This window comes from Nocardia sp. NPDC049737, assembly GCF_040674755.1.
Classification (GTDB): Bacteria; Actinomycetota; Actinomycetes; order Mycobacteriales; family Mycobacteriaceae; genus Nocardia.
Genome location: NZ_JBFANH010000014.1, coordinates 1 through 230,686, shown reverse-complemented (window position 1 = coordinate 230,686; position 230,686 = coordinate 1). Strand labels below are relative to the sequence as shown.

The following is a 230,686-nucleotide window of genomic DNA, read 5'->3' as shown; positions in this document are numbered from 1 at the left end:
CGGGTCGCTCGTAAGACTCGCTCCGTGGTGGTTGGTGATGACGGGACGTTCGGCACCTGATGCACGCGTGCTGGAAGGGCGAGTCTCGCGACTTCGTCGCATGCGCTTCGACGGCTCGGACGCGAGACGGGCCGCAAACGGTCGCTCGTAAGACTCGCTCCGTGGTGGTCGCCCGCGACGGGGCGTTCGGCACCTGGTGCACGCGTGCCGAAAGGGCGAGTCTCGCGACTTCGTCGCATGCGCTTCGACGACTCGGACGCGAGACGGGCCGCGAACGGTCGCTCGTAAGACTCACTCCGTCGTAGTTGGTTGTGGCGGGAAGCCGCCGTCGTCAGCCATCGCTGAGCAGGGAATATTGACTGTTGGGTGAGCTGCCTGTTCGTGAGGGGGTTATCGGTTGTTGGGGCGAGCTGCCCTTGCGCGAGGGGCTCCCGGCTGTTCGGCTGGGCTGCCCGTTCGCCAGGAACTACCAGCCGCTCGGCAGTGGGCGCCCTTCCGCGAAACCCGCCGCTGACTGGACGCCGAGGACCGCCTTGTCGTGGAACTCCGAGAGGCTGCGGGCACCCGCATAGGTGCATGCACTGCGGACGCCGGAGCAGATGTGGTCGATGAGATCCTCGACGCCGGGGCGTTCCGGATCCAGGCGCATGCGCGAGCTGGAGATGCCCTCCTCGAACAGTGCCTTGCGGGCGCGGTCGAAGCCGCTGTCGGTGGCGGTCCGTGCGGCGACGGCGCGCTTGGAGGCCATGCCGAAACTCTCCTTGTAGGCATTGCCGTCCCGGTCCACGCGCAGGTCGCCGGGGGATTCGTAGGTACCGGCGAACCAGGAGCCGATCATCACATTGGACGCGCCCGCGGCAAGTGCGAGAGCGACGTCGCGGGGGTGCCGGACGCCGCCGTCGGCCCAAATGTGCACGCCGAGTTCCTTTGCGGCGGTGGCGCATTCGGCCACCGCAGAGAACTGCGGACGGCCGACGCCGGTCATCATGCGGGTGGTGCACATGGCACCGGGGCCGACACCGACCTTGATGATGTCCGCCCCCGCGGCGGCCAGATCGCGGGTGCCCTGTGCGGAGACCACATTGCCGGCGACCAATGGCACACCGAGGCCGAGATCGCGGATGGTGCTGAGGGTTTCGAGCATTTTGGCCTGGTGGCCGTGGGCGGTATCGATGACGAGCAGGTCCGCGCCCGCGTCGACGAGCGCCTTGGCCTTGGCCGCCACATCGCCGTTGATTCCTACCGCAGTGGCGACGCGCAACTGGTTGTCGGCGTCCACGTTGGGCTGGTAGATCCCGGCGCGGACGGCGCCGGTACGAGTCATCACGCCCGCGAGGCTGCCGTCTTCGGCGATGAGCACGGCGAGCTGCGCGTGCTCGGCCTCGAGCAGATCGAACAGATCGCGCGGCGAGGTGCTGGCCGGTGCCTGCACGAAATCGGTGACCGCGACATCGCGCAGTCGGGCGAACCGGTCGACATCGGTGCAGGACGCCTCGGTGACCACGCCGACCGGCTTACCGCCGTCGACGACAACCACCGCGCCGTGGGCGCGCTTGTGCATCAGGGCGACGGCCTCGGAGACCGAACGCTCCGGATCCAGCGTGACCGGGGTATCGGCGGTGAGCGAGCGGCTCTTGACGAACGCGATGGTTTCCGATGCCGCGGCGATCGGGAGATCCTGCGGTAGGACGACAATGCCGCCGCGACGAGCGACCGTCTCGGCCATCCGACGTCCGGCGACCGCGGTCATATTCGCGACGACAATGGGAATGGTGGTGCCGGACCCGTCAACGGTCGACAGATCCACATCGAACCGTGACGCGACATCCGTCCGATTCGGGACGAGGAAGAGGTCGTCGTAGGTCAGGTCGTACGGCGGCTGATGACCAGGGAGAAACTGCACTTAACCGATTCTAACCGGTGCGCCGTACTCCCGTGCAATCACCCAGCATTCGGTCCCGGCCCAGCTCGAGATGTGAGGCGCGGCACCGGAATCAAGATCAGGTGGAATGGCGGCGGCGCTTCTCGGCCGATGCCGCCATGGTTTCCACGTGATCCCGAGCCGTGTGTCATGCCTCGGCTTGGATGCGGGACAGTTGGATTGTGGTCGCGCACATGATGATTACGGCGACGGTGATTACGGCGAGTCCGATGTGATTGGTGCGGAGGCGTTCGTCGAGGACGGTGATGCCGATGAAGGCGGCGGCCAGGGGTTCGGCGATGGTTACGGCGGGCAACGATGCGACCAGGGGGCCGGATTGGAAGGCGCGTTGCTGCAGATAGAGGCCGATCAGGCCGGAGGCCAACAGGGCCCAGGTCTGCCAGCTGCCCGTTACGTGAGTCAGGCCGCCATCGAAGAGTTCGGTTACATACTCGGTGAGCGCGGCGGCCAGACCGAACAGGGCCCCGCCCACGACGCCGAACAGGAGTGCGCGGCGGGTCGGGTCGGAGGTACCGAGGGCGGCGACGACGGCTACCGCCAGCAGACCGACCAGGCCGACCAGCGGCGGGATCCAATCACGCAGGGGCGCATTGGTATTGCCCTCGGACGGATCGCCGACAATCAAGAAGCAGGCAAGCGCCGCCGCGAGGGCGATGGCGGTCGCCCACGTGCGCGGCGTGACGCGGCGGTGGTTGATCCGGGCGGAGAGCGGGAGCGCGAAGACCAACATGCTCACCAGAATTGGCTGGACGAGCAGCACCGCACCCAGAGCCAGGGCGGCGACCTGCATCGCGAAGCCGCCCGCGTCACCGACGATTCCGGCCCACCAGCGCGGATTGCGGATCAGCGAACGAATGAGCGACTCGTCCTCCGGAACCGCGGACGCCGCATGCTGCTGCGTGACCGCGGCCACCGCGAAGAGCAATGCCGAGATCAGTGCACAGACGACCGCACCCACCTGATGATTCGCCACCAGGCTAGTTTGCCCCCCGATTGCGGCCGCCCGGCACCCCCTGCGCGCGTCCGGCGCGTCGACGCGTACGGCCGGGCGTGTCGCCGCTGGTCGCAGCGGTGCGGCCGGACGCGGCACCGCGACCGGAGGTGGCTCCTGTGCCATGGCTGGCCGATGCGCCACGCGCGGATGAGCCCGTTCCGTGGGCTGTCTTTACCGACCCGGCAGCACGACCCGGCGCGGCTGATGCCACGCTCGCGGTCCGCGCTGGAGCCGTCTTCGCGCCGCGGCCCGGGGCCGCCGTTGCTACGCCTGCGGTTCGACCCGCGGCAGGCGCGGCCGTCGACCCACGTCCCGGCGTTCCGGCTCCGCGCCGACTCGACGTCGCGGTCGATCCGGACGAACCACCCGAAGATTTCTTCGCATCCCCGGCGCGAGCGCTCGAACCGGCACTACGCCGCCCGGCACCAGCTGAGCCCGCACCGCCCGAGCGTGCGCCACGACCACGACCACCCGCGCCTGCACCACCCGACCGGCGGCTCGACCTACCGACCTGCAACTCACCTTCGTCGCCCACCGTGACTGCCGAGTTCGCCGCCACGATCGGCACACCGGATGGCTGCTTCGCACCGGTGATCTGGATCAACCGCCGATCACCCGGACGGATCTGCACGCCGTCGACATCGACGCCCGCCTTGCGGGTCATCTTCTCGACCTCGGCGCGCTCCTCCTCGGTGACCAGCGTAACGACGACGCCGTCCTCACCGGCGCGGGCGGTGCGGCCCGCGCGATGTAGGTACGCCTTGGATTCCGCGGGCGGATCCACGTGCACGACAAGGGATATCCCGTCCACGTGGATGCCGCGCGCGGCCACGTCGGTGGTTACCAGTACCGGTGTCGTACCGTCGGCGAATGCGGCCAGGGTCCGCACGCGGTTGTTCTGTGCCTTACCGCCGTGCAGCGCGCCCGCGGCGATGCCCGCCGCGCGCAACTGCTTGGCTAGTCGGTCCGCACCGTGTTTGGTGCGCACGAACATGATCGTCAGCCCGTCGCGGGCGGCGATCTGCGCGGTGATCTCGCGCTTGTCGGCCTTGCGCAGGTACAGCAGGTGATGCGACATCGTCGCGACCGAGGCCGACGGCGGCGCGGTGGAATGGGTGACCGGGGAGCGCAGGTAGCGCTTGACCAGCTTGTCGACCTCACCGTCGAGGGTGGCCGAAAACAGCAGGCGCTGACCATCTTTCGGTGTCCGGTCGAGCAGCTTGGTGACCTGTGGCAGGAAGCCCATATCGGCCATGTGGTCGGCCTCGTCCAGCGCGATGATCCGCACATCGGACAGGTCGGCGGAGCGCTGGTTGATCAGATCTTCCAGCCGTCCAGGCGTGGCGATGAGCAGGTCCACGCCGCGTGCGAGCCGGTCGGCCTGCCGCTTGATCGGCGCGCCGCCGACCACCGAGGCTATCCGCAGCCCAAGCGCCAGTGCCGCACTATCCAGCGCCTTTTCGATCTGGGCCGCCAGTTCCCGGGTCGGTACAAGCACCAGACCGCGCGGACGGCCCGGCTTGGACTGGGCACCGGCGAGCAGCGTGAGCATCGGCAGCCCGAAGGCAAGCGTCTTGCCGGAGCCGGTCGGTCCGCGCCCGAGCACATCCTTACCCGCCAGCGCATCGGTCGCGGTCGCGGCCTGGATCGGGAACGGCATCTCGATGCCGTCGCGGCGCAGCGCCTGGACGAGCACGGCGGGTAGGCCCAGATCCGCGAAGGTGGTGGCAGGGGTGGAGGAGGTCAACGGGGTTGTGTGCCTTTCATGTCTCGGCGCGGGTAGATCCGGGCACGCGTGGTGCCGCCGAGATGGTTGGGCCCGGTCATCGGGTTGCGGTAGGACCGGGTGTGTCGGGGAGAACCGGAGGAATCAGTTACGCAGCAGTCGATCCAGTTCGACCAGCCAGGGTACCGCGACGGCCATGGTCGGGACCACCAGGATGGCCGCCGACCCCAGATACGCCGCCGAGGCGATCCGCAGATCGCCGATCCGTCCACCCAGGCGCTGGATGCGGATCAGGGTGGTCGGTCCGCCTGCGGCGAGCGCACCCTGCGGAGCGGTGGACTTGGCGCATGCGACCAGCGCGCGGGCCAGCGGCTTCGGGCCGGTCACCTTTACCGCCGAGTCATCGGCGAGCAGTTCGATCAGCAGTTTGACCGAGCCGAGCGCGGCCTTGCTGCGCACCACCAGGGGGAAGGCCTCGTGCACTGCGGTGAACGCCTCGAGTACCAGGTCGTGCCGGGCGCGCAGATGCGAGCGCTCATGGCTGACGATGGCGGTGACCTCGGCGTCCTTCAGGCTGGTCAGCGTGCCTTCGCTCAGTACGACCCGCTGGCGCAGGCCGGGCAGGCAGTAGGCGATCGGTTCGGTCGAGGCGAGGACCCGGATATCGGCGGCGCGGCGCTGCGGTCCGCTCTGGTCGAGCAGATCGACGAGCATGCGGTGGCGTGCCCGACGCCTGCGGGTGTGCACACCGACACGCACGATCGCGTACATCAGCCGCGCGCCGACCAGCAGGGTCAGCGCGAAGACGAAGACATAGGCCAGCCACAGCGGCAGTCCGAGCGCGTCGATTTCCCGGGCCGGGGAGGTGGTCGGGCGACCGTTCGGTCCGGGAACGAGTAATTGTGCGGCGATGGCCAGGCCCGAGCCGAATGCGCTGAGCACGGCTGCGAGCGCGATGGCCTGCCATAACACGAGCGCGGCGCGCGGTGTCCGATACGGCCAGGTCGCGCGGCTCAGCAGCGCTGGGGCAGGCCCCGCGAGAAGCAAAGCGAGACCGGCGAAGACCGGCGCGGTTGCGTTCATCGACTCAGCTCACTGCGTTGTGGGGCCAGGGCACTCACCTCATTGTGAGGCCAGAATCCCAAGACTACTGCTTCGGCGGCGCAGTATCTTCGGATGCCTCGAGCTTAGCGAGTGCTTCTCGCAACGCATCCGTATCGTCCCTGCCGACCTGTTCGACGAAGTGCACCAGCGCCGCCGCGCGGCTGCCCGCCGCATCGGCCTGCTGCAATGCATCGACCATCAAGCTGGCCACAAGTTCGTCGCGGGTATGCACCGGCGCGTAGCGATGGGCGCGGTCGTCGCGGCGCTGGACCACCAGATTCTTCTTCGCCAGCCGTTGCAGCACCGTCATCACCGTGGTGTACGCGAGCTCACGGCGGGCGGCCAAAGCCTCGTGTACCTGCCGTACGGTTTGCGGCTCGTCATTGGACCACAGTTGGTCCATGACTGCCCTCTCGAGTTCACCAAGTCCTGCCATTCTTCAAGCTTACGGACTCAACGACACAATTGCGTACTACACGCCGTCGTAACTGCCTGATAGCTGTGTGTCATTTGTCATACGCCGGCAAAACGTGCCGGGTACCGATGGGGACGATCATCGGACGGCCGGAGACCGGATCCTCGAGCACCGAGGCGTCGAGGTCGAAGACCTCACGCAGCAGTGTGACATTGATGATATCGGCGGGCGCGCCCTGGGAGACGATGCGCCCGTCGCGCATGACGATGAGCTGGTCGCTGTAGCGAATGGCCAGGTTGAGATCGTGCAGCACCATCACCACGGTGCGCCCGAGGTCGTCGTGCAGTCGGTCGATCAGGTCCAGGACCTCGACCGAATGCGCGAGGTCGAGGTAGGTGGTCGGCTCATCGAGCAGCAGGATATCGGTGCCCTGGGCCAGTGCCATCGAGATCCAGGCGCGCTGGCGCTGACCGCCGGACAATTCGTCGAGTGAGCGATCGGCCAGCTCCGCGATGCCCGTCGCCGCCAGTGCGGACATGACCTCGGCCTCGTCGGTGGCCGACCACTGCCGGATCCAGGACTGATGCGGATGACGCCCACGCGTAACGAGATCCGCCACGGTGAGCCCCTCGGGCGCGACCGGCGATTGCGGGAGCATACCGATGATGCGTGCCACATCCTTGGTCTTCATCGTCGAAATCGCCTTGCCGTCCAAGAGGATTCGGCCCTGACGAGGACGCAGCAGGCGGCCGAGGGAGCGCAGCATGGTCGATTTGCCGCAGCCGTTCGGGCCGATGACGGTGGTGACGACGCCGGGTGCGATATCGATATCGAGTCCGTCGACGATGACGCGGTCGCCGTAGCCGAGGGTGACTTCCTGTGCGGAGAGCCGCGTATCGCTGGTCATGACAGGGTCGCCTTCCGATTCATACGCACGAGCAGGTAAAGCAGGAAGGGTCCGCCGAAGGCGGCGGTCACGACACCGACCGGCAGATCGACCGGAAACAGCGTGCGCGAGGCCACATCCGCGCCGACTACCAGGATGGCACCGATGAGCGCCGAGCCGATGAGCGGTTCGCCAGGAGTTCGCAGTAGGCGGCGGGCGATCTGCGGTGCGGCGAGCGCCACAAAAGTGACCGGACCGACGGCCGCGGTGGCGACGGAGGCGGCCACGACAGCCGCGCCGATCAATAGCGTCTGCTGGGTCTGGATCCGCACGCCCAGCACCCGGGTGGTATCGGTGCCCAGACGCAGTGCGGCAAGGGTTCTCGCGGAGGCCACCGCGGTCACGAGGACCACGGCCAGTGCCACTGCGGCCGGGACGAGTTCGGTCCGATCCGCGCTGTTGAGTGAGCCATTGAGCCAGAGTTGAGCACGGGCCGCATCCTGCAGACTGGCGCGGGTGAGCAGAAAGCTGATGCCGGACAACAGCAATGCGTTCACACCGATGCCGATCAGCACCAGTCGCATCGGCGTGACCCCGCGGTCGCCGGTCACGCTGCGACCCCAGGCGAGGAGGTAGATCACGACCGCAGTGAGCAGACCACCGGTCAGTGCCGCCAGCGGCGCGCCGACACTCGCGGCGAGTCCCGTTGTCGCGCCCCCGGTTCCGACCAGGACTGCGACCGCGCCGAGGCTCGAGCCGGTGGTGATGCCGAGCATATCCGGTGCGGCGAGCGGGTTGTGCAGGATCGATTGGGTGATCGCGCCCGCGATGCCGAGTGCCGCACCGACCACCGCGGCCGTGAGCGCGCGCGGCAATCGGGACTCCAGCACGATGAAGCGCTGGGATCGGGTGCCGCCGCCGCTGAGCACATCCAGTACCCGGCCGATCGGAATGTGGGTGTCGCCGAAGGTGATATCGAGGCAGAACAGCGTGAGCACTGTCGCGGCCAACGCAAGAACTATGAGCACCATGGTTGGGCGCAGCACAATCGAGACCGGACCGACGCGCAAGGCAGGGCGAATACGTCCTGAAGGTGCTGTTTCGGCCGGAGACCGGCTGGTGCCGGTCGCGGTGCCAGCCGGAGAGGTTTCGTCCATGATTCGTTCGGTCATGAATGTTTCCCGGCGGCCCGCAAATCCGTTCGCGACGATCGCCGTGAGATCTGCTTCACAGGCTCACCAGCTTCTTGCGACGAACGAGCAGGATGAAGAACGGTGCACCGAGGGCCGAGATCATCACGCCGACCTGTAATTCGCCCGGTCGCGCGACAATTCGTCCAACCATATCGGCGAAAAGCAGCAGCAGTGCACCGAGCAGTCCGGAGTACGGGATCAGCCAGCGATAGTCGGGCCCGGTGAAAACCCGTGCGACGTGCGGCACTATCAATCCGATGAATGCGATCGGGCCGACCGCCGCCGTCGCGGCACCACACAGCAATACGATCGCGGCCAGGCCGAGCGCACGACTGCGTCCGATATGCACGCCGAGTCCGCGCGCGACCTCGTCACCGAGGCTCAGCAGATTCAGTCCCGGCGCAGCCGCCACGGCCAGCGCCACGCCGATCGCCAAGAACGGCAGCACCTGCCAGAACACCTCGGCATCGCGCCCGTTCACCGTGCCGACCACCCAGAATCGGTAGGTGTCCAGCGCCGCATTGTCCATGAGCACAATGGCATTCGTCATCGCCTGCAGGAGTGCGGTCACGGCGGCACCGGCCAGTACCAGACTGAGTGGACTCACCTTGCCGCCGCCGATCGCGGATACACCGAACACCACAAGCCCCGCGATCAGCGCCCCCGCGAAGGCGAACCAGATGTATTGCTCGGGTGCGGTGAGCGCGAACAGGTAAATGCTCAGTGCCGCAAGGAAGGCCGCGCCCGCATTCAAGCCGAGCAGGCCCGCGTCGGCGAGTGGGTTGCGGGTATAGCCCTGGATCAGCGCACCCGCGATTCCGAGCGCGAGCCCGGTGACCAGTCCAAGCGCGGTGCGCGGCAACCGAAGTCCGCGCACGATCTCCGCTGCGGTCGAGTCCGCGGGGCAGGTGAACGGCCCGCCCGGGCAGGTGAGGGCGTTGTGCACGGCGTCGTAGACGGCGCCGGGGGACAGCGATCGGGTGCCGATGGCGGTGCTGGCCACCGTGGCGACGAGGAGCAGTGCGGTCAACGCGACGAGTCCGAGCTGATGACGGCGCGCCGTATTTGTTCGTCGCGCTCCCAGCGCGATGGTGCCTGATGCCGTCACAGCGACGAACTACTCCTGACTCGATAGGTGGTGTCCGGGTTCTAGGTCTGGTAAGCCTAACCTATCTTTTCAATCCGACCCATCACGGAGCCGACCCGAGGAGGTTCGATGTCCGAGCCAGTCACGACCTACATGCCTCGCCAGTCCCAGGTGGCATTCGGTAGGGCCTGTGCCCGGTTGCGCTCGTTGCAACCAGAACATCCGCGGGTATATGCGGTGGCCGCCATGTCCGAGCAGGGCAAACGGAGGTGGTGGCGGCTGGCCGACGGGTTGCGCGAGGGACGGATCGAACTGATGTATCGGCGGCACGCCGCGGAGATGATCAGCGCCGATACCGCCGCCGAGGTGGTGGCGACCGCGTTGATCCACGCGGTGATCGGCCGGGTGGTCGCCCTGCTGGTGGCCGAGGGGCGGGTGTGGGATCCGGGTCTCGAGAATCTGTGGCTCCATACCGACAACGACGGCGGAATCGATTGGGCAGGGTTGGCGGACACCACGATTCGCGTGCTCGACGGTGATCGGCTGACCGGGGAGACCGGGGTGGTCACGTTGCCGTGCGAGCAGGCCGTGTACGTCTGGCTCGCGCATCGGTGTGAACCGTCGCTGCGGTTGATTCAGCGGACCTTGGCCGGTTGCGCGGGGCTCGGCGAGCGTCGATTCTGGTCGCTGGTCGGCGAATCCATTGTCGGTGCGGCCACTTACGTGCCGGATCTGGCGCGGACGGATTCGCTGGTCGGTGCGCGCCGGGGTGATGGATTGATGTCGGCGCTGGAAGAGCGCGGTCTGCCCGTGCGACGCGTTGTGGGTTGCCTGGTTCGATAGCGACGGTCAAGCCCAGGTCAGCAGGGTTGGTCCGGGCAGTCGTCCGGTCGGGATCGCTGATGGACTGCGGTGCCGTTGTGGATCGCGGCGGCCGATGGCAATGGCATGGCGCGGTAGCCACCCGGGTTCGATATCGAGCAGTGCCGCCGCTCGGACGACATTGTCGCCGGGGTGAATTGTGGTCACGCAGGTGCCGAGTCCGTACTCATGGGCTGTCAAGCACAGCGACTGGCAGACGCGACCCATATCGAACTCGGTGTCGGTGAAACCGTTATCCGCCGAAAGTAATACGAGGACCAGCGGCGCCTCGGCCAGATGGCCCGCGTAGTGGCCGAGTTCGCTCAGCTGTATCCGCAGCGTCTCGGTATTCACCGCGATGAATCGCCATGGTTGCCGGTTGCGTGCCGAGCCGGTCCATCGGGCCGTGTCCACGATCTCGGCGATGGTCGTGCGTGGAATGGGTTCCGGCAGAAAGTGTCTGGTCGCCCGCATGGCCTTGATCGAATGCATCACCGCGAGCGTAGTGCGACACGGCAGAAGTTGCTCACTTAGGTAAGCCTGACCTATACTGATTTCGGCGTTGGGATCGGCCGAGTGTTCCGGAGGGCTGCCGTGAACCCCCGATCCACTGCCGCGGCGGGCTCCATGTGCGTGTGGAGCCCGCCGCTCTGCCTCGGCTAGTGAACGCCGAGAAGTAGCCGTGGTGCGAGGGTCGGGACACCCTGTGTCAAGGTGAATGCATGACACAGCAGGAAGTTGCCCAGATTCAGGGGCTGGCCGACGTGACGCCCGAGCTGATGACCGAGCTCAGCAAGAACACCTTCACCGATCTGATCGGACTCGAATTCACCGAGGTCACGCCGGATCGGGTGCGCGGTCAACTCACCGCCGGACCGCAGTTGCTGCAGTTGGCAGGCATTATCAACGGCGGCGTGTACTGCACGATCGTCGAAACGCTGGCCAGCGTCGGCGGCGGCGTCTGGTACAACGCTCAGGGCAATAAGGGCACCGTGGTGGGGGTGAACAACAACACCGACTTTCTGCGTTCGGTCCGCGAGGGCAAGGTCTTCGGCGAGGCGACACCGCTGCACCGCGGCCGCCTGCAGCAGTTGTGGCAGGTCGTGCTGACCGATGACGAGGGTCGCACGGTGGCGCACGGCCAGGTGCGTCTGCAGAATCTGCCCGCCCGGGATTGATCGGCGCTCCCGGAACGGGCGTGCCAGAATTACCGTCACCCTGATCCACGAGCACTGAGGAGCCCGGATGCGACTGTCGCCGCATGAGCAGGAACGGCTGCTGCTGAGCTACGCGGCCGAACTGGCCCGGCGCAGGCAGGCGCGCGGGCTCGCGCTGAACCATCCGGAGGCGATCGCGCTGATCACCGATCATGTGCTCGAGGGTGCGCGCGACGGCCGCACCGTCGCGGAGCTGATGTCTTCGGGGCGGACGGTTCTCACACGCGCCGATGTGATGGAGGGTGTGCCGGAGATGATCCATGACGTCCAGGTCGAGGCCACTTTCCCAGACGGTACAAAGCTGGTCACCGTCCACCATCCGATCGGCTAGGGCGACAATGATTCCGGGCGAATACCTCTGCGCCGAGGGCACCATCGAGTTGAACGCGGGCGCGGACCGCATCGAGCTCGACGTCGTGAATACCGGTGACCGTCCGGTGCAGGTCGGCAGCCATGTGCATTTCCCGCAGGCCAATGTCGCACTGCGTTTCGATCGGTCAGCCGCGCACGGACGTCGGCTCGATATCCCCGCCGGTACCGCAGTGCGCTTCGAACCCGGTCTCGGCCAACGGGTTTCGCTGGTTCCGCTCGGCGGCAGCCGCGAGGTCCACGGCATCAGCCGCAATCCCCCCGGACGTTTGGATGGTGCGTCATGAGTGAGCTGAGCCGGGCGCGCTACGCGGAGCTGTTCGGTCCGACCACCGGGGACCGAATTCGCCTGGCGGACACCGATCTGCTGATCGAGATCACCGAGGACCGCTGCGGCGGACCGGGACTCGCGGGCGACGAGGCCGTCTTCGGTGGCGGCAAGGTGCTGCGCGAATCCATGGGCCAGGCCCGCGCGACGCGCGCCGATGGCACCCCCGACACCGTGATCACCGGCGTGGTCATCATCGATCACTGGGGAATCATCAAGGCCGACGTCGGAATTCGCGACGGCCGCATCAGTGCGATTGGTAAAGCGGGCAATCCGGACACCATGAACGGAGTGCATCCGGATCTGGTGGTCGGCCCGAATACCGAGATCATCGCGGGCAATGGCCGCATCCTCACCGCGGGCGCGATCGACTGTCATGTGCATTTCATCTGTCCGCAGCTGATGGACGAGGCGCTCGGCGGGGGTATCACGACATTGATCGGCGGCGGCACCGGCCCGGCCGAGGGTAGCAAGGCGACCACCGTGACGCCCGGATCCTGGCATCTGGCCCGGATGCTGGAGGCTACCGACGCCTGGCCGCTGAATATCGTGTTGCTCGGCAAGGGCAATACCGTCAGCGCCGAATCCATGTGGGAACAATTGCGTGGTGGCGCAGCGGGTTTCAAGTTGCATGAGGATTGGGGCTCGACCCCCGCCGCGATCGATGCGTGCCTCACCGTCGCCGATGCGGCGGGCGTCCAGGTGGCGCTGCACTCGGACACCCTGAACGAGGCCGGATTCGTCGAGGACACGCTCGGCGCCATCGCGGGCCGCGGCATCCACGCGTATCACACCGAGGGGGCGGGCGGCGGGCACGCGCCAGACATCATCACCGTCGCTTCGCATCTCAATGTGCTGCCCAGCTCGACCAACCCGACCCGACCGCATACGGTCAATACTCTGGACGAGCACTTGGACATGCTCATGGTGTGCCACCACCTCAGCGCGTCCATTCCGGAGGATCTCGCCTTCGCGGAGAGTCGAATCAGGCCATCAACCATCGCCGCCGAGGATCTGCTGCACGATCTGGGCGCTATTTCCATGATCGGCAGCGACTCCCAGGCGATGGGCCGCATCGGCGAGGTCGTCATGCGTACCTGGCAGACCGCGCACGTCATGAAGCGCCGCCGCGGCGCGCTGGACGGCGACGGCGCCGCCGATAACGCCCGTGTACGGCGCTATATCGCGAAATACACCATCTGCCCGGCCATCGCCCATGGACTCGACCACGAAATCGGTTCGGTGGAGGTCGGCAAGCTCGCCGACCTCGTGCTGTGGGATCCAGCGTTCTTCGGTGTTCGCCCGCATGCCGTCCTCAAGGGCGGCGCGATCGCCTGGGCCGCCATGGGCGATGCCAATGCCTCCATACCGACCCCGCAACCGGTGCTGCCGCGACCCATGTTCGGTGCCGCACCACTGGCGGCTGCCGCGACCTCGCTGCACTTCGTCTCCGAACATGCCATCGACGACGGCCTCGCCGAACGCTTGGGCCTGCGCCGAAAACTGGCTCCGGTCAAGAACGTTCGTCACGTCACCAAGACGGATATGCCGAACAATGGCGCCATGCCACGGATCGAAGTCGATCCGGATACCTTCACCGTGCGCATCGACGGCGAGGTCTGGACCGAGCAGCCCGCCACCGAGTTGCCCATGGCCCAGCGCTACTTCCTGTTCTGATTGTCGGCGCGAGAAGGGCTGGTTGCCGGGCGCCCTCGTTCACAGCGTAAGTGACACGCATTGGTCTCAGTTCTGCGCACGCGACTGTGTGGGCGGTATGCCCCGCCAGGTTTCCGGGAACGTGGGTGTCGGCCGATCAGTTTCGGCGGTATGCCGGCACCCGGTGGCAGACTTCATGGCATGACGACGTTCGAGTGGGCCGACGTAGACAGCTTCATCGTGGACTCTCTGGTGGGAGGCGAGGATTCGACCGCGACGGTATTGGCCGCCAATGCGGCGGCCGGACTGCCTGCTATCGATGTATCGCCGGCGCAAGGGAAGTTCCTGCATCTGATAGCGCGGTCGATCGGGGCGCGGCGGGTGCTCGAAATCGGCACGCTCGGCGGCTACAGCACGATTTGGTTGGCGCGGGCGGTGGGGAAGGATGGCCAGGTCATCACCCTGGAATTCGAGCCGCGGCACGCGCGGGTGGCGCGGGAGAATCTGGATCGGGCCCAGGTCGGGGATCGGGTCGAGATCCGAGTGGGTGCGGCGCTGGACAGTCTGCCGGTGCTGGCGGAGGAGGATCCGGAGCCGTTCGATCTGGTGTTCATCGATGCCGACAAGGTCAACAATTCGAATTATGTGCTCTGGGCGCTGCGCTTGACCCGCCCGGGCTCGGTGATCATCGTCGACAATGTCGTGCGCAATGGCGCTGTCGCCGACGATCATTCGGACGATCCGGCGGTCCAGGCCAGCCGCGATCTGGTCGACCTGCTCGCCGCCGAACCCAGCCTCGACGCCACCATTGTGCAAACCGTCGGCAGCAAGGGTTGGGACGGTTTCGCTTACGCCGTGGTCAACGGTGAGGCCCTCGACTGAACACAGCCGCTCGGATCTCCGGTGCTCGGTTTCGCCGGAGATCCAGGCGTGGGGGCGGGGAATGGGCGTCATTGGATGGATCGAACAGCGGCGGGGTTGGGATTCCGCGCGCAGAACGATCCGGGTGGTCGCTCCTACGCCTGAAGCACCACCTTGCCGACGGTGCCCCGCGTCTCCAGCGCGCGGTGCGCCTCGGCCGCATCGGCAAGCGCGAAACGCTGGACCGCGGGCCGCATTCGACCGGCTGCGGCCTCGGCCATCGCCTTGTCTTCGAGCGGGCGCAGGTCGCCGTCGACGCGCTGGAGCATGCGCGGTCCGACGACCATTTCGGAGGTGATGTCGCGGGTGGCCAATTCCTCCTCCGAAAGCGATAGCGGAGCGCCGTCGGCCGCGCCATAGATCAGATGCTGACCGCCCTTGCCGAGCAGATCGACTGCCGCGCGGCTTATTTCGCCGCCGACTCCGTCGAACAACACAGTGGCCCTGCGGTCGCCGAGCTCGGCGCGTACCTGTTCGGGCCAGTCGGGGCGTAGGTAATCGATCCCGATATCCGCGCCATTACGTTGCACGAGTTCGACTTTCTCGGGCCCACCCGCCAGTCCGACCACCGTCGCCCCGACATTCTTCGCGTGTTGAACCAGCAGTGTCCCGATGCCGCCCGCAGCGGCGGTTACCAGCACAACGCTGTCCGGACCGAGTTCGGTGAACAATAAGATCCCCATAGTCGTTCGCCCGGTACCGACGATCGCGACCGCCTCCGCCGGATCGAGTTCGGCCGGAATCTCGTGCAACCGAGGGGTTTCCGTTACGGCTAACTCGGCGGCCCGGGCACCGGATCCGAAACCGTTTCGTAGCGCAGATTGTCGGCTGGCCCGAAGGCATGAAGGCGGATGGCGTGCACGGTGGCTCCTAATCGTCGGCGAACCAACCCACCCTGCGACCTGAACCGCCGTTCAGGTCAAGAGGTGGCGGACTTCGCGCACCGTGCCTCGAATCCATCGCAGAGCGCGGACAATCCGATATACAGCAAATCCTCCGAGGTCAGATCGCTGACACCACTGCCGTTCAGATCCGCGAGCGCGGGCGGTATGGGCAGTTGTGATTTTCCTTCCAGCAGCGCCCGCAGTCCGTTCGAGCCCTCCGGATTCATGCCTTTACGCGCGACCAGCGCACCGCTGATATGCGGCAGCGTGGCCCCGGAGATGTAGTTCCATACCGCGAAGGCCATGGTGGACGCCTCGCGGGTGGAGACATTCAGCTCGCGCAGCCCCTCGACCAGCCATGCGAAACAGGCCAGACCCTGCGGGCCGAAGCTGTAGCGGGGCATCGCGAAGGTGAGCAGCACCCACGGATGCTTCTGGTAGAGCGCCCAATCGATCTCTGCTGCGATGCGCACCCGGTCGCGCCAGGTCCAGTTCTCGCCCTCCGGTGACGGATACGGATTGCGGGCCGAGATCTCGTCGGTCATCAGCGCGAGCAGTTCGTCCTTGTTCGCGACGTGCCGGTACAGCGACATCGCGCCGACACCCAGCTGCTCGGCGATATGTCGCATGGACAACCCGTCCAAGCCCGCCTCGTCGGCAAGGGCGATCGCGGTATCGACAATGGCCGCTCGAGTGAGCTTGGGTTCGGTCATCCCATGACTCGCTTCCAGTTTTCAGACCGCATGCGTACACTGTACCCGGACTGATGCGTACACCGTACGCGACGCGGGAGAGGAATCGACATGACACAGGTGGAGGTCGCGCATGCGGCGGCGTCCGGTTCGCGGCGTGCTCGGCTCGGTCTGGCGGTATTGCTACTGCCGGTGCTGCTGGTGTCGATGGACATTTCGGTCCTTTTCCTTGCCATGCCGACGCTCACCCTAGATCTCGACCCGTCGGCCGCGCAGCAACTGTGGATTCTCGATATCTACGGGTTCCTCATCGCAGGCCTGCTGATCACCATGGGCAATCTCGGTGACCGGATCGGGCGGCGCAATATTCTGCTCGCTGGTGCGTCGGTATTCGGTATCGCATCGATCATGGCGGCCTTCGCGCCGAGCGCCGCGGTGCTGATCATCGCGCGGGCGCTGATGGGTATGGGCGGGGCGACGCTGCTTCCGTCGAGTTTGGCGCTGATCTCCAGTCTGTTCCCCAACGCCCGCGAACGCGCCGCCGCGATCGGTGTGTGGACCGCATTCTTCGCGGGCGGGTCCGCGGTCGGCCCGATCCTCGGTGGCGTGCTGCTGCACCACTTCTGGTGGGGCTCGGTATTTCTGATCAATATTCCGGTCCTGCTGATCCTGCTCGCCTTCGGTCCGTTCGTACTGCCGGAACATCGCGCCGGTGTTGTCGGTCCGCTGGATATTCCGAGTGTGCTGCTGTCCATCGGCGGCATTCTGCCGGTGGTGTACGCGGTGAAACAGATCGCGGCCGAAGGGTTCGATATCGAACCGCTCGTGATCGGACTCGCCGGTGCGGTGCTGCTCGCGATCTTCGTGCGGCGGCAGCGGCAGCTGGCCGAACCGCTGCTGGATCTGCGCCTGTTCCGGCGTGCGCAGTTCTCGGTCGCCATCGGCTCCAGCCTGGTCGGCATGATGTCGCTGGCGGCAATGAGCTACCTCACCAGCGTCTACCTGCAATCGGTGACCGGACGTGACCCGCTGGCGGCCGCGCTGCTCGGGATTCCGATGGCGATCGCGGTATTCGTGTGCTCGATGGGTGGCGCGCGGATCGGGCACACGCTCGGGGTGCGTCCCACCTTCGTGCTGGCGCTGCTGGCCTCGGCTATCGGCAATGTGATGCTGATCGGTGTCGGCGTGGACGGCGGTATCGCCTGGTACCTGGCGGGATCTACGATTGCGGGCATCGGTTACGGCTTGGCGTTCACCCTGGTGTCGGATGTGGCGGTGTCCTCGGTGCCGCCGGAGCGGGCCGGATCCGCGGTCGGGATCTCCGAGACCAGCTTCGAATTGGGCAATGCGCTCGGCCTCGCACTGCTGGGTTCGGTTGCGGCACTGGTCTTCCGGTCCGGTGGCGACTATGCGGACACGCTCGGTGAGACCGTCCAGCATGCGGGTGACAATTCCGCGCTGATCGATTCCGCACGCGAATCCTTTGTCTCCGGAATGCATGTCGCGACTTCGGTCGGCGCAGCGCTTTTGGTGGTGATGGCGGCGGTCGCCGCATTCGCACCACGGCGCTGACCGGCGCGCCTCCCTCGATTCGGATGGGCTTCGCGATATAATTGGATGTCATGATTTCGCATGACATCACCTCGATCGAGGGTTTCATCCGCAGCTACGACGAGATCGTCGCGACATCGGATTTCGCCGCACTGCCAAGCCTTTTCGAGCCAGTGATACTGGTGACCACCCCGACATCGAGTCGCTGTGTGAGCCGGGAGGAATTCGTGGCCGCCGCCCGAGCGCGGGCGTGCCAGTTCGATGCCGGGTCCGTCCCGCGCACCCGGCTGGTCGAGCAAACCACCTTCGAACTGGGCGGACACTGCTGGCTGACCTCGGCACGGTGGGCGCTGTCGCTCGGCGAACGGTCCCTCGACGTATACAGCGACTTCCTGGTGCGCCGTGCCGAAGACGGGTTGCGGATCGCGGCCTATCTGCCCCGACAAGATCTGCCCGAGCTGCTGCGTGCCTCGGCAAATGATCGCGAATAGGGCAGGTCGGCGCATACAGTCGGGAGGGTGAACGACACTCCCGCTTCGAGCAATGGCCGCCCGCTCGCGGAGCGGGTGGCGTCCTGGCTGCTGTACCCGACCTCCCGGCCGCGTGAGAAATCCCTGCGCGGGGAGGTCGCGGGCCGGACCGTGCTGGTGACCGGCGCGTCGCACGGCATCGGCAAGGCGAGCGCGCGCAAACTGGCCGCGGCCGGTGGGACGGTGCTGCTGGTAGCGCGCTCCGTCGACGCTCTGGAGCAGGTGGCGGCCGAGATCACCGCCGAGGGCGGCACCGCATGTGTGTACCCGACGGATATGACCGATATGGACGCCGTCGAAAAACTCGGGCGCGATCTACTGGCCGAACACGGCCATATCGATGTGCTGATCAATAACGCGGGCAAGTCGATTCGCCGCTCGATCGACGAATCCTACGACCGCTTCCATGATTTCACGCGCACCGTCGATGTGAACTATCTCGGGCCGGTCCGGCTGTTGCTCACCTTGCTGCCGAGTATGCGCGAACGCAAACAGGGTCATATCGTCAATATCTCCACCTGGGGCGTACTCATGCCGCCCGCCCCGCGGTGGGCGGCCTACGGTGCTTCCAAATCCGCGTTCGATGTCTGGTTGCGCAGTGCCGCAGCGGAAATAGCCGCCGACAAGGTGACAACGACCTCGATCTACATGCCACTCGTGCACACCAGGATGAGTGCGCCGACCGACTTCAGTCGCGTTCCCGGGCTGACCGTCGACGAAGCCTCCGATCTGGTCTGTCACGCCGTGGCCGCCAAGCCGCGCAAAATCGCGCCGTGGTGGTCGTCCGGAGTCCAGGCGTGGTCCGATCTGACCCGAGGACGGGCGCAGCGCTTCATGGAACGTGCGTTCCTCGCTGATCGTTATACGCCCGGTTTCCGGCGCGGACGCGGGCCGATCTGATCGAGCAGGACGTTGACCTCGTCCGGGAAGCCATTGGTCACCGCCTTCGCCGTCTTGTTCGGAAACCGGCGCGTGACGTGCTCCTGCGCGGCCGATCCCGGCAGGACGTAGACGGGTTCGGCCTTGTTCTGCAGCGGACGCACGACATCGTCGAGGTGGGTTTTGCGATCGTCGAGGTAGGCGCCGATCACATCCTCCCCGGCCGGGCAGACGGCCATGCAGTATCCGGCCTTGTAGTTGGGCTTGAACGACAGGCTCTGCCACATCGAGAATGATTCGCCGGTGGTGACGCGCTCGCGGTACTCGGCGGCGCTATCGCTGTCGGCGACGGTTTCGGCCCAATCGGTGAAGCCGCCCATGAACTCGCGGTAGTTGTGGGTATAGCAGGCCTGGAAATCGAAGCCGCCGTCATTGGTGATCGCGCCGACCGGACAGGCCGATACGCACAGCTTGCATTCCAGACACGGATTGAAATCCAGTGCGGCGCTCGGCTCGTCGATCACGGCATCGGTGACCACCGTGCCCAGCAGGATGAAATTGCCGAACTTCGGGTGAATCACGTTGCGGTGGATACCCATAACGCCCAATCCGGCCGCCTCGGCCACCACCTTGTGCGCGATCACCCAGATCCGACCCGGGAACTTGTCGACCTCCATCGGATATCCGGGCGCGGGGTAGACGGCGCGGTACCCGGCATCCTGCAGGGCCCTGGTAATGCGGCGCGATACCTCGTTGGTCTCGTCGTCGGCGTGGTTGAATTCGGTATTGGCCAGGCTGCGCATGGTGCTGCGCAGGTTGTCCCGGTTCATCCGGACACAGAAGGTTACGAATGTGCGTGCGGAGGGCAGGATTTCGCGCGCATGCTCGAGTTCGACCGCCACCCTCGGATCGTCGACCGGTACGAAGCCCACATCGTCGGCTCCCGCCGCGAGGCACAGCTCGCGCAGCCGCGCCGCATTCAGCACCGGATCCGGTGTCGTGCGCGCCATTTCGGTCACCCGCTTGACGGTCGGATGCTCCGCCAATCGGCGCTGTCCCGTTGATTCCTTATCAGTCATCGGCCCTCCTCATAACCGCGAGACCGTTACGGCCTCAGGAAGATAGACCGCGCGGATCCCCGAAACTCATCGCACTCCGGCGTGTCGCACGCATCCGACGGTGAGTCGTTGGCGGTAACGCGGTCGGGCGCACCGCGATGCCTTCAGACCCGGCGGTGTCAGGAGACATCCCGACCCCGCTCTGGTCCGAACATCATGTGTGGCCCGGTCGGGGTGAGGGAGCCCGACCGTGTCACGCATAGGATCGACGGGTGCGCGGATCGGATGCGGGGACCACGGGGTTGGCGACGCTGTTCGCGTTGGCGGACTCGCGCCTGCCGATCGGGGGGCACGTGCATTCCGGGGGAGTGGAGGAGGCGGTGGCGTCCGGGGTAGTGCGGGATGTCGCGACCGTTGAGCTGTATTTGCGGCGGCGGATCCGGACTTCCGGCCTGGTGGCGGCCTCGTTGGCGGCGGCGGTGTGTGCGGGGAAGTTGACCGCGGAGCGGGCCGAAGCCGAGGCGGATGCGCGGACACCGGCTCCGGCCGCGCGGGCAGCGTCGCGGGCACAGGGGCGCGGCTTGGTGCGGTTGGCGAAACAGGTTTGGCCAGGGAAGGATTGGACGGTTCTCGGTGTGCGGCCGCATCTGTCGACGGCCTTCGGTGTGGTCGGTCAGGTCTGCGGTGCGACTTCCGAGCAGGCCGCCGCGGTCGTCGTCTACACGACCATGACCGGCGCGGCGACCGCGGCACAGCGGTTACTGGCATTGGATCCCGCTGCGGTCGCAGCCTGCACGATCCGGCTCGGCGAACTCTGCGACCGGACCGCGGCCGCGGCCGCGGCCGAACTCGCCGCGCTCTCGGATCCGCTACAGGACGTACTCGCACAGCGACACCTCGTCCGCGATATGCCCCTGTTCGCGTCCTAGGCGCGCAATCGGCAAGGATAGAAGCGGAAAGGAGCACCGATATGCCACCCCACCTGATCGACGGCGAACCGCACGATCACTCGCATGACCGGCCCAAGCGCGAGCGCACGCCCGGCGAGGCGCTGCGCATCGGAATCGGCGGACCAGTCGGTTCGGGTAAGACCGCCCTGGTGGCTGCCCTATGCCGACAACTGCGTGACGAACTCTCGCTCGCGGTGCTGACCAACGACATCTACACCACCGAGGACGCCGATTTCCTGCGCCGCCACGCGGTGCTGCCGGATGAGCGGATCACCGCCGTGCAGACCGGTGGCTGCCCGCATACCGCCATCCGCGACGACATCACCGCGAATCTCGATGCCATCGACGATCTGATCGCGGCCAATCCGCCACTGGATCTGATCCTGGTCGAATCCGGCGGCGACAACCTCACCGCCACGTTCTCCTCCGGCCTCATCGATGTACAGATCTTCGTCATCGATGTCGCGGGCGGCGACAAGGTGCCGCGCAAGGGCGGGCCCGGCGTGACGTTTTCGGACCTGCTGGTGATCAACAAAACCGATCTGGCCCCGCTGGTCGGCGCCGACCTCGACGTCATGGCACGCGATGCCGCGAAGGTACGCGAGGGCCGCCGCACGGCGATGATCTCGCTGACCGAGGATCCGGCCGCCACCGCGGTGCTCGCTTGGGTGCGCGAGCAACTGCGGGCCATCGCTGAACAGGACAAATCAGTCACCGAATCCGCTGTTGCGCACTGAGGTTCGCATTGTCGCGGCCGTCGGCGCACTGCCCGAGATCCACGCGAGCGGTGGCCTGGCGGCCCGGCGCACCGGTCCGGACACCGTCCACCTGATCGGCACTGCGGCCACCCCGCTCGGCGGCGATGAACTCGATATCGAGATCGTGGTCGGTGCGGGCGCACGGCTGGTCGTGCGCTCGGTCGCGGCCACCATCGCGCTACCGAGCATGCGCACGCCATTGTCGTTGGCGCACTGGCATTTCGACGTCGCGGGAGAGCTGGATTTCGATCCGGAGCCGACGATCGTGGCGGGCGGCGCGCACCACCACGCGGTGACCGAGGTGCGATTGACCCCCGACGCCCAGCTACGGCTGCGCGAACGCGTACAGATCGGGCGCACCGGCGAAGACGGCGGCGGTTGGCGCGGTGACCTGATCGCCGATATCGGCGCCCTGCCGCTGTTGCGGCATCGACTCGAACTCGGTGCGGGTAGTGCCACCGATGACGATCTCGCCGCACCGAGGGCATTGGACAGCGAACTCGTCTATCCGGACGACCGCCCCGTGGAAACCGACGGCCTGGTCGCGGCCCGCCTCCCTCTCGCTTTGGGCGGGACCCTGTCCACCCGTACGGGACCGCTGCTCGTCAGTACGCGGTAGCTCCAGGTTCGCTGAGCGATGTGTCATCCATCACAGCGGGCTTTTACCCCGACCCACACGGTGTAGCGATGCACCGGGCGGGGGAATGAAAAGAGGTGGGAGCCCGACAACGTCGTCAGGTTCCCACCCCGGTTCGGCGTTCGATCAGTCGCCGACGACCCGCGAGGGCGCGTTGAACGCGTTGACCGCGCCGACGGCCGCACCGGCCGCCGCCCCGATGGCGGCCGCGGGGACCGTGATCACGGCCGCACCGAAGCTCGCCCCGAGCATCGGACCCGCAACCATGCCCACCGGCACGAACGGAAGTCCGAAGACCAGTCCCAGCGCACCCCCGACCAGCGCGGAGGTCGCCGCGACCGGGATAGCCGCCCCCGCCCCCGCCATGGCACCCATCGCGGCGGTGCCGATGGTTTGTCCAGCGATCCGGTCGGAACGACTGCGCTCCATGCCGATCGAATCGAGGAATGTCGCCAGATTGGCCTCGGCCGTCGCCGAGTTGTCGTTGATCTGGATCGCCTGCTCCTGGTTGATCCAATCCGGTGCGTCGATGACGACGTCACCGAAGCGGAACTTCCCGGGTGGCGGGGCGATCGGCGGTACCGGAGCCACGGGGCCGGGGCCGTGCAGCACACCGACGGGGGCGAGGTACTTCTTCTCCGGAGCGGGACGCGACCATTGCAGTGAGCTCTTGGTGTCGTCCGGGATGTGCAGACCCTCGTACGGCATCGCATTCGGGGCGTCGGCCGCAGGCCACTGCTCCGGCTGGGTCACCGTATTCGACTGTGCGGGCTCGGCATTCGCGGTGCCGGTGCCCACCAGCGCCAGAACGAGCGGTACCGCACCCGCCGCGACCATCGTCCCCATCTTCTGCCGCTGCGGGTTAGGAGCTCTGTGCTTGCCTGTCCCCATACATCGCCTTTCATCCGGAGAAATGTCATCCCACATTCGGATTCGAGGCACGCTCGGATGGGTGCGAACTTACGAGGCAGAGAGATTACTGATAATTAGCTGACTGTAAGGCTAGCCCACCTTGCGGTCAGCCGCCTTCTCAGTACGCGCGGCTGCCTTCCCATTCTCCGCGGGCGGCGCCCCCAGCGCCGCCGCGAGTTCGTCGGCATCCTGCTGATCGGCCTGTACCGCCTCCACCGCGAGCCGGGCGAAGACCCACTGCTCGGTGGCCGCCATCTGCCCGCGGGTGCGGCCGAGGAAGGTCACGAACCACTGGATGACCGTGATGATCCGGCTGCGGTAGCCGACCAGGTAGTACAGGTGCAGCGCGAGCCAGGCCAGCCAGGCGATGAATCCGCCGAACTCCAGCTTGCCGACCTGGCAGACAGCGCTGAAACGCGACACCGTCGCCATGCTGCCCTTGTTGAAGTACTTGAACGGCTTGCGGTCCTGCGGCGCTTGGCCCTCGAGTCCGGCCTTGATCTGCTTGGCCGCATAGGTCGCGCCCTGGATCGCGCCCTGCGCCTGACCTGGCACATTCGGCACCGACATCAGGTCGCCGACCACGAAGACATTCGGATGGCCCTTGATGGTCAGATCGGGTTCGACGATCACGCGTCCGGCGCGGTCGGTTTCGGTGCCGTCGGAGCGTTCGGCGAGCATCTTGCCCAGCGGGCTGGCCTGCACACCGGCCGACCACACCTTGCACGAGGATTCGATGCGGCGCACCGTACCGTCGGCATCCTTGACCGTGACACCGTGCGCGTCGACATTGGTGACCATGGCGTTGAGCTGAATCTCCACGCCCATCTTCTCCAGTCGCCGCTTGGCCTTACCGCCCAGCTTCGGACCCATCGGGCCCAGTACCGCACCCGCGCCCTCGACCAGGATCACCCTGGCGTCGCGCGGATCGATGTTGTGGAAGGTGCCCTCCAGGGTGCGATCGGCCAGTTCGGCGATCTGACCGGCCAATTCGACACCGGTGGGTCCGGCGCCGATCACCACGAAGGTGAGCAGCCGGTCCCGCACGTCCTGGGTGACCGCAAGTTCGGCGCCTTCGAATGCGCCCAGGATGCGCGCGCGTAGCTCCAGCGCGTCGTCGATGGTCTTCATACCGGGGGCGTAGGTGGCGAACTGGTCGTTACCGAAGTAGGACTGCTGCGCGCCGGTCGCCACGATCAGGCTGTCGAACGAGGTGATGGTGTTCGTGTTGAGCAGTTGCGAGGTGACCGTTTTGTGCTCGAGGTCGATATCGATGACATCGCCGAGCAGCACCTGGGCGTTCTTCTGCTTGCGCAGCACCAGCCGGGTCGCGGGGGCGATCTCGCCGACCGACAGGATGCCGGTGGCGACCTGGTAGAGCAGCGGCTGGAACAGATGGGTCGAGGTCTTGGAGATCAAGGTGACGTCGACGTCGGCATGCTTGAGGTGCTTGGTACCGAACAAGCCGCCGAATCCGGAGCCGATCACCACCACCCGATGGCGATGGTTCTCCTCGACAGACTGAGTGCTCATCGTCGGTGCTCCTCAAACCTGGGGTGCGGCCCCTCGAACGTTGTTGACCCGACTTACGGTAGTCGGCGCTGTCCTGGCCGTCACGGCGAGATCCCGGTAGCTGATGTGCCGATTCTTTTCGAGCGAACGAATGTGAAAAGAGAATACGATAGATTCTGTCGTTCAGGGAGGTTTGTCATGGTCGGTGGGGGCCGTGTCGTCCACATCCGCACCGGGAACCGAAAGCCCAGCGTGCGGCCCGAATCCGAGAATGTGTCGCTCATCGACATCCCGGACGACCACCTGATCGATCGACTGCTGCGTCGAGTTCCCGAGCGTCCGCATGTGCTGGCCTCACCGCCACGCGGCAGCAGCGCGACCGCGGTAACGGGCGATGCCGGACTTCCGTATTTCGGCCGGGGTCTGCACTACCTGCGCTGGGGTCCGGCGGAAATGATGCAGCGGTATCGCCGCTACGGTCCGGTATCGCTGAATTCGTCGCTTGGCTTGGATCGGGTGCTGGTCTGCGGTCCGGAGGCGATCGATGAGGTGCTCGGCAAGCGGCGTCGCGATTTCGGCCAGGGCTGGGATTACTTCATCGGTCCGTTCTTCCGGCGCGGACTGCTGCTCCTGGAGTTCGACGAGCACATGTTCCATCGCCGGATCATGCAGCAGGCCTTCACCCGGGAGCGGCTGGAGGCGCATCTTGCGGCATTGACGCCGGTGGCGCGGGCCGCCGTCGATCGGTGGGTGCCGCAGAACGGCGGCACTGTCCGGCTCTATCCGACGATCAAGGAACTGACCCTGGAGATCGCGGGCGAGACCTTCATGGCCGTCGATGTCGGGGCGCAGCGCCGCAAGCTTATCGATGCGTTCATCGACTGCACCCATGCCGGGCTGTCGGTTATTCGACAGCCCGTGCCCGGTGGCAATTGGCGTGCCGGGCTGCGCGGGCGCAAGGTGCTCGAGCAGTACTTCACCGAGATGCTGCCGCGCAAGCGCCGGACCGAGTCGGTGGATTTCTTCTCCGGACTATGTCATGCGCGCACGGAGGACGGCGCCGTGTTCAGTGACACGGATGTGGTCAACCACATGATCTTCCTGATCATGGCCGCACACGACACCACGACGACCACCGCCACCGCGGTGGCCTACTACCTCGGCAAACATCCCGAATGGCAGCGGCGGGTGCGCGCGGAGGTGCGCGCGGTCGATGCCGAAATCGGCGGCGGCGCACCGACAATCGCCGACCTGGACCGGATGCGCGAACTGGATCTGGTGCTCAAGGAGAGTTTGCGCTTGATGCCGCCGGTGCCCGGACTGCCGCGACGGGCGGTGCGCGACACCGAAATTCTCGGGCACTACATTCCGGCGGGCACGCCGATCGACTGCGCGTATACGGTTAATCACTTCCTGCCGGAGCTATGGACCCGGCCGGAAGTATTCGATCCGGAACGCTTCGGCGAAGCCCGGCGCGAGGACAAATCGCATCGACTCGCCTGGGTGCCCTTCGGCGCGGGTGCGCACAAGTGCATCGGAATGCACTTCGGAACCTTCGAGGTGAAGACGATCATTGCCGCGCTGGTGCGCGATTACGAGTGGGAACTCCCGGGGGATTACCGAATGCCGTGGGGATTCACGACGATTCCGTTCCCCCGGGATGGTGCGCCCGTGCGGTTGCGCCGCCGCTAGCGATCGCTTGCGGGGCGCCCGAAAGGATCAGCTCAGCGGCCGCTGAACAGCAGTTCGGCGACCTTGGTGTCGGTCGCGGCGCCTTCGGTGTAGCCGCCGTCGCTGCCGAGCGAGCTCATGATTGCCAGCGTGTAGCGTTCGCCGGGTCCGGCGAAGCCGACCGAGTTCACCACCCAGCCGCCCTGCTCCTCGGACCAGCCGTTCTTGAGGCCGGGCCGCATCGCGGCGCCCGCGCCCCATACGCCCCAATGCTGGTTGCTGTCGACCGCGCGCATGCGGTCGAACAGGTAGTTCCGGTCGTCGGGGTGCATATTGTTGAAGATCGAGTCCATCAGCCGATCCAGATCGGCGGGGGTGCACTTCTGGAACGACCAGTCGGGGAACATGGCGGTATTCGTCGGCTGCGGAACCAGGTTCACCATGCCGTTGGAGCGGAAGGCGTTGTTATAGGCCATCCGATCGATGCCGGCGTACTTGTTCCAGAGGATGTCGGCGGCTTGGTCATTGGAGGTGGCGAGCATCGATTCCATCAGGCCGCGGTCCTCCGGACCGAGTCCGATCACGCCGGCCCGCGCGCGGTTGAGCAGATCGGCGGCGATCGCCAATTTGATGGTGGAGGCGGTCCAGACCGAGTTCTCCGCATTCTCGTTCGCGTACACCCCACCGCTGACTCGATCACGGACCACGTAACCGGTCACACCGGGCCGACTCTTCAAATACGCGTCGACAGAGGCGATTCGGCTGCTCATATCGCAGTCGAAACCGGCGATGCAGCCCTGCGTATGCGCCGGAGGCGCCGCGTAGGCCGACGGAATCAGCGCGGTGGTAGTGGGGACCAGGATCGCCGCAGCGGCGAGGACAGAGACGGAGGCGTGACGCACGAGGCAACACGATCGCACATCGGCGGGCCGGACGCACGTCTTGAGCTCTGCCCGTCGCTGTGGTAAACGGCGTTGTGCTTGTACCGCAGCGTCTTTCGCGCTAGCGGAATGCGGCGTGCAATTCCTCGACGGTGCGCCCGTTGAGGCGGTAGCAGTGAGCGAAGGCCTCGGCATGCTGATCGCGCGGCCAGGAGTGTAGGACTACGGTGCGACCGTAGGAGCGCGAGTTGACCAGCTCCCATCTGTCACCGACCCGGCGGACCGTGAATCCGCCTCTCGGCATCAGGGGAATCACCATCGCCATCATGAACGCGAACCAGCCTTTCGTGCAGCTATCCCGTTCCTCCCCGGTTGAGCACTGTTGCACATCGACGGGCGCGATCCGACGTGACACGACCAAGTAAATCGTTCGCGTGTGGCTTATTTCACTCCGGTGCGAATGGGGTCGGGAGGTTGCGTGCTGGTCGCTGGGCGTATAAACGTGCGGAAGCGCCGAGCCGTGCCGATAGACGACTTGACGCGCAGTGCGGACATACCGGACCAACCGAGGAGAGGGCGCAGATGCCGCTGCACATACATCGCGCCGAGCGCGCCGATGCGTTGGCGGAGGCGTTGGCCGCACTGCTTGCCGAACCGTTGCCGGATGCCTTCGCGGCCGAGGTGGTCGCGGTGCCCGCGAAGGGTGTCGAGCGGTGGTTGACGCAGCGACTGTCGACGGTGCTCGGCGTGTCGGGTCGCTCGGATGGTGTTGCCGCGAATATCGGATTCCCGTCGCCCGGTGCGTTGGTCGCCGAAGTATCGGCGGCGGCGAGTGGGGTGCGGCCCGAGGCGGATCCGTGGGCGTCGGAGCAGGTCGTGTGGACCTTGCTGCGGGTGATCGACGCATCGCTGGGCGAACCGTGGAGCGCGGTCCTCGCGCGGCATCTCGGGGTCGGGGAACCCGCCGGACATCGGGTCGGTCGGCGGTATGCGACTGCCGCGCATCTGGCGGCGCTGTTCGACAGTTATGCGGCGCAGCGACCCGGGCTCATCGAGGAGTGGGCGGCGGGTTCGGATACCGACGGTGCCGGGCGGGCGGTGCCGGATGATTTGCTGTGGCAACCGGAATTGTGGCGGCGGTTGCGGGCTGAAGTCGGGGTGCCGAGTCCGGCCGAGCGGTTGGACGCGGCCTGCGCGCGGTTGCGGGACGAGCCGGATCTGGTGGATCTGCCTGCGCGTTTGTCATTGTTCGGGGTGACGCGAATGCCGAGCGATCAACTCGCGGTGTTGTCGGCGCTGGCGCATCGGCGGGATGTGCATCTGTGGCTCGCACATCCGAGTCCGGTGATGTGGACGCAGTTGAGTGGGCTGCCCGCCGCCGTGGCGCGGGCCGATGATGTCAGTGCGACGGTGCTGCGGCATCCGTTGCTCGCGGGGCTCGGCAGGGATGTGCGGGAGCTCCAGCAGCGGCTGGTCGGTGCCGTGGACCGACACCATGCGGCAGTCGGGTCGAATCACGCTGGCGGTCAGGGGGATTCGGACCGAACACTGTTGAGTGCCCTGCAGTCCGGGATTCGGGACGATGTGTGGCCGCCCGAACCCGCGCGCTTCGATGACCAGACCGTGCAGGTGCATTCGTGTCATGGCCCAGCACGACAGGTCGAAGTGTTGCGCGAATGTCTGCTCGGGTTGTTCGCGGCCGATCACACACTGGAACCGCGCGATGTGTTGATCATGTGCCCCGAGGTGGAGGCGTATGCCCCGCTGGTGCGGGCGGCGTTCGGGCAGAAGATGGTGGGATCTGTCGAGTCGGTGGGTGATCCGGCGCATCCGGCGCATCTGCTTCGGGTGCGGCTCGCCGATCGCGGGCGCGGGGTGACCAATCCGATGCTCGCGGTGATCGCGATATTGCTCGAGCTCGCCGACGGGCGGGTGACGGTGACCCAGGTGCTGGATCTGGCGGCGTCCGAAACCGTCCGTCGCCGTTGTGGTTTCGATGACGACGATATCGAGCGGTTGCGCGAATGGGCGGCCGAATCCGGTGCGCGGTGGGGAATCGGGCAGCGCCAACGGCAGGCATTCGGGCTTGCCGACTTCGCGCAGAACACGCTCAATAGCGCGGTGGACCGCATCCTGCTCGGTGTCACCGCGGACGAATCTTCAGAGGACTGGCTGGATCTCGCGCTGCCGCTGGACGATGTGGACAGCAATGATGTCGACTTGGCGGGCCGGTTCGCGGAATTCATCGACCGGCTCGCGGTCTGCCTGCGTGACCTGCGCGGACCACGTCCGGCGCAGGAATGGGCGACGGTGCTCGGGCGCTGTCTCGAACTGCTCACCGACGTACCCGACAGCCAGGCGTGGGTGCGCACCGAGGCCCGTCGTGAGCTTGCCGCCGCCACCGAACATGCGAGTGATGTGCCACTGCGGCTGGCCGATGTCGGTGTGCTGCTGTCGAGTCGGCTCGCGGCGCGACCGACCAGGGCGAATTTCCGGACCGGCGAATTGACGGTGTGCACGATGGTGCCGATGCGTTCGGTACCGCATCGTGTGGTGGTGTTGCTCGGTCTCGACGACGAGATCTTCCCGCGCACCAGCGGCGTCGACGGTGACGATGTGCTCGCACGCAATCCGCTACTCGGCGAACGGGATGCGCGTAGCGAGGATCGCCAGCTGCTGCTGGATGCGGTGCTCGCGGCCACGGAGCAATTGCTGATCTTCCACACCGGAGCCGACCCGGTGACCGGCGCGCATCGTCCACCCGCCATCCCGGTCGCCGAACTGCTCGATGCACTGCGCGCACACGTCGGCGCGCCAGGAATGGACGCGGTGGTGACCCGACATCCGTTGCAGGGCTTCGACCGTCGCAATTTCGCGGCCGAGCGCCCGTTCAGCTTCGACACCGTCGCATTCGCCGGAGCGCGGGCGGCCGGACAACCCGCACAGCCGCGGCCCGCCTTCCTGCCCGAACCGCTGCCCGCGCTCGAACCCGCGGATGTCGCACTGGCCGACCTGATTTCGTTCGTCGAACACCCGGTACGCGCATTCCTGTGGCAGCGCCTCGGACTGCGCGTTCCCGAACACGTAGACGACATTGCCGACCGGCTGCCCATCGAACTCGACGGCCTCGCCAAATGGGAGCTGGGCGAACGACTGCTGTCCGCGCGGCTCACCGGCGCGGATCCGTCGACGCTGCGCGCTGCGGAGTGGCGGCGTGGCACATTGCCGCCGTTCGGATTCGGTGGTGCGGTGCTCGACGAGGTCGAGTCGACGGTGGACAAGCTGGTGCGCGCGGCGCTGCCGGAGTACGAGGGTGCGCCGCGCGCGGTCGATATCGCGGTAGATCTCGGTAATGGCCGTCGGCTCACCGGCACGGTGCCCGAGGTGCGCGGCGAATCCTTGGTTCGCACCACGTTCTCTCGGCTCGCCCCGAAACACCGCATTGCCGCTTGGGTTTCGTTGCTTGCCTTGGCGGTGACAGAGGATCGCTCGTGGCGCGCGGTCACCACGGGGCGCGGCCAATTCGGCCGTCCGGCATGGCGTTCCGAGCTCATGGCTCCGGAACCGCCCGCCGCACTGGCGATCCTGCGTGAACTGGTGCGGTTGCGTGATGCTGGCCTTACCGAACCGCTCCCGATCGCTGCTGGCGCTACCGCCGTTTACGCCGAACGTCGCTTCCGCGGATCGAACGCCGACGAAGCGGTGAGCGCCGCCGAACGCGAATTCAATGGCGGGCCCAATGGTCCCGGGCCGTTCGGTGACCACACCGACCGTCACCTGCGCTACATCTGGGGGCCTGCCCCTCGCCTGGAACACCTCATGGCCGCCCCCGCGCCCGCGGGCGAGCCCGGGGAAACCACCCGCTTCGGGTCCGTGGCTCGTCGCATGTGGGCACCGCTGCTGGCTGCCGAGAATCAAGGCCAGCCATGAGGCGTACTCGTCGATTGGGAGGGCACTTCGTTCGGCGCGCCTCCCGGATACGGGCGGGCGCCGGGGGGAACGTGGAGGCGAGCACCGGATTTGCCAGGCACGGAAAGGGGCGGCGGGGATGACCATCGAGGAAGCCGCATTCGCCGCGCCCTCGCTGGATGCCGACCGGTTCGATCCCGACGGGCCACTGCCGACCGGAACCACGGTGCTCGAAGCGAGTGCCGGTACCGGTAAGACGCATGCGATTGTCGGGTTGGCGGTGCGGTATGTCGCCGAGATCGGGATCGATATCTCGCAGCTGTTGCTGGTGACGTTCAGTCGGGCCGCCACACAGGAACTGCGGGAACGGACGCGGGACCGGTTTGTCGCGGTGGCGACGGCACTGGCCGATCCGGAGACGGCTCGGGCCCACGCCGATGAGCTGATTCGACTACTGGCGCAGGCGGATTCGGCCGAGGTGCTGCTGCGTCGGCGGCGATTGCTCACCGCGCTTTCGGATTTCGATGCCGGGACCATTGCGACGACCCACAGTTTCTGCCAGCGGATGCTGGACGAGCTCGGTGTGGCGGGCGAACATGATCCCGGATCGCGGTTGGTCGAGACGATCGATGATCTGATCGGCACGGTAGCTGATGACCTGTACCTGAACCGGTATGCCCGCGCGGAGCCGCCGTTTTCGCTGAAGGAGGCGCATACGCTGGCGCTGGCGGCGGTGCAGGATCGCCACGCCGTATTGGTGCCGAAGGGAGAGGGACCGGCGGGGGAGCGGGTCGCCTTCGCCGCCGCGGTGCGCAAGGAAACCGAGCGCCGCAAACGCCTTGCCGGACTGCGTGATTTCGACGATCTGCTGGTGCTGTTGCACGACGTGCTCGCCGATCCGGAGCACGGGCCGCGGGCCTGTCGCCGCATCCGCGACCGGTATCGGGTCGCCCTGGTCGACGAATTCCAGGACACCGATCCGCTGCAGTGGGACATCTTGCGGCTGGCGTTTCACGGTTATTCGACCCTGGTGCTCGTCGGTGATCCGAAGCAGGCCATCTACGCCTTCCGCGGCGCGGAGGTGCTCAGCTATCTCGATGCCGTCGCACACGCCGATACCCGTAAGGAGCTCACCGACAACTGGCGCAGTGATGCGGGTCTGCTCGCCGCACTGGATCATCTGCAGGGTGGTGCGGCGTTGGGGCATAAGGAGATCACGGTCTACCCGGTTACCGCGACCCGTGGCTGGTCGCGACTGTCCGGCCCCGATGACCTGACGACGCCGCTGCGGATGCGGTGTCTGCCGCGCACCGGAGCCGGGCCGCTGAACAAATCGGGATTCCCGGCGGTCGGGCGCATGCGGTCGAAGGTCGCCGAGGATCTCGCGGCGGATATCGTGGGGTTGCTGGAGTCCAGTGTGCTGTTCGCGGCGAAAACCGGACCGCGACCGATCGGACCGGGCGATATCGCGGTACTGGTGCGGACTCGATCCCAAATCGACGTGGTGCGAACCGCTTTGGAGCGTGTCGGGGTCGCCTCGGTACTCGCCGGTGGCACCAGCGTCTTCGCCACCAGCAGTGCGACGGACTGGCTGTGGCTGCTGCGCGCACTCGAACAGCCGCATCGCTCCGACCGTGTCCGCCTCGCCGCCTGCACACCGCTGCTCGGCGTGACCGCGGTCGAGATCGATAGTGGGGGTGCGGATCTGGTCGGCCGCATTTCCGCCCAGCTGCGGGAAGCGGCCAGGCTGTTCGCCCGCGCGGGTTTCGCCGCGGTCTTCGAAAAGATATCCGCCGAAGCTGATCTGGCCCAGCGGCTGCTGTCCGTCGAGAACGGTGAACGCGAGCTGACCGATCTGCGGCACATCGCGCAACTGTTGGATCAGGTCGCGCTGACCGAAGGTCTCGGCCTCACCGCGCTGACCCGCTGGCTCGCCGACCGAGTGCGCGATCCCGCCTCCGGCTCGGTCGCCGACCGCAGCCGTCGCCTAGATCGCGATGCCGCGGCCGTGCAGATCGCGACCGTGCACGCCAGCAAGGGACTCGAATTCCCCATCGTCTACCTGCCATTCGCATGGGACAACGCGAAGAACCCGTACCCGCAGACCCTGCTATTCCACACCGACGACGGCGCCCGCGTACTCGATGTCGGCGGCCAGGACGCGTCCGGCTATGGCGAGCGCAAGCTGCGCAGTGAAGCCGAGGAGGCGGGCGAGGAACTGCGGCTGCTGTACGTCGCACTTACCCGCGCGATGTGTCAGATCGTCGCCTGGTGGGCGCCCGCGATCACCACCGCCAACGCACCGCTGCATCGAATGGTCCTCGGCCGCCCGGACGGCGGGGATCTCGTACCGAGCAAGGCGGCGGTGCCGGCGGATGCCGTTGCGGTGTCGATGCTTTCGGCCTGGGCCGCCGGGGCGCCGGAGGCCATATCGGTGGAAGGTGTCGAGCACACCGATACGGTCGAGGTCCGCCGCGTGCGCACCGAACTTCCGACCGGAGCCATTGCCGCGGCGCAGTTCGCCCGCACCATGGACCTGCAGTGGCGTCGCACCTCCTATTCGGCACTGACCGCAGATGCGCACGACGCCGCTATCCCGGAGGCCGAACCGGAGGACGACCGCGGCCCATCCGATGAACCCGGCACGCCGCTTCTCGCCGAAACCGAACCCGCGATCGCCGATGCGACCCGTTCTCTGATGAACGCGCTGCCCTACGGCGCCGAATTCGGCACGCTGGTGCACGGTGTGCTCGAGCGAATCGATACCGACGCACCAGATCTGGCCACCGAGGTGCACACCCGCTGCCGCGCGGCCACGGAAGAGCTCATGGCCGAGGCCGATCCGGTGCTACTCGGCACCGCCCTACTCGCCGTGCTGCACACACCACTCGGATTCGGTTGTCTCGCCGATATTTCCACCCGCGACCGGCTCAACGAACTCGACTTCGAGCTCCCGCTCGCCGGCGGGGACATCCCCGGTGCGCACACAGTCACCCTGCGCCGGATCGCCGAACTGCTGCGGACCCATCTCCCGGCCGACGATTCCTTGTCCGGCTACGCCGACCAACTCGCATCGCTGGACGACACCCCGCTGCGCGGCTACCTCACCGGCAGTATCGACGCTGTGCTGCGCATCACCGAAAATCCGGATGCGCAACCACGATTCGTCATCGTCGACTACAAGACCAACCGCCTCGGCACCGGCGATCTCACCGTCGACCACTACACTCACGACCGCATGGCCGCGGAAATGCTGCGCTCGCACTATCCGCTGCAAGCCCTGCTCTACGCGGTCGCCCTGCACCGCTACCTGCGCTGGCGGCTGCCCGGTTACGACCCCTCGCACCACCTCGGCGGTGCCCGCTACCTGTTCGTGCGCGGCATGATCGGTCCCGACACTCCGTCGGGCTGTGGAGTTTTCGACTGGAATCCACCGGCTGCGCTGATCGTCGCGCTGTCCGATCTACTGGCGGGGGAGGCTGCCCGATGACCGACGGTCGCCCGCACACCCACTGTGGCAACCGCACACCCCGCAAACCTGGTGTGCGGCTGCGACAACGGGTGCACAGCCTATTCGAGCGAGCCACCTTCGACAGCCACCTCGCGTCGACGGCGCAGGCACGCCGATGACGTCGATTCAGCTGGCGCAGCGGGGAACCGGGCTGCTGCGCATATTCAACGAGGCGGGGGTGCTCTCCGCCGCCGACGTGCACGTTGCACTCCGATTGGGGCGGATGGGGCGCGAATCCTCGGAGCAGGTGCTGTTCGCGGCGGCCCTGGCCGTGCGAGCGGTGCGCTCTGGCTCGGTCTGCCTGGAACTGCACCGCATGCGCGAAATCGGTGTCGATGCCGACGAAACCTGGGATGCGGGTTCGGATATCGACCCCGCGACGTTGCCGTGGCCGGATATCGATGCCGTGGTCGCCGCGCTGCGGGTCAGTCCATTGGTATGCGGGGGACCAGCTGGGCCCTTGCAACCGCTGCGCCTGGTCGACGTGCAGTCCACCGGGCCATTGCTCTATCTGGACCGCTACTACCAGCAGGAGCAGACGATCCGCCGCGTGCTCACCGAGCGCTCCGGACACCATCCGAAGGTCGATCCGGCCATCGTGCGCCGCGAACTCGACCGACTCTTCGACGCCCAGGTCGGTGCGGTCCCCGACCGCCAGCGGATCGCCGCCGCACTCGCCGCGACGCACTGGACCACGGTGGTGGCGGGCGGGCCGGGCACCGGCAAGACCCACACCATCGCACGCATTCTGGCCCTGCTCGACGCGCACCAGAAGGCGCATCCGAAGCTGCCCGCACTGCGCATCGCCATGGCCGCGCCCACCGGCAAAGCTGCCGCACGATTGCAGGAAGCGGTGCGTGAACAGGCCGAATCGCTCGCGCTGCCGGAGCTCACCGCCGCAACCCTGCACCGTCTGCTCGGTTGGCAGCGCGGCCGGGCGACCCGGTTCCGGTATCACGAATACAACCGGCTGCCCTATGACGTGATCGTGGTCGACGAAACCTCGATGGTGTCGCTGACCATGATGAGCAGCCTGCTGGCCGCGCTGCGCCCGGATACCCGCCTGGTGCTCGTCGGCGATCCGGATCAGCTCGCGTCGGTCGACGCGGGTGCGGTACTCGCCGATCTCGTCGCCGGACCTGTTGTCGGCGAACCGAATCCGGTTCTCGACCAGGTGCTTGGTGGGGAATCCATTGCGGCCGACGGTAATCCGGAGGCGCTGACCGATCTCGAGCGAACGCGGTTGCGCGGCGGCATCGTCCGGCTGACCCGTGGCCGCCGCTTCGGCGGCAAGATCGCCGAACTCGCCGTCGCGGTCCGCGCTGGTGACGCCGACACCGCACTTGCATTACTGCGCGCGGGTGGCGAAGAACTCTCGCTCTGCGCTCCTGAGGACACCGCACCCGTTCGTGTCGATGTCGTGCGCGCCGCCCGCGAGGTCACCGCGGCCGCCCTCGATGGCGATGCCGCGGCCGCACTGACCGCCCTCGAATCCCATCGCCTGCTGTGTGCGCATCGCCAGGGTCCCTTCGGTGTCGAGCGCTGGGACCGCATGGCCGGTGAATGGGCTGCGGCCGGTGGCGCGGGGCCGGATTCGCACCACGCGCCGTGGTATCCGGGCCAGCCCCTGCTGGTCACCGCCAATGACCACGAGGCGCGCATCTACAACGGCGATACCGGTGTCATCGTGCGCATGCCCGACGGTTCACTGCGCGCGGCGCTGCAGCGCGGCAGCGAACCCTATCTGGTGCATCCGACCCAATTTCCGGCCGTTGTCACCGTCTTCGCCATGACCATCCACCGCAGCCAGGGCAGCCAGTACGACACCGTCTCGGTCGTCCTGCCCGAACCCGAATCCACCCTGCTCACGAGGGAACTGCTGTACACGGCCATTACCCGCGCGCGCCGCCACGTGCGCATCATCGGCACCGACGACTCAATCCGCGCCGCCATCGACCGCCGCGTCCTGCGTGCCAGCGGCTTGTCGCGCACTCCGGAATCATAGTGAGCCTGACCTGGGAATCTCACGTTTTCCGCGTCCCAGCCGTCTACCTAGCGTGAGATTGCCTCCGTTCGAGGAAGTGGTGGCCGAGTACGGCCCGATGGTGCTGCGCGTGTGCCGGGCGGTGCTCGGTCCGACGGATGCCGCCGATGCGTGGTCGGAGACCTTTCTGTCGGCCCTGCGGGCCTATCCCGAGCTCGACCCGAAGACGAATATCGAGGCATGGCTGGTCACCATCGCGCACCGGCGCGCGATCGATGTGGGGCGCGCACTGACCCGCGCGCCCGTTCCCGCCGAAACCCTGCCCGATCGCATGGCACCCGATGCCGACCCGGCCGAATACGACCGCGATCTGTGGGACGCACTCGCGGTGCTGCCGCCCAAACAGCGTCAAGCGGTGGCCTACCACTACCTGGCGGGTCTACCGCACGCGGAAATCGCTCAGCTGCTGGGCAATTCGACTGATGCCGCCCGTCGCGCCGCCGCCGACGGCCTCAAAACATTGCGCAAGCTCTACCCGAAGGATCGAACATGATGGCCACTATCGACCGGGATCCGGACGGCCTCTTCGACGGCCTGACCCCGAACTCCGCCGAGATCCTGTCCCAATTGCGTCGACGTCTGGCCGCCGACGCCCAGGCCGCGGGCCTGCTCGACGTCGCCTACCGCACGCTGGACACGCCCGTCGGCACCTTGCTGCTCGCGGCCACCCCCGCGGGTTTGGTGCGGGTCGCCTACCCCAACGAGAACCACGACACCGTACTCGCCACGCTCGCCGAGCGGATCAGCCCGCGTGTGCTGGCCGCCCCGAGTCGTCTGGATGCTGCCGCCCGTGAGATCGAGGAGTACTTCGCCGGTGCGCGAACACAATTCGATCTGCCACTCGATCTGCGGTTGACCGTCGGGTTCCGGCGTCAGGTGATCGAGCATCTGAGCGATATCGGCTACGGACATCGCGAGAGCTACGCCGATGTCGCCGCGGCCGTCGGCAGTCCGCGCGCGGTTCGTGCGGTCGGCTCGGCCTGTGCGCACAATCCGCTGCCGGTGGTCATCCCGTGCCACCGGGTGGTGCGCCGCGACGGTTCGATCGGCCAGTACGTCGGTGGTGTCACCGCCAAGACCACCCTGCTCACGCTCGAAGCTGCGTGAAAGGAGAGGCGATGACAACCCTTGCCGCACTGGAAGAACGAGTCGAGGCACAGCCGTGGAGCGTTCTTACCGAGGAGATCGATGCATACGGCTGCGCTCAGACCGGCCCGTTGTTGACTCCGGAGGAATGCGCCGAATTCAGCGCCATGTGGGAGGATCTGGGCCGCTTCCGGTCGACGATCGATATGGCTCGGTACCGATTCGGCCAAGGCACCTACCGGTACTTCGCCGATCCGGTGCCCGCGCCGATCATGCGGTTGCGCAGGGCTTTCTACCGCGAATTGCTGCCCATCGCCCGTACTTGGGCCGAGCGACTCGACGATCCGACGCCTTGGCCCGACGAGTTCGACGATTGGCTCGACACCTGTCGCGCCGCCGGTCAAGCCAAGCCGACGCCAATCCTGTTGCGCTACACCGAAGGTGACTGGAATGCCCTGCACCGTGACCTCTACGGCGAGCTCGTCTTTCCGCTGCAGGTCGTAATCGGCCTGGACCGTCCCGGCATCGACCACACCGGCGGTGAATTCCTCCTGGTCGAGCAGCGCCCTCGCGCGCAATCCAAGCCGATGGTCACTATCCTGGAACAGGGCCACGCGCTCGTCTTCACCACCCGAGACCGGCCAACTCCATCGGCGCGTGGTTGGTCTCGCGCCCCGATCCGCCACGGCGTCAGTCGAATTCGTAGCGGTCACCGACACACCCTGGGCCTGGTTCTGCACGACGCCGAATGAGATGTACACCCTGACCGACGCCGACGGCCGCCCGTATCCCAGCCCCACTCCGGGCCGATTCGGCGGTCATCGGCGCGGCAAACTCTACGGCCGCCTCGACTGCCCGTCGGCCTTGCGTGCGTTGGCGCGCGGCCACTACCGCACTCAGCGTGTCTTCTTCGCCGATGAACAGACCGCCGTCGCCGCCGGTTACCGGCCGTGCGCGGTCTGCCTGCCTGCGGCATACGCGGCATGGAAAGTTGACTCCGGCAGGTGATCTCACGTTTCGGTACTGGGCGGCGTCTACCTGATGAAGGCTCGAAAGAAGGGAGCAACATCATGTCCGATACCGCCACCGCACGACTGGTGCACGGCTCGACGCTTGGCAACCTGCTGATCGAAGCGAACCAGACCGGTGTCACCATGGTCGCGTTCACCGACGCTCCGCCGACCGGATCGTCGGGCAAAAACGTCACGGCGCGTGAGCATCTGGAGATCGCCGCAGATCAGATCGACGAATACTGCACCGGCGAACGCCAGCAGTTCACGGTACCGATGGATCTGACGGATATGAGCGCATTCGATCGAGAGGTCCTGCGGACACTCGAGGCGACCACCGGATACGGCAGAACAACCACCTATGGTGCTCTGACCCGCCAACTCGGCCGCACCGTAGCCGACGCTCGCAAGGTCGGCGGTGCGCTGTCTCACAACCGACTGTTGATCCTGCTCCCGTGCCACCGCGTGATCGGAGCCGACGGATCCCTGACCGGCTATGCGGGTGGACTGCCTGCCAAACGAGCCCTGCTCGACCTCGAATCGGCCGACCTGCTGCTGCCGCTGGGTGGATAACGGCACGATCGGGAATATCGGCGGCGGCTGTGTGCTTGCATGAGGTCATGACGAGCGCTGAGTTGTTGGTCGATGCCTTCGGACGGGTTCGGGAGAATGTGCACGGCGCGGTCGAGGGGCTCGGACAGGCCGAGTTGGCGGCTCGGATCGATCCGGACGCCAACTCCATCGCCTGGTTGATTTGGCATCTGACCCGGGTGCAGGACGACCACGTCGCGGACGTGGCGGGACTGGAGCAGGTGTGGACGGCGGCGGGCTGGGCCAAGCGGTTCGACCTGCCGTTCCCCGCCGAGGCGACCGGCTACGGGCACCGCGCCGCGGAGGTCGCCGAACTCGGCGGGATTTCCGCCGAGCTGCTGCTGGGCTACTACGACGCGGTGCACGCGCAGACGATCGACTACGTCTGCGGACTCGCCGATGCCGATCTGCCCCGCATCGTCGACCCCCGCTGGGACCCGCCGGTCACCTTGGGCGTACGGCTGATCAGCGTCGTGGACGACGATATCCAGCACGCCGGCCAGGCCGCCTTCATTCGCGGAGTTCTGCTGCGCCGCAGGTAGTTTCAGCGCTCCGGCGCAGCCTCGAACAGCAGGTCGGCGGCGCGGACGACCACCTCGAGGCGGGTTCGCTCGTTGTGGTCGGCGGCGAGGAAATGTTTACCGACCGCCAAACAGAATGCGAGCAGCGCGCGGGCCTCTATTTCGTCGGGATCCGAGCAAAACTTGCCGAACAGCTCGCGCGCATACTCCATCCGGTCGTTGTCTACCCGACGTAGCCGTTCGGCGACCGCCGGATCACGGCGGGCCCAGTCGCGCACGGCGAGGTCGATGGGCAGGCGCTCGTCGGAGAAAGTGAGCAAGCCCGCGCGCCGAATCTTGGTCTGTGGGTCGCCGCCCTCGCTCTCGACCTGCGCGCGAACCTCATCGGTGCTCTCGTGCTCCCACGTATCGAGCATTTCCTCGAGCAATGCGTTGCGGTCGGCGAAGTGCCCGTAGAAGCCCCCCTTGGTGACACCGAGTGCCTGCGCGAGGCTCTCGATGCGGACAGCATCGGGACCGCCGGTCGACAGCGCCAGCAGGCCCTGCTCGATCCAGCTGCTTCGTGGGGTGCGAGTGACGGCAACCATACCTTCAGTATCGCGGACGGTGTTGACACCGCCGCACCGCTGGCTACGATCGAAGTATACGGCACCGTATATTTGAAAGCCGTTGGTACATCAGCGATTGCGAGGGCTACGGTGTCCTCGCCAACGAGAGGGGACCGTCATGACGGTCGGATTCGTCGCATTCCACTACCCACGACCCGAGGATTTCGACGACTTCGTCGCCCGGGTCCGCAAAGTCGGCGCGGTGCTGCGATCGGTGCCCGGATGCCTGTCCGCTGACTGCTGGGTCACCACCGATGGTGGTGACGCGGTCGTCTCCACGGGACAGTGGGAATCCGACGAGGCGTTCGCGGCGTCCTTCGCGGCCGTCGCGGCGGCCGATGTAGACGTCACCTTCGACGAGCGCGAAGACCGTCCGCGCAAGATCTTCGAACTCGCATCCCGATGACGGCCTCGGATATGGATGGCGCAATGCGACTACCGAATTCCGCACACACATCCCGGCTCTGGCGGATCCATGACATAGCGCCCGATTTCGGGGTCGAGGATGTCTGGGAATTGCCGACACCCGGCGGTCCGGATGATTTTCCGCGGCTGGTGCGGCAGATGACCTCGGGTAACAATGCGAGTGAATTCTCCGTCGTCTACCGAGTGCTGTTCGCGATCCGCTGGAAGCTCGGTGCGTTGCTCGGCTGGGACAGGGCCGACGCGGGTATCGAGGCGCGCGTACCGTCGCTGCGTGACCGGTTGCCCGCTGATCTTCGCGACGTGCGTGGACCAGTGTTCGAGGGCGCCCCATTCCGCTCGATCTACCTGACCGACACCGAATGGGCCGCCGAGATCGCCAACCGAACCATGCACGGCGTGATGCATATCGGTTGGGTCCGCGACGAAACCGGCGGCTACCGCGGCCAGATGGCCGTATTGGTCAAACCGAACGGCCCACTCGGCAAGCTCTATATGGCCGGAATCCTGCCGTTCCGCTATCTGCTGGTGTACCCCGCGCTGATGCGCGGTATCGAAAGTGGCTGGCGAGCGGCGGGCGATCCGGTTGCGGGATAATCGGATTCGCTCCAGGGCGACAACCTGTCAGCTGCCTTGGGGGAGCTGTGGGACGACGGCTTCGGCGATTTCGGTGACGTTATCGCAGGGGGTGAGTTTGCGGGGGTGCAGGCCCCGGGGATCGTCTACGAGAATGTAGAGGGAGCCGGATTTCATATCGATATTGACGGTGCAGCCGCCGGGGACGTCGGGGCGGGCCTCGTAGCGCAGGGCTTTGCGGCCGTGGATGGTGAGTTCGGTTGCGGTGGGGAACTTTTCGCGAACCTCGGCGAGGGTTCCATTGGTGGTCTGGACACCGAAGCTGTAGCGCGCTTGTGCGAGGTAGGCGCAACCTGTCCAGGTGAATGCGCCGGTGGTTGTTTGCTTGTGCTCCGGAGCTCGGGCATCCCATTGATGCTGAGCCAGAAATTGCGGCGTCAAGGCGGTGCAGGGATCGAATGCCGTCGCGGTGGTGTCGGACGAGCCGGGCGCGGAGGTCGAAGTGATGCTCTGCGGGGTCGGTGAGCCCTTGTCACTCGTGCATGCGGTGAGAAGTGCCAGCGCGGCCGCCGACAGCGCCGGACCGGTCAGCCGCCGATTGCGCAGCGGCTGGCTCATACGCGGATCTCGCGAAGCTGACGGGCGAATTCGGCGTCGGTCTGCTCGTAGGTGTCGCGGATGGTCTTGAACAGGTTCTGGATCTCGGTGGCGATTGTTATGTAGTCGCCGATGGTGTCGTATGCATTGTTCGGACCGCCGAAGGCCTTCTCCCGGAACAACTTCACCAGTTCGATGGCGGACGTGAGCCGGGGATTGTTCTCACCGAGGCCCCAGGACTCTTTCTCGCCGAGCGACCGGGCATCGTGCTGCGCGACCGTGAGCTCGTCGATGAGGCTCTGGCAGGCCGCGTCGATATCCAGAAACGCCTGCGGTTCCATCCGCACCTTCAGCGCCCCGGTCTTCGCATCCTCGGTATACCCGCCGAACGGACTATCAACAGCCATCGCGGTCGCCCCTTCCTTATCCCGTCTGATCATAGAGACGCACACGCCGAGGAAACGGTTCCATCGAAACATATGTGCGTTTTCAGGAAGTCGGTGTGGGCTCCTCCTCGACCACCGGGACAGTGCCCCCGGCGGCGAACCACCACCCGGTAGCCACCAATTCGCCCGCCCCCATCAGCGTGACCAGCGCGGGCACCAACAGCATCCGAACCAACGTCGCATCCACGACCAGGGCGATGATCATCCCGATGCCCAACAGATAGGCTGGAGGTGAAGTCGGTGCGAGTCGCGCCGCCGAATATCGGAGGACGAGATCGATGACGGTCGCTGGCGAGCACGTCGATGTGCTCATTGTCGGTGCCGGACTGTCCGGCATAGGCGCGGCGTATCACCTGCGGTGGGCCTTCCCGGGGAAGAGCTATGCGATTCTGGAGAGCCGCGACGCGATCGGTGGCACCTGGGATCTGTTCCGCTATCCGGGAATTCGCTCCGATTCCGATATGTACACCCTCGGCTATCGCTTCCGTCCATGGCTGGGGGACAAGTCGATCGCCGACGGGGCGGACATCCTCGACTATGTGCGCGCCACCGCCGCCGAGAACGGGATCGACCGCAATATCCGCTTCAATCATCGAGTCGTCGGTGCCGAATGGTCCTCGCGGGAGAACCGGTGGACGGTGCGCGCCGAGCGGACCGATACCGGCGAAACCATCACATTCGCAGCAGGATTCCTGTTCTGCTGCTCCGGTTACTACCGCTACGACGAGGGCTACACCCCGTATTTCGCGGGTACCGAGCGTTTCGCCGGGCCGACCATCCATCCGCAGCACTGGCCGCGTGATCTCGATGTCGCGGGCAAGCGCGTGGTGCTGATCGGCAGCGGCGCGACCGCGGTGACGCTGGGACCGGCACTGACCGACCAGGGCGCGCACGTGACGATGCTGCAACGCTCACCGAGCTACATCATCTCCGCACCCGCCCGCGACGACCTCGCCGTAAAGGCGCGCAAATTCCTACCGACTCGCGCCGCTTACGCGGTGGCCCGGGCCAAGAATGTGGCGCTGGCCACCGCGATTTACCAACTGAGCCAACGGTATCCGCAATCCATGCGCAAGCGGATCAAGGGCTGGCAGCGGCGCTGGCTGCCGGCGGGCTACGACATCGATACCCACTTCACCCCGATATATGATCCATGGGATCAGCGACTGTGCTTGGCCCCCAATGGCGACTTCTTCCGCGCGATCCGCAAGGGCCGATTGGATATCGTGACCGATAAGGTCGAGACATTCACCGAGACCGGCCTTGCCCTGGCCTCCGGCGCGACCCTCGATGCCGACATCATCATCACTGCAACGGGTTTGAATCTACTCGCCTTCGGCGGCATGGAACTTTCCGTCGACGGACAGCCGGTGCACCTCTCGGAACATATGGCCTACAAAGCCATGATGCTGTCGGATGTGCCGAATTTCGCATATGTCATCGGATACACCAATGCGTCGTGGACGCTGAAGGCGGATCTGGTGTGCGAGTACGTCGTTCGGCTACTACGCCACATGCATGACAATGGATACGCCCGCTGCACGCCGGTGCGCGATCCGTCCGTCGGCGCTGCGTCGCTATTCCTGAATTTCAATCCGGGCTACGTCCAGCGTGCCGCGAGTCAATTCCCGATCCAGGGGACCAAGGCGCCATGGCGCCTACGCATGAATTACCTACGCGATCTGTTCACGCTGCGCCACGGTAAGATCACCGATCGCGCAATGGTTTTCGAACGGTCGCGGGATCGGGATCCGGTGTCCACGCAAGGGTAACGGCAGGTCAGTGTGACTCCTGCGGCTCGGACGATCGCGCGGCCGCGATATGGCGCAGCACGCTGGTGGCGTGATCATCGAACCGTTCGCGCGGAATATCGATCGTTCCATCCAGCCACGGACGGTACATATACGCCATCGCGCCGAAGATGGCGTTCGAGTTCAGGCTGTTCTCGTACTGGTCCGGTGGGGTCTGCGGCCCATCGTCACCCAACCCGATCGTGAGCGCGATCGGGGCGGTGAACAATTCGATGAGCTCATTGCCTCGGTCGCCGAGTACCCGGGTGGCCTGCGATTCCACGAACATGATCTGGCCGCGGCGGCGATCCTCGATCAGATATTCGGTGAACGCCGAAATGGCATGACGAAATAGTTTCTCGGGTTCGGGCGGCGCGGTGGCCAGCGCCGCGAGCAGGCATTCCTGCGCACCGAGAACGACGGTTTCCAAGGCCGCGGTGAGCAGTTTGTCCAGATTCGGGAAGCTCTCGTAGAAGTAGCGCTCGGTGAGTCCGGCCTGCCGGCAGACCCCGCGCATGGAGATATCGGAGGCTCCGATCGTGGCCATCAACTCGATGGCGGCCTCTACGAGCTGTTCGCGGCGCGCGGCGATTCGGTCGGCCGGGGGCGTGCCGCGCCAGCGGCGCATGCCCGGTATCGATCCATCGGAAACGGCGTCGTTCATGGCTCGATCCTCCCATAGCGGGGAAGTTGACATCATGTGATGTTGACAGCATTTGATGTTGACAGCGTCTGATGTCGGCAATACCCTGATCTTCCAGGGACCAGACGTGAGGACCATCAGATGGGCACTGCTTACGCCGATCAGGCTCATGCCATCAACGCGCGGGACGTCAGCTTCGATTTCGATTCGGTGCCGATGCACTACATCCCCGGCGAAGTGATGGCCACCCACATCATCAATGTGATGCACCTGGTGCTCCCCGAGGGCGAGCGGGCCATGGCGCAGGCGCTGGCCGAGGCGCTGCCGCTGATCGATGACGAGCGATTGCGGGAAGAGGTCCGCGGCTTCATCGGTCAGGAGACGATGCACGCCGGTTCGCACGAGAAGGCCCGCCACCAATTGGAACACCTCGGGCTCGATGTCGGTCCGATGGTGGATCGCGTCGCCTGGCTGATCGATCGGCTGCTCGGTGACCACGGACTGTCCGGCCGGGCCAAACACGAATGGCTGTGTGAGCGACTCGCCCTGTTCGCGGGAATGGAGCACTACACCGCAGTCATCGGCGAATGGCTGCTCACCAATGACAAATTGGCGGCCAAGGGAATGCATCCGGCAATGCTGGATCTGGTCCGCTGGCATGGTGCCGAGGAGGTCGAACACCGCAGCGTCGTCTACGACGCGTACATGCATCTCGACGGCGGCTACGCCCGCAAGGCGCGTCAGGCGCTGATCGCCAGTTCGGGTTTGCTCGCGTTGTTCGTGATTTCGGGCGCCTACCTGTTCCAGCGTGACCCTTCGCCGAATAAGGGCCGGTGGTGGCCGCTACAAATGGCCAGTGCCTCATTGCGTGGTGTGGTGCCGAACTTCACCACTTTCTTGACCGAGATTCCGCGGTACCTGCGGCCGGGATTCCATCCCTCCCAACTCGGTCCGATGGATAACGCACTGCGCTACCTCGCGCGGTCGCCAGCGGCACAGGCAAGCGCAGTGACCGAGCGCAGCGAGGAAACCAACACAGTCGCCCGGGCGGGCGTGACACAGCCGAGCGCAAGCGAGGCGGAGTCATGACCGCCGTGGAGGAGCAGTTCCGGCCGGGAGCCGGGCTGCGGATGATCGCGTCGGCGGTGGACACCTACAAGCGGGTATTCACCGAAGGGAAAGCGGCGCAGCTGCTTTCGCGGCCACAGCCGGTGCGGCGCACCGGTTTCGATTTCGAGTTGGCGATCATCGGAATCGAGGCCGAGGCAGACGAGGTGGTCAGCCTGACTCTGTGCGATCCAGGCGGCGCGGACCTGCCCGCCTGGACGCCGGGCGCCCATATCGATGTATTCCTGCCCTCGGGTCGGCAGCGGCAGTATTCGCTGAACAGTGATCCGGAGGATCGCAGCTGCTACCGAATCGCGGTGCGCTACATCGCCGATGGCGACGGTGGTTCCCGCGAGATCCACGAGCAGCTGCGCGTCGGCGACCGAGTGTGGGTGCGGGGACCGCGCAATGCGTTCCCGCTCATCGACGCATCGGAGTACTTCTTCGTGGCGGGCGGTATCGGGATCACGCCGATTCTACCGATGGTCACCGCCACCGAACGTGCCGGAATACCGTGGCGGCTCATGTATTTCGGGCGCTCGCGGGCGCGGATGCCGTTCCTGTACGAGCTCGCTCACTTCACCGGTGGTGATGTGGTGGTGCGACCCGATGACGAGTACGGGGTGCCGGATCCGCGGATGATCTTCGAACAGACGCCGACCGGTGCCGCGGTATATGTCTGCGGACCACCGGCATTGGCGGAAGCCGCGCGTAAAGTGCTGCTGTTGCACGATCCGACGGCTTCGCTGCACACCGAGCGCTTCTCGGCGGTACCGGTCAGCAACGGTGCGCCGTTCCGTATTCGATTGCGCCGCAGCGAAGCCGAGGTCGATGTCGCGGCCGACGAATCCGCGCTGACCGCGATCCGGCGGGCAGTACCCGGCGTCGCCTACTCGTGCCAGCAGGGTTTCTGCGGGACGTGCCGGGCGAGTGTGCTCGCCGGTGAGGTCGAGCACCGGGACCGGGCGCTACTGCCCGGCGAGCGCAACAATGCGATGCTCACCTGCGTATCGCGTTCTCGCGGTGGCGAACTCGAACTCGATCTATAGGTTCACTGCGCGGCCGGGAAGATGCCCGGTAGCGTCATCGCGTATTCGAGATCGGCGCGGGTGCCGAGCGTGGTGAGCAGTACGCGGATCATGGTGAGCCGTCCAGCGGCAACGGTTTCCGCGTCCGGCTCGGCGCCGGGCGTGGTACCCGCTGAAATGCGATAGACCACATACTCGCAAACATGCAGGGCCGCATCGAGATCCAGCGGTGACGGTACCGGCCGGCCCAATTCCGCGAACGTTTCGCGCACCAGCGCGCGGATATCGTCCAGTGCCCGTTCGCGATAGGCCGATACTGGTGAGGCCGGATCGTGCAGTTCGGCGAACAGCGGGCGCAGCATCGCACCATGTCCACGGGCCCATCCGAGGTAGGCGTCGATGAGACGAATGCCGAGTTCGACCGGCTCGTCCGGACCGGTCAGTGCCGTGCGGATGCCGTCGACGAGGCCGTCGTTGGAGACCTCCAACACGACGTGCAGCGGTTCGGTGGCATTGCCGAAATAGCGGTAGAAGGTGGGTCGGGCCAGTCCTGCCTGTTCGATGATCTGGGCGACGCTGAGTCCGCGCGAGCCGCCGCGGGTGAATACCGCCGCGGTGGCGAGCACGATGCGGGCGCGGACCTCCTCGGCCTGCTCCTGGGTCTGTGGTGGTCTGCCCCGGCGGGCCGCGCCATTCGTGTGGGAAGTGTCAGTGGACATGGTGATGCCTCACAACTCGAAGCCTGACCCGTCTGTGTCCCACACCCGACAGCTTGACATGAGGTGCGGCACCGGCATTAATCTAACACTAGTGTTCAGGAAATGGCTGAACTCGGCTTACCGCCTCGTCCAGCACAGGCGCCCGACCCAGGAGAGGGCCGACAATGACGACCGCCCGCCAGCTGACCGAACCGACGGCCCTGCCCGCGGCCCTGGTGCAACCCCTGCTGAATCGTGCGATCGCGGGCGGTGCCCCCGCGGTGGAGGTGTTTGCGCCCGCGACCGGACACAAGATCGCGGACCTGCCGCAGTCCGCTACCGGCGACATCGAAACGGCCTTCGCGACCGCGCGCACCGCGCAGCAGGAATGGGCGCGGCGCTCGGTCCGCGAGCGGGTCGCGGTGCTGCGGAAATTCCACGACATCGTGCTGGCCGAACAGCACACCATCCTCGATATTGTGCAGACCGAGACCGGTAAATCGCGCGCGCACGCCTTCGACGAGGTCGGGGATGTCGCGGTCAATGCCAGGTACTACGCGTCGGTCGCGAACAAGCTGTTGGCCCCCCGCAAGCCGCGCGGAGTGCTGCCGGTATTGACCCAGGTCGATGTGCGGCATCGGCCCAAGGGCGTGGTCGCGGTGATTTCGCCCTGGAACTATCCGCTGGCCCTGGCGGTCTCCGACGCCCTGCCCGCATTGGCCGCCGGAAATGCCGTGGTCGCGCGCCCGGATAACCAGACTGCGCTGACCGCACTATGGGCCATCGATGCCGCCGAGCGCGCCGGGCTGCCGCGCGGACTCTGGCAGGCGGTGCTCGGTCGGGGTTCGGTTATCGGCGGTGAGGTGATCGCGCGCGCCGACTATGTCGACTACACCGGGTCCAGTGCGACCGGCCGGACCATCGCGCAGCAGGCCGGGGCACGGCTCATCGGTTATTCGCTCGAACTCGGCGGCAAGAATCCGCTGCTGGTGCTGGCCGATGCGGATGTGTCCCGGGCGGCCAAGATCGCGATTCGGGCCTGCTTCGCCTCGGCGGGGCAGCTGTGCGAGTCGATGGAGCGAATCTATGTGCACGACAAGGTCTATGACCAGTTCGTCGGCGAATTCATCGAGCATGTGCGGGCGATCGAATTGGGCGGTGCGCTCGATTACGCCAGTGATATGGGGTCTTTGACATTCCAGCGCCAATTGGACACCGTCAGTGCGCATGTCGACGACGCCGTCGCGAAGGGCGCACAGGTGCTGGCGGGCGGCAGGGCTCGTCCCGATCTCGGACCGTATTTCTACGAGCCGACCGTGCTGACCGGAGTGCGTCCCGGGATGACGGTGTATCGCGAGGAGACCTTCGGGCCGGTGGTGTCGATCTATCGGGTCGGCAGCGACGATGAGGCGGTCGAGCAGGCGAATGACACCGCATACGGACTCAATGCGAGCGTCTGGACCAAGGATGCCGATCGAGGCCGCAAGGTAGCCGCGCGCATCAATGCGGGTTCGGTGAATGTGAACGAGGGCTTCATCGCGGCATGGGGGAGTGCGGACGCGCCATCGGGTGGGCTCGGCATTTCGGGTACCGGGCGTCGGCACGGTCCAGAGGGCTTGTTGAAGTACATCGACACCCAGACGATCGCGGTGCAGCGGATGCTCCCGATCGCGCCGCTGCCCGGCATGTCCGAGGAACTGTGGGCGAAGACGATGACGCTGTACTTCGGCGTCATGAAGGCGCTGCGTCAAAAGTAATTGCGCCAGAAGTTATTTCACGAAGAAATCAGGATGAGGACGAATGAAACTGGACACGGTAGCCGATAAGAAGGTCCTGGTCACGGGCGCGGCAATGGGCCTGGGTAAGCGGTTCGCCGAGCGGGCGGTGCGTGAGGGCGCGGCCGCGGTGGTGCTGTGGGATATCAACGAATCCGCATTGAAGGAGACCGCGGTCGAGTTGTCCGGTCGCGGTGTCGCCATTCATCACTATGTGGTCGATGTATCCGCGCAGGACGCCATCGGAGAGGCCGCGGCGGCGGTGCGCGCCGAAGTCGGCGATATCGATATCCTGATCAACAATGCGGGCATCGTGCGCGGCAACAGTTACTTCTGGGAGACCACCGATCGCGCCGATATCGATAAGACGATCGCCATCAATTCCCTTGCGCCGATGTACATTACGCTCGAATTCCTGCCCGCGATGGTGCGCGGCACGGGTGTGGCGCGCGTCTTGACCATCGCGTCCTCGGCGGGTCTGGTTTCCAATCCGCGCATGAGCGTGTACGCGGCCTCGAAGTGGGCGGCGCTGGGCTGGTCGGATTCGGTGCGCATCGAACTCGAACAGGCGGGCCACGACCACGTGCAGATCACGACGGTCTGTCCGACCTACATCAATACCGGAATGTTCGATGGCGCGAAGGGGTTCCTGTTCACGCCGATCCTGGAACAGGACGATGTCGTAGATACCTCGTGGCGGGAAATGAAGGCAGGCACTCCACTTGTGATCCTGCCGTGGACCTCCCGCCTCAACAAGGCGATCTCCGGTCTGCTGCCGATCAAGCTGCGCGATCTGTTCCTGAATTCGGTTGGTGTGTACCACTCGATGGACGAGTTCACCGGGCGCAAGAAGTAGCGGCCTCGGATCGCCCGAGCGGTCGTATCCAGTTCATCGGCGTTGCGTGGTGGCCTGCATCACGTATTCGGCTTGGTGCCGATTACCACGGTGGAGTAGAACTCATCGGATTCGGCGATGCGGCCGGTGAAGCCGTGCGCGGTGAGGACGCTGATCGAGGGCATGGCCTGGGCTTCGGTGGATTCGACCAGCAGGTGGCCGCCCGGCGCGAGCCAGCTGCGGGCGGCAGCGACGACACGGCGGAAGATATCCAGGCCATCGGGACCGCCGTCGAGGGCGGTGCGCGGTTCGTAATCGCGTGCCTCCGGCGGCATCTTGGAGATCATCTCCGATGGCACGTACGGGGTGTTGGCGAGCAAGATATTGATGCGCCCGGACAATTCACGGGGAAGCGGCTCGAAAAGGTCGCCTTCGTAGACGGGCGCGCCGATCGGGGTGAGGTTGCGGCGGGCGCATTCGACCGCCATAGGTTCGATATCGGTAGCGGCGAGTTCTATCTGACGGCCTTCGGCGGCCAGAGTTTTGGCCAGCGCGAGACCCAATGCGCCTGAGCCGCAACATATATCGACGACGAGGGGGTGCGCGGACATGGCGCGAGCGAGTTCGGCGGCCTCGTCGACGAGGAAGACCGTGCGCTGGCGCGGTACGAACACGCCCGGGGCGACCGCGACACGGATGCCGTGGAATTCGGTCCAGCCCAGCAGGTATTCCAGTGGAGTTCCGGAGACCCGTTGGGCGACCAACTCCATGAGATCGGCACCGGTCTCCGTCGCGGCGGCGATGAGCAACCGTGCCTCGTCTTCAGCGAATACACAGCCCGCGGCGCGCAGTTGCGCGACCACATCTCCGGTTGATGTCATCGGAATATCGTGCCGTGTTTGCGGGTGTGGTGGTGGCCGAGCGTGCACTTTTTGCGTTTGTGCCATTTCGGGGCCGAATGTGCACGCTCGGACCGGGTCGCTCAGCGGGTGGTGGCGAGCTGGAATGTCCGCGTGGCGTCCAGGTAGATGCCGCGCTGCGCCTGCCTGCCGGGCGGCGGCAACTGTGATACCAGCTGCTCGAGTGAGGTCATCGCCCCGACCACCTGGGTGCCCGCGACGATGAAATCGGCGACCGCGCGCCGGATGTGGTTGGGCGAGGTGACCACGACCGCGCTGTTCGCGCCGAGATCCCGCAGCATCCTGGTGCTGAAAAGTGCGTTCTGCACCGTAGATCCGGCCCGGCTCTCGACATTGATCCGGGATGCGGGCAGGCCATTGCCGACCAGCCAGGCCCGCATGGCCTCGGCCTCGGTGATCCCGTTCTGTGGATTACCGCCTGTGACGACGATCGGTGAAAGTGGTGAGGCGACCGCCTGCAACCAGGCCGCGGTCAGCCGGTTCACCAATTCGGGGCGCAGCGAACCGTCCGGGAGCAGGCCGTAGCCGAGCACCACGATTCCGGTCTGCGGTCCGACGATCGCGGGCAGCGGATTCGGCAGGGTGGCGATCGCGGCGCCGATCGCGCCGAGCACATTATTGGTGCCCTGGGCCATTGCCGGGTCGGCGGCGGCGAGGCGGGCCAGCGCATCGGCCATGGCGGGCAGGTCACCGGCGTAATGCGACCAGATCGCCTGCAGCGAAAGGGCCTCGGTATCAGCCGGGTCGGCGGCGATCAGCTGTCGAAGTTCGGCGCGTCCGGCGGCATCGTCGCCGTCGGTGAAGGCACGCTGGGCGGAGTTGTAGAGCACGTCGGTTTCCGGCGCCGCGATGGCGGGTGCGCCCGATAGTCCGGTGATGGTCGCGGCTGCGAACGCGGTCGCCACCCATAGTTTCCAATGCCTCGAGATCTTCACTGCAGTCGACACCTTTCCACGCGTGAAACGGGGTATGAGGTCGGTAAGCTGACAGTTAGCCATTGGCGAGCACAATCACAATACGACTGGTAAAGGCCATAAACTGGGAATTGCCAGGCGTTGTTTCCGGCGTTCGGGTAAACCGGGCCGCGCGCAGGACGACCAGCGGAACCAGCCGCGCGGTGCAGCCGATAAGGTGTGACAACGTGGATACCGTTTCGCTGTCCGGCAAGGAACTCGCCGCCGCCATCAACGCCGACACCAAGCAGCGCGCCGCCGCGCTCACCGCGGGCGGAACCGCGCCGCGCCTGGCCCTGATCGTGGCCAATGACGATCCGGCCAGCGCGTGGTACGTGAACTCGCTGCGCAAGGCCGCCGAACGTCTCGGAATCGCTTGCGACACCATCGAACTCGGTGCGGACGCGAGCATCGAGCGGATCCGCGAGGAACTCACCGCCCGCAGCGCGGACAGCGCCATCGATGCGATCATGCTGCAGACGCCGCTGCCCGCCGGTGTCACCCTCGACGATGTCAGCTCCGCCATCGCCGCCGGCAAGGACGTCGATGGCGTCAGCCCGCTCTCCCTCGGCCTGCTCGCCTCCGGCCTCGACGGTTTCGTCCCCGCCACCTCCGAGGCCGTCGTCGAACTACTGAAGCATCACGAAATCCCGCTCGCCGGTCGGCATGTCGCCGTCGTGGGCCGCTCCAATATCGTCGGCAAGCCCCTTGCCCAACTCCTGCTCGCCGAAAATGCCACCGTCACCATCTGTCATTCCCGCACCACCGACCTCCCGGTCGTCACGTCCGCCGCCGATATCGTCGTAGCCGCCGCCGGCCGCATCGGCCTGGTCACCGGCAAACACGTCCGCGCGGGCGCGACTGTCATCGACGTAGGCACCAACGAAGCCCCCGACGGCAAAATCGTCGGCGACGTCGACGCGGAAACCGTCCGCGGCAAAGCCTGCGCCCTCAGCCCCGTCCCCGGCGGCATAGGCCCCGTAACCACCGCCCTCCTCATGCGCCACGTAGTAACCGCCGCCGAAATTTCCCGCTCCGCCTAACACGCACCGCCCCAAGGACTTCGGCACTACGACCTGGCTACCTTGCCCGCAGCCACGGCGTGGATGTCGCGGGGTGACGCTGGCCGGTCCCGATGGTGCGGCTATTCCGGGCGACGATCAACGTCGAGACCGGGCAGGGATGCCTGGCCCGCTATGGGCTAGGTCCGTCTCGGCGGCGATGTCGGTCTGCGCCCTCGCAATCGGACCGGCGGGCGAGGCCGGCATGTCCCAATTCAGCACCGGGGCGGCGGGGAGGTCAACGAGATGTTCGTCCCAGCGGATGGGCCGACCGGCGCCTCCGAATCGAGTGCGGCAAGTAAATCGCGAAGCGTTGTGCGCTGCTGTTCACTCAGGCTGGCAAAGACCTCTTCAGCGGCCGCACGGCGGGCCGCGGCCATCTGCGAGAGCGCGGCTATGCCGGAGTCGGTCAGCGTCACCAGGGTCGAGCGGCGGTTGGTCGGGTCGGGCGCGCGCGTGACCAAGTCCGCGGCTTCGAGCGCATCGACGACGGTGGTGGCCGATCGCGGCACGATGCCCAGGTGCTCGGCGAGTATGGCCATCCGCAGTGGCTCGTCGTGGTGGCCGATAATGCGGAGAGCACGGGCCTGACCTGGGGTAATGCCTAGCGGGGCGAGTCGGGCGACCTGGTTGCGGCGGATGCGTTTCGCGGTGCGCAGGAACAGCTCGGGAAGGTCGGGATCGAGCGCGATATCCATTCGTTGAGCATAACTCATTGTTTTGGGAACAATTATGAGTCATGCTCAGTTTGCTGTAGTAGTCCTCGGAAGGAGGCGCCTATGCGGCCCCCACATCAACTTCGCCGGATCGTCCGGCTGTTTCGTCCGTATCGCGCGCGCTTGGCATTGGTCGCCGCGCTCGTAGGTCTGTCGTCACTGGTCGCGCTGGCATCACCGTTCATGTTGCGCGGCATCCTCGATGACGCCCTGCCACACGGCCGCACCGATCTGCTGACCGTGCTGGCGGCGGGCATGGTCGCGGTGGCCGCACTCACCAGCATCTTCGGCGTGCTCCAGACCTACATTTCCACCGCGGTCGGTCAAGAGGTCATGCACGATCTGCGCGCCGCGGTGTATGCGCAATTGCAGCGAATGCCGTTGTCGTTCTTCACGACTACCCGCACCGGTGAGGTGCAGTCGCGGATCGCCAACGATATCGGCGGCATGCAGTCGACGGTCACCTCGACCGCGACCTCACTGGTCTCGAACTTCACCACCGTGACCGCCTCGGTGATCGCCATGATCGCCCTGGACTGGCGGCTCACCGTGGTCTCACTGGTCATGCTGCCGTTCTTCGTCTGGATCAGCCGCCGCGTCGGCGACGAACGCAGGAAGATCACCGCGCAGCGGCAGCAGAAATTGGCGGGCATGTCGGCGATCGTGGAGGAATCGCTGTCGGTGAGCGGCATTCTGCTCGGGCGCACGATGGGCCGCTCGCCCGCGCTGGTTGCGGATTTCGCGCAGGAGTCGCGTGGGCTGGTGGACCTGGAGATCCGGTCCGGCATGGCCGGACGGTGGCGGCAGTCGACGATTCAGATCGTCATGGCGGCCATGCCCGCGATCGTCTACTGGGCGGCGGGATTGACCGTGGCGGCGGGACATCCGCTGGTTTCGATCGGCACCCTGGTCGCCTTCACGACCTTGCAGACCAGCCTGCTGCGGCCGATGGTGCAACTGCTGTACACCGGCGTGGAGGTGCAGAGTTCCATGTCGCTGTTCGGCCGGATATTCGAATACCTGGATCTGAAGCCGGATATCGAGGAACCGATAACGGCTGTGCCGGTGCCGGATTCGGGCGTCAAGGGCGCGGTCCGCTTCGAGCACGTCGGCTTCACCTATGGAGCCGGGACTCGGGATGTTTTGCAGGACATCGACATCGCCGTCCCCGCCGGGTCCAGCTTGGCAATCGTCGGCGAAACCGGTTCGGGCAAAACCACGCTCGGCTACCTGGTGGCGCGACTCTACGATGTGACATCCGGACGGGTCGAGATCGACGGAATCGATGTGCGCGACTTGTCGTTTGCCGATCTGGCCGCGGCCGTCGGCGTGGTCTCGCAGGAGACCTACCTGTTCCACGCCTCGGTCGCGGACAATCTGCGCTTCGCCAAACCCGATGCGACCGATGAGCAGTTGTACGCCGCGGCGCGGGCCGCGCAGATCCACGACCATATCGCGAGCCTGCCGGACGGTTACGACACGCTGGTCGGCGAACGCGGCTATCGGTTCTCCGGCGGTGAGAAGCAGCGTTTGGCGGTGGCGCGGGTGATTCTGCGCAATCCGCCGATCCTGGTACTCGACGAGGCCACCAGCGCACTGGACAACCGGACCGAGCAGGAGGTGCAGGCCGCCATCGATGCGCTCTCCGAAGGCCGCACCACCATTACCATCGCGCACCGGCTCTCCACCATCCGCGACGCCGACCAGATCGTGGTACTCGACCGCGGCCACATCATCGAACGCGGCACCCACCGCGAGCTCATGGACGCCGAGGGGCGCTACGCGGCCCTGGCATCCGGTGGCGACCTCCTGCACGCCGCCTGACCCACGGCTGAAAGACGCGGGTGGCATTCAGATGGGTTCGGGCTCGGCACGTGTATCGAATTCGTCGCGGGCGGAGAGGATTTCATTGTGGTGCTGCACCGACCAGACCCCCATCGCGTGGCTGAGCTCCCCGAGGCTGGCACCCAGATCGGTCAGTGAGTACTCCACGCGTGGCGGGACGGTGGGATAGACCGCACGGCGGACCAGCCCATCGCGCTCCAGATTGCGCAGCGTGCGGGTGAGCATCTTCTGGGTGATGCCGTCGAGCCGACGTCGCAGATCGTTGAAGCGCACCGGCCCGCCAGCCATGCGCAGCACACCGAGGACCAGCAGCACCCATTTGTCGGCGAGCACCGTCAGCACTTCGCGCGCCGGACAGTTGGTCAGATAGCTCTTGACCAGGTTGTCGGAGCCGGACCAGTCGACAATAGTATCCATCGGGTACCTCGGGATCATTGAAGTGCCTTCTTTCCCTTGGATACTAGGGGACCGCAGAATCGAGGGCATGCTCGCAATCACGCAAAAAACATTCGGTGGTCCCGAGGTTCTGGAAATCGTCGAGGTCGATCGGCCGAGCGCCGGACCTGGCGAGGTGGTGGTGCGGGTCGCCGCCACCGGTATGAATGCGGCGGACTGGAAGCTGCGGTCCGGACTGGTGCGCAAACTCGGGGATCCGCCGTTCACCCTCGGCTTCGATGTGTCCGGGATCGTCGATGCCCTCGGTGCGGGTGTCGAGCAATTCCGGGTCGGCGACGAGGTCTACGGCATGGTGCTCAGCCGGTCCGGCGGCTATGCGGAATACGTTGTGGTGCAGGCGGATTTCCTCGCACCGAAACCGGCGATCCTGGATCACATCCACGCGGCCGCCGTGCCTACGGCAGTGCTGACCGCATGGCAGGGACTTACCGAAGTCGTTGCCGGACAACGGGTGCTGGTGCATGCGGCGGCAGGTGGTGTCGGGCATTTCGCAGTGCAGATCGCGAAGGACCGTGGCGCGTATGTGATCGGCACGGCCCGCGCCGCCAACCACGAATTCCTGCGGGAAATCGGCGCGGATGAGGTGATCGACTACACGACATGCGATTTCGCGGACGCGGTGGGTGATGTCGACGTCATCGTCGATCTCGTCGGCGGTGACTACGGATCGCGTTCGCTACCGGTGCTCGCCGCGGACGGTCGCCTGATCGACGCACAGGGCAATGATGCCGAGGGCGATCCGCGGTACGAGCGGCTGTATGTCAATCCGTCCGGCCGCGATCTGCGCGAGCTGGCCGCCCTGTTCGAGGCGGGCCGGTTGCACGTGGAAATCGATCAGGTGCTGCCGATGGCAGAGGTGGTCAAGGCCCATCACCTGAGCGAATCCGGGCACGTCCGCGGGAAAATCGTACTGGTGCCATGGAATTCGCCGGTATGACCGTCAGGCCGCGCCGATTCCGGTGATGAGTGTCTGGTTGCCCACCCGCGCCGTCGTGACGACCTGAGGTTTGTAGGTGACCGATGTCGAATCGGGCCGGTGCTCGGTAACTTGCACCAGATACTGACCGACGGACGCCCCCGGCGTAATGCTGATGCAGTGGGTGGTCCCGGCCGGAATGCCATCGATGCCCTGTTGAATCGTCCCGGCAGGCGAGACGGATGCATTGGGCACGACGAATTCTCGGGTCGCCGCGCCGGATCGGGTGACGTAATACGCGTACTGGAACGCGAAGATGACGCCCGGTCCGGAATCCATTCCGCCCGCACCGTTGCCGGTGATGGTGTCCCCGACCCGCTCGGCCGGGCACTCCGCGGCGGAGGTGGAGCCGGAGACCGCGACCTGGCTGGGAGTGGAGGAGGCCACCGTCGCCGGTTGCGGATCCGGCCGAATTTGCACGAAAGCCACCACGAGCAGTCCGGCCGCCGCGACCGATCCGACCAGCACAGGCATCCACCGGCGCTTCGATCGATTCCGTCCGGACCGATCGATCATGGCCGCCAAGGCATCCTCATGCCGGAAGTAGTCCGGCGCAGACGGTTTCGACTCTTCGGGCGCTTCCTCGACCCACTCGGACCACTCACTTCGATAGTCGAACTCCTGCCGCGCGGGTCCCCTGTCGTCTGCCTGAATCGGGTGCTGCTCGTATGTGCGCGGAGCGTAATGGTTCGGATCGTGCCAGGCGGCCTCGCCGTGGGCGAACCCCGGATGAATCGGGTTCTGGCGCATCGGATCTCGCTGGAGCGGAGCCCGCCTGGGCGGCTCCTGGGGAACAGGCGTATGCCAGTTCGGCTCTTGCGGGGCGGGAGAGCTCGGGTTTCGGGTGATGGGTGCCTGACGAATCGGGTCCGGCAATGTCAGCGACTGCTGCTCACTGTCCTGCACGGTCGGTGCCTGATGCATCGAGACATGTGGGTCCGGGGCCGGACGCGCGGGAACTTCCTGCACGGGAATATGCGGGATCGGTCCGGTTTGCCTCGGGCCCTGGGGATCCGGAGTTGGGGGATTCGGAGCCGGGAGTTTCGGAGCCTGGCCTCCGGGAACTTGTTGGCCGCGAATGCGCCGGAACGGGTCGGTATTCGTCGGCGCCCGGTCGACCGGTACTCGGGGCGGCGGCCCGGATTGCGTTGCGGCGTGGTCGATCGGAACGCGCCGTAGTGGGCCGGTGTCGATAGGTGCGCCGTCGACCGGAATCCGGGGAATCGGCCCGGTCGGCGCATTGTCTTCGGTGAAGCCGATCCGGTGGAACGGGTTCGGCGGTGCCGGAGTCTGGTATGCCCTCGGCGCACCGAGCGGTTGTTGTGGTGCAGCGCCCGGCGGCGGGCCCGAATTCGCCCGCGAGGTCATATCCGGTCGATCCATCGCCCACCTTCATCGGGTCATACGATCACGTGTGTCTCGCAGTTGTATCAACCCCGGCAGGATACTGCCAGGTTTGCCGCGCGTGACGAAATTGAAGGGAGGTGTCGCGAAGGAAAAACGGATTGATTACGGCTCACCAGTGCACGGTGACCGGATCGCCGACGCCGACGGTCTGGTAGTACCAGGCAGCGTCATCGGGCGCCAGGTTGATGCAGCCGTGGCTGACATTGGCATTGCCCTGCGAATCCACCGACCACGGTGCGGAGTGCACGAAAACCCCGCCCCACGTAAGGCGTTCGGCGTATTCGCCATTGATGACGTAGCCCTCGGGCGAGCTCAGCGGGATCCCGATGGTGCGTGAGTCGAAGACGATGGAACGGAACTTTTCCAGCACCGGGAACGTACCTGTCGGTGTCTCGTGGCCAGGCTTGCCCATGGATGCGGGCACCGACCGCGCGACTGCTCCGCCGATGTTCACGGTGAAGGTATGCGCCGACATATCGGCGTCGGCGACCACGCCCGCATTGGTGCGGAACTCCGTGCGCGCGTTACCGACCTGCACCGAGATCGGCGCCCGGGCTGGCAGGAAACTTGTTGGCGTCCAAGTCAGTTCACGATCATTTGCCCAGGATAAGGCTCCAGGCAGCGGCTCGGTGGCTCGAATATCGACCAGTCGTTCGGCTCGGTCGCGGTTGGCGACCGGATTGGCGAATCGAATCGTCACCGGTGCCGCGATCCCGACTTCCTGGCCTGCCGACGGGGTAATCGTCGCGACGACGTCGGCGCTTGGTTTGAGGATCGTAGTGGCGAATGCCGTTCCGGACCCGAAGGCCCCCAAGGCGACGATCGTGGTCGCGAGGAACAGGTATCTGAGTGCGCTCCGCATTGTCCACCCCTTCACGCTGGTGTGGGACGCAGAAATCCAGTCTAGGACTTCATGATCAACTCGACGTACCGGTTCTGTAACGGCCGTCCAAGTCCACAGTTTTTCGTATAGGGGCGACATACCCGGCATGAAACCGAACAAACGATCCGACCGGTCGGTCGATTTCAGCTGCGTACGGCGTGCAAAACGTCCGCGTGCAATGCGTCCGCACGGGCAGTGATCTCGTCGACGCGGATCAGCACCGCCGCGAACTTATCGCCCTGTTCGGCGCTGAGCGAGCGGACGTTTATTTCGATATTGAGCTGCGAACTGGTGGCCGCGGCCCGTGCCGCGTCGGCGGCGGCGCCGATATCGGTGACCACATTGGGATTGCCGATCGGCAGCAGTTCGGTGGCGAGAGAGAGCACCTCGTCGGCCTCGTCGAGGACCGCGGCGGGCACCCGGGCCGCCTCGAGCAGCGCGGCGGTAATGGCATCGCTGCGCGCAGCGACCTGCTCCGGGGAATCCTTCGACAACTTGTAGGCGTTGCCGACGGCGGTGAATGCCGCCGCGTCGGCATCGGCCAGGGCCAGCGCGCGCTCGCGGGCCGCGTCGGCCGCCTCGATGATCCGGTCGATGACCGGCCGGTGCTCGGCGTCCTTGGCGCGGGTGGTGTAGCGCGCGACCATCGCGACCAGCGCGGCGCCCTGTGCGGCGTGCAATGCGGCGACGGCACCGCCGCCTGGTGCGGGCACCTTCGCGGCCAGGTCGGTCAGGTACTGCGCGAGGGTGGCCTCAGCGAAGGCGGGCTGCGACACGTCGGGTGGCCTTTCGTTTTCCTGCGACGACAGTGGAGAACTACGGCGAATACGCTACCGCTCGCACCGAGGTGGCCGGTGCGCGGCCGGTGCGTAGCTGCGGTTATGTTGAGTGCTATGCGGATCGGATTGAGCATCAACTACTCGGGTGGCTTCAAAGAGGCGGCCGCCGAGGTGGCCGACCTCGAAAAGGCCGGACTCGACATCGTGTTCGTGCCGGAGGCCTACTCGTTCGACGCGGTGAGCGCGCTCGGATATCTGGCGGCCAAGACCACCCGGCTGCAGCTGGCCTCGGGCATCCTGCAGATCTACACCCGTACGCCCAGCCTGACCGCCATGACCGCCGCCGGGCTGGACTTCGTCTCCGACGGGCGCTATGTCCTCGGCCTCGGCGCCTCGGGCCCGCAGGTGATCGAGGGCTTCCACGGCGTCCCCTATGACGCACCCATCGGACGGACCAGGGAACTGGTGGAGATCTGCCGCAAAGTGTGGCGTCGCGAGCGGCTGGAGTACCAGGGTAAGTACTATCAGATCCCGCTGCCCGCCGATCGGGGCACGGGCCTGGGCAAACCGCTCAAGCTGATCAATCATCCAGTGCGCGAACGCATTCCGGTGCTGCTGGCCGCGCTCGGCCCGAAGAATGTGGAGCTGGCCGCGGAAATCGCCGAGGGTTGGCAGCCGATCTTCTTCGTACCGGAGAAGGCCAAGGAAATCTGGGGCGAATCGCTGGATGCCGGTCTGGCCAAGCGTGATCCGATCCTCGGCGAGCTCGACGTCTACGCCGGCCCCGCACTGGCCATCGGTGAGAATGTCACGCCGCTACTGGAATTCGTGAAACCGCATCTGGCGCTCTACATCGGCGGCATGGGCGCCAAGGGCAAGAACTTCTATCACACGCTGGCCACCAAGTACGGATACGGCGCCGAGGCGGACCGGATCCAGGAGCTGTACCTGGCGGGTAGGAAGGAAGAGGCCGCCAAGGTGGTCCCGGACGATCTGGTTCGGGATATCTCGCTGGTCGGCCCGGCCGGATTCGTGAAGGAGCGGGTCGCCGCATTCCGCGCGGCGGGTGTCACGGTGCTGAATGTGGTGCCGATGGCGGCGACCGCGGCCGAGCGGGTCAAGCTGATCGAGCAACTGCGCGAACTCTGTGTCTAATACGCAGCGCCTGCGGCGCTGCGTATTCGCGGCCCCCTAGTGTCTCGAGGCCGAGCGGTCGAGACTCGCGACTTTCGTCGCATGCGCTTCGACCGCTCGGCCTCGAGACGGGCCGCGAACGTCGCTCGTAAGACTCGCTCCGTGACGGTCAGGTGATCGGAAAGGGTTCGGGTTGAATCGGGTGCGCTACCGGATCGAGGCCAGCGCCTCGGCCAGGGTGGTGTGCAGTGCGAACACCTGATCGAGGCTCGTCATCTTCAGCTGCCGACTGGTGGCCGGACCGTCCGCGACCACCACGATGGTCGTTGTGTCGCCCGCGCGCTGATGCGCCGCGACCAGGGTCGCCATACCCGCCGAGGCGAGGAAGCTGACACCGGTCAGGTCGATGATCAGGACCGCCGGTTTGCCGGTCAGGATGGCCTCGATGGTGTTCTCCAGCGCTGGCGCGGTCGCCAGATCGACCTCGCCGGAAACCGTGAGCACGGTCGCGCCATCGTGTGCCTCGACTGTGGTGGCCATCGTGTCCGCCAAGGGATACGCGTCTCCGGAGTTGTTTGTCACATCATCACAATCTGCCATGAACCCGCCTTTCGCGCTGCATTCCTCAGCCAGAAATCTGGCGGTTCGTGCCACGCAGTGGGTTCGCTACGGGGGATTTGATCGCGGGCAACGTTACCGACATGCGGACGCGGGTGCCCACCCCGCTGTGGTCTATCTCCAATTCTTCCGTCAATGCCCGCATCATGTCGATGCCGCGTCCGCGCGGCCCCGGATCGGCGGAGCGTGGTTTCCACGTTCCGGAGTCGGCGACCAGAATGACGACCTTTTGGGTATCACATTCGGCGGTCAGTTCGACGAGTCCAGGATCGGTGGTGGCCGCCGCGGCGCTGGTGGCACGGCCGAGCAATTCGGCCGTGGAGCTGATCGCGCGGGTGACCGGGCCGCCGCCATTGCGGTAAGCGTGCTCGATGCTGTTGCTACAGGCCTCGTTCGCCGCGGCGATCAGGTCGGAGGCGAGATCGTGCGGTACCGCGGCGGTGGCGAGCCAGGCCTTGAGCCGCTTGCGCATGGCCGAGAGCTGATCTGGATTGGCCGGAATCTCGAGCCGCAGCGGTGCCGGGGGTTGCCGGTAGACCACCATGGCGACGTCATCGTCGTAGCCCGCCGCCGGACGTAGTCGCGAGAGCACGGCATCGGCGACCTCGCGCGGCAGCTTGCCTGCGGTATCGGCGAGCACCCCCGAGATCTTCGCGAAACTGTCATCGATATCGACGCCGCGCTGTTCGACCAAGCCGTCGGTGAACAACACCAGCGTCGAACCCGGTGTGAGCGCTGTGGTGGCTTCGGGACGTCGTGGCGTATCGAAGGTTGCCAGCGGTACCGCACGGCCGCCCTCGAGTAATCGGCCGGGCTGACCGACGTCGGCCAGAATCGGCGGCATGTGTCCAGCGCTGCTGTAGCGGACCAATCCGCGCACCGGATCGAGGACGGCCGCGCAGACCGTCGTGCACATCGCGCCGGGAATCCGACCCGCGACGGTATCGAGTTCCGCGATCAGCTGCGCCGGGCCCGCACCGCGCAGCAGCAGAGCCCGTGCGGCCGTACGCAATTGGCCCATCACGACGGCCGCGGACAGACCACGTCCGACACAATCGCCGACCACGACGCCGATGGTGCCGTCGCGCAGCGGAACCACGTCATACCAGTCGCCGCCGATCTCCAGCGGCGGCAGCGCGGGCTCGTAATGCACCGAGAACCGCGGCGGCAGTTCGATCGGACCGAGCATGGCGCGCTGCAGCGTCAGCGAGGTCGAGCGCGCCTGATCGAAGTTGCGCGCCCGTTGCACCGCCAGGCTGAGATGGCCGATGAGCAGCGAGAACAATGTCCAGTCGGCAGCGCTGATGGCGCGCGGCGCGGCGAAGCGCAGCCACAGCGCCGCATCACCTGTCTCGCCGAGCGGTGCGACGATGCCCTCGGAACTCTCAGTGCTCTCCGGAATCGCGAACAGGCTGCGCGCCGGACGGCGGCGAGCCCGATCCAGTAGCGCCCGCGCACGGGCGTCGAGCACCGATCCCTCCGGAACACCCTCGGCCCCCGAGACATACGTCTCCGGCCCGGTATTGCGGTTGGGCCACACCATCACCACCGCGGTTTCCGCGCCGACGGTCCGTCGCAGTTCGTCCAGCCCGACGGCGAGCACTTCCACCACGCTCGTCGCCGCGCCGACCGCGGTGGCCAGTCGCGACGCCGCCTGATCGCGGGCCTGCGCATCGTGTTCGGCGGTGACATCGCGGATGGTGCCGACGAAGATCTGCTCGTACTTCTCCGGTTCGACCATCGCACTGGTGCTCACCGCCAGCCAGACAGTGCGACCGTCGCGATGCTTGACCGGAATCACGAATCGCTGTGCCTCGCTACCGAGATCGGGATAGCGGGGCCCTTCCGGCGTCGACCACGGATGCGGCAGCGGGAACGGAAGTTCCGATGCGCCGTAGCCGGTCAGCGCGCCGAAGGCGGAGTTGACCTCGATGATGGTGCCGCGCGCATCGGCGACGAAGAAGCCGTCCTGCAACGACTCCACCAGAGCGGTGCGAAAGGCGTCGCGCCCCGCGAGATCGTCGATGCGCGAACGCTGTTGTTCGGCGCGGCGGGTGCCGTCGATATAGCCGCGAGTTGCGATGTCCAGGGCGGCGAGGGTCTGCAGCAGGAATTCGAGTGCGGTCTCGGCGGGTTTGGGGGATTCGTCGGCTGCCGCGGTGCCCGATTCCGTGGCTTGCACCACACGGTAGTGGTTTTCGGTGAGATCGAGCAGGCTGATGCCCTCGACGAGAGCGCGGCGGCCCAGTTCGTAACCCTCGCCGAGACTCGCCTGCGACGGTGAGTGCAGATGCCGCCGTAGCGCATCCGAGTAGTCGTCGAGAAATGCGGCAAGTGCCGCGCTCATGTCTCCGCCTCGCTAGCGCTCGGCTCCGCCATGACCGCGTTGGCGGCTGCGCCTTTTGTTCGCTCGCTCCGCTCGCTCATGTCTCCGCCTCGCTAGCGCTCGGCTCCGCCATGACCGCGTTGGCGGCTGCGCCTTTTGTTCGCTCGCTCATGTGCATTCCGCCGTTCACGCTGGTGCCTCCAATACGCCGCCCCGGTGGCGGGCCGCGAGCGCCAATGCGTCATCGGTGTCCTTGGCATGCCTGGCCAGGATTTCGGCGGTGATCTCGGCGGTGGATTTGGACGGATCGATGCCGCTGTCAGCGGATTCGGTGACGATGCCGTCGGTCGACATCAGCAGCAGATCACCAGGACGCACCGGAACGGTCTGCACCTGTAGGTTCTGGGGTAGTCGATAGCCGACGATGCCAGCGGTCATCAGGACCGTCGCGCGCATGGTGAGCCCGACCGGGCCCGCGGTCAGAATCCGGCAATCGACATTGCCGACGCCGAGCCAGTGCACCGTATCGGCTGCGCCGAACAGCGCCAAAGACACTGCCGCGCCTCGGGTGTCGGCCATGGCCCGATGACACAGCACCATCAACACGTCCAGCGGTTCGGCGCGGTTCTCCGAGAGCACCTGCGCGGCGCGATCGGCGGCGTCCGCGGCCGCCGAGCCGTGGCCGAGGCCGTCGAGGACGGCGAAGAGCACCGCGCCGCCGCCCGCGTCGAGGACCACGCCGCGATCACCGGAGACCCGCTGACCGGGCAGGGCACGGCCGGCCACCGCCCATTCGATCCGGCCGATGATCCCGTCCTCATGCACCGTTGGGTACCCACTTCCACATCTCCACCAACGTGCCGCGACCAGGTGCCGAATCAACGGTGAGCCGGTCCATCAGCCGGCGCGCGCCGGGCAGGCCGAGTCCGAGCCCGCGGCCGGTGGAGTACCCGTCGTCGAGTGCGCGGGCGATATCGAGGATGCCGGGGCCCTGGTCCTCGGCCTGGACGACCAGCGCCTGGCGACCCTCCCGGTCATCGACCAGCAAACGTATTTCACCACTGCCCGCGTAACTGGTTATGTTGCGGGCGATCTCGGAGATCGCCGTCGAGATCATGGTCATATCTGTCAGAGAAAATCCGAGCTTGGCCGCCAGCTCACGTCCGGCTTGACGTGCGATCACGATGTCACCCGACACCCTGACCGCGATCACCAAGTTCTCAGCGGCCACTGTCACGACCATCTCGCTGGCGGCGGGCCGGAGCCATGCGATTCAGCCACGCCAAGCCCTCTTCCAGGTCGAGGGCGGTGTGCATATCCTCGAAGGTGAGGCCCAACTGCACCATGGCGAACGCGACTTCGGGCTGTAATCCGACGATGACCGTTTCGGCACCGCGGAGCTGCGTCATGTGCGCGATGGTACGCAGCGATCTGGCCGCGAACGAGTCCATGACATCGATCGCGGTGACGTCCACGATGATCCCGTGTGCCCGGTATCTGCTGACCTGTTTCATCAGGTCGTCCTGGAGACGTTCGGTATCCGCGTCGGTCAGGGCTGACTGGACCGACGCGATTAGATAGGTACCTTGTTTGAGGATCGGAACCGGCATAGGGGGGCCCGATCAGCGCCCATCGCGCTCGGTGAGCATTCGATCCGTGACGCGGGTCACCTCATAGCCGAGTAAGCGTTCGGCCTCTTCGATACCTCCCTGGAGGTCACCGACCGCGTTCATCTTGGACAGGTCGAGGCCGATGGTCACCAGAGTGAGGGCGATCTCGGAGGACAGGCCGGTGATGATCACATTGGCGCCCATCAGGCCGGATGCGTCGACGGTCTGCACCAGGTGGTTGGCAACCGTGGAGTCGATCGCGGGCACACCGGTGATGTCGATGACGACTACCTTCGCGCGATTGGCGCGGATGGCGCGCAGTAGCTGTTCGGTGAGCTGGCGGGCGCGTTGCGAGTCGAGCACACCGATGATCGGGAGGATGAGCAGCTGCTCACGCACCTGCAGCACCGGAGTGGACAGCTCGCGAATGGCTTCCTGCTGCTGGCGGATGACGCGCTCGCGTTCCTGCACGAACGAGATTGCCACGGTGCTCGCGATGCGGTTCGCGGCGGGCTCGTACGCGTCGAGTACAGCGTTGAGCATTTCGAAATCTGCCTGGTATTTCTCGAACAGCGAGCGGGCCAGCACGTCGCGCAGGAGCAGCACGATGCCCAGGACCTCGTCGGTTTCGACGCCTCTGGGAATGATGCGCTCGGACAGGTCGCGTGCGTAGGCCTGCAGCGCTTCGACGCTACCGGTTACGAGCACCTCAACGTAGTTGTCGTACATGGAGGTCGCCTCGGAGAAGATCTCCTCCGGGGTCATCGCGGTCAGTAGTTGAGCTTCGGTGATGCGCCGAGCCCATTCCTCGCGCAGCCCGGTTCGGTTCTGCCGCAGGTGTTCGACCAGCTGCGGAAGCAGGTTGTCGACCGGTCCTACGGGCAGGGAATCCGCCGAAAGGCTCATGGACACCTCGGACATGGAAATTCCAGCCCCTTTCGACGGGATTGTCGGGATAGTCGTGCGTTTCGGCTGCGCGCCGATACCGAGCCTAGTCATACCCCATCCCGGTCGCCGGTGAAACCTGCCGTTAGCTCGATGGTAGATCCGGGATCCTCGGACTGCGGCGCGAATCCACGTGCCAGGGCCGCGAGCGCTTGGTCGAGATAGACCGTGAGGTCGGCGTCGGCGCGGGTCAGCCAGGCGTCGAAGGCGGCGCGCGCGGCCGCGAGTGTGGTGCGGCCGACCGCCATCGCGACCAGGTTGTCCTCCGGTACGCCGAGTCGGCGTGCGGCGAACGCGCTCACGGCCCGCTCCCATGCGTCGTAATGCGCGCCCGCGGCGGCGGCCAGTGCCGGATCGCCGCCGAGGAGTTGCATGCGTACGCGTAGTTCGGGCACGTCTTCGGCGCGATATCGGTTGGCGTTCACCACGACTCGGCGCACGGCGGTCATCATCGCAACGTCGTCGGGCACGGTGGCGAAGGCCGCGCGCAGCGCCTCGACCTCGGCGTCGAACTGGTACCAGAGCACCTCCGCCTTGGTGGGGAAGTAACGGAAGAAGGTACGCCCGCTGATACCCGCGGCTGCGGCGATCTGCTCGACGGTGGTTTCGTCGAAGCCCTGTTCGGTGAACAGTCGCATGGCGATCAGTTCGAGTTCGCGCTTGGTTGTGCCGCGTGGACGGCCCCGCACCTTGGCATCTGTCACGACTGTTGATTATGGGCGTCGATCGCAGGATCTTGATTATGTCAGTCACTGACGATAATCTCGCGGCATGGTGGAAAGTGTCGCGGAACACATCGTGGCCGCGCGACTGACCTGGCCGGAGGCCGGGGCGCGCGCGGCTGCGGGCGCGATTCTCGCCGTGCCGGTCGGGGCGACCGAACAGCACGGACCACATCTGCCGCTGTCCACCGATACCGATATCGCGATGGCATTGTGCGCGCGGCTGGCCGAGCTGCGGTCGGATGTACTCGTCGCGCCGGCGATCCCGTACGGAGCCAGCGGTGAGCATGCGGGTTTCGCGGGCACGCTGTCGATCGGGCAGGCCGCGCTGGAGTTGCTGATCGTGGAGTTGTGCCGGTCGGCCACTGATACTTTCGACCGCATCGTGCTCGTCAACGGGCACGGCGGCAATCTCGAACCGCTACGCAAAGCGGAGGCATTGCTGCGTACCGAATCCCGGGATGTGCGGGTGTTCATGCCGCGCTATCCGGGTGATCCGCACGCGGGCCGCGCCGAAACCTCGATGCAGTTGGCGCTGCGGCCGGATGCGGTGCGGACCGAACGCGCCGTCGCCGGTGATACGAGGCCGCTCGCCGAACTCCTACCCCTGCTGCGCGCCGGGGGAGTCCGCGCGGTGAGCGCCAACGGCGTGCTCGGCGATCCGACGGGCGCGAACGCCGCCGAGGGCACCGCACTGCTCACCCAATTGACCACTGACCTGCATGAACAGATCCGGCTGTGGTGGCCGGTGGCTTCCCCGAAAGGATCCCTCTCGTGAACCCCTGGTTCGAAACCGTTGCCGAGGCGCAGCGGCGTGCAAAGAAACGACTGCCGAAGTCGGTGTACGGCGCACTGATCGCCGGATCCGAGCGCGGCCAGACCATCGACGAAAATCAGCAGGCCTTCACCGAACTCGGCTTCGCGCCGCACTGTGCGGGCCCGATCGGCGACCGCGACCAGTCGACAACCGTATTGGGACAGCAGCTCTCGATGCCGGTGCTGATCTCACCCACCGGCGTGCAGGCGGTGCATCCGGATGGCGAGGTGGCCGTGGCGCGTGCGGCGGCGGCACGCGGGATCGCGATGGGGCTCAGTTCCTTCGCGAGCAAGCCTATCGAGGAAGTCATCGCGGCGAATCCGGCGACATTCTTCCAGCTGTACTGGTGTGGTTCGAAAGATGAGATCCTGCAGCGGATGTCGCGTGCCAAGGCGGCGGGCGCGGTCGGTCTGATCCTGACCCTGGACTGGTCCTTCTCACACGGGCGCGACTGGGGCAGCCCGGTGATTCCGGAGAAGCTCGATTTCAAAACCATGCTGACATTCGCGCCGCAAACGCTGGCGCGACCGCGCTGGCTCGCGACTTATGCTCGCTCCGGCCGCATTCCGGATCTCACCGCGCCGAATATGGCTGTCGGCGACGGTCCCGCGCCCGGCTTCTTCGGCGCCTACGGGGAGTGGATGGGGACCCCCGCACCGGATTGGGCGGATGTGGCGTGGATCTGCGAACAGTGGGGCGGACCGGTCATGCTCAAGGGAGTGATGCGCGTCGACGATGCGCTGCGGGCGGTCGATGCCGGTGTAGCGGCCATCTCGGTGTCCAACCACGGCGGAAACAACCTGGACGGCACGCCCGCCGCGATTCGGGCATTGCCGGTGGTGGCCGACGCGGTCGGATCGCAGATCGAGGTGGTGCTCGATGGCGGCATCCGGCGCGGCAGCGATGTGGTGAAGGCGGTGGCGCTGGGTGCTCGCGCGGTCATGATCGGGCGGGCCTACCTGTGGGGCCTGGCCGCGAATGGGCAGGCCGGTGTCGAGAATGTGCTCGACGTCTTGCGTGGCGGTATTGATTCGGTGCTGCTGGGACTGCGCAAGACCAGCGTCGGCGATCTCGATCGGGGCGATCTGGTGGTGCCGGACGGGTTCGAGCGGGCACTGGGGGTCCCGGACCCAACCGTGCGGTCGGTTTGACCTGGCGGATTATTCGGTGGCCGCGGCTCTTCGATGATGGGCGAGCAGCGTGTCGTAGATATCGGCGAGGGCGGCCAATTGCTGGCGGTCGAGCACATCGACCATATGTCTGCGCACGCTCTGCACATGTGCGGGCGCGGCCGTGGCGAGCACGTCGGCGCCGCGCGGCGTTAGCCGCGCGGCGGTGCGGCGGGCATCGTCGGGAATCGGTTCTCTGGCGACCAGCGCGCGCTTCTCCATCCGAGTGATCTGATGGGACAGCCTGCTCTGCGACCATTCGAGTTTGGCGGCGAGATCGGCGAAGGTGAGTCGATGATCCGGTGCCTCGGCTAGGTAGGCCAGCACCGAGTATTCGACGTAGGTGAGGTTCGACTCGCGGGATGAGTCGCGCCCGACCGCGGCGGCGATGAGGTCCCTGGTGCGCACATATCCCACCCATGCGCGCATTTCGACGTCATCGAGCCAGTGGGGATCGGTCACGAGAGCGCTCCAAACTCTGACATGTCATTGAAATGTCCCGCCGCGTGATGTCGCGCGACAACTGCCAGATCTGAGAGGTAGCACTCGCGGGGTTGAACGTGCAACCTTTTGGTGGGATGCACGAGTGAGGGTTGCCTAAGCAATGGTCGGCCTCTTATTACTGGATACGCTCCTTGTGCTCGTGACCAGCCTGCCGAAGACCTTCCCAAGGCCCCGGCGGTGCGTCAGCCCTGAGACCGAATAAGGAGTGCGTCCGTGACCGCGCCGGATTTCCGCTATTCAGATCTGCTGCCGATCGGCGCCGACGACACCCCGTACCGGTTGATCACCACCGAGGGCGTCAGCACCTTCGAACACAACGGCCGCACCTTCCTACAGGTCGAACCCGAGGCATTGCGCCTGCTCACCGCCGAGGCGATGCACGACATCAGCCACTACCTGCGGCCCGCGCATCTTTCGCAGCTGCGCCGGATCATCGATGATCCCGAGGCCAGCGGTAATGACCGCTTCGTCGCGCTCGACCTGCTCAAGAACGTCAACATTTCCGCGGGCGGCATCCTGCCGATGTGTCAGGACACCGGCACCGCCATCGTGATGGGCAAGAAGTCCGAGGGTGTGCTCACCGGTGCTGACGATGCCGAATGGATCAGCCGCGGCGTATTCGATGCCTACACCAAGTTGAATCTGCGCTACTCGCAGCTCGCGCCCATCACCATGTGGGAGGAGAAGAACACCGGCACCAATCTGCCCGCGCAGATCGAGTTGTACTCCACGCCGGGCGATACCGCGCATCCGTCCTACAAGTTCCTGTTCATGGCCAAGGGGGGCGGTTCGGCGAACAAGTCGTTCCTGTACCAGGAGACCAAGGCCGTGCTGAATCCCACGCGCATGCTGGAGTTCCTGGACGAGAAGATCCGTTCGCTCGGTACCGCCGCCTGCCCGCCCTACCACCTCGCGGTCGTAATCGGCGGCACCAGTGCGGAATTCGCGTTGAAGACGGCCAAATACGCTTCTGCGCACTACCTGGACACCCTGCCCACCGAGGGTTCGCTCGCGGCGCATGCCTTCCGCGATGTGGAGCTCGAGGAAGAGGTCTTCAAGCTCACCCAGTCCTTCGGTATCGGTGCGCAGTTCGGCGGTAAGTACTTCTGCCACGACGTGCGCGTGGTGCGCCTGCCCCGGCATGGCGCCAGCTGCCCGGTCGCGATCGCGGTGTCCTGCTCGGCCGACCGGCAGGCGCTGGCCAAGATCACGCCGGAGGGTGTGTTCTTGGAGCAGCTCGAGCGCGAGCCCGCGCACTACCTGCCCGAGCAGACCGATTCCATCCTCGGTGGAGATGTGGTCGAGGTCGACCTGAACCGGCCGATGTCCGAGATTCGCGCCGAACTGTCGAAATACCCGGTGAAGACCCGGCTTTCGCTGACCGGTCCGCTGGTGGTTGCCCGCGATATCGCGCACGCCAAGATCAAGGAGCGCCTCGACGCGGGCGAGCCGATGCCGGAATACCTGCGCGAGATGGCCGTGTACTACGCGGGTCCGGCGAAGACACCCGAGGGCTACGCCTCTGGTTCCTTCGGTCCGACCACCGCGGGCCGGATGGACTCCTATGTCGATCAGTTCCAGGCTGCGGGCGGTTCGTTCGTCATGCTGGCCAAGGGCAACCGCTCCGCGCAGGTGACCAAGGCGTGCAAGGAACACGGTGGTTTCTACCTCGGTTCCATCGGCGGGCCCGCGGCGCGACTGGCACTGGACTGCATCAAATCCGTCGAGGTTCTGGAGTATCCGGAGCTGGGCATGGAGGCGGTCTGGAAGATCGAGGTCGAAGATTTTCCGGCATTCATCGTCGTGGACGATAAGGGCAACGACTTCTTCGCGGAAACGCAGAAGCCGATTGCGTTGCGAGTGCGTACCCGTTCGAAGGAACGCGTCTGAACGGTGCTCTGACCTGGCGTTCGGCTGGCAGCGACTGCTTGCGGATCGCTCGAAACGGCAGCCATCAGGGCATGTGTCCGGACACCGGAATGTCACCCCGTTCGCCGGGGTAACAATCCGCCGACGCGAGGCACTCTTAAACGGGGGTACATCGCTGCACCGGTGTCGATGGAGGTCGAGGAGGGCAATGAGTACGTCGTTTCGTATCTCGGAATCCGCCAGCCGTCGGTTGGTCGAACGCGCCGCTCGTGAGGGAACCAGTTCCACCGAACTACTCAACCGCCTGATCCGGGAGGGTTTCGATCAGCTCGACCATCCCGGAATCGTGTTCCGCGGACCCATCTCCGACCGCCGTGCGGCATTGGCCGCCGGTCCGGAGGTGTGGGAAGTCGTTGCGCGCCTACAAGAACTGGACGGTCCGGTGGAACGCCGTATCGCTGTCCTGAGCCAGCAATCCGATCTGCACTCCCGCAAGATCAAGATCGCCATCGCCTACGCCCGGGCGCACGGTCCGGAGATCATCGAACGCATCGACCGCAATCGTGAAGCGGCCGAAGCGATCCGCGGTTCGGAGTCCGTGCGCCCCTGACCCATAGCCGATCGACACCATAAATAGCGGGTGGCTATCGCACATGCATTGCGTGCGGTGAGCCACCCGTTCTGCGTCGGTGTGCCGTGCGGCAGCGGAAAGGCTTGCGGTGCAATAGTGTTGCGCCGTATGTGGGCGATCGTCGGGCGCTGGGTTGCCGATCAGGACGGCGGCTTCGGGATTGTGACGACCGAGTCGTGCGAGGAGTTCGTGGTGCGCGATGCGGTGATCGAGTCCGATGCGCCACTGCATAGCGGGGACCGCGTGTGGCTCGAATTCGTCGACGGTGGGGATTCCGGCGAGGTCATGAAACTCGTGAAGGTGCGGTAGTTTCCGGGTTTCTCGGGAGTTGCTGGCGATTGTTGATCGTGATCCACAACACTGGAATAGATTGTGGACAGGGGGATTTCCGCTGCGACAAATCGGGCGTGGCACAGGATGTTTCGGACATTGGTGATTTATTGTGCTGTGGATATGTGGAAAGCTATGTGAATGACGTCCGTTCGGACAGGGAGGTGTCCTCCCGTTCGCCGGTATGTTGCTAGGGGTGAGCGGCGGCGGGATGTGGGCCGAAGGGGAGGTAGATGCGGGATCCGCGGCCGGGGTGCCGTTACTATCGCTGACATGTCGCCCACGCTTCGTGCCCGGACCCTGCTGGGCGTATCCGCCACGCTGTTCCCGGTGATCGTCGCTGCCGGGCTGTCCATGCCCGCCGCCACGGCCGCGCCAGTGGTACAGGTGGCCAATGCCAGCGGGACCGAGGGGTTGGAGCCGGGGCTCGCCGGCGCGTACACGCTGGCCGAGAATCAGGCGCATGCCGAAGGGGTCGCGCTGTACATCAACTCCGGCTACCGCACACCCGCCGAGCAGCAGGCGCTGTGGGACGACGGGGTGCGGACCTACGGCAGTCCCGAGGAGGCGCGACGGTGGGTGCTGCCGCCCAACGAATCGACGCATGTACAGGGTCGGGCTATCGACGTGGGGCCGCAGGCCGGGGCACAGTGGCTGGAGGCGAATGGGAATCGCTGGGGCCTGTGCCGGATCTATCAGAACGAATGGTGGCATTTCGAACTCGCCACCGCCCCGGGCCGAGCGTGTCCGGCGCTGCGCGCGGATGCGAGCGAGGGCGGTACCGCCCCGGCTCCGTCCGCGCCGATTCCGCCTGTCCTCCCGGCGCTGCCGTCGATCCCGCTCCCGCCGTGGTTGAGCGGATCCTTCGGGCTGTAGTCGCTCAGCCGACCGGTACGGGTGCCTCGGCTGTCCGGTCCGGTAGCGCCCGGATAAGCACCGCCGTGCTGATCGTGCTCAACGCGCAGATGGCGACGATGTAGCAGGTGACCGCCGCGGAGGTCGAGCCCGCGGTCCACAGTGCGGTCGCGATCAGCGGGGCGAGGCCGCCGCCGAGGATGACCGAGATCTGCACGATCAGCGAGGTGCCGGAGTAACGGACCGATGGTGGGAAGAGTTCGGCGATGATGATGCCGCCGACGCTGTGGGCGATGGGCAGCGTCACGCCCATACCGAGCAGTGCGAGGAAGACGACGGCCTTGTTGCCGGTATTCAGCAGCGGGAAGTACACCGCACACCACAGCGTCAGCGCGGCGGTGCCAGCGAGGAATACCCGACGCGTGCCGTAGCGGTCGGCGATCGAGCCCCAGAAGGGCATTGCGGCACACCAGAAAACGGCCGAAACGATAACGCCGAGCAGCAGGAAGTCTCGGCTGAACCCGAGCGCCTTGGTGCCATAGGTCAACGTGAACACCATGAAGATATAGACGACCGCCGAGGTCGCCACGGCGGCGAACAGAATCAACAGCAGCCGTACAGGTCCCACCCGAAGGGCGTCGCGAAGCGGAAACGACGCGACTTCGCCGCGTTGGACGAGTTCGGCATAGTGCGCGGATTCGGTGATCCCGAGCCGCACCCACAGCCCGACAATGACGAGAATCGCGCTGAGCAGGAACGGAATTCGCCAACCCCAGCTCAGGAACGCCGAATCCGGCAGCAGCGCACTGGTGCCGAGGAAGATGGCATTGGCCAGGACCAGCCCGGCCGGTGTGCCCATTTGCGGGCAGCTGGCATACCGGTTGAGCCGTCCCGATGGCGCATGCTCCATCGACAGCACCACCGCCCCCGCGCCTTCACCGCCGAGTCCGACGCCCTGCAGCAGTCGCAGCGCGATGAGCACTGCGGGAGCCCAGAATCCGATGCTCGCGTAGCTCGGGGTCACCCCGATGAGCATGGTGCTCACACCCATCAGAAAAAGCGACACCACGAGGGTGTTCTTGCGACCGATCCGATCACCGAAGTGGCCGAAGAGCAGCCCGCCGACCGGTCGCGCCCCGAAACCGACCGCGAAAGTGCTGAATGCCGCCAGCGTTCCGGCGGCGGGGCTCAGCGTCGGAAAGAACTGTTTACTGAAGATCAACGCGGATGCCGTGCCGTAGAGCATGAAGTCGTACCACTCGAGGGTGGTGCCGACCAGGGTGGCGATGGCGACCTTGCGGTGGGGCGGGATGGAGTTCGAAGACACTGCTATCCATTCAAAATCAGCTGACCGGGGCCGGGGTGCCCGGCATGTTGTCCAGTGCCAGCCCGCCTTCGATCGAGTTCGCGACGCGGCGGCGGTTGGGGGAGCCGAGCGCGGCGGTGAGATCGGTTCCATCGTGTTCGGCCAGCAGATCGCCGCTGTCCCACACCAGCAGCGTCGCGCTGACGGTGTTCTCGGCAGCCGAATGCGCGAGATCGTAATGTGCGCAGCCGGGGACGTGCGGATAGGTGATCCACAGGTCGTAGCCGGTCATGAACAGATCCAGGTCGAATTGCACGCTCAGGCCGAGCAATTCGCTGCGGCCGTTGTCGTCGACACCGGCGAACGCCTCGTCCAGCGCGAGCAGTCGCGGGGCTTGCGGATCGGCCGAGTCGAGCATGACGTGCGCGGCCGCGAACAGCGGCAGATGCAGCGAGACGGACTGCTCACCACCGGAGAGCGCACTGTGCCTGGCCACGGTCAGCTTGTCCTCGCTGCCGTCGGCGGAGATGAGGGTGAAGGAGAACACCCGCCAGGTCCGGTAATCCAGTGTCGAGCCCAGGATTTCGGGGTAGGAACGTTCCGGATGTGCGGCGCGGGCGGCCCGGATCTCGGCGGCGAAGTGGGCGCGGATGGCCGCCAGATCATCGGCGACGAGGGAGGAGGCGTCGCGATCCAACAGCTTGCACATGGCCCTGGCCGCATCCGAGAGCGAATCGGACAGCACCCAGTGCACGCCGATGGTATTGCCCGAGGACATGCGGCGCTGCTTCATCTCCGCACCCATTCGGGCGATCAGATCGCGGGCATCGCTGGTTCGTTCGTAGATCTGCTGTGCCAGGCCGGTGAGCAGCGCGTCCTCGAGGATCCGGCGTTCGGCGTCGGTGAGCAGCAATTCCTGATCGCGACGGGCGGCGTCGATCCGGGTGGCGAAATCGGCCAGGGCGGACAGTCCGTTGTCGTGTTGTACCTGGACGACGGTCAGGCCGTCCGCGGCATCCCATTGCAGCCGGTAGTCGCGGCCGGAAGCGGCCAGTGCGGCATCGAATTCCTGCAGTGCGGAGGTCACCGCACTGCGGGTGGATTTGCGGGCCGCTTCGCCCGCCCGCACGGAAGACGTTGCGGCGGTGAGGTTGTCGAAGAGTTCGGCCACCTCGTCCGGCAGCACCTGGGGTTCGACCTCCGGCCCGGCCGCCGAAATGCGGTAGAGCAGTTGCTCGGGGGTCGACCAGGCGGCATCGCTGCTCGGCCAGCGGCTGTCGGCGGGTGCGCCGAGCAGGGTGAGCAGATCCGGTTGGGCGTAGGGCGCGAGGGCTTTCACATCGGCCAGGACTTCGGTGAGCGCGGTACCGAGCGATTCGTGCGCGGTGCGGTAGGCCGCCTCCGCATCACCGACCGCCTCGATCGCCGCATTGGCGGCCTTGCGAGCGGCCTTCTGCTCGGCCCTGGTCACCTCGATCTTCGCGCGCGCCTGTTCGAGTTCACGATCGATATCGGCGGCTCCCGCACCGAGTGCCTCGCGCAGGGTTTCGAGTTTGCGCAGCTGCTCTTGGTAGCCCGCATTCGCGACCTCGGCCTCTTCGGCGAAGGCCTCGGCCAGATCGCGGGCCTCGTCGAAGCGGTCCGAACTCTCGCGTTCGCGTTCGCGTTCGCGTTCGTGGTCGGCGCGCAGACGCAGTAGCCCGGTTCCGGTGTTCTCGAAATGACGGATCGCGGCGGCGAGGGCGTCGATCTCGCGGGCGTCGCGCGGAGTGCGATGCGCCTGGGCGACCGAGCGCAGCTTCTTCTCGACGGCCGACGCCTCGGCCACCGCTTGGTCGAGGTCGCGTTCGGCCTGGGCGACCGTCTCGCAGCGCGAGCGCATCATGCCCGCGGCTTCGGAAACCGAGCGCAGGGCGGCGGTGACTGCCGAGGGGCGCGGTATTGCCTTGGCGGCGGCAGAGATTCGCGCGAGTTCGGCGTTCGCCGCGGACTCGCCGGCCCGAGCCCGCCGCTGTGTCTCCTCGGCGGCCTCGATTGCCGCGGCCAACTCGGCGAGCCGGATTTCCCGGCGCTTGGCGCGGGCGGTCGCTCCGATGAATTCGGCATCGGGTTTGTGGTGGCGGCCGACCTGAACGCCTTGGCGGAATCCGCCGGTGGTGCTCACACCGACTTCGGTGCCGAGGTCGGAGTCCTTGTCGTACAGGGCAATGGAGGCCAGCACATCCGCGACGACCTGCTTCGGCACCGTGAGATCGACCGAGTCATCCTCCACGACAAGGACATCGGCTAACGTACGACCGGACGGCCGCGCGGCGGTGGGCAATGGAACGAGGAACTGGTCGGAAGTGTATTCCGGTCGTTCGGATTCCGCGCACACCCAACTGTCGAGCAGGTCGGCGGCGTGCAGGGCGGCCTCGATGCCCGCGGCTTGCGACGGTGTCACGGAATCGGCGAAGCCGACCAGTCGCCACAGTGGCGCACCCGGACGACCCTGCGCGCTGCGCGCCCGAGCGGCGGAAACCGGTGGGGCCTCGTCACGTTGGGCCGCGACCTCATCGCGTTCGGCATGGAGTTCGGCGAGGCGGTCACCGGCCAGCGCGGCGGTGGCGCGCGCTTCCTGACGACGGGTGCGGATGTCCTCGAGCAGCGGTTCGGCACGCTCGGCCAAGACCTCGGCGCCACCGGCGGCCTCATCGGATCCCGCGGTGGCCAATGCGGCATCGAGCGCCTCGAACAGGCCTTTCTGTATGGGGGAGTACACCTCACGATGCGCGTCCCACCAGGTGCGCAGTGCACCACTGGCCTCGGTACGCGCGAGCACTACGGCCGTCTCGGCGGCCGAGACCTCGGCTGCGGCCGATTCGCGCAGCGACCTGGCCCGTTCGGCGAGCTGTTCGGCACGATTGCGTTCGGCTGTGGCGGAATCCATCAGACCGAGCGCCTTGCGGACTGCGCGCACGTCGGCGTCGCGCTCCTCGGCATGGCCACGAACCGCGGCGGTCAGTTGATCGCCACGGGCCTGATCGGCCAATCCGGCCCAGGTAATTCCCGCCTCTTCGGCGGCGGCACGCAATTCGTCCTCGCCACGGGACAGTGCGGCGGCCGCATTCTGTACCGCCGCCGTGGCGCGTTCGGCTTCCTGTCCGCGCTGATCGAGGGTTTGCCTGGCCTTGAGCGCCTTGTCTTTGTGCACACCCGCCGAGGTCTCCAGGCGGCGGACGGCGTCGGCGAGGTCGTCGAGTTGCTGTTTGCCCTCGTAGGCGCTGGAGCGCTGCAGGGTTTCCCGGTCGGAAAGCGCTTGTTCGTAGGCGCGATCGGCATCGTCGGCGCGCGCCTCGGCAGCGGTGCGTTCGGCCTCGCGACGTTCGCGCAGTGCGGTGGCGGCGAAGAGGGCGGTGCTGGCGTGGGTCACCGCATCGAGACGAGTGCGGACCTGATCGACATCGGTCTTCGCTTGTACCGCAAGATATTTCCGGTACACATCGACGAAAGACCTGGTGGCGGTATCGGCGTGGACCAGACCCTCCAGGGTGCGCCCGACCTCCTCCATATCGCTGAACGAACGCGCCGCGTCCAGGATCAGCTGTTCGTCGAGTGGGCGCAGACCATCGGTGAGTGCCTGCGAAAGTCCGCGCGGATCAAGGTTTTTCGCGAGCTGGGGGCGGCGCAGCGTGAGAATGAGATTGATCAGCTGGTCGTAGCGCTGGGTGCCCAGGCCGAACATGCGTGCGTCGATCGCATTGCGATACTCGACCGGTCGATCGACGATGGCGTCGGTGCCGATCTGTTCGGCCAACTGCTTGCGGGTCAGCGGCCGATCATCCGGGCCGATGAGTGAAAAGTCCACGCCCGCACGACCGTCGGCGACGAAATACCAGCGCGTCACCTTGTCCGATGAGCGGGTGGCACGCATACCGATGCCGATGGTGACGACTTCGGGATCGTCCCATTTACCGCGCGCGAACTCCATCCACACATACGAATACGCGGATTCCTGCTTGCGGTACAACAGGTTCGACTTCATCGTGCGCTCTTCACCCGCGAACGGATTGAGCCTGCGCGGTTCGATCCGGCCGTCGAGTACGAATGGGAACAGCACCTCTAGCGCCTTGGTCTTACCGGAACCGTTGGGCCCGCGCAGCACCAGCCTGCCGTCGGCGAAGCAGTATTCCTGGTCGCGGTAGTCCCACAGGTTGATGATGCCAGCGCGCGTCGGGACGAACCGCACTCCGCCATGGATGAGCGACATGGTCTAAATCCCTTCCCTACCAGCGCTATCGGCCCCGTGCGTGTCGGAGGCGGTGACGAACAATTCGGCGGCCCGTTTGGTGCGGACGGTGACGACCGCGCCGCGGTAGCGAGCCAGTGCGGGCAGAATGATCAGGCCGTCCGCTACCACCTGGACCAGCCGCAGCCGCTCCAGCAGGGCGGTCACCTCCCTGGTCAGCCCGGGAACATCGGCCTGCCACTGTGCCGCGAAGGTGACACCGTAGCGGTCGGTCAGCGCTTGCACGGTCTCGCCGACCCAGCTCGCTTCGACGAATGGGTACGTCGCGCGCACGTAGGCCATCGCCTCCGTGTCCGGATCCGAGACCTCTTCCCCGACTTCGGGGTCGGTCGACGGGAGGTCGGCGAGCGGAACGAATACGGTGGACTCGGGGATGGCACCGTCGAGCTGCTCGGCCAGCGCGACCGCTGGATCGGGTGCGCCGGGACGCACCGGCACCGGATTGTCGATATCGAGTACGCGATCGGCGATCTCACCGACCAGCAGCAGCGCCACCTGCGCCAATGTGCCGGTGCCTGGGAAACGGACATCGGAGAGACGTCCGGAGACATCGATCAATGCGACGCCCTCGGCCCGGCGTTCTGCCCGCAAGCCGGTGAACAATTCGACATCCGCGACGACCCGATCCTGCAGCAACAGCGGACGCTCGTCATGGTCCAGATCCTCGGCGTACACCACCGGACGCTCAATGAGACTGCGCCGCACCCGCCGAGCCGCATCGGCGGCTTGCGCGTTCGCGGCCGGGCCCAGTGCGTCCTCGGTCAACAGACCACGGACACTGTGCAAATGCTGCAGCGCGCGCGGCGGTCGAAAAAGCGCGAATACAACCGGTCGGTCGATGTCGTACAGCGCTTCACCCGCCTCCGGATCGGCGGCCCAGCCACCCGCATCGCCATCGGCGAGGGTGAGGGCACCCCGATGTGCGAGCCAGCCGACAGCATCGACGAAGGCATCGCGATCGGCGGCGCGGTCGGGTGATAGTTCGAGCCCGTCGACCCGGCCGGTATAGGCGGCGACCTGATCGGCCAACTCCGACAACGTGATCTGATCGCCCGCGCGGCCGAGCGCCGCCAGTGCCAACGCCAGGTAGGCGTAGCGGCGGCGATCGAAGACACGGTCGGTGACGGAGCGGGCCGGTTTGCCGGAATCGAGCCGATCGATGACCGGGAAGACCCGGGCGGTCGTTTCGGTGACCTCGAGCCGGTAGCCGAACAATTCGGCCAGATCCTCGCGGAGTTCGGTGGCCCAGCGGCGGATCAGCGGCAGTGCGATCCGGTCCGGATATGTCCGGGTGACCAGGTGGTTGGCCAGGATCACCCGGGCCGCGCGCTGATAGTTGTCCAATGCGAGCGAGTCGATGCGGCGGGCGTTGATCATGCGCGCTGCCCGCGGGTCGACTGCTTCACCTCGAGGCGGCGGTTGTTCAAATGCAGCAGGCCACGCGCGGTGCGGACCACCGTCGAACCCGGATGTTCGGAGACGGTGAGGGTGACGCCGCTATCCGAGCCGGTGGTGCCGTCGGTGCGGCCGCTCACCGGAACCCATGCCGTGGACGCGGCGTCGATCAGGCGCAGCAGCACCTCGGTCTCCCGTTCGTCCAAGACGCGCTCGTGCACCGAGGCGGCGGCCAGGGATTTGGCGGCCTGAGCGCGGGCGCGCTGGGCGTCGAGTTGCGCTTCGCGGAGTCGGCGAATTCCGGCGTCATTGCGTTGAATTCGGGCAGGGGCACCGGCTTGCGCCGGTCTGCCCGTTTCGGCGAGGGTGCGCGATATTTCCAGTGGCGGTGCCTCCCACCAGGAGCGGATCGCGGGAATCAGATCCGCATCCGGATGTTCCAGCGAAATATGGCGCGGCCTGCCGAGACCGAAGACGGCGTCGAAGAGCGCATGCGCGCTATCGGTGGTCGGTGCGGCGGTGAACCAGCCCGCGAGATGCCGCAGCGCCGATTCGCGACTGACCCCGCCCTTGCGTGAATCGGTGACCCGCCGCAGCAGTGACAGCACGGCGGCAATGGCGCTCATGGTCGCCTCTCGCAGCCGATCCGCCTCAGTACCGGATGATTCACCGGGAGTATCGGAGGCGGTCGCGACGAACCAGGTTCGCAGTCCCTGCCAGCGCGCCCGCCAATCCGCCTGCCGCTCGGCCGGACTCAGCAGCACCCGCTCGTCACAGCGCGCCGCCCGCTCGATGAGTTCCTCGACGCCGGTCTCCTCGATCTCGCCGGTCGCGGCGGCCAGGCGCGGCGCGAAGCGAGCCAGATCCATACTGAATTCGCGCATATGCGCGAGCAGCGCGTCCTTGTGCGCCAGGAACGATTCCGGAGTGATCTCGGTGGTGCGGACCATATCGCCGAGCGAGAGGTAGAAGTGCGCGGCCCGCGTCGCCATATCCGAGAGTGCGGCATCCAGACGGCGCAGCGTCCGGTAGACGCGCTCGGCATCACCGGCCTTATTCGCCGCGGCGAGGGTATTGAGATCCGCGAGCAGTTCGGGCAGGACCAGACGCGAGAGCGCCGCCTCGTCCATTCGCGCCTCGAGCACCCCCGCGACCGCGCGATATGCCTTGAATCCGGCCTGTGTGAGTTGATAGACGTAGTGCCGATTCCGATACTCCGCGAGCGTCGCGGCGCGCGTGCCGTCATAGCTGCGCTCGACCACACCCCACTGATGCAGCTGATCCAACAGCGGACCGATTTCCGGGCCGGTCAGCTGCGGCGCATCGGGCGCACTGCGTTCGATCCAAGTCGCGACATCATCGGCGTGCAGCAACACCACATATGCCGCCCGCGCACTGTCGAACGCCCGCAGCACCCACAGATACTCCGCTCGCTTCTCGGCCGTGGCGAAGGAGAACAGCCGCAACCGCTCATCCCATAGCGCGGGCGCGGCATACGGCAGGCCGTCATCGGAGTCGGTCACCGGGAACAGGGTAGTAGCGGGTCGGTCGCGGGTGTCGAGACCGACCCCCATTCGGCGTGGCCGCGTCCGGTTTGCCCCTGTTCGCCACCCGAGGACTCACAGATCGAACCGAGCCCGCAGCCCGATCTTGACCTGTTCGAGCACCTCCGGGGTGAGCTCACCGACCTGCTCGGTGAGACTGTCCTTCGGCACGATGGCGATGTCGTACAGCGCGATCACCCGCGAACTCTCCGGCATTGCGACGGTGAGCAATTGATGGCGCGATGGCACCTCGCGACCCTCCCGCACCGGCGCGGCGACCAACATCGGCCGCTGCCGAATCACCACATCGGAATCCACGATCACCACCGTCGCGCGGCGTCCGGAGATCCGGCTGACGAGATTCCAAATCTGGCCTTGGTGCGTGGGTTCAGCTGGCACGGCCGAACAATACTTGTTCGGCGGTCTGCTCGGCGTCCTTAGCCCATTCGGTCCCGGTGCTGTCCGGCAAGGCCCTGAGTTCGTCCTCGAGCAACTGCCTGCGTACGGCCTTGGAGATGTAGTCGCTCAACTTGTCCTCCGATGCCGCACGGAGACGGGCCGCGAGATCGTCGTCCATCGAGATATTCAGGCGCACCGTCATACAGCAGACTTTACAGCGGATACCGCGCATAGTGGTACAGAGATGGTCGCTACCTGCGGAATTACGCTGGCGGGAGCAGGCGCCGCAGCAATGTCTTGCCCTGTTCGAGCAGAGCGTCGAAGCGCGTGGACCCGAGCGGGTGCGGGTCGACGATGTCGAGCACGCGACCCAGGGTGGTCAACGCGAACTCCATATCGCGCAGGGCGCGGGGGCTGGTCGGATCGGTTTCGAGGAGGTCTTGGGCGATCGCGAGGGCCGCACGGTAGACCTCGACGGCGGAGCCGTAGTCCCGCTCGCGTTCGGCGGCATCCCCGATCGCCCAGAGAATCAGACCGACATCGCGGTGCAGTTGCAGATTCTCCGGATCGGCGGTGGCCAAGCGGCGGGCGATGGTGAGTGCCTCGGTGTTGTGGCGGAAGGCGAGAGGGAAGGCACCGGTCGCGGCGGCGACCCTGGCGAGCTGGTGATGGGAGATGCTCAGATCGCGCTGCTTTTCGGTGTTGGTCGGATCGGCGGCCGCGAGTTGTTTCGCGAGGGTGAGGGATTGGGTGTAGTGGTGGTCGGCGGCCGGATAATCGCCGGTGTGGATGGCCAAGTCGCCGAGTTTGTCATGGGAAATGCTGAGGTCGCGCTGATTTCGAGCATTGCCCGGGTCGGCGTCGGCGAATCCGCGGTGGATGGCCAGGGATTGGGTGTAGTGGGTCGAGGCCGTGGTGAGTTCGCCGAGTCGCAGTGCCACATCGCCGGATCGGTTGAGCGCGATGGCGAGATCGCGTCGATATTCGGCATTGCCGGGATCCTTCTCGGCGAGTTCGCGGTGGATAGCGAGGGATTCGGTGAAGAACGTGAACGCTTCCTCGGGAGTTTCGTAGAGCAACGAGGTGTCGCCGATCTGCTGCATCGCAATGGCGACATCGCGGGTGATTTCGGTATCGCCCGGATCGGCCAGCGAGAGTTCGGTACTGATGCGCAGCTTTTCGAAATAATGCCTGCTCGCGGTCTCGCCGTGCCCCGTGCGCATAGCGAGATCGCCGAGTTTGCCATGCGCGATGGCCAGGCCGCGCCGGGATTCGGCGGCATCGGGGCCGGATTCGATGAGACCGCCGTGCAGGGTGAGCGATTCGGTGTAGAGGTACTGTGCGCCGTCGAGATCGGCGGTCAGTACTGCCAGGTCGCCGAGTCGGGTGCAGGCATTGGCTAGGTCGCGGCGCAGGTCGTCGCGGGTGCGGTCGTTGTCGGCAAGGGAGCGTCGGATGGCCAGCGCCTCGGTGTGGTGGGCGAGAGCAGCAGTGAGATCGCCGGTGCGAACTGCGATATCGCCCAGACTCTCCAGTGCGCGGCTGAGGACCTGTCGCATATCGACGTTGTTCGGGTCGGTATTCGTGAGATAACGTGCGGTGCGCAGGGATCGGCTGTAGTGCTCGCGCGCCGTGCCGAGATCTCCGGCCAGCATGGCGAGTTCACCGAGGGTGTCCAGGCCGATGACGAGTGCGCGTCGGGCATCGGCGCTGCCCGAGGCCGTTTGGACCCGGGCCCGCAGCACCTCGACCAACGCGCACTGGCGATCGGTCGCGGCACGGAGGTTTCCGGTACGGCGCAGTGCGCGTACCTCGCGCTCACCGAGTTCGAGATAGCCGGGAGTGTCGGTCGGCAGGGTCGGCATGATCTCGCCGAGCAGGGCGGCGACTTGCAATTGGTCCAGCTCGCGGCAGAACGGGATGGCGAGTTGGGTAAGTTCCGCGTACCGACCAGCAGCGAGTAGATGTCCGCATGCCTCGCTGTAGTCGTCGAAATCCCGGAAACCGGCCGAGATTCGGGCTATTCGCATCGCATGGGCTCGGTTGTGACGGCAAATTCGATCGGGGCCCTGGTGGGTATCGAGGGCCTGGGTGACCCACGGGTGCACGAGATATCGGTCGTCGTCGGTGGTCAACAGCGTCAGCCTGAGCAACGTATCGATGGCCGCCATCACTTCGCGGCACTGATCTCGTGTCGCGTCGGCACCGAAGCGGGCATGGGAGATGTCCAGATCGCGCAGCGGCGTCCGTGAAAGCGAAATCTGCAGCAGCAGTTCGCGTTCGGAAGCATTGAGCAGATCGAGCAGTGCATCGACGAGGATGTCGCGGGTGCCGAGTACCACTGCGGTGTCGAGGCTTTCGGTCAGTGTGCGGTCCTGGTCGAGATCGACTGCGTGTTCACCTGCCAACCGGCGCAGCCGTTCGCCGACCGGACGCAATGTTCCGTCACCACCACGCAATAGCGCGTCGACGAATTCGATGAGGCGAGGGTGCCCACCGATCGTCCGTGCGACCAGCCGCTGCTCCTGCGCCCGTAAACCGCTGATCTGTGGCAGCCGCAAGAACATTCGCTTCAACTCGGCGGGGCTCAGTGGAGTCAGGCCGACCTCCCCGAGGCCACCGGGAACCGGATAGCGACAGGTGACCAGCAATCGCCCCGTCTCGGCTATCCGACACAACTGCGAAAACTGTTCGGCGAAACCGGGATCCAGGAATTCCGCACCGCCGGGCCGGGTCAGATTCTGCTCGAAATCATCGAACAGCAATAACACTCGGCTCCCCGCCAACAACCGATGGACATGCTTCAATGCCTGCTCCCCGCTATCGCGAGCGAGCGCATCGGACACCGTGCGCAATGCCGGGTCGCCCTCGATCGCCGCGCGGACCGCGCCACACAGCGCGGACGGATTCCATTGCCCCACATGCTCGGCGATATGCCAGCCGCGCTCGCGCATGCGCGCCGCCACGCGACCGGCCACCGCCGTCTTCCCGAGTCCACCCATCCCGGTGATCACCACACCCGGTCGCCCACCCGACGAGTCGAGCATCCGGACGATATCGCGCACCGGCCCGCGACGGCCGATCAGATATCCGACCGGCAACTCACGCACCGTCGCACCGCTCGGTGCTTGCGTCCGGCGCCCGAGCGGTCGCGGCGGCGCCGTCGGATGCCACAGTGGCCGATCCGCGACGCCGGTCAGCAGCGTCGGCACGAACCATTCGGGTGCAACCGTTGCGCCATCGGCGAGTCGCTGTTGCTCGAGGGCGCAGCGCGCCTGCCCCAAAGCGAAGGCGACCGACCCAGACGGATGCGCGGATAGCATGGCGTAGAACGATTTCGCCAACAGCGTGGCATACCGGTCCGAAACCCGCGTCTGCATGACCAGCACCCGCTCGACACCCCCGCTGATCAGCGTGCGCGCCAATCCGGCAGGCCCACCGTCGACGCCGCCGCAACTCGACAACACCACCAAGGGCAGCGCCCGCTGCGAAGCACGCAGCGCGGCAATGAGATCCGCGGCCGCGACCACATCGGCAGCGCCGTCCTCATTCTCCAACTCCAGATTCGTCGCCGACCCGTGCGCACTCAGGTGCAGCACATGGAACTCCTCGGCCCGCAGCGCCGCGGTGATCTGCTGCAGTGAAGCGACTTCCAGAATGCGCACGCCACCGCCACCCGCGGTCGGCACCTGTGAGACGGCGTCGAGGATCGCCTGCATCTCCGCTTCGACATCCAATGCCACATTGGCCGTGCGGGTCTCGGTCGGCGCGGCGACCGCAGCGAGGATCTTCAACGGTCCCGGTGCCAGCACGGAGGTGGGCTGCCCGGTACCCGAACGCCTGCGGGAGATGGCTACTGTCGGCCGCATGGCCAGGGGCATATTGTCGGCGAGCACCAGCATCTCGTAGGGGAGCAGCATCGTATCGTCGTCGACATCGAAGACCACCTCGATATCGGAGCCCTCGACGAGCCGCGTCAGCTGCCAGATCGTGCGCGATTCGAACAGTGCGTCACGCAGGGCGGTACCGATCTGAACGACCGCTCGACGCACGGTCTCCGGCTGGCCACCCACCGCATCCCACGCGCACGCCACCAGTTCTGGCAGTGGCGCTACCCGTTCACCGATGGGCGCACCCGCCTCGAACACTGTGGTGCGTAGCGATCCGTCCGCATCGCGACGCACAATGACGCGAACCCGATTCATCGCCCACCCCTTACCGCTGGCGATGAGTCAAACGTACGCCGAAATGATCACTCGCAGGACAAGGTCCGCAACTGATCCAGATACACCCGAGTGCGGGGATCGCCCGGATAGCGCTCGATGATTTCGCGCGCGGCTTCGCCCGCGATCCACATCAGCGACGGCAGCGACCGGCGCTTGCCCGCGAAGGCCCGCATGCCCTCGTCCAGTGCGAGTTCCAGGTCGCGGTTGCGCACCGCGACCACCGCGAGGGTGAGATGTGCCTCCGACACCCGCATCGGATTGCGTATCGTGCCGTCAGCGCGGGTCGAATGGCGGATGACCTCGCGCGCATACGATTCCGCGAGCGCATCCTCACCCGCGACCCGGCAGCAGTCCATGGCGTAGAAGTCGAATTTCTGCGGATCGACCACGAAATGGTTGTCGAGATTGGTCGGATGGTCGAGTCGCTCGAGGATAGCTCGCCCCTGACTCAGCGACGCTTCCACCTCGCGCCGATCGCCAAGGCGGGCCCAGGCCTTCGCTCGTTGTGCGCACAACTGGACACCCACGCCGAGTTCGCCGCTGGTTGCCATCGCTGGATCGACCGCCTCGATCGCACCCCGATAGTTGCCCTGGGTCAGCGCGAACCAGGCCGCCATTTCCGCACTCCAGCCGGTGATCTCGGCATTCTCGGCTTCCTGGCCGAGCGAATAGGCCGCGCGGCGAGTGGCTTCCGCGGTGGTGCGCCGACCGAGGTCGTAGTCCACGCAACCGACCAGCAGCGCAACCCAACCGGCCAGTACGAGAATCTCCCGATGCTGCGCCAGCGTCAGTCGGCCATCCAGCAGCGAGGTGATGCGGCGCAACCAGGATGTGCCCTCGGAATGCAGATCGTGCGGATCGGCGAACGGATATTCGCAGCACAGCCGCTCCGCGGTGATCCGGATGGCATCGAGTGTGGCCGTGGAGACATCGGACATCCGTAGCCTGCCAATGAATTCGAGAGTATCCATCCCGGTTGCCGAGAGCAGCTCATCGTCGCGGTTCGGGCGATTTTTCGGGAAGAATGCGGCCGTCACTGTATCGAACGCGGCCGCGATGATAGGGGCGTAGAAGTCGTCCGGACGCGACTCACCCGACTCCCAGCGTCGCCAGTTACGCAGCAGGGTACTGTCCGTCGGCAGGTTGTGCGAAGACTTCGCGCGCATCACACGGACGGCGTCTGCTTGTGACCACCCCCGTGCATCGCGTTCGGAGCGCATTCGGACAGCCCAGACGGGTCGATCGTCTCCAGCGGCCACGTCTGTAGTATCTCATCAGTTAACGCTCAGTGGCCCGGATAGGGCATACAGATGTCACTGGGTTGACAGCTGCACTCGCAGTTTTGCGTCCTACATGATGGATATGGGCGCGGAAGATTTGCCACGCTCCGGATGTAAGAACATCTGCCTTCCAAGTGCGCAGTACCCCTCGGCGACGGGGGTGATCCACATTAGAGAACAGCGATATCCCCAATCCAACGGAGGTTCGGGTGGAAGCGTTGATCTATGGATACTTGCGTGACGATCTGGCCGATGGCCAAGGTGCAGAGCTCGAGGATGCGATGAGCAGCCTCGCCCGCGAGGAAGGGCTCTGCTTCGCCGCAACATTCCATGAATCGACTTCCGGTGACGGCACGGCATTCGCCGAGCTGACCCAGGAGCTCAAGCGGGCGGACGCGCATCATGTGGTGGTGCCGTCACTCGATCACTTTGCCGGCCAGACGATTCCGCGTGACATTCTGATCGCGAAGCTGGCTCAGGACGCGGCGGCGCAGGTGTGGACCATCGAGAGCTGTGCGCTTCGAGACGAGGCCCTTGGCGAAGAAGCTGTGCACCAGGACTGATCTGCGCCGCAGGTTCGCCACCACCCAGGTCGCGACCGCACCGGCCGCCAGGGATGCGAGCAGCGCCGCGACATGGTGTTGCCCGAACGGCGGATAGACCTGCCAGTGCAGCAGATACACGAATAGCGAGCTGTCGGCCAGCAGCGCGGCGACCCCGGCCACGAGGGCGGGTACGCGGACCGCGGGCAGCCAGATCAACAGCAGCAGCCCGGACATCACCAGCCGCTCCCGATCGGGAACGCCGAAGTAGCCGGGGACAGAGATCAGCAGCACCGCGCTGACCAGCAGCCGCTGCCAGATCGCCGTAGCCTTCGCGGCCGCCCAGCCGAGGGCGAAGAACCAGCAGGCCAGTGGCGAGAACGGCACATCCTTGGCCGGGTAGAGCCCGAATGACCAGACCCGGAACACGATGGTGATACCGACCAGGCCCATGGCGAACCAGAACGGCTCGCGCCGCTGCACGGCATCGATGAACGGCACCCGCACCAAAAGCGCGGACACGACCATGAACAGCACGAGCACCTCGATGAACCACAGGTGCCCCGCAGTGTCGCTGTCGCGCGGTCCGAGAAACTTGTTGAGCAGCAACACGTTCTGCCAGCTGTAATAGTCGGTGAACAGCAGCGTTAGCGCCACCCAGGCGGCGGTCGGGATCGCGATGAGTGCCACCGTGTGCAGCGCGTGCCGCAGTCGTTCGGCGCGCGGGGTCATGGTGACCGCGAAGCGGGCGAAGTTGAATCCAGCGACACCGAGCAGGATATGCGCCGCCCCCCAGAGCACGAACATGCCGATATGCGAACCCGCGATCAGCACGATCCCGGCGGCGCGCAATAAGGTGGGCGTGTCCACCGTGCGACCGAATACCCTGTGGCCGTCCGGAACTCGCTCGAGTTCGGCGACGGTCAGGTCGGGCCAGTTCGCGGGCAGTCGACCGAGCGCGCGCTCGAGCCGGGTCGATGTGGTGATGTAGGTGAGCGAATTGCCGCCGAGATCGACAAAGGTGCTGTCGGGCCGAATCCGGGCGGGATCGATGCCGAGGGCAATGGCATAGAGGGCGCGGATATCCCGTGGCGGCAGTTCGGATTCGGGTGCGGCGAGTCGGCGGATCGCCGGATAGTCGGGCTTGCCATTGGGCAGGCGCGGTATTTCGTCGACCGCGCACGCGCGAATGGCTGCGGCGGGCAGACCGGACAGTTCGGCGGCGGTCGCGGCGAGTGCTTGTGCCGGAGTTTCGGCGGCGACAACCAACTGGTCGCCATTTTCGGTACAGCAGGCTGTGAAATCGGCCGCCGCCAAACCGGATTCGAGCCGTTGCAGATCGATGCGCAGGCCGAAGATCTTGGCGAACCGGCTGCGCCTGCCGACCACTTGGTACAGACCCTCGGGCGTGCGTCGGGCCAGATCGCCTGTTCGCAGCGATTCGACCGTGCGGCCACGGGCGAGATCGCATGGGCCGTCGGCATAGCCGAGCATCACATTGGGCCCGTGATAGACCAGCTCCTCGTCGTCGGTATCCGGCACCGGTTCCAGGGTGAATCGACCGCCCGGTATCGGCCTGCCGATGCAGTCCGGATGGTCGGCGGCCAATTCCGGTGGCAGATAGGCCATTCGCGCGGTGGCCTCGGTCTGGCCGTACATGACGACGAAGTCCCAGCCCGCCCGCTTGCCCAGCTCGGCGTAGTCACGGACCCGCTCGGGCGCGAGGCGACCGCCCGCCTGGGTGATGTAGCGCAGGCTCGGCAGTGTCATCTCGGCGAAGCCGATGCGTTCGAGAAGATCGATCGTGTACGGCACGGCCGCGAAAGACGTTGCACCGTAGCGACGGAACTGGACCCAGAATTCGTCGTCGAGGACCGACCGATCGGTGAGTAGCAGACTCGCGCCGCGCAGCAGATGACTGTGCACGACCGACAGTCCGTAGCAATAGAACATCGGCAGCGTCGTCGCGGCGCGACTATCGGCGTCGATGGCCAGATAGTCGGCGATCGCATCCGCGTTCGACAGTAGATTGGCCGCGGACAATCGCACCAGCTTCGGCGAACCGGTCGAACCCGAAGTACTCAACAGCAGCGCCAACTCCGGATGCAGGCGATGTGCGGAGCCGGCCCGCCGAATCTCGGGCGGGCCCGCATCGATCACGACATCGGGATCGTAGGTACCCAGCAATTCGCTGGTGATCTCCGCGGTGAGCAGGACGACGCAGCCCGCGCTCAGCGCGCCGAGATACGCGACGAGCGAGTCGATATCGTTGCGCGCGGCGAGCGCGACGAGACGCCGGTTCGCGCCGAGCTGCCGCGCGTACTCCTCGACACGTGCCGCCAGCTGCGCATAGGTGACCCGCTCCAAACCATCCGGCACCGATTCCGCTGCTGTGACGGCCGCCGATGGAGATCGAGAGCAGAGGACGGCGATCCGGTCGTCGAAGTTGCGAAGGTGCGCGACGATCCGGTGAATAGTCACTCGGGAAGTCTAGATGGCAAGGCTTTCCATAACTGCGTGCGGCCCCGTGGCGAACTTTCGGTGAATTGTCCGAACCCGAACCGCAACAGCGCGAACCGATTACAACCCGAAGCTGCCCGGACCCCGCCTGCGCAGGTACTTTTCGAATTCGGCCGCGATTGCGTCGCCATCGATCTTGGCCATCGCGTCGTTGAGATCGACCGCCGCGTCGCCGCGTTCCTCGAGCGAGCGCACATACTCGCTGATCTCGTCGTCGCCGACGGTCATCTCGTTGACGGCGGTCTCCCAGTCCTCGGCCTGTTTGGGCAGCTCGCCGAGCGGCACCTCGATATCGAGCACATCCTCGACGCGGTGCAGCAGTGCGATGGTCGCCTTCGGATTCGGCGGCTGGGAGACGTAATGCGGAACGGCCGCCCAGAACGAGACTGCGGGTACGCCCGCCTTGACACACTGATCCTGCAGCACCCCGGTAATGCCGGTCGGCCCCTCGTAGCGGGTCTGCTCCAGGCTGAACCGCTCGGCGGCTTCCTTGCTATAGGCCGATCCGGTGACCGGCACCGGGCGGGTGTGCGGGGTATCGGCGAGCAGTGCGCCGAGAATCACCACGGTCTGCACGCCGAGTTGTTCGATGAACTCGAGCAGATCCGCGCAGAAGCTGCGCCAGCGCATATTGGGTTCGATACCGCGCAGCAGCACCACATCGCGATCGCTGCCGGGCGGCGAGCAGACCGAGAGCATGGTGGAGGGCCATTGGATTTCCCTGGTCACACCGTCGACCTGACGTACCGTTGGCCGATTGACCTGGTAGTCGTAATAGTCCTCGGAGTCGAGTTCGGCCAGCGGCTCGGCATCCCAGATCAGTTCCAGATGCTCGACGGCACCACTTGCCGCATCACCCGCGTCGTTCCAGCCTTCGAAGGCGGCGACCAGCACTGGTTCCCGCAATGTCGGCAGTTCCGGCTCGGGCGATACCGGAGATTCACTGGAGTTCACCCCGGTCAGCCTACGGCGTGTGCGGACGCGGCGTTGAATTTGCGCAGTCGGCGCGGCACCGTCGGTTCATCTGTCTGAGCAGGTGTGGCGCCCGACACCGATAGGGTGGTTCGGCATGTCGTAGCGGCCCACTACGCTTGATCACATGTCTGCGTCCAGCTCAGCCGCCTTCGATACCACCCTTCTCGATACGCTCCGTCGGCGTGTCGTGATCGGCGACGGAGCGATGGGCACGATGTTGCAGGCGGCCGAGCTGACCCTGGACGACTTCCGTGGTCTGGAGGGCTGCAACGAAATCCTCAATGACACCCGCCCGGATGTGCTGCGCCATATCCACCGCGCGTACTTCGAGGCCGGTGCGGATGCGGTCGAGACCAATACGTTCGGCTGCAATCTGCCGAACCTCGCCGACTACGATATCGCCGACCGGATTCGCGATCTTTCCGAGCGCGGCACCCGCCTGGCTCGTGAGGTCGCCGACGAGATGGGCCCCAGCGCGGACGGCACCCCCCGCTATGTGCTGGGTTCGATGGGACCGGGCACCAAACTGCCGACGCTCGGTCATGCCCCCTTTACCGCGCTGCGCGATGCCTACACCGAGGCGGCGCTGGGCATGCTCGAGGCCGGTGCGGACGCCATCCTGATCGAGACCTGCCAGGACCTGTTGCAGGTCAAGGCCGCGGTGACCGGAAGTCAGCGCGCGATGGTCAAGCTGGGCAGGCGCATTCCGATCATCACCCACGTCACAGTGGAGACCACCGGCACCATGCTGGTCGGCAGTGAGATCGGCGCGGCGCTCACCGCGCTGGAGCCACTGGGAATCGACATGATCGGCTTGAACTGCGCAACCGGCCCGGCCGAGATGAGCGAACATCTGCGCCACCTGTCTCGGCACGCGACGGTTCCGGTGTCGGTCATGCCGAATGCCGGTCTGCCCGTACTCGGCGCGAACGGCGCGGAGTACCCGCTGACTCCCGAAGAGCTGGCAATCGCGTTGCGCGGTTTCGTATCGGAATTCGGTCTCGCGCTGGTCGGCGGCTGCTGCGGTACCACTCCTGAACATATTCGCCAGGTCACCGCGGCGGTGCGCGAGGTGGAACCGACGCTGCCGCCGCTGGACGCGCGCCGCGAACCGGTGCACGAGCCGAGCGTATCGAGCATGTACACAGCGGTGCCGTTCGAACAGGATGCCTCGGTCCTGATGATCGGCGAGCGCACGAATGCCAACGGCTCCAAGGCATTCCGCGAGGCCATGCTGGCCGAGGACTGGCAGAAGTGCCTCGATATCGCCAAGGATCAGACTCGAGATGGCGCGCATATGCTCGATCTGTGCGTCGACTACGTCGGACGCGACGGCACCAGGGATATGGCGGCACTGGCGTCGCGGCTGGCGACCGCGTCGACCCTGCCGATCATGCTCGACTCCACCGAAACCCCGGTCCTGCAGGCCGGTTTGGAACATCTCGGTGGTCGCTGCGCGGTCAACTCGGTGAACTACGAGGACGGTGACGGTCCGGACTCCCGGTTCCAGCAGACGATGAAGCTGGTCGCCGAACACGGCGCCGCGGTGGTCGCGCTGACCATCGATGAGGAGGGCCAGGCCCGCACCGCCGAGAAGAAGGTGGAGATCGCCGAGCGGCTCATTGCCGATATCACCGGCAACTGGGGTCTTCGCGAAAGCGACATCATCATCGACACGCTTACCTTCACCCTCGGCACCGGCCAGGAGGAGTCGCGGCGCGATGGCCTCGAAACCATCGAGGCCATCCGGCTGCTCAAGCAGAAGCATCCCGAGGTGCAGACCACACTCGGTCTGTCGAATATCTCCTTCGGCCTCAATCCCGCCGCGCGCCAGGTGCTGAATTCGGTATTCATGCACGAATGCGTCCAGGCCGGATTGGACTCCGCGATCGTGCACGCCTCCAAAATCCTGCCGATCGCCCGCATACCGGAGGAACAGCGCGAGACCGCGCTGGATCTGCTCTATGACCGACGCCGCGACGATTACGACCCGCTGCAGAAGCTCATGTCGCTGTTCGAGGGCGTGTCGGCCTCGTCGTCGCGGGCCTCGCGCGCGGAGGAATTGGCGGCGCTGCCGCTGTTCGAGCGGCTGGAGCGCCGGATCGTCGACGGTGAGAAGGCAGCGATTGAAGCCGACCTCGACGCCGCCATGACTGAGGTGCCGCCGCTGCAGATCATCAATGAAACGCTGCTGTCGGGTATGAAGACGGTCGGCGAGCTGTTCGGCTCCGGCCAGATGCAGCTGCCGTTCGTGTTGCAGTCGGCCGAGGTGATGAAGGCGGCGGTGGCCTACCTCGAGCCGCATATGGAGGCCACCGACGACAGCGGTAAGGGCCGCATCGTGCTGGCCACCGTCAAGGGCGATGTGCACGATATCGGCAAGAATCTGGTCGACATCATCCTGTCCAATAACGGCTACGAGGTGGTCAACCTCGGCATCAAACAGCCGATCGCGACCATTCTCGATGCCGCCGTCGACAAGAAGGCCGATGTGATCGGCATGTCCGGTCTGCTGGTGAAGTCGACCGTGGTGATGAAGGAGAACCTGGAGGAACTCAACGCCAAGGGCGTCGCCGACCAGTTCCCGGTGCTGCTCGGCGGTGCGGCGCTGACCCGCGCCTACGTCGAGAACGACCTCACCGAGGTCTACCACGGCGACGTGCACTACGCCCGCGACGCCTTCGAGGGCCTGCGGCTGATGGACGACATCATGACCCGCAAGCGCGGCGGCGGCGGCCTCGATCCGGACAGCCCCGAGGCGATCGCGGAGCGCGAGAAGGCGGCCGAGCGCAAGGCGCGGCACGAGCGTTCCAAGCGCATCGCCGAACAGCGCAAGGCAGCCGAGGTGCCGATCGAGGTGCCGCAGCGCTCCGATGTGGCCGCGGATCTGCCGGTCGCGGTGCCGCCGTTCTGGGGCACCCGGGTGGTGAAAGGCGTTTCGCTGCAGGAGTATTCGGGACTGCTCGACGAGCGCGCGCTATTCCTGGGACAGTGGGGTCTGCGCGGTCAACGCGGCAGTGAGGGCCCGAGCTACGAGGAGCTGGTGGAGACCGAGGGGCGGCCGCGGCTGCGATACTGGCTGGACCGGCTGTCCACCGAAGGCGTGCTGCAGCATGCGGCCCTGGTCTACGGGTACTTCCCCGCGGTCTCCGAGGGCGATGACGTGATCGTGCTGACCGAGCCCGATCCGGATGCGCCGCAACGCTACCGATTCACCTTCCCGCGCCAGCAGCGCGACCGGTTCCTGTGCATAGCCGACTTCATCCGCTCGCGCGAACGGGCACGTGAAACCGGTCAGGTCGATGTGCTGCCGTTCCAGTTGGTCACCATGGGTCAGCCGATCGCAGACTTCGCCAATGAGCTGTTCGCGGCCGACAACTACCGCGACTACCTCGAGGTGCACGGCATCGGCGTCCAGCTCACCGAGGCGCTCGCCGAATACTGGCACCGGCGGGTCCGCGAAGAGTTGGTGCTGGAAGGACATTCGATCGCCGACTCCGACCCGTCGGATGTGCAGGAGTACTTCAAACTCGGCTACCGCGGCGCGCGTTACTCCTTCGGTTACGGTGCCTGCCCGGATCTGGAGGACCGCGCGAAACTGGTCGACCTGCTCGAGGCCGGCCGCATCGGCGTCGTACTGTCCGAGGAACTGCAGCTGCATCCGGAACAGTCGACCGATGCGTTCGTGCTGCTGCATCCGGAGGCCAAGTACTTCAATGCGTAAGTGCCGACCAGTCTGTTTCCGGGCGGGATTCGTTATCCGCCCGGTACGGACGTTGTGATTCTCACCGCATCGGAATCGGGTCGATCGGTGCGGGTGATGGCCTTGATTACCTCGTGATATGTGAGATGAAATGCGGACGCCGACGACACGAGGGCTTGCGACGCGCGGGCGTATTCTTCGGCCGCGCGGCTCTGACCTGGGCTATCGCCTTCGGGTTCGCGCGCCGGTGGCTGGATGTCGGTCAGGTATGACAAAGTCGGAACTGTTGCAACTGCATCCGGGGCAGTCGGCGGATGTGTATGTCCTGCGGCAATTCGGGTGCAAAGGACTTCGGCGCGTAGCATTTTCGAAGATTTCCGCTTACGCGCGGAGTGCGGAATTGGCTCGGCGGGCAAGCAGGAGGGGCACAACACCATGACGGCGGACCGGTTGATCGCTGGACGGTATCGGCTGACGGATCCGATCGGCACCGGCGCCATGGGTGTGGTGTGGCGGGCTACCGATGTCCGGCTGCGCCGCACCGTCGCGGTGAAGCAGTTGGTGCTCGCGCCCGGTCTGTCCCGGTCCCAGGCCCTGGAGGCCAAGCTGCGGGCCATGCGGGAGGGCCGCATCGCGGCGCGACTACACCATCCCAATGCGATCACCGTCTTCGATGTCGCCGAGGAGGACGGCCAGCCGTGGCTGGTCATGGAGTACATGAACGCGCCGAGCCTGGCCGCGAAACTGGCGGGCAAGCGGACCCTGGAGCCGACCGAGGTGGCCCGCATCGGCGCGCAAGCCGCGGGTGCGCTGGCCGCTGCACACGATGCGGGCATCATGCATCGGGATGTGAAACCCGCGAATCTGCTCGTCGGCGACGACGGCACGGTGAAGATCACCGATTTCGGCATTTCCCGCGCCGTCGGCGATGTGACGGTCACCGCCACCGGATTCCTGGCGGGCACCCCGGCCTATCTCGCGCCGGAGGTGGCGCGCGGGGAGAATCCGGAACCGGCCTCGGATGTCTTCGCGCTCGGCTCCACGCTGTATGCGGCGGTCGAGGGCAGTCCGCCGTTCGGTGAGGGCGATAACGCTCTCGCGGTCCTGCATGCCGCGGCGCGGGCACAGATCCCGCCGCCGCAGCACGCGGGAGAACTCGGTCCGGTGCTGATGCGGCTGCTATCCGCCTCGATCGATGGTCGCCCAAATATGCGCGAGGCCAAGGAGGCGCTGGAAGCCGTTGCGGCGGGCCGGACTCCGGCGTTGGTGACCACGCCGACGATGACCAAGGTGCTGCCCGCACCCGGCGCGGATGCGACCACCGTTCTGAACAAGTCGGGTGGCGCGGCGGAAGACGCGACTCAGGTTGTCCCGCTCGCGGGCCCCGCCGCACCGGCCCGTACCGTCGCGCCGCCGCCCGCGCCGCCGAAGTCCGGCGGCACCCTGCCCGGCGGTGGCGGTGAGCAGAGTCGTGGCCGTCTGGTCGCGGTGGCCGCGGCCGCCGCGGTCGCGGTGCTGGTGCTGGTCGCGGTCATCGTGTCGTCGCTGAACAACGACGACAAGGGCGGTAGCGCAGTCGGTTCGACGACGCCGACACCGGCGCCCACCAGCTCGGAGACCGGACCGGAGTCGTCGATCGCGATCCAACCGGGTCAGCCGGAGCAGCAGGCGCCGACGACCACGGCGGCGCCGACCACCCAGCCCAGCACCACAGTGGCGCCGACCTCGTCTACCAAGCCGTCGACCACCGCACCGCCGACGACCACCACCACCCAGTTCGGTCCGGCCACCCCGGATCGGATCTCGCAATTCGTCTACGGCTACTACGGGATGCTGCCGGGCAATGTGCAGGGCGGGTGGTCTGAGCTGACGACGTCGTACCAGGCTCAGACCGGTGGCTTCGGCTCCTACTCACAGTTCTGGTCCACCGTTCGTTCGGTGAGCGTGAGCGGCGTCGCACCGAACGGTGAGAACCGGGCGGTCGTTTCGCTCACCTATAACCTGAAGAACGGCTCGACCTCTTCGGAGAACCGATGGATCCAGGTCGTGTCGGATAACGGGCGATTGCTGATCGCCGCTTCGGGCGTATAGGAGAGGGAGACGAATCGGGTGACGGCGCGACTTGCCGGTGTGCTGTGGGATATGGACGGCACGCTGCTCGATTCGGAGAAACTGTGGGATGTCGCCGTGCGCGAACTGGCTCGCGCACACGGTCACGAGATGACCGATGAACTGCGGCATTCATTGATCGGTGCGTCCGGACCGAACGCCCTTCGGCTCATTTTCGACGGTTTGGGTATCGAGAGGACACCGGATGCGTTGCGAGCCGCCGGTGAATTCATCGAGCGGCGGGTGACCGAACTGATGGCGGGGCCGATCCCATGGCGGCCCGGCGCGAAAGATGCGCTCGCATTGGCGCGCACTGCGGGTCTCCGCACCGCATTGGTCACCAATACCAAGCGGTCGCTTACGGAATTCGGCTTGGATACGCTCGGTCGCGATTTCTTCGACGTGTCGGTCTGCGGTGACGAAGTCGCGCACGGCAAGCCCGAACCCGAGATCTATCTGCGCGCCGCCGAACTGCTCGGTGTGCACCCGCGAGACTGTGTGGCACTGGAGGATTCGCCGACCGGTGCGGCCGCGGCCGGTGCTGCGGGCTGTGCGGTCATCGTGATCCCGTGTGAGATACCGGTTTCGGCGGCGCCGGGACGGGTATTCCTTGATTCATTGGTGGGATTGACACTGCGGGATCTGGAAGACGCGCTACGCGTCAGAGGTTGAGCCGCGCGCCCGAACAGGGAGCGTCTTCGGGACGGATCATGATCACGAGTCCCGCTGTTTGTGAGCCGACACTCCCGACCTCGCCATAGTGAGAGTTACTGTGCCGCAACGCAAGTGCGCGCAGTTGGCAGGTGTGACCGTAGTCACCGGCAACTTTGTCGAATCCCGGGCGTGTCGCCGATCGCTCTACCAAAATGACGCCATGGCTGCGACGGATGTCCTGGACGAGATCGTCGATACGGCACGGTATCCGCTGGGGGATCCGACCGGCGCGGCGTGCAGGGAAGCGGTGGCGCGGGCCCGCGCGGAGTTGGCCGAAAGTGGCTGCACCGTACTGCGCGAGTTCATCCGTTCTGAGTTGATCGAGACCCTGCGCGCGCAGGGCGAGACGATGGCCCCCGATGCGCACTATGAGGTCGAACGGGTCAACGCCTACAACATCCCGCTGAATACCGAACTGCCACAAGACCATCCGGGCCGCATCGTGTTGGAACGGGGCAATGCCTTCGTCCCGCGCGACCGCATTCCGGCCGAGGCCCTGATCCATCGGCTCTACACCAGTCCGCTGTTCCAGCGCTTTGTCGCGGATTGTTTCGGACTGACCGAATTGCACGAATTCGCAGACCCTTTGGCCGGATTGTGCCTGAACGTGGTGGCGCCCGGAATGTCACATCCCTGGCATTTCGACACCAATGAATTCACCGTCAGTATGTTGACCCAGCCTGCCGAGACCGGCGGAATCTTCGAGTACTGCCCGAATATTCGCTCACCCCACGCCGAGAACCTCGACGATGTGCGGGATGTGCTCACCGGATCCGGTGCGCAGCTCATCCGGCACCTCGATCTGCGGCCCGGCGATCTGCAATTGTTCCAGGGCCGCTTCTCGCTGCATCGGGTTTCGCCGGTCGAGGGCGGCACGGCACGGCATTCGGCGATCTTCGCCTATACCGATCGGCCCGGTGTCATCGGCACCGTGGAACGCACCCGCCAACTGTTCGGGCGGGTGCTGCCCGATCACCTAACCGCCGCGGCCGACGCCGTCCGTGGCGATCGGTTGCTCGACTGAGAGGGACGACATGCCAGTGCCGTTGCATACGACCGGAAAAGCTTCCTTCGACGATATCTACGACCGCCCCGATCCGCGCGATTACTACGCTCGGATGGCCGACTTGGATTACCGCATACCGGAACTGGCGAAACCGCACTTCCAGCAGCAGATTCGGGAATACCGTGCCTCCGCCCGCGTGGACACTCCGACCGTGCTCGATATCGGTTGCTCCTACGGCGTCAACGCGGCCCTGCTGCGCTTCGACACCACCGTGAGTGAACTCGCCGAGCATTACCGCGGTGCCGAGGACGCCGATCATGCCGCACTCATCGCCCGCGATAGGGCCCGCCTGGATGCCAGCAACCAGCTCCCCGGCGTCCACTTCATCGGCATGGATGCCGCCCGCCCGGCGCTGGCCTACGCCCAGGAAGCCGGATTCCTGCACGACACGGTGCACGCGGATCTCGAGGCCGCCGACCCGACCGAGGCGCAACGCCGTACGCTGGCGACCGCGGATATCGTCATCTCGACCGGTTGCGTCGGATACGTCACCGAGAAGACGCTGGCGCGGGTGGCAACGGCGCACCCGCGTCGCCGGCCGTGGATGGCACACTTCGTACTACGGATGTTCAGCTTCGAACCGATCGCCGCGGAGCTGGCGGCGCTCGGCTACCGCACCGAGCGAGCCCCCGGGGTGTTCGAACAACGCAAGTTCGCATCCGATAATGAACGCACCCAGGTGCTGAATGCCTTGGCCGCCAACGGAATCGACACCGCTGGCCAGGAAAGCACAGGTTGGCTGCTTGCCAACCTGTACATCTCGCGACCGCTACCGAAACACGCCGACCCCAAGGACCCGCATTGACCGAACGCACCTTCGCCGCCGACGACCACCTGCCAAGGGTGCCCCTGCCGACGCTGGAGGACAGCGGCGAGCGGTTGCTGCAGTGGTGTGCGCCACTGCTGACCGCCGACGAATTCGCCACCACCGAGGCAGCGGTCGCCGACCTGCTTCGCCCCGACGGTCCGGGCCGAAAGCTGCACGCGGCCCTGGCCGAATACGATGCCACCCCCGGCGTCGGGAGCTGGCTGGATCTGTTCTGGCCGTCGCGCTATCTGGGCCGTCGTGATCGCATCGCCTTGAATGCCAACTTCTTCTTCCTGTTCCGTGATGACACCGCACTGGCCGCCTCCACCGAGGCCTCGCAGGTGGCGCGGGCGGCCGGAATCATCACGGCCGCGGTCGATTACAAGCTGGCGCTCGATATCGAGGCGATCCCGCCGGTCACCCAGCGCGGACAGCAGCTGTCGATGTGGCAGAACAGGTACCTGTTCTCCGAAACCCGGATTCCGGGGGAGACACAGGATTCCGTGCGGGTGCCCTACAGCGACGAATGGCCAGGACCGTCGACCGCCAGGCATATTGTGGTGTTCTTCCGCGGCAGCATGTTCCGGATGGATGTGATCGGACCGGACGGTGTGCCCTACTCGCTGGAGGATCTCGCCGACGGGCTGCGCGCGGTGCTCAAGGCCGGTGCACGCTCGGCCCGCACCGATACCGCAGTCGGCCATCTGACCACCAAGGCGCGGGCCGAATGGGCCGTCAGTAGACAGGGATTGCTGGCCGAACCCGCCAACGCCGCGGCCTTGGACACCATCGAGACCGCACTGTTCGGCGTGTGTCTGGAGGATTTCCCGCCGCGCGATGAACTGCAGGCCTGTGATCAGCTGCTGCACGGTGACAGCGCCAACCGTTGGTTCGACAAGTCGGTGTCGTTCATCGTCTTCGCTGATGGTCAGGCTGGCATCAATGTCGAGCACTGCGGTCTCGACGGCACCACCATCCTGTCCTTCGTCGACACGCTGCTGGAGGCTCCGGCCGCCGAGCACGCCGAACGGGCCGGGGCACAGCCGCAGGGGTTGCCCCCGGTCGAGCCGATCGAATTCGTCCTCGATCAGGCGCAGCGCGCCGATATCGCGGCGGCTGGAGCGGCATTCTCCCGGTATGCGGCCGAGAATGCCACCGCGACAGTATCTTTCGATTTCGGCACCACTCGCGCCAAACAGTTCGGCATCTCACCGGATGCGTTCGCACAGCTGAGCTATCAGCTGGCGCACCGGCGCAGTAAGGGATTGACCGGCGCCACCTACGAATCCATTGCCACCAGGCAGTACCGCAACGGCCGCACCGAGGCCATGCGGGTGGTGACACCGGAGATGGTGGCCTTCGTCGATGCCATGCAAGATCCAGCGGTCGCGCAGGCCGACCGGCTCGCTGCCGCGCGGACGGCCGCGAGCGCGCATGTCGAACGCGCTAAGCAGTGTCAGGCTGGTAACGCGCCCGAACAGCATCTGTGGGAACTCGAGTGGATCCAGCGGCGGCGCGGCGCCGAACTCGGCGTCACCGAGCCGATCCCGCTCTACACCAGCCCCGGCTGGACGATCATGCGCGACGACTACCTGAGCACGAGCTCTGCCCCGTCGGTCAATATCCGCTACTTCGGTTTCGGCTCAACCAGCCAGAAGTGCGTCGGCATCGCCTACGTCCTGCTGCCGGACCGTTGGAACATCTACCTGGCCACCCCCAAGCCCGTCGCCGCGGAGATGTACGCCTTCGCCGATCACCTGCGCACCGCCGTAGCGGACCTGGAGGAACTCCTCTCGGCTGCCTGACGCATGGCTTCGCACCCCTTGTGGCAGCCACAAGGGGTGCGAAGAGTGCGCCTGATGGGTGGGGCCGGGCCGGAGCAACAGGTCCGCATACCCGTCTGAAACAATGGCTCACCGTGAAGAACTTCGAAACCCTGTTCGCCGAGCTGCAAGATCGTGCGGTCACCCGCCCCGAGGGGTCGGGGACCGTGGCGGCATTGGACGCGGGCGTGCATTTCCAGGGTAAGAAGGTGCTCGAGGAGGCCGGTGAGATCTGGTTGGCCGCCGAGCACGAGAGCGACGAGGCGCTCGCCGAGGAGATTTCGCAACTGCTGTACTGGGTCCAGGTGCTGATGGTGGGCCGCGGGCTGAAGCTGGAAGACGTGTACCGACATCTGTGACGGCGGTGTTGAATTTGCGGCACTCGCGGGCCCCTTCGTGGTTACGCTCCGCTACCGCCTCCGGGGCCGTCGCCCGCGCCGCCACGTCGATCCCTAGTTCTCCTCCTCGAAAGGACCCTCCCCATGCTGCGCGTCGCAGTCCCGAATAAAGGCGCACTTTCCGAATCGGCCACCTCGATCCTCGCCGAGGCCGGTTACCGCAAGCGCACCGATTCCCGCGACCTGACCGTCCTCGATCCGGCCAACCAGGTCGAGTTCTTCTTCCTGCGGCCCAAGGACATCGCCATCTACGTCGGCTCCGGTGAGCTCGACCTCGGCATCACCGGCCGCGACCTGGCGCTGGATTCCGGTGCACCGGTTCAGGAACGGCTCGCCCTCGGGTTCGGCCGCTCCTCCTTCCGCTACGCCGCTCCGGCTGAGCGCGAATGGAAGGTCGAGGACCTCTACGACAAGCGCATTGCCACCTCGTACCCGAATCTGGTCCTGAGCGATCTGCGGCGCCGCGGTATCGAGGCCGAGGTGATCCGCCTCGACGGCGCGGTCGAGATCTCCATCCAACTCGGGGTGGCCGATGCTATTGCCGATGTGGTCGGCTCCGGCCGCACGCTGCGCCAGCACAATCTGGTTGCCTTCGGCGAGACGCTGTGTGATTCGGAGGGCGTGCTCATCGAGCGCACCGGCTCCGATCAGAACGAACGGGCCCGCAATCAGCTCATCGCCCGCATCCAGGGCGTCGTATTCGGCCAGCAATACATCATGTTGGACTACGACTGCCCGAAGGAACTTCTGGCGGAGGCGGTCGAGATCACGCCCGGTCTCGAGTCGCCGACGGTTTCCCCGCTCGCCGATTCGAACTGGGTCGCCATCCGCGCCATGGTGCCGCGCAAACAGGGCAACGAGGTGATGGACCAGCTCGCCGAACTCGGCGCGAAGGCCATTCTGGCCTTCGATATCCGGTCCTGCCGCGCCTTCTGACCTGATTTCTACAACTCGGCCCCGTCACTCGGCGGGGCCGAGTTGTTTTGTGCGAGTGATCGATTCACTGCGATTGCAATCGGTGTGCTGACCTGCGGTTGATTGGTACGTTACGGCCTCGATGAGGAAATGCGAGGAGTATCACAGTGACGCAGACATCGCCCGTGAAATCTTCGGGCAGCACATTCGCGTGGAATGAGGACTGGCTGGCCGCCATCGTCGGCCTGGTTCTCATCGCCTTGGTTCTGCTCGGCGCAATCCCGGATTGGTTGGTGCCGTGATGTCGGAGAGCGAAGCCAGGACCGAGTCGGACGTCACCGATCAGAATACAGTCCGATCCGAAACCGCTGCACTGCAGTCGATTCCACGTCCCACGGTAGTTGAGATCGGAGTCGGGATCGCGGTCGTCATCCTGCTCGGCGCGCTGACCCGCTACTTCGACACCCATGTGCCGCGGTGGGCGGTCGGTACGCCGTTCAACCGGGTCGCCAAGTCGATCGAATTCCCGGTGTACGCCATTGTCATCGGCCTGATCGGCAATGTCGTACTCGCTGAACTCGATCTCCGGGAACGCCTTTCGGCCGGATTCCGCACCGAATTCTTCATCAAGACCGGTGTGGTGCTGCTAGGCGCATCGATCAATCTGAAGATCTTGGTGACCGCGGCGGGCCCGTCGATCGTGCAGGCGCTGCTGCTGATCACCGCCGTTTTCGGCTTCACGTGGTGGCTGGGCGGTCGACTGGGTCTCGACGATAAGCTGCGCGCCCTGCTGTCCTCGGCCGTCTCGATCTGCGGTGTCAGCGCCGCCATCGCGGCCGCGGGCGCGGTGCAGGCCAAACGCGAGCAGATCGCGTACGCGGCATCGCTGGTGATCATCTTCGCGCTACCGTCGATCTTCGTATTGCCCTGGCTCGCAGATGTTTTCAATCTCTCCGATGCGGTCGCGGGGGCTTGGATCGGCGGCAATATCGACACGACCGCGGCGGTCGCGGCCTCCGGTGCGATCGCGGGGGAGAAGGCACTGCAGATCGCCACCATCGTGAAGACCACGCAGAATGCGCTCATCGGCATTGTCGCCATCGCGCTGACCGCCTACTTCACGATCCGGGTCGAGCGCATTCCCGGTGCGGCCCGGCCCTCGCTGCGCCAGTTCTGGGAGCGGTTCCCGAAGTTCGTGATCGGCTTCGTCGCAGCCTCCGTCATCGGCACGCTCTATCTGCAGTCGGTGGACAAGAAGACCGGCGCGGCGCATATTGCGATCGTCAACGATCTGCGGACCTGGTTCCTGATCTTCGCCTTTGTCTCCATCGGTCTGGAGTTCTCGCTGCGCGGCTTGCGCGAGGCAGGCTGGCGTCCGGTCGTGGTCTTCGGATCCGCGGCGGTCTTCAATCTGGCGGTCGGGCTGGGTCTGTCCCTGCTGCTTTTCCGCAACTTCACCGCGTAGATCCGCGCCGGCAACCTGCGGTTACGGTGCTCGCCGGTCACCCCGGCGAGCATCGCAGTGGTGTTGTGTGCTTTCAGTTCGCGACGGAACTCACGAAAACTTCATGCTCTGCTGTCAACACTGGGGCCGGGTTGGGCGAAACAACTATGGAAGACCTCGGACGGGCAGGCCGTTCGGGACCGAAGGACAGGGGAAGCCCAGTGAAACCGAGTATCGAGTCGGTCGGTTCGTGGTGGCGGATTCGCAATATGCTCATCGTGATCGGTGATGCTCTCGGCGTCCTCGTACTCATCGGCGTCATCGCCGCACTCGGTTCGCATGGCCTCGATCTGAATCTGTTCCTCGGCTGAGCTCAGTCGGCGACCGCGTCGGCGAAGGTTTCGTCCGGCGATTCCCCGGTGCCACCGTCCGGCCAGCCCGGATAGACCGGTGGTGTGCCGCCGAATGCGGGGCACAGACTCTTGTAGCTGCAATGTCCGCACAGCCAGCTGGTACTCGGCAGGAACTCGCCGGTCCGCCCGGCCGACAGAATGGCCTGCCAGAGGGCCGAGAGGGTGCGTTCGAAGCGCAGCAGTTCGTCCTCGTCGGGGGCATAGGTGAGGATCTGCTCGTCGGCTAGGTAGATCAGTCGCAATTGGGTGGGCAGGATGCCGCGGGTGCGCAGCACGACCAAGGCGTAGAACTTGAGCTGGAACAGCGCCTTGGTCTCTTGGGCGAGTCCGGGAGCCCGGCCGGTTTTGTAGTCGACGACGCGCAGCTCACCGGTCGCAGCGACATCGATGCGGTCGACGAACCCACGCAGGAGCGCACCGTCGTCGAGTTCGACCTCCACTCGCGACTCGCACGACTCCGGATCGAAGCGGGTCGGATCCTCCAGCCGGTAGTACGTCTCGACGAACGCGCGCACTTCGCCTAGAAAGCCCGCCAGTCCGTCCGCTGCGACCACTTCGGCGACCTCGGGTCTATCAGCTAGCACCCGGGCCCATGCGGGCTCGACGAGCCCGGCAGCGCGTTCGAACCGGCGTTCACCGGCGGGCAGTCCGTACAGATCCTCCAGCACCGCGTGCACCACCGTGCCGCGCACCGCGACCCGCGTCGGCGGCTCCGGAATCCGATCGATCGCCCGGAACCGGTACTTCAGCGGGCACTGCTTGAAATCCATTGCCCGCGAAGGTGACAGTGCCGGACGTGGACGATCGGATGCGACCTCCCGCGCGATGTCGGCAGGGGGCGTGGTGACCGGCGGATGCATACCTGGCAGGCTATCCGGGCGCACCGACACGCCGGTGCCAGCCAGTGCGGACAGCAGCGACGACCAGCGAACGGAGATACATGACGGCCAGACGGACCGGGCCATTCACCATCGGGGACCGGGTACAGCTGACCGATGCCAAGGGGCGCCTCTACACCGTGGTGCTGGAACCGGGTAAGGAATTCCACACGCATCGCGGCGGTATCAAACACGACAACCTGATCGGCGCCGATGAGGGCAGTGTCGTGCAATCCACCAATGGCACACCGTATTTGGCATTGCGGCCGTTGCTGATCGATTACGTGCTTTCCATGCCGCGCGGCGCGGCGGTCATCTACCCCAAGGATGCCGCCCAGATCGTGCACGAGGGCGATATGTTCCCCGGCGCGCGGGTACTGGAGGCCGGTGCGGGTTCGGGTGCGTTGACGTGCTCGCTGCTGCGCGCCGTCGGCCCGCAGGGCCAGGTCGTCTCCTACGAGATCCGCGAGGACCACGCCGAACACGCGATCCGCAATGTGGAAACCTTCTTCGGCGAGCGCCCGGACAACTGGTCGATCACCGTCGCCGATGTCGCCGACTACGACGGCGCGCCGGTCGATCGCGTCGTCCTGGATATGCTCGCGCCGTGGGATGCGCTACCCGCTGTGTCCAAGGCGCTGGTCCCCGGCGGTGTGCTGATCGTCTATGTGGCGACCGTCACACAGTTGTCGAAGGTGGTCGAGGCGCTGCGCGAGCAGGAGTGCTGGACCGAGCCGCGCTCGTGGGAATCGATGGTGCGCGGCTGGCATGTGGTGGGGCTGGCGGTGCGGCCCGAACATCGCATGCAGGGCCACACCGCCTTCCTGGTCAGCGCGCGGCGCCTCGCCGAGGGCACGGTCACCCCGAAGCCGCAGCGTCGACCGTCGAAGGGCTGATTCAGGCCGGAACGCAGGGCGCCTGCGCGAAACCGAGCATCAGGCAGCCGCTGGCATCCGAGAGCTTCCAGGTGCCGTCAACATATTCCCAGGTCAGAGGCATCGCGGGGGCGGTGCCGTGCGGTGAGGTGATGGTCACCTGGGCGGTCGCGGATTCGCCGCTGGTGGTGATATCGGCGACCGCGTAGATGAGCTTGCCGTAGCTGCCGAGCGCCTGGTTCATCTGGTCGATATTGGCGGTGCGTTTTTCGCCGTTGACGATCAGCTTGGTCTTCTCGGAGGTGGGTTTTGCCGGGTCGGAGAGGGCATCCAGGACGGCGGTGAGAGTTTCGGCGGTGGGTGCGGCGGCGCTGCCGTGATCGCCGTGACCTGCGGCGCTGGTCGTCGCTGCGGCGGAGGTGGTACTCGTGGCCTTGGTATCGGACTTATCGTCGGAGCCACAGCCGGTCAGACCGACGGTAGCGGCCATCGCCGCCGCGGTGATAACCATGGACATACGCAGCGTCCTGGCGGGAAGGAGCATTGTCAGCAACCTTTCGGTTCGGGCGGCGAAGCGGGTCGCCGTGGTCTGGTTAGGGCAGGCTAACATGGTGGATCCGCCGCCGACCGCGGCCCAGATGTGATCACGACGAAACCATGTCGGAAAGCGAGAACGGTTCGCGCCCGGTAGCGTTAATAGACCGGGACTGGGAGGAGCAGCACATGAGCCCCATCGAGAATTCGGATTCGGCGGCCTGGAGAGAGCTCGAGGCGGTACGCGCCGAAGCGGCTGCACTCCGCAGGCAACTGGCCGATTCGCCGGATCGTGCACGGGAATTGGAAGCCCGTATCGATTCGCTGACCATTCGCAACACCAAGCTGATGGACACCCTCAAGGAAGCGCGCCAGCAGTTGGTGGCGTTGCGCGAGGAGGTCGATCGGCTCGGTCAGCCACCCAGTGGATACGGCGTTCTGATCGGTGTGTACGAGGATCAGACGGTCGATGTGTTCACTTCGGGGCGCAAGATGCGTCTGACGTGTTCACCCAATATCGACACCTCGACCCTCGAGTACGGCCAGACCGTGCGCCTCAACGAGGCGCTGACAGTCGTGGAGGCCGGCATCTTCGATGCAGTGGGTGAGATCGGCACCCTGCGCGAGATCCTCGACGACAGTCGTCGCGCGCTGGTCGTCGGGCATGCCGACGAGGAACGTGTGGTGTGGCTGGCGGGTCCGCTGGCCAAGCTCGCCGAAGTCGACGATCTCGAAGATCCCGATCAGCCGATTCGCAAACTGCGGCCGGGTGATTCGCTACTCGTGGATACCAAGGCGGGTTTCGCCTTCGAGCGCATCCCCAAGGCCGAGGTCGAGGATCTCGTACTCGAGGAAGTCCCCGATGTCGACTACGGCGATATCGGTGGTCTCGGTCGACAGATCGAGCAGATCCGTGATGCGGTGGAATTGCCGTTCCTGCACAAGGACCTGTTCCGCGAATACGCGCTGCGCCCGCCCAAGGGTGTGCTGCTCTACGGTCCACCCGGTTGCGGTAAGACTTTGATCGCCAAGGCCGTTGCCAACTCGCTGGCGAAGAAGATCGCCGAGGCGCGTGGTGAGGATGCCAAGGAAGCCAAGTCGTTCTTCCTGAACATCAAGGGCCCCGAGCTGCTGAACAAGTTCGTGGGTGAGACCGAGCGCCACATCCGGATCATCTTCCAGCGTGCGCGAGAGAAGGCGTCCGAAGGTACGCCGGTGATCGTGTTCTTCGACGAGATGGATTCGATCTTCCGGACCCGCGGTTCGGGCGTGTCCTCCGATGTGGAGACCACGGTCGTGCCGCAGCTGCTCTCGGAGATCGACGGTGTCGAGGGTCTCGAGAACGTCATCGTGATCGGTGCCTCCAACCGCGAGGACATGATCGACCCCGCGATCCTGCGGCCCGGACGTCTCGATGTGAAGATCAAGATCGAGCGCCCGGACGCCGAATCGGCACAGGACATCTTCTCCAAGTACCTGACCGAGCATCTGCCGCTGCACGCCGACGATCTCGAAGAGTTCGGCGGCGACAAGGGGCTGTGCATTCGCGCGATGATCGAACGGGTCGTCGACCGGATGTACGCCGAGAGCGAGGACAATCGCTTCCTGGAGGTCACCTACGCCAACGGTGACAAGGAAGTCCTGTACTTCAAGGACTTCAACTCCGGCGCCATGATCCAGAACATCGTGGACCGCTCCAAGAAGTACGCCATCAAGGCCGTCCTCGACACCGGCAACCCGGGCCTGCGCATCCAGCATCTCTACGATTCGATCGTGGACGAGTTCTCCGAAAACGAGGACCTGCCCAACACCACGAATCCCGATGACTGGGCCCGCATTTCAGGTAAGAAGGGCGAGCGGATCGTCTACATCCGCACTCTGGTTACTGGCAAGAACGCCAGCGCCAGCCGCGCCATCGATACCGAGTCGAACACAGGTCAGTACCTGTAGGTTTCGGGCCGAGGGCCGTGCCTCCTGTTGGGGGTGCGGCCCTCGGGTGGTTCGGGCGAGTGGATCGTCTACATCCGGCTGTGCGTGTTCACTGGCAAGAACGCCAGCGCCAGCCGCGCCATCGATACCGAGTCGAACACAGGTCAGTACCTGTAGGTTTCGAACCGAGGGCCGTGCCTCCAGTTGGGGGCGCGGCTCTTCGGCGTTTCCGGGGTCATCCTTGTGGGGTAGGTGGAGGTCGTTCTTTGGGCTGATGTGGGGATTTGGGCGGGTGGGTTAAAATTTGGCCATGCGGCCAGAAAATGGGACGGGTGGTCGGCAGCGGTCGTTCATCGAGGAGGCGCGGCGGCGGCAGATCATTGCTTCGGCGGTAGAGGTGATTTCGGAGGAGGGGTATGGGCGGGCTTCGCTGGCGCGGATCGCGAAGCATGCCGGGATCTCCAAGGGCGTCATCTCGTACCACTTCGCAGGGAAGGACGAGTTGATGGAGCAGCTGGTGATCCAGCTGTATGTGTCCGGTGGCGAGCACATCGCGCCCGCGGTGATGGCGGCGGACGGGCCGCGGAATCAGTTGCTCGCCTATATCGGGGCGAATCTGGGATTCATCGATGCGAATAAGAAGTATGTCGCGGCGCTGACCGATGTGGTGCTGAATCTGCGTGATGCGGAGGGTAAGCCGCGGTTCGCCTCGGCAGAGGGGGAGCAAGAGATTATCCGACCGCTCATCGACATCATGCGGGAGGGGCAGCACGCCGGCGAATTCGGCGAATTCGATCCGGCGGTCATGGCCAAGTCGATTCGCGATGCCATCGATGGCGCGGCCGGGCGGGCGATTCGGGAGAAGGACTTCGATATGACGACGTACTCGGCGCATGTGTGCCGACTATTCGATTTGGCGACCCGAAAGGGGGGGACGTGATGACCACCGTGGTGGAAAGTGAAGTGCGGCAGGAAGATAACGGCGAGACGGCACCGTTCGCTTGGTTCGGTGTGGGCGCGATCGCCGTGGTGGCGGCAACCATGCTGTTCGCATCGCTGGGACGGTACGGATACTTCGGTGACGAACTGTATTTCCTGTCGGCCGGGCGCCGACTCGGATTCGGCTATGCCGATCAGGGGCCGCTACTGCCCGCGATCGCCCGGCTGATGGATGTGCTGGCACCGGGATCGCTGGTGGCACTGCGGATTCCGGCCGCACTGGTCACCGTTGCCGCAGTGCTGATCAGTGCCCAGATCGCCCGGGAGTTCGGCGGTTCGCGGACCGCGCAGATATTGAGCGCGGCAGCATATGCGACCTCGCCGTTCCTGCTCGTGCAGGGAACTCAGTTGGCCACCAACACGATTGATACCGCGTTATGGGTGGTGATCAGCTGGCTGGTGATCCGGTGGGTGCGCACTCGCCAGGACAGTCTGCTGTTGTGGGCCGCGTTGGTCACGGCGCTGGATATGCAGGTGAAGTGGCTGATTCCGTTCTTCTGGATCGCGGTCGCCATCGGCCTAGCGATCTATGGTCCGCGGGAGCTGTTGCGGCGACCGGTGTTGTGGATGGGCGCGGTTTTCGTTGTCCTGGTGATGGTTCCGACGCTGATCTGGCAGGCCGAGCACGACTGGCCACAGCTGCGATTGGGTGCGGTGGTCGCGGCGGAGCAGGCGACGATCGGTGGCCGCTACAGCTGGCTGCCGCTGGCGCTGATCGCGGCCGGATTGTTCGGCGGTGTGCTGCTGGTCGTGGGAATCTGGGCGCTGTTCCGCTCGGAGACCTTGCGGCCGTACCGATTTCTCGCGCCGCTGCCCCTGCTGCTGGCCGTGGCATTCGTCGCAACCAACGGTCGCCCCTACTACGCGGCCGGCTGCTACGCGGCGATCATGGCGGCGGGCGCGGTGCGCTGGACCGAGTACACCGGACGATGGCGAACCTATGCGACAGTTCCGCTGGTCGCGATTTCGGTGGCGATCGCGGTGTTCACGATGCCTTGGCAATCCGAGTCGTCCATCGATCCGGTCGACAGTCAGGCCGAGGCCGGTATCGAAATCGGCCTGTACGGCAAGTTCGGCTGGCCGGAGCTACGCGAGGCGACCGCCGACGCCTACCGGGCACTCCCACCGGCCGAGCGTGCGAACGCGGTGATAGTCACCGATTCCTATTGGCAGGCAAGCGCTTTGGATGTCGACTCGAATCGCTTCGGCCTGCCCGCCACCTATAGCCCGAACCGCGGTTTCGGATACTTCGGTACCCCACCGGATTCCGCGACAACGGTGCTGTGGGTCGGCAATGTCGAAGACGAAATGCGTGCCACCTGTGGCGAATTGACCCCGGTCGGTCGCGTCGACGCGCGCCTCGGCTACCCGGACGTCACCCGCAATGTCACCATCTGGCGCTGCACCCCACGTCAGCCCTGGTCGCAGGTCTGGTCCGACCTGCTTCGCCTCGACTGACCGGCCGTTTGTCCGATTCGTTCAAGACATCCGAACAACACCCGCGTTGACTGAACCATGGCAGGGCCGAAGCCGCACCCCGGCCATGGTTCGAGGATCAGGAGGATCGGTATGAAAACGAATATCCGCGCGATCACCTTGGCCGTGAGCGACCTCGAACGGTCGCTGCGCTTCTACCGCGACGGCCTCGGCCTCTCCTCCCCGGGCATTATCGGCACCGAGTTCATCCGCGACGAGCAGAACCCCGGCGGGTCGGTCGCCATGTTCACCCTCGACAACGGCCTGATTCTGTCCCTCTACTCGCGCACCGACCTGGCCATGGATGCGGGCATCGCCGTCGATCGAGTCACCGGCTCACCGATGAGCCTCGGCTTCTTCGCCGACTCCCGCGAGGACGTCGACCGTATCCTGCAACAGGCCGAACAAGCGGGCGGCACCATCGTCCGACCACCTGTGACTCGCCCATGGGGTATCTGCGCGGGCTACTTCGCAGACCCTGACGGTCATCTGTGGGAAGCTGTGTACTTCCTGAACCGCATGTCGGATTGATATCCGTTGTCTCACAGTGTTATTCGGTAGTGAACAGGCCGGTGAGGAACGGGATCAGTTGGGGCCAGGAGGCTTCGACGATGCCCTGGTGGTCGGTGGGGTAGCTTCGGAACTGGTATCGGGTTCCGGAGGCGCTCAGTTGGCCCAGGAGGACTGCGGTCGAGGGGAAGGGGACCGTGGTGTCCTGCTCGCCCTGAGTGATGAGCAGCGGTTGTCGGTAGCCGGAGGTCGGTACGGCCAGGTACCGGGTGAGTCGAGCGGTGAAGTCGCCGGTCAGTAACGGTTTGGTGAGTAGCGAACCGAGGGAGAGGCCCTGGACCTGGGCGGGCCAATTCGATACGCACGAGGTGGCCAGACGTTCCATCGCGGCGATACCCGTTGGGGTGTAGTAGCTTTCGATATCGGAAGCGGGGTAGGCGATGCGCATGCCCTCGAGTACCGCGGCGACGTTGTCGATGAAGCCATCGAGGACCGGAGCGCGGGGTACGTAGGGGCCCGCGAGCGCGATGGCCTGCTCCACGTTGGCCGGTGGTGCGAGGGCGGCGGTGCCGCGGAAGTCGAGTTCGGGCGCGTAGGTCGAGGCGAGAGCGCCGGTGTTCAAGGCCGCATGTCCGCCCTGGGAAACGCCCACGACCGCCCAACGCGTCGACAGGTCGGGATCGGCGGTGCGCGCGGCACGGACGAGGTCGACGGTGGCGGTGGCTTCGGTGCGGGACTGCAGGTAGGGATGCGTTGTCACGGCACCGGGATTCAGACCGACATAGTCGGGGGCGACCACCGCATAGCCTCGGTCCAGCAGGCGATGCAGATACGAGGTATCGGACCGGGCCTTCGTGGTGGTGATTCCGCACTGCGGGCCCAGGCCGCTGGTGCCGTGATCCCATGCGATTACCGGCCAACCTCCGGGTGGCGGTGTCCCACTCGGGGTGAGCAGCAGTCCGGTCGCCGTCGTGGCTGCGCCGGTCGGGCCCTCGGTGACGTATTCGAGCACCGAGGGCCGATCGAACCCACCCCAACCTGGCGCCTGTGCGGTCGAGGACTCCAGTCCGCCCGCCGTTTCGTCGGCATGTGCGCCACCCGCGCCCGTTACGGCCAGTATCGCGGCTGCCAGCGCAGTGAGACCGGACCGTAGGCGAATGCGTTTCGAATCGCCGCTGTTCCGACAGTGCGCATGCATAGCTGCTCCTCTGCTCGGTACAGATGTCAGCAGACTATCGAGAACCCGCCATCGGCGGTAGGCGAACTCGAGCCGCTCGCCCGTAACGAGATCGGATACGACACGCGCCCTTTCACCCGAACTTCATGCGAAAGGGCATATGCCGTAAGGGAGTTAACCGAGTTCGGCGAGTTGAGGTACCACCGGCGCCATGCCCTCGATCCACGCCGCCGGGGACCCGGAGGTCGGGATAATGATCACGGTGTGCACGCCGAGCTTTGCGTAATCGGCCATCTGGCGGACGAATTCATCGCGATTGTCCGGATTCGGGCGCGGATTATTGGCCATGATGGTGATGCGGATATCGTCGAAATCGCGCCCGACATCGTCGCAGTGGCGGCGCAGGACGTCGAGTTTGTGGCCGACTTCCTCGGGAGCGGAACCGAAGAGGTTGCAGGCGTCGCCGTACTGCGCGACCAACCGCAGCGTCTTGCGTTCGCCGCCACCGCCGATGAGCACCTTGGGGCGGTTGATCGGCTGCGGCGAGCACAGTGTCTCGGCCAGCTGATAGTGCTTGCCGTCGAAGGGGCCGTTGTTCTGCGGGTCCCACATCTGCTGACAGATGCGCAGCGTCTCCTCGAGGCGCTCGAACCGTTCGGCGATCGGCGGGAACTGCACACCGAGCCCACGATGTTCCCGCTCGAACCAGGCGGCGCCGAGTCCGAGCACCGCGCGGCCACCCGACAGGACATCGACGGTGGTGACGATCTTGGCGAGCAGACCGGGATGCCGGTAGGTCACGCCGGTGACGAGCAGGCCGAGGTTGATACGGGAGGTGTGTGCGGCCAGATAGCCGAGGGTGGTGTAGCCCTCCAGCATATTGGCCTCGGCAGGCAGGCCGGTCGGCTCGATCTGGAAGTAGTGGTCCATGAACGACAGCCAGGTCGCACCGGACGCCTCTGCCGCGGCGCCGACCCTGGCCAACTCACCGGCAATGGCGGTGGTGCCGCCGTCGATGTCGAATATCGGTAGGTGAAAACCGAGTTCCATGAAGTGATCCCCTGGTACTAGACGATTTTGCACTGCCAACGCTATGACCTGGAGTGCACTCCAAGTCAAGTGTCGGGAAGCAAATCTCGCAGGGGGCCACCAAAACCGATGGCGGCGTCGCCATGGACGACACCGCCATCAGCTTATGTCGATCAGCCCTGAGCGGTGGTCACCGAATTCAGGACGACATCGGCGTTCGGGCGACCGTCTTCGCCGTCCGCGGCGCCCGCATTGGCGACCCGCGCCAGAACATCCATACCGCCGGTGATCTTGCCGAACGGGGTGTAGTTCGGCGGCAGCTGCGAATCCTTGTAGACCAGGAAGAACTGGCTGCCGTTGGTGTCGGGACCGGCATTGGCCATCGCGACAGTACCCGCCGGATAGGTGGCGCCGTCCAGGTTCTCGTTCGGGAACTGGTAGCCCGGACCGCCGGTGCCGGTGGCGGTGGGATCACCGCACTGCAGGACGAAGATGCCCGCGGTGGTCAAGCGGTGGCACTGGGTGTGGTCGAAATACTTCTGTCCGGCCAGGAATACGAAGGAGTTCACCGTGCGCGGCGCGCGGGCGGCCTCCAGGGCGATATTGACTGTGCCGCAAGTGGTTTCCAGCTGCGCGGTGTACTTCGCGCCCGTGTCGATCGCCATGGCGGGCTCGCTGGCCCACTGCTTGCTCTCGGGTTTGGCCGAATCGGGGGCCACGCATCCGGCGATCGGGGTGCCCGGATCCGCCGAGACCCCGCCCGCGGCGAAGATCGCGAGGGTGGTGCCGACGGCGAGTACACCGACGCCCCGGAGCAGGGCAGTCCCGACTCTGCGAGGCTGCCCGATGGGCTGATGGTGGTCGAATTGCCGCGCCTGCACTTCGCTGCTCACCGGTCGAGGTCTCCTTCTGTTGTGTATCGCATCGGGTGATGCTGAGCGGATCATTCCATCTCGACGCTTCCAGCGGAACGAGATGCGTATTGCGACTGTGTGGCAATGGAATCCGCCGCTGTGCGGAGAGTGGTCGGTTAGCATGGCTGCGAGGGAGGCGCATCTGATCGGCTAGCCGGCTCGGCACGCATCGACTCTGGCGGTGACATCGCTTCCACGGGAGGTGTATCAGCTTGTCCGGATACATATTTCGCTGGTGTACCGCGGTGGTGTGTGTAGGCGCACTAATAGGCGGATGCACGGCGAGCGCCGGGACGAAATCGACCTCGCAAACGGGTGCCTGGCCACCCGACGATGACCGTGGCACATGTGCGGTCGACAAGCAGGCCGACCTTCCGGCAACGATGCGCGACGGCATGTTGCTGCGCGCCGATGTGTACCGCCCGCAGACCAGCGATCTGGTGCCGGTGATCCTGATGCGCACCCAGTACGGCAAGTCCGCCGCGCAGATCCAGCCCTCGCGCTATCGCACACCCGACTGGTTCGCCTCGCACTGCTACCTCGTGGTCATCCAGGACATCCGCGGTATCGGCAGCTCCGACGGCACATTCAGTGAATTCGGCAATGACATCCACGACGGCTACGACACGGTGGAATGGGCGGCGCGGCTGCCCGGTTCGAACGGCAAGGTCGGCATGTACGGCTCGTCATATGTCGGTGCCACACAATGGCTGGCCGCCGTCGAGACGCCACCGCATCTGACCACGATCGTGCCCGCGAATACCGCCTCCGACTACTACGACGGCTGGACCTACGAGGGCGGCGCGTTCCGGCTCGGTTTCGTCGAACCATGGGCGATGGGCACAATCGGCCTGGAATCCGCCGAACGACGTGACGACAAGGCCACCGCCAACCAGCTGCGCGCGGATCTGCAGAACATCACCTCATGGCTGAATTACCGCCCCTACAAAGACTTTCCGCCACTGCAGCCGAATAATCCGGCCGTCGCGCCTTGGTACTTCGACTGGATCCGCAACTCGACACGTAACGACTACTGGAAGCAGCGGAGTATCCGCGACCGCTATCCGAATGTGCAGGTGCCGGTACTCGATATCGAGGGCTGGTACGACGCATTCCTCGCGGGTGGCATCGAGAACTTCACCGGCATGGTCGAGCGTGGCGCCGTATCGGCCCGGCAGAACCAGCGATTGGTCATCGGTCCCTGGGACCACCTCGGCTGGGGGCGGCCGACCTCGATGATCGCGCCCCGGCTCGAGCAGCTCGGACCGGTCGGCGACAGCCCGATCAACGAGCTGATGCTGGCGTGGTTCGACCACTTCCTCAAAGGCACGGACAACGGCGTCGCGGGCAAACCCCGCGTCGACTACTTCCTCATGGGCGCCAATCGATGGAAGTCGGCACCGAGTTGGCCACTGCCGCAAACACAATGGAAGGAATACTTCTTCGCCGACAGCGGCGCCAACGGTGTGGCCGGTCGGGGCGGCAAACTCATCGACCACGCACCGAGCGGGCCAGTCGCGGTCGACCGGTATGTCTACGACCCCGCCGCACCCGCACCGAGCATCGGCGGACATTCGTGCTGTTCGGTCGGATCGGGCCCACAGGGACCGTTCGACCAGACCGCGGTCGAGCAGCGTTCGGATGTGCTCACCTACAGCACCGACCGGCTCGGCGCCGATACCGAGGTCACCGGTCCGATTACCGTGAAGCTGTGGGCGTCGTCCACCACACCGGATACCGACTTCGTCGCGCGGCTGGAGGTCGTCGCACCCGATGGATCGGCCGTCAACCTCAACAATGGCATCATCCGCGCCGCGTTCCGAGAATCGTTATCGGATCCGACACCCTTGGTGCCCGGCCGGCCCTATCAGTTCACGATTAAGATCTGGCCGACCAGCTACCAGTTCAAGGCGGGCGATCGGATCCGAGTGGCGATCAGCAGCAGTGACTATCCGCAGTACGCGCCGAACCCGAATACCGGCGAACCCTTCGGTGACAGCGCCCGTACGCAGCCCGCCACGCAGACGATCTACAAGGATGCCGAGCATCCCTCCTCGGTGATCGTGCCCATTATCCCGACCGGGTGACGACGGCTCGACCAGTTTCGATATCGAGCCGGGATCCTAAGCGCGACGAACGCGACGGTAGGTGGGGGCCGCGGTGGTCGCGGCGGCGAGCTCGGTGGCGACCCAGTCCAGCTCGCCGTCGGTTATCGCGGCGACGGTGATGCGCAGGTGGTCGCCGTGCGGGTGGTCCTCGACCTCGAAGGGGCGGCCGGGTGCGGCCTTGATGCCCGCGGCGGCCAGGGATATCATGGCCGCGTTCTCGTCGGCGACCGGGAGCCACACATTGATGCCGTCACCACGGGCAACGGCGATGCCCTTGCGGGCCAGGGCGCGACGGAGTTCGGTTGAGCGCCTGCGGTATTCGGTGCGGGCCGCGGCGACGGTGCGCACGGCGGTGTCGTCGTCGAGCATGGTGAGCAGCAGGCGCTGCAGCAGTCGGCTGGTCCAGCCGGGGCCGAGCATGCGCCGCTCGATCATCGGATCGAGCAACTCGGCGGGGCCGCCGACCACCGCGAGGCGCAGGTCCGCACCGTGGGATTTGGAGTAGGAGCGGATGTGTACCGTTCGGCTCGGCAGTCGCGAGCCGAGGGATCGCAGTGTGGTGGCGGCGATGCCTGCGGAGTGGTCGTCCTCGATGACGAGGGTGTCTGTGCCGGTGAGGATTTCGGACAGTTCGCGGGTACGGGCTGCGGTGAGCGAGACGCCGGTCGGGTTCTGTGCACGCGGCTGCAGGATCAGCGCCACGGCGCCGCGTGCCCGCTCGAGATCATCTGGCAGTAAGCCGGATTCATCCATGCGAACCGGAATGGGTCGAGCGCCGACCCGGGCGAGCAGGTCGAGAAATGGTGGGAAGCAAGGATCTTCGACGGCCACCGCGTCGCCGAGCCGCACATGCGTGGTGAGCAATCGGTCGATGGCGTCCAGTGCTCCGTCGACGACCGCGAGCCGTTCGGCGCGAAAGGGCCAATCGGTGCGCACCTTGGCGGCCAGTTCCGGCAGCACGGCCTCGCCGAGATAGTCCGCCGCGAGATCATTGCCGCGTCCGTGCTCGGTGATCGCGCGCAGTGCGGCGACCAGATGCGGTAGGAGCCGCGGATCGGGGGTACCGCGGGACAGATCGATGCGGAAGGCGCTGTCCGAGGGTGGATGCAGGCGCTGATAGCGGCCCGTCGGCGTGGTCGCGCGGGTGGCGGTGCGTTCGCCGACGAAGGTTCCGGCGCGCCCTCGCGCCACGATCGCGCCGGTGGCGGCCAGCGCGCGCCAAGCCTGGTTGACGGTAGCGGGCGACACCCGCAACTCGCGGGCGACTTCACGCACGGTCGGTAGCCGGGATCCGGGTTCGATTGCTCCGGAACGAATCCGGCGGCTCACCGCGGCCGCGATTCCGGCCGGGGTGCGATCTTCGAGATCCGCGTTGAACAGGCCGGACCCGGCCGTGACAGGTGCGGGCGCGGTGTCTCGCAGGTCGTCTGCGGGCACCGGCGGCGCGGTCGTCGGATCGAAGTTCACAGCGTCATTCTGCGTCGGGCACAGCGCCGGAACGAGGACCGGCCCCAAGGTTTACGGCTACGAAACTGTTTCCGCAATCTTGTAACACAACCGAATTGGATCTCGGTGAAGTATAACAAAGCATGGGAATCGTTCGAGCGGCGCTCGTCCAGACGAACTGGACGGGTGATAAAGAGTCCATGATCAAGGCGCACGAGGACTACGCGCGCCAGGCCGCCGCACAGGGCGCCAAGGTGATCTGCTTCCAGGAGCTGTTCTACGGCCCGTACTTCTGCCAGTTGCAGGACGCGAAGTTCTACGACTACGCGGAATCGGTGCCGGGTCCGACGACGGAGCGATTCGCGGCCCTGGCAAAGGAATTGGGTTTGGTAATGATCCTGCCGGTGTACGAGCAGGAACAGCCCGGGCTGCTCTACAACACCGCGGCGGTCATCGATGCGGACGGCAGTTACCTCGGCAAGTACCGCAAACACCATATTCCGCACGTCAACGGATTCTGGGAGAAGTTCTACTTCCGTCCCGGAAATGTGGGCTGGCCGGTCTTCGATACCGCGGTCGGCAAGGTCGGCGTCTACATCTGTTACGACCGGCATTTCCCGGAGGGCTGGCGTGCCCTGGGCCTGGCGGGCGCGGAAATCGTCTTCAACCCCTCCGCGACCTCGCGCGGCCTGTCCGGGTATCTGTGGAAGCTGGAGCAACCGGCCTCCGCGGTCGCCAATGAATACTTCATCGGCGCCATCAACCGGGTCGGCATCGAGGAATACGGCGATGACGATTTCTACGGAACCAGCTATTTCGTGGATCCGGAAGGTAAATTCGTCGGAGACGTCGCCTCGGACTCCGATCCCGAACTGGTGATCCGTGACCTCGATATGGATCTGATCAAGGTGGTGCGCGACCGCTGGGCGTTCTATCGCGATCGCCGCCCCGACGCCTACGGACCGATGGTGGCTCCCTGAGGCTGGTGATATCGATATGACGAAGATATTCATTCACGGCGGCACGGTGGTCTCGGCCACCGGATCGCAATTGCTCGATGTGCTCGTCGACGGCGAGACAATTGTCGCCGTCCTGCAACCCGGCGCCACCGCATTGGGCGCGAATCTCGGCGAGTCCGCCGAAATGGTCATCGACGCGACCGGAAAATATGTGATTCCCGGCGGTGTGGACGGCCACACCCATATGCAGCTGCCCTTCGGCGGCACCGAGGCCTCGGATACCTTCGAAACCGGCACCCGCGCGGCCGCCTGGGGCGGTACCACGACCATTGTCGACTTCGCGGTGCAGAAACCGGGCGAGCGGGTGCAGGACACCCTCGCTCTATGGCATGAGAAAGCCGCGGGCAACTGCGCGATCGACTACGGCTTCCACCAGATCATCGGTGAAGTGAACGACGAATCCCTCAAGGGGATGAGCGAATTGGTGGCCGAGGGTGTCACCAGTTTCAAGTTTTTCATGGCCTATCCGGGTGTCTTCTACTCCGATGACGGTCAGATCCTGCGGGCCATGCAATCGGCGGGCGATTTGGGCGCGCTGCTGATGATGCACGCGGAGAACGGAATCGCCATCGATGCGCTGGTCGAGCAGGCGCTGGCGCGCGGTGAGACCTCGCCGTATTACCACGGTGTCACCCGGCCGTGGCAGATGGAGGAGGAGGCCACCCATCGCGCGATCATGCTGGCGCAGTTGACGAATGCGCCGCTGTATATCGTGCACGTCTCGGCCAAGCAGGCGATGGAACAGATCGCCGCCGCGCGGGGCAATGGGCAGAACGTCTTCGGTGAAACCTGCCCGCAGTATCTGTACCTGTCGCTCGAAGAGCATTTGGGCGCACCGGGTTTCGAGGGCGCGAAATGGGTGTGCTCGACGCCGCTGCGGTCGCGGGCGCAGGGACATCAGGATGAGCTGTGGCGCTATATCCGCACGGGTGATGTCACATCGGTGAGCACCGACCACTGCCCCTTCTGCATGAAGGATCAGAAAGAGTTGGGGCTCGGCGATTTCAGCAAGATCCCCAATGGGATCGGCGGCGTCGAACATCGGATGGATCTGATGTTCCAGGGCGTCAAGAACGGGTTGATATCACTGGAGCGCTGGGTCGAGGTCTGCTGCACGACCCCGGCGCGCATGTTCGGCATGTATCCGCGCAAGGGCGTCATCAGTCCGGGCGCCGACGCCGACATCGTCATCTATGACCCGAACGGGCACACCAGCATCGGGTTCGGCAAGACCCATCACATGAATATGGATCACTCGGCCTGGGAGGGCTTCGAGATCGACGGACACGTCGACACGGTGCTCTCGCGCGGTCGCGTGATCGTCGACGACGGTGCGTATCTCGGCCGGACCGGTCACGGCCGGTTCATCGCCCGTGAATTGTCGCAGAACCTGATCTGACTCGAATGGCCTGATCGACCTGAATGGAGAGTGCCGCATGGATATCGGTGTGGTGCTGCAATGCACACCTCCCGCCTCGCGGGTGGTCGAACTGGCCAGACAAGCGGAGACACATGGTTTTTCGCATGTGTGGACCTTCGATTCGCACCTACTGTGGCAGGAGCCCTACGTCATCTACAGCCAGATCCTGGCCGCCACCCGCAAGGTGTTCGTCGGCCCGATGGTCACCAATCCGGCCACCAGGGACTGGACGGTGACCGCGTCGACATTCGCGACGCTCAACGATATGTTCGGCAATCGCACCGTCTGCGGAATCGGGCGTGGTGACTCCGCGGTGCGCACCCTCGGCGGCAAGCCGACGACCCTGGCGACATTGCGTGAATCCATCGAGGTGATCAGGGAACTCGGCAATGGTCGCAGCGCCGAAATCGGCGACACCGTAGTGCGTTTTCCATGGGCGAGTGACTCGCGGCTCGAGGTGTGGGTGGCCGGATACGGTCCGCGCGCACTCGACCTGACCGGTGAAGTCGCCGACGGGTTCATTCTGCAACTCGCCGACCCGGATATCGCCGCATGGACGATCGCCCGGGTGCGGGCGGCCGCCGAGAAGGCGGGGCGTGCGCCAGAATCGGTGAAAATCTGTGTGGCGGCACCGGCCTATGTCACCGACGGGTCCGATGCCGCGACGGCCCATGCCCGGGAGCAGTGCCGCTGGTTCGGTGGCATGGTCGGTAATCACGTCGCCGATATTGTCGCGAAATACGGTACCGGCGGCGATATTCCGGCCGCGCTCACCGACTACATCGCGGGCCGTCAGGGCTACGACTACAACGAGCACGGCCGCGCGGGTAACACCCATGCCGAATTCGTGCCAGATGCCATCGTGGACCGCTTCTGTGTGATCGGCACGCCCGATGAGCAGTTGGCGCGGTTGCACGAGTTGGAGAAGTTGGGTGTCGACCAGTTCGCGGTCTATCTCCAGCACGATGCCAAGACCGCCACTTTGGAGGCGTACGGGGAGTCGGTGCTGCCCAGGTTGGCGCATCCGGTCACGGCGACGGCGGGAGCGGAGTGATCGTCTCGGCAGCGGCGCTCGCGGCGGGGTGCTATGAGCTGGTCGACAGGCGTGTCCCGGAGCCGGCTCCGGTGTCGGCGGGTGACCGATGAGAGCGGGAGCTTTGCGGGCGCGGCAGGTCGGCTACGCGGTCGGTGTGCTGGTGCTGGTGGTCGCGGTATGGGAACTGGTGAAGTACTTCGTGCCGGAGCACGGGATGAGTATCGGCGACACCCGGATTCTGCCGCGCACGAGTGACGCAGCGTTGCCGCACGTCTGGTCGGTCATCACCGTGCTCGGTGACAAAGACGGCACCGGCACCGTCGGCGGAACACTGCTGCGCACAGCGGGATTCACCTTCGGGCTCGCGCTGTTGGCATTGGCGATCGGCACGGTAGTCGGTATCGCGCTCGCGGTGGTAATGCAGCGTTTCGCCTTCGTCGAGCGCGGATTGCTGCCCTACATCGTTGTCTCGCAGACGGTTCCGTTGATCGCCTTGGCGCCGCTGGTGGCCGGATGGGGCGGGAAGATCGTTATCGCCGGTGAGCCGTGGCGACCGTGGATGAGTATCGCGGTCATCGCTTCGTATCTGGCCTTCTTCCCGGTGGCAGTCGGGATGTTGCGCGGATTGCAGGCGCCGTCCAAGGCGTCGGTGGAATTGCTGCACAGCTACTCCGCGAATTGGTGGGAGACATTGGTGCACTTGCGATTTCCCGCTGCGGTGCCGCATTTTCTGCCGGCCCTGCGCTTGGCCGCGGCGGCATCGGTGATCGGTGCCGTGGTCGCGGAGATCTCGACCGGCACCGCGGGTGGCATCGGCCGTCAGATCATCGTCTTCTCCCAGCAGGCCACCGGCGATGCGGCCCGGCTCTACGCGGCTGTTCTCGCCGCGGCACTGCTCGGTGTCGCTGTGACCGCCGTCGTCGGCTTCGCCGAACTGGCACTACGTCGTTACAGCCGTCCCGCCGGGGCGCGCGGTTCTTCAGGAGGTACCCGTTGACCGGGAAAGTGGAATCGGCCACCACGGGCAGCGATGCGGCCGACGAGCAGATCCAGGCAGCGGATCCGGTTCCCGTCGCGGCGAATGCCGAAGACGTTGCGGCGGTCGAGCTCACCGATGTCGGCAAGATCTTCGACGCGGGTTCGGTGACGGCACTCACCAGTGTCTCGCTGAAAGTCATTGCGGGGGAGTTCGTCTCGCTGATCGGTCCCTCGGGCTGCGGTAAATCCACCCTGTTGCGCATCATCGCCGATCTGGAAGGACCGAGCAGCGGGACCGTGACCGTGCATGGCAAGTCCGCGCGGCAGGCCAGAATCGATCAGGACTACGGCATCGCCTTCCAACAGGCGGGACTGCTGGACTGGCGCACCGTGCAGGCCAATGTCGAATTACCGCTCGAACTGCACAAGGTTCCGAGGGCCGAAAGGCGCGCTCGCAGTGCGGAACTCCTAGAGATGGCTGGACTGACCGATTTCGCCGACCGCTATCCGGCGGAACTGTCCGGCGGTATGCAACAGCGTGTGGCTATCGCCAGAGCACTGGCCCCAAAGCCCTCGCTGCTGCTCATGGACGAACCGTTCGGTGCGCTGGATGAGATGACCCGCGAACACATGCAGGGTGAGTTACTGCGCATCGCCGGAGAGACCGGCGCCGCAGTGGTTTTCGTGACGCATTCCATTCCGGAGGCAGTGTTCCTGTCCGACCGCGTCGTGGTCATGTCACCGCGGCCCGGCCGCATCACCGAGATCGTGCCGACCGGCGGCTGGGGCCGCGAGGCAGGCGTCAGCGGCGACGATATTCGTTCCAGCGAGGCGTTTTTCGAGGCCATCGCCGCCGTTCGCACCGCACTGCGCGGCGGGCACCAGACCGCCGACATCATCGTGGCCGGACAGGATCTGCGATGAAGACGTGGCTACCTCCGATGGTTTTCGGTGTCGGCGGATTGGCGCTGTGGCAGGTGTTGACCGTCGCCGCGGGTGTGCCGTCGTTCCTGCTGCCCGCGCCGACCGCGATCGCGAAACAGTTCACCGAGAACTTCGACCGCATTGTCGATGCCGCCACCGCAACGGGTACTAATGCCCTCATCGGCCTGCTGGTCGGTGCACTCGTGGGCATTGGGGCGGCCATGGTCGCGGTGCGGTTCCGGCTGGTCGAGGGGCTGTTGACACCGCTGGCCGCCGCGGCCGCGGCCGTGCCGATCGTCGCACTCGCCCCGCTGCTGAATTCGATGTATTCGACCACCACCGAGACCCCGCGCCGCATGGTAGTGGCCATCGTGGTGTTCTTCCCGATGTTCGTCAGCACCGCCCGTGGCCTTCGGCAAGTGCCACAGGTGCACGCGGATCTGATGACCTCGTATGCGGCGGGCGGCTGGCAGATCACCCGCACGGTGCGGCTACCGGCGGCACTGCCCTATCTGTTCACCGGACTGCGAATCGCGGCTCCGGGCGCGGTGATCGCGGCCATAATCGCCGAATACTTCGGCGGCCTGCAGAACGGCCTCGGCAGCCGAATTACCTCCGCCGCGGCGAACACCGCCTATCCGCGCGCCTGGGCGTATGTGGTCGGCGCCATGATCGTCGGCCTGCTCTTCCTTACCGTCGTCCTGATCCTCGAACAACTGACCCGCCGACCCCGGACCATTCTGATCCGCGACATCTTTGGGAGATCGAAATGAGAATTTCCACAGGGCGTTTACGTGCTTGTCTCGCGCTGGTGGCGTTGGCGGCGGCCGCGCTGACCGGCTGCAGTACCACCGACAATGGTTCTGGAACCACCGCAGATGGCCTGACCAAGGTTCGTCTGCAGTTGCAGTGGTTCAAGCAGGGGCAGTTCGCGGGTTATCTGGCCGCCGTGGATCAGGGCTTCTATAAGGAGCAGGGCCTTTCCGTCGAAATCCTCGATGGCGGAACGGATATCGTCCCGCAGACGGTACTTGCGCAGGGGCAGGCCGATTACGCGATCGCCTGGGTGCCCAAGGCGCTGGCATCCCGCGAGGCCGGGGCGGGTATCACCGATGTGGCGCAGGTGTTCCAGCGCTCGGGTACCAAGCAGGTGTCGTTCAAGTCCGACAACATTACGGGACCGGCCGCACTGCGCGGTAAGACCGTCGGAAACTGGGGCTACGGCAATGAATTCGAGCTGTTCGCAGGCATGACCAAGGCGGGCATCGATCCGTCCGAGGATGTCAAGCTCGTCCAGCAGCAGTTCGATATGAACGCCTTCCTCGCCAAGGACATCACCGCCGCCCAGGCCATGTCCTACAACGAGTACGCCCAGCTGCTGGAGACGAAGAATCCGGTCACTGGAAAGCTTTACACCGCAGACGATTTCGCGACCATCGACTGGAACGACGAGGGCGTGGCCATGCTGCAGGACGCGATCTGGGCGAATTCGGAGAAGCTGAAAGACGCGAAATACCAGGACCAGACCGTCAAATTCATCACGGCGTCGCTGAAGGGCTGGGCATTCTGCCGCGACAATGTCGACAAATGCCGCGATATCACCGTCGCCGCCGGCAGCACTCTCGGCGCCAGCCACCAGCAGTGGCAGATCAACGAGGTCAACAAGCTGATCTGGCCCTCGCCCAACGGGATCGGCATGATCGACAAGTCCGCATGGGACCGCACGGTGAAGATCGCCAAGGAGACCAAGAACCAGGAGGGCGTCACGGTGTTGAAACAGGATCCCGATGCGGGTGCGTTCACCAACGAATACGTCACCAAAGCGCTGGACCTACTGAAATCCGGTGGAATCGATGTCACCGGAACGGGATTCGCGCCGCAGCAGGTGACCCTGACCGAAGGCGGCAAATAGGCACCACTGACGGTGTCCGGGATTTTGCCCGCATGGATCGCACGCGTACGGAACCCGTACTCGCGTTCAACCATTGGCCTCACACCCGCCTCATCGCGCCACGAAAACCGTCGAACCCTAGGGTCCCGGGCTAGGTAAGGACGACTTCGAGCGGCACCGCGTTGCGTACCGTATGTCCCACCGGCGAACTGGCCAGCACCTTCGCGTGCAACTGTTCGAGCTGTTCCGGGGAGGCGTCGGCGTCGATCGTCACGGTGGCGGTAATCGACTCGAAGCCCGCGTGCCCGTCGGCGAGCCCTAGGAAGACGTGCAGGTCGATATCGCCCTTCAAGTCGACGCGCAGGTCGTTGACGTGGATACCGGCGATCGTGGCGTTCGCTGCGTATCCGACGGTCAGGCAGTTCCCGAGCGCTGCGAGGAGTTGCTCTACCGGATTCGGGGCACCGTCGGCTCCGCCGAGGGCAGCCGGCTCATCCGATGGGACAGGAGCGAATGTGCGGATACTCGCCTCCGAGGCGAACGCACCCTTCCATGTCACGTGAGCCGTCCAAGTGGTTTGGGCCTTAACCGGGTCGGCCTGGATAGCCCCCACCAGGCCACCGACGGCGTCGATGTCGACGTTGTTGAGAAATGCACTGGTATCGACAGTCACGGATTCTCCCTGAAATAATGTAATTCCCTGTGCCTCATCAGTTTTTCCCTCTCATCCGGCTGTGGACAGGGTTTCGCGCAAACTGATTCAAGGCCCGAAGTGCCGTGGTCATCCCGGCGCCCTACGGCACACGGTTCCAAGAACCGTGCGGAGCCGTTCGGCACCATGACTACGGAACGTTGTGCGTACGCACGGCGCGGTCGGCGATGTCGTCGAATTCCTGCGCAGGCTCGAGCTGTGGCCGGACAGTCTCGCCGACATCGACGACGTCGCCTACCACGACGGTGTGCAGACCATGTGGACGACGGTGTTCGGCGATGACGTTACGCGGCACCGGATCCCGTCGATCCGGATCTGCGTCGTTAGCGCCAGAGTGATCTACAACCGCTGACGGTGCCGGCGATCGCCCGCGCGCTCCCGGGCGCGGCTGGTCCGCGCGCCGCGCGCCGAAACGACCAGGTAGCTGCGGCGGGCATCGGCAGACACGCCCACCCGGTGCGCACCAACATCCACGGAGACCCATCCACCGAGTATCGAGAGGTTAAAAACGGGTTGCGCCAACATTTTTCGCGTGGGGTGGTCAAATTCTCTTGATCACGGTGTTGTGGATGACCGATGTACCCAGTCAGGAGCGTGCGCGTGCCCAGTGAAATCGATTCTGCTGTTTTCCCGTATCTGGAGACGGACTTGGACCGTGTTCGCGATGTTCTGGGGCCGGTCCGGTTCCGGGGCAGGCCGGAGCTGACCCCGCTCACTGACCAAGGCCCGGATACGTCGCGGCGTCTTGTCCGGCCCACGTTGACGTTGCTGTCGTATTACCTGCTCGCTGATCCTTCGGTGCCGGCCGATGACCGGGTGGTGCAGGCCGCGGCCGCGGTGGAGTTGCTGCATCTGGGGTCGCTCTACCACGACGATGTCATCGATCACGCTTATGAGCGTCGAGGACGTCCCAGCGCCAACGCGGTGTGGGGCTCGCATATGGCCGTCCTGGGTGGAGACTCGGTGACGATGGAGGGCGCGCATCTGCTGGCCGAACTCGGCCAGCGCGAAGCTCTCGCGGGAACGAGCGCAGGCAAGCAGATGTGCGCGGGCGTGGTGATCGAGGCGGCCGACCTCTACGACCCATACCGCAGCGAGCAGTCCTACCTGGACTCGATCGACGGCAAGACCGCGGCGCTGCTCTCGCTGGCATGCCGGGTGGGTGCGATGCAGGCCGGACGCGGTGATCGGGAAGAAGAGGCACTGGCCATGTTCGGCCGGCACTTCGGGGTGGCCTACCAGCTGTATGACGACATCCTCGATTTGACCTCGACCGCCGAGGAAATGGGCAAGCCCGTGAACGCGGATCTGCTCGAGGGCATCTACACACTGCCCGTGATCCGTGCGGCCGCCCGCGACCGGGCCCTTGCCCGCCTGCTGAACAGAGCAATGACAGGGCAGGAAGCCGCACGTGCCCGGGAAATCGTCATCGCCTCCGGTACCGTCGACGAAGCACAGGCGATGGCCGATGAACTCATCGACCGGGCCGTTGGTCGGCTCGCAGTGTCGACCATTGACCCGCGCACCCGCCACGCGATGACCGCCTACGCCCGGTCCGCACTCGATCGGCGAACTCCTGCGCCGGTGGCCTCCCGGCCTTCGACGCAACCCCCAGCAGCTCATGATGACGCGCTCTCGCCGCAGGTCGCGCAATGGCTGAGGAGCTGGATGGTGGACACCGGCCTTGTCATCTCCCCGGCCGAGTTCGACCGCCACTACCGGTGGGCAGCAACGCCACGGATCCCGGCGCAGATCCTGGACGCGACGGACACGGCCCGCGCCCGAACCGCCGTCGGTCTGGGCATGCTGGCCTTTGTATGGGATGACCTGTTCGACGATCCGCAGCTGATGGACCCGCAAGCAGTCACCGCCCTGCGGCGTGGCCTGGTGGCAACGCTGCACCAGGACCCGCAGGTACCTTGGCGGCACGGTCCGATCCCGGCGGCGTGGGCTTATTTGTGGCCACGCGTGCGCGAGGGCCGCAGCGCCCGCTGGCAGGAACGGTTCCTCGACAGCCTCGAGGAATGGTTCGAAGCCGCCGAACGCGAAGCGCACCATCGCATCAACGGCTACATCCCCCCGACGGCCGACTACCTGTCGCTGCGGAGGTCGACCAGCGGGATCGACATCGCAATCGCAGGCCTGGAGGTGCACCAGGACCGAGAATTGCCGCCGAAGCTGCGCAGCCACCCCGTGATTCGCCGACTCGAGGAACTGCTTTTCATGGTGACCTGCGCGGAGAACGACGTGGTGGGGCTGGATCGGGACGAGGCCGGCCATGTCCCCTACAACCTGGTGCGGGCGATCCAGCACGAAACCGGTTGCAGCCGGGGTGAAGCCATCGAGCAGGTGCAGCGCCAGACGGCCGAGCAACGTGCCCAGATCGACGCGCTGACCCGTTACCTTCCCGCGCTCCTGCGTGTACTGCCCGGCCTGTCGGGCCGGGGGGAAGAGTACGCGGCGATCTACGAGAACATGACGAACGCGGCACTCTGGATGCGTGAGAGCGAGCGGTACACCCAAACCTCCACTTCCGCAGCACCAGACTTGGAACGCTTGCGCCGTGATATCTACTTCCTGGCTGCCGACCCGGCTCCGACCACGCCATAAGCCGCGACCGATTCTTCGGCCGCCTCTAGGTATCCGTCCCTGTTTCTGACCGGCTTGCAGGAAGTGCGCCTGACGTATTCGGCCGTGCGACGCTGGTACGGCTCGCGGGCTGGGACACTGCTGATGCTCGATATCCGTGGCGGATCAAAGGAGGTGGCGGATCAAAGGAGGTGGCGGATCAATGGAATTGGGCGCACGGGCCGTTAGTCAACCGGAAGGACTCGATGAGTTCTTTCAATCCGAGCCTTGCCACGATGCGCTGTCGTGCGGCACCGGTTCCATGGTGTTCCAGTGCGGTCAGTAATCGCCGGGCAACCGCGGTGTCACCGGCTTCTTCGAGTTCGTCGGCGATCCAGTCGATCAGATTGCCCAGCATTCTCAAGGCGGGCACCTGTACTTCCTCGACGGTATCGATCGCGGGTCCGGTGAGACCGTGTCGGGCCGCTGCCCATACCGCGGCCGCACCGACTTGGTGGTCGATATGCGGGCCCTCGATTCCGGCTTCCAGTTTGGTAATTGCGGTTTGCACCAGTCCGCGGGTCAGTACCGCCTGCAGGACGGCGTCGTCGACCGTCGCGGCAGTGTCGGCGGCGCGAACTTCGACGGTCGGGTACACGTCGGAGGGGCGAGCCAGCCAGAACGACATGTGGGCGTCGATGAGGACGCCGGATTCGACGAGCGTCGCCACTCGATTCTCATAGTCGTCGGCCGATCGCGCATAAGGCGGTAAGCCCGAACCGGGGAACCGAGACAGTTCGGCGATCCGCCATGAGCTGTAGCCGGAGTCGTGGCCGTCATGGAACGGCGAATTCGCGCCGACCGCGATCAGGGTCGGTAACCATGGCCGTAGATGATTCACCACGGCGACGGCCTGATCGTCCCCGTCGACGCCGATATGCACATGCGCACCGCAGGCGGTATAGGTTTGCGCCATTTCCCGATATCGGTTGTGGATACGCGCATATCGGCTGTCCTCGGTGCCGCCGCAGTGCGGGGTGGCGCAGACGGGCGCGTATCCGATCGGGAGGACCAACAGTTCGCAATCGCGCCCGGCGGTGGCGAGCTTTGCGCGGGCCGTGCTCAAATCTGTCCGCAAGGTTTGCATCGTCGTGTGAACGAGGCTGACCGACTCGATCTGGACTCGTTGTAGCTCCGGTTTGAATCTCTTGGATTCATCGGGCTCGAGATTCGTGTGCATCCAGTCGATAACCGTGTCCACTCCCACGACCGGCACTCCGCCGACGTCGAGTAGGAGAAACTCTTCCTCGAATCCCACTGTGCGCCGCTGCTGCATCGGATCTACCTTCGTCGCCCGTACTCCTGCCTCGCCGACATACCCGCGAAGAATTAGGGCAAACACCTGGCACTTGCTGCCTGCGCACACCTGACCGCAAGTTTTCCGCGATGTTTCAATCGGCCGGAGCCGGGTAAGCGGGCTGTCAGTCGGTTAGGTGAAATATGGTGCGGAGTCGGCAGGCTCGCCTGCGGGTTGATCTCACGAGCGATCCGGGGGATGTTCCATCCGTTGTGCGACGGAAGGCGAGGATCCGGACGACTTCGGCGGGATCTCGGCGGTGAGCCGTGTCCTGATCGCAAATGCAGGCAGCACGTTCAGTCCAGCACCCCGCGGATCGACACCCCGATTCGACCGTGTGCAGTGAGTCCGCACCGCTAGCACTAGGGCTACTGTATGCATCTATGGCGACCAGGGAGGTTACCGTGACGGTGACCGTGGACGACACCGAGTGGGCCGAGCTGTGTGATGCGGCCGCGTGCGCGGGCATGAACGTGCCCGACTTCCTCGCCCAGAGTGCACGATTGGTCGCGCTGAAGCCCAGCGCGGCGCGGTCGGCGCGAGTATCCCGGGAGCACCTACCGCGCGGCTCGTCGCGGGACGACAGCGAAACGGCCGCTTGGGCCGAGAGCTTCTCTCAGCGTCTGCATCACCGGGCCGATCTATTCCGCAACGACTAGACCGCCACGAGCTCGACGGCGTGCGCTGTGCGTTCCCCCGCTGCAGCCTCGCTCGGGCACTGAACAGCAGGCCAGCCGTCGCGGTCAGGCCAGCAGTGGCAGTTTCCGGCGGATTGAACTTCCGAGTCGGAGTCGATGACGGGAAAGCCTGCGTCGGGGTCGCCCGGACCGCGCCTCCAGCCGCGCAGGCGCCGCAATCGGGCTATGGTGCCAATGTGCTGTTCTATCCAGCTTCGAAGGGGGAATTCGCCCCATGATCGGGTCAGATCATGTCTTCTATCCCTGGAGCGCGCAGGCGACCCTGAATCCAGTGCCGATCGTCGGCGCGTCGGGCTCATGGTTCTGGGAAGAGAGCGGCAAACGCTACCTCGACTTTTCCTCCCAACTGGTGAATGTCAATATCGGCCACCAACATCCGGATATCGTCGCGGCCATTATCGATCAGGCACAGAAACTCGCAACCATCTCGCCAACCGTCGGCAACGAAGCGCGCAGCGAACTGGCCCGACTGATCGTGGAACGCGCACCGGGCGAGCTGAACCGGATTTTGTTCACCACCGGCGGCGCGGAGGCAGTCGAACATGCGGTGCGGCTGGCCCGCAGCTACACCGGCCGCACCAAGATGCTCGCCGCCTACCGCTCCTATCACGGCGGCACCGGCACCGCGATCGGACTGACCGGTGAGCCGCGCCGCTGGGGCGCGGAACCGACCAATGTCGACGTGGTCCGCTTCTTCGCGCCCTACCCCTACCGATCACCGTGGGGCACAAGCACTCCCGAGGAAGAGACGACGGCAGCGTTGAATCACCTGCGCCAGGTCATCGAATTGGAAGGGCCACAACACATTGCCGGGCTGATCCTGGAGACTGTGGTCGGTACCAACGGCGTACTCGTGCCGCCGCCGGGCTATCTCGCCGGTGTCCGAGCCCTGTGCGACGAATTCGGCATTGTCTACATCGCAGATGAGGTGATGGTCGGATTCGGCCGGGTCGGTGAGTGGTTCGCGGTCCAGGCCTTCGATGTCGCACCCGATATCATCACCTTCGCCAAAGGCGTCAACTCCGGTTATGTTCCGCTCGGTGGCGTACTCATGGCCGAACGGATCGCGCAACGCTACGACAATACGGTGTATCCCGGTGGACTCACCTATGCCGGACATCCCCTCGCATGTGCCGCGGGCATCGCCTCGATCAATGTCTTCGAACGCGACGGCATCCTCGACCATGTGCGCACCGTCGGGGCATATGTCCTCGGAAAAGGATTGGCGGAGTTGGCATCTCGGCATCCAAGCGTCGGCGAGGCACGCGGCCTCGGCTTCTTCTGGGCACTGGAGTTGGTGCGCGATCCACACACCCGCGAGCCGCTGATCCAGTTTGCGGCGGCTGGTCCAGCCGCCGAGCCGATGAACCGGGTGACCGCCGCCGCCAAGGAACGTGGGCTGTGGCCCTTCAATGCGGGCAATCGCTTCCAGATCGCGCCCCCGTTGACCACCTCGGCCGATGAATTGCGCACCGGGCTGGAGATCGTCGATGAGGTGTTGGAGGTCGCCGACGAATACGTGGGGTGAAGCGCATGCTGGCTGGCGGGGAGACGGCCGTTTCCTGGAACTCCGCAGGAGCTGACGTGACCGACACCGCCGATCGTCAGGAGTTGACCGCCACCGGGGCGGGCCCGCCGATGGCGACCATAAGCGTCGGTGTCATCGCCGTGGCATCCTCGGCCGTCTTGGTGTTCTCGACCAGCCGTTATGACTACTTCGGCGATGAGCTCTACTTTCTGGCGGCGGGTCGGCGGCCGTCATTCGGCTATGCCGATCAAGGTCCGGTATTGCCGATGCTGGCGCGGTTGATGGACACGATCGCACCCGGAAACTTCTTCGTGCTGCGGCTGCCCGTTGTCGCGCTGACAGTCCTCGGCATCGTGCTGTGCGCGGTGATCGCGCGCGAACTCGGCGGCGGTCCGGCGGCCCGGGTGCTCGCGGCTGTCGGCTATGCGACCTCACCGTTTCTGCTGCTCCAAGGCAAAATGCTGACCACCAACGCGGTCGACACCGTGCTCTGGGTGGTGATCACCTGGCTGGTGGCGCGTTGGGTGCGGACCCGTCGCGATCGCCTGCTGCTGTGCGCCGCACTGGTGACCGCGGTCGATATGCAGGTGAAGTGGCTGATTCCCTTCTTCTGGATCGGTGTCGCGGCGAGTTCGCTGATCTTCGGTCCGCGCGAACTGGTGCGGCGGCCGCTGCTGTGGCTCGGCGGTGTCATCGTGATCGTCGCGACCGCGCCATCACTGATCTGGCAGGCGCGCAATGATTGGCCACAGCTGTCGATGGGCCAGGTGATCAGCGGTGAGCAGGGCATACTCGGCGGCAGGGCGCTGTTCGTACCGCTCGCGCTGCTGCTGGCCGGGTACCTGGGTGCGGCGCTGTTGATCTATGGCGTGTGGGCGCTGATGCGTAGTTCTTCGCTGCGGCCGTACCGGTTTCTCGGCGCGTCTGTGCTGATACTCGTCGCGGTCTTCCTGGTGATCGGTGGCCGGATCTACTACGTCGCCGGAATGTACGGTGTGGTGCTCGCGGCGGGCGCGGTCGGTCTCGTCGAACTCGCGGATCGCCTGAATCCCACACCGAGACGGTTGGCGACCGGGGCCGGTGTGGTGCTCGCCGCCGTGACCACAGGCTATGTGCTGTGGTCGACGCCGTGGCGCGATGCCGCGCACGTCCGGCCACCCGTCGATGACGCCGAGGCCGCCGTCAATATCGGCGTCTACGGCGAATTCGGTTGGCCCGAACTGACTTCCGCCGTCCTGCAGGCCTATGAATCGCTCACCCGGGCCGAACGCGCCGACGCCGTCATCGTGACCGACACCTACTGGCAGGCCAGCGCCCTGGACCAATTCGACCGCGATCGCCTCCCACGGATCTACAGTCCGAGCCGCGGTTTCGGCTACTTCGGCATGCCACCGGACAATGCCTCGGCCGTGATCGCTGTCGGCGTGAACGACGACTTCCTGCACTGGGATTTCGACCACATCGAACCAGTTGCCAAGGTGGACAGCCGAATCGGCTATCCGGGCAACAGCCAGAACGTCATCGTGTGGAAATGCACCGGCCTGCGCTACCCGTGGTCCCAGGTGTGGCCGACCTGGATGCACCTGTAGGTACGCTGCGACCATGACATCTGGGCAAGCCGAGATCTGGCACAACCCGCAGTGCAGCAAGAGCCGCAATGCCACCACGCACCTGGAGGAGGCGGGCGTCGAGTACAAGGTCCGGCGCTATCTCGACGATCCGCCGACCGCGGCGGAATTGCGGACGGTGCTGCAGCGGCTGGGCGCCGAGCCGTGGGATATCACCCGCACCGGTGAACAGATCGCCAAGGACCTGGGCATATCCAGCTGGGGACGTACCGCGGCCGACCGGGAGCGCTGGATCGAGGCATTGGCGGCGAATCCGAAGCTGATTCAGCGGCCGATCGTGCTCACTCCCGACGGCGGTGCGGTCGTCGCGCGCGATGCGAAGACCCTGGAATCGCTGGACCCTTCGTAGCCGAAATAGCCGGTAGGGTCGGCATTTATGAAGGTACAACTGCGTCATAGTCCGGCCTCCGCGGTCGCGCGGTGCTTCCTGGCCGGCGGGGAGCCGATGCGGGTCGAGAGTGGCGCCATGGTCGCGCATTCGGCGGGAGTTTCGTTGCAGGCCAGGGCCGAAGGCGGCATTCTCGCCGGGCTGAAGCGTTCGGTGCTTGCGGGCGAATCATTCTTCGTCTCGACCTTCACCGCACCGCCGCAGGGCGGTTGGGTGGATGTGGCGCCCGCACTTCCCGGCGACATGCTGAACCTGCAGATCACCCCCGATCGGCCGTTCTTCATCAGCCGCGGCGGTTGGATCGCGAACTCGCACGGCGTGCAGGTGGAGGGCAAATGGGGTGGTCTCGCGAACCTGTTCGGCGGCGAGGGCGGCTTCGGTCTGCGCGCGCACGGCGAGGGTGAGGTGGTCGTCGGTGTGTTCGGCGCGATCGATGTGATCGATCTGCAGCCGGGTGAGCCGATCACCATCGATACCGGCCATGTGGTGGCCTATGACCTGGCCATGAACTTCACCATCCGCCGCGCGGTATCTGGGCGCTCGATCCAGTCGCTGAAGTCGGGCGAAGGCTTCGTCTTCGACTTCACCGGGCCAGGCCGGGTGCTGCTGCAGACCCGCAATCCGGGCGCCTTCGCCGCCTGGGCGGGCTCGGTGGCGTCTTCGGGTTAGTCACCCGTTTTCACGACCCTCTTACCTGCTGGACACCTAACTCATGCAGAATGCAAATTTCATATCGGGTCCAGCAAGGGAATGTACATGGAGCTCCTCGAAGTCGTCGCGAACCTCTTCACCCAGGTCATGGGTGCTATGAGCGGTAGCGCCGCCTGACAGAACGCAGGCTCGTCGGCCCATCAGGTCCCCGACCTGGTGGGCCGATGGCGTTTCAAGCCAGCAGCTGATCGGTGAGGATGCGGGTATCAGGGACGAAGGCCCAGGACGGGTCGGCCAGGTGCGCCCGCAGTTCGGCATCGGTCCACCACCAGCCGTCAACGATCTCCTCGGGTTGGTGCCGGATCGGCCCGTCGTAGCGCAGCTCGTAGGCGAACAGATGACAGCGCATCGGGGCGCCCTGCCAGACGCCGTCCCAGGAGGCGCTGGCCCGCAAGGGGAGCGGTGGCGCATCGTCGGGCAGGACGATGCCGAGTTCCTCGGCGAGTTCGCGGACCGCCGTCTGTGCCGGGGTTTCACCCGGATCGACGACACCCCCGGCCAGGCAGTCGTGCATACCGGCGAAGACCATCTTGGTACCGGTGCGGCGGTGCACATAGACGCGTTCGCCGTCGCCGGAGCGAACGAGTACGCCCGCACTGGCATGCCAGATGCCGTCGCGATAGACGGTGGTTCGGTCGGCCGCGCCGACTTCATGGCCCGCGGCGTCATAGACCGCGATCATCTCCGACTGAGGGTGTCCGAACACCGCTCGAGAGTAACCTGATCTCCGCACGCCACCCTGAGAGAGGACCGCCCCAGATGGTGCTTCCGCGCACACTGGCGAAATTGAATCGGCACGTGACGAACCCGATCCTCGGCCGTTTGGCCGGGAAAGTGCCCCCGATGAGCATGGTTGTCCACAAGGGACGAAAATCCGGGCGTCCCTACAGAACTCCGGTGTGGGCGTTCGAAAACGACGGTGTATACCGGATCGCGCTGACCTATGGCCGCGATGTGGACTGGGTCAAGAACATCACGGCCGCAGGCGGTTTCGAGCTCGAGGCCAAGGGCACTGTCGTGCTGCTCATCGATCCGGTGGTAGTGCACGATGCGTCGGCTGGGTGGGCGCCACTCGGTGTTCGGCAGGCGCTGAAGGTGATGTCGGCGACGGACTACTTGCAGGCGCGTCCGGCTTAGCAGTCTTCTTCTTGACGCTGAAACCCCTTGTCCGCGTGGACAAGGGGTTATTCAGGTGCTCGTGCGGGTCGAGCACCGCCCAGCTCCTGAACATAGCGAGACCTCGGCCCAGCTGGTCTTTCGCACCACCGGAGATCGAGGGGAGAAAGCGCCCCGCGTGCGTGCCCGAGACGGTCAGTCGCCAGTACTCGGTTCGGCGCCCTGCACCGCCAGGGGATCGGTTGCGTCGTTCTTCGGCGGCGATCGGCGCATGGAATTGTCCGGCGCGCCGGCGCGGTCCGACGGCAAGGCGGGTAGCCGTCTCCGGTGATTGCGGTCGGTGTCGCGCTCTGTGCGCCTACAGCGATATTCCTCTGTCGATGTTCTTCGGCGATACGCTGGCATTGGCGAAAGGTGAGTGCATGTTGCCTGGTGTCCGGAGAGATGCTGGTCGGATCACACCCGGCCGATGACAGATGATCCGCTGCAGACGCGCCGTGAGGCGATGACGCCTGCCACGGCGGAGTTGGCTGCGGTTGGTTTCGAGGACGCCGTGGAAATCGGACACGGCGGTTTCGGGGTGGTGTATCGCTGCACGCAGCCGAGGTTGGATCGGACGGTTGCGGTGAAGATTCTGACCGCGGAACTGGACGAAGACAATCAGGCGCGGTTTGTTCGGGAGCAGCACGCGATGGGCCGGTTGACCGGGCATCCCAACATCGTCACCGCGCTGGAGGCCGGTACCACCGAGAGCGGGCGGCCCTACCTGGTGATGCCGTATCACCGGCTGGGTTCCCTGGATGGCTGGATCCGCGAGATTGGTCCCCTTCCTTTGGAGCGGGTGGCGCAGATCGGGGTGAAGATCGCTGGTGCGCTTGCCAGCGCGCATCGTCTCGGTATCGTGCATCGGGACGTGAAGCCGGGAAACATTCTGCTCACCGAGTACGGTGAACCAGCGTTGACCGATTTCGGTATCGCCCATATCACCGGTGGGTTCCAGACGACTGCGAGTGTTGTGACCGGATCGCCCGCGTTCACCGCACCGGAGGTGCTCGAGGGTGGCGATCCGACCCCGGCCGCGGATGTCTATGGACTCGGCGCCACCCTGTTCTGCGCATTGACCGGGCATGCCGCGTTCGAGCGTCGTAGCGGTGAGAAGATGGTCGCGCAGTTTGTCCGGATCACCACCCAGCCGGTGCCCGACCTGCGGGAGGACGGCATCCCCGAGGACGTGTCGGCGGTGGTGGAGACAGCGATGAGCCGCGACCGCAAGCAGCGGCCGGCGGCAGCGGCGCTGGGGGAGACATTTCGGCAACTGCAGCAGCGCCACGGGTTCGCGGTGGGCGAGATGGCGGTGGGGGGCGAACCGAATCTCGCCGATTCCGACCAGAAGCCACCGGTGCGGGCAGCGCGCAAGCCGACGGCGGCTAGCCGGGACCACAGTGGCAATCTGCCGCTCGAGTTGACCAGCTTCATCAATCGGCGCACCGAGGTATCGGAGCTGAAGAATCTGCTGTCGAGCGCGCGGTTGGTGACGTTGACCGGGACCGGGGGTGTCGGCAAGACGCGACTGGCGCTGCGGGCCGCATCCAGTGCGCGACGTGGTTTCGCCGACGGTGTGTGGTCGATCGAGTTGGCCGAAGTGTCCGACCCCGCGCTGCTGGTCGATGTGGTGGCGGCCACCCTCGGTGTGCGCAACGAGTCGGCCAGTCCGTTGCTCGAGGTTCTGATCGGCTTCCTCAGCTTGCGAGAAACACTGCTCGTGGTGGACAACTGCGAGCAGATCGTGGATGCGGTGGCCAAGCTGACCGAGACGTTGCTGCAGACTTGTCCGGAGCTGCGGATTCTCGCCACCAGCCGCGAACCACTGAACATCGCCGGGGAAGCAGTGCTGCGGGTGGCACCACTGTCGGTCCCGGACCCGGACCGGGAGCCGACCCTGGCCGGGCTGCCCGGTTTCGATGCGGTGACCTTGTTCGCCGACCGCGCCGCGGCAGCGGTTCCGGGCTTCGAACTCGATGAGGACAACAAGGCCGCCGTCACCGGGATCTGCACCCATCTGGACGGGTTACCGCTGGCCATCGAGCTTGCCGCGGCCCGAATGCGCACGATGTCACCGCAGCAGATCCTGGCCCGGCTTACCGATCGGTACGCGCTGCTCACCCGCGGCAGTCGCACAGCCCCGACACGGCAACAGACGCTGCGATGGAGTATCGACTGGAGCTACGGGTTGTGCAGCGGGACCGAACAGCGGCTGTGGGCCCGGATGTCGGTGTTCGCCGGCAGCTTCGAACTCGACGCCATCGAGCAGATATGCGGCACAGACCTGGCAGCGGATACGCCGCTGGATGTGCTTTCGTCCCTGGTGGACAAGTCCATCCTGATCCGGGAGGAATCCGATACTGTCGTGCGTTTCCGGATGCTCGAGACAGTTCGCGGCTACGGCCGGGAAAAACTACGAGAGTCCGGCGAAGATACCGAGCTGCGCCGACGCCACCGCGATTGGTATCGGCAGTTGGCGTTGGACGCGGAAGCCGGGTGGATCAGCGACCGCCAGCTCGACTGGATCATCCGCCTCGAACACGAACTACCCAACCTGCGCGAAGCGCTCGAATCCTGCCTGTCCGAGGACACCCAGGAAGCAGCTGAAGCAGGGCTGCGCATCACAGCCGCACTCTACGATTTCTGGAGCTTATCCGGTCTGTATGGGGAAGGCCGATCCTGGATCGACCGCGTTCTCGCCCACCCCGGCGCGCAACCGGTACTCGACCGCATCAAGGCGTTCTGCGTCGGCTGCCAACTGGCCGCGCCGCAGGGGGATGTCCAGTCCGCGGCCGCCCTTCTGGAGCAGGCACGAGTGCTCGCCGAACAGGCCCCCGCCCCCGCGATCCAGGCGCAGATCGCCTACGCGACCGCCCTTCTCGCACTCGCTGGCGGCGAAACGGCCAACGTATCGTCCTCCCTCGAACATGACATCGAGACACTCAGCTGGGACAGGACGGGCGCTCTGTACATCGGTACCCTGACCATCCTCGGCTGGGCATATGAGCTACGCGGCGACATGACTCGAGCAACCGAGCATTACCGCCGGGTATTTTCCATCACCGAAGCGCAGGGCGAACTGCTCTATCGTTCGGCTGCGCTACGCGGCTTGGGCGTGGCCGCATGGCAGCAAGGCGAGCGGGACAAAGCCCAACAGCTGCTCCAGGAAGCGCTGCGAGTCAACCGGCGGCCGAATAGCCCGGTGCTCAACGCGTTCAGTCTCGAGGCCCTGGCCTGGACTGTCGCCGACCAGGGCGACGCCGATCGCGCGGCCGTGCTGCTGGGAACCGCGCAAGGAATCTGGCTCGTAGGAAGCAGTGTTGGAGCTGTCTTCCCGGACATAGCGCGCTTTCACGAAAACTGTGAGCAGACAGCGCGTCGCACCCTCGGCACCCGCGCATTCGATGCGGCCTTCCGCCACGGTCAGGCGATGGGTATCGGCGCCGCTGTGGCGTACGCGCTCGGCGAACAGCCCGCCGGTACCGCGCGCGCATCCACGAAATTGACCAAGCGTGAGCGGCAGATCGCCGACCTCATCGCCCAGGGACTCAGCAACAAGCGGATCGCCGCCAAACTCGTGATCTCGCAACGCACCGCCGAAGGCCACGTCGAACACATCCTCACCAAACTCGGCTTCACCTCACGCTCACAAATCGCGGCCTGGATCGCGGAGGAAACCAAACAAGCGAGTCCGTGACCCCTGCCCGACATCCGGCTTCTGCGCCGGTGATATCGCGGCGCGCTGTCGGCGAACCTGGTGCAATAGCCAGTGCGCTGTAACCGATGGTGTGTACCTCTCGGTTACAGCGCAAGCGTTTCGGTCCCGCCGTGTGATCGCCTAGCCGGGAAACCGGGTTCGCGCCTGGCCCTGCACAACCGGAACGGGCCATGCCATGCTGGTCGAGCCGCTGGTCCGGTCGCGAAAGAAGAAGCGGCACGTGACGAACCCGATCCTCGGCCGTTTACGACTGGGAATCAATACCCCTGTGGTGCTGGACATTCCGGGGCGCTCATCCGACTGGGAGGCCGGCGCGGGAATCGAGGAGATCGCACGTATCGCCGCGACCGCGGACCGGCTCGGGTACCACCACCTGACGTGTAGGCATTGACCCGGTCGCCCTGCTACTCCGCAGAGCAGTGACACTGTGGCTCACGCAGGTCGATGCCCGCTGGTGCGTCTACACCATCGGTTACCGGTTGCCGGCCCGTGCGTGCCGGTGGGGGCGACGGCTATCAGATCGGTCGAGTGTCGATCTCATCGGTGATTGGTGTCAGGGTGACCAGAGGTATTGTTCGGATGGTCATTTCCTGATAGGCGGCGTAGCCGGGGTGGGCTGCGATGACGTCGGGCCAGAGCTTGTCCCGGTCGGTCGATGACAGCACGCGAGCGGTCATCGGCCGTTTCGGGCCTTGCTCGAGTGAAACCTGGACTGTGGGGTTCGCGCGGAGGTTGTGCAGCCATGCCGGGTCGGTGGGATCGCCGCCACGGGAGGCGACGATGACGATCGTGTCGCCGTCGATGATCGGTGCGGTGAGGATAACGGTGTGCGGTCGCCCGGATTTACGGCCGATGGTGGTCAGCGTGATCGTCGGCATGCCTTTGAAGGTTGTGCCGAGGATGCCGCCGCTGAGCTTTATCACGGTGCGGTGGAGGGTGTTCAAGGTCTTGAGTTGACGATCGGTCGGCATGGCGGCGCTCTTTCTGCTGGCTGATGAGTGATCTGCTACCCAGCTTCCGGGCGCGACTAGTAATCGACTTGTAAACCGATTCGATTGTGCACGGCGGTGATCCACTCCCGGCATCCGCAGCGGCGGGCCAGGCGGTCCGCGACGGCGTAGTGCTCGGCCGCCTGGGCGGGTTTGCCGAGCAGCGCCGCGAGGTCGCCGAGCACGGTGTCGACCGGTCCTGCGGCATGTGCACCGGTGTCCGCGCCGGCGATCTGACCGGTGTAGGTGCGCAGTTGCTGGTACACCTGCGCTGCCTCGGTGTGTTGTTCGAGTCCCGTGACGGCCATGCCGCGCACGGTGAGGAACAGCGAACGGAAGAAGTCGGTACGCAGCGGGTGGCGGGCCTGCGTCGCTGCTCGTGCGCCGTCCCGGTCACCGGTCGCCAGCAGTGCCAACGCGAGCGGGTCGACGACGAGGTCGGCGCCCGAAGTTTCGAGCTGCGTGAACATTTCGGTGAACAGAGGTGCGAATTCGCCGACCCGGCCTTGCGTGAGACGGATGGTGAAGAGGGCGATCAGCAGGTTGCCGCCCGAATCGAAGACTTTGTGGCGCATGAACAATTCGTGGGCCTGCTGATAATGTCGTTCCGCCGCTTCGAGATTCCCCGTCAGGTGGGCGATCATCGCGCGGCCCATGGTGTTCGCGGCTTGGGCTTGACGCCACTGGTAGCGGTCGGCCAACAGTGTCGCGGCCGCGAGTTCGGTATTCGCGCGGTCGATGTCGCCGCGGGCTGCGGCCACTTGGAGTGCGGCGTTACGGCCGATCAGCGCGAAGGCGGGGAAATCGTTGTCCTCGCCGAGGCGGATCAACTCGGTGGCGAGCCGTTCCCGATCGGCGAGCGGAATTGATGTGTCGTACACCGAGGTCCGCGCCTGCAATGCCAGCCCGAGCAGTCCAGGATCGCTCAGTCCACGTGCCAGCGCTTCGGCTTCCTCGGCCGCCTCGCGCGCTCGTTCGTGCAGCTCTCCGCCGATCTCGCGGACGAGCGCGACGAGCAGCCGGCAGCGCGCTTGCGGTGTGAGCCCGGGTGTCCGCAGCGCCTCGTCGATAGAGGCAACCACCCGCTGGTCGACGGACCCGTACGCGCGGTTCAGCCAGGGAGTCGGCGTGTCCCATGCGGTGAGCGCCCCGACGAGCAATTCAGGCGTGTCGGCCGCCGACACTGCACGGTCGCGTGCATCGCGAGCTGGCAGGCCGGCGCCGGCCGCGAGGTGGCTCCTGCTCATACGCGAAAGCGCGGCGACCCGCTCGGCCGTCGTGTCCGCGCCGGTGATCCGTTCGAGCGCGATGACGGCGCGACCGTAGTTTTCGGCCGCGACATCGTGGACAAATCGGCGTTCGGCCTGTTCACCCGCCGCGCGAGCGTAGTCGGCGGCCCGCCGTGCCGTCGCCGCGGTGAGCGCCTCCCCGAAATGGTGCGCGAGCGCCGACAGGTCGTCCGGCGCGGCCCGCTCGACCGACTCGGCGATGCGCAGATGCCAGCGGCGTCGCCGTATACGGGACAGGTCACCGAGCAAGGTGTCGCGGACGAGCGCGTGCGTGAAGCGCGCGTAGTCGGGACCCGGTTCCTCGAGCAGTCCGGCGAGCACACCCGCCTCCACGGCATCGAGGACCTTATCCTGGTCGATTTCGGCCGCGCCGATCAGCACGTCGATGTCGAATTCGCGCCCGATCACCGCGGCGAGACGCAGGACCGACACGCTGACCTCGGGTAGCCGTGCAAAGCGCCGGCGCAGCACGTCGCGGACGCCTTCCGGTACCTCAGAAGTCGCCACGAGCGCGCCCTCACTGGCAAGTAGACGAGCACTTTCGGTGAGATAGAAGGGATTTCCGTCGGTGCGTTCGGCCAATGCCGCGATCGTTGCCGGCTCGGGATCGTGTCCCGACACCGACCGGATAAGAACCGCCGCATCGTCGAAACCCAGGCCGCGCAGGCGTATCCGCGTTGCGGTCGCGGGGGCGAGCGAGGCGAGCGCGTCTTCTAGGGGCATTCCGATCTCGTCGGGACGGTAGGCGATCACGATCAGGATCGAGGCCGATTTCGCCACGCTGCCGAGCAGGGCTACCGTCTCGGAGTCGCCGCGGTGCAGGTCGTCGAGAAACACCGCGAGCGGTTGCTGCCGCGCCGCGTCGTCCAGGTACGCACCGACGGCGCGATGCAGCAGGAACCGCCCGACCGAGACATCGGCGCCGAATTCACGGCGTCGGTCGGTGAGCAACGGCTCCAGCGGCTCGGCGTATCGGCTGGGATCGACCGTGCCCGCGAGCTCGCGCAGGGCTTCCACCCAGGCCCACGCCGGTGGTGCGCCGTCCTCCTCGGGACAGCTGCCCGTGACCACGCGCCAGCCACCGGCCGCCAGCTCTGTCCGAAACCGCTGCAGCAAACGGGATTTGCCGCTACCGGCTTCCCCGATGACAGCCGCTACACGAGGTGCGCCGCCCGCCCGCGCCGCCCGCCGCAGCTCATCCAGTTCCCTTGTCCGGCCGACGAATTCGGAATGCAACGGGTCCAGCGCGGGTGTCGGCGACGGAAACGAGACCGGTGCGGGTAGATCGACGGGGATGCGTTGCGCCAGCAAATCGGCTTCGAGCCGCACCAGGGCCGGGCCGGGGTCGATGCCGAGTTGGTCCGCGAGCACCTCACGGGCGGCACGCAACGCGGCGAGCGCGTCCGCTTGCCGCCCCGCATGGAACCGTGCCAGCGCCGAAATACGCCACGCCTCCTCGCGCAGCGGATGCGTGCTCGTCAACGCATCGGCCTCCGCGGCAGCCGCCGTCGGGTCGCCGAGTTCGACCAGTGTCGCGGCCAGTCGCTCGCGCGCGGCCAGGCGCAGTTCCTCGAGTCGGTTCGCCTCGGGCTGCGCCCACGATTCGTCGCTGAACTCGGCGAATGCCGGGCCGTGCCATCGGCTGAGCGCCTGTTCGAGACTGCGTCGTCGTTCTGCGGGATCTGTTGGCGCGCTGCGTAGTTCGGTCTCGAACAGCCAGGCGTCCACTGCCTCCGGGGCGAGCCGCAACGCGTATCCCGGCGCCTGGCTCACCAGCACGGTGGCCGGCGAGCGGGGCAGCCGATCCGGCTCGAGGAGCTTGCGCAAGTGCGAAATGTAGGCCTGCAACGCGCCGAGTGCGCGCGGCGGCGGCTCACCACGCCACAGATCGTCGATCAGCCGGTCGATCGGCACGACCGCGCCGCGGGCAACCACCAGAAGGGCGAGCACGCCGCGCTGGCGTGGGCCGCCGAGATCGACACTGCCGCGCTCGGTCTGCGCGGCCAGCGAGCCGAGCACCTGAATCCGCACCATGACCGGCCAAGTCTATTGCAAGTGCGCTACAAGCGGATCGACAGACAGTGAGAACCATGAACACCGCGACACAGACCCCCGACCGCCCCGATACCACCGACCGTCCCGATACCGCTGACATGTTGCTCGTCCACCGCGCCTTCCGCCGCCATTTCGACGCCCTGCCCGGCCTCGTCGGCGGTGTCGCCGACGGTGACACCGCGCGCGCGGGTCGCATCGTCGAGTTCCTCACCGAACTCGATACCGGCCTGCATCACCACCACTGCGCTGAGGACGAGCTGATGTGGCCACTGCTGCTCGAGCGGGCGAAGACCGATGGCGCACTGATCCTGCGGATGGAGGAACAGCATGAGCGGATCGCCGAACTGATCGACCGCGCGGACCGGCAGGCCGAGGAATTCGCCGCATCGGCGCATCCCGAGGTGCGCGGGCATCTCGCCGCCACGCTGTCGGCGCTGGCCGCCGCTCTCGACGAACATATGGCTGAGGAGGAGGCGCGCATCCTGCCGCTCGCCGGACGCGTCATGACCGCCCGCGAATGGCAGGCGCTCGGCGAACGAGGACGCGCCGCCGTACCCAAGGACCGGCGGTTGATCTTCCTCGGCTTCATCTTGCAAGCTGTACCGCACCCCGAACGCCGAAAGTTCCTAGCCGACATGCCGTTCGCCGCCAGACTCGCCTGGCGCCTGCTCGGCAGCCGCACCTTCGCCAAGGAGTACCGCTCGATCTATGGGACAGATCCCGAGTAGATCTTCGCGCAGACCGGGCGCCCGCGGCGCGGGTGTGCATCCTGTGATCATCGAAGTATCGGTTCGGTTCCAGAAGTTGATGTTTGGTTACGCAACGAGGTGCAAACAGGACCTTCCAACTTGGCTGGTATACGGCAGCAATGCGATGGAATCCGGGTCGATCCGCCGTACCTCATGCCGAACCTGATGTCGGTATCACTGACCGGTTCTCGACGCTGAAACCCCTTGTCCGCGTGGACAAGGGGCTATTCAGGCGCGCTCGCGCGGGTCGAGCACCGCCCAGCTCCTGAACATAGCCGTATTGATATTACTTTGTGTACATTTGAGCGTACCGAAGCTTGCATTCCTTGGGATAGTCGCACAGCCGAAGTTTCGCATCTCGTGCCATGGAACCATTCTCCAGGTCGTACATCGGAACGTATGCTCGCTCGTACGAGCCTGTCAGTGTGACGAATCGAAATGGCTTTCCCTGGTCGTCTACGGCCAGTGATCGACCGTCCCCGAATCCGATGTCCACAACAAATTCACAATCGCAATCGTGCGCCCGGATCTCTATCTTGAAGGCCAGCGTCTCATTCAGCGCAAGCGTAACTGCATGTGTCTTCATGTAGTCGCTGTCAGTAAATTGTCCGAATCCGTCCAAAGCCTTCGCCTCGACAACATCTCCAGAGTTCAGATCGAATCCCATTGTCAATGCTTCGGTAACTCCTTGTGAATAGAATGGGACAATCGTTCCTGCGGGAGGTCGCCGCCTTTCGACTATCCTGGCGGCAATGCTAGAGATTTGGACCGGCGTGAAATTTTGTCCAGTGAGCTTGAAGTATATCGAGCCTTCACCGAACCCTTCCAGAGAGTTCATCGGATTGCGTGGATCAATCACACTCTGCCCGAGCGCGACCCCATCGGGGACGAGACGCTGCATGGTCGCCTTGTCCGGTCTGACTCCATCCAATTCGATAATTCTTGACGATGCCAATGATCCCGGGACGCCTGGCGGGCCGCTCACGCCCTCGGCGCGTGCCGGTGGTGTCGCATTGTCTCTCCCTTCGCGGTCTGCCTCGATTGCGCGCTGTTCGGATACCGCTCGATCCGGTTGCAGTAGATAAATTGTGACAGATGCCGAGACCGATACGACAATCAGGATGGCGACGCCGATCGCAACCAGCCATCTTCGACGTTCGGACCAGAAGTTGTTCTGTATATTTCCTTCACCGACTTGAATCGGGATCTGGTTTTTCACGCGAACCTCGAATCCATCACAATAAGAATTACATCGTCAATGATTTCTAGTGCCGCGTCCATATAGCTCCTGCCGTATCGAGCCTTGGTGCGGAGGGTTCCGTCGAACGCAGCCGACCGGTGGTCGCCCGCACCGCATTCGATCGCCGTATCCTCGAGCTCGGCGAGCAGTCGGAGCGGGTGGCGCAGCAATCTATCTGGCGGAGGCACCAGTAGCGGGGGCCGACACGTGGCGATTTCTTGGTCTAGGTGCCAGCGCGCGTCAACGAGCCGGGCGTGCGATCAGTTGAAACTGTTGTGTTGAGTGTTGTTGTTCCCCAACTGCACCCCTTTTGCGTGCCGCAGGTCGATAAGTTTACGGGCCCGGTCGGTTTCCGCGGTCGGTAGTGCTTCCAGGAGTTGGGCTGCTAAAGACTGCAACTCGCTGTCATCTCCGCCCCTCGCGCGGAGCACTGCGGCTTCTAGTGCTGCAACGTTACTGCCAGGCGATGTTTCGTTGGCTTCGAGAGCGGCCCTCACTTGTGGGCCGTCGTCACCGCGGCTTATGCGACGCCGAATCGCCTGATAGACCTCGCGCACTGTTGCCGACGCCGCATCCTGGCCACCAGCCGCCGCACCAGCGATCAACGCGGTCACGATCACCGTGAACGGATCCACATCGCCCCCTTCGTGGTCTGCTTCTCCAAGTCCCTTGTGCAGCAATACTACGCAAAGCCTCGAATCGCCACAGCTTGTTCGCCTTGCCTGGCCCGTGGGTCTGTGACGTTGTTCTCCTGGGTGACGGCTCAGCCGAAAATTGATGGCACGCATCGGCATTCACCTTAATGAAGCACCTCCTCGGTTCAGAGGCGCGGCAGTGAGATCTATTCGGTTGTGGGCGACCGGCTTTCACTTGCTCAGGAGCGCGGCAGCGTCATTCGAGCCGGTGGTCATGGTGTCCGTATTCCGGCGTCGCGGCCTTGTCGTCGGCCGAGCGTGACGAGTCGCGACGCGATCAGGAATCGGATGCGGCATCCGTCCGCTGCCTTCCGGAGCGATGTCTTGCCGCGATCGACATGTGCCAACCACAAGAAGTGGCTCGACGCCGAAGCCGACTTGCCGCCCATCGATGCTGATCGAGCGTAACCATCAAGACCACTTCGGTAGCCACCACCGTCTCCCGGTAAGCGACAGCCGAATCACATATTTGCGATTTCACCGGTTTCGGCGCCGGTGTTCCTGTTGCGCCCGATCGCAGCTGGCCGTTGGGTGGGCATTCGTCGAGCTCATCGATTCGTGTCGAGTGCGAGACATGAAAGCCGGTGTTCAGTAGCATTAAATAGGTACGGTGCAGCGGGTTTCCCTATACTGCGGCCGCAGCAGGTTCCCGCGTCAGTAGCGGCGCGGGGATGTTGTGAGCATGTTGTCTTTTCGACCGAACGAAGGGGCTAATAATGTTCGAAGCGGCAGCCGCCCGGGCCCGGGTCGACTTTGGGGCGACATCCCGAACCGAGGTGGGGCACGGGAATAGGCTGATTCGACTACGCAAATCTAATTCGAATACGGACATAACGTACGTAGTTTGACGCTTTCGGCTGAATGCGCACGGCCAGGAGTTTCCGGACCGTGCCGCGGCAGATCGTCGTGCCGCCGTCACGACAATTTTGTTGCACAGTCGTTCGACAGGGTCGGGGGACAGGGGGCTAAATACGTTCGGTGGGCGCCGACGCCTGAAGGCCGTATCCATCGGGGAACGGCCGGGTCCTTGTGTTGTGGTTCGCAATGTAGGTGAGGTGTGCATATGTAAGTGCATCCGCAAATGCACTTCGGGAAATGCCGGGCGCGTGGGGGACTTTGTTGTTCTCGTGTCCCGGAATTCGAGGAGAGGTTAGACGATGAGTCCGAATTCAGCCACGCCTGCCGCCCACGATCCGGATCTGATTCCGCTTACGAGGGCACAGTACGGAATGTGGCTCGCTAACAATCTACCGGGCGGCCCGAACGTCAATATCGCGCACTACGTCGAGATCCAGGGACCGATCGACTACTCCGCGTTCACCAAGGCGGTCAACGACGCCGGGCACGAGACCGAGTCGCTCGCGGTTCGGGTGGTCGAATTCGGCGGTCATCCCTATCAATTCGTCGATCGCAGCATCGTCTACGACGAACCGTTGCTGGATCTCAGCGCCGAAGACGACCCGTACGCGGCGGCGATGGAATGGATGCGCCGGGACTACAACACGAAGGCCGTCGATCTGGCCCGGGAGCGACTCGTCGCGACGCGGCTGATCCGGCTCGGCGACGACCGGTATCTGTGGTATGCGCGCGCCCATCACCTGGTGATCGATGGTTATGGCGCGTTCAACGTCTTGAACCGGATCGCCGAACACTACAATGCGTTGCTCGAGGGCAGGCCACCCACGCGGCTGGTGGCGGCCCGGCTGGCCGACATCATCAAGGCGGAGCAGGAGTATCGCGCCGCCCCACGATTCGGTAACGACAAGGCGTACTGGCTCGACAAGGTCGCCGATCTGCCGCCGGCGCCGAGTCTGTCCGGTCGCACCGCCAAATGGAGCGAGGACGATCGCTTCACCGGCCAGCGGCTGCCGTCGGGGCTGACTGTCGCGCTCGACCGTTTCGCCGCGGATCTGCAAGCCTCGACCGCACAGGTGCTGGGCGCCGCCTTCGCCGCTTTCCTCGCCCGCATGACCGACACCGACGACGTCGTCTTGTCGCTGCCGGTGACCGGGCGGGTGACGATGCGCCTGCGCAACGCCACCGCGATGTTGGCGAACATGGTGCCGATCCGATTCGCCGTGGACGCGACGACCACCGTGGAAGGGCTGATGCGCGCGGCGGCGTCCGAGCTGGTCCTGGCCATGCGTCATCAGCTCTACCGGTTCGAGGATCTGCGCCGCGATTCCGACGCGTTGGACCCGGCCGCGGCCTCGTTCGGCCCGATCGTCAACATTCTGTTCTTCGATTCCGAGATCCGCCTCGGTGCGGCGGTGGGCCGCTACCGCGCCCTGACGTCCGGGGCACTGGACGATCTGCAGCTGAATCTGTACCGCTCCGGGGTCGACGCGCCGCTGCTCATCGAATTGCACGGCAACGCCAATCTGTACAGCCAGGACGAACTCGACGTGCACACCAGTCGATTCGTCGACTTCCTGGAGCGCTTGATGGCCGCGCCGATAGACACCCGTGTGCTCGACATCCCGCTCGCCGCCCCGGAGGAGGAGCGGCGCATCCTCGGTGAACTCGCCGGCCGCGACGGCGTTGCGACGGCCGCGACGCTCGTCGATCTGCTGACCCGGCAGGCCATGGTCAGCCCGTCCGCGGTCGCCGTCACCGCGGGCACGACTGCCCTCACCTACCTCGAGCTGGACGAGCGTTCGAACCGGTTCGCCCGCACGCTCATCGCCCGCGGCGCGGGGCCGGAATCGCTGGTGGCCATCGCGATGCCGCGCGATGCCGATCTGATCGTCGTGGCGCTGGCGGTGCTGAAGTCGGGCGCCGGATACCTGCCACTGGATCCGGCGCACCCGGTCGATCGACTGGACTACGTGCTGCGCGATGCCGATCCGGTCGCGGTCGTGACAAAACGAAGTCTGCGCGATCGGGTGCCCGCAGAGCCGGGCCGAGTGGTGCTGTTCGACGACGACCGGGAGGTCGAGTCCGCGCATCCGATCACCGACGCCGATCGCGTGCGCCCGCTGCGCCCCGACAACATCGCCTACGTTATCTACACCTCCGGATCGACGGGGCGGCCGAAGGGCGTGCCGATCACCCATCGCGCGGTGGCGACCTACCTGACGAACGCCTGTGCCGACATCGGAATCCGTGCCGACGACGTGTGGACGCTGTTCCATTCGTTCGCGTTCGACTATTCGGTGTGGGAGATTTTCGGCGCGCTGGTCACCGGCGGTCGCGTGGTCGTGGTGGACAGCGCAACCACGCGTTCGCCGGACGAGATGGTGCTACTGGTGGCGCGCGAGCGGGTGAGCGTCTTCAGCCAAACCCCCTCGGCCTTCGATCAATTCGTGACCGCACGAGGGCGCTATGCGGATGCGGATGCGGACGAGCCCGACGGTGAGCTTGCGCTGCGGCTGGTCGTTCTCTCGGGCGAAGCGCTCGACCCGGCCGGTTTGGCGGCCTGGTACCGGCACAATCCGAATCTGCCCGTGCTGGCCAACAGCTACGGCATCACCGAAACCACGGTCTTCGTCACCTATCTAGAGCTGCCACCGGACATCGCCGTGCCGGGTGCGCCGAGCACAATCGGACGGCCGCTGCCGGGCTTGCGCGTCCACATCCTGGACGCGCACTTGCGCCCGGTGCCGCTGGGCGCCTGGGGCCAGATCTACGTCGCGGGCGACCAACTGGCCCGCGGCTATCTCGACCGCCCCGGATTGACTGCGGGACGCTTCGTCGCCGATCCGTTCGGCCCGCCGGGCGAGCGTCTGTATCGCAGCGGCGACGTTGCTCGCCGAAACACCAAGGGCGAGTTGGAATATCGTGGTCGCGCCGACCAGCAGGTGCAGCTGCGCGGGTTTCGGATCGAGCTGGACGAGATCCGCAGCGCGCTGCTGAGCCACAGCGCGGTCGCGGCGGCGGTGGTGATCGTGCACCTGCCGGGGACGGAAGCGGCCCGGCTGGTCGCGTATGTCGTGCCCGCCGACAACGTGGTCTACGAACCCGAGGCACTGCGCGCGCACGTCGGGTCGCTGCTCCCGGAGTACATGATCCCAGCACACATCGTCGCTATGCCGGCATTGCCATTGACCGTCAACGGCAAAATTGATTATCGGGCGCTGCCCGAGCCTGCCATCGATTCGGGCGCGGCGTATGTCGCGCCCAGCACCGTCGTCGAGGAGACCATCGCCGACGTCTTCGCCGAGGTTCTGGGTACCCCGCGGATCGGTGTGCTGGACGACTTCTTCGAACTGGGCGGCAATTCGCTCACCGCGACCAGCGCCGCTGTGCGGATCGCCGAGCTGACCCGCTGCGAGGTGTCGGTGCGCGACCTGTTCGGCGAGCCGACCGTCGCCCGACTCGCCGCCCATATCGACGCCAGGCAGCACTACAGCCGCCCCACCCTGCGGGCACAGCCGCGCGTCGAACCCATCCCGCTGGCGCCGGCACAGAACCGGATCTGGCTGATCAATCAGGTGGATCCGACCTCGGCGGCCTACAACATTCCGCTGGTGCTGCAGCTGACCGGACACCTCGACGCCACGGCGCTGCGTTCGGCGCTGACCGACCTGCTCCAACGACACGAATCCCTGCGCACCGTGTACCCGGCAGTGAATGGTCAAGGGACGCAGGTGGTTCTGCCCGCCGAGCTGGTGGCCGCCGATCTCGATCCGACCCCGCACCCCACCGATCCCGACGAGCTCGAGCACCGAATCCGGGAGTTGGCCTCGACCGGCACCGATGTGCGCCGACGTCCGCCGATCCGGGTCGCGCTGCTCGCATCCGCCGACCCTCGACGACACACCTTGGTCGTCGTCCTGCATCACATCTGCTGCGACGGATCGTCGCTGCCACCACTCGCAGCCGATTTCGCGGCCGCCTACCGAGCACGGTCGCAGGGGCATGCGCCGGACTGGCAACCGCTGAGCGTGCAGTACGCCGACTACAGCATCTGGCATCGCAACGTGCTCGGCGACGAAAACGACCCGGATTCGCTCGCTGCACGCCAATTACAGTATTGGACAACGCAATTGGCGGGAATGGCGCGGCTGCTCGAACTGCCTGCCGACCGCCGGCGCCCGGCTCGCCGGTCCATGCTTGCCGACGTCGTCGACACCGTGATCCCGCCCGCGACGCGCGCCGGGATCGAGCGGGTGGCACGCGCGGCGAACGTCACCAGCTTCATGGTCGTGCACGCCGCGGTGGCCGTCCTGCTCACCCGGCTGTCGGGCACGGCGGACATCACGATCGGGACGCCGGTCGCAGGCCGCGGCGAGCGCGCGCTGGAACCGCTGATCGGCATGTTCGTCAACACGGTTCCGCTGCGCACCCAGGTGCGCGGCGACGAATCGTTCGCCGAGTTTCTGACCCGGGTCAAAGACATCGATGTGGATGCCTTCGCCCACAGCGATCTGCCCTATGAACGCGTCGTAGAGGTGGTCGATGCGATGCCGTCGGCGGCGCACGACCCGCTGTGCCCGGTGTACCTCGCCTTCGAGAACATGGACCGTCCGAGCCTGGAGCTGTCCGAGCTCACCGTCGAGGTCCTGGAACCGGGACCACAACCGGCGAAGGTCGATCTCATCTTCACCGTCACCGAGAACACCAGCGCAGCAGGCGATCTCGGCCTGCGGATCAACTACGCCACGGACCTGTTCGATCGCACTACGGTCGAGGAGTTCGCCGGGCGGCTGAATCGGATCCTCGCGTCGGTCGTGTCGAATCCGCGGCAGCGTGTCGGTGCGGTCGATGTGCTGGCAGCGAGTGAGCGAGCCGCGCTGGTGCCCGCGTCGGGTGGCGCTGCCGAGCCGCCGCGGGTGCTGGCGGAATTGCTGACGGTCGAGAATCCGGAGGCCGTGGCGATCGTGTCCGCGGAACGCACGGTGTCGTATGGGGAGTTGGATGTCCGGTCGAATCAGCTCGCTCGGTTGTTGATCGAGTGGGAAATAGGTCCCGACGACCAGGTCGCGCTGGTGCTGGGGCGGTCCGTGGAACTAGTGGTCGCGATGTGGGCGACGGTGAAGGCCGGTGCGGCATTCGTCCCGGTGGATCCGCGCAATCCCACCGAGCGGGTCGCGCTCATGGTCGCGCAGGCCGCGGTGGTGCTGACGGCGGCAGCCACCCAAGACCTGCTGCCACCCTCGGTACCGCGGTTGCTGCTGGACGATCCGGGCAGCGAGATGTGCATTGCCTCGCGATCCCCGGCCGCGGTGACGGATACCGATCGGATCCGGCCCTGCCGGGTCACGAACTCGGCGTACGTCGTGTACACGTCGGGGTCGACGGGCGAGCCGAAGGGCGTCACTGTGACGCACGCGGGCTTGGCGAATTTCGCCGCCGAACAACGAGAACGCTATCGGATCGACAGTTCCGCACGGGTGTTGCAGGTGGCGGCTCCGGGGTTCGATGCACTGGTCCTGGAGCTGCTCATGGCACATCCGAACGGTGCCGCGCTGGTGCTGTCGCCGCCGGATGTCTTCGCCGGCGACCGGCTGGCGGAATTGATTCGTACGCAACGGATCTCGCATGCATTCATCACACCCAGCGTACTCGCGACCATGTCTCCCGACGGTGCGGACGCCCTGCAGGATCTGGTGGCCGGTGGCGAGGCGGTGTCGGCGGAAACGACAGCGATGTGGAGTCGGGGCCGTCGGTTGTTCAATGGATACGGGCCGACCGAGACCACGATCATGGTCGCGATCAGCGACCCGCTGCGCGCCGATGCCCGCGTCACGATCGGTGGCCCGATTCGCGGTGTCGAGGCTCTGGTATTGGACGAGAATCTGCAGCCGGTGCCGGCCGGGGTGACGGGACAGCTGTACATCTGTGGCATTCACCTCGCCCGCGGCTACCTCGATCGGCCGGCGGATACCGCGTCGGCGTTCGTGGCCGATCCGTTCGGTACGCCGGGTGCCCGCATGTACCGCACCGGCGACCTCGCTCGCTGGACGCCCGAGCACACCCTGGAATACGTCGGGCGCACCGACTTCCAGGTGAAGATCCGCGGCCAGCGCATCGAACTCGGCGAAATCGAAGCCATTCTCGCGGGGCATCCCACCGTGGCGGCGGCGGTGGCGGTCAGTGTGGCGACGGAGAGCGGACCGAGACTTGCTGCCTACGTCACGCCGGCGATCGATGCCATCGACGCCGCGGAACTGCGGGCTCACGCCGCGCAACACCTGCCGTCGCATATGGTTCCGGACGCGGTCACGGTGCTCGACGCGCTGCCGCTGACCTCGGTGGGCAAGGCCGACCGCGCGGCATTGCCCGCGCCGGTATTCGCCGCCGAGACCGAATTCGTCGCGCCTCGCGACGCGGCCGAGCAGATCGTCGCGGATGTGTGCGCCGCTGTGCTGGGCGTCGATCGCGTCGGCGTGCTCGACAACTTCTTCGACCTCGGCGGCAACTCGCTGTCGGCGACGCGGCTGGCGGCGCGGCTGAGCGCGGTATTCGCCGTCGATGTCGCACTGCACACCGTCTTCGATGCGCCGACTCTCGCGGCCTTCGCGCAGACTCTGAAGGCAATCGAGGGACCTGGTCGGGAACCGCTGGTTCCGCAGGAGCGGCCGGCTCAGATTCCGCTCTCGCCCGCCCAGACCCGGATGTGGTTCCTCAATCAGTTCGACACGAGCTCGGCGCTGTACAACATCGCGCTGGTCGTGGGCATGTCGGGACCACTCGACGTGGCCGCGCTGCGCGCGACGATCACCGATGTGCTCGACCGCCACGAAGCGCTGCGCACCGTCTATCCGGACAGCGACAGTGGACCACACCAGCTGATCGTGCCGGTGCGGTCGGCCCTGCCCTCGCTGGAGCCGATCGAGGTGACGGCGGACGAGGTCGAGGCGCATATCGCTGCGGCCGCCGCGGCCGGATTCGACGTCACCCGTGCGGTGCCGTTGCGAATCACGTTGCTGCGCAGCGGCTGCGAGCAGCACACCCTGGTGCTCATCGTCCATCACATCGGCTTCGACGGGTCCTCGCTCGCACCGCTGGCCGCGGACCTGGTGACCGCCTACAACGCCCGCGTGCGGCAGCAGGCGCCGCAGTGGCCTTCGTTACCTGTGCAGTACGTCGATTACGCGCTGTGGCAACGGAAATGGCTTGGTGCCGAGAACGCGCCGAGCTCTCCGGCCGCCACCCAGATCGAGTATTGGCGGACGGCGCTGGCCGATCTGCCCGAAGTGCTCGACCTGCCCACCGATCGTCCGCGCCCGGCCCGGCAATCGTTCCGCGGTGCGACGGTGTCGGCGGTGCTGCCCGCCGACCTCGGTCGCGACATCGTCGCGCTGGCCCGCCGTCACGACGTGACGGTCTTCATGGTGCTGCACGCCGCGTATGCCGCACTGCTGGCCCGGCTTTCCGGAACCGGCGACATCGCGGTCGGCACACCGATCGCCGGTCGCGGCGAACCGGGACTCGAGCGCCTGATCGGCATGTTCGTCAACACCCTGGTGCTGCGCACTCGCATCGAACCCGGCGCGTCCTTCCTGCAGATCCTGGAGCAGGTGCGGGCGACCGATCTGGCCGCCTTCGACCACGCCGACATTCCGTTCGAGCGGATTGTCGAGGTGCTCAATCCGCCCCGCACGACGGCACATGCGCCGTTGACACAGGTCGGATTCTCGTTCCACAACATCGAGATTCCCACCGTGGAATTCGAGGGCCTGACGGTGTCGGCGCGGGCCGCCGATCCGAGCGTGGCCAAATACGATCTGCATCTCAACCTCGTCGACACCGCGGCGCGCGACCGTGAACCGGGCGCGATGGCCGTGGAATTCGGTTACGCGACAGACCTTTTCGATGAGGTAACGATCACCTCGATGTTCGAACGATTCGTGCTGCTGCTGCGGGCGATGGTCGCCGATCCCGCGCAGGCGGTCGGCGACGTCGAGCTGCTGACCGCGCAGGAAGCACGCGAGCTGGCCGCGCGCGCGGCCGGGGGCACGACCCCACTGCCGTCGACGACAGTCGTGGACCTGTTCGCCGCCCAGGCCGCGGCGACGCCGGACAGCACCGCCGTGCTCGACGCCGAAGACGGCGCGCGGCTGAGCTACCGCGAATTCGCGGCGCGGGTGAACCGGCTGGCCCGCGCTTTGATCGGACGCGGTGTGGGTCCGGAAACGGTTGTGGCCGTGGCAATGCGGCGCTCGGTCGACCTGCTGACCACACTGTATGCAATCCACGCGGCCGGCGCGGCCTATCTGCCCCTGGACCAGGACCATCCACGCGATCGCGTGCGCGCCATTGTGACCGCCGCGCGGCCGAGGGCGGTACTCACCCGTCCCGGCGACGACGCGAATCTGTCCGACCACGTTCCGGCGTGGATGCTCGCGGATCTCGACGCCGAGCACGAGGATCCCTCGCCGGTGACCGATGCCGATCGGCTCGGGCCGCTGCAACCGGGGAATCTGGCCTATGTCATCTATACCTCCGGCTCGACCGGGGTACCGAAGGGGGTGGCGATACCGCATGCCGCAGTGGCCAATCAGCTGCGCTGGATGCGTGAGCACTACGACCTCGACGACGGCGTCATGCTGTTGCGGACGCCGGTCACCTTCGACCTCTCGGTCTGGGAGTTGTTCTGCCCATTGATATCTGGTGCGAAGTTGGTGGTCGCTGGTCCAAACGGGAGCGGCGATCCGCAAGCGGTGGCCCGGCTGATTGCCGAACATCACGTGACGACCGCTGATTTCGTGCCGTCGCTGCTGTCGGTGTTCCGGGAGACGGCCGTCGGCCGCGAATTCCCGGATCTGCGGTCGGTACTGTGCATCGGCGAAACGCTGTCGGGCGAAACCGTCCGACGATTCCGGGATGTCAGCAATGCGCGCATCGACAACCTGTACGGGCCGACCGAGGCCGCGGTCAGCGTCACCGCGTACCACGTCGACGGGGTCGATGGCGCGGCGGTGCCGATCGGGGTTCCCGAGCCGAATGTGATTGTGCACGTGCTCGATTCGCGACTGCACCCGGTTCCGCCGGGGGTAACCGGCGAGCTTTATTTGGGCGGCGTCCAGCTGGCCCGCGGATACCACCACCGCCCGGGTCTGACGGCGGCGACGTTCGTCGCCGACCCGCTCGACGACACGCACGGAACGCGCCTCTACCGCACCGGCGACCTGGTTCACTGGGACAAGCGAGGCGCTCTGCGCTATGTCGGCCGCGCCGACGACCAGGTGAAGATTCGCGGACTGCGGATCGAACTGGGCGATATCGAGTCAGCCCTGCTCGCGCACGACCAGGTGACCGCAGCCGTCGCCCGGGTGCACCCCGGCCGTGACGAGCAACGCCTGGTTGCCTACGTGGTCACCCAGGAAGCCCTGGACGCCAAGCAGATTCGACGTTTTCTGCTGGAGCGACTGCCGGCCTATATGGTGCCGACGGCGATCGTCCGCATCGACGCCGTGCCACTGACGGCCAACGGCAAGATCGACTTCCGGTCCCTGCCCGAGCCGGAGCCGAGCGACCACGAGGCCGACTACCGGGCGCCGCGCGGGCTGGTGGAGCAGGCCGTGGCTGCGGTTTTCGCCGAGTTGCTCGGCCTACCGGCGGTCGGCGCGGACGACGACTTCTTCGACCTGGGCGGGAATTCGCTGGTCGCCACGCGCGCGCTGAGCCGGATCGGGGCCGTCGTGGATGCGACCGTCCCGGTGCGAATGATCTTCGAGGCCCCCACTGTCGCCGAGTTGGCCGAACGCATCGCACAGCTGCGCGGGGTGCCCGGCCTGCCGGCTCCGACACCGAAGCCGAGACCGCATCGGCTGCCGTTGTCGACGGCGCAGGCCCGGATGTGGTTCATCAACCAGTTCGACCCGCTGTCGCCCGGTTACGTTGTGCCGCTGGCAATTCGGCTCGACGGTGTGCTCGACGTCGAGGCGCTGGTAGCGGCGGTCGGAGACGTCGTCACTCGGCACGAGAGCTTGCGGTCCATGTATCCGGCGGTCGACGGCACGCCCACGCAAGTGGTGTTGGACGCGGCCGATGTCGTGGCGGGCTGGAACCTCACCCCGCAGCGGATCGAGGAGCGCGGGCTGGCCCGCCGGCTGGCCGCGTTCTCGAACACCGGATTCGATGTATCAAAGGGCGTGCCGGTGCGGGTAGCGCTGTATCAGTTGTCGGATATGGCCTGGGTGGTCGCGGTGGCCGTGCACCACATCAGTTGCGATGGCTATTCGGTGGCACCGCTGGCCGCCGATATCGTGGCCGCGTATCGGGCGCGAACCAGTGGAAGCCCTCCGGATTGGGCGCCGCTCCCCGTCCAATTCGCCGATTACGCCCTGTGGCAGCGCGAAGTGCTCGGCTCGCCCGACGCCCCGGACTCGCCCGTGTCCCGCGATATCGCCTACTGGCGAACCCGACTCGCGGGCCTCCCCGAACTGCTCGAGCTGCCGACAGATCGGCCGCGCCCGGTCGAGCAGACCCACCACGGGGCGGTGCTGAGGGTCGATATTCCGGCCGAATTGCAAGGCCGGGTGGAGGCATTGGCCCAGCGAGCCAGGGCCACCACGTTCATGGTGGTGCACACCGCGCTCGCGGTGCTGCTGTCGCGGCTGTCCGGCAGCGACGACATCGCGATCGGCGTGCCGCACGCCGGTCGCGGCCATCGGGCGCTCGACCACCTCGTCGGGATGTTCGTCAACACCTTGGTACTGCGCACCCGCGTCACGCTCGGACAGACCTTCACCGGCCTGCTGGATACGGTGCGGCACAACGACATCGAGGCCTTCGACCATGCCACCGTGCCGTTCGAGCAGCTGGTGGAGGCGCTGAATCCGGCACGGTCGACGGCACACACGCCGTTGTTCCAGGTGATGCTCGCCTACCAGAACATGGTGCGGGCGCACGTGGAACTTCCTGGTCTCACCATCGAGACCATCGACCCGGGCGATAGTGCCGCGATCTACGACCTGCTGCTCATGATCACCGAGGAGCACGGGCCCGACAATGAGCCGACCGGCATGTCGCTGCGGCTGACCTACGCCACCGACCTGTTCGACGCCGACTCCGCGCAGCGTTTCGCCGATCGGTTCGTGCGCCTGCTCGACGGTGTCACGACCGACGCCGATGCGCCGATCGGCGATATCGATCTGATCGAGGCCGGCGAGCGGCAGCTGGTGCTCAAGCGCTGGAACGACACCGGCGACCCCGTCTCGGTGGGCCGGACCCTGGTGGACGCCTTCGGCGAACAGGTCGAGCGCACCCCGGATGCCCCGGCGATTCGGTTTCTGGACGGCCAGGCGCTGACCTACCGAGAGTTCGCGGCTGGCGTCAACCAGTTGGCCAGGTGGCTCATCTCCCGCGGTGCGGGTCCGGAAACCGTTGTGGCGGTGGCTGTTCGGCGCTCGATCGAACTCGTCACGGCGCTGTATGCGGTGGTCGAGGCGGGTGCTGCCTTCCTGCCGATCGACCCGGACCAACCGAGTGCGCGCATCGCCGGTGTGCTGGGTGCGGCACGTCCGCTGCTGGTGCTCACCAACTCAGCGGACGACGACGGTCTGCCCGCGGGATTCGACTCCGTTCGCATTGATCGAGTGGAGGTGGCCGAGCTGTCCGGCGCCCCGATCACCGACGCGGAACGGCGCTCGCCGCTGCGGCCGGAGAACGTGGCCTATGTACTGTTCACCTCCGGCTCCACCGGCGTTCCCAAAGGCGTGTCCCTGACGCACGCCGCGACCATGAGCCAACTGGCGTGGGCGCAGCAGCAGTGGCCGCACACCGCGTCCGATACGGTGCTGCATAAAACGCCGATCACCTTCGACATCGCCGTGTGGGAGTTGTTCTGGCCGTTGCAGGTCGGCGCGCACATCGTGGTGGCCGAACCCGACGGGCACCGGGACCCTGCCTACCTCGCCAGCCTGATCGCAAGCGGTGACGTCAACACCGTACACTTCGTGCCGTCGATGCTCGACGTCCTGCTCGAAGCCGTCCACGATACCGAATTACCTTCCATCCGAAGGATTTTCGTCGCAGGTGAGGCGCTGGCGCAGCACATCGTCGACGCCGCGATGCGCGTGTTCCCCGAGGCCGAGGTGGTGAACTGGTACGGCCCGGCGGAGGCGGAAGTGGTCACGGCCGCGCGCTGCCTGCCAGGTGCGCGGACCCCGGCGACGGTCCCGATCGGCGCGCCCGTGGCGGGCATGCGGGTCTACGTGCTCGACAAGCGGCTGAAATCGGTGCCGGTCGGTGTCGCCGGCGATTTGTACGTCTCGGGTGTGCAGGTGGCGCGCGGATATCATGCTCGCGCCGAACTCACCTGCGTCGCCTTCGCCGCGCACCCGTTCGGGGCGCCGGGGGAGCGGATGTATCGCACTGGTGACCTGGTGCGGTGGAGGCGCAGCGGTGAGCTGGAATTCCTGGGCCGCAGCGATTTTCAGGTGAAGGTGCGCGGTCAGCGGGTGGAGCCCGGTGATATCGAAGCGGCGGCGTGCGCGCTGCCGGAGGTCGCTCGCGCGGTTGTCGTCGCGACCTCGGAACGCATCGTCGCCTACGTGACGCTGGTGCCCGCGGCGGTGACCGACGGTCGCACGATCCGCGCGCAACTTTCGCACGTGCTGCCCTCGTATCTGGTGCCGGCTCGCGTCGAGGTGCTCGACGCCATGCCGCTCAGCTCGAACGGCAAACTCGACCGCGCGGCCTTGCCGCAGCCGACCTTCGACGACGGCGAGGAATTCGTTCCGGCTCGCACCGAACGCGAAGCGGCACTGGCCGATATCGTCGCCGCGGTCAGCGGTAGCGAGCTGGTGAGCGTGCGCGCGAACCTGTTCGAGATCGGTGTCGACTCCCTGTCGGCCGCCCGGATCGCCGCACGCGCCGAGACGGCGCTCGGTGTCGAAGTCGGCATCCGCGATGTTTTCGAGGAGCCGACGATCGCCGGATTGGCGGCACGACTGGCACAGCGGACGCGGGCGGCGCTGATCCCGCTCGCGCCGCGGCCGCGCCCGGCAACGATCCCGCTGGCGACGGCGCAACGCCGGTTGTGGTTCATCAACCAGTTCGATACCACCTCGGCGGCCTACAACATCAGTTTCGCGGTCCGGTTGACCGGCGCGCTCGACATCGAGGCGCTGCGGGCGGCGTTCGGCGACGTGATGGCGCGGCACGAGCCGTTGCGGACGGTGTATCCCGCGGTCGGCGGCGAGCCGTGTCAGGTTGTGCGGGACGTGACGACCGTGTTCGACGGCTCGGCACTGGATCCGGAGCCGGTCGCCGACGAGACCGTGCTAGGCGAGCGGATTCGGCAGACCGTCGAGACGGGCTTCGATGTCGCACACACGGTGCCCATGCGAGCGCGGCTGTATCGCACCGGCCCCGATGCGCACGTGCTGGTGCTGGTCGTCCACCACATCGCCGCCGACGGCGCGTCGATGGCGCCGTTGGCGCGCGACGTGTTCGCCGCGTACCGCGCACGGGTGAAAGACACAGCGCCACAATGGAAACCGTTGCAGGTTCAGTACGCCGACTACGCGATGTGGCAGCGGGAGGTCCTCGGCGCCGAGGACGACCCGTCGTCGATTATCGCGCGGCAGATCCCCTATTGGACCGACGCTCTCGCCGACGCCCCGGATCTGCTGGATCTGCCGACCGATCATCCTCGGCCCGCGACCATGTCGATGGTCGGCGGCAGTGTCCGCTTCTGCATCCCACGGCGGCTGCACGACGAGGTCGTGCGGCTGGCCCGTCGCGAGGGCGTCACCGTCTTCGTGGTGCTGCACGCCGCGCTGGCGATTGTGCTGGCGCGCACAGCGCACACCGACGATGTGTCGGTCGGTACGCCGGTCGCGGGGCGGGGCATTCCGGTGCTGGAGGATCTCGTCGGTATGTTCGTCAACACCGTGGTGCTGCGTACGCCGGTCCGCGACGATCGCTCGTTTCGGCAACTCGTGGCCGAGGTGCGCGGAATCGACCTCGAGGCGCTCGCGCATGCGGATCTGCCCTACGAGCGGTTGGTCGACGTCCTCGACCGGCCCCGGTCGACGGCGTATACGCCGCTGTATCAGGTGCTGTTCGGGTTGCAGAAGACTGCCGCGGCCCGGTTCCAGCTGCCTGACATCGATGTCGAACTGCTCGATCCCGGTGTCGCCCAGGCCAAGACCGACCTCATGGTGTTGCTGACCGAATGCCTCGACGGTGCTCGACCGGCCGGGATCGAGGGTGAAATCATCTATGCGACAGATCTTTTCGTAGAATCCTCCGCGACCGCGCTGGCCGAGCGGTTCCTCCGCGTCCTCGACGCGGTCGTCGCCGATCCGACCCAGCCGGTAGGTGACGTCTCGCTGATCGGTGTCGGGGAGGCCGAACGACTGCTCCCGGCGCGCGGCGGCGACGCCCCCACGCCGCGTCTGTTGCCCGATCTGCTGACCTCGGCCGTGGCAACAACTCCCGAGGCGATCGCCCTGATCGACGGCGCGCATGCCCTCAGCTACGTCGAGCTCGACGCCCGCGCCAACCGGCTTGCGGCGCAGCTGCTTTCCTGGGGTGCGGGGCCCGGGATGCGCGCCGCCCTGGTCGTGCCGCGCTCGGCCGACTATCACGTCGCCATGTGGGCGATCATGAAGACCGGGGCGACGTTCGTGCCGGTGGACCTGCGTTATCCGCCGGAGCGGATCGCCTATCTTTTGCACGATTCCGGTGCCGAGGTCGGCGTCACGGTCGCGGCCGCGCGGCCGTCCCTGCCGGACGGTGTTCGCTGGCTCGTGCTCGACGATCCGCACGCGGCCGTCGAGATCGCCGCGCGTCCCAGCCACGCCGTGTCGGACGCGAATCGCCCGCGCACCCTTCGGATTCAGGATGCGGCATATGTGATCTACACGTCGGGTTCGACCGGCACGCCGAAGGGCGTGGTGGTCACCCATGAGGGGCTTGCGGCCTTCGCGGCCGAGCAGCGTGAGCGTTACCGGGTCGAGGCCACCTCGCGCGTGCTGCAAGCCGCGGCACCCGCGTTCGACGCGGTGCTGCTCGAAGCCTTGATGGCGCATGCGGCCGGCGCGGCCTTGGTGGTGTCGCCGCCGGAGGCGCTCGCCGGCGCGGACCTGGCCGACCTGATCCGGACCCACCAGGTGACACATGCGTTCCTGACACCGAGTGTGCTGGCGACGATGCCGCCCGGCGAGGTGGATTCGCTGCGGATGCTGGCGGTCGGCGGCGAAAAGGTGCCGCAGGATCTGATCGCCTCCTGGGCGGCCGGGCGGCGGCTGCACCACATCTACGGCCCAACCGAGACGACGATCGTGATCACAATCAGTGACCCGGTGCGGCCGGGGGAGGTGCTCACCATCGGCGGACCGATCCGCGGCGCCGAGGCGGTGGTGCTGGATGCGCGGCTGCGGCCGGTGCCGATCGCAGTGCCAGGGGAGCTGCACTTCTCCGGCGCCGCCCTGGCCCGCGGTTATCTGAATCGTCCTGGGACAACGGCATGTTCGTTCGTGGCGAACCCGTACGGTGCGCCTGGTTCGCGGATGTATCGCACCGGCGATATCGTCCGCTGGACCGCGCAGGACACGTTGCAGTACATCGGCCGCCTCGATTTCCAGATCAAGATTCGCGGCCAGCGCGTCGAGCTGGGCGAGATCGACGCCGCGCTAGTGACCCATCCGGCGGTCGCGACCGCGGTCACCGTGAGCCGCCGAGGCCCAGGCGGGCACCAGGTGCTCGCCGCGTACATCACGGCCGAACCCGCAACGGTCGTCGAACCGAGCGCGGTGCTCGATCACGTGGCTGCCGCCCTGCCCGCGCATATGGTGCCGGCGACGATCACGGTACTCGACCACGTGCCGCTCACCTCGTCCGGCAAGGTGGATCGAGAAGCGTTGCCGGAGCATGTTTTCGAGACCACCGATGACGCGGCCGACGCGGCATCGACCGACCTGGAACGCACCGTCGCCGCCGCGTTCGCCGACGTCCTCGGCGTCACCACGGTGGGCGCGACGACCTCCTTCTTCGCGCTCGGCGGCGACTCCATCATGTCGATTCAGCTGGCCGCGCGCCTGAGGTCAGCGGGGGTCGCCGTGACGGCTCGAGACATCTTCGAGCACAAGACGATTCGTGGGCTGGCGCAGGTCGCGCAGGCGGCCGAACGGGCAACGCTCGCCGAGCTGCCCGGCGGTGGTGTGGGCGAGATTCCGGGCACGCCGATCGTGTCCTGGTTCGTCGAGCGGCTCGGGGCGCCGGCTCGGTTCGCGCAGTCGATGCTGGTGCGTCTGCCGCGTGACGCGCGCGTCGACGATGTGGTCTCGACCGTGCGGGCGATCGTCGAACACCACGACGTGCTGCGCTCGCGGCTCGACAGCCAAAGCTGGGAGGTGTTGCCGCCGAGCGCAGCCGACGCCACCGGTTCGGTCTCCGTGCGGACCTTCGGCGCCGATGAGACTCCGGGCAGCGCCGGTTTCACGGCCGTGGTGCAAGCGGCGTCCACCGCGGCGTACGACCGGCTCGACCCGGCGGCGGACAGGCTGGTGCATGTCGTGTGCCTGCTGCCCGAGTCCGGTGTGGACGCCGAGGGCCGGGCACTGATCGTGATCCATCATTTGGCCGTCGATGCGGTGTCGTGGCGAATCCTGGTGCCGGACTTCGTGACTGCCTGGCAGCAGATCACCCGGGGCCGGGCGGTCGAGCTGGCCGCACCGGGCACCTCCATGCGTCGGTGGGCGCACGCGTTGATCGCCGCGGCGGCCGAGCGCGCCGGCGAGGTCGAGCTGTGGCAGCGGATCGGTTCGGCACCGGATCCGTTGCTCGGGCGTATGGAGCTGGATCCCGCGCGGGACACCCAGGCGACTGTGCGTGAGTTGACCGTGTCGCTCCCTGCCGAGGTGACCTCGGCGTTGCTCGACGCGGTGCCCCACGCTGTGCGCGGCAGCGCCGACGATGTGCTGCTGGCCGCACTCACCGTGGCGGTGACTCGCTGGCGCAGGCGTCGCGGCGACGCGCACGCGGGCATGAAGGTCGTGTTGGAAGGGCACGGTCGCGAGGAGCAGATCGCCGCGGGCGCCGACCTCTCCCGAACCGTCGGCTGGTTCACCACCCGCTATCCGGCAGCGCTCGATCTGAGCGGCATCGATCCAGCGGATCTGCGCGCGGTGGTGAAATCGGTCAAGGACCAGCTGCGCGCCATCCCGGACAAGGGCATCGGCTACGGCCTGCTGCGCTATCTGAACCCCGACACGGCCGACCGGCTCGCCGCGCTGCCCGAGCCGCAGATCAGTGTCAACTATCTCGGCCGGGTGGGCGTCGATCTCGCGGCACTGTCGGATCTGCCGTGGGTACCCACCGACGAACCCTTCGACCGCCGGGCCGCCTTCGATCCGGATATGCCGGCGGCGGCGGTGCTCACGATCGATGTGAACATCGTCGATGCCGCGGCCGGACCGCGGCTCTCGGCCTACCTCGGCTACGCCTCGCGGCTGCTCGACCACGACGACGTGGCCGAACTCGCCGACGAATGGGTCGATGCCCTGACCGCGGTCGCGGCCATCGCGACCGAGGACTGGGGGCTGTCGCGAGCCGACGTTCCGCTCGTCGACCTCACCCAGCGAGATCTGGACGAGTTCGCCGACCGGTACGGACCGCTGAGCGAGGTGTGGCCATTGGCGCCGCTGCAGGCGGGGCTGCTGTTCCACGCCGAGATCGCCGCGGGCGGGCTCGATGTCTACCTCGCGCAATCGGCGCTCACCCTGAGCGGCGCGGTTGATGAGAACCGGCTCGAGCGAGCCGCCCATGCGCTGCTCGCCCGCCACCCCAACTTGCGGGCCGCCTTCACGCGAACCGTGGAAGGCGTTGCAGTGCAGGTGATTCCAACCGATACGGCCGTGTCGTGGCGCAGCATCACGCTGTCCGGCGACACACCGGACCTGAACGAGGTTATCGACGCGGAGCGAGCGACCGGATTCGATCCGGCCGATCCGCCACTGCTGCGGTTGCTGTTGATCGCGGTGCGACCGCACGAGTTCCGGCTGCTGGTGACCGCGCATCACCTGCTGCTCGACGGCTGGTCGTTGCCGCTGCTGTGGCGTGAGCTCATCGGGTTGTACGCCGCGGACGCACAGCCGCAGTTGCTGCCGGCTGCCGCGTCCTACCGCGACTACCTGGAATGGCTTGACCGCCAGGACCGCACCGCAAGCATCGAGGTGTGGCGAGACGCGCTGCGCGATGTCACCGAGCCGACACTGATCGCCGGTGCACACACCGAGTCGGCAGCGACCATCCCGACCGATCTGACGATCGATCTCGATCGCGATACGACAGCGGAGTTGGTGGACTTCGCCCGCATACAGTCGGTCACGATGGCGACAATGGTCCAGTTCGCCTGGGCGGTGGTCCTGAGCAACCTGCTCGGCACCGACACCGTGGTGTTCGGCAGCACGGTGTCCGGCCGTCCCTCCGACGTGCCCGGAGTCGAGTCGATGATCGGTCTGTTCATCAACACGATTCCGGTCGCCGCCGACGTGCGCCGGGACCGGACCATCGCCGACACACTGACGCGACTGCAGGCCGACAACACCCGTCTGCTCGACCATCACTACCTCGAACTGCCGCAGATACTGGCGGCCGTGGGCGCCGTCGCGCTGTTCGACACCCTCGTCGTGTTCGAGTCCTATCCGGTCGACAGCAGCGGGCTGGGTGAAACCGACATCGACGGGATGCGGGTGATCGCGGCGGACGGCCGCGACGCCGCGCACTACCCGATCACCGTGCAGGCCCACCAGACCGATACGCTGCACGTCCGCCTGCGCTATCAGCCGGACCAGATCGCCGCCGAGATGGCATCCGGTCTCGCTGCCCGGCTCGACATCGTGCTGCGCGCGATCACGACCGATCCGTACGCGCGGCTCGATTCGGTGGATCTGCTGTCTGCGGTCGAGCGGCGGGAGTTGGTGCCGGCAACTGGTGGTACTCCGGTGGGGCCGCGGCTCGTGGCCGAGTTGCTGGCCGCCGGTGTCGACGTGAATCCCGGTGCGGCAGCGCTGCTTTCGGGTCGGTGCACGATGTCCTATGGCGAGTTGGACGCCCGGTCGAACCAGCTGGCGCGGCGGTTGATCGAGTGGGGTGTCGGCCCCGGTGATCAGGTCGCGCTGGCGCTGGGGCGGTCGTTGGAGTTCGTGACAAGTCTGTGGGCGGTAACCAAAACGGGTGCGGCGTTCGTGCCGGTCGATCCGCGCAACCCGGCCGAGCGCGTGGCATATATGGTCGCGGACGCCGGTGTGCGGGTCGCGCTCACCGTCGCGGCTTCCCGGGATCTGCTTCCCGACGAGGTGCGGCCGCTTGTCCTCGACGATCCGGACACCGAGGCCGGCATCGAGGCGAAGTCCGCAGCGGCCGTCACCGACGCCGAGCGCCTGCGGACGCCAAGAATCCAGGACGCGGCGTATGTGATCTACACCTCGGGCTCCACCGGAGTTCCGAAGGGCGTCGAGGTCACCCACGCGGGGCTGGCGAATTTCGCCGCCGTCGTCCGCGACGGCTTCGGTGTGGACGCCGGATCGCGTGTGCTGCACGCCGCAGGTATCGGCTTCGATGTGATGTTCCTGGAAGTTCTGCTGGCGCACACCAGCGGCGCGTTGCTGGTGGTGGCGGAACCGGACGTGTTCGCCGGTGACGCGTTGGCGGAACTTATTCGTACGCAACAGGTTTCGCATGCTTTCCTCACCCCGAGTGTGCTGGCCACCATGGTGCCGGCCGGGATGGATTCGTTGCGCGTGCTGATGGCCGGTGGCGAGGCGGTGACACCGGAGTTGATCTCGGTGTGGGCGCCGGGCAGGCGGTTGTCGAACGGATACGGACCGACCGAAACCACGATTCTGGCCGCGATCAGTGATGCTTTGCTTCCCGGTGATGTGGTGACGATCGGCGGACCGAGCCGTGGCGTCGAGGCCGTCGTCCTCGATCCGTGGCTGCGGCCGGTGCCGGTCGGGGTGGTCGGGGAGTTGTACCTCGCGGGCATCCAGCTGGCCCGCGGGTACGTGCGGCGGCCTGCGGTCACAGCGGGTGCATTCGTGGCGAATCCCGTCGGGGCGGCGGGCTCACGCATGTACCGCACCGGCGATCTGGCCCGCTGGAACACCGACCACACCGTGGAGTATCTCGGCCGCCGCGACTTCCAGGTCAAGATCCGCGGTCAACGCATCGAACTCGGCGAGATCGAAGCCGTGCTGTCCGAACATCCCGGTGTCGACCACGCTGTGGTCGTGCTGCACACCGATGAGTACGGCACCGACCGGCTCGTCGGCTATCTGGTCGGCGACGGCCGCATCGATCCGAGCGCCGTCAAGGGCGCGGCTCGGCGGTACCTGCCCGCGCACATGGTGCCCGACGTGCTCATGCCGCTCGCCGAACTCCCGCTCACCGCGACCGGCAAACTCGATCGGGCGGCACTACCCGCGCCGCAGTTCCCGGACGAACGGGAACGGATCGCCCCGCGCACCGAGACCGAACATCGCATCGCGGATGTCTTCGGCGACGTCCTGGGTATCGGCGCGGTGGGCGCGACGGACAGTTTCTTCGACCTCGGTGGCAATTCGCTGTCGGCGACGCGGGCGGTCGCGCGATTGCGCACGGCACTCGGGGTGAGCCTGGGTATCCAAGACCTGTTCGACGCACCGACCGTCGCCGACCTGGCTGCGCATCTCGCCACGGCCGACCGCCACGTCGCGGTGCCGCTGATATCGCGCACCCGCCCGGCGCTGGTGCCGCTGTCCCCGGCTCAGCAGCGGATGTGGTTCCTCAACCAGTTCGACACCTCGGTCGGCGGCTACAACATTCCGTTGGTGATCCGGCTGCACGGCGAACTCGACCTCGATGCGCTGCGGCAGGCGTGCGCGCTGGTCATCAACCGGCACGAGTCGCTGCGCACCACATTCCCGATGATCAACGGAACGCCCTGCCAGGTCATGGTCGACGTCGACCGGGTGGCACCGGCGTTGACCCCGATCCAGGTCGACGAACAGCAGGTGCTCGAGCGGGCGGCGGCGGTGGTCTCCGCGGGCTTCGATGTCACCCAGGCACCGCCGGTGCGAGCCGAATTGTTCGCCCTCGACGACCGCGATCACGTGCTGGTGATCTGTGTACACCATATCTGCGCCGACGGGCAGTCCATGATGCCGCTCGCACGGGATGTGGCGGTGGCGTACGAGGCGAGTCGGCAAGGGACGCAACCGAACTGGCCGCCGCTGCGGATCCAGTACGCCGACTATGCGTTGTGGCAGCGCGAGGTGCTCGGTGACGAGCACGATCCGGATTCGCTGGTCTCCCGGCAGCTGCGATTCTGGACCGACACCCTCACCGGGCTGCCCGAACTGCTCGAGCTGCCGACCGATCTGCCGCGGCCGTCGGTGGCGTCCACACGCGGCCGCACGGTCGATTTCGAGCTGTCCGCCGAACTGCATGCCCGCATCGACACACTCGCCCGCACGGCCAACGCCACGGTGTTCATGGTCCTGCATACCGCGTTGACCGTACTGCTGGCACGGCTGGCCGGTGTGGACGACGTGGCGGTCGGTACTCCGATAGCCGGTCGTGGCGATCGCGAACTCGACGATCTGATCGGCATGTTCGTCAACACGCTGGTGTTGCGGTCGCGGGTGTCGTCCCGGCAGCCGTTCGACCAGTTGCTCGCCGCCACTCGCGAAACGGATCTGGCCGCGTTCGCGCACGCCGAGGTGCCGTTCGAGCAGGTCGTGGAGGCGTTGAATCCGCGCCGCTCGACCGCGCACATGCCGCTATATCAGGTGACCCTCGATGTCCAGGATCTCAGCGCGGCCGCGTTGGAGCTGGCGGGGCTCACCGTCGAGCCGATCGAAACAGGCTTCGACCAGGCCCGCGCGGATCTGAACGTGAAACTCGTCGAACAGTTCGGCGCCGGGGGCGCACCGAGCGGCATGGTCGGCCGCTTGACCTTCGCCGCCGATCTGTTCGTGGAGCAGACGATGTCTCGCTTCGCGTGCGCGTTCACCCGAATTTTGGAGCAGGGGACCGCGAATCCGGCTGTCGCCGTGGGCGATATCGACATCGTGGACCCCGACCAGCGGCGCGAAGTCCTCGCGGCCGCCGGAGTCGACGGCGGCGCGGTCGCGGAAGTGACTCTGGCTGGGCTGTTCACCACCCGGGTCTCGGCCCAGCCCGATGCGATCGCGGTCACCGACGGTGTCTCGCAGGTGAGCTATGCGGAGTTGGATCGGCGCGCCACCCGGCTCGCGGTTCGGCTCGCCGAGCACGGTGCGGGCCCGGAAACCCTGGTGGCAGTGGCGTTGCCGCGTTCGATCGAACTGGTCGTGGGCCTACTCGCGGTGGTGCGCGCGGGCGCGGGATATCTGCCGCTGGATACGGCCAACCCCCCGCAGCGTTTGCGGTTCATCCTCGACGACGCGCGTCCGGCCACGGTGTTGACCTCGGCCGAGTTCGCAACGGACGTACCGGAATACGCGGCACCGACGGTTCTGATCGAAGAGGCCATGGACGTGGTCTCGGACCGCCCGTTGCCAGCGGGCGCGCGGCCGGACAACCTCGCCTACGTGATCTACACCTCCGGGTCGACCGGCACGCCGAAGGGAGTGGCCGTCAGCCACCGCGAAGCCGTCACCTTGCTCACCCACGCCGCCGAGCGGTTCGACCTGCGCCCCGACGACGTGTGGACGCTGTTCCATTCCTACGCTTTCGATTTCGCGGTGTGGGAGATGTGGGGCGCGCTGCTGAGTGGCGGCCGGGTGGTCGTCGTCGACTACCCCACCTCCCGGTCGCCGGAGGCGTTGGTGGAACTGGTGGCGCGTGAGCGGGTCACGGTGTTGAGCCAAACCCCGTCGGCGTTCTACGGATTCGTCGACGCCGAGCGACAGTACCGCGAATCGGGGTGCGGCTGCGGCGATCTCGTGCTGCGGTACGTCGTCTTCGGCGGTGAGGCATTGGATGCGACGCGGTTGACCGGCTGGTTCGCCGCGCACCGGCCCGGAGCGCCGCGATTGATCAACATGTACGGCATCACCGAGACGACTGTGCATGTGACTTTCGCCGAGGTCGACGGCGCGGGTGCGTCCGGGATCGGGGCTGCGCTGCCGGGGCTACGGGTATATGTGCTCGACGACCGGTTGCAGCCCGTGCCGATCGGTGTTGGTGGCGAAATCTATGTCGCCGGAAGGCAACTCGCGCGCGGCTATCTGCGAGCGCCCGCGTTGACCGCGAGCCGTTTCGTGGCGAACCCGTTCGACCCGCGCGGCGGCCGGTTGTATCGCACCGGCGATGTCGGGCGCTGGCTCGAGACCACCGAGGGGCTCGAATTGACCTACGTCGGCCGGGCCGACGCGCAGGTGCAGTTGCGTGGATACCGGATCGAACTGGGCGAGGTGGAGTCGGCGCTGCTGCGGCATCCGGCGGTGTCGCGGGCCGCCGTGGCGGTGCACCGCCACGAGCGGGAGGTAGATCAGCTGATCGGCTACGTCGTGGGCGGCGACGGGCAGCGGATCGATCCCGGCGAGGTCCGCGCGAGCGCCGCCGAAGTGCTGACCAGCTACATGGTGCCGTCGGTGATCATGGTCCTGCCCGATCTGCCGCTGACGGTCAACGGCAAGCTCGATCGGAAAGAGTTGCCCGCGCCCGATTTCGAACGAGCGGTCCAGCGGTTCGTCGCGCCGCGCACGCACACCGAGAAGGTGCTCACCGACGTGTACGCGCAGGTTCTGGGAGCCCCGCGGGTCGGGGTGACCGATGGGTTCTTCGATTTGGGCGGCAATTCGCTGCTGGCCACCATGGCAGTGACCGAGTTGAGTGCTCGCGGTGTGACGATCGAGTTGCCCTGGATGTTCGAGGATGCGACGCCCAAAGCCTTGGCGCGCCGGTCCGAGGACGCGGAAGGCAACTCCGGGCTGAAGGTGCTGCTTGCGCTGCGCGGGAGCGGATCCGGACCGGCGGTATTCGCCGTGCACCCAGCGGGCGGTCTGGCTTGGTTCTATGGCGGCCTCGTCGGACATCTGCATCCGGATCGCCCGGTCTTCGGGTTGCAGGATCCGCACGTCGTCTCCGGTGAACCGGATGCGCGGTCGGTCGATGAACTGGCCGACCGCTATGTGGCCGAGATTCGCCGCGTGCAACCGACGGGTCCGTATCACCTGCTCGGCTGGTCGTTGGGCGGGCAGATCGCGCACGCCATGGCGGTCCGGCTGCAGCGCGACGGTGACCGGGTCGGGATGCTGGCCTTGCTCGACTGCGCCGCCGAGGCACCGCCGCAATCGGCGCGCGCTGACCAGCCCGCGCCGGGACAGCTGATGGCCGATTTGCTCGGCGGCTGGCGAGAGCTGTTCGGCCTCGGCGACGAGCTGCAGGTGAGCAGCCATGAACAAGCCTGGAACATCATCCGCGACCAGGTGGTCGCGACCGGCCTGTTCACCGCCGAACAGACCGATCGGGTGATGGAGAGCTTCCAGACCGCGAGCGATATCTCCGCCGCGCACCGGCCGCACGTCTTCGACGGCGACCTGATGTTCTTCACCGCCGGGAAAGACCACGCCGACCCCGAAGAGCTCGCCCAGACGTGGCGGTCCTACGTCAGCGGCGAGGTACACAACGTCGTCCTGGACGCCCGCCACCTCGAGTTGAGCCATCCGCATGTGCTGGCCATCGTCGGCCCTGTCTTGGAAAGGTTCATGGAACAATGCTGACCACTTTGCAGCAACTGCGTCTGGACGACGGCAGAACGGTGACCTGCACCAGCCCGGCCGAGGCCCACATGTTGTGGGGCGAGACGACCTCGACAGGCGGGTTCTACCGGCGGGCCGCCGAATGTCTTCGACCCGGCGACATCGCCCTCGATATCGGCGCGAACATCGGCCTGACCGCGATGATGTTCGCCGACACCTGCCCCGGGATCCAGGTCATCGCCGTCGAGCCCGCGCCGATGACCTTTCGTTGCTTGGACCGCAACATCGCAGAGCATGTCCCGGGCGGCATCCCCCTGCAGATCGCGCTCGGCGCGACGTCGGGCACCCGGCCGTTCACCTGGTACCCGCATGCCACGGCGAACTCCGGTTTCTTCGCCGACCGTGAGGCGGACGACCAAGCCACCCGTATCTATCTGCGCAACAGTGGCCTGGACGATAAGGCCATCGCACTCATCACCACCGGACTGCACGACGGCGTGCCTTTGCAGGTCGAGGTCACCACTGTCTCGGCGATACTCGACGAACACTGCCGCGGCAGGGAGATCGGCCTGCTCAAAGTCGATGTGGAGCGGGCAGAATTGGAAGTCTTGCGCGGCATCACCGATGCGGACTGGCGATGTATTCACGCCGTCGTCGCCGAGGTCCACGACCTCGAGGGCCGCCTGCAGGAAGTCCGCGAGCTGTTCGATCGGCACGGTATGTCGGCGCAGATACAGCAGGATCCACGTTTGATCGGAACCGAAATACACGAGGTGTTCGCGACCAGGCCCCGCGCCGACTGATGCCGGTCACGCCAGTGCGTGCAGGGGTGTCGGTCCAGGCCACAGCCGCCGTCCGATGTGAACGGGTAGATGAGCTGGTCGACATAGCCGGTCGGGTAGTCGGGTTTGGCCGCCATACCGAGATCCTCGGATTCGAAGCGCCGCGCCGGATCATAGGAGTAGGTGCGGAACAGGTGATTCCAGATCAGGGTGAACAGGCCGAAATTGGTGTCATATGGGCAAGCCTGGTCGGCCGTGCCCGGAGTGACTTGAACGATTCGGCTGGACCTATCGGGCGTCGCCGAGATCCCAATCGACGCGGCGGCTCAGGGCCGACGGCGGCAGTCCGAAGGTGCGGCGGCAGGTGCGGGTCAGGTGGGAGCTATCTGCGAAACCCGCGGCGTGGGCGGCGGCGGTGAGATCGTCGCCGGAGCGGACGCGGGTGATCGCAACATGTAGTCGGAGCCAGAGAATATAGGGCCGCAAGGGAATTCCGACCTGTTCGGTGAACAGATGGGTCAGTCGGGTCGCGGAAATGCCGACCCGGCGCGCTACATCCGCGCCGCGGATCGGTCCGTCGCCGACGATGGACGGCAGCAATTGCAGCACCTCGGTGACCGCGTCGTGGCGCTCGTCCTCGATGCTGTGCGAATTGTCGCGTTCGAGATCGTCGACGACCTCGGCGACCAGTTCGGCGAGTGGTTCCCGCTCCGGATTGATGGGCAGCGAATGTTCGCAGTCGGCCCACCCGTAGGTATGGGCTCTGCGGTCGGCGGCCGCGCCTGCGACGGACTCCGGATCGAGATAGATCGCGGTGCCGTGCTCTGCGCCGGTGGCAATGCGATGTGGTGCGTCGGCGGGCACGATCACATGCGTGCCGCGATGCCGAATCCCGCACGCGTCCACCACAACCACCGGCGTACATGCGGCGACCACCTGGACGGCGTGATGGGCGTGCAATGCGGTGGGGCCGATAGTGCCGCCGAAGGCGAGTACGCCCGCGCGCAGCAATGCTGTACCCTCCCAACGTAATTCGCCGGGCGACCCGGAGACATAGTGGACGGATCGGGGCGAGGTGGATGCCCCGTCGGTAACCAGAGCCTTCATCATCGGATGCTCCCGGGTGGCTGCGAATCCCGAATCGGATCCCTCACGGAGACTATCCCGGCCGAGCGGCCGCTGTCAGGGTAACGGCGACGCGATCGAGGAACTCGGAGATCAAAGGGTCGCGCGGAGAGCGAATGCAATTCGAAGATGGTGGTGACGAGCGAGAGTCCGTCGCTGAACGCGTGATCGATGCTGTAGAGCAAGGTGAAGCCGTGGTCGATCGCGCCGCAGACGAACGATGGCCAGGGGGTGAGGTCGGCGGCGGCACGGAATCCGGGTGTGGCGCGCAGTTCCTCACCGGAGCCCGGTCAGGGGGCGAAGGCAGCGGATTCGAGGCGGCGGGCAAGTCGGGCCGCGGACAGGGTCATGGCGTCGGCGGGGCGATGCGGGTCGAGGCCGGTGAGTTCGTGTACGCGGGACAGGCGATAGGTGACCGTATTGCGATGCACGTTGAGTTGCCGTGCCGTCGCCAGCTGGTTGAATCCGCTGTCGGCGAACATCTCGAAGGTTTGTGCCAGCATCGGCTGTGTATCGAGGGGCGCGAGCACCGACGCCAGCCCGGGCCGTGCCGCATCGCTGACCGCCACCGTGTACTCGAACTGCAAATCCGTTCTACAGCAGAGGACTTCGCGACGGTTCAGGCACCGCCCCAGTTCGGCCAACACGCGCGCCTCGGCGAAGATCGTCGGGATCTGCGTCTTGCTCGCCGCCGCGCCGACGCCGACCCAGTAGGGCGGTGCCTGATCGCGCTGATGTGCCGGTAGTCGCGCGATGAGACCGCTGATCGCGGCCGTACCGTCGTCGCCGGGTTGCAGTGGGATCAATACGGTCCACCCGCCCGCGTCCAGCCGCTGGAAGACGCCCGGAATCGCCTCGACCCGGTGCCGCAGCGCCGATGCGTGCCCACCGCGGGTGCCGCACAGGCGGAATACCGCGACGAGGAAGGCGTCCGCGACCGGAATGACCGGATCATTGGCCCACTCCACCGGATCGCGTCCGGTGAGCAGGGCATCGGCGATGCCACGACGGCGTTCGAGCAGTTCCCAGCGCGGATCGTGCGAGCGCTGGGTGGCAGCGCCCGCGATGCGGGTCATGACCAGCGTGATGTACTTCAGCAGCGTCAGCGAGGCGTCGAGCAGCAGTTCCTGCTCGGCGGGAGTGGCCGATTCGCGCAGTCGCTCCCAGATGAAGGCCGAGCCGAGCCGATATCGCTCCAGCACCTGCGGCAGTGGCGTGCCGTCGCGGACCCGGTCCATGGCCAGTTCGACGAGCTCGCTGGTGTCCTCTTCGGAGGGTTCGGTGCCGCGCCGCAGATATTCGAAGAACAGGTCGACATTGAGTTTCGTGCCGCGTGCGAAATCGGTCTCCACCAGTGGCTGCGGTATCCGCGGATACGGTGGCAGGTTCCGGTAGAACCCATCGACCAGCGATGCGGCTCTTCGATGCAGATCTCCGACGACCCGGGTCCGCGTTGGCGTCATTGAACCTCTCCCGTCCCGGACTTACGAGTACAAGCGCTCGATCGTGTCGGTGTAGCGGGCGGCGATCGGGGTGCGTTTCAGTTTGCCGGTCGCCGTCAGGACATCGCTTCCGGGCTCCGACACCTCGGGTAGCACGATGTACTTCTTGATCTGCTCCACCCGGGAGAGTTTGCCATTGGCGGCGGTCACACCTTGCTCGATTGCGGACAAGACCTCCGGATTCTTCGCGAATTCGGAGACGGTGGTTGCGGCGAGTCCGTTGCGCTGGGCGAAAGCCGGCCCCCGGTCGGGATCGAGCATTCGCTTGGAAAGCCGCACACCGCGTGTCCGGGCGGGGTGGCCCGCCGGGACTGTCGATGAAACCAAGACTGCGGCCTTGGGGGACAAATAGCTTTCGGCCGAATTCGATCTCTATTTCGACTTATAGATCAGTCGATGTGGAGCGCGCCGTTGATGGTCAAGAAGGCGGTAGGGGTGAGACCGAACATTGCGCGGAACGTATCGCTGAAATGGGAAGGGGAGGCGAAGCCCGCGTCGACGGCGGCACGAGTGAGGTCGTGGCCCGCGGCATATGCCCTGCCGACGCGCAGCATCCGCGCCCATTGCACGTAACGTCGGAAGCTGGTGCCAGTTTGTTCGGCGAAGGTACGCAGGAAGTAGGAGGTGGATAGTCCTGCGGCACTTGCCTTTTCGGCGGCGCGCTGCTGCTGGGTGGGGTCAGCGCGGATGGCCGCGGCGACGGCGGCGATGCGGGGATCGCGGATGGTCGGGACCGGGATGCTGGCGAGCTCGAGCAGACGGTCGATATCCGGTGCCGGGTCGGCGCACAGCTCGATCAGTTCGGCCTCGTTGCGGTGGTCGGAGCTGTAGCCGTTGACCTTGCGGCGCATGCCGCCGAGGCAACGGGCCATATTTTCCGAGGTCGGATCGAAGAAGCAGAAGAGCTTGGGCGCATCGGTGTCCAGGATGTGGTGCGTGACGCGGGCGCGGAACAGGAAGCTGCGGGCCGTGATATCCGGAGCGTCGGCGACCCGGACCCGGAACGGGCCGTCGAGTCCGAGCCCGAGACCGGCGATTGCGGTGGAGTGCGCCCCGAGGGCCATCCCGGGGCCGATGTAGATCGCGTGTCCGAGCCGCAGCCAGAGCCGGGCCGAGGTGACCGCCGTTTCGGGAGCGCACGTTTCTGGAAGTGCCGACCGCGCCATATCCGCGACGATACAGAAAATCGCGGGACAGACGGGAGATCAGGGATGAAGCTGGATGGGCAGGCGGAATCGACGTACGAGCTGCGGGAGGTGACGGTCGACGGCGCGCGGTTGCGTTATGTCGATGTCGGGCAAGGTGTTCCGCTGGTGCTACTGCACGGCTGGCCGGAAAGCCATGCCGCGTGGCGGCACCAGATCGGTCCGCTCGCGTTATCGCGGCGGATTATCGCACCGGACTGGCTCGGGTGGGGTGCTTCCGATCGGGATACGGCGCTGAGTTGTGACTACGACAGTGAGGTCGAGCGGATCGGCCGCATGTTGGATGCGCTCGGCCTGGAGCGAGTCGATCTGGCATGTCACGACTACGGCGGGTTCCTCGGATTGGGGTTTCTGCTGCGTCATCCGGAACGAGTGCGCCGCTTCGCGATTCTGAATTCGCGGGCCCAGGGTATTTTCACACCGCCGTACTATGTATTGTTCGGCTTGCTGACCGTGCTGGCACGGATCGCACCGCTGCGCCCGCTGCTCACTGCACGAGCGATTCAATGGGTGCATCGGGTCGGTCTCGCACCGTACGTGCGCAATGGATCAATCGACATCGAACAGCTGCGCCGATACCTCGCGGTCCTGGACACCGCGGCGGGTCGCCGCTGGAACGCCCACTTCTGGGCAGGTTATCGCGTCCGGATCCGCCCGGAACTGGCTGCTGGACTGAGTTCCATCAACTGCCCGACGACCGTCATCTGGGGTGACTGTGATCCTGCCATCCCGTTGCGCACCGCCCAGGAACTGGCCGAAGCAATCCCCAACGCCACGCTGGTCCGCATCGACGGCGGCAACCACTTCATTATGGAAGAACGCCCCGACGAGGTCACCGAGGCGTTGCGCGCATGGCTCCTGCGCCCTGCCACTTAGGCAGCGGCCAATGGATAGGGCGGGGTGCCGATCCCGACGATACGGAGGTTGCCCCAGGGGTCGCGCTCCTGGAGGCGACCCGCGGTCGGCTCGCCGCCGGGCAGCGTGAGGAGCACTTCGGCACGTCCGGGATCGGGTAAATCGTGACCGTCGCTCGGGGCGACGCGTCCGTACCAGTGGTAGCGGCCGTCAATCGGATCCGGATGGCCGCTGAGGGTGACCTCGACTGGAACCTCCACCCCGGGGGCGTCGAGTAGTGCCGGCCCTGAATACTCGTGTGCCGGTTGACGATTCGCTGGCACGGTCAGGTCGTAGTGACCGGGATCGGGTCGGCGCATGGTGCGCCGGTAGGAGGCGCTGGAACCCGGCCAGGCGGCCCGATTCATCCCGTGCTCGTCCAGGTACGAACTCGGGCAGACGTCCGAATTCCACACGGTACCAGCCAGTTTCGACTGCAGGCGCCGGTTGAACTCGTGTTGGGTCGCGGCGCGGACTTCGATCCGGCTGTTGGCGGTCTTTCGCAGCAGCTCCAGGCATTGGCGGATGTAGCGAGCCTGTGCCTCGATCATGAAGACGATCGACTGATTTCCAACGCCGGAATTCGGGCCCATGATGAGGAATAGATTCGGGAAGCCGTGCACGGCGACACCGAGGAACCCTTCCATCCCATTGCGCCAGGCCTTTTGGAGAGTGAGCCCGTTCGCGCCGACGATGTGCTGATCGGCAAACCGGTCGGAAATCTTGAACTCGGTGCCGTACACGATGGCGTCGAATTCCTGCTCGATGCCATCGGCGGTGATGATCCCGGTCTCGGTGATCGAGGCGATCGGTGAGGTCACCAGCGCGACATTCTCCCGCTGCAGCGCAGGATAGTAGTTGTTGGACACCAGAATTCGCTTACACCCGAGCCGGTCGGGAGTGAGGCTGCGACGCAATTGGGGGTCGGGAACCTGACGACGCAGATGCGCCCGCGCCACCACCGCCGCGGCGACGCATGAGTTCCGGATTCATGAACGCCGGAGTCGACGACTCGTAACCCCAATAGATCGCCCAGCGGTAGAGCCGTTGCGCGCCTGGGAGATATCGGGATACTCGATGCGCCGCCGGCGACAGCGGTCGATCCGGCTTCGGCACGATCCAGTGCGGTGTCCGCTGGAATACCGTCACCTGCTCGGCCTGCTCGGCAATCTGCGGTACGAATTGCACAGCACTTGCACCGGTTCCGATGACCGCGATCCGTTTGCCGGTTACCTCGAAGTCGTGATCCCACTGCGCCGAGTGAAAAGTACGTCCCCGGAACATATCCCGGCCAGGGAAGGCCGGCACGCTCGGTTCGTGTAGCGGCCCCGGCGCCATCACCACCGCGCGCGGCTGGAAATGCCGCCCGTCCGAGGTCCGTACATGCCAGCGGTCCGTTTCGTCATCGAAGTCGAGTGCACGGTCCCAATAGAATCCGTCATCGCGTCAACCACCCCGCGCAGCCGCGGGTAACGAATGGCACGACGATCCACAGCATGGCCGAGACGACGATCGCGACTGCTCACCGGGCTCCATGCGCTACTCGGCTGATCAGCCTCGATGGAATTCGATTGCGAGCGCGAGCAATTCGACCATGTGGTCGCCATCGGTGCGCGAAAGGTGCATTGCCGCCTCGGGGGCGAAGGCGCGGACCTCGAGAATATTCTCCCCGTCCTCGGGATTGGTCGGAGCGGATTCGAGCAGCACATCCGCCGTGCACCAAAGCCACGCCTTGTGTGGGTGCGGTTGCCATGGATAGCGCGGTGCGGGCCGATCGGTGGTGGTGTGATGGGCGCCGAAGGGCCGCACCGGCCCGACCGGGCGGGCACCGGCCTCCTCCATGAGTTCGCGGCGCACGCAGGCGTCGATCGTTTCGCCCGCCTCCCTGGTACCGCCCGGCACGATCCAGATATCGCGATCGTCGCGGCACAGCACGATATCGGCGCCGACGAAGCAGACGACATGGATATTGGTGACCAGCTCGTCGGACGGCAGTTCGGTGGAGAAGCGTACGTCCAAACCGCCCCATTCCCAGCGGGTTGGCGTGTGCAACAAGGGATATCGGTCGGCGAGCGTCACACCGACGACGCTACTCGGTCCCGGACTTGCCGATCTGGAAGTGGATGTGATCGATATGCGCCGCGCGTCCGGTCGTAGCCGGAAGCGGGTGGTCGTCCGGATGGTCGGGATGCAGGATGAAACTCGGATCGCCGATACCGGAGATGGCGGTGGCGGGATCGGGACTATCCGAGCAGTCCTGCCATTCGCCCGCCGCGAAGTCGTAGACGCTGCGGAAGAAGTCGGCGACGAACAGATCACCGTCCGGGTCACCGAGCGGGCTCGCATCGGGTTCGTCGAGTCGATAACGCACCCGGGGTCCGGTGCCGCGCGGCCACGTTCCACCGGGCGTCACCGCGGTCTCGACGGTGCCCCAATGCGCTGCCACGGTGATCCGGCGGGTTACATCGCCGACCGGCATGGTGACACCGGCGAAATCCACGGCGCGGCCCTGGCCGTGGCAGTCGTCGGAATGCGTTCCGCGGCCGTCGATTCCGAGAGTGTGCAGCTCGGTGACACCGAAATTCGCGGAAAGGAATCGACAGAATCGCACCAATGCCAGTGCATTTCGTGGATCGAGGTGTTGCGGGGCCACCGGAGTGTTGCCGTGGCGGATGACCACCCCGGCGAGACTGCCCGGTAGCGGCTGGCCGGTCTGTGGGTCGAAACCGGCGAATCCGACCAGGGCCGGTGACGCGGGCCCGTCGAAGCGGATCAGGTCATCGTTCGCGAGACGTTCGAGTTCGGCGAACGCGTGGTCCTTACTCATTGCTCGGGCTGGTTCCGACACTACGCACCTCCTGTGCATCTGAAATCGATACGTCGACGCAGTTCGGTGACGTGGCGTCAGCATCAGCCATCGACGCGAAGAGAACACGAGTAGTGCCCTACTCGTGTTCTCCTTGTCAGCACTTGGCCGATGCTGGGTCGCGTTCGGCCCTGTTTCGGGTGTTGAACTGCGGCGATGTACGCCAGCGCAGCGGTGACTCAGCGTTCGCGGGACAGTGCGCGGTAGCTGAGATTCCACACCCACTCGACCGGACCGCGCTCGAACCGGCGCAACCACAGGTGCGCGATGGTCACGATGACCAGCGCGACCAGCAGGTAGATACCAACCGTGAACGGCACCCGAGCGTCCGGGCAGACGCGCGCGGCAAGTCCGAAACCCCACCCGTAGCACAGCACCGAAGCGACCAGATTCTGCAGGATGTAGCAGCTCAGCGCCATCCGACCGACCTCGGTGAGCCGCTTGCCGACGAAGCCGACCCGCGGACGACGCAGGTAGAACTCCGCGACCAGCGCGAGCAGGCCGAAGGCGACGAACGGGGCCGTGCCGTACCTGGTCAACAAAACCAGATCACCACCCCCGAGCACACCGACCGCAAGATCGATCGGCGCGGCGACAGCGAATCCGATGATCATGAGCCGCCGGCGGATCCGCGCCCCTTCCGGCCGGAACACCCCGGCCCGGAACAACCGCGCACCCGCGAGGAACAGCGCGATCGACATCGGGAAAACGAAAATCGGCTCGAAGCGGAACATGCCCGCATTCTCGAGCCGGAACAGCACCAGATCCCAGAATGATCCATTCGCATAGGGATTCGGATCCAGCGGCTGGCGCGGCGTCGAACCCTGTTGGCTCGCAACGGCCATCGCGATACCGATGAGCGTCAGCATAGCGATATGGAACCCGGCCGCTATCGTCAGCCAACGACGTTGCGCGCGTTCACTTGTCGCGAGAATGAAGGCGACGACTAATCCGGTGACTGCATAGCCCATCAGCACATCGAATTCCGCGACGAACAGAAAATTCAGCACACCGTCGAGGAACAACAGCCCGGCCCGCCATGGATAGCTACCCGGCCACCGTCGACCGCCGCGCACGGCCGAGCCCTGCTGGATCGCCAGGCCGATGCCGAACGCAATGGTGAGCAACCCGAGGAACTTGCCCTGCGCGAGTTGCTGCAGCACTCGCTGCGACCACATCCAGCCGGTCGCCGGGGTGCCGAACTCGTCGATGTAGCCGACCAGGCCCTCGGGATGGGTGAGAATCCAGATATTGGTGCCGAGCGTGCCGAGGATCGCGATGCCGCGCAAGACGTCCAGGGCAACCAACCGCGTCGGAGTCTTCGACCAGGTGACGGTGCTGGGCTCATCCGACTTGCGGTGCCGCCCCGCGATTTCGGCGATCGAATCGGTCATGCTCCGAATATCCCGGCCGCTATGGCCTGCTCGTATCCTCCGGAAGTACCACCGTCGGTATGACATCGATGTCACCCGAGATCGCCGATGCCGCCGGTCGCGACCGACGGCGGCCACGCGTCGCCTAGGCTCGACGGTATGCAGCGCATCATCGGTATCGAGGTCGAATACGGCATCTCCACACCCACCGAGCCGTCGGCCAACCCGATTCTCACCTCCACGCAAGCGGTTCTCGCCTACGCCGCAGCGGAGGGGGTGCCGCGCGCGAAGCGCACGCGCTGGGACTACGAGGTGGAATCGCCGCTGCGCGACGCCCGCGGCTTCGACCTGAGCCGGATGAACGGCCCTGCCCCCGTCATCGACGCCGACGAGGTCGGCGCGGCCAATATGATCCTCACAAACGGTGCCCGGCTCTACGTCGACCACGCCCATCCGGAGTACTCCGCGCCCGAGGTCACCGATCCGCTGGATGCGGTTATCTGGGACAAAGCGGGCGAACGGGTCATGGAGGCGGCCGCACGGCACGCGTCCAGCGTTCCCGGTGCGCCGCGGCTGCAGCTGTACAAGAACAATGTCGACGGCAAGGGCGCCTCCTACGGCACCCACGAGAACTACCTGATGAGCCGTGACACCCCGTTCAACCAGATCATCGTCGGGCTCACCCCGTTTTTCGTCTCGCGCCAGGTGATCTGCGGTTCCGGCCGGGTCGGCATCGGACAGTCGGGTGATCACGCCGGATTCCAGCTGTCCCAGCGCGCCGACTACATCGAGGTCGAGGTCGGCCTGGAAACCACGCTCAAGCGCGGCATCATCAACACTCGCGACGAACCGCACGCCGATGCGGACAAATACCGCCGCCTGCACGTCATCATCGGCGATGCCAACCTCGCCGAGATGTCCACCTACCTCAAGGTCGGCACCACCGCGCTGGTGCTGGACCTGATCGAGGCGGGTGAGGATCTGTCGGATCTGCAGCTGGCCCGCCCGGTCACCGCCGTTCACCAGATCAGCCACGATCCGACCCTGCGCGCCACGGTGGCCCTCACCGACGGCCGCGAACTCACCGGCCTGGCGCTGCAGCGCATCTACCTGGACCGGGTGGAGAAATTCGTGGCCCGCAGCGGCAACGACGACGAGCGCGTCAAGGACATCCTGGAGAACTGGGCCAACGTGCTGGATCTGCTGGAGCGCGATCCGATGGAATGCGCCAACCTGCTGGACTGGCCCGCCAAGCTGCGCCTACTCGAGGGGATGCGCAAGCGCGAGGGGCTGAGCTGGGCCGCGCCCAAACTGCACCTGATGGACCTGCAGTACTCCGACGTCCGCCTGGACAAGGGCCTCTACAACCGCCTGGTCGCCCGCGGTTCGATGAAACGCCTGATCAACGAGCAGCAGGTGCTCGACGCGATGACCAAGCCGCCGACCGACACCCGTGCCTACTTCCGAGGCGAATGTCTGCGTCGATTCGGCGCCGATATCGCGGCGGCCAGCTGGGATTCTGTGATCTTCGACCTGGGCGGCGATTCACTCGTGCGCATCCCGACCCTGGAGCCGCGCCGCGGCACCAGGGCCCACGTGGGCAAGCTGCTCGACGGCGTGAACACCGCCGCTGAGTTGGTCGAACAGCTGACCACTTAGCAAATCGCGCGAATAAGCCCAGGTAGCAACGGCTATCGCGATCGCAGCAACGACGGAGCGAGTCTTACTAGCGAGGAGTTCGCGGCCGAGTCGTCGAAGCGCGTGCGACGTAGTCGGGAGTCTCGACGGCACTCCCTGGCGACTGCTTGCCGGTCGCTCGAGAGGGTCGGCCGCGCGACAGCAGGGAGCCGTGAACACGCAGCGCCGAAGGCGCTGCAAATCGAACACAGTCGCGAACACGCCGTGCCCGCGCGGCCGATAACCGAGCACGTTGTCAGAATGGCTGGGTAGTGTTGATGTACGGGCACGGACATTGCTCATGATCAGGGTCGTGCTCAGAATGGAGCCCTGGTCATGATGAGGACAGAGGAGGTCGGCTGCCATGGCACAAGAGCAGACCAAACGCGCCGGGGGCGGCGACGAGGACGAGGGCCCGGAGGGCGTTGACGCCGCCGGTCAGGAGCGCCGCGAAAAACTGGCGGAGGATACCGACGACCTGCTCGACGAGATCGATGATGTGCTCGAGGAGAACGCGGAAGACTTCGTTCGCGCGTATGTGCAGAAGGGCGGCCAGTGACAGCAGGTGACCCCTTGCGTCTCCACCCGGGGCACGCCCTCTCGTCATTCACCGAGCACCTGCGCATGCACGCACCGGAACTGTTGCCTGGCAACCGATTCGGCGCGATCGAAGGTGCCACCCCGATCTCGGGTGGCACAGCCTCCGGTGGCACCGCCGCGAAACAGCTGGCTCCGCACGGAACCACCATCGTGGCGGTCTCGTTTCGCGGTGGTGTGCTGATCGCCGGTGACCGGCGGGCCACCCAGGGAAACCTGTTGGCCAGCAGGGATATCGAGAAGGTGTACATCACCGACACCTATTCGGCGGCCGGTATCGCGGGCACCGCGGGCATGGCCATCGAGATGGTGCGATTGTTCGCCGTCGAGTTGGAGTACTACGAGAAGATCGAGGGTGTCTCGTTGACCTTCGACGGCAAGGCGAACAAGCTGTCGAAGATGGTGCGCGACAACCTCCCTGCCGCACTGCAGGGTTTGGCGGTGGTTCCGGTGCTGGTCGGCTACGACCAGCACGCCACCGATGTGGACAAGGCCGGTCGGATCGTGTCCTACGACGTGGTCGGCGGGCGAAGTGAGGAGCGGTTCGGTTATACCGCGGTCGGTTCGGGTTCGATGTTCGCGAAATCGTCGTTGAAAAAGCTGTACGCCAAGGGTATCGATGAGGACCGCGCATTGCGGATCGCCGTCGAATCGCTCTTCGACGCGGCCGACGACGACACCGCAACCGGCGGACCGGATCTGGTGCGCGGCATCTACCCGACGGCGATCGTCATCGACAACGATGGCGCCGACGAGGTGACCGAATCACGGTTGGAGGAGATCACGCGGGCGATCGTCGCCGATCGCGAGGCCGCGGAAGAGGGGAGTGCCTCAGCATGACACTGCCGTATTACGCGTCGGCCGAACAGATCATGCGCGACAAGACCGAGCTCGCGCGCAAGGGCATCGGTCGCGGTCGCAGTGTGATCGTGCTGACCTACGACAAGGGTGTGCTGTTCGTCGCGGAGAATCCGTCCGCGACGTTGCACAAGGTGAGCGAGCTGTACGACCGAGTCGGGTTCGCGGCCGTCGGCAAGTACAACGAATTCGAGGCACTGCGCCGCGGCGGCATCCTGCAGGCCGATCTGAAGGGCTACCAGTACGACCGGCGCGATGTCACCGGCCGTGGCCTGGCCAATGCCTACGCGCAGACCCTCGGCACGATCTTCACCGATCAACTCAAGCCCTATGAGGTGGAGATCTGTGTGGCCGAGGTCGGCTACCCGGAACAGTCCCCGGAATCGGTGCTGTATCGGATCACCTTCGACGGCTCGATAGTGGATGAGCGCGAATACGTGGTGATGGGCGGCACGACCGAGCCGATCATGACCGCGCTGAAAGCCTCCTACCAGCCTGGACTCGACTTGTCCGGTGCGGTGGCAGTCGCGGTGAAGGCCTTGAAGTCCGGGGTGCCCGATGCCGCGGACAAAGACAAGCGGGTGCTAGGGGTGGGATCGCTCGAGGTCGCCACGCTGGAACAGGCGCGGCCCCGGCGGGCGTTCCGCCGGGTCGCGGGCGCGGCCTTGGACCAGTTGTTGACCGGCGGTGAGTCGGCGAGCAAGGCCGAGGCGGCGGACACCGAGTCGGAGTCGAAGGACGCTCCCGAATCGGAGTAGTTCCACCACGATCATTCGGCTGCGAAGGCCCTCCCGATTCATCGGGAGGGCCTTCGTTTCGTGCGGTGGTTTTCCGCCGAACATTTCGCTCACGTGCGAAATCGTTGTGAAGACGTATGCACCAGGGTTGTCCGCAGCCCCACGCGAGTACATGACATGGCTGTAATGTCGATAGTGTGCAGCGACGAATCATGGGGATCGAGACCGAATTCGGTGTGACGTGCACCTTCCACGGACACCGTCGGCTCAGCCCCGACGAGGTGGCCCGGTATTTGTTCCGCCGGGTAGTTTCCTGGGGCCGTAGCTCTAACGTGTTCCTCCGCAACGGTGCTCGGCTCTACCTCGATGTCGGGTCGCATCCGGAGTACGCCACCGCAGAGTGCGACAACTTGGCGCAGCTGGTCACTCATGACCGGGCTGGTGAGCGCGTGCTGGAGGAGTTGCTGATCGACGCCGAGCAGCGCCTCGCGGAGGAAGGCATCGGCGGCGACATCTACTTGTTCAAGAACAACACCGACTCCGCAGGCAACTCCTACGGCTGCCACGAGAACTTCCTCGTGGTGCGGGCCGGTGAGTTCTCCCGGATCTCGGATGTGCTGCTGCCGTTCCTGGTCACCCGTCAGCTGATCTGCGGTGCGGGCAAGGTGCTGCAGACGCCGAAGGCGGCCACGTTCTGCCTGTCCCAGCGTGCCGAGCACATCTGGGAGGGCGTCTCCTCGGCGACCACCCGCTCGCGCCCGATCATCAATACCCGCGACGAGCCGCACGCCGATGCCGAGAAGTACCGGCGTCTGCACGTGATCGTCGGCGACTCGAATATGTCCGAGACCACCACCATGCTCAAGGTCGGCACGGCGGCGCTGGTGTTGGAGATGATCGAGGCGGGCGTCTCGTTCCGCGATTTCGCCCTGGACAACCCGATCCGCGCCATTCGTGAGGTCAGCCACGACCTGACCGGCCGTCGTCCGGTCCGGCTCGCCGGTGGACGCCAAGCCAGCGCGCTCGAGATCCAGCGTGAGTACTACGCCCGCGCTGTCGAGCACCTGCGCAACCGCGACCGCGACCCCAATATCGACCAGGTCGTCGATCTGTGGGGCCGCACCCTGGACGCGGTCGAGGCGCAGGACTTCGCCAAGGTCGACACCGAGGTCGACTGGGTGATCAAGCGCAAGCTCTTCCAGCGCTACCAGGACCGCTACGGCATGGAGCTGTCCGATCCCAAGATCGCCCAACTCGATCTGGCCTATCACGACATCAAGCGCGGTCGCGGTGTCTTCGACCTGCTGCAGCGCAAGGGTCTGGCCAAGCGTGTCACCGAGGACGAGGCCGTCGACGCCGCCGTGGACACCCCGCCGCAGACCACGCGCGCCAAACTGCGCGGCGATTTCATCACAGCCGCGCAGGAAGCGGGCCGCGACTTCACCGTCGACTGGGTGCACCTCAAGCTCAATGATCAAGCCCAGCGCACGGTCTTGTGCAAGGACCCGTTCCGCTCGGTGGACGAGCGAGTGGATCGGCTGATCGCCTCGATGTAGCCGCTTCCGCCGCCAAGTCTGTCCGAGGGGCAGCGTGCCGCAGTCGGTGGATCGGCCGCGTCTGCGTCCTCGCAGATCTACCCAGCGCCTCGCACATGTTGTGACTTCTGCGAGGAGTGCGACGGGTGTGCGAGGACGTTGGTGAGCGTGGGCTTGCGGCTAGTTCTCGGCGAGGTATCGCTCGATGGTCTCGACCTTGGCGGACATCGCGTCGGTCACGCCCGGGCGGATGTCGGCTTTCAGGACCAGGCTGCAACGGGGTGCGACGGCGAGTATCGCGTCCGTGGCGTCCTTGACCACGGCCATCACCTCGTCCCATTCGCCCTCGATCGTGGTGAACATGGCGTCGGTGCGGTTGGACAGACCGCTGGCTCGCACGATTCGGACGGCTTCGGCGACAGCTCGGCCGACGTCGACGCCCGCACCCAGCGGTGTCACGGAGAACGCGATGATCATGACTCCATGATGGCGGTGCACCAATCGGAATACGGTGAATCGCGCGCCGACGCGCGGGCGCGCCGGTGGGCCGATTACCCTGTGTCGAGTGGCGATATCCAAGGTCGAGCGGCTGATGAATCTGGTCATCGCGCTGTTGTCGACCCGGCAATTCCTGACCGCGGAGCGGATTCGGGACAGCGTCGCGGGGTACGAGGATTCGGCCAGCGACGAAGCGTTCAGTCGAATGTTCGAGCGCGATAAGAACGAGCTGCGTGACCTGGGGATTCCCTTGGAGGTCGGGCAGGTCAGCCGGTTTTCGACGGTGGAGGGCTATCGGATCAACCGCGACGCCTACGAACTACCCGACATCGATCTGACCAGTGAGGAAGCGGCGGCGGTCGCGGTCGCGGTGCAGATGTGGGAGTCGCCGGAGCTGGCGGCAGCAGCCGATGGCGCGCTGCTGAAGTTGCGTGCGGCCGGAATCCACGTCGAGACCGATGCCGCGGTGGCCTCGGTGCCCGCGGTTCCGGCGCGCACCCGGGGCTCGGATGCGGTGCTCGGCAAGCTGCTGGCCGCGATCGATGCGGGTCAGGCGGTACGGTTCGAACATCGGGGTGCGATCAACGAGCCGTATGTCATGCGTGATGTAGAGCCCTGGGGTGTCGTCACCCACAATGGCCGCTGGTATCTGGTCGGACACGACCGGAATCGGAACGCGGTCCGCAGCTTCCGGCTATCGCGGATCGGCGACGATGTGACCGCCTACGGCCCGCCCAATTCGGTCGGCAAACCCGAGGGCGTGGATCTGCGTGAGATCGTCGGCACCGTCACCGGCAGCGCACCGGTGACCGGCACCGCGACGGTGTGGGTGGCCGAAGGCCACGGCCGTGAGATCCGCCGACTCGGACCCGTGCTGGAAGAGCGCACCATCGGCGAACGCCGTGGGGTGGTCGTCGAGTTGCCCATCCGATCCCGAGATTGGTTGGCGCGCTTGATCACCGGACTCGGTCCCGATGCCGTGGTGCTCGCACCCGAGGAACTGCGCGCGGATGTGGTGGCGCGATTGCGTTCGGTCTTCGACCATACGGAGGTCACCGCATGAGCGAGCGAACGACAAACACACTCGAACATCGCTCGTTCATGACCGAACCGAGAGCCAGCGAGGTGCGGTCATGAACGAGCGCAGTCGACTTTCGGTTCGGCTCTCACGGCTGCTCAACATGATTCCGTACTTCATTGCGAATCCGGGGATCAGTGCCGCCGAGGCCGCCGCCGATCTCGGCGTGACCACCAAGCAGCTGATGAGCGACCTCAACCAGCTGTGGATGTGCGGCCTGCCCGGTTACGGGCCGGGCGATCTGATCGACCTGTCGTTCTCCGAGGAGAGCATCGAGGTCACCTTCTCGGCGGGCATCGACCGGCCGCTGCGGCTGACCTCCACCGAGGCGACCGCATTGCTGGTGGCGCTGCGCTCGATCGTGGATATGCCGGGCATGGTCGATCCGACCGCGGCGCATGCGGCAATCGCCAAACTGGAATCGGCCATCGTGGGTGGTAAGACCGCCTACGATGCCCGCGAGCATCTGCCGACCGAGGCACCGGCGGTTTCGACGGTGCGTTCCGCGCTGGCCCGCCAGCGTGCGCTGCGGCTGGTCTACTATTCGGCGAGTCGCGATGTCGTATCCGAGCGTGTCGTCGATCCGATTCGTATTGTCCTGGTGGACAACAACAGTTACCTGCAGGCCTGGTGCCGCGAGGCCGAAGGTGTGCGCCTGTTCCGCTTCGATCGGATCGAGGCGGCCACCGAACTCGACGAGCCCGCCCGACCGCCGAGCCACGCGACCGAGGAGGCCGCCGCGCTCGACCTGTTCCAAGACGATCCCGCGGTTCCGTTGGCGCGCTTGCGTATTCGCGGCGACTACGGTTGGGTGCTCGATCAATACCCGATGCATCGGATGGCGGTGCACCCGGACGGCAGCATCGAGACGACCATGCGCTTCGCCACCATGGACTGGATGGCGCGGCTGCTGCTCGGCTTCGGTTCCGGCGTCACGGTGCTCGGCCCACCCGAATTGATCACCGCGGTGCGCGAACGCTCGAACGCCGCACTTGCCGCCTACGAAGCGGCCGGTTTCCTGGAGACCAGATGAATCGCACGGAGGCTGGACCGGCGTGAGTGATGTGATGGCACCCCCTCGGGTGTTGGTCCTGGGCGCCGGAAGCATTGGTTCCTTTGTCGGCGGAAAGCTGGCGGCGGCCGGCGCCGATATCACATTCGTCGGTCGGCAGCGGGTGCTGGACGAGATCAGTGCGTCCGGGCTGCGGCTCACCGACCTCGACGGCGGTGACGTCGCGGTGGCGAGGGATGCGGTGCGGGTGTCGACCACGCCGGAGGATGTCGGGTCCGCCGATCTGGTGCTGGTCACCGTGAAGTCGGCGGCGACCGCGGCGGCCGTGCGCGATCTCGACGGCAAGATCCGTCCCGGCACCGTGGTGCTGAGCCTGCAGAACGGGGTCGGCAACGATGCGGTGATCCGCGAAACCCTGCCGACCTGCGTGGTGCTGGCAGGAATGGTGATGTTCAACGTCGTGCATCATCCCGACGGCCGGTTCCACCGCGGTACCGAGGGCGGACTGGCGGTGCAGGACGATCCGGCGCTGGCACAGTTCACCGAGGTATTCGCGCGGGCCGGTCTGGCACTGCGGCGGTATCCGGACCTGCTGCCGGTGCAATGGGCGAAGCTGCTGCTCAACCTCAACAACCCGATCAATGCGCTGTCCGGTCGGCCGCTGCGCGAGGAACTGTCCGACCGCGACTTCCGGCGCTGCCTGGCCCTCACTCAGCGCGAGGCGCTCGCCGCGATGAGCCGAGCGCGAATTCGCCCCGCCCGGCTGACGCCGCTGCCGCCGAAATGGATGGCGCGGCTGCTGACCGTTCCGGACGGAATCTTCCGCCGGGTCGCCGCAACGGTGCTGGCCATCGATCCGCAGGCGCGCTCGTCCATGGCCGATGACCTCGAACTCGGTCGCAAGACCGAAATCTCCTGGTTGTGCGGGGAGATCGTGAGCCTCGGCGTGATGGTGGGACTGCCGACACCGGTCAATCAGCGACTCATCGAACTGATCGTGGCCGCCGAACAGGGTGGCCGGCGCGACTGGACCGGGCCGCAACTGCTGGAGCAATTGCGATCGGCGGCCGGCACAAAGGACGGCTGATTTCGTGACCCCACGGATAACTCGTTGGGCACCCCCAGAAATAGGCACACCACTCGACCGCTGGCCTGCTACGAAACCATCGACGCACCCACGTCCGGCAAAAGGATCGAAGAGGTGGGGGAGCACACCGACGCGGGCGTTCTCGCATGTCATAGTCCGGTAGCATCGGAGCTACCACATTCTTTGGAGGTTTCATTATGGGCAGTCTGAGCATCTGGCACTGGCTGATCATCGCCGCGGTCTTCGTGATGTTCTTCGGCGCGAAGCGTATGCCCGATGCCGCCCGCAGCCTGGGCCGCTCGCTGCGCATCTTCAAGAGCGAAGTCAGCCAGATGCAGAACGAGAGCAGCGCACAGGCAAGTGCAGCACCGGTCCAGCAACCGGCCGCCGAACTGCCGCAGGCCTCGGCGGTCCAGCCGACGGTCGCGCAGCCGCAGGCCGAGCCCCAGGCACAGCCGAAGTCGCTCTGAGCCCAGCCTTTGCCGCCGGGGTGAGTAGCGAACTCGCTCCGGGCGTAGTGCTGTTGCCCGCCGACCGCCGCGGGCACCGTCGACCTCAGGGGCCAACACACCACCATGCGAATTCCGTTCGATCCCCGGCGCAGTAAGCGCAGGACGAATCCCGACGGCACCATGTCGTTGGTCGAGCATCTGCAGGAGCTGCGCCGTCGGCTGCTGGTCTCGATCGCCGCGGTCGTCGTCACCACGCTGTTCGGCTTCTTCTGGTACGCGCACACGATCTTCGGCGTCGAAAGCCTTGGTTCGCTGCTCACCGGACCCTACTGTTCACTGCCCGCCTCGTCGCGGGCCGTGCTCACCGCCGACGGTGCCTGCCGCCTGCTGGCGACCGCGCCCTTCGAACAGTTCATGCTGCGGTTGAAGGTCGGCATGACAGCGGGCGTGGTATTGGCCGCCCCGGTGTGGCTGTATCAGATCTGGGCCTTCATCACGCCCGGTCTGTACGCGAAGGAACGCAAGTACGCGGTCGGATTCGTCACCTCCGGCAGTGCGCTGTTCGTGACCGGCGCCGTACTCGCGTATTGGGTTGTCGCACACGCGTTGAGCTTCCTGCTGAATATCGGCAACAACGCGCAGATCACCGCCCTGAGCGGTACACAATACTTCAGCTTCATCATCCAGCTGCTCGTCATCTTCGGTGTCAGCTTCGAAATCCCGCTGCTGGTAGTCGGATTGAATCTGGTCGGGGTGCTGCACTACGACAAGCTCGCCAAGTGGCGGCGCGGAATCGTCTTCGGGCTCTTCGTCTTCGCCGCGATCGTGACCCCGCAGGATCCCTTCTCCATGCTGGCATTGGCGCTGGCCCTCACGGTGCTTTTCGAGGTTGCCATCCAGTTCTCTCGGATCAACGACAAGCGGCGCGCGCGTCGGGAGGCCGAGGAATTGGCGGCACTCTCGGATGAGGAAGCCTCCACGATCTCCGGCCCCGATCCGATCAACCCGGCCGATTCGATCTCGGAACCCTCGGCGAAATCAGCACGACCCGTGTCGGACTACTCCGATACCCTCTGACCGTGACGTATCACCAGTCGCAGGCGGGCGAGCTGGCAAAGTTCTCCGCCGAGCTGACTTTCGGGTTGGATCCCTTCCAGCGCAATGCCTGCAAAGCCCTCGAGGGCGGGCACAGCGTGCTGGTCTGTGCCCCTACCGGCGCGGGTAAGACCGTCGTCGGCGAATTCGCGGTGCACCTGGCATTGGCGGCGGGCGGAAAGTGTTTCTACACCACACCGATCAAGGCGCTGTCGAACCAGAAGTTCGCCGATCTGACCGAGCGGCACGGGCGTGACCAGGTCGGACTGCTCACCGGTGACCAGTCGATCAATCCGGACGCGCCGGTTGTCGTGATGACCACCGAGGTGCTGCGCAATATGCTCTACGCCTCCTCGGACGCGCTGCGCGGACTGTCGTATGTGGTGATGGACGAGGTGCACTACCTCGCCGACCGCTTCCGCGGTGCGGTCTGGGAGGAGGTCATCCTGCATCTGTCGCCGGATGTGCGGCTGGTCAGCCTGTCCGCGACGGTCAGCAATGCCGAGGAATTCGGCGCGTGGATGGAGACCGTGCGCGGCGATACCGCGGTGGTCGTCGACGAAACCCGCCCGGTGCCGCTGTGGCAGCACGTCATGGTCGGGCGCCGGATGTTCGATCTGTTCGATACCAACTCCAGCGAACAGAAGGTGCTGGTCGACGAGGATCTGGTGCGCTACATCCGCCAGCGTGAGGCGGCGGACCGGATGAACGGCTGGGGTGGACCGCGTGGTCGCGGTGGTAATCGCAACTTCCGGCCGCTGCCCAGACCGGAGGTGCTGGCCAAGCTCGATGAGGAAGGGCTGCTGCCCGCGATCACCTTCATCTTCAGCCGGGCCGGATGCGATGGGGCTCTTGCCCAATGCCTGCGTTCGCGACTGGATCTCTCGGGGACGGCAGTCGGCGGAGCCGGCGGGGTGGGTAAACACAGTCGTGACGACCAGGCCGACGAGATCGACGCGATCATCGAGAAACACACCGGGGATCTGCCCAAAGGCGATCTCGAGGTGCTCGGCTACTGGGAATGGCGCGAGGCCCTGCACCGGGGCCTGGCCGCGCATCACGCGGGCATGCTGCCCGCCTTCCGGCACACGGTCGAGGAACTGTTCGTGCGCGGTCTGGTGCGGGCCGTATTCGCTACGGAGACACTGGCATTGGGCATCAATATGCCCGCGCGCACGGTGGTGCTCGAGCGGCTGGTCAAATACAACGGCGAATCGCACGCCGAACTGACGCCGGGGGAGTACACGCAGCTCACCGGCCGGGCCGGACGCCGCGGAATCGATGTCGAGGGCCATGCGGTGGTGCTGTGGCAGCCCGAGGTCGACACGAGTGCGGTCGCAGGTCTGGCATCCACCCGGACCTATCCGCTGCGCAGTTCCTTCCGGCCGGGTTACAACATGTCGATCAATCTGATCGACCGGATGGGCGCGGACGAGTCGCGGGCGCTGCTGGAGCGGTCCTTCGCGCAGTTCCAGGCCGATCGGTCGGTAGTGGGATTGGTGCGCGGGATCGAGCGCAACGAGGGGCAGTTGCGCAAACTGCGCGATCAGCTCGGCGGCGAGGACGGCGGCTTCCTGGAATACATCTCTCTGCGCGAGCGGATCAAGCAGCGCGAACGTCAGATCGAACAGCAGGGTCGGGCCGATCGGCGCGGGGCAGCGGTCGACGCGCTGGTGTCCCTGCGGCGCGGCGATGTGGTGGCCATTCCGTCCGGGCGGCGGGCCGGGCTCGCCGTGATTCTGGAGCCGGATGCCACGCCGGGGGATCCGCGTCCGCTGGTACTGACCGAGGACAAGTGGGCGGGGCGGGTGTCGGTCGCCGATTTCCCGGTGCCCGCGAAAACCCTGGGCCATATGCGGCTGCCACGCAAGATCGATCACCGCACGGCGCGGACACGGCGCGATCTGGCCTCGGCATTGCGCAGCACCGGAATCTCGGCGCCGGGGCGATCGCGGCGCGGTGACCGTTCGAAGGCAGGCGAGGACCGCGAGCTGTCGACCTTGCGGCGCAGTCTGCGTTCGCATCCGGCGCACACCCGGCCCGATCGCGAACAGATGAGCCGGGTCGGCGAGCGCTACAACCGGCTGCTGCGCGAGACCGAGACGATGCGCCAAAAGGTTGCCGCGACCACCAATTCGTTGGCGCGCACCTTCGATCGGATCCTCGGTCTGCTCGAAGAGCGCGGGTTCGTGGACGCGGGCGAGGTGACCGTCGACGGGCGTCGGCTGGCCAGAATCTACGCCGAAAGCGATCTGCTCGTCGCCGAATGCCTGCGGCAGGGGCTGTGGCGCGGGCTCGGTCCGGCCGAATTGGCGGCGGTGGTTTCCATACTGGTGTACGAATCCCGCCAGGAGGGTGGCTATCTCGGCGTCAGCGGGCCGACCGAACCGATTCGCCGGGCGGTCGGCGCGACCGTCGGCGTGTGGAGCGAGTTGCGCTCCGATGAGGCACGGCACAGACTGCCGCCCACCCGCGAACCGGATCTCGGTTTCGTGACAGGCGTTTACAAATGGGCCCGCGGCGATGGGTTGGCCGAGTCGTTGCTGGCCAGCGGTGATCAGAACGCGCCGCTGTCGGCGGGCGATTTCGTGCGGTGGTGCCGACAGGTGATCGATCTGCTCGATCAGATCCACGCAACCGCCGACGATGTCGAGGTCGCGGGGACCGCGGCCAAGGCCGTCCGCGCGATCCGACGGGGTGTCGTAGCCGTGGACGCCGCGTAGCCGATTCGATTGTGATTTGATTTCTTTCGCGTACCGACCGTGGCGGAGGAGTCGGACAGGATCGCACCTCATACCGGATCGGTCCTGTTGTGCGACGAGTCTCACGCGGGGGGCTACCGTGTGTATAACGATGCGAGTGGAGGCAACCAGATGAGCGGCCCGTACGGACCGAACGACGCCCCTGGTCCCGGGGAGGGACGCAACGATCCCACCCAGCAGTGGGGCGGACAGCAGGCACCCGGTGCAGCCGGGCCGACTCAGCAGTGGGGTGGTACCCCGCAGTCGCAGCCGACCCAGCAGTGGGGCGATCCGAACGCGCAGCAGCCGCAGTGGGGTCAGCCGAATCCGCAGAGTCAGCCCAGTCAGCCGCAGTGGGGTCAGCCCAACCCGCAGAGTCAGCCGAGCCAGCCGCAGTGGGGCCAGCCTCAGCCCAGTCAGCCGAGTCAGCCGCAGTGGGGGCAGCAGCCGACCCAGCAGGACTGGTCCGCGCAGCAGGGGCAACAGCCCTGGCAGCAGGGCCAGCAGCAGCCGTGGCAGCAGCAGACCCCGCAGCCGAGCAGCGGCGGCAAGAGCAAGGGCCTGTTCATCGGCCTAGGTGTGCTCGCGCTTGCCGTCATCGGCGCCATCGTGGTGCTGGTGCTCGTGCTGACCAGCAAGGATGAGCTCGACCAAGCCGCCGTTCAGGACGGCGTCAAGAAGGTGCTCTCGGATTCCTACGGAATCCAGGACGTCGCCGATGTCTCCTGCCCCTCCGGCCAGCAGGTCAAGGTCGACGCGACCTTCAGCTGTGACCTGAAGGTGAGCGGTGAGCAGAAGAAGGTCACCGTCAAGATCACCAAGGACGACGGGACCTACGAGGTCGGCCGCCCGAACTGACGGTTCTGCGGTCGAGATTGGCGAGCGGGTGTCGGTGGGGCGGCCCCGCTGCTCGTCGTAGGTAGACGTGTCGAGGTGGGTACGGTGCCTAGGTTCTGCTCGGGGTAGGCCCAACTGTTGAGTCGAGCATGGCGGTGCCGGGTGCCTAGTTCCCGGCTCTTGCGGAATGCGCGGTCGTCGGGCTGCTCGGAATGGACATTGCTGTGGTGGCGCAGCGGTAGTGAGTGCCTCGCACAAACTGCACAACCTCTGCGAGGCCATTACTGGGTATGCGAGGTCCCCGATCTTGTGCGTGGCCAGGCGGCTACGCCGAATGCGCAGCGGTCAGCGCTGTGACCAGGCGGGTTATCGGGCTCTCCGCGTTATAGGCGGTGGCCAGTTCACGGAGCCGGTCCGGGTCGACGGGGGTCGTGGGGAGAGTATCGGGGCGGGACAATTCCACATCGGCGTCGCAGACCACGCGGGTGACCGGGGCGGCGGCTTCGAGGTAGGTCTCGGCGGCGCGGAGTTTGGCGCGAATGCCCTGGGCCAGGTCGGCGGCGGGGTCGTCAACGGCCGCGGTGAGCGCGTCGAGCGAGCCGAAGCGGGAGATGAGCATCGCGGCAGACTTCTCACCGATACCGGCGACGCCGGGCAGGCCATCGGAGGAGTCACCGCGCAGGGTCGCCATATCCGCATAGGCCGGACCGGCATTCTCCAGCGGCACACCGTATTTCGCGGATACCTCGGCTGGGCCGAACAATTCGGCCTTGGCCAGGCCGCGACCGGCGTAGAGCACGCGCACCGGCGGCGCCGGAGCGTCGCGGACCAGTTGGAGCAGGTCACGGTCGCCGCTGACGACCACCACCGGATCGGTGCGCTCGGCGGTGGCCAGGGTACCCAGCACGTCGTCGGCCTCGAGTCCGACCGCGCCGCCGGTGGCGATGCCCGCCGCGGCGAGCACCTCGAGGATCATCTCTACCTGCGGGGTCAGGGTGTCCGGCACGTCCTCGGCGCCGGGTGCCGCATCGGCGGCGGTGTCGAGTCGGTGGGTCTTGTAGGTCGGCACCAGCGCCACCCGGAATGTGGGACGCCATTCCAGGTCCAGGCAGACGACCAGTCGGCTCGGCTTGTGTTTGGTGATGAGCGAGGCGACCATATCGGTGAAGCCGCGCAGCGCGTTCACCGATCGGCCGTCGGGTGCGGTGATCTTCTCCGGAATCGCGTGGAACGCGCGGAACCACAGGCTCGCGCCATCGAGCAAGAGCAGGGGCCCACCGGAAGTCGCAGTGTTCACGCCGCTGAGGCTACCTGTACGCGATGACAACCTCGGGTGATCGGTATTCGCATTCGGCTCGATGTCGGCGGCGGGTAACGTCGGGCGGTATGAGCTCGCACACGGAGTCCCGATTCGCGGCGGATGTCTACGGTGATCGACTCGAACGAGCGGTGCAATTGATGCGCGCCGCTCATCTGGATGCACTATTGATTACGCCGGGGCCGGATCTGCGCTACCTCATCGGCTCGGCGGCGGAATCCTTCGAGCGACTGACCTGTTTAGTCATCACGGCCGATGGCGCCACCCCGTCGGTGGTGATTCCGAAGCTCGAGTTGGCTTCGCTGGAAGGTTCGGCGGCGGGTGAACTCGGTCTGCAGGTGCTGGACTGGGTCGACGGCGTCGACCCCTATCAGCTCGTGAAGTCGTCGCTGCACGTCGGGTCCCGGGTCGCGGTCACCGATGTCATGCCCGCACTGCATCTGCTGCCGTTGGCCGAATCCGTCAGTGGACTGCCCGCCTCGGCCACGCCGGTGCTGCGGGAACTACGAATGATCAAGGACCAGGCCGAAATCGAGGCACTGCGCCGCGCGGGTGCGGCCATCGACCGGGTGCATGCGCGGATGGGAGAGTTCCTGCAGGTCGGGCGCACCGAGGCCGAGGTCGGCGCGGATATCGCGGCGGCGATCGTCGAGGAGGGGCATACCGAGGCCGCTTTCGTCATCGTCGGTAGCGGGCCACACGGTGCCGACCCGCACCACGGCGTCTCCGACCGTCGCATCGCGGCCGGAGATGTGGTGGTAATCGATATCGGCGGGCCGGTCGACCCCGGCTACTACTCGGACTCGACTCGGACCTACGTCCTAGGAGAACCCACGCCGACCGTTGCCACGCAATTCGGGGAACTGGAGCGCGCCCAAGCCGCCGCGGTCGCCGCCGTCCGTCCCGGTGTCACCGCCGAATCCGTCGACGCCGCAGCCCGAAACCTGTTGACCGAAGCCGGGTTAGGCCCCGCCTTTGTCCACCGCACCGGCCACGGCATCGGCCTGTCGGTCCATGAGGAGCCCTACATCGTCGAAGGCAACAGTCTGGTCCTGGAACCCGGCATGGCTTTCAGCATCGAGCCGGGGATCTACTTCCGCGGCGATTGGGGCGCACGCATCGAGGACATCGTCGTGGTCACCGAGGACGGCTGCGAGTCGATGAACCAGCGGCCCCATGAGTTGACGGTTCTCTGAGGCGCCTCAGAGTTGACTGGGACTGATTGTCACGAGGCGTCGGTCTACCACGCCTCGGCTTGGTGGCGGTGGCAGTCGGCCAGGGCGCGTGAGCCGAGGGAACGGCGAAATACACCGGGGCACAACGGCTCCGGCTAGTCGGCGACGGCCGCGCGCTCAGGCTGGGGTGGGGGCGAGGGTGCTGCTGGAGAGTACGCGCTGGACCTGGATGGCGATGACGACGCGGGTCGGGTTCTCGCGGGGGACTCGGTAGCGGCCCGCATAACGGTCGACAGCTTCTGCGACGTTGGCCGGATCGTCGAGCACTGTGGCCGGGCCTTCCAGGGTGATCCAACGGATACCGTCCACCTGGCTTACCGCCGCGTAGCCGGAGCGCCGCACGTTGCGTACCTTCACCGAGCCGTCGTTGGTGATCACTCGCGCGATCCCGGCTTCCGGATCCCAGGTGAAACCCACCGCGACCACATGGGGCGTGCCATCGGCGCGCAGGGTGGTCAGCGTCGCGAGGTGGCGCTCGGCGACGAATTCGAGTGCGGCAGTGGACAGCTGTGCTGTGCTGGTCGGCATCCCCTGACCGTAGCGGTATGCGGGCCGCCCGGCATCGGCACATACCGAGTCGGCATTTGCGGTACCAACTGGTCAGTTCGGTGTTCCGTGCGTGCTCGGATATTCTGACCCCGAGTTCGACAATCGAGGGGTTCAGGGATGCAGAGCGCGGATATCCAGTTGGCCGCCCGATGGTGGCAGTGGGCCATGTCGATTCCGATCGCCAAGAATCCGGTTTGCGACGAGACCGGAGCCTGCGCGGCCGAAGGTCAGCCCGACGATGTCTGGTTCCTCGCCGGAACGTTCGGCGGCAAGGTCAGCCGAAGCTGCTCCGTGCCCTATGGTCGCCCGATCTTCTTTCCCGCCTTCAACATGTTCCAGAAGGTCGAAAGGTCGTTTTTCCAATTCGGCAGCCGCCCGCCGGTGGCCCCGACGGCGAGCGGTCACGCTGAGCTCAACGGTGTCGAATTGCCGCTGCGGGAAGTGACCAACCGCACGGCATTCCGCGTCAACGCGGCAGCCGGTGGCCCGTTCCAGGTAACCGGCAGTTTCAAGGCGACGGCCTGGGGACTCTGGTGCCGGCTGGACGACCTGCTCCGCGGCGACTACATCCTGACCTTCGGCGGTGAATACGAGCCGGGCGGCTTCTGGGTCGAGGCGTCCTACCAGCTCGAGATCGTCTGACCTGCCGGATCGGCATATCGGGGTGGGGTGCGAGACTGGCGGCATGGGATCGCGTGGAATTGCCGAGGGGCCGGTGCTGGTACTCGGGGGCCGCAGTGAGATCGGGCTCGAGGTGGCGCTGCGGCTGGCGCCGGGGCGAGTGGTGATACTCGCGGCGCGACGCAGCGGGGAGTTGGCGCAGGAGAGTGCCGCGGTGTCAGCGGCAGGGGCGACGGCAGTGCATACCGTCGAATTCGATGCGGACGATACGGCCGGTCATCCCGCTCTGCTGGAGAAGATCGCGGCCGAATACGGGGGGATCGGGGTCGCCGTGGTCGCGTTCGGGGTGCTCGGGGATCAGGCGCGGGCCGAACGCGATCCGGCGCATGCGATCGCGGTGGTGCACACCGATTACGTCGCGCAGATCAGCGTGCTCACCGTTCTCGCGAATCTGCTTCGCACACAGGGCAGCGGGCAGCTCGTCGTCTTCAGCTCGTTCGCGGGCGCGCGCGTGCGTCGGGCCAATTACGTCTACGGTTCGGCGAAGGCGGGGCTCGACGGATTCGCCAGCGGTCTCGCGGATGCGTTGCACGGCAGCGGTGTTCATCTGCTGCTGCTGCGTTGCGGGTTCGTGATCGGCCGGATGACCGACGGCATGGACCCGGCCCCGATGTCGAGCACCCCCGATCAGGTGGCGGATGCGGTCGTGCGTGGTCTGCGGCGCCGTGTCGGTCGGGTCTGGGTTCCCGGCATCCTGCGTCCGGTCATCTTCGCGATCCACCTACTGCCCCAACCCATCTGGCGTCGGATGCCGCGGTGACGGCAGTGTGGAATGGGCCGCCGATCGCCGTAGTCGGTATCGGCGCCGACGGGTGGAGCGGGCTCGGCGAGGCCGCGCGCGAAGCGGTCTCCGACGCCGGGGTGGTATTCGGTTCGGCGCGGCAACTCGAGTTGATTCCGCAGGACGTTACGGTGGCGCGGCGGGAGTGGCCTTCCCCTTTGGTCCCCGCACTGCCCGCTTTGTTCGCAGACCGGACCGGTCGGCAGATATGCGTGCTGGCCAGCGGGGATCCGATGTTCTACGGCATCGGGGTGACATTGGTGCGGCTGTTCGGGGCGGACCACCTGCGGGTATTTCCGCAGGCGTCATCGGCATCGCTGGCATGTGCGCGGCTGGGGTGGGCGTTGGCGGAAACTCCGGTGGTGAGTGCGGTGGCGCGGCCGGTGGAGACGGTGTTGCCCGAGTTGGCGGACCGGCGGCGGGTCCTGGTGCTGAGCGCGGACGAGCGCACACCGCGACAGCTCGCGGAGCTGTTGCGGGACAGTGGGTTCGGGGAATCGACGTTGACCGTGCTCGAGCAGTTGGGCGGCCCGCGCGAACGGGTGGTGCGCGATCGCGCGGCAGGGTGGGAGCTTGCCGTCGGTGATCCGCTCAATATCGTCGCGATCGACTGCGTCGCCGATCCGAAACACCTGCGCGCGACGCGCGTGCCCGGACTGGCGGACGAGCTTTTCGGCGGTGCCGGTCAACTCACCAAATCCGAGGTCAGGGCGTTGACACTGGCCGCGCTTGCACCCGCGCCCGGGGAGTTGCTGTGGGATGTCGGCGGGGGGTCGGGCAGTATCGCGATCGAATGGTGCCGCACGCATCCTAGCTGTCGGGCGGTGAGCTTCGAGCGGCTCGAACACCGGCGGCGGCAGATCGCCGACAACGCCGCCGCCCTTGGTGTTCCATATATCGGTGTGCGTGGAGAGATACTCACCGATATCGGAAAATCTACCGAATCTGCGCCTCCCGACGCAATATTTATCGGTGGCGGGCTCACTCAAGATGGCGTAATCGAGACATGTTGGTCGCATCTACGCCAGGGTGGCCGTTTGGTGGCGAATGCCGTGACGGCGGAATCCGAAGCAATGCTACTGAATTGGGTCGTCGCGCACGGCGGTGAACTGCGGAAGTTTCAGATTTACCGGGCCGAAGCCCTCGGCAAGTTCACCACCTGGCGGCCGCAATTGCCCGTCACCCAATGGGCAGTTGTGAAAGGCGGCTCTGTCTGAAACCTCGCTTTGCGGGTGAATCGGACTCGCTCCAGCGGTAGGGTCGGTGCCCGAGATCCGGACGTTATCGCCGGATTCCTGTCCTATTGGGGAGATTTATGCAGTACAAGAAGTTTGCCGCCACCGCGATGATGGCCGTTGCGGCCACCGGTATTGCGGCGGGTACATCCGGCGCCGTTCCGGTGGCACCCGCGCCGGCCGTGCAGAACCAGGCCGTGCCGGCCGTGCAGGGTGAGGATCATGGCGTGAACTACGCGGTGCAGCTGGTCGACAAGTCGATTGTAGCGGCCGTCACCGGCGGTGCGTTCAGCCTTGATGCCGACCAGAAGTACGTCACGGTGAAGAACACCGAAGGCGCGGTCATCACCTCGATTCCGCTGCGCGCGCAGGTCGGCGACCAGCTGATCCCGATCGCGGCAACCATCGACCCCGCGGGTCAGAAGCTGACGCTGACCCCGCAGGTCGAGTCGACCGCCGCGATCAGCGCAGAGGCCATCTCCTCACAGGAGTGGTTCTTCAGCGAACTGCAGCGCGCCTCGCTCGGTGCGCTGATCGGCGCCATCATCGGATTCTTCTTCTTCGGCATCGGTCTGCCGGTGGGTGCGCTGATCGGCCTGCTCATCGCGGGTGGTCCGAATCTGATCAATGCGGGCATCGCCTACTTCAGCGGGCAGCCCTGAAAACTCTGATTCTGGGCGGCACCCGGGAAGCCAGGGAAATCGCCCATATCGCTTCCGGCGAGCGAGGATTCGATATCATCTCCTCGCTCGCCGGTCGTGTTCGCGACCCACTGCTGCCGGAGGGTCCGGTTCGGATCGGCGGCTTCGGTGGCGGCGAGGGTCTGCGGAAGTGGTTGGTGGATAACGAGATCGCCGGCGTCATCGATGCCACACATCCGTTTGCGGGCACGATCAGTGCGAATGCGGCTGGTGCCGCAGCGGATCTCGGACTACCGATACTGCATGTGCGCCGGCCGGGATGGTCCGAACAGCCCGGTGATCGGTGGATTCGGGTGCCCGATCTCGATGCGGCAGTGCAGGAGGTGGCGCAGCTGGGCGAGCGCGTCTTCCTGACGATCGGCCGCCAAGGTGTCGCGGCCTTCGCGGGCCTGACGCGGCAGTGGTTTCTGATCCGTGCCATCGATCCGCCCACCGGCGCGCTGCCGCCGCACCACGAATTGCTCCTCGCGCGAGGGCCTTTCTCACCTGCGGATGAGCAGCGTCTGATGGCGCGACACGGGATCGACGTGCTGGTCACCAAGGACAGTGGCGGCGATCAGACCGCCGCCAAACTCGACGCCGCGCGCTCGGCGGGCCTTCCCGTGGTCGTCGTCGACCGCCCCGAGCTGCCGCCGGGCGCGGTAGTCGTGGAAACCGTCGACGCGGCGTGGACGTGGTTGCGGGCTATCGCATCCCGCTGATTCAACGGCCGAGCAGTTCCGGTAGGCGGTCGAACCAGGCGAGTACGGTGCGCTCGTAGCCGATGCCGAATTCCAGAGTGGCGCGTTGATAGGGGGGCATGTCCGTGTGCTCTTCGGTGAGGTAGCGGTCGAGGCGCTGCTGGTGAATCTCCTTGTTGGCACCGATGATTCGATCGAGATGCGCGGGATCGACGTGCTCCCCGAAGGACAAGGTCAGTAGCAGCGGCACCCGAATGGTCTCGGCGCCCGGATCGCGGGCGATCCATTCCAGGAACGCTTCGTGACCGGCGTCGGTGATCTGATACGGCGTGCGGTCGCGCGCACCGGCCTCACCCTTTGCGACGAGTCCGGCCGCGTCCATGGCGGCCAGTTCCCGGTAGACCTGGCTTTGGGTAACGGTCCAGAAGTCGCCGATCCGGTCCTGGGCCTGAGTCACCAGATCCCAGCCCGACATCGGACCATCGTGCAGAAATCCGAGCAGCGAGGCCGCCGTGGAATTCAGCGTTTTGCGTTGTGTCGAGGTGTTCGCCAACGGACTGCTCCCTTCGCTCTCAACGTTCCATAGTGGAATGTTATACGACGCTCCACCCATGGCCTTGTCGGGGACCTGGTGACGTGTCGCTAAGATTCAACTTGTGTCTAAGACGTATTCATCCGCGGAACTCGCCTATCGCGAGGTCAAGGAACGCATCCTGACCGGCGCGTTGCCCGGTGGGGAGCTGATCAGCGAAGGCGAGATCGCCACCGACCTCGGCATGTCGCGGACTCCGGTGCGGGAGGCATTCCTACGGCTCGAGGTCGAGGGGTGGATGCGCTTGTATCCCAAGCGGGGCGCGCTGGTGGTGCCGATTCCACCGGCCGAGGCCGAACACGTCGTGCACGCTCGCTATGTCGTAGAGACCGGAGCGGTCCGGGCGGTGGTTGCGGAGGAGCGGTCCGCGCTGATCGCCGAACTGCACGCCTCGCTGGACCGGCAGCGCGAGCTGGCCGTCGCCGCCGACTTCGATCGATTCGCGGTGGCGGACACCGACTTTCACCGCAGCTATGTCGTCGCCGCGGGCAATCCGTTGCTCACCGGGTTCTACGACTCACTGCGGGAGCGGCAGCGTCGCATGAACAGCGCTGCGCTGCATCGGGGTTCGACCGATACCGCCCGCATTGTCGAACAGCACACGCGTCTGGTCGATCTGATCGAAACCGGCGACGCGGCCGGATTCGCCACCGCGCTCGTCGACCACATGTCCGGCGTGCACCAGCTGGAAATGAGAGGCCTTTAATGGCAACGCTCCTCGCCATCGACACTCGGCCGTCGGGGCTACGGCAGAGTGCGCGGCATTGGTGGGGCGTCGCGGCCGCGATGTTCGCGATCGCCTGGGGTGGAAACGAATTCACGCCGCTGCTGGTGCTGTACAAGGGCAACGGAGTGCCGGTCACCACGGTCGACCTGCTGCTGTTCTGCTACGTGCTCGGCATCGTGCCCGCCTTACTGATCGGCGGACCGCTCTCGGACCGTTACGGCCGCCGCATGCTGCTTCGCCCGGCGCCATTGGTCGGTGCGGCCGGTTCTTTGCTGCTGGCCTTCGGATCGGCATCGGTGCCGTCGTTATCGGCCGGGCGGGTGCTGTGCGGAGTGGCGCTGGGGTTGGCGATGGCAGTGGGAAGTAGTTGGCTGAAGGAACTTTCGCAGCCGCCGTTCGGGCCGAAGTTGCCCGCGGGGACCGGGGCGCGACGTTCGGCGATGAGCCTGACCGGTGGGTTCGCCGTCGGTGCCGGAGTGGCCGGTGTTCTCGCGCAGTGGGCGCCGCTGCCGAATACGTTGGCGTATCTGATCAATGTGATGCTGTGTCTGATTGCGGTCGTATGGGTGGCTCGCGCACCGGAAACTCTATCGCCGCAGCTGAATTCGGGCCGATTGATCAATGAGCTGAAGGTTCCGGCGGCCGCGCACCGCAGGTTCCGGTATGTCGCGCTGCCGGTCGCGCTGTGGTTGTTCACTTCTGCGGCAACGGCTTACGCGGTGCTGCCGACTCTGATGGCGCCGAAGGTGCACGGTGCGCCCATCGCGTTTTCGGCATTGATCACGGTGATCACGTTGGGCTGTGGTTTCGCGATCCAGTCGCTGGCACGACGGATCGATCGACCGGGCACTGCCCGTGCCGCTGTTGTGGCGCTGGTGTTGGTCGTGTGTGGAATGATCTCGGCCGCATGGGCTTCGGGTGCGTCGGCCCTTGTGTTCACAATCGTTACCGCTGTCGTGCTCGGTGCTGGATATGGAATCGGGCTTGTCGCTGGACTACAGGAGATCGAACGCATCGCCCGTCCCAACGACCTCGCCGGACTGACCGCGGTGTTCTATTCGGTGAGCTACCTCGGCTTCGGCGTTCCCGCGCTGCTGGCATTCCTACACGAGTCTTTCGGCCTGGGATACCCGACAATGTTCGCGGCCGCCGTTGTGGGTGCGGCAGGATGTCTGGCACTCGTCGTTCGAAATTACCGCACCTGAGAACCGTCGGGGATGCCGATACACATCCCCGACGAGGCTGCGGTCAGGCGCTCTTCGGCCGGTAGTGCAGTTCGGTCACGCCGCATTCGAATCCGGTGGCGCAGACCAGGTCGAGTCGGGTGGTGCCGCGGAAGACCGGCAGGCCCGCGCCGATCGCGGTCGGACTGACGAACAGATGCAGGTCGTCGATGAGGTCCTCGGCGATCAGATTCGCGACGAGGGTGGCACCGCCGTAGACGATGAGGTCGCCACCCGCCTGGGCCTTGAGGTGGTTGATGGTCTCGGCGAGGTCGCCGCCCGCGACGACGGTGTTCTCCCAGGGCGATTCGGTGAGGCTGTCGGAGATCACGACCTTGGGCGTGTTGTTCATCTTGTCGATGGCCGCCTGGGGCTCGTGTTCGGGCTTGGAGGCCCAATGCGGGATGAAGCCCTCGGCGAGTTTGCGGCCGAGGACGATCGTGTCGAATTCGGCGGTGATGGCGGTGACGCGGGCGGCGAGGTCATCGGACCACTGGAAGGTCATCCAGTCCATCTCGCCGTTCGGGCCGGACATGTAGCCGTCGATGGTGGTCTGGACTTGGAGCTTCAGCTTGCGCATTCGGATTGCCTTTCCGGGTTGTCGCGGTCCTGTCCGGCCCGCTGTTGTTCATACTTCAGCGTGGCCGGACCCGTGTCGGAATGTGCGCGGTTTCTTGCGGAATCGAGTCAGCGTTGGTAGCGACGCGAGGTGTAGACCCTGGTGCCCTGGTCGGACTCGACGACGGCAGTGGTGGAGGCGCCGACGATCAGCAATGTGCGCATATCGACCTCGGCCGGATCCAACTCGGCGAGGGTGACCACACGGACGGATTCGGTGGGTCCGCCGACATCGCGACCGAGCACCACGGGGGTGTCGGGCTTGCGGTGTTCGAGCAGCACGTCACGCATCGCCGCGACCTGCCACATGCGCTGACTGGAGGCCGGATTGTAGATCGCGATCGCCATATCGGCCGCGGCGACCGCGGAAAGTCGTTGCGCGACAACCTCCCACGGCTTGAGTCGATCCGAGAGCGAAATCATCGCGTAATCGTGGCCGAGCGGCGCGCCGACCCGACTGGCCACGGCATTGGCCGCGGTGAGTCCGGGCAGTACCCGCACCGGCACCCCTTGCCACTGCGGATCGGCGGATTCCTCGAGTACCGCGGCCGCCATGGCGAAAACCCCGGGATCACCCGAGGAGACGACGACGACCTTGGCCCCGTGCTTTGCCAGGTCCAATGCCATGGCGGCACGTTCGGATTCGACCCGGTTGTCGCTGGCATGCCTGCGCTGCCCGGGACGCGACGGCACCCGATTGATGTAGGTCGTGTAGCCGACCAGATCGGTGGCGTCCGCGAGTGCGCGTTCGACTTCGGGCGTGGTCCAGTCGGGTGAGCCCGGGCCGAGCCCGACCACGACGACTTCACCGGTAGAACCACTGAAATGGCTCGAGGTTTCCTCGACCCGAGAGCTGTCGGAAGGAACGGTCCGGGCAGTGCGGGATTCGCTGTCCACAGCTTCGGGCGAGACTGCCGCGGTGCCGAGAAGGTCGGTGGCCGCGCCGATGGTTTGCGACTGCCCGCGCACCGAATGCGCAAGGGGCAGTGGGGTTGTCGGCCGTGGGCCGGGAACGAGGGTGATCGCGAAATACGGTACATCCGCATCGTCGACATCGTCGGCGGCGAGTACGCGTTGACGGGTACTGCTCGCGCGTTCGATGTAGTAGGCGTCGGCGAGGCGGCCGGAATCCGAGAGAGCTTGGCGCACACCGGGATAGGTGCGGCCGAGCTTCATGATGGCGGCGGCGTCGGTATCGCGGAGGCGTCGGGTGAGTTCTTCGGTGGGCATGGTGCCCGGCAGGACGGTCAACACCTGCTCGCCCTCGACGAGGGGGGTGCCGAGGGCGGCCGAGGCCGCGCTCACCGAGGTGATGCCGGGGATGATCTCGGCTTCGAACCGGTCGGCCAAGCGACGGTGCATATGCATGTATGAGCTGTAGAACAGCGGATCACCCGCGGCGAGCAGCGCGACGGACCGGCCCGCCGCCAGGTGGGTGGCGAGGCGTTCGGCGGCCCGTTCATAGAACTCGTCGATGGCGCCCTGATAGCCGCCGGGGTGGTCGGTCGTCTCGGTGGTCACGGGATAGATCAGGTGTTCTTCGAGTTGGTCCGCGCGCATGTACGGCGCGGCGATGCCACGCGAGATGCTGCGGCCGTGGCGTGCGCTGTGGAAGGCGATGACATCGGCTTCGGCGATTACCCGCGCCGCCTTCACCGTCACCAGCTCCGGGTCACCGGGGCCGAGTCCGACGCCCCACAACTTGCCGTTGCTCATTCCTGTTCGCTCGCAATCGCGTTCAGTGCCGACGCGGTAATGGCGCTGCCACCGCGCCGCCCACGCACCGTCAGATATTCGACCCCGCCGAATTCGATCAGCGCGTCCTTGGATTCGGCAGCACCGACGAAGCCGACCGGAATGCCGAGGATGGCGGCTGGTCGCGGCGCACCCGCATCGATCATGTCGAGCAGATGGAACAGCGCGGTCGGTGCGTTCCCGATGGCGACCACCGCGTCCTCGAGGCGATCGCGCCACAACTCCAGCGCCGCGGCCGACCGCGTATTGCCCATTGCCGCAGCCAGTTCCGGTACCCGTGGGTCGGCGAGAGTGCAGATCACGTCATTGTCGGCAGGCAACCGCTTGCGCGTCACACCGGACGCGACCATCTGCGCATCACAAAGAATAGGAGCCCCCGCCCGCAGCGCCCCCCGCGCAGCCGCCACCACGCCGGGCGAAAACGCCACGTCCCCCGCCAGATCCACCTGCCCGCACCCATGGATCATCCGCACCACAACCTGCGCCACATCCTGCGGAAACCCACTCAGATCCGTCTCCGCCCGAATCATCGCAAACGACCGCCGATAAATCTCGGCCCCATCAGTGACGTAAACATCGGACATGCCCCCCACCATATGAGCACTCCTTCCCTCGACTCGGCGCGGGTCGAGAATGCGACGGTGACGGCAAACGTCGAGAGTCCCTGCATGAATGCATTCCCGGCGGATCAGGTGCGCGGGCGTTCGAGGATTCGGGACATGACTATGGAGCTGCGGGTGCGGCCGACTCGGGTGTTTTCGCGGATGCGTTCTACGGTGGATTCGATTTCGGCCATGTCCGTTGCCATGACGTGGACCAGGGCGTCGGCTTCGCCCGCGATGGTCCAGACGCCGACTACCTGAGGGATCGGTTCGAGGCTGCGGCGGAGTTCGGCGGGGGTGATGTTGTCGCGGTAGTAGACCTCGACGTAGGCCTCGGTGGTCCAACCGAGGGCGGCGGGGTTGACCAGCGCGGTGAAGCCGGTGATCTGGCGGCTGGCGACCATCTTGTCGACGCGGCGCTTCACTGCGGGCGCGGACAATCCGACCTTCGCGCCGATCTCCTGGAACGAGGCGCGCGCCGATTTGAGCAGGTGCGCCAAAATCTGCCGGTCGATGTCATCCACGCCACACCCACTTCCGATCGACGCAATGATTCGCCGAATTCCACCGATCATGCGCAATGAATCATTGTTTCTGGCGCAATACTAGGCGAATTACCTTCGTGTCAGCGGAATAACCCGCGCCTACCTCCGGGAGACACGTTGACCTCTGTAGCCACCCTCCGTTTCGAGCCCGTGCGGCGGCCCTCCGCTAGCGACTGCTCGCAGGTCGCTCGACAGGGACAGCCACGTCAGTTCGTGATGTGCCGCCCGGATCACTTCGATGTCTGCTACTCGATCAATCCGTGGATGAATCCGCAGGAACCCGTCGACCGGGTGCTGGCGCTGTCGCAGTGGGAGACATTGCGCGCGACGTTCGAGCACTACGGCCATCGCATCGACGTGGTGCCAGGCGAGCCCGGTCTGCCCGATATGGTTTTCGCCGCGAATAGCGGGCTGATCGTGGGTGATCGGGCGATGTCGGCGCGGTTTACGCATGCCGAGCGGGCCGCGGAAGGTCCGGCGTATCACCGCTGGTTCGCGCAGCAGGGGCTAGTGGAGTTGGTCGGGGCGCAGGAAATCAATGAGGGCGAAGGTGACTTCCTGCTGGTCGGTGAGCGCATGCTGGCCGCGACCGGGTTCCGGAGTTCGATTGCCGCGCACCGTGAGGTCGAGCGGTACTTCGATCTGCCGGTGGTTTCGCTCGAACTGATCGATCCGCGCTTCTATCACCTGGATACAGCGCTGATGGTCCTCGATGACACGAATGTCGCGTACTTCGCGCCCGCCTTCACTGCTGCCAGTCAGGCGATACTGGCCGAGCTCTACCCGGACGCCATCCTCGCAACCGATGCCGACGCCGTGGTTCTGGGGCTCAACGGTGTCTCCGACGGGCTGAATGTCTTCATCAGCAGTCGTGCCGACAACCTGGCTTCGGAGTTGCGTGTGCAGGGGTACAACCCGGTTGGCGTCGATCTGTCGGAGTTGTTGAAGGCCGGTGGTGGAGTGAAGTGCTGCACGTTGGATATACACGAGGACCCGCGGAGTGCGCCGACCGCAGTTGCTTCGTAACGCGCGAGCATCGCTGTCAGAACGGGAGTTTGGTGCGCCAACCGCTGACGCCCGGTTCGGCCAACGGATGGACTTCGGCGACGAATTTGAACAGCAGCAGTGCGCCGGTGATCTGTAGCACGGCGAGGGGGATTTCGCCGAAGCAGGCGATTGCGACGGAGAACCAGACGTCGCGAGGGTTGGCGGTCGTGATGTCGAACCAGGCATCCACGAGAAGCAACAGACCGGTGCCGAATGCGGGCAGGATGAGCAGTTGCTTGCGCTGCCAGCCCAGGTAGGCGGTCGTCGCCATCATGATGACCAGCAGGATGTCGAACCCGACCCAGGTCAGGGTCCAATTGCGGGCCTGATAATCGGGCGGCAGCGACACCGCGAGATACCCGATCCACGGAATCAACGCGATGGACCCACCCACCATCAGCGTCAACCGCACCCGTCGATGAAGCCGCACAATCTCCGGCCGAGGCAATGCCCGCTCCGGCGGCAACTGCAACCGTCGAATCAACTCCCGCCGCTCCTGCGCCGACATAGCGTCGATCTCCGCATCACCCAGCGCCACCGGAACCCTCCTTACCACGGGCCATCAGCTGACCTCACCGTGCCACGGGCCGTGCCGAAGAACCAGATTATGTGGTGCCTGGTGGGTTGTTTGCTGGGCGGATGTCAGCCGATGCGGTAACCGTTTTCGGTAGCGACGATATCGGTGACCGGGCCGCGGGGGCGGCCGCAGCGGCGGTCGCAGCCGGACCAGTGTTGGCGGCCTGCGACCGTGACGTCGTCGGCGCTGTGGACTTCGATGGTCGCGCCGAGATCTGCCACGTCGCTGGAATTGCTCTCTGCGCCGGGCTGGTTTGTGGGGAGCAGTACGCGACCGGATTCGACGGCGGCGGCGGCGTCCGCGCGGACGTCGGTGAGCGCTTTTGCGCAGCCGGGTTGGCCTGCGCAGGCGCTGACCTGGAGCCAGGGGGAATTGGCGTCGAAGATCAGGCCCATGGGGGCCAGTACGCGAACGACCTGTTCGGCGGGCCATTCCGCCAGATCGGTGATCACCAGGCCGCGCCAGGGGGTGATGAAGATGGGGCGTTCGACGGCGGCAATGAATTCGGCGATGCGGGCGGGCAGGGAGCCGAGGCGAACGGCCGCGCCGAGGCTGACCAGACCATTGTCCTGGTCGAGCCAGCCGATCGGAATGTCATGGGAGACCCCGAATTCCAGGCGGTCGGGTCCGGGGGGCAGGCCGAGGATTTCGATCATCCGCCGCACACCGTCGTCGACTTCGTGCAGCCGCCATTGACCCGAGCCGAGCTCGAGGAAGGCGTGCGCTGCGGCCAGCATTACCTGGACCGCGTCGGCCGTGGATACTCGGATTCCGGAATCACTACCGGCCAGCACGAGCGCGAATTCGTCGGCGGCGGTGGCATGTACGCCGATGTCGCCACCGAGGCCGCTGATGTCGCCGCGACCGTCGTCGAGGGTGAACAGTACGCGGCCGGGCAGTTCGGCCAACCGCAGTGCGGCGCGCAAACCCGTGTCGAGCGCCGGAACGAGCGCATGTACATCCGCCCAGCCCCCGATCCGCCCCGACAGTGGTGACGCGACAATATTGCGCACCCGCTCATGCGTATCGCTCGGCAACAGCCCGGCACTCGCCAACCGCTCACTCAGCACGGCCGCATCACGCACCTGCCGCACCTGCACATTGCCCCGTGAGGTCAGCTCGATATTCCCATCGCCGAGCTCGACGGCTGCCTCGGCCAAAACCTGCAACTGCCCCGGCTCCAGCCGCCCACCGGGCAGCCGAATCCGAGCCAACGGCCCGTCGGCCGCCTGATGCAGCCGCAGCACACCAGGGCAGGAATCAGGATTCGCACGCTTCATGACCCGTCCAGCCTACGACCCCGCGGCCACGCAATCAGCGACGACTACGACGCTCGATAGCGACTGACCAGTCGGCGTCCACCCCTGCCCGCCATTAAGGTTGGCCGCATGAGTGAAATCTCCTCCGTTGCCGACCGACTCGCGATCATCGACGTCGTCACCAGGATGTTCGTCTACACCGATCAGAAGCGCTGGGATGACCTGCTCGCGGAGGTGTTTACGCCGAAGGTCGACTTCGATGGTGGCTTCGGTGGCGAGGTGGCGGTGCGACCCGCGGCCGACATCGTCGGCGATTGGCGCACGGGCCTGGCCGACCTCGACGGTCTTCATCACCAGGCGGGCAACTACCTGGTCGACCTGCAAGGCGACCACGCTGAAGTCCACGCCGACGCCATCGCGGTGCACGTGAAAAATGATGCGTCCCAAGGCAAGACGCGTACCTTCGTCGGCAGCTACAGCATCGGCGCCGACCGCACCGCCGCAGGCTGGCGGGTCGACAAATTCCACTACCACCTGAAGGTGATCGACGGAAACGCCGACCTGACCTGAGCGCAGAGTAGATGACCGTCGACGAGCGGCGCGAAGCGGCGGGCTAGCATCTGGGTTGCTCGGCGGGCGATGAGGAAACCGGTGGAACTCCGGTGCGGTCGCGCCACTGTCGAAAGCCAGACCCTCTCCGGCGAGCACTGTAACCGATGGGCGCGTCACCCGAGGAAGGCTGCCACCTGTGATTTTGCTGCTGTCGACGTCCGATACCGATCTATTGAGCGCGCGTGCGAGCGGTGCGGAATATCGGTGGGGGAATCCGGCTCGGCTGTTGGTCGAGGACCTGCCCGCGCTGCTCGACGGCGTCGATCTGGTGATCGTGCGGATCCTCGGCGGCAAGCGCGCCTGGGAAGATGGACTCGCCGCCGTGCGCGCCAGCGGGGTGCCGATGGTGGCGCTCGGCGGTGAGATCGCACCCGACGCCGAGCTGATGGAATGCTCGACGGTGCCCGGCGGTGTGGCCGCCGACGCGCACAACTACCTCGCCGCCGGTGGTGCGGAAAATCTACGTCAGCTGCACAACTTCCTTTCGGATACGGTGTTGCTCACCGGCCACGGCTTCGAACCGCCGGTGCAACTGCCGAGTTGGGGCGAGTTACAGCGCACGCCGAGCGCAACGGCCGAACATCCCCCGACTGTGGCCGTAATCTATTACCGCGCACAGCATCTCGCGGGAAACACCGCCTACATCGATGCCCTCTGCACGGCAATCGAAAACGCGGGCGCGAAAGCTTTGCCGCTGTACTGCGCATCTCTGCGCACCGCCGAACCGGAACTCCTGGACACCTTGCGCACCGCAGACGCACTGGTGGTGACCGTGCTCGCGGCAGGCGGCACCAAGCCCGCCAACGCATCGGCCGGTGGCGACGACGAGGCCTGGGATGTCGCGGCCCTCGCCGAACTGGATGTGCCGATCCTGCAGGGCCTGTGCCTCACCAGCGGCCGCGCCCAATGGGAGGCCAATGACGATGGACTCTCCCCGCTGGACGTCGCCACCCAGGTGGCCGTCCCGGAATTCGACGGCCGCATCATCACGGTTCCGTTCTCGTTCAAGGAATTCGACGCCGACGGACTGTCCACCTACATGCCCGATCCCGAGCGCGCGGCCCGGGTCGCCGGTATCGCGGTCCGGCACGCGCGGCTACGCCACATCCCGGCCGAACGGCGCCGCATCGCCATCATGATGTCGGCCTATCCGACCAAGCATGCGCGCATCGGCAACGCCGTCGGACTGGACACTCCCGCCAGCGCGATCCGGCTCCTCACCGAGATGCGCGCGGCCGGTTACGACCTCGGCGACGAGAGCGAGGTCCCGGGCCTCGCGGAGCGCGACGGAGACGCGCTGATCCACGCGCTGATCGCCGCGGGCGGTCAGGATCCGGATTGGCTCACCGCCGAACAGCTCGAAGGCAACCCGATCCGCATCAGCGCCGACCAGTACAGCAGCTGGTTCGACACCCTCCCCGAGGATCTACGCGAAGCGGTCATCGAGGCGTGGGGACCGCCTCCCGGCGAACTCTACGTGGACCGCTCCGCCGATCCTAAGGGCGAAATCGTCATCGCCGCATTGCGTTTCGGCAATATCGTGCTGATGGTGCAGCCACCGCGCGGCTTCGGCGAGAACCCGGTCGCCATTTACCACGACCCGGATCTGCCGCCAAGTCACCACTACCTCGCCGCCTACCGATGGATCGCCGCGCCCGAGGGATTCGCCGCCGACGCCATGGTGCACCTCGGCAAGCACGGCAACCTGGAATGGCTGCCCGGCAAAACCCTCGGCATGTCCGCCTCCTGCGGCACCGACGCTGCCCTCGGTGAGCTGCCACTGATCTACCCGTTCCTGGTCAACGATCCGGGCGAGGGCACCCAGGCCAAGCGCCGCGCGCATGCCACCCTGGTCGACCATCTCATCCCGCCCATGGCCCGTGCCGAAAGCTACGGCGATATCTCGCGTTTGGAGCAGCTGCTCGACGAACACGCCAACATCTCCACCCTGGACCCGGCCAAACTCCCCGCCATCCGCCAGCAGATCTGGACGCTCATGCGTGCGGCGAAGATGGACCACGACCTGGGCCTGGCCGAACGCCCGGACGAGGATGTCTTCGACGATATGCTGCTGCACGTCGACGGCTGGCTGTGCGAGATCAAGGATGTGCAGATCCGCGACGGTCTGCACATCCTCGGGCAGGCGCCGGCGGGGGAGACCGAACTCGACCTGGTCCTTGCCATGCTGCGCGCGCGTCAGCTGTGGGGTGGCGAGCGGAATGTGCCGGGTCTGCGGGAAGCCTTGGGGCTGAACGAATCCGGCACCGAGGTGCGCGAGCGGGTCGATGCGGTGGAGACCCAAGCGCGTGAGCTGCTCTCCGCACTGCAAGCTGCCGACTGGTCCGTAGACGCCGTCGACGGAATTGTCGACTCATCGACCGCGCCCGCGACCGACCCGACGTTCGCCGCGGTGCGCGCCGTGCTGCGCTTCGCCGCGACCGAAGTCGTGCCCCGCCTGCGTCAGACCGGTATCGAGATCGACCGAATCCTGCACGCGCTCAATGGCGGCTTCATTCCCGCCGGGCCGAGCGGATCACCATTGCGTGGCCTGATCAATGTGCTGCCGACCGGTCGGAATTTCTACTCGGTCGATCCGAAGGCCGTCCCATCACGACTGGCCTGGGAGACCGGGTCGGCCATGGCGGATTCCCTGCTCGATCGGTACAAGGCCGATCACGGAGAATATCCGCGCTCGGTCGGGCTGTCGGTGTGGGGCACCTCCGCTATGCGCACCTCCGGCGACGACATCGCGGAAGTCCTTGCGCTGCTGGGTGTCCGCCCAGTCTGGGATGAGGCGAGCCGCCGCGTCACCACCCTCGAGGTGATATCGCTGGCGGAACTGGGCCGTCCGCGCGTCGACGTCACGGTCCGCATCAGCGGCTTCTTCCGCGATGCGTTCCCACATGTGCTCGCACTGCTCGACGACGCGGTCCGACTGGTCGCCGACCTCGACGAGCCCGCCGAGTCGAATTATGTTCGCGCCCACGCCCAGAACGATCTCGCCCAACACGGCGACAAGCGCCGCGCCACCACCCGCATCTTCGGCTCCAAACCCGGCACCTACGGCGCGGGCCTGCTGCAACTGATCGACTCCAAGAGCTGGCGCACCGACGACGACCTCGCACAGGTCTACACCGCGTGGGGCGGGTTCGCCTACGGCCGCGACCTCGACGGCGCACCCGCCGCCGACGATATGCGCACCGCATACCGACGGATCACGGTGGCCGCCAAGAACACCGACACCCGCGAACACGATATCGCCGACTCCGACGACTACTTCCAGTATCACGGCGGCATGGTCGCCACCGTGCGCGCGCTGACCGGTAAGAATCCGCAGGCCTACATCGGCGACAGCACCCGCCCCGATGCCGTGCGCACCCGCACGCTCTCGGAGGAGACCTCGCGCGTCTTCCGTGCCCGAGTGGTGAATCCGCGCTGGCTCGAGGCGATGCGCCGCCACGGCTATAAGGGCGCCTTCGAAATGGCGGCCACCGTCGACTATCTGTTCGGCTACGACGCCACCACCAATGTGGTGGCCGACTGGATGTACGAAAAGCTCGCGGAGAGTTACGTTTTCGATGACGAGAACCGCAAGTTCATGGAGCAGTCCAACCCATGGGCGCTGCACGGCATTGCCGAGCGTCTGCTGGAGGCGGCGCAACGGGAGTTGTGGGAGCATCCGGAGCAGGCAACACTGGACCGATTGCGGCAGATCTACCTGGAGACCGAGGGTGAACTTGAATAGCCGGTAATGCAATACCCCAGTTCCTCGGGTATTCCAATTTTTTGATCTTGCAACGTATTTCGATTTCATGATTCCCGCGACGCCGAGTGTGCCGAGGGCGCATGATGATTGATGTCCGATGTCCGTTTCTCGGAAACATCGATCGAATCGGCTGGATGATTGGAAATCAAAATGAAGATCAAAAAGTTGGTGGCGACAACGGTTTTGACCGTTGCCGCGACAGGCATCACCGCGGCCACCGCCTACGGCTCGCCTGAAGTATCGTCGGAAACTGTGCTCAGCGGCGTGGATCACGGCGTCCAATACACCGCGGCGGTCGCGACCGACCGCTCCGACGCGACCATCACACTGGCCTCGGGTAAGTTCGTCCTGACGCCCGATGCCGGCATCACGGTGCTCGCACCGGACGGGGTCATGGTCGCCAGCGTGCCGACCACACTGCAGACGGCGGCGGGCCAGCAGGTGCATGTCACGCCCGAAGTCGATGCCGCGGCAACGACATTGACGCTGACACCGGTCAACGCTCCGGCACCGCAATCGGCCCCGCTGCAGTTCATCGGTGATGCGGGCACCACGGTCGCGGGTGTGTTGATCGGATGCGCTGTCGGCGCACTGATAGGACTGCTGTTCTTTATCGTCGGATTTCTGCCCGGATGTGTCATCGGCGGAATCATCGGCGGCATCGCCGGCGCCAATCAGTAATGAGGTAAATCGAGCTGTTTGATTAAGCCTCGAGCGGGTACTCCCGGCCGGGCATTCCGGAGAATTCGTCCGACCGGGGTTGCCGCTCACCGAAATTCAGGACGCATCGCATTTCAATTTCCACCCGCAGCTTTGCGAAACCGCTCGGCCGTTGAGCGCAGGTGCGAGGCGAGTTCGGGTGCGTCCAGGACTTCGAAGTCGACATCGAGTAGTCCGAGATACAACGTCAACGTATGTGGCGTATCCGAACCGACCTGGATCACACAGTGATTCGGGCCATCGGGTTCGACTGTCACGGCTGCCGGTAGCCGCGTACGCACAGTGGTAGCCGGGGCCGCCACCCGCACCTTGGCGCGGTAGCGCCACGTCGCCGCGCCGACACCGCGCTGTATCCGTTCGGCCACTTCGGTTTCGGGAACGCTGCGCGGGGTGAATCGTGCACCGTTCGGTGTCCGCGGCGTTATTCGGTCGACTCGGAAGGTGCGCCAGTCGGCGCGACCGACATCCCACGCCACCAGATACCAGCGGCCGTTCCAATGCGCGAGCCGATGCGGCTCCACCTCACGCCGCGATGGCGGTCGTTGTTCAACTGTGTCCGAATGGGTTTCGTAATCGAACCGCAGCCGCTCGCTGGCCCGGATCGCCGCGGCGACAGTGGTGAGCACGCCCGCGTCCACATTCGACTGACCCGGATGCGGCACATGCACGGTCGCGGCGGTCAGCGCCCGAACCCGATGCCGCAGCCGCGACGGCAGCACCTGCTCCAGCTTCGCCAACGCCCGCACCGAAGTCTCCTCGATCCCGGTCACCGCCCCATTCGCCGCCGTCGCCAACCCGACCGCCACTGCTACGGCCTCCTCGTCGTCCAAAAGCAATGGCGGCAGCGAAGACCCGGCCCCCAACCGATACCCGCCCGCAACCCCCGGCGTCGCATCCACCGGATACCCGAGCCGCCGCAGCCGCTCGACATCCGTACGAATAGTCCGCGTCGAAACCCCGAGCCGCTCAGCCAACGCAGGCCCAGTCCAATCCCGATGCATCTGTAGCAACGACAACAACCGCAACAACCGCGCCGAGGTCTCCAACATTGCTCGATCATCGCAGCAATCGCGGAAGGAATTCTTCCGCAGGGACGTGGCGGAGTTACTGTCCTACGAGCAGACGCTCTCGGCGGGATGTTCTACCTGTTCCGCCGATCGCGATCACCCCGTCGAGGGCGAGCCACAGCGATCACGGACACCGTCCCAGCCGGTGAAGTTGCCAGCCAGTTCGTCGAAGAACGAGACGAGATCGCTGTCGCCCATGACTGCCAGCGTCACCTGGTGCACGGTGGCGAGCAGCCCGGGAGCGCCGATCTGGGCGCAGACCTGGATCGAGCCATCGCCGCAAGGATCGGCCCGGTTCCACAGCCGAGCCCATGTCCCGTTACCCGGAGCACCCAGGCATACTGCCATGCCGGGAGCGCAACCGAGTTGCAGTCGCACTCCATCACCGCATGCTATCGCTATCCACCCTGCTCGGCGGAGCCCTGATGACCTCTCGCATTACATTTCCGCGCCCCTAGGAAATGCGGAGCAAAATCTTCTGCAATGGCATCGAGAGTGATCCTCGTGACGAGAACAGAGCAAAAATGCGGCGAATATCAGCGCCAGCCGGTAGCGGTCTGAAGTGCCAGGCTGGTCACGGCCAGGATGAGGGCGATTGCTCCGCCGAAAAGGAGCGGGCGCGGTCCGGCGATGCGGACATGTTGCCAGGTAAGGGCAGTCCCGATGGCGGCGAGTACGGCGGCGATGAGCCACGCGCTGAGGTGTCCGAGCGGGGCCGACCAGGATGCGGGCACCGCACCGAGCCCGGCGATCAGCGATGCGATCAGGAAGAGGACGACGAACAGTGGGAAGGTCCGCCACAGTGGGGTTTTCGTAGTTTCACCTGCCTTTCGGCGAGCCAGCTGTAGGCCGAGACACATCGGAACGATCATCAGGCTGCGGACGAGTTTGACGATCACCGCGAAATGCGCTGCCGCAGGGCCGAATATCACGCCCGCCGCGAGCACCGAGGAGGTGTCGTTGATGGCGGTACCGGCCCAGAGTCCGAATGCCTCCTGGGATAGACCGAGCACGTGCCCCAGTGGTGGATACAGCAGTACGGCAACGATATTGAACACGAAGATCGTGCCGAGGGCGTAGGCGACCCGGTCCTTATCCGGCTTGATAACCGCAGTGGCGGCGGCGATGGCGGAGGCACCACAGATCATCGTCCCGACCGCGACCAGGATCGCCGATTCCTGTTCCAGCGCAAGCATTCTGCCGATGATGACCGCGGCCACCGCGCCGACGACGATGGTTCCGATCAGCACCACCGCTGTCTGCCGTCCAACTGTCAGTACCGAGCCGAAGGGCAGCCCGAGGCCGAGCAACACGATTGCGGCGCCGAGCAGGCGTTTGCGGGTGAGTGCCAGGCCGGGCGCGAATATCCCTGCTTCCTCGACCGATCGGCGCGCCAGCACGCCGATCGCCGCGCCAGCGAGTAGCGCGACGACAGGTGCGCCCACCATCGGCAGTGCGTTGCCGAGGATGGTCGCCGCAGTGGCGACAACGGCCGCGAGCAGGATCCCGGGAAGATTTCGGCGTAGCGACGTCACGCCTTCACGATCGTGAGCGGGCTGCTTCGCCGGTAGCCGTCGGGGCGGGTGGAGCTCATCAGCAGCGCTGATGGGCGGCCGGATGCGCTGGCGGCTGCGAATCGCTCCGGGTGCCGCATGCGGCGCGCCCACCCATAATCGGACCTCATGACCCTGCCGCCCGGAACGCCCGATCTGGACGTACTCGATTTGCTGGTTTCCGTCGCGGAGCTCGGCAGCCTCGGCGCGGCCGCACGTCGGCACGGCATTACCCAACCCGCCGCGAGTATGCGGATCAGTGCGCTCGAGCGCAGGCTGCGATTGTGTCTGCTGGAGCGCGGGCCGACCGGCTCGGAACTGACCGACGCGGGGCGGGTCGTGGTCGGCCACGCGCTGCCGGTGCTCGAGGCCGCACGTTCATTCGTGGATGGTGTGACCGCATTACATGCCGCTGACGTGTCCCGGCTGCGAGTCGCCGCCTCGAAAACCATCGCCGACCATCGGATGCCGCAGTGGCTCGACGCCTTACGAGCTATCTGCCCGGATGTGGCCGTTTCCCTTGCGGTGGACAACACCCGGCAGGTGGAGGCTATGGTCCGTAGCGCCGAGGCCGATCTGGGGTTCGTCGAGGGTCCGCATCAACCGCGTGACCTCGGCAGCCGGGTGCTCGGCGCGGATGAATTGGTGGTGGTCGTCGGGCCGACGCATGCGTGGGCGACCCGTCGCAAACCGGTCGCCCTACGGGAGCTTGCGACAACTGCCCTGCTGTGGCGTGAATCGGGATCGGGCACCAGGGAAGCCGTCTGGGAAATCCTGAGCGCCGAATGCCAGCCGGCGCTGCCCGCCGCCGAACTCGGTTCCGCGGTGGCGATCATCTCGGCCGCATGCAGCGGTGTGGCGCCCGCGGTGGTGAGCAAGCTGATCGCCGCATCGGCCCTGGCGGCGGGCGCCCTCATCGAGGTGCGCTTGTCGACCCCGGTGGCCTTGACCAGAAAGTTTCGGGCCATCTGGCGGCATCAACTGCCACCGTCGGGCCCCGCCGAGATTTTGGTGAAATATGCGGCGGAGCTGGAAGCCCATCGCGCATCCAACTGGTGATACTCCGGCCGTCGCAGGAATTTGCCCAGGTAGCGGCCCTGCGCCGGTGCCGATAACTGGCGTAACCATTCGGTAATTGCGGGAAACGTCGCACGTAACGAACGGTTCGCAGCATTTGCCGCATGACAGGCAGAACGCATTCGGGAAATCCGGCAAGGGCGGGCGCCCCGGATCCGAGCACCGGTAGGCGCTCGGCGCCGGCTCGCCGGATCCGGGACATCCTGCGGGCACGTATCCGCAGTGGTATCTACGGCAATCGGCCACTGCCGTCGGAGGCGCAATTGGCCGCCGACTTCGATACCAGCCGCAATATTGTGCGTGATGCGCTGGCATTGCTGCGCGATGAGGGTCTGGTCGACCGGGTTCCCGGGGCGGGCACCTTCGTCGTATCCGATAAGGCGGTGCAGGGGCTGGACCGGCTGCGTGGTCTTGCCGAGACCTTCGAGACCGGCACGGATCGGGTCGTCAACCGGGTGCTGCTGGCGGAGGTCGTCCCTGCGACACCCATCGTGGCCGAGCGGCTCGAGCTCGAACCGGCGACACCGGTGGTCGCGCTGGAGCGGATCCGCTACCTCGACGGCACACCGCTGTCGTTGGACGCCAGCTACCTCACCGCCGATATCGGCGCGCCGCTGCTGACGATGGATCTGACCGGCTCCGATGTATTCGGTCTGGTGGAGGCCGAACTCGGCCTACCGCTGGGTTCGGCGGCGGTTTCGATCGAGGCGGTAGCCGCGGATCCGACGGTCGCCGGTCTCCTGGAGGTCCGCGCGGGTTCGCCGCTGCTGTTCCTGGAACGGCTCACCTACACCGACTCCGGTCGGCCCATCGATCTGGAGTACGTCCGCTATCGCGGGGACCGGTTCTCGCTGTCGGGCCGACTGCATCGCATTCCGGTCACACCGAATCGCGGTGTGGCCGAACCGAACGAAAGGGGCTGATCTCCGATGCCAATGGATATCCCACCGGTTGCGCAGCGCAGGGAGCTGAGCTGCGATGTACTCGTCGTCGGCGGCGGCACCGCGGGAACGATGGCCGCACTCACCGCGGCCGAGCACGGCGCGAATGTCCTGTTGCTGGAGAAAGCGCATGTGCGGCATTCCGGTGCGCTCGCCATGGGAATGGACGGGGTGAACAACGCCGTCGTTCCCGGCAAGGCGAGCCCCGAGGATTACGTCGCCGATATCACGGTGGCCAATGACGGAATTGTCAACCAGCGCACCGTCTATCAGACCGCGACGCGCGGCTTCGACATGGTGCGGCGGCTGGAGAGCTACGGGGTCAAGTTCGAGAAGGATGAGCACGGCGAATACGCGGTGCGCAAGGTGCACCGGTCCGGCAGTTATGTGCTGCCGATGCCGGAGGGGCGCGATGTGAAGAAGGTGCTCTATCGCACACTGCGCGCCCGCGATGTCCGAGCGAAAGTGACGATCAACAACCGGGTCATGCCGGTGCGGGTGTTGACCGTCGGTGGACGGGCGGTCGGCGCGGTCGGATTCGATACGCGCACCGGTGAATTCGTCACGATCTCGGCCGGCGCGGTCATCCTGGCCACCGGGGCGTGCGGCCGGCTCGGTCTGCCCGCCAGCGGTTATCTGTACGGTACCTACGAGAATCCCACGAACGCCGGTGACGGCTATGCGATGGCCTACCACGCGGGCGCGGAACTGTCGGGTATCGAATGTTTCCAGATCAACCCGCTGATCAAGGATTACAACGGTCCGGCCTGCGCCTATGTCGCCAATCCGTTCGGCGGCTACCAGGTCAACGCCGATGGCAACCGGTTCGTCGACTGCGACTACTGGTCCGGGCAGATGATGGCGGAGGTCAAGCGCGAACTCGACAGCGCTCGAGGGCCGATCTATTTGAAACTCAGCCATCTGCCGGATGCGACGATCGAGCAGATCGAGGGGATCCTGCACACCACCGAGCGGCCGACCCGCGGCACCTTCCACACCGGACGCGGAACCGACTATCGGACGCGGGATATCGAAATGCACATCTCCGAAATCGGCTTGTGCAGTGGGCATTCCGCATCCGGGGTCTGGGTCGACGAATATGCCGCGACCACCGTGCCCGGACTGTACGCGGCAGGCGATATGGCGCTGGTCCCGCACAACTACATGATCGGCGCGTTCGTCTACGGCGATATCGCCGGTGGCAGTGCGAGTGACTATGCCAGCGGCGCGGCACATCCCGAACTGCCCGAGGACCAGATCTCTGCCGCGCACGCATTGATCTATCGGCCGCTGACCAACCCGGACGGTCCGCCGCAGCAGCAGGTGGAATACAAACTGCGCCGCTTCGTGAACGACTATCTGCAGCCACCGAAAACGCAGCGCTATCTGACGCTCGGGCTGGAGGCATTCGAGCGGATGCACACCGATATCGAGCGGATGGGCGCGCACACCCCGCATGAGCTGATGCGTTGTGCGGAGGTGACATTCATCCGGGATTGCGCCGAGATGGCCGCGCGTGCGTCACTGCGGCGTACCGAGAGCCGCTGGGGGCTCTACCATCAGCGCTCCGATCGGCCGGAGCGCGACGATGCCGAATGGTTCTGTCACCTCAACCTGTTCCGCGGTGAATCAGGGGCGATGGAGTTCACCACGCGGCCGGTCGCCCCCTACATCGTGCCGGTGCCCGGATTCGTCCGGCCCGACGGCGTGCCCGATGCGGCGGCACCGGAGTTGGTCGGCGCATGGGGTGCCCGATGAGTGCCCGCTTGCTCCAGTTGATGGATCTGGCCGATGCGTGTCCCGAGCTTACCCAACTTCGACCATTTCTGGTCGACCCGGATCCAGAGGTCCGCCGCACGGCACTGTCGGTGCTCAGCGAGACCACCGAGGAGTGGGCGGCGGCCACGCCGATGATCGCGGGGGGTCTGGCCGATGTCGATGTCACCGTGCGCCACGCCGCCATCGGTCTGCTCACCGAACTGCTCGAGGTGCTGGTTCCCGGCGTGGAATTCGATGCGACACTGCGAAGCTGCGTATCGGCGGCCGAACCCGCCGTACGCTCCGCGGCGATCGGCGCACTGTGGCGACACCGTCGGGTCGACGCCGCCGAACTGTTCGGCTTGCTCGCCGACCCGAATGCCGAGGTGCGCCGTACGGTGGTCAGCGGGCTCACCTCGGTGGATGCACTGGCCGAACTCGACGCAGCGGCCGCCGACCCCGATCCGCTCGTGCGCATCGCGGTCGCCAAAGGCGTTGCCGCGGTGGGCGATCCACGAGGATCGGCGACGCTCGTCGGACTGGCTACTGACGACGATGCGCTCGTGCGGGCCGCCGCGCTGTCCGGGCTGGCCGAAACCGGATGCAGTGCGGAGGCGGCAGCGGTCGCCGCGACCGCGATCACCGATCCGGCCTGGCAGGTCCGCCAGGGCGCGGCGAACGCACTGGCGGTTGTCGACGCCGATTACGCCGCACCTCACCTGATTTCGGCGGTCGCCGACGACAACCTCGATGTCCGCAAAGCGGCTGTGCGTGCACTCGCCGAACGGATCGCCGAACGTCCCGAGGTCACCGCCGCCCTGCAATCCGCACTGGAGGACCCGGACGCCGATGTCCGCGCCTTCGCTCGCATCGGCATCGCCAACTCTCGGAAGGAAATCTGATGGCTCTGGTCAACTCCCGAATCGACGTTCCGGTCACCGTCGATGAACAGAAATGCATCGACGGCTGCACCCTGTGCGTCGATATGTGCCCACTGGATTCGCTCGCGATCCACCCGGATTCCGGCAAGGCGTATATGCACGTCGACGAGTGCTGGTACTGCGGCCCGTGCGCGGCCCGCTGTCCGGTCGGCGCCGTGACCGTCAACATCCCCTACTTGCTGCGCTGATCGCGGGCGAAGGAACACCACGATGAGGACACCACGCACGACCTTTCGAGGCCGGCTCGCGCTGTTGCTCGGCGCCGCGACCGCGACAACCGTCGTCGCCGGCTGCGGCTCCGGCAGCGACGGCAAAACGATCACTGTCGATATCGGCTATCAATCCAAGACCATCAATACCGTCACCGCGGGCACGCTGTTGCGTGATCGCGGCACGTTCGAGGCCAAGCTGGCCGAACTCGGCAAGTCGAAAGGTGTGACGTACAAGGTCGAATGGAAGGACTTCGCCGCCGGGCCCCCGCTGACCGCGCAGATGCTGGCGGGCCAGGTCGATATCGGGTCGATGGGCGATGCTCCGATCCTGGTCAACGGGTCGAAGACGCGCGATCACGCCGACGTGAAGTCCGAATTGATCGCGGTCACCGGCTACAACCTGCGCGGATCACTGAATCAGGTAGTGGTTCCGTTGGAATCACCTGCGGCGACCCTGGCGGATCTACGCGGCAAGGTCGTTTCGACCAGCGTCGGCTCCGCCGCACACGGCATGCTCGCCACCGGCCTGTCCGGGATCGGGCTCACCCTGGACGATGTGAAACTGCTCGGCCAGGACCCGGCCGTCGGGGCGTCGGCACTGCAGGGCGATCAGGTGTCGGCGCTGGCGCAGTTCGTGCCGTGGCCGCAGAAGCTCGTCTTCGACGGTAAGGCCAGATTGCTCTATGACGGTGGTAGCGCCAACATTCCGACCTTCCATGCGGTTGTGGCGAATAAGCGATTCGACGAGGCGAACCCGGATATCGTCGCGGCATTCCTCGCCGCGCAACGCGAGACCACCGATTATCTGAACCAGAATCCGCTGGCCGCCGCGAAGCGGGTCGCCGAGATCACCGGAATACCGGCAGAAGTCGTGTACTTGTACAACGGCCCCAATGGCCTGGTGAGTTTCGATCCGACCATCAAGCCCCAGCAGGTCGATGCGCTCGGCAAATTGCTGCCCTTCTTGAAGGGGCTCGGTGCGCTGGCTGATCTGGATCTCGGCGAGTTCGTCAACGACAAATACGTTCGGGCGCTGTATGGATCCGACTACGAGACCCAGCGCGCCTCGACCAGCGCCCCGAGCAGATTGACCGGTATCGACTCGGTCTGTGGGGGCGCCGTCGACAATACGGCGACCGCTTCCGAGGTGTGGTTCGAAGGTGCCGACACCACCTCGGTGGCCAAGACCCCGACCTGCTTGCTTCGCCTGATCGCCCAGCACGGCGGCTCGGCCCGGGTCGGCTATGTCCCGGATACCGCGTCCGGAATGCGGATCTTCGCGGCCACCGCCACCTGGGTGAGTGATCCCGCGGCCGCACCCGACGAGCGGCTGAAACCGTTCGCGGTCAAGGCCGACGCCCAGGCCTATGCGGGCGGCCATCCGGGCGCAGCCGTAATCGACTACGCCGCAGCACTGCTGGCCCGCTAGACATCCGACACGAGATCAGGAGGTTCGATATGACGGTATCCGCCGAACCGGTTGCCGCAATCCCGGCAACGTCTGCCGAAACGGAGGCGACCACCCACCGATCGACCGGACGGCCCGTCCGGGTAGTGCTGCCTGGCCGACTGCGCACGGCACTGCTCACTGCGGTACCGCTGGGCGCGCTGGTTTTGCTGTGGTATCTGCTCACGGCGAACCAGGTGGTGTTCTGGCTGCGCTTCGACAAGATCCCCACGCCCGCGGAGGTCCTGGACTCGTTCCGAACTCAGCTGGGCACCCATTCCTACTACAGCAATATCGTCTCCAGCATCCGCCGAATTCTGATCGGCTTCGGGCTGGCGACGGTGGGCGGTGTGCTCGTCGGTATGGCGATCGGTCGCTCATACATGGTCAGCGCGCTGGTGCGACCGATACTGGAGGTATTCCGGCCGATACCGGCAATCGCGTTGGTGCCCTTGGCTATTCTGCTGTTCCCGACGGGGGAGCAGGGCATCGTCTTCATCACCTTCTTCGCGGCATTCTTCCCGGTAGCGGTCAGCACCATCCATGCCATGCACGCCCTGCCGAAGGTGTGGGAAGAAGCCGCTCGCACGCTCGGCGCGCGACGTTGGGAGATCCTGTTCCAGATCGCCTTGCCCGGTGCGCTACCCGGCATCTTCTCGGGGCTTTCGGTGGCGATGGGCGTCGCGTGGATCTGCGTGATCAGTGCCGAAATGATCTCCGGACAGTTCGGTATCGGTTATTTCACCTGGCAGTCCTACGGCCTGCTCGACTATCCGGGGGTCGTGGTCGGAATGCTGTCGATCGGAGTGCTGGGCTGGGCCACGGCCTGGCTCGTCGAAGTGGTCGGTCGGCGGGTCAACCGTTGGTTGCCGAGGGCAGTGCGATGAGTGCGGGAGCGGCCGTCCGGATGCGCCAGCTGCGCATAGCATACGGCGAAAGCCTCGCTGCCGAAGTGGATCTCGATGTCGACCCAGGCGAGATCGTGGTACTGCTCGGTCCGTCGGGATGCGGTAAATCAACCATCCTGCGTGCCATGGCCGGATTGCTGACACCGATCGGTGGCACCGCCGAAGTGGATGGCGGTGCAGTGGGTACCGGCGCACAATGCGCGATGGTCTTTCAGGAAGACGCGCTGTTGCCATGGCGCACCGCTCGTAAGAATGTCGAATTCGCGTTGCGGCTGCGTGGGGTGCCGCGCGGTCGGCGTCGACCGGAGGCATTGGAATTGTTGAATCAGGTGGGGCTCAACGACTTCGGTGACCACCTGCCCGGCGCCCTGTCCGGTGGTATGCGCCAGCGCGTGCAGCTGGCCCGCACCCTGGCCGCACAACCGCGCGTACTGCTCATGGACGAACCGTTCGGTGCGTTGGATGCGCAGACCCGCGCCGATATGCAGCGGTTGCTGATCTCGGTGTGGCAGCGTCACAAGACGACTGTCCTGTTCGTCACCCACGACGTCGACGAGGCTTTGCTGCTCGCGGATCGGATCGTCCTGCTGACCACTCGTCCCGCCCGGATCCAGCGCATTATCCCGATCGACAATCCCCGCGCGCCGGGCGCTCGATTCGAACCCGAATTCGCGCGGCGCCGCTACGAAATCCTGGCCGCACTCGGTGAAGACACCGAGCTCGCGGCCGCATCGGCTGAGGAGGCGTCATGACCTTCGTAATCGGCGCCGCCTGCGTGGACGTCATGGATCGGGCCTGTGTGGAGGAGTGCCCGGTCGACTGCATCTACACCGGTGGTCGGATGGCCTATATCCATCCGACCGAATGTGTGGATTGCGGTGCCTGCGAACCGGTATGCCCGGTCGAGGCCATCTACCTCGATGACGATATCCCTGCCGGGCAACAGCAGTTCGTGGCCGAGAACGAGCGATTTTTCACCGAACCGCTGCCGGGGCGCGATATCGCGCTCGGATCGCCGGGCAGTGCGGCGAAATTGGGTGCGGTCGGGGCGGATACGGCATTCGTGGAGGCGTATCAGCCATGAGTGTGCCGAAATACCCACTGCGCGTGGCGATCGTGGGCGCGGGCCCGGCCGGTATCTACGCCGCCGACGCGTTGATGAAGTCCGATGCCGAGGTGAGCATCGACCTGTACGAGCGCATGCC

At 65.9% G+C, this 230,686-nt stretch carries 190 protein-coding genes and 3 pseudogenes; 110 read left to right on the top strand and 83 right to left on the bottom strand.

From position 1 onward, the window contains the following. Positions 1 to 466 precede the first annotated feature (466 nt). The 8 genes and pseudogenes from AB0J47_RS20595 to AB0J47_RS20560 all read right to left on the bottom strand — a co-directional run bounded on the left by AB0J47_RS20595 (position 467) and on the right by AB0J47_RS20560 (position 9,368). Positions 467 to 1,903, bottom strand: coding sequence for a GuaB1 family IMP dehydrogenase-related protein (locus AB0J47_RS20595; protein ID WP_364347878.1), 1,437 nt, complete (start codon positions 1,901 to 1,903; stop codon positions 467 to 469). Between the two features lie 166 nt (positions 1,904 to 2,069). After that, entirely contained in the window at positions 2,070 to 2,915 is an 846-nt protein-coding gene (locus AB0J47_RS20590) for a DMT family transporter (protein ID WP_364347875.1), read from the bottom strand. Between the two features lie 463 nt (positions 2,916 to 3,378). Next, positions 3,379 to 4,596 (bottom strand): annotated as a pseudogene (locus AB0J47_RS20585) (DEAD/DEAH box helicase); the annotation flags it as partial. A gap of 210 nt (positions 4,597 to 4,806) precedes the next feature. Next, entirely contained in the window at positions 4,807 to 5,745 is a 939-nt protein-coding gene (locus tag AB0J47_RS20580; protein WP_364347871.1) for a M56 family metallopeptidase, read from the bottom strand. A 64-nt stretch (positions 5,746 to 5,809) separates the two neighbouring features. Continuing rightward, positions 5,810 to 6,202, bottom strand: coding sequence for a BlaI/MecI/CopY family transcriptional regulator (locus tag AB0J47_RS20575; RefSeq protein WP_364347868.1), 393 nt, complete (start codon positions 6,200 to 6,202; stop codon positions 5,810 to 5,812). A gap of 70 nt (positions 6,203 to 6,272) precedes the next feature. Next, entirely contained in the window at positions 6,273 to 7,088 is an 816-nt protein-coding gene (locus AB0J47_RS20570; protein WP_364347865.1) for an ABC transporter ATP-binding protein, read from the bottom strand. Further along, a complete protein-coding gene (locus AB0J47_RS20565; RefSeq protein WP_364347912.1) occupies positions 7,085 to 8,098 on the bottom strand; it encodes an iron chelate uptake ABC transporter family permease subunit in 1,014 nt (337 codons plus the stop codon). Before AB0J47_RS20565 ends, AB0J47_RS20570 begins: the two co-directional genes overlap by 4 nt. A 196-nt stretch (positions 8,099 to 8,294) precedes the next feature. Continuing rightward, the gene (locus AB0J47_RS20560; RefSeq protein WP_364347862.1) at positions 8,295 to 9,368 is read right to left on the bottom strand and encodes an iron chelate uptake ABC transporter family permease subunit; all 1,074 of its coding nucleotides are present in this window, start codon (positions 9,366 to 9,368) and stop codon (positions 8,295 to 8,297) included. Between the two features lie 108 nt (positions 9,369 to 9,476). Between AB0J47_RS20560 and AB0J47_RS20555 the strand changes: the two genes are divergently transcribed. Beyond that, positions 9,477 to 10,190 carry a hypothetical protein gene (locus AB0J47_RS20555; RefSeq protein WP_364347859.1) on the top strand — a complete coding sequence of 238 codons (714 nt, stop codon included), beginning with the start codon at positions 9,477 to 9,479 and terminating at the stop codon, positions 10,188 to 10,190. 6 nt (positions 10,191 to 10,196) lie between these two features. On the opposite strand, the gene AB0J47_RS20550 is transcribed toward AB0J47_RS20555, so the two are convergent. Further along, on the bottom strand, positions 10,197 to 10,700 hold the full coding sequence (locus AB0J47_RS20550) for a nitroreductase family protein (RefSeq protein WP_364347856.1): 504 nt from the start codon (positions 10,698 to 10,700) through the stop codon (positions 10,197 to 10,199). A 287-nt stretch (positions 10,701 to 10,987) separates the two neighbouring features. Between AB0J47_RS20550 and AB0J47_RS20545 the strand changes: the two genes are divergently transcribed. From AB0J47_RS20545 to AB0J47_RS20525, 5 genes are all read left to right on the top strand, one after another. Then, positions 10,988 to 11,386, top strand: coding sequence for a PaaI family thioesterase (locus AB0J47_RS20545; RefSeq protein WP_364347909.1), 399 nt, complete (start codon positions 10,988 to 10,990; stop codon positions 11,384 to 11,386). A 67-nt stretch (positions 11,387 to 11,453) separates the two neighbouring features. After that, positions 11,454 to 11,756: an urease subunit gamma gene (locus tag AB0J47_RS20540; protein WP_364347853.1), complete on the top strand. Its 303-nt coding sequence runs from the start codon at positions 11,454 to 11,456 to the stop codon at positions 11,754 to 11,756. Positions 11,757 to 11,763: 7 nt separating this feature from the next. After that, entirely contained in the window at positions 11,764 to 12,081 is a 318-nt protein-coding gene (locus AB0J47_RS20535; RefSeq protein ID WP_364347850.1) for an urease subunit beta, read from the top strand. Then, complete coding sequence (locus AB0J47_RS20530) at positions 12,078 to 13,799, top strand: urease subunit alpha (protein WP_364347847.1); 1,722 nt, start codon at positions 12,078 to 12,080, stop codon at positions 13,797 to 13,799. Before AB0J47_RS20535 ends, AB0J47_RS20530 begins: the two co-directional genes overlap by 4 nt. A 180-nt stretch (positions 13,800 to 13,979) precedes the next feature. Next, the gene (locus AB0J47_RS20525; protein WP_364347845.1) at positions 13,980 to 14,660 is read left to right on the top strand and encodes an O-methyltransferase; all 681 of its coding nucleotides are present in this window, start codon (positions 13,980 to 13,982) and stop codon (positions 14,658 to 14,660) included. Positions 14,661 to 14,794: 134 nt separating this feature from the next. Here the strand turns inward: AB0J47_RS20525 and AB0J47_RS20520 are convergent, their stop codons facing one another. Continuing rightward, positions 14,795 to 15,382 carry a zinc-binding dehydrogenase gene (locus AB0J47_RS20520; protein WP_364347842.1) on the bottom strand — a complete coding sequence of 196 codons (588 nt, stop codon included), beginning with the start codon at positions 15,380 to 15,382 and terminating at the stop codon, positions 14,795 to 14,797. 236 nt (positions 15,383 to 15,618) lie between these two features. Then, on the bottom strand, positions 15,619 to 16,296 hold the full coding sequence (locus tag AB0J47_RS20515; RefSeq protein WP_364347839.1) for a TetR family transcriptional regulator: 678 nt from the start codon (positions 16,294 to 16,296) through the stop codon (positions 15,619 to 15,621). Between the two features lie 90 nt (positions 16,297 to 16,386). Here AB0J47_RS20515 and AB0J47_RS20510 point away from each other — a divergent pair, with 90 nt between their 5' ends. From AB0J47_RS20510 to AB0J47_RS20500, 3 genes are read left to right on the top strand one after another with little or no spacing between them, the layout of a single operon-like run. After that, positions 16,387 to 17,847 carry an MFS transporter gene (locus AB0J47_RS20510; protein ID WP_364347836.1) on the top strand — a complete coding sequence of 487 codons (1,461 nt, stop codon included), beginning with the start codon at positions 16,387 to 16,389 and terminating at the stop codon, positions 17,845 to 17,847. A 50-nt stretch (positions 17,848 to 17,897) separates the two neighbouring features. After that, the gene (locus tag AB0J47_RS20505; RefSeq protein WP_364347833.1) at positions 17,898 to 18,317 is read left to right on the top strand and encodes a hypothetical protein; all 420 of its coding nucleotides are present in this window, start codon (positions 17,898 to 17,900) and stop codon (positions 18,315 to 18,317) included. Between the two features lie 27 nt (positions 18,318 to 18,344). Next, the gene (locus AB0J47_RS20500) at positions 18,345 to 19,256 is read left to right on the top strand and encodes an SDR family NAD(P)-dependent oxidoreductase (protein WP_364347830.1); all 912 of its coding nucleotides are present in this window, start codon (positions 18,345 to 18,347) and stop codon (positions 19,254 to 19,256) included. Here AB0J47_RS20500 and AB0J47_RS20495 read toward each other — a convergent pair. After that, positions 19,217 to 20,314, bottom strand: a complete 1,098-nt coding sequence (locus AB0J47_RS20495) for a 4Fe-4S binding protein (RefSeq protein ID WP_364347827.1) — start codon at positions 20,312 to 20,314, stop codon at positions 19,217 to 19,219. The two genes, AB0J47_RS20500 and AB0J47_RS20495, sit on opposite strands and share 40 nt — an antisense overlap. Before the next feature lie 251 nt (positions 20,315 to 20,565). Here AB0J47_RS20495 and AB0J47_RS20490 point away from each other — a divergent pair, with 251 nt between their 5' ends. Genes AB0J47_RS20490 through AB0J47_RS20480 form a run of 3 tightly spaced genes read left to right on the top strand, consistent with a single transcriptional unit; the run spans position 20,566 to position 22,620 of the window. Next, positions 20,566 to 21,222 (top strand): urease accessory UreF family protein, encoded by a 657-nt coding sequence (locus AB0J47_RS20490; RefSeq protein ID WP_364347824.1) that lies wholly within the window; start codon positions 20,566 to 20,568, stop codon positions 21,220 to 21,222. A gap of 41 nt (positions 21,223 to 21,263) precedes the next feature. Further along, on the top strand, positions 21,264 to 21,980 hold the full coding sequence (ureG, locus tag AB0J47_RS20485) for an urease accessory protein UreG (RefSeq protein WP_364347821.1): 717 nt from the start codon (positions 21,264 to 21,266) through the stop codon (positions 21,978 to 21,980). Further along, positions 21,970 to 22,620: an urease accessory protein UreD gene (locus AB0J47_RS20480; protein WP_364347818.1), complete on the top strand. Its 651-nt coding sequence runs from the start codon at positions 21,970 to 21,972 to the stop codon at positions 22,618 to 22,620. Before ureG ends, AB0J47_RS20480 begins: the two co-directional genes overlap by 11 nt. Positions 22,621 to 22,764: 144 nt before the next feature. On the opposite strand, the gene AB0J47_RS20475 is transcribed toward AB0J47_RS20480, so the two are convergent. After that, entirely contained in the window at positions 22,765 to 23,529 is a 765-nt protein-coding gene (locus tag AB0J47_RS20475; RefSeq protein WP_364347815.1) for a hypothetical protein, read from the bottom strand. 111 nt (positions 23,530 to 23,640) lie between these two features. Continuing rightward, entirely contained in the window at positions 23,641 to 25,083 is a 1,443-nt protein-coding gene (locus AB0J47_RS20470; protein ID WP_364347812.1) for an NAD(P)/FAD-dependent oxidoreductase, read from the bottom strand. A 177-nt stretch (positions 25,084 to 25,260) separates the two neighbouring features. On the opposite strand from AB0J47_RS20470, the gene AB0J47_RS20465 reads away from it, so the two are divergent. Then, positions 25,261 to 26,754: a cytochrome P450 gene (locus AB0J47_RS20465; RefSeq protein WP_364347809.1), complete on the top strand. Its 1,494-nt coding sequence runs from the start codon at positions 25,261 to 25,263 to the stop codon at positions 26,752 to 26,754. 32 nt (positions 26,755 to 26,786) lie between these two features. Here AB0J47_RS20465 and AB0J47_RS20460 read toward each other — a convergent pair whose 3' ends face one another. Next, positions 26,787 to 27,635, bottom strand: coding sequence for a tat pathway signal sequence (locus tag AB0J47_RS20460; RefSeq protein WP_364347806.1), 849 nt, complete (start codon positions 27,633 to 27,635; stop codon positions 26,787 to 26,789). A gap of 100 nt (positions 27,636 to 27,735) precedes the next feature. Beyond that, positions 27,736 to 27,933 (bottom strand): hypothetical protein, encoded by a 198-nt coding sequence (locus tag AB0J47_RS20455; RefSeq protein ID WP_245567223.1) that lies wholly within the window; start codon positions 27,931 to 27,933, stop codon positions 27,736 to 27,738. A gap of 263 nt (positions 27,934 to 28,196) precedes the next feature. Here AB0J47_RS20455 and recC point away from each other — a divergent pair, with 263 nt between their 5' ends. The 9 genes from recC to AB0J47_RS20410 all read left to right on the top strand — a co-directional run bounded on the left by recC (position 28,197) and on the right by AB0J47_RS20410 (position 40,307). Beyond that, positions 28,197 to 31,544: an exodeoxyribonuclease V subunit gamma gene (recC, locus tag AB0J47_RS20450; protein WP_364347802.1), complete on the top strand. Its 3,348-nt coding sequence runs from the start codon at positions 28,197 to 28,199 to the stop codon at positions 31,542 to 31,544. 118 nt (positions 31,545 to 31,662) lie between these two features. Beyond that, entirely contained in the window at positions 31,663 to 35,013 is a 3,351-nt protein-coding gene (locus AB0J47_RS20445) for a UvrD-helicase domain-containing protein (RefSeq protein WP_364347799.1), read from the top strand. 136 nt (positions 35,014 to 35,149) lie between these two features. Further along, complete coding sequence (recD, locus tag AB0J47_RS20440) at positions 35,150 to 37,039, top strand: exodeoxyribonuclease V subunit alpha (protein WP_364347796.1); 1,890 nt, start codon at positions 35,150 to 35,152, stop codon at positions 37,037 to 37,039. A 52-nt stretch (positions 37,040 to 37,091) separates the two neighbouring features. Beyond that, positions 37,092 to 37,571: a sigma-70 family RNA polymerase sigma factor gene (locus AB0J47_RS20435; protein ID WP_364347793.1), complete on the top strand. Its 480-nt coding sequence runs from the start codon at positions 37,092 to 37,094 to the stop codon at positions 37,569 to 37,571. Next, positions 37,571 to 38,185 carry a methylated-DNA--[protein]-cysteine S-methyltransferase gene (locus tag AB0J47_RS20430; protein ID WP_364347906.1) on the top strand — a complete coding sequence of 205 codons (615 nt, stop codon included), beginning with the start codon at positions 37,571 to 37,573 and terminating at the stop codon, positions 38,183 to 38,185. Before AB0J47_RS20435 ends, AB0J47_RS20430 begins: the two co-directional genes overlap by 1 nt. An 11-nt stretch (positions 38,186 to 38,196) precedes the next feature. Continuing rightward, positions 38,197 to 38,916 carry a 2OG-Fe(II) oxygenase gene (locus tag AB0J47_RS20425; protein WP_364347791.1) on the top strand — a complete coding sequence of 240 codons (720 nt, stop codon included), beginning with the start codon at positions 38,197 to 38,199 and terminating at the stop codon, positions 38,914 to 38,916. Between the two features lies 1 nt (position 38,917). Next, positions 38,918 to 39,172: an Ada metal-binding domain-containing protein gene (locus tag AB0J47_RS20420; RefSeq protein ID WP_364347789.1), complete on the top strand. Its 255-nt coding sequence runs from the start codon at positions 38,918 to 38,920 to the stop codon at positions 39,170 to 39,172. Positions 39,173 to 39,234: 62 nt separating this feature from the next. After that, positions 39,235 to 39,747, top strand: a complete 513-nt coding sequence (locus AB0J47_RS20415; protein ID WP_364347786.1) for a methylated-DNA--[protein]-cysteine S-methyltransferase — start codon at positions 39,235 to 39,237, stop codon at positions 39,745 to 39,747. 47 nt (positions 39,748 to 39,794) lie between these two features. Further along, complete coding sequence (locus AB0J47_RS20410; RefSeq protein ID WP_364347783.1) at positions 39,795 to 40,307, top strand: DUF664 domain-containing protein; 513 nt, start codon at positions 39,795 to 39,797, stop codon at positions 40,305 to 40,307. 2 nt (positions 40,308 to 40,309) lie between these two features. Here AB0J47_RS20410 and AB0J47_RS20405 read toward each other — a convergent pair whose 3' ends face one another. Continuing rightward, positions 40,310 to 40,873: a TetR/AcrR family transcriptional regulator gene (locus AB0J47_RS20405; protein WP_364347780.1), complete on the bottom strand. Its 564-nt coding sequence runs from the start codon at positions 40,871 to 40,873 to the stop codon at positions 40,310 to 40,312. A gap of 139 nt (positions 40,874 to 41,012) precedes the next feature. Here AB0J47_RS20405 and AB0J47_RS20400 point away from each other — a divergent pair, with 139 nt between their 5' ends. Both AB0J47_RS20400 and AB0J47_RS20395 read left to right on the top strand, forming a co-directional pair. After that, complete coding sequence (locus tag AB0J47_RS20400) at positions 41,013 to 41,300, top strand: antibiotic biosynthesis monooxygenase family protein (protein ID WP_364347777.1); 288 nt, start codon at positions 41,013 to 41,015, stop codon at positions 41,298 to 41,300. A 23-nt stretch (positions 41,301 to 41,323) separates the two neighbouring features. Then, positions 41,324 to 41,914 carry a DUF2867 domain-containing protein gene (locus AB0J47_RS20395; protein WP_364347774.1) on the top strand — a complete coding sequence of 197 codons (591 nt, stop codon included), beginning with the start codon at positions 41,324 to 41,326 and terminating at the stop codon, positions 41,912 to 41,914. A 27-nt stretch (positions 41,915 to 41,941) separates the two neighbouring features. On the opposite strand, the gene AB0J47_RS20390 is transcribed toward AB0J47_RS20395, so the two are convergent. The 3 genes from AB0J47_RS20390 to AB0J47_RS20380 form a co-directional block, all read right to left on the bottom strand. Beyond that, positions 41,942 to 42,511 carry a DUF3558 domain-containing protein gene (locus tag AB0J47_RS20390; protein ID WP_364347771.1) on the bottom strand — a complete coding sequence of 190 codons (570 nt, stop codon included), beginning with the start codon at positions 42,509 to 42,511 and terminating at the stop codon, positions 41,942 to 41,944. Then, positions 42,508 to 42,897, bottom strand: a complete 390-nt coding sequence (locus AB0J47_RS20385) for a hypothetical protein (protein WP_364347768.1) — start codon at positions 42,895 to 42,897, stop codon at positions 42,508 to 42,510. The genes AB0J47_RS20390 and AB0J47_RS20385 overlap by 4 nt, the downstream gene beginning before the upstream one ends. 82 nt (positions 42,898 to 42,979) lie before the next feature. Continuing rightward, complete coding sequence (locus AB0J47_RS20380) at positions 42,980 to 43,141, bottom strand: hypothetical protein (RefSeq protein WP_364347915.1); 162 nt, start codon at positions 43,139 to 43,141, stop codon at positions 42,980 to 42,982. Between the two features lie 73 nt (positions 43,142 to 43,214). Between AB0J47_RS20380 and AB0J47_RS20375 the strand changes: the two genes are divergently transcribed. Beyond that, a complete protein-coding gene (locus AB0J47_RS20375; protein ID WP_364347765.1) occupies positions 43,215 to 44,708 on the top strand; it encodes an NAD(P)/FAD-dependent oxidoreductase in 1,494 nt (497 codons plus the stop codon). A 7-nt stretch (positions 44,709 to 44,715) separates the two neighbouring features. On the opposite strand, the gene AB0J47_RS20370 is transcribed toward AB0J47_RS20375, so the two are convergent. Further along, the gene (locus tag AB0J47_RS20370) at positions 44,716 to 45,390 is read right to left on the bottom strand and encodes a TetR/AcrR family transcriptional regulator (protein WP_364347762.1); all 675 of its coding nucleotides are present in this window, start codon (positions 45,388 to 45,390) and stop codon (positions 44,716 to 44,718) included. 120 nt (positions 45,391 to 45,510) lie between these two features. On the opposite strand from AB0J47_RS20370, the gene AB0J47_RS20365 reads away from it, so the two are divergent. After that, positions 45,511 to 46,458, top strand: a complete 948-nt coding sequence (locus AB0J47_RS20365; RefSeq protein ID WP_364347759.1) for a metal-dependent hydrolase — start codon at positions 45,511 to 45,513, stop codon at positions 46,456 to 46,458. Next, positions 46,455 to 47,525: a PDR/VanB family oxidoreductase gene (locus tag AB0J47_RS20360; RefSeq protein WP_364347756.1), complete on the top strand. Its 1,071-nt coding sequence runs from the start codon at positions 46,455 to 46,457 to the stop codon at positions 47,523 to 47,525. Before AB0J47_RS20365 ends, AB0J47_RS20360 begins: the two co-directional genes overlap by 4 nt. Positions 47,526 to 47,527: 2 nt before the next feature. Here AB0J47_RS20360 and AB0J47_RS20355 read toward each other — a convergent pair whose 3' ends face one another. Beyond that, positions 47,528 to 48,223, bottom strand: coding sequence for a TetR/AcrR family transcriptional regulator (locus AB0J47_RS20355; RefSeq protein WP_364347753.1), 696 nt, complete (start codon positions 48,221 to 48,223; stop codon positions 47,528 to 47,530). Between the two features lie 164 nt (positions 48,224 to 48,387). Here AB0J47_RS20355 and AB0J47_RS20350 point away from each other — a divergent pair, with 164 nt between their 5' ends. Next, positions 48,388 to 49,959 carry a succinic semialdehyde dehydrogenase gene (locus tag AB0J47_RS20350; RefSeq protein ID WP_364347750.1) on the top strand — a complete coding sequence of 524 codons (1,572 nt, stop codon included), beginning with the start codon at positions 48,388 to 48,390 and terminating at the stop codon, positions 49,957 to 49,959. Positions 49,960 to 50,002: 43 nt separating this feature from the next. Next, entirely contained in the window at positions 50,003 to 50,833 is an 831-nt protein-coding gene (locus AB0J47_RS20345; RefSeq protein ID WP_364347747.1) for an SDR family NAD(P)-dependent oxidoreductase, read from the top strand. A gap of 59 nt (positions 50,834 to 50,892) precedes the next feature. Here AB0J47_RS20345 and AB0J47_RS20340 read toward each other — a convergent pair whose 3' ends face one another. Continuing rightward, complete coding sequence (locus AB0J47_RS20340; RefSeq protein ID WP_364347744.1) at positions 50,893 to 51,693, bottom strand: putative protein N(5)-glutamine methyltransferase; 801 nt, start codon at positions 51,691 to 51,693, stop codon at positions 50,893 to 50,895. A 101-nt stretch (positions 51,694 to 51,794) separates the two neighbouring features. Next, entirely contained in the window at positions 51,795 to 52,637 is an 843-nt protein-coding gene (locus AB0J47_RS20335) for a YdcF family protein (RefSeq protein ID WP_364347741.1), read from the bottom strand. Between the two features lie 236 nt (positions 52,638 to 52,873). Between AB0J47_RS20335 and AB0J47_RS20330 the strand changes: the two genes are divergently transcribed. Next, positions 52,874 to 53,728 (top strand): bifunctional 5,10-methylenetetrahydrofolate dehydrogenase/5,10-methenyltetrahydrofolate cyclohydrolase, encoded by an 855-nt coding sequence (locus AB0J47_RS20330; protein ID WP_364347738.1) that lies wholly within the window; start codon positions 52,874 to 52,876, stop codon positions 53,726 to 53,728. A gap of 233 nt (positions 53,729 to 53,961) precedes the next feature. Here the strand turns inward: AB0J47_RS20330 and AB0J47_RS20325 are convergent, their stop codons facing one another. Next, positions 53,962 to 54,444 carry a MarR family transcriptional regulator gene (locus AB0J47_RS20325; protein ID WP_364347735.1) on the bottom strand — a complete coding sequence of 161 codons (483 nt, stop codon included), beginning with the start codon at positions 54,442 to 54,444 and terminating at the stop codon, positions 53,962 to 53,964. Positions 54,445 to 54,525: 81 nt separating this feature from the next. Here AB0J47_RS20325 and AB0J47_RS20320 point away from each other — a divergent pair, with 81 nt between their 5' ends. Continuing rightward, the gene (locus tag AB0J47_RS20320; RefSeq protein WP_364347732.1) at positions 54,526 to 56,286 is read left to right on the top strand and encodes an ABC transporter ATP-binding protein; all 1,761 of its coding nucleotides are present in this window, start codon (positions 54,526 to 54,528) and stop codon (positions 56,284 to 56,286) included. 27 nt (positions 56,287 to 56,313) lie between these two features. Here the strand turns inward: AB0J47_RS20320 and AB0J47_RS20315 are convergent, their stop codons facing one another. Next, positions 56,314 to 56,724, bottom strand: a complete 411-nt coding sequence (locus AB0J47_RS20315) for a helix-turn-helix domain-containing protein (protein ID WP_364347730.1) — start codon at positions 56,722 to 56,724, stop codon at positions 56,314 to 56,316. Between the two features lie 67 nt (positions 56,725 to 56,791). On the opposite strand from AB0J47_RS20315, the gene AB0J47_RS20310 reads away from it, so the two are divergent. After that, the gene (locus AB0J47_RS20310) at positions 56,792 to 57,700 is read left to right on the top strand and encodes an NADP-dependent oxidoreductase (protein ID WP_364347727.1); all 909 of its coding nucleotides are present in this window, start codon (positions 56,792 to 56,794) and stop codon (positions 57,698 to 57,700) included. Between the two features lie 3 nt (positions 57,701 to 57,703). Here the strand turns inward: AB0J47_RS20310 and AB0J47_RS20305 are convergent, their stop codons facing one another. The 3 genes from AB0J47_RS20305 to AB0J47_RS20295 form a co-directional block, all read right to left on the bottom strand. Further along, positions 57,704 to 59,122: a hypothetical protein gene (locus AB0J47_RS20305; protein WP_364347724.1), complete on the bottom strand. Its 1,419-nt coding sequence runs from the start codon at positions 59,120 to 59,122 to the stop codon at positions 57,704 to 57,706. Positions 59,123 to 59,255: 133 nt separating this feature from the next. Continuing rightward, positions 59,256 to 60,008: a L,D-transpeptidase gene (locus AB0J47_RS20300; RefSeq protein ID WP_364347721.1), complete on the bottom strand. Its 753-nt coding sequence runs from the start codon at positions 60,006 to 60,008 to the stop codon at positions 59,256 to 59,258. A gap of 164 nt (positions 60,009 to 60,172) precedes the next feature. Further along, positions 60,173 to 60,805: a cyclodeaminase/cyclohydrolase family protein gene (locus tag AB0J47_RS20295; protein WP_364347719.1), complete on the bottom strand. Its 633-nt coding sequence runs from the start codon at positions 60,803 to 60,805 to the stop codon at positions 60,173 to 60,175. A 117-nt stretch (positions 60,806 to 60,922) separates the two neighbouring features. Here AB0J47_RS20295 and AB0J47_RS20290 point away from each other — a divergent pair, with 117 nt between their 5' ends. Beyond that, a complete protein-coding gene (locus AB0J47_RS20290; protein ID WP_364347716.1) occupies positions 60,923 to 61,963 on the top strand; it encodes an LLM class F420-dependent oxidoreductase in 1,041 nt (346 codons plus the stop codon). 186 nt (positions 61,964 to 62,149) lie between these two features. Here AB0J47_RS20290 and AB0J47_RS20285 read toward each other — a convergent pair whose 3' ends face one another. The 7 genes from AB0J47_RS20285 to mftR form a co-directional block, all read right to left on the bottom strand. Next, a complete protein-coding gene (locus AB0J47_RS20285; protein ID WP_364347714.1) occupies positions 62,150 to 62,542 on the bottom strand; it encodes an STAS domain-containing protein in 393 nt (130 codons plus the stop codon). Positions 62,543 to 62,567: 25 nt separating this feature from the next. Next, on the bottom strand, positions 62,568 to 64,907 hold the full coding sequence (locus AB0J47_RS20280) for a SpoIIE family protein phosphatase (protein WP_364347712.1): 2,340 nt from the start codon (positions 64,905 to 64,907) through the stop codon (positions 62,568 to 62,570). Positions 64,908 to 65,072: 165 nt separating this feature from the next. Continuing rightward, positions 65,073 to 65,711, bottom strand: a complete 639-nt coding sequence (locus AB0J47_RS20275; protein WP_364347710.1) for a SpoIIE family protein phosphatase — start codon at positions 65,709 to 65,711, stop codon at positions 65,073 to 65,075. Further along, complete coding sequence (locus AB0J47_RS20270; protein WP_040691752.1) at positions 65,704 to 66,129, bottom strand: ATP-binding protein; 426 nt, start codon at positions 66,127 to 66,129, stop codon at positions 65,704 to 65,706. Before AB0J47_RS20270 ends, AB0J47_RS20275 begins: the two co-directional genes overlap by 8 nt. Continuing rightward, positions 66,107 to 66,496: an STAS domain-containing protein gene (locus tag AB0J47_RS20265; RefSeq protein WP_327098425.1), complete on the bottom strand. Its 390-nt coding sequence runs from the start codon at positions 66,494 to 66,496 to the stop codon at positions 66,107 to 66,109. Before AB0J47_RS20265 ends, AB0J47_RS20270 begins: the two co-directional genes overlap by 23 nt. Positions 66,497 to 66,508: 12 nt before the next feature. Further along, entirely contained in the window at positions 66,509 to 67,417 is a 909-nt protein-coding gene (locus AB0J47_RS20260; protein WP_040691747.1) for an STAS domain-containing protein, read from the bottom strand. 74 nt (positions 67,418 to 67,491) lie between these two features. Then, positions 67,492 to 68,145, bottom strand: coding sequence for a mycofactocin system transcriptional regulator (gene mftR, locus AB0J47_RS20255; protein WP_364347705.1), 654 nt, complete (start codon positions 68,143 to 68,145; stop codon positions 67,492 to 67,494). A 67-nt stretch (positions 68,146 to 68,212) separates the two neighbouring features. Here mftR and mftE point away from each other — a divergent pair, with 67 nt between their 5' ends. Beyond that, positions 68,213 to 68,941, top strand: a complete 729-nt coding sequence (gene mftE, locus AB0J47_RS20250) for a mycofactocin biosynthesis peptidyl-dipeptidase MftE (protein WP_364347702.1) — start codon at positions 68,213 to 68,215, stop codon at positions 68,939 to 68,941. Further along, positions 68,938 to 70,131 (top strand): pre-mycofactocin synthase MftD, encoded by a 1,194-nt coding sequence (gene mftD / locus AB0J47_RS20245; protein ID WP_364347699.1) that lies wholly within the window; start codon positions 68,938 to 68,940, stop codon positions 70,129 to 70,131. The genes mftE and mftD overlap by 4 nt, the downstream gene beginning before the upstream one ends. Positions 70,132 to 70,140: 9 nt before the next feature. Here the strand turns inward: mftD and AB0J47_RS20240 are convergent, their stop codons facing one another. Then, positions 70,141 to 70,611, bottom strand: a complete 471-nt coding sequence (locus AB0J47_RS20240; protein WP_364347696.1) for a MarR family transcriptional regulator — start codon at positions 70,609 to 70,611, stop codon at positions 70,141 to 70,143. 255 nt (positions 70,612 to 70,866) lie between these two features. Here AB0J47_RS20240 and AB0J47_RS20235 point away from each other — a divergent pair, with 255 nt between their 5' ends. The 4 genes from AB0J47_RS20235 (at position 70,867) to AB0J47_RS20220 (ending at position 74,359) form a co-directional block, all read left to right on the top strand. After that, a complete protein-coding gene (locus AB0J47_RS20235; protein WP_364347693.1) occupies positions 70,867 to 72,543 on the top strand; it encodes a fumarate hydratase in 1,677 nt (558 codons plus the stop codon). A gap of 187 nt (positions 72,544 to 72,730) precedes the next feature. Beyond that, on the top strand, positions 72,731 to 73,132 hold the full coding sequence (locus tag AB0J47_RS20230; protein WP_364347690.1) for a hypothetical protein: 402 nt from the start codon (positions 72,731 to 72,733) through the stop codon (positions 73,130 to 73,132). Positions 73,133 to 73,162: 30 nt separating this feature from the next. Then, a complete protein-coding gene (locus tag AB0J47_RS20225; RefSeq protein WP_364347687.1) occupies positions 73,163 to 73,462 on the top strand; it encodes a hypothetical protein in 300 nt (99 codons plus the stop codon). Between the two features lie 375 nt (positions 73,463 to 73,837). Beyond that, entirely contained in the window at positions 73,838 to 74,359 is a 522-nt protein-coding gene (locus AB0J47_RS20220; protein ID WP_364347903.1) for a M15 family metallopeptidase, read from the top strand. 4 nt (positions 74,360 to 74,363) lie between these two features. On the opposite strand, the gene AB0J47_RS20215 is transcribed toward AB0J47_RS20220, so the two are convergent. The 10 genes from AB0J47_RS20215 to AB0J47_RS20170 form a co-directional block, all read right to left on the bottom strand. Further along, complete coding sequence (locus AB0J47_RS20215; protein ID WP_364347684.1) at positions 74,364 to 75,665, bottom strand: MFS transporter; 1,302 nt, start codon at positions 75,663 to 75,665, stop codon at positions 74,364 to 74,366. A 16-nt stretch (positions 75,666 to 75,681) separates the two neighbouring features. Then, entirely contained in the window at positions 75,682 to 79,893 is a 4,212-nt protein-coding gene (locus tag AB0J47_RS20210; RefSeq protein ID WP_364347681.1) for a TIGR02680 family protein, read from the bottom strand. 3 nt (positions 79,894 to 79,896) lie between these two features. After that, complete coding sequence (locus AB0J47_RS20205) at positions 79,897 to 81,306, bottom strand: TIGR02678 family protein (RefSeq protein ID WP_364347900.1); 1,410 nt, start codon at positions 81,304 to 81,306, stop codon at positions 79,897 to 79,899. Then, on the bottom strand, positions 81,306 to 82,793 hold the full coding sequence (locus AB0J47_RS20200; protein ID WP_364347897.1) for a TIGR02677 family protein: 1,488 nt from the start codon (positions 82,791 to 82,793) through the stop codon (positions 81,306 to 81,308). Before AB0J47_RS20200 ends, AB0J47_RS20205 begins: the two co-directional genes overlap by 1 nt. Positions 82,794 to 82,946: 153 nt before the next feature. Further along, the gene (locus AB0J47_RS20195; RefSeq protein WP_364347678.1) at positions 82,947 to 83,270 is read right to left on the bottom strand and encodes a type II toxin-antitoxin system PemK/MazF family toxin; all 324 of its coding nucleotides are present in this window, start codon (positions 83,268 to 83,270) and stop codon (positions 82,947 to 82,949) included. After that, on the bottom strand, positions 83,260 to 83,472 hold the full coding sequence (locus AB0J47_RS20190) for a hypothetical protein (RefSeq protein ID WP_364347675.1): 213 nt from the start codon (positions 83,470 to 83,472) through the stop codon (positions 83,260 to 83,262). The genes AB0J47_RS20195 and AB0J47_RS20190 overlap by 11 nt, the downstream gene beginning before the upstream one ends. A gap of 61 nt (positions 83,473 to 83,533) precedes the next feature. Beyond that, positions 83,534 to 87,475, bottom strand: a complete 3,942-nt coding sequence (locus AB0J47_RS20185) for a CHAT domain-containing protein (RefSeq protein WP_364347672.1) — start codon at positions 87,473 to 87,475, stop codon at positions 83,534 to 83,536. 47 nt (positions 87,476 to 87,522) lie between these two features. After that, positions 87,523 to 88,662, bottom strand: a complete 1,140-nt coding sequence (locus tag AB0J47_RS20180) for an XRE family transcriptional regulator (RefSeq protein ID WP_364347669.1) — start codon at positions 88,660 to 88,662, stop codon at positions 87,523 to 87,525. A gap of 530 nt (positions 88,663 to 89,192) precedes the next feature. Then, a complete protein-coding gene (locus tag AB0J47_RS20175; RefSeq protein ID WP_364347666.1) occupies positions 89,193 to 91,799 on the bottom strand; it encodes an AMP-binding protein in 2,607 nt (868 codons plus the stop codon). A gap of 99 nt (positions 91,800 to 91,898) precedes the next feature. Then, complete coding sequence (locus AB0J47_RS20170) at positions 91,899 to 92,792, bottom strand: PAC2 family protein (protein ID WP_364347663.1); 894 nt, start codon at positions 92,790 to 92,792, stop codon at positions 91,899 to 91,901. A 145-nt stretch (positions 92,793 to 92,937) separates the two neighbouring features. On the opposite strand from AB0J47_RS20170, the gene metH reads away from it, so the two are divergent. From metH to AB0J47_RS20115, 11 genes are all read left to right on the top strand, one after another. Then, the gene (gene metH, locus AB0J47_RS20165; RefSeq protein ID WP_364347660.1) at positions 92,938 to 96,537 is read left to right on the top strand and encodes a methionine synthase; all 3,600 of its coding nucleotides are present in this window, start codon (positions 92,938 to 92,940) and stop codon (positions 96,535 to 96,537) included. A 414-nt stretch (positions 96,538 to 96,951) separates the two neighbouring features. After that, positions 96,952 to 98,607, top strand: a complete 1,656-nt coding sequence (locus AB0J47_RS20160) for a serine/threonine-protein kinase (RefSeq protein WP_364347657.1) — start codon at positions 96,952 to 96,954, stop codon at positions 98,605 to 98,607. 18 nt (positions 98,608 to 98,625) lie between these two features. Next, a complete protein-coding gene (locus tag AB0J47_RS20155; RefSeq protein ID WP_364347654.1) occupies positions 98,626 to 99,297 on the top strand; it encodes an HAD family phosphatase in 672 nt (223 codons plus the stop codon). 202 nt (positions 99,298 to 99,499) lie between these two features. Next, the gene (locus AB0J47_RS20150; RefSeq protein ID WP_364347651.1) at positions 99,500 to 100,363 is read left to right on the top strand and encodes an arpA protein; all 864 of its coding nucleotides are present in this window, start codon (positions 99,500 to 99,502) and stop codon (positions 100,361 to 100,363) included. 10 nt (positions 100,364 to 100,373) lie between these two features. Then, positions 100,374 to 101,210: a class I SAM-dependent methyltransferase gene (locus AB0J47_RS20145; protein ID WP_364347648.1), complete on the top strand. Its 837-nt coding sequence runs from the start codon at positions 100,374 to 100,376 to the stop codon at positions 101,208 to 101,210. After that, a complete protein-coding gene (locus AB0J47_RS20140) occupies positions 101,207 to 103,018 on the top strand; it encodes a choline/carnitine O-acyltransferase (protein WP_364347645.1) in 1,812 nt (603 codons plus the stop codon). The genes AB0J47_RS20145 and AB0J47_RS20140 overlap by 4 nt, the downstream gene beginning before the upstream one ends. 113 nt (positions 103,019 to 103,131) lie before the next feature. Next, positions 103,132 to 103,395 (top strand): phosphoribosyl-ATP diphosphatase, encoded by a 264-nt coding sequence (locus tag AB0J47_RS20135; RefSeq protein ID WP_069162624.1) that lies wholly within the window; start codon positions 103,132 to 103,134, stop codon positions 103,393 to 103,395. 123 nt (positions 103,396 to 103,518) lie between these two features. Beyond that, positions 103,519 to 104,370: an ATP phosphoribosyltransferase gene (hisG, locus tag AB0J47_RS20130; protein ID WP_364347641.1), complete on the top strand. Its 852-nt coding sequence runs from the start codon at positions 103,519 to 103,521 to the stop codon at positions 104,368 to 104,370. Between the two features lie 146 nt (positions 104,371 to 104,516). Next, entirely contained in the window at positions 104,517 to 104,651 is a 135-nt protein-coding gene (locus AB0J47_RS20125) for a hypothetical protein (protein WP_364347638.1), read from the top strand. Then, complete coding sequence (locus AB0J47_RS20120; RefSeq protein WP_364347635.1) at positions 104,651 to 105,814, top strand: putative sulfate exporter family transporter; 1,164 nt, start codon at positions 104,651 to 104,653, stop codon at positions 105,812 to 105,814. The genes AB0J47_RS20125 and AB0J47_RS20120 overlap by 1 nt, the downstream gene beginning before the upstream one ends. A 200-nt stretch (positions 105,815 to 106,014) precedes the next feature. Continuing rightward, a complete protein-coding gene (locus AB0J47_RS20115; RefSeq protein WP_364347632.1) occupies positions 106,015 to 106,164 on the top strand; it encodes a hypothetical protein in 150 nt (49 codons plus the stop codon). A 2-nt stretch (positions 106,165 to 106,166) separates the two neighbouring features. Here AB0J47_RS20115 and AB0J47_RS20110 read toward each other — a convergent pair whose 3' ends face one another. Then, a complete protein-coding gene (locus AB0J47_RS20110) occupies positions 106,167 to 107,066 on the bottom strand; it encodes a RecB family exonuclease (RefSeq protein WP_364347629.1) in 900 nt (299 codons plus the stop codon). Positions 107,067 to 107,146: 80 nt separating this feature from the next. Between AB0J47_RS20110 and AB0J47_RS20105 the strand changes: the two genes are divergently transcribed. After that, positions 107,147 to 107,980, top strand: a complete 834-nt coding sequence (locus AB0J47_RS20105) for a tRNA (adenine-N1)-methyltransferase (protein ID WP_062989275.1) — start codon at positions 107,147 to 107,149, stop codon at positions 107,978 to 107,980. A gap of 1 nt (position 107,981) precedes the next feature. Here AB0J47_RS20105 and AB0J47_RS20100 read toward each other — a convergent pair whose 3' ends face one another. Then, on the bottom strand, positions 107,982 to 108,476 hold the full coding sequence (locus AB0J47_RS20100) for a hypothetical protein (protein WP_364347625.1): 495 nt from the start codon (positions 108,474 to 108,476) through the stop codon (positions 107,982 to 107,984). 206 nt (positions 108,477 to 108,682) lie between these two features. Here AB0J47_RS20100 and arc point away from each other — a divergent pair, with 206 nt between their 5' ends. The 4 genes from arc to AB0J47_RS20080 all read left to right on the top strand — a co-directional run bounded on the left by arc (position 108,683) and on the right by AB0J47_RS20080 (position 113,428). Beyond that, positions 108,683 to 110,443, top strand: a complete 1,761-nt coding sequence (arc, locus tag AB0J47_RS20095) for a proteasome ATPase (RefSeq protein WP_364347894.1) — start codon at positions 108,683 to 108,685, stop codon at positions 110,441 to 110,443. Between the two features lie 289 nt (positions 110,444 to 110,732). Next, the gene (locus tag AB0J47_RS20090) at positions 110,733 to 111,362 is read left to right on the top strand and encodes a helix-turn-helix domain-containing protein (RefSeq protein WP_364347622.1); all 630 of its coding nucleotides are present in this window, start codon (positions 110,733 to 110,735) and stop codon (positions 111,360 to 111,362) included. Further along, entirely contained in the window at positions 111,362 to 112,879 is a 1,518-nt protein-coding gene (locus AB0J47_RS20085; RefSeq protein ID WP_364347619.1) for a glycosyltransferase family 39 protein, read from the top strand. Before AB0J47_RS20090 ends, AB0J47_RS20085 begins: the two co-directional genes overlap by 1 nt. Positions 112,880 to 112,990: 111 nt before the next feature. Then, positions 112,991 to 113,428: a VOC family protein gene (locus AB0J47_RS20080; RefSeq protein ID WP_364347616.1), complete on the top strand. Its 438-nt coding sequence runs from the start codon at positions 112,991 to 112,993 to the stop codon at positions 113,426 to 113,428. 19 nt (positions 113,429 to 113,447) lie between these two features. Here AB0J47_RS20080 and AB0J47_RS20075 read toward each other — a convergent pair whose 3' ends face one another. The 3 genes from AB0J47_RS20075 to AB0J47_RS20065 form a co-directional block, all read right to left on the bottom strand. Then, positions 113,448 to 114,605 (bottom strand): lipase family protein, encoded by a 1,158-nt coding sequence (locus AB0J47_RS20075; protein WP_364347613.1) that lies wholly within the window; start codon positions 114,603 to 114,605, stop codon positions 113,448 to 113,450. 153 nt (positions 114,606 to 114,758) lie between these two features. Then, the gene (locus tag AB0J47_RS20070; RefSeq protein ID WP_364347610.1) at positions 114,759 to 115,634 is read right to left on the bottom strand and encodes an LLM class F420-dependent oxidoreductase; all 876 of its coding nucleotides are present in this window, start codon (positions 115,632 to 115,634) and stop codon (positions 114,759 to 114,761) included. A gap of 152 nt (positions 115,635 to 115,786) precedes the next feature. After that, the gene (locus AB0J47_RS20065; RefSeq protein ID WP_364347607.1) at positions 115,787 to 116,506 is read right to left on the bottom strand and encodes a peptidylprolyl isomerase; all 720 of its coding nucleotides are present in this window, start codon (positions 116,504 to 116,506) and stop codon (positions 115,787 to 115,789) included. 404 nt (positions 116,507 to 116,910) lie between these two features. Here AB0J47_RS20065 and AB0J47_RS20060 point away from each other — a divergent pair, with 404 nt between their 5' ends. Then, the gene (locus AB0J47_RS20060) at positions 116,911 to 118,614 is read left to right on the top strand and encodes a CocE/NonD family hydrolase (protein WP_364347604.1); all 1,704 of its coding nucleotides are present in this window, start codon (positions 116,911 to 116,913) and stop codon (positions 118,612 to 118,614) included. A 36-nt stretch (positions 118,615 to 118,650) separates the two neighbouring features. Here AB0J47_RS20060 and AB0J47_RS20055 read toward each other — a convergent pair whose 3' ends face one another. Further along, entirely contained in the window at positions 118,651 to 120,102 is a 1,452-nt protein-coding gene (locus AB0J47_RS20055; RefSeq protein ID WP_364347601.1) for an aminotransferase class I/II-fold pyridoxal phosphate-dependent enzyme, read from the bottom strand. Positions 120,103 to 120,224: 122 nt separating this feature from the next. On the opposite strand from AB0J47_RS20055, the gene AB0J47_RS20050 reads away from it, so the two are divergent. From AB0J47_RS20050 to AB0J47_RS20020, 7 genes are all read left to right on the top strand, one after another. Then, a complete protein-coding gene (locus AB0J47_RS20050; protein ID WP_364347598.1) occupies positions 120,225 to 121,061 on the top strand; it encodes a nitrilase-related carbon-nitrogen hydrolase in 837 nt (278 codons plus the stop codon). 16 nt (positions 121,062 to 121,077) lie between these two features. Continuing rightward, entirely contained in the window at positions 121,078 to 122,499 is a 1,422-nt protein-coding gene (gene hydA, locus AB0J47_RS20045) for a dihydropyrimidinase (RefSeq protein ID WP_364347595.1), read from the top strand. A 37-nt stretch (positions 122,500 to 122,536) separates the two neighbouring features. Continuing rightward, positions 122,537 to 123,574 (top strand): TIGR03842 family LLM class F420-dependent oxidoreductase, encoded by a 1,038-nt coding sequence (locus tag AB0J47_RS20040; protein WP_364347592.1) that lies wholly within the window; start codon positions 122,537 to 122,539, stop codon positions 123,572 to 123,574. 88 nt (positions 123,575 to 123,662) lie between these two features. Continuing rightward, positions 123,663 to 124,553 carry an ABC transporter permease subunit gene (locus AB0J47_RS20035; protein ID WP_364347589.1) on the top strand — a complete coding sequence of 297 codons (891 nt, stop codon included), beginning with the start codon at positions 123,663 to 123,665 and terminating at the stop codon, positions 124,551 to 124,553. Next, on the top strand, positions 124,550 to 125,458 hold the full coding sequence (locus AB0J47_RS20030) for an ABC transporter ATP-binding protein (protein ID WP_364347586.1): 909 nt from the start codon (positions 124,550 to 124,552) through the stop codon (positions 125,456 to 125,458). The genes AB0J47_RS20035 and AB0J47_RS20030 overlap by 4 nt, the downstream gene beginning before the upstream one ends. Next, the gene (locus AB0J47_RS20025) at positions 125,455 to 126,231 is read left to right on the top strand and encodes an ABC transporter permease subunit (protein WP_364347583.1); all 777 of its coding nucleotides are present in this window, start codon (positions 125,455 to 125,457) and stop codon (positions 126,229 to 126,231) included. The genes AB0J47_RS20030 and AB0J47_RS20025 overlap by 4 nt, the downstream gene beginning before the upstream one ends. Continuing rightward, entirely contained in the window at positions 126,228 to 127,370 is a 1,143-nt protein-coding gene (locus AB0J47_RS20020; protein WP_364347580.1) for an ABC transporter substrate-binding protein, read from the top strand. The genes AB0J47_RS20025 and AB0J47_RS20020 overlap by 4 nt, the downstream gene beginning before the upstream one ends. A gap of 130 nt (positions 127,371 to 127,500) precedes the next feature. On the opposite strand, the gene AB0J47_RS20015 is transcribed toward AB0J47_RS20020, so the two are convergent. Next, positions 127,501 to 128,022, bottom strand: coding sequence for an OsmC family protein (locus AB0J47_RS20015; protein WP_364347577.1), 522 nt, complete (start codon positions 128,020 to 128,022; stop codon positions 127,501 to 127,503). 181 nt (positions 128,023 to 128,203) lie between these two features. Between AB0J47_RS20015 and AB0J47_RS20010 the strand changes: the two genes are divergently transcribed. After that, on the top strand, positions 128,204 to 128,413 hold the full coding sequence (locus tag AB0J47_RS20010) for a hypothetical protein (RefSeq protein WP_364347575.1): 210 nt from the start codon (positions 128,204 to 128,206) through the stop codon (positions 128,411 to 128,413). A 248-nt stretch (positions 128,414 to 128,661) separates the two neighbouring features. After that, the gene (locus tag AB0J47_RS20005) at positions 128,662 to 130,671 is read left to right on the top strand and encodes a polyprenyl synthetase family protein (RefSeq protein WP_364347573.1); all 2,010 of its coding nucleotides are present in this window, start codon (positions 128,662 to 128,664) and stop codon (positions 130,669 to 130,671) included. 178 nt (positions 130,672 to 130,849) lie between these two features. Here AB0J47_RS20005 and AB0J47_RS20000 read toward each other — a convergent pair whose 3' ends face one another. Then, positions 130,850 to 131,965, bottom strand: coding sequence for a YbdK family carboxylate-amine ligase (locus AB0J47_RS20000; RefSeq protein WP_364347571.1), 1,116 nt, complete (start codon positions 131,963 to 131,965; stop codon positions 130,850 to 130,852). 404 nt (positions 131,966 to 132,369) lie between these two features. On the opposite strand from AB0J47_RS20000, the gene AB0J47_RS19995 reads away from it, so the two are divergent. From AB0J47_RS19995 to AB0J47_RS19975, 5 genes are all read left to right on the top strand, one after another. Next, positions 132,370 to 132,645, top strand: a complete 276-nt coding sequence (locus tag AB0J47_RS19995; RefSeq protein ID WP_364347569.1) for a hypothetical protein — start codon at positions 132,370 to 132,372, stop codon at positions 132,643 to 132,645. A 253-nt stretch (positions 132,646 to 132,898) separates the two neighbouring features. Next, positions 132,899 to 134,212 (top strand): aspartate aminotransferase family protein, encoded by a 1,314-nt coding sequence (locus AB0J47_RS19990; protein ID WP_364347566.1) that lies wholly within the window; start codon positions 132,899 to 132,901, stop codon positions 134,210 to 134,212. A gap of 56 nt (positions 134,213 to 134,268) precedes the next feature. Continuing rightward, positions 134,269 to 135,801 (top strand): glycosyltransferase family 39 protein, encoded by a 1,533-nt coding sequence (locus AB0J47_RS19985; RefSeq protein ID WP_364347563.1) that lies wholly within the window; start codon positions 134,269 to 134,271, stop codon positions 135,799 to 135,801. A gap of 13 nt (positions 135,802 to 135,814) precedes the next feature. Next, complete coding sequence (locus tag AB0J47_RS19980; RefSeq protein WP_364347560.1) at positions 135,815 to 136,189, top strand: arsenate reductase family protein; 375 nt, start codon at positions 135,815 to 135,817, stop codon at positions 136,187 to 136,189. A gap of 27 nt (positions 136,190 to 136,216) precedes the next feature. Beyond that, complete coding sequence (locus tag AB0J47_RS19975) at positions 136,217 to 136,897, top strand: TIGR00266 family protein (protein ID WP_364347557.1); 681 nt, start codon at positions 136,217 to 136,219, stop codon at positions 136,895 to 136,897. A 214-nt stretch (positions 136,898 to 137,111) separates the two neighbouring features. Here AB0J47_RS19975 and AB0J47_RS19970 read toward each other — a convergent pair whose 3' ends face one another. Beyond that, entirely contained in the window at positions 137,112 to 137,621 is a 510-nt protein-coding gene (locus tag AB0J47_RS19970; RefSeq protein WP_364347891.1) for an NUDIX domain-containing protein, read from the bottom strand. Between the two features lie 116 nt (positions 137,622 to 137,737). Here AB0J47_RS19970 and AB0J47_RS19965 point away from each other — a divergent pair, with 116 nt between their 5' ends. The 3 genes from AB0J47_RS19965 (at position 137,738) to AB0J47_RS19955 (ending at position 142,206) form a co-directional block, all read left to right on the top strand. Beyond that, positions 137,738 to 138,076, top strand: coding sequence for a nitroreductase family deazaflavin-dependent oxidoreductase (locus tag AB0J47_RS19965; RefSeq protein ID WP_364347554.1), 339 nt, complete (start codon positions 137,738 to 137,740; stop codon positions 138,074 to 138,076). A gap of 448 nt (positions 138,077 to 138,524) precedes the next feature. Beyond that, the gene (locus tag AB0J47_RS19960; protein WP_364347550.1) at positions 138,525 to 141,794 is read left to right on the top strand and encodes a protein kinase; all 3,270 of its coding nucleotides are present in this window, start codon (positions 138,525 to 138,527) and stop codon (positions 141,792 to 141,794) included. 241 nt (positions 141,795 to 142,035) lie between these two features. Further along, the gene (locus tag AB0J47_RS19955) at positions 142,036 to 142,206 is read left to right on the top strand and encodes a hypothetical protein (protein WP_364347547.1); all 171 of its coding nucleotides are present in this window, start codon (positions 142,036 to 142,038) and stop codon (positions 142,204 to 142,206) included. A 124-nt stretch (positions 142,207 to 142,330) separates the two neighbouring features. Here AB0J47_RS19955 and AB0J47_RS19950 read toward each other — a convergent pair whose 3' ends face one another. Further along, the gene (locus AB0J47_RS19950) at positions 142,331 to 142,786 is read right to left on the bottom strand and encodes a nitroreductase/quinone reductase family protein (protein ID WP_364347544.1); all 456 of its coding nucleotides are present in this window, start codon (positions 142,784 to 142,786) and stop codon (positions 142,331 to 142,333) included. A gap of 56 nt (positions 142,787 to 142,842) precedes the next feature. Further along, the gene (locus AB0J47_RS19945; protein ID WP_364347541.1) at positions 142,843 to 146,127 is read right to left on the bottom strand and encodes a BTAD domain-containing putative transcriptional regulator; all 3,285 of its coding nucleotides are present in this window, start codon (positions 146,125 to 146,127) and stop codon (positions 142,843 to 142,845) included. A 56-nt stretch (positions 146,128 to 146,183) separates the two neighbouring features. Between AB0J47_RS19945 and AB0J47_RS19940 the strand changes: the two genes are divergently transcribed. Then, positions 146,184 to 146,876 carry a hemerythrin domain-containing protein gene (locus tag AB0J47_RS19940; protein WP_364347538.1) on the top strand — a complete coding sequence of 231 codons (693 nt, stop codon included), beginning with the start codon at positions 146,184 to 146,186 and terminating at the stop codon, positions 146,874 to 146,876. Between the two features lie 307 nt (positions 146,877 to 147,183). On the opposite strand, the gene AB0J47_RS19935 is transcribed toward AB0J47_RS19940, so the two are convergent. Together AB0J47_RS19935 and AB0J47_RS19930 are read right to left on the bottom strand one after the other, a co-directional pair. Then, on the bottom strand, positions 147,184 to 148,116 hold the full coding sequence (locus AB0J47_RS19935) for a hypothetical protein (protein ID WP_364347535.1): 933 nt from the start codon (positions 148,114 to 148,116) through the stop codon (positions 147,184 to 147,186). A gap of 281 nt (positions 148,117 to 148,397) precedes the next feature. Then, positions 148,398 to 148,772, bottom strand: a complete 375-nt coding sequence (locus AB0J47_RS19930; protein WP_364347532.1) for a hypothetical protein — start codon at positions 148,770 to 148,772, stop codon at positions 148,398 to 148,400. A 1,217-nt stretch (positions 148,773 to 149,989) separates the two neighbouring features. Here AB0J47_RS19930 and AB0J47_RS19925 point away from each other — a divergent pair. Together AB0J47_RS19925 and AB0J47_RS19920 are read left to right on the top strand one after the other, a co-directional pair. Then, positions 149,990 to 174,424: a non-ribosomal peptide synthase/polyketide synthase gene (locus tag AB0J47_RS19925; protein ID WP_364347529.1), complete on the top strand. Its 24,435-nt coding sequence runs from the start codon at positions 149,990 to 149,992 to the stop codon at positions 174,422 to 174,424. Continuing rightward, complete coding sequence (locus AB0J47_RS19920; RefSeq protein ID WP_364347526.1) at positions 174,418 to 175,206, top strand: FkbM family methyltransferase; 789 nt, start codon at positions 174,418 to 174,420, stop codon at positions 175,204 to 175,206. The genes AB0J47_RS19925 and AB0J47_RS19920 overlap by 7 nt, the downstream gene beginning before the upstream one ends. Before the next feature lie 41 nt (positions 175,207 to 175,247). Here the strand turns inward: AB0J47_RS19920 and AB0J47_RS19915 are convergent. The 5 genes and pseudogenes from AB0J47_RS19915 to AB0J47_RS19895 all read right to left on the bottom strand — a co-directional run. Further along, a pseudogene (locus tag AB0J47_RS19915) lies at positions 175,248 to 175,422 on the bottom strand (sterol desaturase family protein); the annotation flags it as partial. Between the two features lie 51 nt (positions 175,423 to 175,473). After that, positions 175,474 to 176,295, bottom strand: a complete 822-nt coding sequence (locus tag AB0J47_RS19910; protein ID WP_364347523.1) for a helix-turn-helix domain-containing protein — start codon at positions 176,293 to 176,295, stop codon at positions 175,474 to 175,476. Positions 176,296 to 176,600: 305 nt separating this feature from the next. Beyond that, the gene (locus AB0J47_RS19905; RefSeq protein ID WP_364347520.1) at positions 176,601 to 177,773 is read right to left on the bottom strand and encodes a helix-turn-helix domain-containing protein; all 1,173 of its coding nucleotides are present in this window, start codon (positions 177,771 to 177,773) and stop codon (positions 176,601 to 176,603) included. Between the two features lie 21 nt (positions 177,774 to 177,794). Then, complete coding sequence (locus AB0J47_RS19900) at positions 177,795 to 178,139, bottom strand: fatty-acid--CoA ligase (RefSeq protein ID WP_364347517.1); 345 nt, start codon at positions 178,137 to 178,139, stop codon at positions 177,795 to 177,797. Between the two features lie 62 nt (positions 178,140 to 178,201). Further along, positions 178,202 to 178,978 (bottom strand): helix-turn-helix domain-containing protein, encoded by a 777-nt coding sequence (locus AB0J47_RS19895; protein WP_364347514.1) that lies wholly within the window; start codon positions 178,976 to 178,978, stop codon positions 178,202 to 178,204. 45 nt (positions 178,979 to 179,023) lie between these two features. On the opposite strand from AB0J47_RS19895, the gene AB0J47_RS19890 reads away from it, so the two are divergent. Continuing rightward, positions 179,024 to 179,893 (top strand): alpha/beta hydrolase, encoded by an 870-nt coding sequence (locus AB0J47_RS19890; RefSeq protein ID WP_364347511.1) that lies wholly within the window; start codon positions 179,024 to 179,026, stop codon positions 179,891 to 179,893. On the opposite strand, the gene AB0J47_RS19885 is transcribed toward AB0J47_RS19890, so the two are convergent. The 5 genes from AB0J47_RS19885 to AB0J47_RS19865 form a co-directional block, all read right to left on the bottom strand. Next, positions 179,890 to 180,780 (bottom strand): DUF4873 domain-containing protein, encoded by an 891-nt coding sequence (locus AB0J47_RS19885; protein ID WP_364347508.1) that lies wholly within the window; start codon positions 180,778 to 180,780, stop codon positions 179,890 to 179,892. The two genes, AB0J47_RS19890 and AB0J47_RS19885, sit on opposite strands and share 4 nt — an antisense overlap. Before the next feature lie 10 nt (positions 180,781 to 180,790). Then, positions 180,791 to 181,252: an NAD(P)/FAD-dependent oxidoreductase gene (locus tag AB0J47_RS19880; RefSeq protein ID WP_364347888.1), complete on the bottom strand. Its 462-nt coding sequence runs from the start codon at positions 181,250 to 181,252 to the stop codon at positions 180,791 to 180,793. Between the two features lie 210 nt (positions 181,253 to 181,462). Then, positions 181,463 to 181,990: an NUDIX domain-containing protein gene (locus AB0J47_RS19875; RefSeq protein ID WP_364347505.1), complete on the bottom strand. Its 528-nt coding sequence runs from the start codon at positions 181,988 to 181,990 to the stop codon at positions 181,463 to 181,465. Positions 181,991 to 182,000: 10 nt separating this feature from the next. Beyond that, on the bottom strand, positions 182,001 to 182,759 hold the full coding sequence (locus AB0J47_RS19870; protein WP_364347502.1) for a hypothetical protein: 759 nt from the start codon (positions 182,757 to 182,759) through the stop codon (positions 182,001 to 182,003). Positions 182,760 to 182,956: 197 nt separating this feature from the next. Next, a complete protein-coding gene (locus tag AB0J47_RS19865; protein ID WP_364347499.1) occupies positions 182,957 to 184,171 on the bottom strand; it encodes a DUF418 domain-containing protein in 1,215 nt (404 codons plus the stop codon). 138 nt (positions 184,172 to 184,309) lie between these two features. Here AB0J47_RS19865 and dop point away from each other — a divergent pair, with 138 nt between their 5' ends. From dop to pafA, 5 genes are all read left to right on the top strand, one after another. After that, a complete protein-coding gene (gene dop, locus AB0J47_RS19860) occupies positions 184,310 to 185,809 on the top strand; it encodes a depupylase/deamidase Dop (protein WP_040691614.1) in 1,500 nt (499 codons plus the stop codon). 382 nt (positions 185,810 to 186,191) lie between these two features. Beyond that, entirely contained in the window at positions 186,192 to 186,386 is a 195-nt protein-coding gene (locus AB0J47_RS19855; RefSeq protein WP_014351559.1) for a ubiquitin-like protein Pup, read from the top strand. Further along, a complete protein-coding gene (prcB, locus tag AB0J47_RS19850) occupies positions 186,383 to 187,264 on the top strand; it encodes a proteasome subunit beta (RefSeq protein ID WP_364347495.1) in 882 nt (293 codons plus the stop codon). The genes AB0J47_RS19855 and prcB overlap by 4 nt, the downstream gene beginning before the upstream one ends. Further along, the gene (prcA, locus tag AB0J47_RS19845; protein ID WP_364347492.1) at positions 187,261 to 188,040 is read left to right on the top strand and encodes a proteasome subunit alpha; all 780 of its coding nucleotides are present in this window, start codon (positions 187,261 to 187,263) and stop codon (positions 188,038 to 188,040) included. Before prcB ends, prcA begins: the two co-directional genes overlap by 4 nt. Positions 188,041 to 188,216: 176 nt before the next feature. Then, positions 188,217 to 189,575 carry a Pup--protein ligase gene (gene pafA, locus AB0J47_RS19840; protein ID WP_364347489.1) on the top strand — a complete coding sequence of 453 codons (1,359 nt, stop codon included), beginning with the start codon at positions 188,217 to 188,219 and terminating at the stop codon, positions 189,573 to 189,575. A gap of 159 nt (positions 189,576 to 189,734) precedes the next feature. On the opposite strand, the gene AB0J47_RS19835 is transcribed toward pafA, so the two are convergent. Continuing rightward, positions 189,735 to 190,031: an MTH1187 family thiamine-binding protein gene (locus AB0J47_RS19835; RefSeq protein WP_364347486.1), complete on the bottom strand. Its 297-nt coding sequence runs from the start codon at positions 190,029 to 190,031 to the stop codon at positions 189,735 to 189,737. 88 nt (positions 190,032 to 190,119) lie between these two features. Here AB0J47_RS19835 and AB0J47_RS19830 point away from each other — a divergent pair, with 88 nt between their 5' ends. The 7 genes from AB0J47_RS19830 (at position 190,120) to AB0J47_RS19800 (ending at position 198,375) form a co-directional block, all read left to right on the top strand. After that, entirely contained in the window at positions 190,120 to 191,115 is a 996-nt protein-coding gene (locus tag AB0J47_RS19830; protein ID WP_364347483.1) for a YafY family protein, read from the top strand. A 70-nt stretch (positions 191,116 to 191,185) separates the two neighbouring features. After that, entirely contained in the window at positions 191,186 to 192,163 is a 978-nt protein-coding gene (locus tag AB0J47_RS19825) for a YafY family protein (RefSeq protein ID WP_364347480.1), read from the top strand. 34 nt (positions 192,164 to 192,197) lie between these two features. Next, positions 192,198 to 193,229 carry a 2-dehydropantoate 2-reductase gene (locus AB0J47_RS19820; RefSeq protein WP_364347885.1) on the top strand — a complete coding sequence of 344 codons (1,032 nt, stop codon included), beginning with the start codon at positions 192,198 to 192,200 and terminating at the stop codon, positions 193,227 to 193,229. A 197-nt stretch (positions 193,230 to 193,426) separates the two neighbouring features. Continuing rightward, positions 193,427 to 193,699: a Sec-independent protein translocase subunit TatA gene (gene tatA / locus AB0J47_RS19815; protein ID WP_364347477.1), complete on the top strand. Its 273-nt coding sequence runs from the start codon at positions 193,427 to 193,429 to the stop codon at positions 193,697 to 193,699. 105 nt (positions 193,700 to 193,804) lie between these two features. Then, complete coding sequence (gene tatC / locus AB0J47_RS19810; RefSeq protein WP_364347474.1) at positions 193,805 to 194,758, top strand: twin-arginine translocase subunit TatC; 954 nt, start codon at positions 193,805 to 193,807, stop codon at positions 194,756 to 194,758. A 2-nt stretch (positions 194,759 to 194,760) separates the two neighbouring features. After that, positions 194,761 to 197,499 (top strand): RNA helicase, encoded by a 2,739-nt coding sequence (locus AB0J47_RS19805; RefSeq protein ID WP_364347471.1) that lies wholly within the window; start codon positions 194,761 to 194,763, stop codon positions 197,497 to 197,499. A gap of 150 nt (positions 197,500 to 197,649) precedes the next feature. Continuing rightward, positions 197,650 to 198,375 (top strand): DUF4333 domain-containing protein, encoded by a 726-nt coding sequence (locus AB0J47_RS19800; RefSeq protein ID WP_364347468.1) that lies wholly within the window; start codon positions 197,650 to 197,652, stop codon positions 198,373 to 198,375. 304 nt (positions 198,376 to 198,679) lie between these two features. Here the strand turns inward: AB0J47_RS19800 and AB0J47_RS19795 are convergent, their stop codons facing one another. Further along, entirely contained in the window at positions 198,680 to 199,651 is a 972-nt protein-coding gene (locus AB0J47_RS19795; RefSeq protein WP_364347465.1) for a 5'-3' exonuclease, read from the bottom strand. A gap of 89 nt (positions 199,652 to 199,740) precedes the next feature. On the opposite strand from AB0J47_RS19795, the gene AB0J47_RS19790 reads away from it, so the two are divergent. Next, a complete protein-coding gene (locus tag AB0J47_RS19790) occupies positions 199,741 to 200,868 on the top strand; it encodes a Xaa-Pro peptidase family protein (protein WP_364347462.1) in 1,128 nt (375 codons plus the stop codon). Positions 200,869 to 201,024: 156 nt separating this feature from the next. On the opposite strand, the gene AB0J47_RS19785 is transcribed toward AB0J47_RS19790, so the two are convergent. Next, positions 201,025 to 201,435 (bottom strand): PPOX class F420-dependent oxidoreductase, encoded by a 411-nt coding sequence (locus tag AB0J47_RS19785; RefSeq protein WP_364347459.1) that lies wholly within the window; start codon positions 201,433 to 201,435, stop codon positions 201,025 to 201,027. 138 nt (positions 201,436 to 201,573) lie between these two features. Between AB0J47_RS19785 and AB0J47_RS19780 the strand changes: the two genes are divergently transcribed. From AB0J47_RS19780 to AB0J47_RS19760, 5 genes are all read left to right on the top strand, one after another. Next, a complete protein-coding gene (locus AB0J47_RS19780) occupies positions 201,574 to 202,098 on the top strand; it encodes a hypothetical protein (RefSeq protein ID WP_364347456.1) in 525 nt (174 codons plus the stop codon). Positions 202,099 to 202,141: 43 nt separating this feature from the next. Then, on the top strand, positions 202,142 to 202,897 hold the full coding sequence (locus AB0J47_RS19775; protein WP_364347453.1) for an SDR family NAD(P)-dependent oxidoreductase: 756 nt from the start codon (positions 202,142 to 202,144) through the stop codon (positions 202,895 to 202,897). Next, on the top strand, positions 202,894 to 204,135 hold the full coding sequence (gene cbiE / locus AB0J47_RS19770) for a precorrin-6y C5,15-methyltransferase (decarboxylating) subunit CbiE (protein ID WP_364347450.1): 1,242 nt from the start codon (positions 202,894 to 202,896) through the stop codon (positions 204,133 to 204,135). The genes AB0J47_RS19775 and cbiE overlap by 4 nt, the downstream gene beginning before the upstream one ends. 98 nt (positions 204,136 to 204,233) lie before the next feature. After that, positions 204,234 to 204,815 (top strand): hypothetical protein, encoded by a 582-nt coding sequence (locus tag AB0J47_RS19765; RefSeq protein WP_364347447.1) that lies wholly within the window; start codon positions 204,234 to 204,236, stop codon positions 204,813 to 204,815. After that, positions 204,812 to 205,555, top strand: coding sequence for a cobalt-precorrin-6A reductase (locus AB0J47_RS19760; protein ID WP_364347882.1), 744 nt, complete (start codon positions 204,812 to 204,814; stop codon positions 205,553 to 205,555). The genes AB0J47_RS19765 and AB0J47_RS19760 overlap by 4 nt, the downstream gene beginning before the upstream one ends. Position 205,556: 1 nt before the next feature. Here the strand turns inward: AB0J47_RS19760 and AB0J47_RS19755 are convergent, their stop codons facing one another. Beyond that, positions 205,557 to 206,087: a PadR family transcriptional regulator gene (locus AB0J47_RS19755; protein ID WP_364347444.1), complete on the bottom strand. Its 531-nt coding sequence runs from the start codon at positions 206,085 to 206,087 to the stop codon at positions 205,557 to 205,559. A 103-nt stretch (positions 206,088 to 206,190) separates the two neighbouring features. On the opposite strand from AB0J47_RS19755, the gene AB0J47_RS19750 reads away from it, so the two are divergent. Continuing rightward, the gene (locus AB0J47_RS19750) at positions 206,191 to 206,832 is read left to right on the top strand and encodes a GntR family transcriptional regulator (RefSeq protein WP_364347441.1); all 642 of its coding nucleotides are present in this window, start codon (positions 206,191 to 206,193) and stop codon (positions 206,830 to 206,832) included. Further along, positions 206,832 to 208,058: an MFS transporter gene (locus AB0J47_RS19745; RefSeq protein WP_364347438.1), complete on the top strand. Its 1,227-nt coding sequence runs from the start codon at positions 206,832 to 206,834 to the stop codon at positions 208,056 to 208,058. The genes AB0J47_RS19750 and AB0J47_RS19745 overlap by 1 nt, the downstream gene beginning before the upstream one ends. Positions 208,059 to 208,101: 43 nt before the next feature. On the opposite strand, the gene AB0J47_RS19740 is transcribed toward AB0J47_RS19745, so the two are convergent. The 4 genes from AB0J47_RS19740 to AB0J47_RS19725 form a co-directional block, all read right to left on the bottom strand. After that, a complete protein-coding gene (locus AB0J47_RS19740; RefSeq protein ID WP_364347435.1) occupies positions 208,102 to 208,656 on the bottom strand; it encodes a dihydrofolate reductase family protein in 555 nt (184 codons plus the stop codon). A 107-nt stretch (positions 208,657 to 208,763) separates the two neighbouring features. Then, positions 208,764 to 210,410 carry a precorrin-3B C(17)-methyltransferase gene (cobJ, locus tag AB0J47_RS19735; RefSeq protein ID WP_364347432.1) on the bottom strand — a complete coding sequence of 549 codons (1,647 nt, stop codon included), beginning with the start codon at positions 210,408 to 210,410 and terminating at the stop codon, positions 208,764 to 208,766. Then, entirely contained in the window at positions 210,407 to 211,033 is a 627-nt protein-coding gene (locus AB0J47_RS19730) for a precorrin-8X methylmutase (RefSeq protein ID WP_364347428.1), read from the bottom strand. Before AB0J47_RS19730 ends, cobJ begins: the two co-directional genes overlap by 4 nt. A gap of 104 nt (positions 211,034 to 211,137) precedes the next feature. Further along, positions 211,138 to 211,575 carry an Lrp/AsnC family transcriptional regulator gene (locus AB0J47_RS19725; protein ID WP_040691444.1) on the bottom strand — a complete coding sequence of 146 codons (438 nt, stop codon included), beginning with the start codon at positions 211,573 to 211,575 and terminating at the stop codon, positions 211,138 to 211,140. 138 nt (positions 211,576 to 211,713) lie between these two features. Here AB0J47_RS19725 and ddaH point away from each other — a divergent pair, with 138 nt between their 5' ends. Beyond that, positions 211,714 to 212,622: a dimethylargininase gene (ddaH, locus tag AB0J47_RS19720; RefSeq protein WP_364347424.1), complete on the top strand. Its 909-nt coding sequence runs from the start codon at positions 211,714 to 211,716 to the stop codon at positions 212,620 to 212,622. A 16-nt stretch (positions 212,623 to 212,638) separates the two neighbouring features. Here the strand turns inward: ddaH and AB0J47_RS19715 are convergent, their stop codons facing one another. Continuing rightward, positions 212,639 to 213,181 carry a hypothetical protein gene (locus tag AB0J47_RS19715; RefSeq protein ID WP_364347421.1) on the bottom strand — a complete coding sequence of 181 codons (543 nt, stop codon included), beginning with the start codon at positions 213,179 to 213,181 and terminating at the stop codon, positions 212,639 to 212,641. A 104-nt stretch (positions 213,182 to 213,285) separates the two neighbouring features. Then, entirely contained in the window at positions 213,286 to 214,500 is a 1,215-nt protein-coding gene (gene cobG / locus AB0J47_RS19710) for a precorrin-3B synthase (RefSeq protein WP_364347418.1), read from the bottom strand. 108 nt (positions 214,501 to 214,608) lie between these two features. Here cobG and AB0J47_RS19705 point away from each other — a divergent pair, with 108 nt between their 5' ends. From AB0J47_RS19705 to AB0J47_RS19695, 3 genes are all read left to right on the top strand, one after another. Continuing rightward, positions 214,609 to 215,049 carry a nuclear transport factor 2 family protein gene (locus tag AB0J47_RS19705; RefSeq protein WP_364347415.1) on the top strand — a complete coding sequence of 147 codons (441 nt, stop codon included), beginning with the start codon at positions 214,609 to 214,611 and terminating at the stop codon, positions 215,047 to 215,049. Between the two features lie 178 nt (positions 215,050 to 215,227). Then, complete coding sequence (cobN, locus tag AB0J47_RS19700) at positions 215,228 to 218,836, top strand: cobaltochelatase subunit CobN (RefSeq protein WP_364347412.1); 3,609 nt, start codon at positions 215,228 to 215,230, stop codon at positions 218,834 to 218,836. A 171-nt stretch (positions 218,837 to 219,007) separates the two neighbouring features. Then, positions 219,008 to 219,538 carry a hypothetical protein gene (locus tag AB0J47_RS19695; protein WP_364347409.1) on the top strand — a complete coding sequence of 177 codons (531 nt, stop codon included), beginning with the start codon at positions 219,008 to 219,010 and terminating at the stop codon, positions 219,536 to 219,538. Positions 219,539 to 219,651: 113 nt separating this feature from the next. Here the strand turns inward: AB0J47_RS19695 and AB0J47_RS19690 are convergent, their stop codons facing one another. The 3 genes from AB0J47_RS19690 to AB0J47_RS19680 all read right to left on the bottom strand — a co-directional run bounded on the left by AB0J47_RS19690 (position 219,652) and on the right by AB0J47_RS19680 (position 222,179). Further along, positions 219,652 to 220,626, bottom strand: a complete 975-nt coding sequence (locus AB0J47_RS19690; protein ID WP_364347406.1) for a YafY family protein — start codon at positions 220,624 to 220,626, stop codon at positions 219,652 to 219,654. A gap of 114 nt (positions 220,627 to 220,740) precedes the next feature. Further along, positions 220,741 to 220,992 carry a DUF6228 family protein gene (locus AB0J47_RS19685; RefSeq protein WP_364347403.1) on the bottom strand — a complete coding sequence of 84 codons (252 nt, stop codon included), beginning with the start codon at positions 220,990 to 220,992 and terminating at the stop codon, positions 220,741 to 220,743. A 188-nt stretch (positions 220,993 to 221,180) separates the two neighbouring features. Further along, on the bottom strand, positions 221,181 to 222,179 hold the full coding sequence (locus AB0J47_RS19680) for a putative sulfate exporter family transporter (protein WP_364347400.1): 999 nt from the start codon (positions 222,177 to 222,179) through the stop codon (positions 221,181 to 221,183). 147 nt (positions 222,180 to 222,326) lie between these two features. Here AB0J47_RS19680 and AB0J47_RS19675 point away from each other — a divergent pair, with 147 nt between their 5' ends. The 9 genes and pseudogenes from AB0J47_RS19675 to AB0J47_RS19635 form a co-directional block, all read left to right on the top strand. Beyond that, positions 222,327 to 223,256 (top strand): LysR substrate-binding domain-containing protein, encoded by a 930-nt coding sequence (locus tag AB0J47_RS19675; protein ID WP_364347397.1) that lies wholly within the window; start codon positions 222,327 to 222,329, stop codon positions 223,254 to 223,256. 122 nt (positions 223,257 to 223,378) lie between these two features. Further along, positions 223,379 to 224,197, top strand: a complete 819-nt coding sequence (locus AB0J47_RS19670) for a GntR family transcriptional regulator (RefSeq protein WP_364347394.1) — start codon at positions 223,379 to 223,381, stop codon at positions 224,195 to 224,197. Between the two features lie 12 nt (positions 224,198 to 224,209). Continuing rightward, positions 224,210 to 226,875: pseudogene (locus tag AB0J47_RS19665) on the top strand (fumarate reductase/succinate dehydrogenase flavoprotein subunit). Continuing rightward, positions 226,875 to 227,102 (top strand): ferredoxin family protein, encoded by a 228-nt coding sequence (locus AB0J47_RS19660; protein WP_327098653.1) that lies wholly within the window; start codon positions 226,875 to 226,877, stop codon positions 227,100 to 227,102. The pseudogene AB0J47_RS19665 and the gene AB0J47_RS19660 overlap by 1 nt, the downstream one beginning before the upstream one ends. A gap of 22 nt (positions 227,103 to 227,124) precedes the next feature. Continuing rightward, positions 227,125 to 228,555: an ABC transporter substrate-binding protein gene (locus AB0J47_RS19655; RefSeq protein ID WP_364347390.1), complete on the top strand. Its 1,431-nt coding sequence runs from the start codon at positions 227,125 to 227,127 to the stop codon at positions 228,553 to 228,555. A 29-nt stretch (positions 228,556 to 228,584) separates the two neighbouring features. Further along, complete coding sequence (locus tag AB0J47_RS19650; RefSeq protein WP_364347387.1) at positions 228,585 to 229,460, top strand: ABC transporter permease; 876 nt, start codon at positions 228,585 to 228,587, stop codon at positions 229,458 to 229,460. After that, positions 229,457 to 230,233 carry an ABC transporter ATP-binding protein gene (locus AB0J47_RS19645; protein ID WP_364347384.1) on the top strand — a complete coding sequence of 259 codons (777 nt, stop codon included), beginning with the start codon at positions 229,457 to 229,459 and terminating at the stop codon, positions 230,231 to 230,233. The genes AB0J47_RS19650 and AB0J47_RS19645 overlap by 4 nt, the downstream gene beginning before the upstream one ends. Further along, entirely contained in the window at positions 230,230 to 230,565 is a 336-nt protein-coding gene (gene fdxA / locus AB0J47_RS19640) for a ferredoxin (protein ID WP_357477765.1), read from the top strand. The genes AB0J47_RS19645 and fdxA overlap by 4 nt, the downstream gene beginning before the upstream one ends. Next, the coding region (locus AB0J47_RS19635) for an FAD/NAD(P)-binding protein (RefSeq protein WP_357478072.1) at positions 230,562 to 230,686 on the top strand (125 nt) is incomplete at its 3' end. The genes fdxA and AB0J47_RS19635, both read left to right, overlap by 4 nt.

Excerpts from the sequence above, each read along its gene's own strand:
- AB0J47_RS19940 (WP_364347538.1), top strand. The coding sequence starts at position 146,184 with ATGAACACCGCGACACAGACCCCCGACCGCCCCGATACCACCGACCGT.
- AB0J47_RS19995 (WP_364347569.1), top strand. The coding sequence starts at position 132,370 with ATGGCGACCAGGGAGGTTACCGTGACGGTGACCGTGGACGACACCGAG.
- AB0J47_RS20495 (WP_364347827.1), bottom strand. The coding sequence starts at position 20,314 with ATGACTGATAAGGAATCAACGGGACAGCGCCGATTGGCGGAGCATCCG.
- AB0J47_RS20285 (WP_364347714.1), bottom strand. The coding sequence starts at position 62,542 with ATGGCAGATTGTGATGATGTGACAAACAACTCCGGAGACGCGTATCCC.
- AB0J47_RS19695 (WP_364347409.1), top strand. The coding sequence starts at position 219,008 with ATGAAGATCAAAAAGTTGGTGGCGACAACGGTTTTGACCGTTGCCGCG.
- AB0J47_RS20400 (WP_364347777.1), top strand. The coding sequence starts at position 41,013 with ATGACGGTCGGATTCGTCGCATTCCACTACCCACGACCCGAGGATTTC.
- AB0J47_RS19960 (WP_364347550.1), top strand. The coding sequence starts at position 138,525 with ATGACAGATGATCCGCTGCAGACGCGCCGTGAGGCGATGACGCCTGCC.
- AB0J47_RS20510 (WP_364347836.1), top strand. The coding sequence starts at position 16,387 with ATGACACAGGTGGAGGTCGCGCATGCGGCGGCGTCCGGTTCGCGGCGT.
- AB0J47_RS20530 (WP_364347847.1), top strand. The coding sequence starts at position 12,078 with ATGAGTGAGCTGAGCCGGGCGCGCTACGCGGAGCTGTTCGGTCCGACC.
- AB0J47_RS20570 (WP_364347865.1), bottom strand. The coding sequence starts at position 7,088 with ATGACCAGCGATACGCGGCTCTCCGCACAGGAAGTCACCCTCGGCTAC.
- mftE (WP_364347702.1), top strand. The coding sequence starts at position 68,213 with ATGGTGGAAAGTGTCGCGGAACACATCGTGGCCGCGCGACTGACCTGG.
- AB0J47_RS19980 (WP_364347560.1), top strand. The coding sequence starts at position 135,815 with ATGACATCTGGGCAAGCCGAGATCTGGCACAACCCGCAGTGCAGCAAG.
- AB0J47_RS20430 (WP_364347906.1), top strand. The coding sequence starts at position 37,571 with ATGGCCACTATCGACCGGGATCCGGACGGCCTCTTCGACGGCCTGACC.
- AB0J47_RS20545 (WP_364347909.1), top strand. The coding sequence starts at position 10,988 with ATGACCGAGCTCAGCAAGAACACCTTCACCGATCTGATCGGACTCGAA.
- AB0J47_RS20420 (WP_364347789.1), top strand. The coding sequence starts at position 38,918 with ATGTACACCCTGACCGACGCCGACGGCCGCCCGTATCCCAGCCCCACT.
- AB0J47_RS19920 (WP_364347526.1), top strand. The coding sequence starts at position 174,418 with ATGCTGACCACTTTGCAGCAACTGCGTCTGGACGACGGCAGAACGGTG.
- AB0J47_RS20180 (WP_364347669.1), bottom strand. The coding sequence starts at position 88,662 with ATGCGCGCGAAGTCTTCGCACAACCTGCCGACGGACAGTACCCTGCTG.
- AB0J47_RS20110 (WP_364347629.1), bottom strand. The coding sequence starts at position 107,066 with ATGCATCCGCCGGTCACCACGCCCCCTGCCGACATCGCGCGGGAGGTC.
- AB0J47_RS20085 (WP_364347619.1), top strand. The coding sequence starts at position 111,362 with ATGACCACCGTGGTGGAAAGTGAAGTGCGGCAGGAAGATAACGGCGAG.
- AB0J47_RS20040 (WP_364347592.1), top strand. The coding sequence starts at position 122,537 with ATGGATATCGGTGTGGTGCTGCAATGCACACCTCCCGCCTCGCGGGTG.
- AB0J47_RS20550 (WP_364347856.1), bottom strand. The coding sequence starts at position 10,700 with ATGCATTCGATCAAGGCCATGCGGGCGACCAGACACTTTCTGCCGGAA.
- AB0J47_RS19825 (WP_364347480.1), top strand. The coding sequence starts at position 191,186 with ATGAACGAGCGCAGTCGACTTTCGGTTCGGCTCTCACGGCTGCTCAAC.
- AB0J47_RS20515 (WP_364347839.1), bottom strand. The coding sequence starts at position 16,296 with ATGACCGAACCCAAGCTCACTCGAGCGGCCATTGTCGATACCGCGATC.
- tatC (WP_364347474.1), top strand. The coding sequence starts at position 193,805 with ATGCGAATTCCGTTCGATCCCCGGCGCAGTAAGCGCAGGACGAATCCC.
- AB0J47_RS19645 (WP_364347384.1), top strand. The coding sequence starts at position 229,457 with ATGAGTGCGGGAGCGGCCGTCCGGATGCGCCAGCTGCGCATAGCATAC.
- AB0J47_RS20340 (WP_364347744.1), bottom strand. The coding sequence starts at position 51,693 with ATGACATCAACCGGAGATGTGGTCGCGCAACTGCGCGCCGCGGGCTGT.
- AB0J47_RS20090 (WP_364347622.1), top strand. The coding sequence starts at position 110,733 with ATGCGGCCAGAAAATGGGACGGGTGGTCGGCAGCGGTCGTTCATCGAG.
- AB0J47_RS20020 (WP_364347580.1), top strand. The coding sequence starts at position 126,228 with ATGAGAATTTCCACAGGGCGTTTACGTGCTTGTCTCGCGCTGGTGGCG.
- AB0J47_RS19705 (WP_364347415.1), top strand. The coding sequence starts at position 214,609 with ATGAGTGAAATCTCCTCCGTTGCCGACCGACTCGCGATCATCGACGTC.
- AB0J47_RS20345 (WP_364347747.1), top strand. The coding sequence starts at position 50,003 with ATGAAACTGGACACGGTAGCCGATAAGAAGGTCCTGGTCACGGGCGCG.
- AB0J47_RS19990 (WP_364347566.1), top strand. The coding sequence starts at position 132,899 with ATGATCGGGTCAGATCATGTCTTCTATCCCTGGAGCGCGCAGGCGACC.
- cobG (WP_364347418.1), bottom strand. The coding sequence starts at position 214,500 with ATGAAGCGTGCGAATCCTGATTCCTGCCCTGGTGTGCTGCGGCTGCAT.
- AB0J47_RS20150 (WP_364347651.1), top strand. The coding sequence starts at position 99,500 with ATGGCTGCGACGGATGTCCTGGACGAGATCGTCGATACGGCACGGTAT.
- AB0J47_RS19660 (WP_327098653.1), top strand. The coding sequence starts at position 226,875 with ATGGCTCTGGTCAACTCCCGAATCGACGTTCCGGTCACCGTCGATGAA.
- AB0J47_RS20565 (WP_364347912.1), bottom strand. The coding sequence starts at position 8,098 with ATGGTGCTCATAGTTCTTGCGTTGGCCGCGACAGTGCTCACGCTGTTC.
- AB0J47_RS20290 (WP_364347716.1), top strand. The coding sequence starts at position 60,923 with ATGCGGATCGGATTGAGCATCAACTACTCGGGTGGCTTCAAAGAGGCG.
- AB0J47_RS20455 (WP_245567223.1), bottom strand. The coding sequence starts at position 27,933 with ATGGTGATTCCCCTGATGCCGAGAGGCGGATTCACGGTCCGCCGGGTC.
- AB0J47_RS20105 (WP_062989275.1), top strand. The coding sequence starts at position 107,147 with ATGACGGCCAGACGGACCGGGCCATTCACCATCGGGGACCGGGTACAG.
- AB0J47_RS19670 (WP_364347394.1), top strand. The coding sequence starts at position 223,379 with ATGACAGGCAGAACGCATTCGGGAAATCCGGCAAGGGCGGGCGCCCCG.
- AB0J47_RS20305 (WP_364347724.1), bottom strand. The coding sequence starts at position 59,122 with ATGGATCGACCGGATATGACCTCGCGGGCGAATTCGGGCCCGCCGCCG.
- AB0J47_RS20390 (WP_364347771.1), bottom strand. The coding sequence starts at position 42,511 with ATGAGCCAGCCGCTGCGCAATCGGCGGCTGACCGGTCCGGCGCTGTCG.
- AB0J47_RS20050 (WP_364347598.1), top strand. The coding sequence starts at position 120,225 with ATGGGAATCGTTCGAGCGGCGCTCGTCCAGACGAACTGGACGGGTGAT.
- AB0J47_RS20100 (WP_364347625.1), bottom strand. The coding sequence starts at position 108,476 with ATGTCCATGGTTATCACCGCGGCGGCGATGGCCGCTACCGTCGGTCTG.
- AB0J47_RS20315 (WP_364347730.1), bottom strand. The coding sequence starts at position 56,724 with ATGGATACTATTGTCGACTGGTCCGGCTCCGACAACCTGGTCAAGAGC.
- AB0J47_RS20380 (WP_364347915.1), bottom strand. The coding sequence starts at position 43,141 with ATGATCATCGCCCTGGTCGTGGATGCGACGTTGGTTCGGATGCTGTTG.
- fdxA (WP_357477765.1), top strand. The coding sequence starts at position 230,230 with ATGACCTTCGTAATCGGCGCCGCCTGCGTGGACGTCATGGATCGGGCC.
- cobJ (WP_364347432.1), bottom strand. The coding sequence starts at position 210,410 with ATGAGCAACGGCAAGTTGTGGGGCGTCGGACTCGGCCCCGGTGACCCG.
- AB0J47_RS19675 (WP_364347397.1), top strand. The coding sequence starts at position 222,327 with ATGACCCTGCCGCCCGGAACGCCCGATCTGGACGTACTCGATTTGCTG.
- AB0J47_RS19975 (WP_364347557.1), top strand. The coding sequence starts at position 136,217 with ATGAAGGTACAACTGCGTCATAGTCCGGCCTCCGCGGTCGCGCGGTGC.
- arc (WP_364347894.1), top strand. The coding sequence starts at position 108,683 with ATGAGCCCCATCGAGAATTCGGATTCGGCGGCCTGGAGAGAGCTCGAG.
- AB0J47_RS19820 (WP_364347885.1), top strand. The coding sequence starts at position 192,198 with ATGGCACCCCCTCGGGTGTTGGTCCTGGGCGCCGGAAGCATTGGTTCC.
- AB0J47_RS20520 (WP_364347842.1), bottom strand. The coding sequence starts at position 15,382 with ATGGGGATCTTATTGTTCACCGAACTCGGTCCGGACAGCGTTGTGCTG.
- AB0J47_RS20370 (WP_364347762.1), bottom strand. The coding sequence starts at position 45,390 with ATGAACGACGCCGTTTCCGATGGATCGATACCGGGCATGCGCCGCTGG.
- AB0J47_RS19865 (WP_364347499.1), bottom strand. The coding sequence starts at position 184,171 with ATGACCGATTCGATCGCCGAAATCGCGGGGCGGCACCGCAAGTCGGAT.
- AB0J47_RS20265 (WP_327098425.1), bottom strand. The coding sequence starts at position 66,496 with ATGCCGGTTCCGATCCTCAAACAAGGTACCTATCTAATCGCGTCGGTC.
- AB0J47_RS20505 (WP_364347833.1), top strand. The coding sequence starts at position 17,898 with ATGATTTCGCATGACATCACCTCGATCGAGGGTTTCATCCGCAGCTAC.
- AB0J47_RS19650 (WP_364347387.1), top strand. The coding sequence starts at position 228,585 with ATGACGGTATCCGCCGAACCGGTTGCCGCAATCCCGGCAACGTCTGCC.
- AB0J47_RS20310 (WP_364347727.1), top strand. The coding sequence starts at position 56,792 with ATGCTCGCAATCACGCAAAAAACATTCGGTGGTCCCGAGGTTCTGGAA.
- prcA (WP_364347492.1), top strand. The coding sequence starts at position 187,261 with ATGACACTGCCGTATTACGCGTCGGCCGAACAGATCATGCGCGACAAG.
- AB0J47_RS19910 (WP_364347523.1), bottom strand. The coding sequence starts at position 176,295 with ATGATGAAGGCTCTGGTTACCGACGGGGCATCCACCTCGCCCCGATCC.
- AB0J47_RS20035 (WP_364347589.1), top strand. The coding sequence starts at position 123,663 with ATGAGAGCGGGAGCTTTGCGGGCGCGGCAGGTCGGCTACGCGGTCGGT.
- AB0J47_RS20080 (WP_364347616.1), top strand. The coding sequence starts at position 112,991 with ATGAAAACGAATATCCGCGCGATCACCTTGGCCGTGAGCGACCTCGAA.
- recC (WP_364347802.1), top strand. The coding sequence starts at position 28,197 with ATGCCGCTGCACATACATCGCGCCGAGCGCGCCGATGCGTTGGCGGAG.
- metH (WP_364347660.1), top strand. The coding sequence starts at position 92,938 with ATGTCTGCGTCCAGCTCAGCCGCCTTCGATACCACCCTTCTCGATACG.
- AB0J47_RS20000 (WP_364347571.1), bottom strand. The coding sequence starts at position 131,965 with ATGCAGCAGCGGCGCACAGTGGGATTCGAGGAAGAGTTTCTCCTACTC.
- AB0J47_RS19765 (WP_364347447.1), top strand. The coding sequence starts at position 204,234 with ATGCAGTACAAGAAGTTTGCCGCCACCGCGATGATGGCCGTTGCGGCC.
- AB0J47_RS20025 (WP_364347583.1), top strand. The coding sequence starts at position 125,455 with ATGAAGACGTGGCTACCTCCGATGGTTTTCGGTGTCGGCGGATTGGCG.
- AB0J47_RS20070 (WP_364347610.1), bottom strand. The coding sequence starts at position 115,634 with ATGGAACTCGGTTTTCACCTACCGATATTCGACATCGACGGCGGCACC.
- dop (WP_040691614.1), top strand. The coding sequence starts at position 184,310 with ATGCAGCGCATCATCGGTATCGAGGTCGAATACGGCATCTCCACACCC.
- AB0J47_RS19800 (WP_364347468.1), top strand. The coding sequence starts at position 197,650 with ATGAGCGGCCCGTACGGACCGAACGACGCCCCTGGTCCCGGGGAGGGA.
- AB0J47_RS19835 (WP_364347486.1), bottom strand. The coding sequence starts at position 190,031 with ATGATCATCGCGTTCTCCGTGACACCGCTGGGTGCGGGCGTCGACGTC.
- AB0J47_RS19925 (WP_364347529.1), top strand. The coding sequence starts at position 149,990 with ATGAGTCCGAATTCAGCCACGCCTGCCGCCCACGATCCGGATCTGATT.
- AB0J47_RS20360 (WP_364347756.1), top strand. The coding sequence starts at position 46,455 with ATGACCGCCGTGGAGGAGCAGTTCCGGCCGGGAGCCGGGCTGCGGATG.
- AB0J47_RS20465 (WP_364347809.1), top strand. The coding sequence starts at position 25,261 with ATGGTCGGTGGGGGCCGTGTCGTCCACATCCGCACCGGGAACCGAAAG.
- AB0J47_RS19780 (WP_364347456.1), top strand. The coding sequence starts at position 201,574 with ATGCAGAGCGCGGATATCCAGTTGGCCGCCCGATGGTGGCAGTGGGCC.
- AB0J47_RS20580 (WP_364347871.1), bottom strand. The coding sequence starts at position 5,745 with ATGAACGCAACCGCGCCGGTCTTCGCCGGTCTCGCTTTGCTTCTCGCG.
- AB0J47_RS20555 (WP_364347859.1), top strand. The coding sequence starts at position 9,477 with ATGTCCGAGCCAGTCACGACCTACATGCCTCGCCAGTCCCAGGTGGCA.
- AB0J47_RS20260 (WP_040691747.1), bottom strand. The coding sequence starts at position 67,417 with ATGTCCGAGGTGTCCATGAGCCTTTCGGCGGATTCCCTGCCCGTAGGA.
- AB0J47_RS20220 (WP_364347903.1), top strand. The coding sequence starts at position 73,838 with ATGCCCGCCGCCACGGCCGCGCCAGTGGTACAGGTGGCCAATGCCAGC.
- hydA (WP_364347595.1), top strand. The coding sequence starts at position 121,078 with ATGACGAAGATATTCATTCACGGCGGCACGGTGGTCTCGGCCACCGGA.
- AB0J47_RS19890 (WP_364347511.1), top strand. The coding sequence starts at position 179,024 with ATGAAGCTGGATGGGCAGGCGGAATCGACGTACGAGCTGCGGGAGGTG.
- AB0J47_RS20060 (WP_364347604.1), top strand. The coding sequence starts at position 116,911 with ATGCGCGACGGCATGTTGCTGCGCGCCGATGTGTACCGCCCGCAGACC.
- AB0J47_RS19785 (WP_364347459.1), bottom strand. The coding sequence starts at position 201,435 with ATGCCGACCAGCACAGCACAGCTGTCCACTGCCGCACTCGAATTCGTC.
- AB0J47_RS20120 (WP_364347635.1), top strand. The coding sequence starts at position 104,651 with ATGTCGGAGAGCGAAGCCAGGACCGAGTCGGACGTCACCGATCAGAAT.
- AB0J47_RS20540 (WP_364347853.1), top strand. The coding sequence starts at position 11,454 with ATGCGACTGTCGCCGCATGAGCAGGAACGGCTGCTGCTGAGCTACGCG.
- AB0J47_RS19905 (WP_364347520.1), bottom strand. The coding sequence starts at position 177,773 with ATGACGCCAACGCGGACCCGGGTCGTCGGAGATCTGCATCGAAGAGCC.
- AB0J47_RS20415 (WP_364347786.1), top strand. The coding sequence starts at position 39,235 with ATGTCCGATACCGCCACCGCACGACTGGTGCACGGCTCGACGCTTGGC.
- AB0J47_RS19950 (WP_364347544.1), bottom strand. The coding sequence starts at position 142,786 with ATGCCGACCGATCGTCAACTCAAGACCTTGAACACCCTCCACCGCACC.
- AB0J47_RS20320 (WP_364347732.1), top strand. The coding sequence starts at position 54,526 with ATGCGGCCCCCACATCAACTTCGCCGGATCGTCCGGCTGTTTCGTCCG.
- AB0J47_RS19855 (WP_014351559.1), top strand. The coding sequence starts at position 186,192 with ATGGCACAAGAGCAGACCAAACGCGCCGGGGGCGGCGACGAGGACGAG.
- AB0J47_RS20075 (WP_364347613.1), bottom strand. The coding sequence starts at position 114,605 with ATGCATGCGCACTGTCGGAACAGCGGCGATTCGAAACGCATTCGCCTA.
- AB0J47_RS19685 (WP_364347403.1), bottom strand. The coding sequence starts at position 220,992 with ATGGCAGTATGCCTGGGTGCTCCGGGTAACGGGACATGGGCTCGGCTG.
- AB0J47_RS20185 (WP_364347672.1), bottom strand. The coding sequence starts at position 87,475 with ATGAATCGGGTTCGCGTCATTGTGCGTCGCGATGCGGACGGATCGCTA.
- AB0J47_RS20525 (WP_364347845.1), top strand. The coding sequence starts at position 13,980 with ATGACGACGTTCGAGTGGGCCGACGTAGACAGCTTCATCGTGGACTCT.
- AB0J47_RS19945 (WP_364347541.1), bottom strand. The coding sequence starts at position 146,127 with ATGGTGCGGATTCAGGTGCTCGGCTCGCTGGCCGCGCAGACCGAGCGC.
- recD (WP_364347796.1), top strand. The coding sequence starts at position 35,150 with ATGACGTCGATTCAGCTGGCGCAGCGGGGAACCGGGCTGCTGCGCATA.
- hisG (WP_364347641.1), top strand. The coding sequence starts at position 103,519 with ATGCTGCGCGTCGCAGTCCCGAATAAAGGCGCACTTTCCGAATCGGCC.
- AB0J47_RS20350 (WP_364347750.1), top strand. The coding sequence starts at position 48,388 with ATGACGACCGCCCGCCAGCTGACCGAACCGACGGCCCTGCCCGCGGCC.
- AB0J47_RS20190 (WP_364347675.1), bottom strand. The coding sequence starts at position 83,472 with ATGACGGTGCGCCTGAATATCTCGATGGACGACGATCTCGCGGCCCGT.
- ureG (WP_364347821.1), top strand. The coding sequence starts at position 21,264 with ATGCCACCCCACCTGATCGACGGCGAACCGCACGATCACTCGCATGAC.
- AB0J47_RS20145 (WP_364347648.1), top strand. The coding sequence starts at position 100,374 with ATGCCAGTGCCGTTGCATACGACCGGAAAAGCTTCCTTCGACGATATC.
- AB0J47_RS19740 (WP_364347435.1), bottom strand. The coding sequence starts at position 208,656 with ATGCGCAAGCTGAAGCTCCAAGTCCAGACCACCATCGACGGCTACATG.
- AB0J47_RS20445 (WP_364347799.1), top strand. The coding sequence starts at position 31,663 with ATGACCATCGAGGAAGCCGCATTCGCCGCGCCCTCGCTGGATGCCGAC.
- AB0J47_RS19655 (WP_364347390.1), top strand. The coding sequence starts at position 227,125 with ATGAGGACACCACGCACGACCTTTCGAGGCCGGCTCGCGCTGTTGCTC.
- AB0J47_RS20365 (WP_364347759.1), top strand. The coding sequence starts at position 45,511 with ATGGGCACTGCTTACGCCGATCAGGCTCATGCCATCAACGCGCGGGAC.
- AB0J47_RS20280 (WP_364347712.1), bottom strand. The coding sequence starts at position 64,907 with ATGAGCGCGGCACTTGCCGCATTTCTCGACGACTACTCGGATGCGCTA.
- AB0J47_RS19775 (WP_364347453.1), top strand. The coding sequence starts at position 202,142 with ATGGGATCGCGTGGAATTGCCGAGGGGCCGGTGCTGGTACTCGGGGGC.
- AB0J47_RS20425 (WP_364347791.1), top strand. The coding sequence starts at position 38,197 with ATGACAACCCTTGCCGCACTGGAAGAACGAGTCGAGGCACAGCCGTGG.
- AB0J47_RS20405 (WP_364347780.1), bottom strand. The coding sequence starts at position 40,873 with ATGGTTGCCGTCACTCGCACCCCACGAAGCAGCTGGATCGAGCAGGGC.
- AB0J47_RS20300 (WP_364347721.1), bottom strand. The coding sequence starts at position 60,008 with ATGCGGAGCGCACTCAGATACCTGTTCCTCGCGACCACGATCGTCGCC.
- AB0J47_RS20210 (WP_364347681.1), bottom strand. The coding sequence starts at position 79,893 with ATGTCGCTCATCCATGGCGGAGTGCGGTTCGTCCCGACGCGCGCTGGC.
- AB0J47_RS20385 (WP_364347768.1), bottom strand. The coding sequence starts at position 42,897 with ATGGCTGTTGATAGTCCGTTCGGCGGGTATACCGAGGATGCGAAGACC.
- AB0J47_RS20575 (WP_364347868.1), bottom strand. The coding sequence starts at position 6,202 with ATGGCAGGACTTGGTGAACTCGAGAGGGCAGTCATGGACCAACTGTGG.
- AB0J47_RS20355 (WP_364347753.1), bottom strand. The coding sequence starts at position 48,223 with ATGTCCACTGACACTTCCCACACGAATGGCGCGGCCCGCCGGGGCAGA.
- AB0J47_RS20535 (WP_364347850.1), top strand. The coding sequence starts at position 11,764 with ATGATTCCGGGCGAATACCTCTGCGCCGAGGGCACCATCGAGTTGAAC.
- AB0J47_RS19970 (WP_364347891.1), bottom strand. The coding sequence starts at position 137,621 with ATGATCGCGGTCTATGACGCCGCGGGCCATGAAGTCGGCGCGGCCGAC.
- AB0J47_RS20375 (WP_364347765.1), top strand. The coding sequence starts at position 43,215 with ATGACGGTCGCTGGCGAGCACGTCGATGTGCTCATTGTCGGTGCCGGA.
- AB0J47_RS20160 (WP_364347657.1), top strand. The coding sequence starts at position 96,952 with ATGACGGCGGACCGGTTGATCGCTGGACGGTATCGGCTGACGGATCCG.
- AB0J47_RS20470 (WP_364347812.1), bottom strand. The coding sequence starts at position 25,083 with ATGAGCACTCAGTCTGTCGAGGAGAACCATCGCCATCGGGTGGTGGTG.
- AB0J47_RS19690 (WP_364347406.1), bottom strand. The coding sequence starts at position 220,626 with ATGTTGGAGACCTCGGCGCGGTTGTTGCGGTTGTTGTCGTTGCTACAG.
- AB0J47_RS20325 (WP_364347735.1), bottom strand. The coding sequence starts at position 54,444 with ATGGATATCGCGCTCGATCCCGACCTTCCCGAGCTGTTCCTGCGCACC.
- AB0J47_RS19730 (WP_364347428.1), bottom strand. The coding sequence starts at position 211,033 with ATGTCCGATGTTTACGTCACTGATGGGGCCGAGATTTATCGGCGGTCG.
- AB0J47_RS20230 (WP_364347690.1), top strand. The coding sequence starts at position 72,731 with ATGAGTACGTCGTTTCGTATCTCGGAATCCGCCAGCCGTCGGTTGGTC.
- AB0J47_RS20395 (WP_364347774.1), top strand. The coding sequence starts at position 41,324 with ATGCGACTACCGAATTCCGCACACACATCCCGGCTCTGGCGGATCCAT.
- AB0J47_RS19895 (WP_364347514.1), bottom strand. The coding sequence starts at position 178,978 with ATGGCGCGGTCGGCACTTCCAGAAACGTGCGCTCCCGAAACGGCGGTC.
- AB0J47_RS19790 (WP_364347462.1), top strand. The coding sequence starts at position 199,741 with ATGAGCTCGCACACGGAGTCCCGATTCGCGGCGGATGTCTACGGTGAT.
- AB0J47_RS20475 (WP_364347815.1), bottom strand. The coding sequence starts at position 23,529 with ATGGGGACAGGCAAGCACAGAGCTCCTAACCCGCAGCGGCAGAAGATG.
- AB0J47_RS19745 (WP_364347438.1), top strand. The coding sequence starts at position 206,832 with ATGGCAACGCTCCTCGCCATCGACACTCGGCCGTCGGGGCTACGGCAG.
- AB0J47_RS20270 (WP_040691752.1), bottom strand. The coding sequence starts at position 66,129 with ATGGTCGTGACAGTGGCCGCTGAGAACTTGGTGATCGCGGTCAGGGTG.
- tatA (WP_364347477.1), top strand. The coding sequence starts at position 193,427 with ATGGGCAGTCTGAGCATCTGGCACTGGCTGATCATCGCCGCGGTCTTC.
- AB0J47_RS20410 (WP_364347783.1), top strand. The coding sequence starts at position 39,795 with ATGACGAGCGCTGAGTTGTTGGTCGATGCCTTCGGACGGGTTCGGGAG.